Annotated in this window: 134 protein-coding genes, 1 tRNA gene, 2 rRNA genes and 1 pseudogene (1 of these 138 running past the window's edge); 82 read left to right on the forward strand and 56 right to left on the reverse strand. The window is 60.8% G+C overall.

Features of this window, described 5'->3' with window-relative positions:
* The 3 genes from ACZ5YV_RS16535 to ACZ5YV_RS16545 all read left to right on the forward strand — a co-directional run.
* Window positions 1-1,061, forward strand: a 23S ribosomal RNA gene (locus tag ACZ5YV_RS16535) (it extends 1,739 nt beyond the left edge of the window).
* Between the two features lie 132 nt (window positions 1,062-1,193).
* Window positions 1,194-1,308, forward strand: a 5S ribosomal RNA gene (gene rrf / locus ACZ5YV_RS16540).
* An 86-nt stretch (window positions 1,309-1,394) separates the two neighbouring features.
* Window positions 1,395-1,471 (forward strand) — tRNA-Met (locus ACZ5YV_RS16545).
* Here ACZ5YV_RS16545 and ACZ5YV_RS16550 read toward each other — a convergent pair.
* Window positions 1,450-2,331, reverse strand: coding sequence for an alpha/beta hydrolase fold domain-containing protein (locus ACZ5YV_RS16550; protein WP_464789468.1), 882 nt, complete (start codon window positions 2,329-2,331; stop codon window positions 1,450-1,452). The genes ACZ5YV_RS16545 and ACZ5YV_RS16550 overlap by 22 nt on opposite strands.
* A 343-nt stretch (window positions 2,332-2,674) precedes the next feature.
* Between ACZ5YV_RS16550 and ACZ5YV_RS16555 the strand changes: the two genes are divergently transcribed.
* From ACZ5YV_RS16555 to ACZ5YV_RS16635, 17 genes are all read left to right on the forward strand, one after another.
* The gene (locus ACZ5YV_RS16555) at window positions 2,675-3,385 is read left to right on the forward strand and encodes a TetR/AcrR family transcriptional regulator (RefSeq protein WP_464789469.1); all 711 of its coding nucleotides are present in this window, start codon (window positions 2,675-2,677) and stop codon (window positions 3,383-3,385) included.
* 5 nt (window positions 3,386-3,390) lie between these two features.
* Window positions 3,391-4,266: an alpha/beta hydrolase gene (locus ACZ5YV_RS16560; protein ID WP_464789470.1), complete on the forward strand. Its 876-nt coding sequence runs from the start codon at window positions 3,391-3,393 to the stop codon at window positions 4,264-4,266.
* 638 nt (window positions 4,267-4,904) lie between these two features.
* Entirely contained in the window at window positions 4,905-5,747 is an 843-nt protein-coding gene (locus ACZ5YV_RS16565) for a MurR/RpiR family transcriptional regulator (RefSeq protein WP_464789471.1), read from the forward strand.
* Between the two features lie 60 nt (window positions 5,748-5,807).
* Window positions 5,808-7,148 carry a serine hydrolase domain-containing protein gene (locus ACZ5YV_RS16570; protein ID WP_464789472.1) on the forward strand — a complete coding sequence of 447 codons (1,341 nt, stop codon included), beginning with the start codon at window positions 5,808-5,810 and terminating at the stop codon, window positions 7,146-7,148.
* Window positions 7,145-9,076, forward strand: coding sequence for a bifunctional 5-dehydro-2-deoxygluconokinase/5-dehydro-2-deoxyphosphogluconate aldolase (locus tag ACZ5YV_RS16575; RefSeq protein ID WP_464789473.1), 1,932 nt, complete (start codon window positions 7,145-7,147; stop codon window positions 9,074-9,076). The genes ACZ5YV_RS16570 and ACZ5YV_RS16575 overlap by 4 nt, the downstream gene beginning before the upstream one ends.
* Window positions 9,073-10,908 carry a 3D-(3,5/4)-trihydroxycyclohexane-1,2-dione acylhydrolase (decyclizing) gene (gene iolD / locus ACZ5YV_RS16580; RefSeq protein ID WP_464789474.1) on the forward strand — a complete coding sequence of 612 codons (1,836 nt, stop codon included), beginning with the start codon at window positions 9,073-9,075 and terminating at the stop codon, window positions 10,906-10,908. The genes ACZ5YV_RS16575 and iolD overlap by 4 nt, the downstream gene beginning before the upstream one ends.
* Window positions 10,905-11,798 carry a myo-inosose-2 dehydratase gene (iolE, locus tag ACZ5YV_RS16585; protein WP_464789475.1) on the forward strand — a complete coding sequence of 298 codons (894 nt, stop codon included), beginning with the start codon at window positions 10,905-10,907 and terminating at the stop codon, window positions 11,796-11,798. The genes iolD and iolE overlap by 4 nt, the downstream gene beginning before the upstream one ends.
* The gene (iolB, locus tag ACZ5YV_RS16590; protein ID WP_464789476.1) at window positions 11,795-12,619 is read left to right on the forward strand and encodes a 5-deoxy-glucuronate isomerase; all 825 of its coding nucleotides are present in this window, start codon (window positions 11,795-11,797) and stop codon (window positions 12,617-12,619) included. The genes iolE and iolB overlap by 4 nt, the downstream gene beginning before the upstream one ends.
* Before the next feature lie 193 nt (window positions 12,620-12,812).
* Complete coding sequence (locus ACZ5YV_RS16595; RefSeq protein WP_464789477.1) at window positions 12,813-14,345, forward strand: CoA-acylating methylmalonate-semialdehyde dehydrogenase; 1,533 nt, start codon at window positions 12,813-12,815, stop codon at window positions 14,343-14,345.
* Between the two features lie 54 nt (window positions 14,346-14,399).
* Complete coding sequence (locus tag ACZ5YV_RS16600) at window positions 14,400-16,082, forward strand: AMP-binding protein (protein WP_464789478.1); 1,683 nt, start codon at window positions 14,400-14,402, stop codon at window positions 16,080-16,082.
* 62 nt (window positions 16,083-16,144) lie between these two features.
* Window positions 16,145-17,146 carry an inositol 2-dehydrogenase gene (gene iolG, locus ACZ5YV_RS16605; RefSeq protein WP_464789479.1) on the forward strand — a complete coding sequence of 334 codons (1,002 nt, stop codon included), beginning with the start codon at window positions 16,145-16,147 and terminating at the stop codon, window positions 17,144-17,146.
* A 28-nt stretch (window positions 17,147-17,174) separates the two neighbouring features.
* Window positions 17,175-18,119, forward strand: coding sequence for an alpha/beta hydrolase (locus tag ACZ5YV_RS16610; protein ID WP_464789480.1), 945 nt, complete (start codon window positions 17,175-17,177; stop codon window positions 18,117-18,119).
* Between the two features lie 86 nt (window positions 18,120-18,205).
* Window positions 18,206-19,882 (forward strand): AMP-binding protein, encoded by a 1,677-nt coding sequence (locus tag ACZ5YV_RS16615; protein ID WP_464789481.1) that lies wholly within the window; start codon window positions 18,206-18,208, stop codon window positions 19,880-19,882.
* A 60-nt stretch (window positions 19,883-19,942) separates the two neighbouring features.
* A complete protein-coding gene (locus ACZ5YV_RS16620; RefSeq protein ID WP_464789482.1) occupies window positions 19,943-20,704 on the forward strand; it encodes an SDR family NAD(P)-dependent oxidoreductase in 762 nt (253 codons plus the stop codon).
* A 289-nt stretch (window positions 20,705-20,993) separates the two neighbouring features.
* A complete protein-coding gene (locus tag ACZ5YV_RS16625; RefSeq protein WP_464789483.1) occupies window positions 20,994-23,381 on the forward strand; it encodes a TonB-dependent receptor in 2,388 nt (795 codons plus the stop codon).
* Window positions 23,382-23,537: 156 nt separating this feature from the next.
* Window positions 23,538-24,803, forward strand: a complete 1,266-nt coding sequence (locus tag ACZ5YV_RS16630; protein ID WP_464789484.1) for an MFS transporter — start codon at window positions 23,538-23,540, stop codon at window positions 24,801-24,803.
* A gap of 75 nt (window positions 24,804-24,878) precedes the next feature.
* Entirely contained in the window at window positions 24,879-26,564 is a 1,686-nt protein-coding gene (locus ACZ5YV_RS16635) for a long-chain fatty acid--CoA ligase (RefSeq protein ID WP_464789485.1), read from the forward strand.
* A 78-nt stretch (window positions 26,565-26,642) separates the two neighbouring features.
* Here ACZ5YV_RS16635 and ACZ5YV_RS16640 read toward each other — a convergent pair whose 3' ends face one another.
* The gene (locus ACZ5YV_RS16640) at window positions 26,643-27,437 is read right to left on the reverse strand and encodes an alpha/beta hydrolase (RefSeq protein WP_464789486.1); all 795 of its coding nucleotides are present in this window, start codon (window positions 27,435-27,437) and stop codon (window positions 26,643-26,645) included.
* Between the two features lie 450 nt (window positions 27,438-27,887).
* Here ACZ5YV_RS16640 and ACZ5YV_RS16645 point away from each other — a divergent pair, with 450 nt between their 5' ends.
* The 4 genes from ACZ5YV_RS16645 (at window position 27,888) to ACZ5YV_RS16660 (ending at window position 35,392) form a co-directional block, all read left to right on the forward strand.
* Window positions 27,888-30,158 (forward strand): TonB-dependent receptor, encoded by a 2,271-nt coding sequence (locus tag ACZ5YV_RS16645; protein WP_464789487.1) that lies wholly within the window; start codon window positions 27,888-27,890, stop codon window positions 30,156-30,158.
* Between the two features lie 259 nt (window positions 30,159-30,417).
* The gene (locus tag ACZ5YV_RS16650) at window positions 30,418-31,014 is read left to right on the forward strand and encodes a TetR/AcrR family transcriptional regulator (RefSeq protein WP_464789488.1); all 597 of its coding nucleotides are present in this window, start codon (window positions 30,418-30,420) and stop codon (window positions 31,012-31,014) included.
* Window positions 31,015-31,322: 308 nt separating this feature from the next.
* Window positions 31,323-33,620, forward strand: a complete 2,298-nt coding sequence (locus ACZ5YV_RS16655) for a TonB-dependent receptor (protein ID WP_464789489.1) — start codon at window positions 31,323-31,325, stop codon at window positions 33,618-33,620.
* A 23-nt stretch (window positions 33,621-33,643) separates the two neighbouring features.
* On the forward strand, window positions 33,644-35,392 hold the full coding sequence (locus ACZ5YV_RS16660) for a hypothetical protein (RefSeq protein WP_464789490.1): 1,749 nt from the start codon (window positions 33,644-33,646) through the stop codon (window positions 35,390-35,392).
* Window positions 35,393-35,440: 48 nt separating this feature from the next.
* Here ACZ5YV_RS16660 and ACZ5YV_RS16665 read toward each other — a convergent pair whose 3' ends face one another.
* Together ACZ5YV_RS16665 and gabT are read right to left on the reverse strand one after the other, a co-directional pair.
* Entirely contained in the window at window positions 35,441-36,895 is a 1,455-nt protein-coding gene (locus ACZ5YV_RS16665) for an NAD-dependent succinate-semialdehyde dehydrogenase (protein WP_464789491.1), read from the reverse strand.
* A complete protein-coding gene (gabT, locus tag ACZ5YV_RS16670) occupies window positions 36,892-38,178 on the reverse strand; it encodes a 4-aminobutyrate--2-oxoglutarate transaminase (protein WP_464789492.1) in 1,287 nt (428 codons plus the stop codon). The genes ACZ5YV_RS16665 and gabT overlap by 4 nt, the downstream gene beginning before the upstream one ends.
* A gap of 135 nt (window positions 38,179-38,313) precedes the next feature.
* On the opposite strand from gabT, the gene ACZ5YV_RS16675 reads away from it, so the two are divergent.
* Entirely contained in the window at window positions 38,314-39,231 is a 918-nt protein-coding gene (locus ACZ5YV_RS16675) for a LysR family transcriptional regulator (protein WP_464789493.1), read from the forward strand.
* A 71-nt stretch (window positions 39,232-39,302) separates the two neighbouring features.
* Entirely contained in the window at window positions 39,303-40,184 is an 882-nt protein-coding gene (locus ACZ5YV_RS16680; protein ID WP_464789494.1) for a helix-turn-helix transcriptional regulator, read from the forward strand.
* 13 nt (window positions 40,185-40,197) lie between these two features.
* Here ACZ5YV_RS16680 and ACZ5YV_RS16685 read toward each other — a convergent pair whose 3' ends face one another.
* The 5 genes from ACZ5YV_RS16685 to ACZ5YV_RS16705 form a co-directional block, all read right to left on the reverse strand.
* On the reverse strand, window positions 40,198-41,106 hold the full coding sequence (locus ACZ5YV_RS16685; protein ID WP_464789495.1) for a bifunctional 5,10-methylenetetrahydrofolate dehydrogenase/5,10-methenyltetrahydrofolate cyclohydrolase: 909 nt from the start codon (window positions 41,104-41,106) through the stop codon (window positions 40,198-40,200).
* A gap of 2 nt (window positions 41,107-41,108) precedes the next feature.
* The gene (gene purU, locus ACZ5YV_RS16690; protein WP_449469167.1) at window positions 41,109-41,993 is read right to left on the reverse strand and encodes a formyltetrahydrofolate deformylase; all 885 of its coding nucleotides are present in this window, start codon (window positions 41,991-41,993) and stop codon (window positions 41,109-41,111) included.
* Window positions 41,994-42,035: 42 nt separating this feature from the next.
* On the reverse strand, window positions 42,036-42,965 hold the full coding sequence (locus ACZ5YV_RS16695; RefSeq protein WP_464789496.1) for an electron transfer flavoprotein subunit alpha/FixB family protein: 930 nt from the start codon (window positions 42,963-42,965) through the stop codon (window positions 42,036-42,038).
* A gap of 1 nt (window position 42,966) precedes the next feature.
* A complete protein-coding gene (locus ACZ5YV_RS16700; protein WP_464789497.1) occupies window positions 42,967-43,713 on the reverse strand; it encodes an electron transfer flavoprotein subunit beta/FixA family protein in 747 nt (248 codons plus the stop codon).
* A 71-nt stretch (window positions 43,714-43,784) separates the two neighbouring features.
* Window positions 43,785-46,235: a GcvT family protein gene (locus ACZ5YV_RS16705; RefSeq protein WP_464789498.1), complete on the reverse strand. Its 2,451-nt coding sequence runs from the start codon at window positions 46,233-46,235 to the stop codon at window positions 43,785-43,787.
* 373 nt (window positions 46,236-46,608) lie between these two features.
* Between ACZ5YV_RS16705 and ACZ5YV_RS16710 the strand changes: the two genes are divergently transcribed.
* Window positions 46,609-47,853 carry a DUF3422 domain-containing protein gene (locus ACZ5YV_RS16710; RefSeq protein ID WP_464789499.1) on the forward strand — a complete coding sequence of 415 codons (1,245 nt, stop codon included), beginning with the start codon at window positions 46,609-46,611 and terminating at the stop codon, window positions 47,851-47,853.
* A gap of 282 nt (window positions 47,854-48,135) precedes the next feature.
* The gene (locus ACZ5YV_RS16715) at window positions 48,136-50,394 is read left to right on the forward strand and encodes a TonB-dependent receptor (protein WP_464789500.1); all 2,259 of its coding nucleotides are present in this window, start codon (window positions 48,136-48,138) and stop codon (window positions 50,392-50,394) included.
* Between the two features lie 59 nt (window positions 50,395-50,453).
* Here the strand turns inward: ACZ5YV_RS16715 and ACZ5YV_RS16720 are convergent, their stop codons facing one another.
* The 3 genes from ACZ5YV_RS16720 to ACZ5YV_RS16730 form a co-directional block, all read right to left on the reverse strand.
* On the reverse strand, window positions 50,454-51,965 hold the full coding sequence (locus tag ACZ5YV_RS16720; RefSeq protein WP_464789501.1) for an APC family permease: 1,512 nt from the start codon (window positions 51,963-51,965) through the stop codon (window positions 50,454-50,456).
* The gene (locus ACZ5YV_RS16725; RefSeq protein WP_464789502.1) at window positions 51,937-54,189 is read right to left on the reverse strand and encodes a TonB-dependent receptor; all 2,253 of its coding nucleotides are present in this window, start codon (window positions 54,187-54,189) and stop codon (window positions 51,937-51,939) included. Before ACZ5YV_RS16725 ends, ACZ5YV_RS16720 begins: the two co-directional genes overlap by 29 nt.
* A 72-nt stretch (window positions 54,190-54,261) precedes the next feature.
* Window positions 54,262-55,095, reverse strand: a complete 834-nt coding sequence (locus tag ACZ5YV_RS16730) for an acetoacetate decarboxylase family protein (protein ID WP_464789503.1) — start codon at window positions 55,093-55,095, stop codon at window positions 54,262-54,264.
* Between the two features lie 203 nt (window positions 55,096-55,298).
* Here ACZ5YV_RS16730 and ACZ5YV_RS16735 point away from each other — a divergent pair, with 203 nt between their 5' ends.
* The 6 genes from ACZ5YV_RS16735 to ACZ5YV_RS16760 all read left to right on the forward strand — a co-directional run bounded on the left by ACZ5YV_RS16735 (window position 55,299) and on the right by ACZ5YV_RS16760 (window position 61,996).
* A complete protein-coding gene (locus ACZ5YV_RS16735) occupies window positions 55,299-56,324 on the forward strand; it encodes a helix-turn-helix domain-containing protein (protein WP_464789504.1) in 1,026 nt (341 codons plus the stop codon).
* A gap of 263 nt (window positions 56,325-56,587) precedes the next feature.
* Entirely contained in the window at window positions 56,588-57,382 is a 795-nt protein-coding gene (locus ACZ5YV_RS16740; protein ID WP_464789927.1) for an SDR family NAD(P)-dependent oxidoreductase, read from the forward strand.
* A gap of 60 nt (window positions 57,383-57,442) precedes the next feature.
* Entirely contained in the window at window positions 57,443-58,957 is a 1,515-nt protein-coding gene (locus ACZ5YV_RS16745; protein ID WP_464789505.1) for an aldehyde dehydrogenase family protein, read from the forward strand.
* 50 nt (window positions 58,958-59,007) lie between these two features.
* A complete protein-coding gene (locus ACZ5YV_RS16750) occupies window positions 59,008-59,793 on the forward strand; it encodes an acetoacetate decarboxylase family protein (protein ID WP_464789506.1) in 786 nt (261 codons plus the stop codon).
* A 179-nt stretch (window positions 59,794-59,972) separates the two neighbouring features.
* Entirely contained in the window at window positions 59,973-61,205 is a 1,233-nt protein-coding gene (locus ACZ5YV_RS16755; protein WP_464789928.1) for an MFS transporter, read from the forward strand.
* A gap of 38 nt (window positions 61,206-61,243) precedes the next feature.
* On the forward strand, window positions 61,244-61,996 hold the full coding sequence (locus ACZ5YV_RS16760; protein ID WP_464789507.1) for an SDR family NAD(P)-dependent oxidoreductase: 753 nt from the start codon (window positions 61,244-61,246) through the stop codon (window positions 61,994-61,996).
* A gap of 63 nt (window positions 61,997-62,059) precedes the next feature.
* On the opposite strand, the gene ACZ5YV_RS16765 is transcribed toward ACZ5YV_RS16760, so the two are convergent.
* Window positions 62,060-62,449 carry a PilZ domain-containing protein gene (locus ACZ5YV_RS16765; RefSeq protein WP_464789508.1) on the reverse strand — a complete coding sequence of 130 codons (390 nt, stop codon included), beginning with the start codon at window positions 62,447-62,449 and terminating at the stop codon, window positions 62,060-62,062.
* A gap of 184 nt (window positions 62,450-62,633) precedes the next feature.
* The gene (locus ACZ5YV_RS16770) at window positions 62,634-64,904 is read right to left on the reverse strand and encodes a TonB-dependent receptor (RefSeq protein WP_464789509.1); all 2,271 of its coding nucleotides are present in this window, start codon (window positions 64,902-64,904) and stop codon (window positions 62,634-62,636) included.
* 487 nt (window positions 64,905-65,391) lie between these two features.
* Between ACZ5YV_RS16770 and ACZ5YV_RS16775 the strand changes: the two genes are divergently transcribed.
* Genes ACZ5YV_RS16775 through ACZ5YV_RS16810 form a run of 8 tightly spaced genes read left to right on the forward strand, consistent with a single transcriptional unit; the run spans window position 65,392 to window position 74,133 of the window.
* A complete protein-coding gene (locus tag ACZ5YV_RS16775; RefSeq protein ID WP_464789510.1) occupies window positions 65,392-66,819 on the forward strand; it encodes an aldehyde dehydrogenase family protein in 1,428 nt (475 codons plus the stop codon).
* Entirely contained in the window at window positions 66,816-67,811 is a 996-nt protein-coding gene (locus tag ACZ5YV_RS16780) for a phosphotransferase (protein WP_464789511.1), read from the forward strand. The genes ACZ5YV_RS16775 and ACZ5YV_RS16780 overlap by 4 nt, the downstream gene beginning before the upstream one ends.
* Complete coding sequence (locus tag ACZ5YV_RS16785) at window positions 67,811-69,334, forward strand: class I adenylate-forming enzyme family protein (protein WP_464789512.1); 1,524 nt, start codon at window positions 67,811-67,813, stop codon at window positions 69,332-69,334. Before ACZ5YV_RS16780 ends, ACZ5YV_RS16785 begins: the two co-directional genes overlap by 1 nt.
* A complete protein-coding gene (locus ACZ5YV_RS16790; protein WP_464789513.1) occupies window positions 69,324-70,496 on the forward strand; it encodes a saccharopine dehydrogenase family protein in 1,173 nt (390 codons plus the stop codon). The genes ACZ5YV_RS16785 and ACZ5YV_RS16790 overlap by 11 nt, the downstream gene beginning before the upstream one ends.
* A complete protein-coding gene (locus tag ACZ5YV_RS16795) occupies window positions 70,493-71,299 on the forward strand; it encodes an SDR family NAD(P)-dependent oxidoreductase (RefSeq protein WP_464789514.1) in 807 nt (268 codons plus the stop codon). Before ACZ5YV_RS16790 ends, ACZ5YV_RS16795 begins: the two co-directional genes overlap by 4 nt.
* A complete protein-coding gene (locus tag ACZ5YV_RS16800; protein WP_464789515.1) occupies window positions 71,296-72,453 on the forward strand; it encodes an NAD(P)/FAD-dependent oxidoreductase in 1,158 nt (385 codons plus the stop codon). The genes ACZ5YV_RS16795 and ACZ5YV_RS16800 overlap by 4 nt, the downstream gene beginning before the upstream one ends.
* Window positions 72,450-73,322, forward strand: a complete 873-nt coding sequence (gene surE, locus ACZ5YV_RS16805; protein WP_464789516.1) for a 5'/3'-nucleotidase SurE — start codon at window positions 72,450-72,452, stop codon at window positions 73,320-73,322. The genes ACZ5YV_RS16800 and surE overlap by 4 nt, the downstream gene beginning before the upstream one ends.
* Window positions 73,315-74,133 carry an SDR family NAD(P)-dependent oxidoreductase gene (locus tag ACZ5YV_RS16810; protein ID WP_464789517.1) on the forward strand — a complete coding sequence of 273 codons (819 nt, stop codon included), beginning with the start codon at window positions 73,315-73,317 and terminating at the stop codon, window positions 74,131-74,133. Before surE ends, ACZ5YV_RS16810 begins: the two co-directional genes overlap by 8 nt.
* A 44-nt stretch (window positions 74,134-74,177) precedes the next feature.
* Here the strand turns inward: ACZ5YV_RS16810 and ACZ5YV_RS16815 are convergent, their stop codons facing one another.
* The 3 genes from ACZ5YV_RS16815 to ACZ5YV_RS16825 all read right to left on the reverse strand — a co-directional run bounded on the left by ACZ5YV_RS16815 (window position 74,178) and on the right by ACZ5YV_RS16825 (window position 76,436).
* A complete protein-coding gene (locus ACZ5YV_RS16815; RefSeq protein ID WP_464789518.1) occupies window positions 74,178-74,534 on the reverse strand; it encodes a hypothetical protein in 357 nt (118 codons plus the stop codon).
* Window positions 74,531-75,793: an ethanolamine utilization protein EutH gene (locus tag ACZ5YV_RS16820; protein ID WP_464789519.1), complete on the reverse strand. Its 1,263-nt coding sequence runs from the start codon at window positions 75,791-75,793 to the stop codon at window positions 74,531-74,533. Before ACZ5YV_RS16820 ends, ACZ5YV_RS16815 begins: the two co-directional genes overlap by 4 nt.
* 79 nt (window positions 75,794-75,872) lie before the next feature.
* Window positions 75,873-76,436 carry a TetR/AcrR family transcriptional regulator gene (locus ACZ5YV_RS16825; protein ID WP_464789520.1) on the reverse strand — a complete coding sequence of 188 codons (564 nt, stop codon included), beginning with the start codon at window positions 76,434-76,436 and terminating at the stop codon, window positions 75,873-75,875.
* Between the two features lie 418 nt (window positions 76,437-76,854).
* Between ACZ5YV_RS16825 and ACZ5YV_RS16830 the strand changes: the two genes are divergently transcribed.
* Entirely contained in the window at window positions 76,855-77,637 is a 783-nt protein-coding gene (locus ACZ5YV_RS16830) for an AraC family transcriptional regulator (protein WP_464789521.1), read from the forward strand.
* A 309-nt stretch (window positions 77,638-77,946) separates the two neighbouring features.
* Complete coding sequence (locus ACZ5YV_RS16835) at window positions 77,947-78,954, forward strand: beta-keto acid cleavage family enzyme (RefSeq protein ID WP_464789522.1); 1,008 nt, start codon at window positions 77,947-77,949, stop codon at window positions 78,952-78,954.
* Between the two features lie 181 nt (window positions 78,955-79,135).
* Here ACZ5YV_RS16835 and ACZ5YV_RS16840 read toward each other — a convergent pair whose 3' ends face one another.
* Entirely contained in the window at window positions 79,136-79,831 is a 696-nt protein-coding gene (locus ACZ5YV_RS16840; RefSeq protein ID WP_464789523.1) for a TetR/AcrR family transcriptional regulator, read from the reverse strand.
* Between the two features lie 195 nt (window positions 79,832-80,026).
* On the opposite strand from ACZ5YV_RS16840, the gene ACZ5YV_RS16845 reads away from it, so the two are divergent.
* Together ACZ5YV_RS16845 and ACZ5YV_RS16850 are read left to right on the forward strand one after the other, a co-directional pair.
* Entirely contained in the window at window positions 80,027-81,367 is a 1,341-nt protein-coding gene (locus ACZ5YV_RS16845; protein ID WP_464789524.1) for an aspartate aminotransferase family protein, read from the forward strand.
* 89 nt (window positions 81,368-81,456) lie between these two features.
* Window positions 81,457-83,088 carry a long-chain fatty acid--CoA ligase gene (locus ACZ5YV_RS16850; RefSeq protein ID WP_464789525.1) on the forward strand — a complete coding sequence of 544 codons (1,632 nt, stop codon included), beginning with the start codon at window positions 81,457-81,459 and terminating at the stop codon, window positions 83,086-83,088.
* 108 nt (window positions 83,089-83,196) lie between these two features.
* Here the strand turns inward: ACZ5YV_RS16850 and ACZ5YV_RS16855 are convergent.
* Both ACZ5YV_RS16855 and ACZ5YV_RS16860 read right to left on the reverse strand, forming a co-directional pair.
* A pseudogene (locus tag ACZ5YV_RS16855) lies at window positions 83,197-83,953 on the reverse strand (IS5 family transposase).
* Between the two features lie 513 nt (window positions 83,954-84,466).
* On the reverse strand, window positions 84,467-85,306 hold the full coding sequence (locus tag ACZ5YV_RS16860; RefSeq protein ID WP_464789526.1) for an SDR family NAD(P)-dependent oxidoreductase: 840 nt from the start codon (window positions 85,304-85,306) through the stop codon (window positions 84,467-84,469).
* Window positions 85,307-85,463: 157 nt separating this feature from the next.
* Between ACZ5YV_RS16860 and ACZ5YV_RS16865 the strand changes: the two genes are divergently transcribed.
* The 6 genes from ACZ5YV_RS16865 to ACZ5YV_RS16890 all read left to right on the forward strand — a co-directional run bounded on the left by ACZ5YV_RS16865 (window position 85,464) and on the right by ACZ5YV_RS16890 (window position 96,668).
* Entirely contained in the window at window positions 85,464-86,267 is an 804-nt protein-coding gene (locus ACZ5YV_RS16865) for an SDR family NAD(P)-dependent oxidoreductase (protein ID WP_464789527.1), read from the forward strand.
* A gap of 294 nt (window positions 86,268-86,561) precedes the next feature.
* Window positions 86,562-88,274 carry a type I secretion system permease/ATPase gene (locus ACZ5YV_RS16870; RefSeq protein ID WP_464789528.1) on the forward strand — a complete coding sequence of 571 codons (1,713 nt, stop codon included), beginning with the start codon at window positions 86,562-86,564 and terminating at the stop codon, window positions 88,272-88,274.
* On the forward strand, window positions 88,274-89,641 hold the full coding sequence (locus ACZ5YV_RS16875; RefSeq protein WP_464789529.1) for an HlyD family type I secretion periplasmic adaptor subunit: 1,368 nt from the start codon (window positions 88,274-88,276) through the stop codon (window positions 89,639-89,641). The genes ACZ5YV_RS16870 and ACZ5YV_RS16875 overlap by 1 nt, the downstream gene beginning before the upstream one ends.
* Window positions 89,642-89,787: 146 nt before the next feature.
* Entirely contained in the window at window positions 89,788-93,525 is a 3,738-nt protein-coding gene (locus tag ACZ5YV_RS16880; protein ID WP_464789530.1) for a beta strand repeat-containing protein, read from the forward strand.
* 376 nt (window positions 93,526-93,901) lie between these two features.
* Complete coding sequence (locus ACZ5YV_RS16885; protein ID WP_464789531.1) at window positions 93,902-95,176, forward strand: MFS transporter; 1,275 nt, start codon at window positions 93,902-93,904, stop codon at window positions 95,174-95,176.
* Window positions 95,177-95,363: 187 nt separating this feature from the next.
* Window positions 95,364-96,668 carry an NtaA/DmoA family FMN-dependent monooxygenase gene (locus tag ACZ5YV_RS16890; protein WP_464789532.1) on the forward strand — a complete coding sequence of 435 codons (1,305 nt, stop codon included), beginning with the start codon at window positions 95,364-95,366 and terminating at the stop codon, window positions 96,666-96,668.
* A gap of 64 nt (window positions 96,669-96,732) precedes the next feature.
* On the opposite strand, the gene ACZ5YV_RS16895 is transcribed toward ACZ5YV_RS16890, so the two are convergent.
* The 5 genes from ACZ5YV_RS16895 to ACZ5YV_RS16915 form a co-directional block, all read right to left on the reverse strand.
* The gene (locus ACZ5YV_RS16895) at window positions 96,733-97,107 is read right to left on the reverse strand and encodes a group III truncated hemoglobin (RefSeq protein WP_464789533.1); all 375 of its coding nucleotides are present in this window, start codon (window positions 97,105-97,107) and stop codon (window positions 96,733-96,735) included.
* Between the two features lie 18 nt (window positions 97,108-97,125).
* A complete protein-coding gene (locus ACZ5YV_RS16900; RefSeq protein WP_464789534.1) occupies window positions 97,126-98,310 on the reverse strand; it encodes a cytochrome P450 in 1,185 nt (394 codons plus the stop codon).
* A 144-nt stretch (window positions 98,311-98,454) separates the two neighbouring features.
* Window positions 98,455-100,401, reverse strand: coding sequence for a flavin-containing monooxygenase (locus ACZ5YV_RS16905; RefSeq protein ID WP_464789535.1), 1,947 nt, complete (start codon window positions 100,399-100,401; stop codon window positions 98,455-98,457).
* A 59-nt stretch (window positions 100,402-100,460) separates the two neighbouring features.
* Window positions 100,461-100,880, reverse strand: a complete 420-nt coding sequence (locus ACZ5YV_RS16910) for a VOC family protein (protein ID WP_464789536.1) — start codon at window positions 100,878-100,880, stop codon at window positions 100,461-100,463.
* The gene (locus ACZ5YV_RS16915; RefSeq protein WP_464789537.1) at window positions 100,877-101,611 is read right to left on the reverse strand and encodes a TetR/AcrR family transcriptional regulator; all 735 of its coding nucleotides are present in this window, start codon (window positions 101,609-101,611) and stop codon (window positions 100,877-100,879) included. The genes ACZ5YV_RS16910 and ACZ5YV_RS16915 overlap by 4 nt, the downstream gene beginning before the upstream one ends.
* 188 nt (window positions 101,612-101,799) lie before the next feature.
* Between ACZ5YV_RS16915 and ACZ5YV_RS16920 the strand changes: the two genes are divergently transcribed.
* Window positions 101,800-102,546: an SDR family oxidoreductase gene (locus ACZ5YV_RS16920; protein WP_464789538.1), complete on the forward strand. Its 747-nt coding sequence runs from the start codon at window positions 101,800-101,802 to the stop codon at window positions 102,544-102,546.
* Between the two features lie 24 nt (window positions 102,547-102,570).
* A complete protein-coding gene (locus ACZ5YV_RS16925; protein ID WP_464789539.1) occupies window positions 102,571-103,275 on the forward strand; it encodes a pentapeptide repeat-containing protein in 705 nt (234 codons plus the stop codon).
* A gap of 56 nt (window positions 103,276-103,331) precedes the next feature.
* Here the strand turns inward: ACZ5YV_RS16925 and ACZ5YV_RS16930 are convergent, their stop codons facing one another.
* The 4 genes from ACZ5YV_RS16930 to ACZ5YV_RS16945 form a co-directional block, all read right to left on the reverse strand.
* Window positions 103,332-103,655, reverse strand: a complete 324-nt coding sequence (locus tag ACZ5YV_RS16930; RefSeq protein WP_464789540.1) for a hypothetical protein — start codon at window positions 103,653-103,655, stop codon at window positions 103,332-103,334.
* 110 nt (window positions 103,656-103,765) lie between these two features.
* Complete coding sequence (locus ACZ5YV_RS16935; protein WP_464789541.1) at window positions 103,766-104,323, reverse strand: PRC-barrel domain-containing protein; 558 nt, start codon at window positions 104,321-104,323, stop codon at window positions 103,766-103,768.
* Window positions 104,324-104,481: 158 nt separating this feature from the next.
* Window positions 104,482-104,901, reverse strand: a complete 420-nt coding sequence (locus ACZ5YV_RS16940; protein WP_464789542.1) for a GlcG/HbpS family heme-binding protein — start codon at window positions 104,899-104,901, stop codon at window positions 104,482-104,484.
* A 78-nt stretch (window positions 104,902-104,979) separates the two neighbouring features.
* A complete protein-coding gene (locus tag ACZ5YV_RS16945) occupies window positions 104,980-106,563 on the reverse strand; it encodes a hypothetical protein (protein ID WP_464789543.1) in 1,584 nt (527 codons plus the stop codon).
* Between the two features lie 205 nt (window positions 106,564-106,768).
* Here ACZ5YV_RS16945 and ACZ5YV_RS16950 point away from each other — a divergent pair, with 205 nt between their 5' ends.
* On the forward strand, window positions 106,769-107,164 hold the full coding sequence (locus ACZ5YV_RS16950) for a polyketide cyclase (RefSeq protein WP_464789544.1): 396 nt from the start codon (window positions 106,769-106,771) through the stop codon (window positions 107,162-107,164).
* 15 nt (window positions 107,165-107,179) lie between these two features.
* Here ACZ5YV_RS16950 and ACZ5YV_RS16955 read toward each other — a convergent pair whose 3' ends face one another.
* Window positions 107,180-107,719: a pseudouridine synthase gene (locus ACZ5YV_RS16955; protein WP_464789545.1), complete on the reverse strand. Its 540-nt coding sequence runs from the start codon at window positions 107,717-107,719 to the stop codon at window positions 107,180-107,182.
* A gap of 3 nt (window positions 107,720-107,722) precedes the next feature.
* Window positions 107,723-108,871, reverse strand: a complete 1,149-nt coding sequence (locus ACZ5YV_RS16960) for a JmjC domain-containing protein (protein ID WP_464789546.1) — start codon at window positions 108,869-108,871, stop codon at window positions 107,723-107,725.
* A gap of 164 nt (window positions 108,872-109,035) precedes the next feature.
* Between ACZ5YV_RS16960 and ACZ5YV_RS16965 the strand changes: the two genes are divergently transcribed.
* Window positions 109,036-109,845, forward strand: a complete 810-nt coding sequence (locus tag ACZ5YV_RS16965; protein ID WP_464789547.1) for an SDR family NAD(P)-dependent oxidoreductase — start codon at window positions 109,036-109,038, stop codon at window positions 109,843-109,845.
* Between the two features lie 195 nt (window positions 109,846-110,040).
* On the opposite strand, the gene ACZ5YV_RS16970 is transcribed toward ACZ5YV_RS16965, so the two are convergent.
* Both ACZ5YV_RS16970 and ACZ5YV_RS16975 read right to left on the reverse strand, forming a co-directional pair.
* Complete coding sequence (locus tag ACZ5YV_RS16970; protein WP_464789548.1) at window positions 110,041-110,694, reverse strand: TetR/AcrR family transcriptional regulator; 654 nt, start codon at window positions 110,692-110,694, stop codon at window positions 110,041-110,043.
* Window positions 110,695-110,815: 121 nt separating this feature from the next.
* A complete protein-coding gene (locus ACZ5YV_RS16975; protein ID WP_464789549.1) occupies window positions 110,816-111,286 on the reverse strand; it encodes an Lrp/AsnC family transcriptional regulator in 471 nt (156 codons plus the stop codon).
* A 94-nt stretch (window positions 111,287-111,380) separates the two neighbouring features.
* On the opposite strand from ACZ5YV_RS16975, the gene phhA reads away from it, so the two are divergent.
* Genes phhA through maiA form a run of 5 tightly spaced genes read left to right on the forward strand, consistent with a single transcriptional unit; the run spans window position 111,381 to window position 116,526 of the window.
* Window positions 111,381-112,244: a phenylalanine 4-monooxygenase gene (phhA, locus tag ACZ5YV_RS16980; protein WP_464789550.1), complete on the forward strand. Its 864-nt coding sequence runs from the start codon at window positions 111,381-111,383 to the stop codon at window positions 112,242-112,244.
* 5 nt (window positions 112,245-112,249) lie between these two features.
* Window positions 112,250-113,281: a 4-hydroxyphenylpyruvate dioxygenase gene (gene hppD / locus ACZ5YV_RS16985; RefSeq protein ID WP_464789551.1), complete on the forward strand. Its 1,032-nt coding sequence runs from the start codon at window positions 112,250-112,252 to the stop codon at window positions 113,279-113,281.
* Window positions 113,282-113,288: 7 nt separating this feature from the next.
* A complete protein-coding gene (hmgA, locus tag ACZ5YV_RS16990; RefSeq protein ID WP_464789552.1) occupies window positions 113,289-114,590 on the forward strand; it encodes a homogentisate 1,2-dioxygenase in 1,302 nt (433 codons plus the stop codon).
* Complete coding sequence (gene fahA / locus ACZ5YV_RS16995) at window positions 114,590-115,885, forward strand: fumarylacetoacetase (RefSeq protein WP_464789553.1); 1,296 nt, start codon at window positions 114,590-114,592, stop codon at window positions 115,883-115,885. The genes hmgA and fahA overlap by 1 nt, the downstream gene beginning before the upstream one ends.
* Entirely contained in the window at window positions 115,882-116,526 is a 645-nt protein-coding gene (gene maiA, locus ACZ5YV_RS17000) for a maleylacetoacetate isomerase (RefSeq protein WP_464789554.1), read from the forward strand. Before fahA ends, maiA begins: the two co-directional genes overlap by 4 nt.
* A 5-nt stretch (window positions 116,527-116,531) precedes the next feature.
* Here the strand turns inward: maiA and ACZ5YV_RS17005 are convergent, their stop codons facing one another.
* Genes ACZ5YV_RS17005 through ACZ5YV_RS17020 form a run of 4 tightly spaced genes read right to left on the reverse strand, consistent with a single transcriptional unit; the run spans window position 116,532 to window position 119,559 of the window.
* A complete protein-coding gene (locus tag ACZ5YV_RS17005) occupies window positions 116,532-117,176 on the reverse strand; it encodes a glutathione S-transferase family protein (RefSeq protein ID WP_464789555.1) in 645 nt (214 codons plus the stop codon).
* A 52-nt stretch (window positions 117,177-117,228) separates the two neighbouring features.
* The gene (gene hsh3, locus ACZ5YV_RS17010) at window positions 117,229-117,948 is read right to left on the reverse strand and encodes a 7-beta-hydroxysteroid dehydratase Hsh3 (RefSeq protein ID WP_464789556.1); all 720 of its coding nucleotides are present in this window, start codon (window positions 117,946-117,948) and stop codon (window positions 117,229-117,231) included.
* Window positions 117,949-117,974: 26 nt separating this feature from the next.
* The gene (locus tag ACZ5YV_RS17015) at window positions 117,975-118,736 is read right to left on the reverse strand and encodes an SDR family NAD(P)-dependent oxidoreductase (protein WP_464789557.1); all 762 of its coding nucleotides are present in this window, start codon (window positions 118,734-118,736) and stop codon (window positions 117,975-117,977) included.
* Between the two features lie 58 nt (window positions 118,737-118,794).
* Window positions 118,795-119,559 (reverse strand): SDR family oxidoreductase, encoded by a 765-nt coding sequence (locus ACZ5YV_RS17020; RefSeq protein ID WP_464789558.1) that lies wholly within the window; start codon window positions 119,557-119,559, stop codon window positions 118,795-118,797.
* A 36-nt stretch (window positions 119,560-119,595) separates the two neighbouring features.
* Here ACZ5YV_RS17020 and ACZ5YV_RS17025 point away from each other — a divergent pair, with 36 nt between their 5' ends.
* Window positions 119,596-120,549, forward strand: coding sequence for a helix-turn-helix transcriptional regulator (locus ACZ5YV_RS17025; protein ID WP_464789559.1), 954 nt, complete (start codon window positions 119,596-119,598; stop codon window positions 120,547-120,549).
* 87 nt (window positions 120,550-120,636) lie between these two features.
* Here the strand turns inward: ACZ5YV_RS17025 and ACZ5YV_RS17030 are convergent, their stop codons facing one another.
* The 3 genes from ACZ5YV_RS17030 to ACZ5YV_RS17040 are packed head-to-tail and all read right to left on the reverse strand — an operon-like array spanning window position 120,637 to window position 123,543.
* Complete coding sequence (locus tag ACZ5YV_RS17030) at window positions 120,637-121,578, reverse strand: haloalkane dehalogenase (protein ID WP_464789560.1); 942 nt, start codon at window positions 121,576-121,578, stop codon at window positions 120,637-120,639.
* Between the two features lie 2 nt (window positions 121,579-121,580).
* Window positions 121,581-122,756 (reverse strand): sulfotransferase family protein, encoded by a 1,176-nt coding sequence (locus ACZ5YV_RS17035; protein WP_464789561.1) that lies wholly within the window; start codon window positions 122,754-122,756, stop codon window positions 121,581-121,583.
* A gap of 40 nt (window positions 122,757-122,796) precedes the next feature.
* On the reverse strand, window positions 122,797-123,543 hold the full coding sequence (locus ACZ5YV_RS17040; RefSeq protein ID WP_464789562.1) for an SDR family NAD(P)-dependent oxidoreductase: 747 nt from the start codon (window positions 123,541-123,543) through the stop codon (window positions 122,797-122,799).
* 143 nt (window positions 123,544-123,686) lie between these two features.
* Here ACZ5YV_RS17040 and ACZ5YV_RS17045 point away from each other — a divergent pair, with 143 nt between their 5' ends.
* Complete coding sequence (locus ACZ5YV_RS17045) at window positions 123,687-124,145, forward strand: nuclear transport factor 2 family protein (RefSeq protein ID WP_464789563.1); 459 nt, start codon at window positions 123,687-123,689, stop codon at window positions 124,143-124,145.
* 185 nt (window positions 124,146-124,330) lie between these two features.
* Window positions 124,331-124,999 (forward strand): TetR/AcrR family transcriptional regulator, encoded by a 669-nt coding sequence (locus ACZ5YV_RS17050; protein WP_464789564.1) that lies wholly within the window; start codon window positions 124,331-124,333, stop codon window positions 124,997-124,999.
* Between the two features lie 18 nt (window positions 125,000-125,017).
* Here ACZ5YV_RS17050 and ACZ5YV_RS17055 read toward each other — a convergent pair whose 3' ends face one another.
* On the reverse strand, window positions 125,018-126,019 hold the full coding sequence (locus ACZ5YV_RS17055) for a cyclase family protein (protein ID WP_464789565.1): 1,002 nt from the start codon (window positions 126,017-126,019) through the stop codon (window positions 125,018-125,020).
* Window positions 126,020-126,675: 656 nt separating this feature from the next.
* Between ACZ5YV_RS17055 and ACZ5YV_RS17060 the strand changes: the two genes are divergently transcribed.
* Window positions 126,676-129,240: a TonB-dependent receptor gene (locus ACZ5YV_RS17060; protein WP_464789566.1), complete on the forward strand. Its 2,565-nt coding sequence runs from the start codon at window positions 126,676-126,678 to the stop codon at window positions 129,238-129,240.
* 101 nt (window positions 129,241-129,341) lie between these two features.
* Window positions 129,342-129,845 carry a lipocalin-like domain-containing protein gene (locus ACZ5YV_RS17065; RefSeq protein ID WP_464789567.1) on the forward strand — a complete coding sequence of 168 codons (504 nt, stop codon included), beginning with the start codon at window positions 129,342-129,344 and terminating at the stop codon, window positions 129,843-129,845.
* Window positions 129,846-130,173: 328 nt separating this feature from the next.
* Here ACZ5YV_RS17065 and ACZ5YV_RS17070 read toward each other — a convergent pair whose 3' ends face one another.
* The 9 genes from ACZ5YV_RS17070 to ACZ5YV_RS17110 all read right to left on the reverse strand — a co-directional run bounded on the left by ACZ5YV_RS17070 (window position 130,174) and on the right by ACZ5YV_RS17110 (window position 142,636).
* Window positions 130,174-131,862, reverse strand: a complete 1,689-nt coding sequence (locus tag ACZ5YV_RS17070) for an FAD-binding protein (RefSeq protein ID WP_464789568.1) — start codon at window positions 131,860-131,862, stop codon at window positions 130,174-130,176.
* A 167-nt stretch (window positions 131,863-132,029) separates the two neighbouring features.
* A complete protein-coding gene (locus ACZ5YV_RS17075) occupies window positions 132,030-133,052 on the reverse strand; it encodes a zinc-binding dehydrogenase (RefSeq protein WP_464789569.1) in 1,023 nt (340 codons plus the stop codon).
* Entirely contained in the window at window positions 133,052-133,726 is a 675-nt protein-coding gene (locus ACZ5YV_RS17080) for an SDR family NAD(P)-dependent oxidoreductase (RefSeq protein ID WP_464789570.1), read from the reverse strand. The genes ACZ5YV_RS17075 and ACZ5YV_RS17080 overlap by 1 nt, the downstream gene beginning before the upstream one ends.
* A 23-nt stretch (window positions 133,727-133,749) precedes the next feature.
* Window positions 133,750-135,111, reverse strand: a complete 1,362-nt coding sequence (locus ACZ5YV_RS17085) for a spinster family MFS transporter (RefSeq protein ID WP_464789571.1) — start codon at window positions 135,109-135,111, stop codon at window positions 133,750-133,752.
* A 158-nt stretch (window positions 135,112-135,269) separates the two neighbouring features.
* Complete coding sequence (locus tag ACZ5YV_RS17090; protein ID WP_464789572.1) at window positions 135,270-136,118, reverse strand: TauD/TfdA dioxygenase family protein; 849 nt, start codon at window positions 136,116-136,118, stop codon at window positions 135,270-135,272.
* Between the two features lie 19 nt (window positions 136,119-136,137).
* The gene (locus ACZ5YV_RS17095) at window positions 136,138-137,883 is read right to left on the reverse strand and encodes an N-acyl-D-amino-acid deacylase family protein (protein WP_464789573.1); all 1,746 of its coding nucleotides are present in this window, start codon (window positions 137,881-137,883) and stop codon (window positions 136,138-136,140) included.
* Between the two features lie 180 nt (window positions 137,884-138,063).
* Window positions 138,064-138,993: a phytanoyl-CoA dioxygenase family protein gene (locus ACZ5YV_RS17100; RefSeq protein WP_464789574.1), complete on the reverse strand. Its 930-nt coding sequence runs from the start codon at window positions 138,991-138,993 to the stop codon at window positions 138,064-138,066.
* 49 nt (window positions 138,994-139,042) lie between these two features.
* On the reverse strand, window positions 139,043-140,425 hold the full coding sequence (locus ACZ5YV_RS17105) for a spinster family MFS transporter (protein ID WP_464789575.1): 1,383 nt from the start codon (window positions 140,423-140,425) through the stop codon (window positions 139,043-139,045).
* Window positions 140,426-140,548: 123 nt separating this feature from the next.
* A complete protein-coding gene (locus tag ACZ5YV_RS17110) occupies window positions 140,549-142,636 on the reverse strand; it encodes an acyl-CoA dehydrogenase family protein (RefSeq protein ID WP_464789576.1) in 2,088 nt (695 codons plus the stop codon).
* Between the two features lie 154 nt (window positions 142,637-142,790).
* Here ACZ5YV_RS17110 and ACZ5YV_RS17115 point away from each other — a divergent pair, with 154 nt between their 5' ends.
* The 9 genes from ACZ5YV_RS17115 (at window position 142,791) to ACZ5YV_RS17155 (ending at window position 152,917) form a co-directional block, all read left to right on the forward strand.
* Window positions 142,791-143,606, forward strand: coding sequence for an enoyl-CoA hydratase (locus tag ACZ5YV_RS17115; protein ID WP_464789577.1), 816 nt, complete (start codon window positions 142,791-142,793; stop codon window positions 143,604-143,606).
* Window positions 143,603-144,394 carry an enoyl-CoA hydratase-related protein gene (locus tag ACZ5YV_RS17120; protein ID WP_464789578.1) on the forward strand — a complete coding sequence of 264 codons (792 nt, stop codon included), beginning with the start codon at window positions 143,603-143,605 and terminating at the stop codon, window positions 144,392-144,394. Before ACZ5YV_RS17115 ends, ACZ5YV_RS17120 begins: the two co-directional genes overlap by 4 nt.
* Window positions 144,395-144,527: 133 nt before the next feature.
* On the forward strand, window positions 144,528-146,414 hold the full coding sequence (locus tag ACZ5YV_RS17125) for a flavin-containing monooxygenase (RefSeq protein ID WP_464789579.1): 1,887 nt from the start codon (window positions 144,528-144,530) through the stop codon (window positions 146,412-146,414).
* A 10-nt stretch (window positions 146,415-146,424) separates the two neighbouring features.
* A complete protein-coding gene (locus ACZ5YV_RS17130) occupies window positions 146,425-147,321 on the forward strand; it encodes an IclR family transcriptional regulator (protein WP_464789580.1) in 897 nt (298 codons plus the stop codon).
* Between the two features lie 2 nt (window positions 147,322-147,323).
* Window positions 147,324-148,415 (forward strand): alcohol dehydrogenase catalytic domain-containing protein, encoded by a 1,092-nt coding sequence (locus ACZ5YV_RS17135; RefSeq protein ID WP_464789581.1) that lies wholly within the window; start codon window positions 147,324-147,326, stop codon window positions 148,413-148,415.
* Entirely contained in the window at window positions 148,412-149,287 is an 876-nt protein-coding gene (locus tag ACZ5YV_RS17140; protein ID WP_464789582.1) for an alpha/beta hydrolase, read from the forward strand. Before ACZ5YV_RS17135 ends, ACZ5YV_RS17140 begins: the two co-directional genes overlap by 4 nt.
* A gap of 91 nt (window positions 149,288-149,378) precedes the next feature.
* Window positions 149,379-150,569: an amidohydrolase family protein gene (locus tag ACZ5YV_RS17145; RefSeq protein WP_464789583.1), complete on the forward strand. Its 1,191-nt coding sequence runs from the start codon at window positions 149,379-149,381 to the stop codon at window positions 150,567-150,569.
* Between the two features lie 28 nt (window positions 150,570-150,597).
* Window positions 150,598-152,079 carry a class I adenylate-forming enzyme family protein gene (locus ACZ5YV_RS17150; RefSeq protein WP_464789584.1) on the forward strand — a complete coding sequence of 494 codons (1,482 nt, stop codon included), beginning with the start codon at window positions 150,598-150,600 and terminating at the stop codon, window positions 152,077-152,079.
* A 31-nt stretch (window positions 152,080-152,110) separates the two neighbouring features.
* Window positions 152,111-152,917 (forward strand): SDR family NAD(P)-dependent oxidoreductase, encoded by an 807-nt coding sequence (locus ACZ5YV_RS17155; protein ID WP_464789585.1) that lies wholly within the window; start codon window positions 152,111-152,113, stop codon window positions 152,915-152,917.
* 30 nt (window positions 152,918-152,947) lie between these two features.
* Here ACZ5YV_RS17155 and ACZ5YV_RS17160 read toward each other — a convergent pair whose 3' ends face one another.
* On the reverse strand, window positions 152,948-153,940 hold the full coding sequence (locus ACZ5YV_RS17160) for an alpha/beta fold hydrolase (RefSeq protein ID WP_464789586.1): 993 nt from the start codon (window positions 153,938-153,940) through the stop codon (window positions 152,948-152,950).
* Between the two features lie 223 nt (window positions 153,941-154,163).
* Between ACZ5YV_RS17160 and ACZ5YV_RS17165 the strand changes: the two genes are divergently transcribed.
* Window positions 154,164-155,003, forward strand: coding sequence for a helix-turn-helix domain-containing protein (locus ACZ5YV_RS17165; RefSeq protein ID WP_464789587.1), 840 nt, complete (start codon window positions 154,164-154,166; stop codon window positions 155,001-155,003).
* A 33-nt stretch (window positions 155,004-155,036) separates the two neighbouring features.
* On the opposite strand, the gene ACZ5YV_RS17170 is transcribed toward ACZ5YV_RS17165, so the two are convergent.
* From ACZ5YV_RS17170 to ACZ5YV_RS17190, 5 genes are all read right to left on the reverse strand, one after another.
* Window positions 155,037-155,831 (reverse strand): hypothetical protein, encoded by a 795-nt coding sequence (locus ACZ5YV_RS17170; RefSeq protein WP_464789588.1) that lies wholly within the window; start codon window positions 155,829-155,831, stop codon window positions 155,037-155,039.
* A gap of 122 nt (window positions 155,832-155,953) precedes the next feature.
* Window positions 155,954-156,859: an NAD-dependent epimerase/dehydratase family protein gene (locus ACZ5YV_RS17175; protein WP_464789589.1), complete on the reverse strand. Its 906-nt coding sequence runs from the start codon at window positions 156,857-156,859 to the stop codon at window positions 155,954-155,956.
* Window positions 156,860-156,943: 84 nt separating this feature from the next.
* Window positions 156,944-157,687: a glucose 1-dehydrogenase gene (locus tag ACZ5YV_RS17180; RefSeq protein WP_464789590.1), complete on the reverse strand. Its 744-nt coding sequence runs from the start codon at window positions 157,685-157,687 to the stop codon at window positions 156,944-156,946.
* Window positions 157,687-158,733 carry a hypothetical protein gene (locus tag ACZ5YV_RS17185; protein ID WP_464789591.1) on the reverse strand — a complete coding sequence of 349 codons (1,047 nt, stop codon included), beginning with the start codon at window positions 158,731-158,733 and terminating at the stop codon, window positions 157,687-157,689. Before ACZ5YV_RS17185 ends, ACZ5YV_RS17180 begins: the two co-directional genes overlap by 1 nt.
* A 135-nt stretch (window positions 158,734-158,868) precedes the next feature.
* Entirely contained in the window at window positions 158,869-160,464 is a 1,596-nt protein-coding gene (locus tag ACZ5YV_RS17190) for a class I adenylate-forming enzyme family protein (RefSeq protein WP_464789592.1), read from the reverse strand.
* 136 nt (window positions 160,465-160,600) lie between these two features.
* Here ACZ5YV_RS17190 and ACZ5YV_RS17195 point away from each other — a divergent pair, with 136 nt between their 5' ends.
* Genes ACZ5YV_RS17195 through ACZ5YV_RS17220 form a run of 6 tightly spaced genes read left to right on the forward strand, consistent with a single transcriptional unit; the run spans window position 160,601 to window position 165,933 of the window.
* A complete protein-coding gene (locus ACZ5YV_RS17195; RefSeq protein WP_464789593.1) occupies window positions 160,601-161,779 on the forward strand; it encodes an acyl-CoA dehydrogenase family protein in 1,179 nt (392 codons plus the stop codon).
* Window positions 161,731-162,834, forward strand: coding sequence for a phosphotransferase (locus tag ACZ5YV_RS17200; RefSeq protein WP_464789594.1), 1,104 nt, complete (start codon window positions 161,731-161,733; stop codon window positions 162,832-162,834). The genes ACZ5YV_RS17195 and ACZ5YV_RS17200 overlap by 49 nt, the downstream gene beginning before the upstream one ends.
* Window positions 162,835-162,853: 19 nt before the next feature.
* On the forward strand, window positions 162,854-163,828 hold the full coding sequence (locus tag ACZ5YV_RS17205) for an NAD(P)H-dependent flavin oxidoreductase (RefSeq protein ID WP_464789595.1): 975 nt from the start codon (window positions 162,854-162,856) through the stop codon (window positions 163,826-163,828).
* Window positions 163,829-163,830: 2 nt separating this feature from the next.
* The gene (locus ACZ5YV_RS17210) at window positions 163,831-164,715 is read left to right on the forward strand and encodes a crotonase/enoyl-CoA hydratase family protein (protein ID WP_464789596.1); all 885 of its coding nucleotides are present in this window, start codon (window positions 163,831-163,833) and stop codon (window positions 164,713-164,715) included.
* Between the two features lie 19 nt (window positions 164,716-164,734).
* Window positions 164,735-165,154 (forward strand): nuclear transport factor 2 family protein, encoded by a 420-nt coding sequence (locus ACZ5YV_RS17215; RefSeq protein WP_464789597.1) that lies wholly within the window; start codon window positions 164,735-164,737, stop codon window positions 165,152-165,154.
* Window positions 165,155-165,171: 17 nt separating this feature from the next.
* Window positions 165,172-165,933 carry an SDR family NAD(P)-dependent oxidoreductase gene (locus ACZ5YV_RS17220; protein WP_464789598.1) on the forward strand — a complete coding sequence of 254 codons (762 nt, stop codon included), beginning with the start codon at window positions 165,172-165,174 and terminating at the stop codon, window positions 165,931-165,933.
* Window positions 165,934-165,973: the final 40 nt, after the last annotated feature.

Consider the following 165,973-nt stretch of genomic DNA (forward strand, 5'->3'; position numbering starts at 1 on the left):
GACGTATAGGGCCTGACGCCTGCCCGGTGCCTGAAGGTTAAGAGGAGGAGTGCAAGCTCTGAATTGAAGCCCAGGTAAACGGCGGCCGTAACTATAACGGTCCTAAGGTAGCGAAATTCCTTGTCGGGTAAGTTCCGACCTGCACGAATGGCGTAACGACTTCCCCACTGTCTCCAGGATATGCTCAGCGAAATTGAATTCTCCGTGAAGATGCGGAGTACCCGCGGTTAGACGGAAAGACCCCGTGCACCTTTACTGCAGCTTCAGAGTGGCATTAGGAAAGAACTGTGTAGCATAGGTGGGAGGCTTTGAAGCGATGACGCCAGTTGTCGTGGAGCCATAGGTGAAATACCACCCTGTTGTTTTCTGATGTCTAACCTCGCACCGTTATCCGGTGCAGGGACCCTCTGTGGCGGGTAGTTTGACTGGGGCGGTCGCCTCCTAAAGAGTAACGGAGGCGCGCGATGGTGGGCTCAGGACGGTTGGAAACCGTCTGTTAGAGTGCAATGGCATAAGCCCGCCTGACTGCGAGACTGACAAGTCGAGCAGAGACGAAAGTCGGTCATAGTGATCCGGTGGTCCCTCGTGGAAGGGCCATCGCTCAACGGATAAAAGGTACGCCGGGGATAACAGGCTGATGATTCCCAAGAGCTCATATCGACGGAATCGTTTGGCACCTCGATGTCGGCTCATCACATCCTGGGGCTGGAGCAGGTCCCAAGGGTTTGGCTGTTCGCCAATTAAAGTGGTACGTGAGCTGGGTTCAGAACGTCGCGAGACAGTTTGGTCCCTATCTGCCGTGGGCGTCGAAATTTGAGAGGAGTTGACCCTAGTACGAGAGGACCGGGTTGAACATACCTCTGGTGTACCTGTCGTCCTGCCAAGGGCGCAGCAGGGTAGCTATGTATGGACGGGATAACCGCTGAAAGCATCTAAGCGGGAAGCCTCCCTCAAGATAAGATTTCTTCGAGCGGTCGTAGACCACGACCTTGATAGGCCGGATGTAGAAGTGTGGTAACATATGGAGCTAACCGGTCCTAATTGCTCTGATCGCGCCTGAGAGTCCCACCATCAATGACAATGCTGGAAACAGCGTCAGCCATTGAGCGTGGTGATCACCTCAAGCCAGATAACAAATAGACTTACCAATAGTGCACGGCATCGATTAACAACCCAAAGCGCAAGCTTCATTGCTTGGTGACCATAGCGTCTGTGACCCACCCGATCCCATCCCGAACTCGGCCGTGAAACCAGTCTGCGCCGATGGTACTGTGGCTCAAGCCCCGGAAGAGTAGGGCGTCGCCAGGCATTGAAGCTTGCGCTTTAGGAAATTAAACCCAATCACATGTCTCACAAAAGGGCGGCCCATAAAGCCGCCCTTTTGCCTTTGGTGACGCGGGATGGAGCAGCCCGGTAGCTCGTCAGGCTCATAACCTGAAGGTCGTAGGTTCAAATCCTACTCCCGCAACCATAATTCCAAAAACGAAAACCCCCAGCGTGCAATACGCCGGGGGTTTGTCGTTTATGTGGCGCGCGAGCCCAAAGACGCCAGTTTGTCTCGGCTGCGCTTGGCAGCAGAGTCTGGTGGATGTGCGGCATGCCTTCGTAGACATCGAGCACGGCCATCTGGCCAGCGATCCGGATAGCTTGATAGAGCCTGACGGCGTCGCTCAGCGCAAGTTCCCGTGTACCCGCCTGAATCAATGTCGGTGGGATTGGCTGGGAATAGTCTGCAAACACCGGAGAGACATACGGGTTGACCCGGTCTTCCGGAGCTGCGTAGGCATTCGCCGCTGCTCGAATGGATTCCATCGATAGCGTTATATCCGCATCGGCGAGCGTGATTCCGGTGTCCCCGGACAGCGTCAGATCAGCCCAAGGCGACGCGATGAACAATCCAGCCGGTAGTGGCGCCTGCTCGTCGCGCAGGCGCCGCACCGTGCCAAGCACCCATCCGCCGCCTGCGGAATCGTCGGCGAACGCAATATTGCAAGCACCGATCCCGTCCTGTAGCAGCGACCGGTAGACACTCGCAACCTGCTCCGTCGTTGTCTGCCAGTTGCCCCGGGGGCGAGCGTGTAATCCACGGAGCGACTTCCAGGCCGGTCGCCTCAGCTGTGCTGGGAAGGCGATGATTGAGCGCGCTGACATAAGGGTGTATCCGCCGCCATGCGCGTAGAGAATTCTGCGGGATTGATCGAGAGTTTCGGGTGGCGCGATACGAACCACGGGTACGCAGCTAAGACGTCCTCTGAAATCTGCGCGCCGACACTCGCCGCGATGGCGGTCATCATCGGCGTGGCAATGGCAATCGACTGTGCGCGAGAGCATCCCAATCCTCAAGACTGCCCCCACGTGCGTTTAATGGAGGCATATCTTTCAGCGAGTCCATCAACTGGCGCAGTGCTTCCGCTGTCTTAGCTAATAGCGAACGGGGCAGTTAACACATCATCAGGCTTCCTCTCCATATTCAGGATGGTTGTGCCATTGCCAAGATCCGGCATGTAACCGCTTGTCCTGCTGATCTACCCGGTCTATCTTTGCTATCCGATTGGATCCTATCCACATGGATATATAATTTCAAGGTTTGCCATGTTCGGCGTCGGCCAGCCAAAACGGGAACGCGCACTTGAATGCGGTGGCGCTCCATCGATAATCGGCCAGGAGCATATGCATGCATGACCAGAGCCAACAGGATTACGGTCGCATCGCGCGGACGGCGCAACTGCCGAAGAAAGCGCAGTCCGGCCGCCGGAAATCGCGTGTTGAGCAAGGGGAAGAGACCCGGGCGCGCATCCTGCAGAGCGCGCTGAAACATTTTAGCGATAATGGGTACGCTGGCGCGTCCGTGCGCGACATCAGTGCAGATGCGGGGGTCACCCATGCCGTGATCCGCTTACACTTTGAAACCAAGGAAAACCTGTGGAAGGCGGCAGTCGATCACCTCTTCGCCTATCAGGAAGCGGCTGTCACTTCTTTCAGAACGGCGCCCGATGATCTTACTGTGGAGAGTTTTGTCGATTTGATCCGGGACTACGTCCGCTATTGCGCCGGGCACCCGGATAACATGCGGATCATGATCCACGAGACGATCAGGGATTCGGACCGGCTGCGCTGGGTCGTCGAAAAGCACCTCAGTCCGATCCACGAGGATCTTCGGCGGCTTTTTGAGCGTGCCGTTTCCCTTCGGATACTTCCGGCGGAGCAGATGGAGTCGCTGATGTACATTTTCATCTCTTCTTCCCAGATGATCTTCGCGCTCCGTAGCGAAGCCGGGCTGATACACGGCGTCGACGTGCTCGACTCCGCGTTTGTCGAGCGGCACGCCAATGCGATGGCGGCCTTGCTCGTCGGGAGCGCCTCGAAGATCCATGCCCCTGCTTAGCCGACATGAATGACGCCGGAGAGTATATGGAAATCTGGCCCGCCGACCTGATCGATGCGCCAGAACTTCTCGACGAGAAGGTCTGGGACACGAGTGTCATCGAAGGCAGACCGAACAGAATGATTTCCGGCATTCGGCGGCCGCGACTGGACGTCTTTCGGCCCGCCACGCCCAATGGGTCCGCTGTGCTTGTCATGCCGGGCGGCAGCTACGCTCGCCTCGCCATCGACAACGAGGGTTATGAGGTGGCTCGCCATCTTGCCGATCACGGTTATAGCGTGTTCGTCCTGACATATCGGTTGCCCTGCGACGGGTGGGCGGAAGGCGCCGATGTCGCGCTCTGTGACGCCCAGCGTGCAATACGCGTCATCCGCCACCATGCCGCCGCGTTGAACCTTCCCATGAAAAAGCTGTGCGCGTTGGGATTCTCGGCGGGCGGGCATCTCTGCGCCGAACTGATGATCCAGAATGAGGCGGTATATAGTCCGGTCGATGCGGCAGATGGGTTTAGCGCGAAACCGGACCTTGCGGCCCTTATTTACCCGGCGACCACGATGCAAACTCCTTACCGCCACGATGGGGTGCGCAACAATCTGCTTGGGCCGAACGCGAACGCAGCGTGCGAGATCGCCCGCTCGCCCTATCTTCACGTCCAGCCTGACAATCCTCCCACGTTCATCGTCCACGCGGAAGACGATCCGTCGGTGCCCGTCGAAAATGCGCTGCTGCTTAGTTCGTCGCTCCGTTCTGTCGGCGTGAGTTGCGAGACTCACCTGTTCCCTGAAGGCGGCCATGGTTTCGGTATAGGCTTCGCACCAGGGCGGTCGGTGGAGCCGTGGCCGAAACTGCTTGTTGGATGGCTATCGCGGCAATGCGCATGACGCGCTTGATGGCGCCTCTGCCGGGCTTTGCCTGATCGAAGCGCAGCCGTGTAATCGGCGTGATGAGGCCTGTGCGCAGCGTCGTCTTTTCAAACATCAGCATGGCTTTAACGGACGCCACGGATGAAGAAGGCGCGCGCAACGCGAGCGGTTGTATAAGACGACGCGCTTGCCGTTCCAGAACAATCAGAAGTTGCGTTTCACGGTCAAGCCATGATGCCGCCCTGGGAACGGCCATAATAAACGCCGTCCACGTAGATGCCGACGCCGGGATCGCCGGTGATCATGCTCAGCGACTTAGCATTCTTCGCGTGATTTGAAGCTGATGACGGCGTTCAGTTGGTATTTGCGATTTCCAGGATGTGCAGAGCCAATTGTCGAGCCGAAGCCGCTGCGATTGGAGTCGCTCAGCTGTACAAAGCGGTGAACAACCTCACTTTGATCTTGGCCGTTATGAGCGCGTGCATCGCTGCTCGAACTGCAGCTGGAAAAGCTGGAATTGTTTTTTATGGCTCGTAAGGTAAATTCCAAGCGAGGATCAGCTTGGGTTGAGCGACACATTTTGACCCCTCCAAAGTCTAATTTACGGGGAAGCTTCAATGTCAGATAAAATAAAACAGCCGCGCGAACTGGAGGATTTGCTGGAAGCGATCCGCGCGCGTTATGATGAGTTGAGTGATCGCCTGCAGCGTATAGCGCGGCACATTCTTGAGGAGCCCAACGACATTGCGTTCGAGACACTGGCGGTAGTCGCGGAGCGTAGCAATGTGCAGCCGTCCGCCATCGTTCGCTTCGCACAGGCATTCGGCTTTTCTGGCGCCAGCCCAATGCAGCGCCTGGTGCGAGAAGGCCTGCTGCGCGAAGATCGTTCCGTCGGTTATGCCGAACGTATTCGCCAGCACCGATATTCAACCTCTGACGAACCGGAAGGCCCCCGCGAACTTTTGTCGGAATTCGTCCAGGGCAATATTCTGGCCTTGGAAAATCTCAATCATGCATTGGGTTCCCGGGAACTGTCCGAAGCGATCGAGATGCTTCATAAGGCCGAAACCGTGTTCGTAGCAGGCTTCCGCCGGTCATTTCCGGTAGCGACCTATCTTGCCTATATGTTGGGGCAAGCGGGGAAGCGGACCGTGCTCGTGGATGGCCTTGCCGGGCTACAACTTCAGCAGGTTGGCGGCCTTCGCGCCGGTGACCTGATGCTGGCCATCAGTTTTGCCCCCTATAGCCACGAAACTCTGAGCCTCGTGGAGGCAGTAAAAGGCCAGTGCCCCGTCGTAGCTATTACCGACAGCGTCATCGGTCCCATTGCGAAGGAGGCGGATTTGATCCTCCAGGTCCGCGAATCGGAGGTGCGGGGTTTCCGTTCTCTGGCCGCGTCCATGTGCCTGGCACAATCGCTCGCAATCGGCATGGCGGCACTGCGCGACGAATCCACGGCGGCCGAACAGCCCGCAAAAAGCTTACAACCTACTATTTGAGCTATTGCACTATAGGTTCTGATCCAATATAAAGTGGAATGTAATTTCCATAGGAGAGGAATGGTGGGGCAGCCGATTGGTGGGGACGCTGTATTTGCGGGAGATAGTGTAGCGCCCCCGGCCGATGCGTGGCGGACTGTAGACGGTCTCTTCGAGGACGTTATCGAGCGCGGCTTGCTGAGCGGCGCCGTGACGGCGGCATGGCACGGGAACTCCCTTGTGCATCGTTCAGCTTTGGGCTGGCGTGACGTCGCGACCCGTGATGCGATGCGGCAGGATAGTATCTTCAGGATCTATTCCATGACGAAGCCGATAACGGCGGCCGCGATGATGATCTTGTGGGACGAGGGCAAATGGGCTCCTTCTGATTTGATTGCCGACCATCTTCCTGAGCTTGCCGGTCTGCAAGTGCTGGAGGCTGGATCCACCGCAGAGGCTCCAATGCTGGCGCCGCCGACCGTGCAGCCGACGCTGGAACATCTGATGACGCATCAGGCCGGGTTCACCTATGGCTTTACCGACGAACCGGTGGACCAGCTTTTCCGCGCGGCGCATGTGCCGGTTATTCCTCACAGTGTCAGCGCGGAAGAATATCTGGCCCGCCTGGCGCGGGTGCCAATGGCTTTTCATCCGGGCACGGGTTGGCGATATGGCGTATCGATGGATGTTCAGGGCCTCGTCATCGAACGGCTGAGCGGCATGACCCTGCGCGATTTCATGCGCCAGAGGATTTTCGAGCCTTTGGGGATGGTCGATACCGACTTCATCGTGCCGGACGAAAAGCGTCACCGGCTTGCTACGCTTTACTCGCTGGCGGGCGATGCGATGGTGGAAATGGAGCACGGTGCCGAGCGGCTGCACTATGATAATGTCGCGGGCCTTTCGCCCAGCGACCTGATCCCGCCCTGTGACAAAGAGCCGCTGCTGGCATCCGGTGGAGGCGGCCTTATGTCCACCGCAGCCGACTATCTTCGCTTCGGACGGATGCTGCTGGGTAAGGGGGAATTGGACGGCAACCGGATCGTCAGCCGGGAAGCTGCCGAACTGATGATGCGCAGCCACACGCCCGATCATCTATTGACGGGGGATTTTGGCACCGCTCCGCACGGGCTGCGTCCCGGCTATGAATATGCCTATAACGGCATAGTGGTCACTGACCCGGAAAAGGCGGACGTTCGTCTTGGGCGTGATACTTACTTCTGGGATGGTGCGGCAGGTAGCTGGTTCTGGTGCGATCCGCAGAACGACCTTGTGTTCGTGTGCATGGTCCACCTGTTGACGGATGCCGAACGGCTGGCGCTCCAGTTCCAAAGTCGCGGGATCGTCGCTGACGTTCTGAATGAATTGAACGGGAAGGGCGCCGCGTCCACCGTCCCGATGCACGTGGCAGGTGAGCAATGAGCGGCTTTTCGACTGGCGTGCGTGCGCTCGATCTTATCACCCTCGGCCGGTCGGGCGTGGACCTTTATGGCGAGCAGGTCGGCGGCCTGCTGGAAGATATGGGTTCGTTCGCCAAATATGTAGGTGGAAGTCCGACCAATAGCGCCATCGGCGCGGCGCGGTTAGGCCTTGACGTTGGCATCATCACCCGGGTCGGTTCGGACCATATGGGTCGTTTCATCCGGCAGCAGTTGGAGGCGGAAGGCGTCGACGTGGCGGGGGTCGTCAATGATCCGGAGCGGCTGACGGCGCTCGTCATTCTGGGCATCCGCGATCCGGAAAGCTTTCCGCTGATCTTCTACCGCGAAAACTGCGCCGACATGGCGTTGTGCGAAGAGGATATTGATCCTGGCTATGTGGCGTCTGCCCGGGCGTTGCTGATCAACGGCACCCACCTGTCGCAACCCAATGTCCGCGCCGCGACGCTAAAGGCAGTGCGGGCGATAAAGGATGCGGGCGGGCGCGTCGTCTTCGACATTGATTACCGCCCGGTTCTGTGGGGCCTGGCGACGAAGGATAATGGCGAGGACCGTTTCGTTTCCAACGCGCAGGTCACGCAGGAGCTTCAGCAAGTTCTGCCGCTATGCGACCTGATCGTCGGAACGGAAGAGGAAATCCATATCCTGGGCGGAACGACCGACACGGTCGCCGCCTTGCGCAAGATCCGCGAGAACAGCGGCGCGCTTCTGGTGTGCAAGCGAGGTCCCGATGGATGCGTCGCTTTCCCGGCGGGGGTGCCCGATCAGTTGGATCAAGGTGTTGTCGGCAAGGGCTTTGCGATCGAGGTTTTCAACGTTTTGGGCGCGGGGGACGCGTTCATGGCGGGATTCCTGCGCGGTTGGCTGCGCGACGAGAGCATTGAGCAGTGTTGCACCTATGGCAATGCGTGCGGCGCCATCGTGGTGTCACGCCATGGCTGCGCTCCGGCTCAGCCGAGCGCGGAGGAGTTGCGCGTGTTTCTCTCCCGCAATGACTGGCCGCTGCGGTTACGCGACAGTGCGGCGCTGGAGCATGTCCATTGGGCGACCAACCGGCTGACCGGCTATGACAAGCTGACGGTGCTGGCGATCGACCATCGCGCCCAGTTCGATGAGCTTGTCGAAGAGCTTGGCACCAACAATCTGGATCGTGTGACCGAGTTCAAGGAACTGGCGTTGCGCGCCATGGCCCAGGTCGCGGGGGGCGAAGACGGCTTCGGCCTGCTCGCTGACGGACGTTATGGCCGGTCCGCGTTGGAGAAGGCCGCTGGCGGCCGCTACTGGATCGGCCGTCCGATCGAGCTGCCGGGGTCGCGACCGCTGCGGTTCGAAGGCGGGCAGGAAGCCGCGACGATCCTTGCCGACTGGCCGCTCGACCATGTCGTCAAATGTCTGGTCTTCTATCATCCCGACGATCCGGCGGACCTTCGCGCCGAACAGGATCGGCAGATATTGAGCCTGTTCGAAGCGTGCCGGGCCACCCGTCATGAGCTGTTGCTGGAGGTCATTGCGTCCAAGCACGGCCCGGTCGGAATTGATACCGTCGCGCAGGTAATCGAACACATCTACGGCCTGGGCGTTTATCCTGACTGGTGGAAGCTGGAACCCGCGGTCGATCCTGCCACCTGGACGGCGATAGAAAAGGTCATAGCGGCGAACGACCCCTATTGTCGGGGCATATTGCTGCTAGGGCTGGCATCTGATGAAGAGACGCTGCTGGCCGGCTTTGCCGCAACGGCCAACAGTCCGATGGTCAAGGGCTTTGCCGTTGGCCGCACCATTTGGGTGGAGCCCGCCATGCGCTGGTTCAAGGACGAGATTGACGACGACACGGCCATCGCACAGATGGCGGCCAGCTTCAGCGTGCTGGCGCGGGCGTGGCGCGACGCAAGGCAGGACCCAGCATCATGAGCGGAGAAACCATCAGGCTGACGATGGCGCAGGCGCTCGTGCGGTGGATGGCGGCGCAACGCGTCGACATTGACGGCACGGAACAACCCTTCTTCGCCGGGGTGTGGGCGATCTTCGGACATGGCAATGTCGCGGGCGTCGGAGAGGCGCTGGCGGAGATCGGCGACGCCCTTCCCACCTATCGCGCGCATAATGAGCAGGGGATGGCCCATGCCGCCATCGCCTTTGCCAAGGCCAACCGCCGCCAGCGCGTGATGGCGTGCACGACGTCGATCGGGCCGGGCGCCACGAATATGGTGACCGCCGCCGCACTCGCGCATGTGAACCGCTTGCCCGTGCTGTTCCTGCCCGGCGACGTCTATGGCAGTCGCCTGCCCGATCCGGTGCTTCAGCAGATCGAGGATTTCGGTGACGGCACGGTGAGCGCAAGCGACTGCTTCCGCCCGGTCAGCCGCTATTTCGACCGCATCACCCGGCCCGAACAGATATTGGACGCCGCGCCCCGTGCCATGGCAGTGATGATGGACCCGGCACGGTGCGGCCCGGTCACGCTGTCGCTTTGCCAGGATGTTCAGGCGGAGGCTTTCGACTGCCCGGTCAGCTTCCTTGAGCCGCGCGTGTGGCGGCAGCGGCGTCCTCATCCGGACGTGGGCGAGTTCAGTGCGCTGGTGCAGGCAATCCGCGCGGCGCAGCGGCCGCTGATCGTCGCGGGTGGCGGTGTTCTTTATTCCCGGGCTGAAGAGGCGCTGACGGCGCTGGCGCAAGCCACCGGCATTCCGGTCGCGGAAACGCAGGCGGGCAAGGGCAGTCTGGTCGCCAGCCATGCTCAGGCGCTGGGATCGATCGGCGTTACCGGCACCAGCGCCGCAAATCGCGCGGCGCGGGAGGCTGATCTGGTGATTGGCCTTGGCACCCGGTTGCAAGATTTCACCACCGGATCGCGCACGTTGCTTCCGGCGCAGCTGTTTCAGGTCAATGTCGCCGCCCATGATGCGCACAAGCATGGCGCTCAGAGCGTCGTGGGCGACGCGCGGGAAGTGATAGAAGAGCTGGCATTATCGCTCGACAAATGGCGTGTGCCGCAGGCGTGGGAGGACGCTAACGAAACCGCGCGGGCCGAATGGAACCATGCGGCGGACGCTGTCATGGCGCCATCGGACGCGCTGCCTTCCGATGCGCAGGTGATCGGCGCTGTTACCCGCAATGCGCCCGACAACGCCGTGGTGGTCTGTGCCGCTGGGGGTCTGCCGGGTGAACTGCACAAGCTGTGGCGCGTTCGCAAGCCGGGCGGTTATCATGTCGAATATGGCTTTTCCTGCATGGGCTATGAGATTGCGGGTGGCCTGGGCGTCAAGATGGCCGATCCCAGCCGGGAGGTCTTCGTACTCGTCGGTGACGGCAGCTATTTGATGCTGAATTCCGAGTTAGCGACTTCGGTCATGCTGGGAATGAAGATCACCGTCGTGCTGCTCGACAATGGCGGTTATGGCTGCATCAACCGCTTGCAACAGGCGACTGGCGGCAGGCCGTTCAACAATCTGCTCGCGGATTCCAGGCAAGAGGTTCTGCCGCCTGTCGATTTCGCTGCCCATGCCCGCAGCCTTGGCGCGCAGGCGGAAAAGGTGTCGGGCATCGCGGCGCTGGAAGAGGCGCTGGGTCGCGCCGCCGCGTCACGCAGCAGCTATGTCATCGTGCTGGAAACCGACCCCGCAATCACGACGCAATCGGGGGGGCACTGGTGGGATGTCGCGGTGCCGCAGGTGTCGACTCGCGCGGAAGTCGTTGAGGCGCGTGCCCGCTATGAGGATATGAAGAAGAGGCAAATGCCATGACGATACGTTGGGGCGTAAGCCCGATCGCCTGGGCGAATGACGACATGCCCGAACTTGGGGGCGACATCACGCTGGACACGCTGCTGAACGAAGTACGGCAGATCGGTTTCGAGGGGGTGGAACTTGGCTGCAAGTTCCCGCGTGATGCCGCCACCCTTCAGCCCATCATGGCCTCGCACGGGCTGGACATCATCGGCGGCTGGTATTCCACCAATCTGCTGGTCCGGGACGCCGACGCCGAGATCGAGGCGATGGCCGACCACCTCGCCCTGCTGGAGGCGATGGGGTCACAGGTCTTCATCGCAGCCGAGACATCGAACGCGATCCACTGCGATCGCTCCCGGCCGCTCGACGCCCATCCCCGGATCGACGATCAGGCGTGGGAACAGTTTGGAGCGCGGCTGAACGCTGTCGCCGCCTATGTGAATGAGCGCGGGCTGCGTTTTGCCTATCATCATCATCTGGGCACGGTGGTGGAGACCGGCGATGAACTGCGGCGCTTCTTCGAAGTTACGGGCGATCATGTCGGCCTGACGCTCGACACGGGTCATTCTCTGTGCGGCGGCATCGATCCGCTGAAGGTCATAAGCGAACGGCCCGAGCGGGTGAGCCACGTCCATTGCAAGGATGTGCGGCGGAACCGGTACAATCGCCTCCGGGCTGGCGGCGCGAGCTTCCTTGATGGCGTCGTCAGCGGCATGTTCACCGCGCCGGGTGATGGCGTCTATGATTATGAGCCGTTCCTGGGCGCCCTCGCCAGCGTCGGTTATGACGGATGGATCGTCATCGAGGCGGAACAGGATCCCGCCCTCGCCAATCCCTATACCTACCAGCAGCTTGGTCTGCGCACGCTGCGGAATATTGCGGCCGAAGTGGGGCTGGCGGCATGAGCCTCAAGGTCCCAAGCCATGAGCCTGATGCGCAGGGCGTCGTGCTCGACATCACGCCGGAAAGCGCGGGATGGCGCTATGTTGGCTTCAAGGTTGTCCATCTTGCCGCGGGGCAAGTCTATGATGGGGGTGAAGAAGGCCGCGAAGCATGCCTGGTCATCCTGTCCGGCATCGTTGATGTGACCGCCGGAGAGGAGCGGTTCGAGCGGATTGGTGGGCGGGTTGATGTATTCGCCGGACCTGCAACCTCGGCCTATGTCCCCGCAGGGACCATCTACAGCATCCGGGCAGCGAGCGATGCGGAAGTCGCGATCTGTACTGCTCCGGGCGGTGGCAATCGTCGTCCGCGTGTCATCGCGCCGGAAGACGTAAGGTTGGAGACGCGAGGGCAGGGCACAAACCAGCGCTTCGTGCGCAACATATTGGATGACGCAGGCGACGCGGAAAGCCTGCTGGTCGTGGAAGTCATCACTCCCGGCGGCCATTGGTCAAGCTATCCGCCGCACAAGCATGATCGAGACGCCTGGCCGCAGGAAACCTTCCTTGAGGAAACCTATTATCACCGCCTGTCGCCGCCGCAGGGCTTTGCCTTCCAGCGAGTCTACACTGACGACCGCTCGATCGACGAGACCATGGCCGTTGAAGACGGTGACGTGGTGCAGGTGCCGCGCGGCTACCATCCCGTCGGCGCGCCGCACGGCTACGACCTTTATTATTTGAACGTCATGGCTGGCCCGCGTCGCGACTGGGTGTTCGCCAATGACCCCGCGCATGAGTGGATCGCGCGCGGCGCGCCGTCAGGGCCTGACACGGGAGAATGAGTTGCTGACCTTCGTTCGTGTGCTTGCCGGGCGAAGTGAACCAAAAGTTTTGACGTCTATCGCCTGTCCAGCCCCGCCGGTGGAGATCTGCACTTTATCCATGGCGGCGGCTGGGCGTCCGTGAGGGCAGGGAGCATCCCCGCCCTCAATCTACGCGACGGCGTTGTGCAAAGATGATGAGGAAGATTTGACCATGACCGTAGAAGCCGAAACGCGAAACATTCCCCACTTCATCGGGGGGCGTGCGGTGACTGCTACCGCGTCTCGCACCAGTGATGTGTTCGACCCGAACAGTGGCCAGGTGCAGGCACGGGTGGCGCTGGGAACCGCCAGCGAATTGCAGCAGGCGGTCGATGCCGCTCAAGCGGCGCAGCCCGCATGGGCGGCCGTCAATCCTCAGCGCCGGGCTCGCGTCATGTTCGAGTTCAAGCGGCTGGTCGAACGCGACATGGACGAACTTGCCCATCTGCTTGCGTCCGAACATGGCAAGGTGGTCGCCGACGCCAAGGGCGACATTCAGCGCGGCCTTGATGTCGTGGAGTTCGCTTGCGGCATTCCCCATTTGCTGAAGGGCGAATATACGCAGGGCGCTGGCCCCGGCATCGACGTCTATTCGATGCGCCAGCCCATCGGCATCGGTGCAGGGATCACCCCCTTCAATTTCCCGGCGATGATCCCGCTGTGGATGAGCGCCGTCGCGATGGCCTGCGGCAACGCCTTCATCCTGAAGCCTTCGGAACGCGATCCGTCCGTTCCGATCCGCCTGGCGGAGCTTTTCATGGAGGCCGGGCTGCCTGCGGGCATTTTCCAGGTCGTTCATGGCGACAAGGAAATGGTGGATGCCATCCTTGATCATCCGGCGATCAGCGCGGTCAGCTTCGTCGGTTCTTCCGACATCGCCCATTATGTCTACCGGCGCGGGGTCGACAACGGCAAGCGGGTGCAGGCCATGGGCGGCGCCAAGAACCACGGCATCGTCATGCCCGACGCCGATCTCGACCAGGCGGTGGCTGACCTTTGCGGCGCGGCATTCGGTTCGGCTGGCGAACGGTGCATGGCGCTGCCGGTTGTGGTTCCGGTCGGACAGGAAACGGCCGAGCGGCTGAAAGCAAAGCTGGTCCCCGCCATGGAGGCCCTGCGTGTGGGCGTCTCCACCGATGCGGAGGCGCATTATGGTCCTGTAGTGACCGCGCAGCACAAGGCGCGCATCGAACAGTGGATCCAGACCGGTGTGGATGAGGGCGCGGAGTTGGTCGTCGATGGGCGCGGCTTCTCGCTTCAGGGGCATGAGGACGGCTTTTTCGTCGGCCCCACCCTGTTCGATCATGTGACGCCGGACATGAGCGCGTACCGGGAGGAGATTTTCGGCCCCGTGTTGCAGATGGTGCGGGCCGACAGCTTTGAAGACGCGCTGGCTCTCCCGTCCCAGCATCAATATGGCAATGGCGTTGCCATCTTCACGCGCAATGGTCACGCCGCACGGGAATTTGCAGCGCGGGTGAATGTCGGCATGGTTGGCATCAACGTGCCGATCCCGGTGCCGGTCGCCTATCACAGCTTTGGCGGCTGGAAGCGTTCGGGCTTTGGCGACCATAACCAGCATGGCGAAGAAGGCGTGCGTTTCTGGACGAAGGTGAAGACCGTGACGCAGCGCTGGCCGAACGCATCGGGCGCCGCTTCGGGATCGTCGCTGTCCGATGCCTTCATGATCCCGACGATGAAATGACGTTTCCGCAGGCCCGGTTCACGCCGGGTCGGCAATCAGGTGGAGCAGCTTCTCTTGACCACGCAAGAACTCAGCCAAGTTGTCGGAGCTTCGGAGCCTTGCCTGCGTGACGACACGATCGGCGAAGCACTCGACCGCGCCGCACAGCGCTGGCCCGATGAGGATGCGCTCGTCGCACGGCACGGCAATGTTCGCTACAGCTGGTCGGAACTGAAGGCCGCCACGGATGACTTCGCCGCAGGCCTGCTCGCGTTGGGGGTGAGACCGGGCGATCGGGTTGGCATATGGGCGCCCAACTGCGCCGAATGGACCATCGCTCAGCTGGCGACTGCCCGTGCGGGTATGATCCTGGTCAATATCAACCCGGCCTATCGCGTCACGGAGTTGGAATATACGCTGGCCAAGGTGGAAGTGACGGCGCTGATCTGCGCGGCCTCGTTCAAGACCAGTGATTATCTGGCCATGACGGAGACGTTCGTCACGCACTTTGGCGGGCGACCGGGAGAGATTGTGTCGGTCGGCCTTCCAGCGTTCCGCTATGCCATCAAGATCGGCGGTGATCCGCGTCCGGGCTGGCTGGATTTTAGAGAGGTTGCGGACCTGCGGACGGCAGCTTCGGAAGCGGAACTCGTCGGTATCGCTGCAACGCTGAAGGCGGACGATCCGATCAACATCCAATTCACCAGTGGAACCACAGGGGCGCCAAAAGGCGTGACCCTTTCGCACCACAACATTCTCAACAACGCGTTCATGTGTGGCCGTGAGATGGGCCTGGTGCCAGGCGAGCGCATTTGCATAGCGGTGCCGCTTTACCATTGCTTTGGCATGGTGATGGGCAACCTTATGAGCATGCTCCATGGCGTCACCATGGTCTATCCCTCACCCGGTTTCGATCCGCTCGCGGTGCTGGAAACCGTGGAAGCGGAACGCTGCACGATATTGCACGGCGTGCCTACGATGTTCATCGCGGAACTGGAGCATCCTGAATTTGCGCGCTTCGATCTGTCCTCCTTGCGAACCGGGTTGATGGCAGGCTCGCCCTGTCCAGAAGAACTGATGCGCAAGGTGATGACGCGGATGCACATGCGGGACATCGGCATCGGCTACGGCATGACGGAAACCAGCCCGTTGAGCTTTCAGACCTCGCTGGACGATCCGGTCGAAGCCAGGGTCGCCACGATCGGGCGCATTCAGCCCCATATCGAAGCCAGGATCGTGCATCCCGAAACGGGCGAGATTGTCGCGCGCGGGGAGCCGGGTGAGCTTTGTATTCGCGGCTATTCCGTGATGCTCGGCTATTGGGGCGATCCTGAAAGGACGGCGGAGGCAGTCCGCGACGGCTGGATGCACACCGGCGACCTCGCCACGATCGATGACGCGGGTTATGCGCGGATCGTTGGGCGCATCAAGGACATGATCATCCGTGGCGGCGAAAATATCTATCCCCGCGAACTGGAAGAGCTGCTTTACCTCCACCCATCCGTGCTGGACGTGCAGGTCATCGGCATCGTGGACGATCGGTTCGGCGAAGAGGTAATGGCCTGTGTGAAGCTCCGCGACGGCGAGCAGGAAGATGCTGAATCGATCATCACATTCTGCCGGGAGCGCGTGGCCCATCATAAGGTGCCGCGCTACGTTCGCTTCGTCGACAGTTTTCCCATGACCGTATCGGGCAAAGTGCAGAAGGCCCGGCTGCGCGAGATGATGGAGGATGAGCTGGCGAAAGCCCGCCAATAGAGAAAATGAGCGCTGTGTTTCAGCGCGCAAACAACAATATCCTGTTTTAGGAAAGGTATTCCATGTCTGAAATCGCTCTGATTGGCGCTGGCAGGATTGGCAAGATTCACGCTGCGAACATCGCCGCCAATCCTCGCTTGACATTGTCGCGGGTCGTTGATCCGTTCGGTGGGGCGGAAGAACTGGCTGGGCGCTATGGCGCGCGTGTTTCGACGGTGGAGGAAGTCTGGGCCGACCCTGCGATTAGCGGCGTGGTGATCGCCAGCGCGACTGACACCCATCTCGACTATACGCTGGAGTCCATCCGTGCGGGAAAGCATGTCTTCTGTGAAAAGCCGCTGGACCAGGATGCTGGCCGTGCTGCTCAGGTCCAGCAGGCCGTTGCAGGGAGCGACCGGCATGTCCTGCTCGGCTTTAACCGGCGGTTCGACCCCAGCTTCGCCAGCCTGCAGCGACGCTTGAAGCAGGGCGAGATCGGCGCGTTGGAGACGCTGCACATCATCAGTCACGATCCAGCGCCGCCGCCCGCATCCTATGTCGCTGTATCGGGCGGCATCTTCAAGGACATGTCGATCCATGATTTTGACATGGCCAGCTGGCTTCTGGATGAAGAGATTGAAAGCGTCTTTGCTTCAGGCGCTGTGCTGATCGATCCTGAAATAGGCGCGGCGGGCGATTTCGACACCGCCAAGATCCTGCTGCGCACAGTCAGCGGCAAGATCTGCGTCATCTCCAACAGTCGCCGCAGCGGCTACGGCTATGACCAACGCATCGAAGCCTTCGGGTCGAAGGGCATGATCCGGGCCGAGAACAAGTTGGAAAGCAGCGTCCAGACCTGGACTGAGGGAGGCGCGCGATCGGATTGCTTCCAGAACTTCTTCCTCGATCGTTACGCCGAAGCCTATGCGATCGAGGTGGAGCATTTTGCCGATATCATCGAGGGCAAGGCAATGCCCGTCGCCGATGAAAGCGACGGCATCAAGGCGCTCATCCTTGCCGAAGCCGCGGAGCAGTCGGCGCGCAGCGGAGCAGTGGTCAAGCTGACCGGCCACGCAGACCGTTGAAACCAAAAAAGATCAAGGAGATACTGATATGGCGTTAGATCCAGTACTGCAGCAGATCATCGCACAGCTTCCGGTGCCCACGTCCGACAAGATCGACCATGAAGTCATGCGCCGTGATATGGATGCCATGATCGCGATTTTTCATGGGCCCGACGGTCCCATTGAGGTCGGATCGGTCGAGAACATGGATATTGCAGGCGATGGCGGGCCGGTGCCGCTTCGCATCATACGCCCTCTGACTGCTCCTACAGGAACCATGCATCTGCTGCACGGCGGCGGCTGGGCATTTGGTAGCATTGAATTCATAGAGCCGCTGGCGCGGCGGCTCGCGAGGGATCTCTCGATGGTCGTAGTGGCGAGCGGATATCGGCTCGCTCCTGAAAATCCCTTTCCCGCGGGGTTCAACGATTGTCTTGCCGCTGCGCGCTGGACGATGGAGCATGCTGCTGAGCTCGGTGGCGCGGGGAACCCGACCGTGATTGCTGGAGAGAGCGCCGGAGGGAACCTGGCGGCGGCAGTGGCCCTGGCGCTGGCTGAGGAAGGGCGCGGGAATTTCGACGCCCAACTGTTGTTCTTCCCGGCGGTTGATCTGCGAGAAGAGGGAGCGAACTATCCGTCCCGTATCGCCAATGCGGATCCGACCTTGCGTACCGAGATTCTGCCTCAACTGGTGCGCGACTATTGCGGTGCGCACAATCCGGCAGATCCCCACATATCGCCGCTTGTGTCAGGACAGCTGGATACAGTACCGCCTGCGGTCATCGTCGTGCTGGAGGTCGATCCGCTCCGCGACGAAGCCGTTGCCTATGCCGATCGGCTGCGAGAGGCGGGTGTCGATGTCGAATTGGTGAAGTTCGATAATCTGACCCATGGTTTTAACAATCTGTGCGCGCTGGTGCCAGCTGCGACCGAGGCCACAGAGGTGGTTGAGCAGCGCCTCATGACTTTGTTGGCCCGAAACATTCGGGACTGAAGCTCGGCGAAGTCATCGGCAACACGGAAAGTGGAGCGGGGAGGACTGATACCGAAGAGTATAAATTTTGTTCGTTGAGGAGGTCCATGATGGACGACGTGGCGCAATCCAGCATCCAGACTGGCGGCACTGATTTTACGTTCGATGTATCGCAGGCAATGGCTATCCTGGATTTTGACGAGACGGGCCATACCAATGCGGCGGTGATATGTTGCGACCGGCACGCGGCGGACAAATCGCGGGTCGCGTTGCGCCATCGCGGGATCGATGGGGTTACACAGGAGTGGACCTTCGCGCGGCTGGCCCATGACAGTGGGCGGCTCGCGGCTGCGCTGGCGTCCTTGGGTGTGAGCAAAGGCGACCGGGTGGCCGGACTGCTGCCGCGTTCGCCCGAACTGCTGATCCTGATCCTGGCGACCTGGCGGCTGGGGGCAGTTTACCAGCCTTTGTTCACGGCCTTCGGGTCCAAGGCCATCGAATATCGTCTGGAAACCGCCAACACCCGCGTGATCGTGGCGGACCAGGATAATCTTCCGAAGATTGCCGATGTCCCCTCATCGATTGAGCAGATCGTCGTCTCCTCTGGCGAAGCAGGCGCCAACCGCGACTTCTGGCGCATGATCGAGGATGAGGAGGACGGTCATCCTGCCGTGCCCTGCGGGCTGGACGACCCCTTTCTCATCATGTTCACATCTGGAACGACGGGTCCCGCCAAGCCGCTGCTGGTGCCGGTAAGGGCGATCGCTGCCTTTGCCGCCTATATGCGCGATGCGGTGGGGCTGCGGCCTGAAGACCGGTTCTGGAACTTCGCCGATCCGGGCTGGGCCTATGGCCTCTATTACGCTGTGACTGGCCCATTGGCTCTCGGCATGACGACGACGTTCAACCAGCGCGGATTCGACGTCGAAGACGCTTATGACACGATCGCAGACCTTGGCATCACCAATGTCGCAGGGTCGCCGACGGCCTACCGCTTGCTGCTGGCAGGCGGACCTGAAAAGGCGGCGCGGATCAAAGGTCAGCTTCGCGCCGTCAGCAGTGCGGGTGAACCGCTCAATCCCGAGATCATTCGCTGGTTCGACGAGCATCTCAGTGCGCCGATCTACGACCATTACGGCCAGACCGAAGTAGGCATGGTGCTGTGCAATCATCATGGGATCGATCATCCAATCCACATCGGGTCCGCCGGGTTCGCGTCACCGGGGCACCGCGTCGTCGTCTGCTCGCCTGAAGGAGAGGAATTGCCTCAAGGAGAGCCGGGCATCCTCGCGCTGGACCGCAAGGCGTCACCGATGATGTGGTTTTCCGGCTATCTGGGCCGGGAAACCGCGGCGTTCGTCGGCGACTATTATTTGAGCGGCGACACAGTCGAGCAGAATGAAGACGGAAGCATTTCCTTCATTGGACGGGCCGATGACGTCATCACGACGTCGGGCTATCGCGTCGGGCCATTCGATGTCGAAAGCGCTCTGCTGGAACATGATGCCGTGATGGAATCCGCCGTGATTGGCAAGCCCGATCCTGAACGAACCGAGATCATCAAAGCGTTTATCGTCCTCAATCAGGGCTACAGCGCGGAAGATCCCGATCTGGCGTCTTCGATCCAGCGCTACGTCAAAACTCGGTTGTCCGCCCACGCTTATCCGCGTGAAATCGCCTTTGTGCCGTCCTTGCCCAAGACGCCAAGCGGCAAGCTACAGCGTTTCCTGCTCCGGAATGAGGAAATCGCCAAGCAGCGGGATGCCGAACAGTCAACTCGCTGACGTCCCCGGACTGGGCGTGGCACCCGCCTAACGAACGATAGAATAAAAGAAAGATCGATCATGGACATCAATGGAATGGCTGCCGTCGTCACCGGCGGGGCGTCCGGCTTGGGCAAGGCGACGGCGCAGATGTTGGCGGAGCGGGGCGCCAAGGTCGCGATTGTCGATTTGAACGAGGACGTTGGTCGGGCAACGGCCGAAGCATTGGGCGGCATTTTCATCGCAGCCAACATCGCCGATGACGCCAGCGTTACGGCTGGTCTGGAAGCCGCCGAGCGTGCGCATGGCGTCGCGCGCATCCTCGTCAACTGTGCTGGCATCGCTCCGGCGGTGAAGACAGTGGGCAAGAATAACGAGCCGCATCCGCTGGACAGCTTTGTGAAGACGGTGACGGTCAACCTGATCGGCAGCTTCAATGCCATCGCCAAATTCTCCGCCCGGCTCGCTGCGGCGGACGAGATTGACGGCGAAAGAGGTGTCATCGTCAACACCGCATCGGTCGCCGCCTATGACGGGCAGATCGGGCAAGCAGCCTATAGCGCGTCGAAAGGCGGGGTGGTCGGCATGACCCTTCCGATCGCGCGCGATCTCGCCCAGCATAAGATTCGCGTGATGACTATTGCGCCCGGCATCTTCCTGACGCCGATGCTGGAGTCCTTTCCTCAGACGGTTCAGGATGCACTTGGCGCACAGGTGCCGCATCCGAGCCGCTTGGGCAAGCCGACCGAATATGCGCAGCTGGTGGAAAGCATTATTCGTAATCCCATGCTGAACGGCGAAGTGATCCGCTTGGATGGTGCGATTCGTATGGCGCCACGCTAATCTGAATTATCCGGATGCGATGCAGAAACGTGCACGATTGAGCGGTTCCGTTCGATCGGCGCCCTTCATGGGGAAAGTGGGAAAATTTCAGGCCGGACTGGGACGAGTCGTACCCCGTTAACCCGCCGATTCCAATGACGAACGACGATGGCGGAATGGAATTTTCCACTCACCAATTGATGTCGATATTCCATCATATATATTTACAGATAATATATTCTATTATAAGGCAGTTGGAACGGGCGTTCGCTGCCGGCCAGTTCGACCGCCCTTGATAAGGAGAGATAAGATGCGCATGAGGGGTTGTTTATTGGGCAGCGTCGCGAGCTTGGCCGCGCTACCCGCCATTTCGACATTTGCACAGGCGCAGGACGCCGTGCCCGAAGCCGCTGTGCAAGCCGGACAGTCGACTGCCGCGTCAGCCAATTCAGCGCCAACAGGCGCGCAGGTTGACTCATCAGGCCAGGGGTTGAAGGACATTGTCGTAACAGCTCGCCGCCGGAGCGAGAGCGCGCAGACGGTGCCGGTCGCTGTCAGCGTCGCATCGGCCGAATCGCTGGAACAACATCAGGTTCTCAACGCCTACCAATTGGTGAATCTGACCCCAAGCTTACAAACCCGGTCGACCAACCAGCAGGCTGGTGCGGTAAACTTTACGATTCGTGGCGTCGGTACATCCGTCTTCGGACCCCAGGTTGAGCAAAGCGTTGGCATTGTGATCGATGATGTCGTCATGAGCCGTCCTCAGCTTGGGAACATCCAGTTCTTCGACCTCGAACGCGTTGAGGTTCTCCGCGGCCCGCAAGGTATGCTGTTCGGCAAGAACGCAGCAGCGGGCCTGATCAACATTGTTACAGCGCAACCGCGACTAAATCAGTCCGAATTTCTCGCGAATGTTCTTTATGGTAACACTACGGCGCCCGGAAACGGCAACGTTGCCACTTTGCAAGTTGCGGGCAACACGCCGCTGAGCTCCAACGCCGCGCTCCGGCTTTCCGCCTTCGTGACGCGCCAGGACGCCTTTGTGGAGGACATAGCGCTTCGGCAAAATCTCGGAAACACTGCCTATGGCGGTCGTCTAAAGCTTCTTTGGGAACCGAGCGACGCGCTGCGTCTGACACTTGCCGGTGACTATCAACAATCAAACGGGCCAGGTGAAGGCGTGCTCGTGCGGCGATTCAACGCACCTGGCGGATTGATCGAGGCCATCGATGCGTCCAACGGCATCGTTGCATCGCCCAGAAACACGGCCATGGCGACGGATGTCAGAAACGAGAATGACTCTACCGTCTATGGCGTATCGCTCAAAGCGGAATGGGATATTGGCGGCGGATATACATTGACCAATGTCCTGGCGCATCGCCGTTCACGCATGCGTACGTCCATCGACACCGATACTACCACCGCTGATCTTTTCAACACCAATACGGGCGGGCTTACCCGTCGCCAGACGACGGAAGAGTTGCGGCTGACTTCGCCAAGCGAGGGACGTTTCAGCTATCAGCTTGGCTTTTTCTACCTGGATCTTCTTGCTCGCGAATATTTGTTACAAGGTGCAAACCTCGGCATTCCGGTCATTGTTCCAGGGCTTTCGAACTTCGGAGGTTATGCCGACGGGAATTCTCCGACGAAAAGCTATGCGGGATTTTTCGAAGGACAATATAAGCTCAGCGACAATCTACGCGTGACTGCAGGTGCCCGCTACACGCATGATGACATTCGTTATCATATCAGTCTTTCAAATCCGGCAGGGGTCATCGGGCTTTATGGACCTGCGTTCTCCCTCGATCGCCGGGTCAAGGAGAATAACCTCTCATATCGCCTAGGACTGGACTATAGCATCAGCCCGGATGTGCTCGCCTACGCTACATACACCCGGGGGTATAAGGGTCCGACCTTCGATCAACTTTCCGGATCTGCCGTGAACCCTGAAATTCCTAAAAGCTTCGAAGTCGGTGTCAAATCAACGCTGTTCGACCGCAAGCTTCGTCTTAACGTCGCAATATTCGACACGACGTTTAGCGGTTTCCAGACCCAAGCACAGCGGCCGGGAACTGCAGCAGGGTTCACGACGCTTAACGCGGGCAAGCTGAAATCCCGCGGTGTGGAAGTGGAATTCACGGCTCTCCCGTTTGAAGGGCTGACGATCAGCGGCGGCACCACATACAATGATACGGAATATCGGAACCTGTCGGGCGTGCCCTGCTATACAGGGCAGCCCGCGGGAACCAGCGGCACCAATGTCTGCTTGCCAAATGGCACGACAGATGTGAGCGGGAACCAACTCGAGAACGCGCCGAAATGGACCTCAACGATAACAGCCCGTTACGAGCATCCCGTTTCCAGTAACTGGGTGGGATTCCTGCAAGGGGATGTGTATCATCGCAGCGCCTTCAGCTTCAGCCAGACGCGTGACCCACGCCTTAGGGTCCGTGCGAACGCCATCGCTGGCTTGTCAGCAGGTGTGCATACAGCGGATGACAAGCTTTCAATCGCTGCCTTTGTCCGCAATCTGTTCGACAAGCGGGTCCCCAGCTATATTTTCGCTGATCCGGTGTCTGCCTTCTATGTCGGTCCGACAGGCCAGAGCGACGCGGCTCTTGGCGGCAATTATTGGCAAAGCTTTGGTCCAAACTCCTTCCGGACTGTCGGGGTGAGTTTGAATTATAAAATGTAAGTTGATGTCGAAACCATTCGAAAGAGGATGGGAAATGCTGCGGGTCCCTCAGTCAAGCGGCTGAGGGGCCGTCTTGATGAGCTGCTGAAACGGCATGCGAAGAAGACTTGGACATATTGGCAGCGCTTATAGTTGCCCGATGGAAGGATGCCCGCAGTGGCTATCGAAGGAAGCGGATCAAGCTTAGTCAGTCCTGGGTTCTCAAGAATGCGGAGTACGCGACGTCTTGCGGTTCTGCTTTTCCTTGCATACGCATCGCTGATCGCTGTTTTTCAGGGCATCCTGAACGTCCTGCTTCCGCAGGTCGTTGCAAGGCTTGCTCCTGACGCCAAGGTGGGCACCTTGGCGTTCCTTTCCACAGGCGCGGCGATCGCGGCTGTCATCGCCCTTTTTGCTGGAGGCGCGGTATCAGATCGCACCAGGTCCCGTTGGGGTAAGCGCACGCCCTCCCTCCTGATTGCCTTGTTCGCGAGCATTGCGCTCATGCCTCTGGTCGGAGGCGCGACCTCTCTTCTGCAACTGACAGTCTTGCTGCCTCTCTTGTGGTTCACGCTCAATTATTACCAGTCTGTGCTGCTTGCTGCTTTGCCTGACCGAATTCCCGCGCACGAGTTGAGCTTTGCGTCGGCCGCAATTGGATTGGGCGCCCCTGTAGGGATTTTCGCAGGCATCAACATCGCCACAATGGCTGCCAATATAATGACGGGCTATATATTTCTTGCGATCCCGCTGACCATCCTGACATTCGTTCTGATCGTGTTGGAGCCGGAAGACTCGTCTCTTGAAGAGCCGGTGAAAGAGCGGCAAAACTTCAGCTGGAAAAGCTGTTATGCTCAATTTGGAAGCTTCGCACATCGCAACTATTCGCTCGCAGCGATATCAAGAGCGCTGCTCTTCCTCTGTTATTTCAGCGTGACCGGTTATATATTTTACCTGCTTCAAGACTATGTGGGACAGGAACAACTTCCATACCAAAGCATCAACGCGGGAATGAGCATCTTCTCCAGCGTGATGACCGCCGCTTGGCTTCTGGTCACCGTCCTCACAGGGTGGCTCTCTGGCCGCTTACCGCGAACCGTGCTGATTGTAGCCACAGTGTCGATCCTTGCGGGCGTCGTGACGTTGCTGCCAGCTCTTTCGAATAGCTGGATCATGTTCCTTATTTTCGGTCTTGGAACGGGCATCATGTTCGGCAGCTATTTCGTCCTGGACCTGAAGCTTGCTACCCTCGTGCTGCCTGACGAAAAGACCGCAGGCAGGGACTTTGGCATTCTGCTCGCCGCTGGTTCGGCGCCCGGCGTAGTGGCCCCGGCAGTGGCAGGCGCCATCATTGCCGTGAGCGGCTATCCGGCTCTCTTCCTCTTTGGTGCGGGCGTGGCTTTTATTGGCGGCCTGTGCGTGGCGTTCATCAGGCTTCGGTGATGCCGCAGGCGCGCTTCAGGTCGACCTGATCCCTGGTACGAAAGTTACAAGATTTCCTTTTGCAAGGCGGTGATCATGACTGGAGAACAAGCCACCCGCCGAGCGGAAGAAGAGGCTCCGTCGGCTTATGCATTTCCGCTCCTGCTGAAGCATTTGCTGGCGTCAGGAGTTGCACGCGCTCCCGAGCAGGAGATCATCTACCGCGATATCGCACGGTTCGATTATCAAACGCTTGCCAAACGTGTAGCCAAATTGGCCAACAGTCTTTCAGACCTTGGGATCGGCGTCGGCGACACGGTGGGTGTGCTCGATTGGGACAGCAACCGCTATCTGGAAAGCTACTTTGCCATTCCCGGCATCGGAGCGGTGCTGCACATGGTGAATATTCGCCTGTCTCCAGAACAGATATTGTACACAATTAACCACGCGCGCGACGATGCTCTTCTCGTCCATGCCGATTTCCTTCCAATGCTTGAAGGCATCTGGGACCGTATCGAAAATGTTCGTGCTGTCATAGTCCTGACCGACATGGACGAAATTCCGGCGACTGCATTGCCTATCAAGGCGGAATATGAAGCTATGCTGTCCATGGCGGAAAGCGAATATCTCTTTCCAGATTTTGATGAAAATATGCGCGCCACGACTTTTTATACAACAGGCACCACCGGCCTGCCCAAGGGCGTGTTCTTCAGCCATCGCCAACTCGTTCTTCATTCCCTCGTGCTGGCCGGATCCATGGCAGCTGCTCCGGTTCAAGGCCGCCTGCATCGTAGCGACATATATATGCCGATCACCCCGATGTTCCACGTACATGCTTGGGGATTGCCATTCATCGCAACGATGCTGGGGTTGAAGCAAGTTTATCCGGGGCGCTATGCTCCCGCATCCCTGCTCGCGCTGCAACAGGCCGAGGGCGTTACCTTTTCGCACTGCGTGCCGACCTTGCTCCAGATGCTGCTGACGTCTGCCGAAGCGACCGACATCGACCTAAGGGGCTGGAAGATCGTCATCGGCGGGGCTGCACTGCCCAAGGCCCTGGTTCATTCTGCGCTTGAGCGGGGTATCGACATCTTTGCAGGCTATGGCATGTCTGAAACTTGCCCGGTCCTCAGCATAGCACAGCTGACGGAGGAGCAATTGGCGGACGAGTCCGCGGAAATGGTGGAAGCACGCACGCGTGCGGGAAGGCCGGTGCCGCTCGTCGATCTGCGCATCGTCGACGCGGACATGGAACCGCTTCCAGGCGACGGGAAAAGTGCCGGAGAAATCGTCGTGCGGGCTCCCTGGCTGACGCAAGCCTATTCAGGCGATCCGATATCTTCTGCGATGCTATGGGAAGGGGGATATCTGCATACGGGCGATGTCGGCGTGCTCCACCCTGATGGGACGCTGCAGATCACCGATCGTGTCAAGGATCTGATCAAGACGGGAGGAGAATGGATATCTTCTCTGGAGATCGAAGATCTTATTTCTCAACTCGAAGGTGTCAGCGAGGTGGCGGTGATCGCCGTACCTGATTTCAGGTGGGGTGAGCGTCCGCTCGCGGTCGTTGTGCGGAAAGCCGGTTTTGAATCGCTGACCGAAGCTATGGTCAAAGCGCACATCAAGACATTTTGCGAACGCGGCCAAATCTCGAAATGGGCAGTGCCTGAGCGGGTCATGTTCCAAATCTTGCTGGAGAAGACGAGCGTAGGTAAATTGGACAAGAAGAAGCTTCGCGAACAATATTGCGCTTCAAAATTATCCAATCATTCCGGTTGATGGCCACCTATGCGGGGGGTGTCGTGCACGCGCTGGCGCGACGCCTCCTCTCATTTCGAACAAACGCCGGAGTTGAGATCACTTTGCAGGCATATCCAATAAACCACGGTCCTTCATCCAGGCGAGCATCTCCTTCGCCCACATGCCCGCAGCCGCAGTCTTCGCGTTCATCCCGAAGCCATGCCCGCCCGTCTCATAAAAGTGAGCTTCGATCGGACGCTTGGCCGCCCGCCACGAATTAAGGAGGCCAAGCTGCCCTCGTGCGAAGATGGGATCGTCCAGCGCCAAGGCGAGGAAAAGCGGCGGTGCATCTGCCGGAACGGCAATTGCTTCGGGAGAACCGTAGATTGGAACAATGAAGTCCGGACGATCCGTCTTTTCAGGTGCCAGACCAACCCCCATGGTCAAAACCGCGCCAGCGGAAAAGCCCAAGAACCCAACGCGCTGGCGATTGATGCCCCAAGTTGCGGCGCGGCTACGAACCAGCTTAAGTGCGGCCAGCCCATCTTCAAGAGCCGCACGGGGAAGCGTAGGCGCAGTCCTGGGAAAATTGGAGGGGGCGGTCATTTGCTTCGCCGCTTGCATCATCATGGCTTCGAACGCCCTGGCGTCGCGCGGCGTGCCCTCGGTGCGATATTTGAGCACAAAAGCGGCGATGCCGCGCGCTGCCAACCATCGCGCAGCGTCATATCCCTCATTATCGATAGATAGATATTTAAATGCTCCGCCGGGTGCTACAATCACGGCAGCGCCCGTTGCCTTGCCAGCGGGCGGGAGCACGGGCGTTAGCGTCGCTCTGGACACATTGCGCACGCCGCGCACACCGAACACCATGCCCCGTTGCTCAGTGTCGGGGCCGGACGAAGTACCCAAGGGGATCTCGCCGGATGTTTCCCGATCATGAATGTCCGTTGCCTCAGGAGATCTATGCGGCTGATGTTGGGCTAAGGCCGGGGCGCCGCTCCCAGCCATGGCTATGAGTAGGGAGATCAACGCGGGGGGACGCTTCATCATTTTCTCCTAAGCAAGAAGGCTGCGAATAAAGGAAGCAGCTTCAGTGCGGAAGATATATTCCATATGCTGCAATAAAAATATATATATTCACAATTCGCGCCTCTCGGAAGAGGGTTGCCGCAATCGCCGCCACCCTCCTCCCTCCCATCTTGATACGGTACCGCAATGACCGATAAGATGGCAAGCCACTGATTCAAAAGAAGAATATTTCAAATCAGCAACAACTGGAAATTTCATGTTGCAACATGGTTTGACGTAATCATCATTCTAGTCCATATTCAGTCAATAGAAATAAGAAGGAGGAGGGGTATGGTGAACGTGAGAGGAGTTTTGCGCGCGGCGCTTCTAAGTGGCGCGGCATTTCCGTTGGTTGCGCCAGCCGCCGCTCAAGGCGTGGACCAAAAAGTCTTGCCTCCCGATGTTCAGACCGCGGCGGTCGGCGAAATCATTGTCACCGCGACGCGGCGTGCCGAGCGTCTCCAGGACGTCCCGATTTCAGTCACAGCGGTTCGGGGCGAGGAGTTGGCGCGTCAAGGCGTGAACGATCCCGATCGGTTGTCAGCGGTTTCGCCAAGCTTGCAGACGCAAAATGGCGGGGCCAAATCGCAGGGTAGCAATTTCTCCATTCGCGGTGTCGGGACAACCAGCTTCCAACGCACCATCGACAGCAGCGTGGCGTTAGTCATCGATGACGTAGCTCTGGCGCGAACGGAAATGGGCGTCGTCAACTTCTCTGACGTAAGCCAGGTTGAGGTCCTCAATGGCCCCCAAGGCATGCTGTTCGGACGAAATGCATCAGCTGGCCTGGTTCACATCCGCACGAATGATCCAGTCATTGGTGAGGCGAGCGCGCGCGTGAACTCGGAATATAGCGACCTTCATACGGGGAATGACACGCATCAGTTCCGCGTCAATGGCATATTGAATCTGCCAGTTTCGTCCGATGCCGCCGTTCGCTTGAATGCATATTACCGAGACAATTCTCCTATTCTCAAAAATGTCGTCCCCAATCCACATCTGGATCTTGGCCTGCGCCAGATAGGCGGGTCCGGCAAGCTTCTTTGGAAACCGAACGATCGATTGTCGATCTATATCGGTGGTGACTATATGAGCTCCAAGGGGCTCAACACCGGTGCATCGTCGATCAGATCAGTATCGCCCGCCAATCCCATCGCTCCCATCCTTGCCTCGGCGGGAATTGAACCCGGGCCAGGCAATACCCGCGTCAGTTTTGACACCGCGTCATTTGAAAATTCGAAAGTGGGGGGCGCGCAGATCAAGGTCGAATATGATCTTGGAGACGATATTCAGCTGACCAACATAGCCGCGGCCCGTTTCTATAAGGTGGATGTGGAGTTCGACCCTGATTTTCTCCCAGTCCCTTTACTCGACAGGTTTACGGAACCTAAGAAATTTCGGCAGTTCTCAGACGAACTGCGGGTTGCTTCGACGGGCGGAGGGCCGATCGACTATCAATTTGGCCTCTATGTGCTGAATGCGCGTATTCGCCAGTCGAACTTCATCACAGGCAATCTGGGATCGACGCCGCCGCCCGGCATTCCTTATCTACTCGGAAACTCAGTGAATCAGGTCCAAAATCTGCGCAGCTATGCAGGCTTCGGTCAGGTCACTGGCAGGCTGACGGACAAGCTACGGCTCATTGGTGGTGCTCGGCTGACCTACGACGAAGTGGACATTCAATATTCTTCAGACGGATTGGGCGCGCCCATCCAGATCATTCCCGTCGCGGACACGCCCACCGTCGAGAGACATAATACTGACTTTTCTTGGCGGGGAACGCTGCAATATGACGTGTCGCGTGACAACATGGTCTATGCTACCGCATCGAGAGGATATAAGGGGCCTGGATTTGCCCAATTCTCGACAATATATGTGCGTCCGGAGATTTCCCGCCATTATGAGCTGGGTCTAAAATCCCAGTTCTTCGACAAGCGGGTTACATTCAATGCCGCGTTATATCATACGTCGTTCCGTGATTTTCAAGCGCAAGCGTTCGACCCAGGAACACTGTCTATCTTTGTACAGAACGCAGGCGAACTGGTAACGAAAGGCTTTGAACTTCAAATTGCTGCGCAACCGATTGACGGGCTAACCATCTCAGGTGGCCTTTCTCATGCCAATGCGAGGTTCAAGGAATTCAAGGGCGACATATGCTATGCTGGCCAGCCAGACTGTGTTGGCGGGGTGACGGATTCGAGCGGACGTCGTCTGCCCAACGCGCCCGCTTGGACTGGATTGGCAAGTATTCGCTACGAACGGCCCGTCAGCGCAAATCTGGTAGCGAGTATTGGCAGTTCGCTCTACTCCCGTTCTGCGGTCAACTACTCGTCAAATGGGGACCCAGCAACAAGGCAGGAGGGCTATACAACGGTTGACTTCGACTTGGGCCTTAGGGCTGCTGATAGCAAGTGGCGTTTTAGTGTCTTCTGCCGCAATTGCACCGATAAGCGCTTCGTTGGGTATATCCAGGGCGCCCCTCTCACTGGGGGTGTCTACACGCAGCAGTTCACCTACGGGTCGTTCAGATCGATCGGACTATCAGCCGAGTTGAACTTCTAGGAAGGTCAGTTTTTCCCCAAATCCAGCAGGGACCGATCGGCCCGGCTTCCGTCAGGGAGCCGGGCGCATGCAGACGCCGTTCCAATGCCGTGCTGAGAAGGTCTGCTTTCGTCGGAACCGCCCATTCACATGTCCGACAGCAACGTTCCTGCTATTGTGATCCCGGTCATTTGCACTAACCGGCTTAGGACGCGCTTAAACATCAACGTTGCGCGCCTTGCGACCGGGCCATAATAGCAGGCCAGCGGGAGCAGCGGTTGTGAGACGGAAGACAGAGGCTAAGCGCACACAGATACTCGAAGGCGCTGCACGCGTCTTCGAACAGCGGGGATATCACGGCACCACGCTCAACGACGTCGCCCGTGAAGTCGGCTGCTCCAAAGTCACGATCTACAATTATTTTGAATCGCGTGAGGATTTGCTGAAGGCCATCATCGTGCAGGGTTCCCGCCCCACGATGGACTATCTGGCGGCCGCTCTCCAGGGCGAAGGCAGTTTGATCGATCGACTTAAGACATTCGCGCGGACTTACCTTATTCTCGTCATGAATGATTACTCCCTGGCGATGATGCGGCTCATGATCGCGGAGAGTGCGAACCATAAGTTTTCCCAGATATTCGCGGATGGGAGCGAGCATGACATCTGGCAGCATGTCACACTTGCCATCGAAGGCTGGACGCGGGGCTGCTCACCCTCTGTCGATGCAGGTGAACTGTCCAAAACCTTACGATCGCTTCTCCACGGTGGCTCGCATTTTCAATGCCTGATCGGCGCTCAGGCAACGCCGCAGATAGAGGCGCTGCTCGCAGAGGCCGACACCGCAGTCGACCTCATCTCGACCCGCCTGAAAGTTTAGAGCGCGCTGCGTTTAATCGGACGCAGGTCGCGCGCTCTGGTTTTTTCGTTATCGCGTCGTTTTAAGCGCAAAACCGGTTCCCACTTTTGCGCACGATGCTCTAATTCCTCCTACAAAAAGCCTCTTGACCGCGCTTCCTTAAACTGTACTCATGGGTTCATAATAGAACAGTTCAGAGAGGATGCGTTGGGATGATCTTTTCACCGTAGCTGCACTCCCCAGCCAAATTTACTTCTTTTGCAACGGTAAACACACCGGCGGCCATCGACCGGTGATCGGGCCACTGTGCCCGGAACAGGGGGGATTATATGCGCTTCAATCGTATCTCGCTTCTTTGCTCAGCGGCCACCGGCGCCCTCATCCTGGCCTTGCCGGTGGCACCCGCCTCTGCGCAGTCCGAAAGTGGCGCCGCGGTGGTGACGGCCGATATCATCGTCACGGCACAAAAGCGTGAAGAGCGGCTTACCGACGTTCCGCAGTCGATCAACGTAGTGACCGGGCAGGACATAGAGCGCTTCAATCTGACCAACTTCTCTGACATCCAGAAGCTTGTACCCGGCCTCGATGTCAGCGGTGGCACCGTTTCCCTGCGCGGCGTCAAGTTCAACACGTTGACGCTGACCCGACCGACCGTGGATGTCTACTTCAACGAGGTGGTGTCGGAACGCGCCGCGCAGATCCAGGCGCAATATGACGTCGGCCAGATCGAAGTCCTGCGCGGCCCGCAGGGGACTCTGCGGGCGGGTACAGGACCGTCGGGTGCAATCCTTATCGCCTCCCGCCGCCCCCTGCTCGACCGCGCCGATGGCTATGCCATGGCAAGCTATACCGATCTGGATGCCCTGAACATCCAGGGTGCGGTATCGATGCCTATCGTCGAGGGTTCGCTCGCCCTGCGCATCGCGGGCCTGTACGAAAAAGGGCGCGGCGCGGACATCCGCAACGTCGTAAACGGACAGCGGGATCGGTCCAGGACCAGCAGCGGGCGTGCCAGCCTGACGTGGCAGCCCAATCCCGACCTGCGCTTTGACCTCGTTCATCAGCGCCTGCAAAGCCGGGGCAGATCTAGCGCCCAGGTGGAAGGATCAGGTGAATTTGGAACGTTCAGCGCTTCTGATCGCGCATCGGTCGCTGACCTTGCGGGCAGGGTCGAGACCGACACGCAGATCACGACCCTCAATGCAGTCTGGGACTTTGCAGGCCACCGGCTAAGCTATACCGGCGGTCATTCCAAGGCGCGTTTCGGCACCACATCCGATAGCGACTCCGGGAATGCCTTATTAACCACGCCCTTCGGCCGGATACCCATCGCACTGTACACGGACACGATATCAGATCAGCGCGACTGGACGCATGAGGTGCGTATCGAACGGACCGGCGACAATTTCTGGAACTATCGTCTGGGCATCTTCCGCCGGAGCGTCGAGCAGAACGTCAATGTCCTGATCGACTTCACCGGCGCCAATGGCAACTGTCGGACAACGCCGGGGCCACTCGCTGCTTTCGGGCTGCCCTGTACCTTTGTCGATACCTCGGGCTCTCCATCGCAAATCGAAATGGGCTATTTCATGACCCATACCTTCAACCTGTCGCATCGTGACAAGGTCGAAGTCGGCGTAAGGCGTGCAGTCACGGACTCGGCAAAGGCCTGGACCGGCAGCGCGAGCTATACGCATAAGTTCAACGAGAACCTGACGGCTTATGCGAATTGGGGGCGCGCTTTCCGGCCGGGCGGAGACGAGGAATATCTGGTCCTGTCCAATCCCCAGATCCCTGCGACCGAGTTCGGATACGATGCGGAAACGTCCAACTCCTTTGAAGTCGGTTTCAAGGGTTTGTTCTTCGACGAAAAACTCAGCATTGCTGCAGCAGTCTTCTATCAGAAGTTCAACGGCTATATTTCCAACGTCCAGGGCATCGTCTGCACCGGCAATCCCGCGGGCATAGGGCTGATCCCAGGAACGGTCTTCGCGACGCAAGACGGCCTGCCGCCAAATGGCACCAACCCTTGCGGGACCGGATCGCTTGGTCCGACCTTCAACGGCGATGCAAGCGCGCGCGGCGTCGAGTTCGATGCGCGCCTGGCGATGGCAAAGGGCTGGATGTCGCAACTGACTGTCAGCTACGCCAATGCCCATTTCGACGACGCAGAAATCCCGTGCAACGATTTCAATGGTGATGGCGAGGCTGACTCCCAAGGGATTCCTGCGGTGCAGGCAGGCCGCTACTTCAGCCGTTGCACGTCACGCGCATCCTTGGGCGGTTTGCCGAAATGGCAAGTCAGCGCCAACACGGAATATACCGCTGCCCTGTCGGGCGGCCTGGATGGCTTCGTGCGGCTGCTGGCCGACTACTCGCCAGCCGCCCGCGAGCCTGCTGATGGACGCCGCGTTCCATCTTCCTTCCAGGTCGATATGTTCGCCGGTTTGCGTCTCGACAATGCGAACGCCTCCATCGAACTCTTCGCCCGCAATCTCCTCAACGAACGGAAAAGGATGCCGGGCGGTGGCGAAATCTACAGCCTGTTCGGTGCGCCGACCGGATATTTCCCGGTGAGCATCGGACGCGGCCGCGAAGTCGGCGTACTTGGGCGGGTGTCCTTCTAATGGCCTTTATGGGACGACAAATAATGCGTGGTTCAATCTCGTCACTCGCCTTCTTGCTGATGATCGGCGGTGTCCAGCCCGGCCATGCAGCTGCGAGCGTCGGGGCGGGCGCTACGCTGACCGTCAACGATGCCGATGGCCTTGGCCGGGTCGGCGACAAACGCCTCTCGCTGGCCGAAGCCATCCGCCTGGCGAATGGCAGCCTGACCCTTACGCAATTGAGCAAGGCCGAGCGGCGGCAGGTGCGGGGATCGCCTGGGCCTGCGGCTGCTGATCTCATCCGCTTTTCCGTGCGGGGCGATGCCGTTCGCCTTCCGGTTCAGATATTGGCCAAACCCGATCAGCCCTTCGCTCCTTTGATCGTCAACAGCCTGATGCCGATACTGCGGGACAATGATGGCGACACGATCGGCGGAAGGGGCGTGAGACTCACCAACGGCGCAGATGACATGCGCGACACGGTGAACGCTGCCCCCCTTTTCAAAGGCGCGCCGATCGGCGGACTTGGCCTTATCGTGGAAAGCGCCAATGTCACCATCAAGGACGTGGCGTTCGAGCGGTTTGCAACGCCGCTTTCCTTCAGGCCCGCCGCTGGTAAAACGGTGCTCTCCGGCATGCGCGTCACCGGCAACAAATTTCATAATGGCGGCGGCATCACCTTCAGCGCGGTCACTGCCGCCGGGGAGCGTGGCACGCTCCGCGACCTTGTCATCAGCGACAATGATTTCCGCGGGCCGCGTCAGTTCGGCGAGGAATTTCCCAGCATGCTGCACAGCGCCATGTCGATCGTGGGCGTCGATAACGGCGTCAAGGACACCAGCGCCTCCGCTCCCGACGGCGTGATCGAAGATGTGACGATTGCTCGCAACAGCGTCAAGGACTTTGCAGGCGGAGTGCATGTCATGCCGCTGCAGACGGTGTTCGCGCCCAATCGGGGCGCCCGGCTGTCGCGCCTCACCGTAGCTGGCAACGACATCGCGCTGCTCGACGAAGCGACGGACCCCGCCATCTACCTCTGGGGGGCGGTGGCCGTGAACGGCCATGCATCGGACGTATCCGTCTCTGACGTACTGGTCGAAGGCAACAAGGTCGTCGGCAACGGCTTCATTGTCTTCATCGCGGGCGTGGAAGCGTTGATGGGGGGTGAGCAGCCTCCCCGTAACATTCACATGAAGGGCGTCCGTGTGCAGGGCAACCAGATCAGCCCACGCAAAAGCTGCTCCGTCGGCATCGCCACCATCGGCGGGTTCCCAGAGATGAATGGGCCGCCGGTGACTGAAATTTCCGTCAGTGACGTCGAAGTGTCCGGCAACACGGTCGCAGGGTGCGCAACGGGGCTGCTGGCCTCTCCCGTAGTCAACGTCGGCGCGCCGGGGAAAAGTACCGGCAACATGGTTCGCGGCATCAGATATGACGGGAACACCATCACGGGCGCAAAGACCGGCATATTGGTGGCCGGCGGCGCATTGATCGCGGCTGGCGAAGTCAATGGCTCGGCCGATATCGTGCGCAATCATGTCCACGACGTTCAGGTTATGCGCAACAGCATCGATGCCGACCAGGCTGGCATATTAATCGCGGGCGGCTATGTCGCGAGCAAAGTGAAGGGTCATGTGACCGACAATGAAGTCCAGATCACCCGGATTGCTGACAACAAAGGTACAGGCACTACTCCCTTGTGTCGGGTGGCCGACCAGTTCACCGACGGGGCCGCTCAAGCAGAGGTCCATGGCAACCACGTCATCGCGCAAGGAACCAGTTGTGGGCGATAGGGACTGGCCCGCAGCCGGACGCCCGGCGCCTGCTTCACCGGTCAGGTCTTATAAGCCCGTGCAGATCAACTTCAATTCGATATAGTCATCGATGCCCCAGTGGGAGCCTTCGCGCCCAAGGCCCGATTCCTTGACGCCGCCGAAAGGCGCGACCTCCGTCGAGATCAGTCCGCTGTTAAGGCCGACCATTCCATATTCCAGCGCTTCCGAAACGCGTATGCTCCGACCCAGATCCCGCGTGTAGACGTAGCTGGCAAGGCCAGCCGGAGTGTCGTTGGCCATCGCGATCGCTTCAGCCTCGCTTTGGAACCGTACCAGACCGGCGACAGGGCCGAATGTTTCCTCCCTGCAAAGCAGCGCGTCGGCGGAAACATTCGCCAATACCGTGGGAAGGAAGAAATTGCCTTCGCCTTCAATCGCGTGACCGCCTGTCAGGATATGCGCCCCGCGCGCCACGGCGTCGTCGATATGGGCCGATGCCTTGGCCACTGCCCGCCCGTCGATCAGCGGCCCCTGGTCCGTGGGTCCGCTCATGCCCGCGCCCACCACGAACTGGCTGACCCGTTCGGCCAGGCGCGTCGCAAAGGCTTCGAAAATCCCATCCTGAACCAGAAAGCGGTTCGCGCAGACGCAGGTTTGGCCGGTGTTGCGAAATTTCGACATCAGAGCGCCTTCAACCGCGCTTTCAACATCTGCGTCATCGAAAACGATGAAGGGTGCGTTGCCGCCGAGTTCCAGGGAAACACGCTTCACTGTCGACATGCAGCGTGCCGCCAGCATTTTGCCCACGCCCGTCGAACCCGTGAAGGTGAATTTTCGCACTCGCGGGTCCGTGGTCAGGATTTCCCCGATCGGCGCTGCGTCGCCGGTCACGACGTTGAATATCCCGGCGGGCACCCCGGCCTCTTCCGCCAACATGGCGAGCGCCAGGGCCGAAAAGGGTGTGAGCTCGGATGGCTTGAGCACCATCGAGCAACCGGCGGCCAAAGCGGGTCCGGCCTTCCGGGTGATCATCGCCAGGGGGAAGTTCCAGGGCGTGACGGCGGCGACGACGCCAACGGGTTCCTTGCGCACGGCAAGACGGCGATCGGACGCGTGGGGCTGGATCAGTTCGCCATTGATCCGGCGCGCTTCCTCCGCGAACCATTCCAGAAAAGAGGCTGCATAGGCGACCTCGCCTTTGGCCTCGGCAAAAGGCTTGCCCTGCTCCAGCGTCAAAATTGTCGCCAGATCGTCCTGGTGCGTGAGCATCAACTCACCCCAGCGCCGCAAAATGGCGCCGCGCGCCTTTGCAGCCAACTTGCGCCAATCGACCTGAGCCCGCCAGGCGGAAGCGACCGCCTGTTTTGTTTCGTCCGCGCCCAAATTGGGCACAGCCCCCAGTTCAGAGCCGTCTGCGGGATTGGTGACGGCGATCTTCGCCGTCCCCTCGACCCACTGCCCGTCGATGAAAGCCGCTTCCTTGAGCAGGTCCGGTCGAGACAGAGTGTGAGGGAAGGTCACGCCGCCTCCCTCGCGACAGCTGTCAGTGCCTTCTCCAGAATATTCAGGCCTTGTTCCAATGTTTCGTCCTCGACAGTCAGCGGCACCAAAATTCTTATAGCCTGACCGGACTGGCCGCAGCTTAGCAATATCAGCCCATGTTCGAGCGCGCGAGAGCAGACACGCTTTGCCTCAACGCCGTCGGGCTGGCCCTGTTCATCGACGATGTCAAAGGCAATCATCGCTCCGGGGCCGCGCAGGCCGGTGATCTTCACCAGATTCTTGTCCTCAGCGAACAGCGCAATGCGTTCGCGAATTCTGTGGCCGATAACATTGGCACGATCGAGGAGATGCTCATCCTCGATCACATCCAGCACGGCCAAGGCTGCGGCCAGCCCGACGGGAGAGCCGCCATAGGTGCCCCCCAGACCGCCTGGGCCGATGACGTCCATCACATCAGCGCGCCCTATGACCCCGGAAATCGGAAAGCCGCCGCCCAGCGACTTCGCGACGGTAAGGAGGTCGGGCTTGATCGGCATATGTTCAATGCCGAACATCTTCCCCGTTCGCGCGAAGCCGGTCTGAACCTCGTCCGCGATCACCAATATGCCGTGACGACGACGGATATCATCAAGCGCCTGGAAAAATTCAGGCGGCGGGCTGTGGAAACCGCCTTCGCCCTGAACCGGCTCGATAATGAAAGCCGCGATGCGTTCCGGTTCGATGTCGGCCGCAAACAGGAAGTTGAGAGCCTTGAGCGTTTCCTCAATGCTGACTCCGGTGGTCGGGCTGGGATAAGGGAGATGGTAGATTTCCCCCGGAAAGGGTCCAAGGCCCCTTTTGTAGGGCGAAACCTTGCCGGTCATGGCGGACGTCAGCAGGGTCCGGCCATGGAAGCCGCCCGCAAAGGCGATGATGCCGGGGCGGCCGGTGGCGGCGCGTGCGATCTTGACTGCGTTTTCCGTCGCTTCCGCGCCGGTCGTGAAAAAGATGGTTTTGGCATCGCCATCGACGGGCGCCAAAGCGTTCAGCCGCTCAGCCAATTCGATATAAGGCGGATAGGCAACCACCTGAAATGCAGTGTGCGTATATTTGTCGATCTGGTCGCGAACTGCCGCGATCACCCTGGGGTGACGATGGCCCACGTTGAGAACCGCGATCCCGCCCGCAAAATCAATATAGGCATTGCCTTCGACGTCCCAGATGGTGGCGTTCTCGGCCCTGCTGGCGATAATATTGGTGGCGGTTGCGACGCCCTGCGGAATGGCTTCCTTGCGACGGGCGTTATATTCGGCGTTCCGCATCTGACGACCTTCATGATGGTTTCTGGAATCTGTCCTGATGCTGACACATTAGGAAATTCCGCATCCCGGAAGCAGTTGCTTTCGGCGGCCGCATTGGTAACCTCAGGTCACCATCCACTCCTATGGCTGAACGCGATGAATTCACCATTGCCTCCTTTCTCCGCTCTCAGGGCCTTTGAGGCAGTGGGCCGATTGGGCGGTATCCGACGAGCAGCGAAGGCCCTTGGCGTAAGCCATGCCATAGTGAGCCGTCACATAAGGGGGCTGGAAGAGCGTTTGGGCGTTACCTTGCTGGACCGGGAAAGCGGGCAGCTGACAGCGGTCGGCGTTGATTATCATGGCCGTTTGGTGAAGGTTTTCAATGAATTGAGGGAAGCAACGGATGCCGTTCGGGGCAGGACCGATGGCAAGCTTGTGATATCCTGCGTCGGGGGGTTGGCATTGCATTGGCTGGCTACGCGGCTCGCAATGTCTTCGGGTCGGAACGGAATGCCGCCGGTCGATCTTCGCTCGGAAGAAGGGCTCCTTGATCTCTCGAACAACGCCGTTGATGGCGACATTCGATATATTGGCGATTGCCAGACGCTGGACCGGAAGCGCGGTGTGCGAACGCTTGAACTGGCGAGGCCGCATGTTTTTCCGCTGGCCTCGCCGATGTTCGTCTCTCGCTGGGGCGACAATATCCGATCGGCGGAAGACCTGGCTACATTGCCGCTGATCGAGGAACGCAGCGATGTGGAATGGCGCATGTGGATGAAGGCGCAATCTATCGATCTTCCGCCGAACACCCCGACCGGCAGATATGGTCATGCCCATCTGGCGCTGGCCGCCGCGCGCGCGGGCCAAGGGATCGCGCTTGGCAATCACTATCTCATTGCCGAAGATCTTGCGGCGGGTAGACTGGTGAAGGTGGTGCCTCGTGAAAAGGAATTCGTGCCTGTGACACTGGGAGCCTATGTTTTCAGGGGTCCCGCCAATCGGTGGTCGGACCCATCAATCGTCCGTTTCAGGCGCTGGCTAGCGGCGCAATTCAGCGCGGACCCGGCATATTGATGCGTCTTCAACAGGCTGGCCGGGATGTGTTTGCCTGAACATGTTTCGTTTTGAAGTTAGGGCAGGGGGAAATGTCTGAAATGTTGTCACTGGAATATCTGGCTTCCCCTGAGTGGAATGGCAAGATCGCCCAGCTTATCGCTTTGGAAGGTAAGGCGAGAGCAGAAGCGCTATTTGACATGTTCTCCGCCGCGCTCCGATCAGACGAGATGATGTTGTTTCATTTTCGTGAAAATGTTGGGCCAGAGGTCGTCGAACATCGTACGTCGAAATCTGTCAGGCAGCAGCAGATCAACGACTATAAAAACGGATTTTACCTTACCGATCCATTCTATCTTGCCATTGAGCGGTCCATTGAAAATCAGGCGATCAGTCTTAAGGACGTGGTAGATCAGGATGATTTTCAAACCAGCGATTTTTTCGTTCGGCACTATGTTGACACCGATCTTGTCGATGAGATGTGCTATTGCATGTCGGACGGGCAGGGTGGGCACATATTGCTTTCTTTCGCCCGGTCCCGTGATGCGGGGCGTTATTCGGATGAGGAATTGGAACTGGCCAAGGCGATTGCTCCGATTGTCTTCGGAACGCTTTCTTCGAGCTGGCGCCATTTTGCCGACCCGAAACTATTTGTTCCTCCTTCGCCCGAAGAAGTGAAGCTGCACGACGATCTGAAAAGAGCCCGCGATAATTTCGGCCGTTCCTTGTTGACCGATCGCGAGTTCGAAGTCGTTCAGATGATGCTTAGAGGATATCCGATAGATGTGATCGCCAAACGGCTGAAAATGGCCGAGGGCACGGCGAAGGTGCATCGGAGGAATATTTACGCCAAGCTGGATATCAGTTCGATGGCGGAACTGTTTTCGCTGTTCATCGACGTGGTTGGGGAAGTGAATGTCGGCCTGGATGCCGATCCGTTGCTCCAATATGGGCAGGCGCCCCGCAGCAACTAACTTGCCTGCGCGACTAAGCCACGCGAGAGGCGGATATGGTCCCCTGAACATCCGGTGAGCAACCAGCCGTCATCATGTTGGCTGCGCGGACGGTATTCGAAAGCAGACATGCGATGGTCATGGGCCCGACGCCGCCGGGCACAGGGGTGACGGCTGCGGCATGATCGAGCTCTGAAGTCACCGCATCACCCACGATGATGCTCCGGCCATCCTTGTCGACAATCTTGTTGATGCCGATGTCTATCACGATCGCTCCGGGCTTGACCCAGCCGCCGCGCACCAGACCCGGGCTGCCTGCGGCCACAATCACGATGTCGGCGGTTGAGACGATGGATGGCAGATTACGCGTGTTGATGTGCGTGACGGTGACGGTGCATTCTCTTTCCAGCAAAAGCAGGGCGACAGGCTTGCCGACGATGTTGGACTTTCCGATGACGACAGCCTTCAGGCCACAGAAGTCCTGCACCACGCTTTCAAGCAAAAGAAGACAACCGAGCGGTGTGCAGGGGATCAGGCCCTGAGTGCCCGTGGACAGTCGGCCGACATTCACGGGGTGGAAACCGTCCACATCCTTCGACGGGCAAATGCGGTCCAGCACGACTGCTGCGTCAATGTGCTGCGGCAGCGGTAGCTGGACCAATATGCCATGCACGGTGGGATCGATGTTCAGCGCATCGATCTCCGCCAGAAGGGCGTCCTGGGTCGTTTCGCTCGGCAGGCGCCGCTCGATCGACCCTATGCCGACCCGCTTGGAGGCCTTCAACTTGCGCGAGACATAGACATGACTCGCCGGATCATCACCCACCAGAATGACCGCCAAGGTGGGCGCGATGCCGCAGCGCGTCCGAAAGGCGCCCACGTCGCGGCGAACGGTCTCCAGAATGTCCTCGGCCATCATTTTGCCGTCAATGATTTTCGCCATGGTTAGCCCACGCGATCGGCGGCGTAGCTGCCCGGACTGGCGGGAAAAACGATCGTCCGGTCGCCATTCACAAATACGCGATGATGTATGTGGGCGTGGATCGCGCGGGCCAATGTGCGGCTCTCCACATCCCGTCCGATGGATACATAATCGTCCGCGCTCTGCGCATGGGTGACGGCTATTGTTTCCTGCTCGATGATCGGGCCTTCATCCAGTTCCGCGGTGACATAATGGGCGGTGGCGCCGATCAGTTTTACGCCGCGCTTATGGGCCTGGTGATAGGGTTTCGCACCCTTGAAGCCGGGCAGGAAGCTGTGATGGATGTTGATGACCCGGCCCGGCATCCTGCGGCACAGTTCGTCCGAAAGCACCTGCATATAGCGGGCAAGGACGATGAGATCGGCTTGCGTCCGCTCGACGATCGCCATCAGTTCGGCTTCCGCTTCAGCCTTATTATCCTTGGTCACCTTGATATGGTGGAACGGCAGATCGTGACTCAGTACGAGATGCTGATAATCGAAATGGTTGGAGATGACGCCCACGATGTCGATCGGCAGCATGCCGATCTTCCAGCGATACAGAATGTCGTTCAGGCAATGTCCAAAGCGAGACACCATCAGGATGACCTTCATCCTGACTGTGGAATCATGAAACTCGAAATTCATATTCCATTCTGCGCCGATCGGCGTGAAACCCTCCGCGATCTCCGAAAGCGCCTTCCCTTCTTCGGAGATGAAGCTGACCCGCATGAAGAAGGTGCCGGTTTCCACATCATCGAATTGCGAGGAATCCGAAATGCTGCACCCCTGGCTTGCCAGGTAGCTGGAAATGGCGGCCACGATCCCCCGCTTTGACGGACAGGATACGGTGAGGATATCGGTCGTCACATTCTTCTCCAAAATTCTATGCCCAGTTGCCCGGCGTGGGCTTCACAGCTTCGCGGTCAGTTCAGGGACGGCGGTGAAAAGATCGGCGACGAGCCCGATATCGGCGACCTGAAAAATCGGCGCGTCCACATCCTGATTGATGGCGATGATGGTCTTGCTGTCCTTCATGCCAGCCAGATGCTGTATCGCGCCCGATATGCCGACCGCGACATAAAGTTCGGGAGCAACGATCTTGCCCGTTTGCCCTACCTGATAATCGTTGGGGGCATAGCCCGCATCGACGGCGGCGCGGCTGGCGCCCACGCCCGCGCCGAGCTTGTCGGCCAGGGGCATGATGATCTGCTCGAACGTCTGCGCATCCTTGAGCGCGCGGCCGCCGGAAACCACTATCTTGGCGGAGGTCAGTTCAGGGCGTTCCAGCTTTGCGATTTCCGCACCCACAAAAGTGGACAGACCGGCGTCCCCCCCTATGGAAACCTCCTCAATGACAGCGGAACCGCCTGTCGTGGGCGCCATGGGGAAGGCCGAACTCCGCACGGTGATCACCAGCTTGGGATCTGTGGATTCGACGGTCGCGATGACATTTCCAGCGTAGATCGCGCGGGTGAAGATTCTTTCTCCTTCCACGGAGAGGATTTCCGAAATCTGCATGACATCAAGCAGCGCGGCGACGCGCGGCGCCACATTCTTCCCCATGCTCGTCGCGGGCACGAGAAATGCATCGTGGTTGGTCATGAGGGCCGCCACCAGCGGTGCAACATTTTCCGGCAGTGCATGCTCGTAACAGGGGTGATCGGCCAGAAGGACCTTATCGATACCCGCGATCGCCGCAGCCGCCTCTGCCACGCCATGGCATGCAAGTCCGACCACCAGCAAGTCGACAGCACCGAGTTTGGCGGCGGCCGTGACAGCGGACAGGGTAGCGTCTTTTACCGCGCCATTATCATGCTCGACCAAAAGGAGAATTCTCATCTCAGGCAACCCCCAGTTCCTTGATTTTGACGGCCAGAGCGTCCGTATCGGCGACTTTGATACCGGCGGAGCGCGCTGGCGGCTCGGCCAGCTTCAGGGTCTTGATGCGCGGGGTGCAATCCACCCCGTAATCCGCGGGACTCATGATCGTGACAGGCTGCTTTTTCGCCTTCATGATGTTGGGAAGCGAGGCGTAGCGCGGATCGTTCAACCTGAGATCGGCAGTGATGATCGCTGGAAGGGTGAGCCTTACCGTTTCCTGGCCACCGTCGATCTCCCGCGTCACCTTGATTGCGTCTCCATCGACGCTGATCCGGCTTGCAAAGGCGCCCTGCGGTCGGCCCAGCAGCCCCGCGAGCATCTGTCCGGTCTGATTTGCATCGTCGTCAATCGCCTGTTTCCCGAGGATGACGAGAGCGGGATCGGTCTCCGTCACGATCTCTTTCAGAATCTTCGCGACGGCGAGTGGTTCGACGTCCGTGTCCGTCTCGACAAGGATGGCGCGGTCCGCCCCCATGGCCAGCGCCGTACGCAGCGTGTCCTGCGCCTTGGCGGGGCCGATGGACACGGCGATGACCTCGGCAGCCTGACCCGATTCCTTGAGGCGGATCGCTTCCTCAAGGGCGATTTCATCGAAGGGATTCATGGCCATCTTGACGTTGGCAAGGTCAACGCCGCTTCCGTCTGCCTTGACCCTTGGCCTTACGTTGAAATCTATGACCCGCTTCACGGGAACGAGAATGCGCATGATATCCTCCCGGCGACGCTAAAGCGCCTTCAAGATGCCGCTGCTAATGTGAGAAAGGTGGCTTGGGCGGCTCACGCCTTGATGCGCAGGCCCTTTGGATCATACCAGGGGCCTAACTGCGCCTCCACCTCATGCCGCTTCCATGCGATCTCGACCTCGAAGCTGCTCGCTTCCAGAAACGCCTTGTCGACGCCATCCTCGTGATGGACATAACCCATCCCCAGCGAAGCCCCGATGCGATGGCCATAAGCTCCCGAAGAGATGTCGCCGACTATCCGGTCACCGATCCACAGCGGTTCATTGTGGAAGACGAACGGGGCGTGCGGGTCCTTCAGCTTGAACTGGACGAGGCGTTTGGTGAGCTTGCCTGCTTCCTTCTGACGCAGAAGCACATCTCGGCCGATGAAGCCGCCGGGCTTGTCCAGCGCGACCGCGAAACCCAGGCCGCCCTCCAGCGGAGTATCCTCCTCGCCGATGTCGTGCGCCCAGTGGCGATAACCCTTTTCCATGCGGAGGGAATTGAGGGCGAAGAAGCCAGCGTCGCGAAGTCCGAACTCCGTTCCCGCTTCGACAAGGACATCATACACATGTTGGGCGAACTCAGCCGGCATGTAGAGTTCCCAACCCAGTTCACCCACAAAGGTGACGCGGCTGGCACGGACCTTCGCATAGCCAAGGTCGATTTCCTGACTGGTACCGAAAGGAAAGGCTTCGTTGGAGAAGTCGGCGGGCGATATCTTCTGCAACAGTTCGCGTGACTTAGGACCCATTACGGCCAGCATGGGTAATCCGGACGTGATGTCGACCACATGGGCATGCGCGTCATCCGGAATATGCCGCTTCAGCCAGGCCATGTCGCGGCGCTGGGAGGCGGCGATCGTGACGATCATGAAGGACGTTTCGGACAGGCGCGTGATGGTGACGTCGGCCTCGATGCCGCCCTTGGGATTGAGCCATTGGGTATAGACCAGCTTACCGACCGGGACGTCGATTTCATTGGCGGAAAGCTTGTTGAGCACCTTGAGGGCGTCGCGGCCCTCCATGAGATATTTGACGTAGCAGCTTAGGTCGAAGACTGAGACATTCTCCGCCGTATTGCGGCATTCGGCAGCAGTGTCGTCGAACCAGCTCGGCTTATGATAGGAATATTCCACTTTCGGTGTCGTTCCTGCGTTGCCGAAGAAGCCGGGTCGTTCATACCCGTTCATTTCGGTCATCCAGGCGCCCTTGGCGATCAGGCGATCGTGGAAGGGGCTGCGGCGAACGTTGCGGGCGGTCTCCATCTGCAGGTTGGGCCAATGCATGTTGTACATTGCGCCGAGCGTTTCCGTCGTCCGGTCGTGAAGATATTTCTTGTTGGTCTGGAACGAGACCGTGCGACGGACATCGACATCGACCAACTCTACTGGTGGCATGCCGTCATTGATCCAGTCCGCAAGAACCTTGCCGACGCCGCCCGAAGACAGGATGCCCACTGAATTGAACCCGCAGGCGGTGAACAGGCCGCGCACCTCTGGTGTTTCGCCCAGCAGGTAGCGGTCGTCGGGAGTAAAGCTTTCAGGTCCGTTGAAAAACAGCTGGATACCCGCATTGGCCAGCAGCGGCACACGGTTCACCGCGAGTTCGAGGATGGGTTCGAAATGGTCGAAATCTTCGGGCAGCGTATCGAAACAGAAATCGGGTGAGATGCCGTTCATGCCCCAAGGCTTGGCGTTCGGCTCAAAGCAGCCGAGCAGGAGCTTCCCTGCATCCTCCTTATAATAGGCGTGTTCGTCGGTGACGAACATGACCGGCAGGTTGCGCGGAAGTTCCGGGATAGCCTCGGTGACGATGTAGAAATGCTCTGCGGCATGCAGGGGAAGGCTTACGCCGATTTGCGCCGCCAGATCGCGCGACCACATGCCGCCGGTGATGACGACCTTCTTGGCCCGGATTTCGCCTTGCTCGGTCATGACGCCGACCGCCTTGCCGCCTTCGACGATGATGTTCTTGACCAGGCATTGCTCAAGAATCTTGGCGCCGCCCATGCGCGCGCCCTTTGCATAAGCCATCGTTACATCGATGGGGTTGACCTGACCGTCATTGGGGAACCAGAAACCGCCGACGATGCCGTCGATGTTTACTGGCGACCAGCGTTCCTTGATCTGGCCAGGGGTGACAGGTTCAACAGGCAGGCCGAAATTGCGCCCCATCGATGCGCCGCGGGCAAGCTCTTCGAGCCGTTCGGGCGTCTTGGCGAGGCGCAGCGAACCCCGTTGCATATAGCCGGTTGCCATGCCGGTCTCGGCTTCCAGCTGTCCGAACAGCTGTCCCGTATAATAGGCAAGCTCTGTCATCCGCCGGTTTGCGCGGAGCTGTGTGACCAATCCCGCCGCGTGCCAGGTTGTGCCACAGGTCAGTTGCTTGCGTTCGCACAGAACTACGTCCGAAATGCCCAGCTTGGTCAAATGGTACGCTATGGAGCATCCTGCGATGCCGCCACCGATGATTACGACTTCGGCGGAACTCGGATATGACGTCACGGAAAACACTCCAGATATCTGCGATGTAGTGAGTGCGCAGAGGTATTCACATGCGCATGTGAAGAGGTCGCCCGTCTATCCAAGTCATCACCCGGCAACAGGTCTGTAAATTCTGATCGGAGCGTTTGATTGTCCGGCAAACTGCTTATCCGCTATTGGAACGACGCACCCATCAGGAAGAAATCTATTGTGTGGATGGGATAGTGCTGGCGGCGCGCTGGTGTAACAATACCCCGACCGGGGTAGTATTATGCTGGCAGGGGGAGGGGCGTGGTCCACCTAAGCCAGCTAGGACTTTCGGAAGGGCCGAATCTGTGGATGCCGTTGCGAGAAGGGCGTTATAGGGTGATGGCCAAGTGAGGGGGCATAGAGCGTGAGAGAACATGAGCTCCGCAAGCGGGTCGTCGGAGAAATGCATTTGCGGCGCTGGCCAAGGCTTTCAGCGTCGATGGAGATCGTGCAGATACTGAACATTCTGGATGAAGGCGATCGGGCGCAGGAATGCGATTTCGTCGCTCAATTCAGCGGGAATCCAGCTTGTCTACCCGGCGCCAGCCATGTTTCGGGAACGTTGCATGACGGGATAGCCTACACTTGGGAGCGCCACAGCGAAGCAAGCACCGTCACTCTTTTTATAGACCCCGGCCAAGCGGACTCGACGGACCACGTTGTTTCACAAATGGAAAAATTGCCGGGCGCCGCGATACGCGCAACCAGGATCCAGATCGTCGAAGACGAGGAGAAGGCTCAAACCCGCTTGGAGGATATGGCGTTCGTCGGCGATGAATTGGTATCCTGCCATGTAGGTGACGGTATTCGCATCTGGTCCGATTTTCGTATCGGTCCTGATGGATATGGCAGGCTTCTTGTAGCTGCAAACGGCGCCAGTGACGGCGACCTAACACGTGCCGTGCAGCGTTTTCAGGAACTGGGAAATTACCGTAATCTGGCCCTTATGGGCCTGCCGGTGGCCCAAGCACAATCGCGATTGCTGCGCGATGCCGAAGCCAAGCTGCGAGACCTTGGCCAGATGCTGAGTCATCCAGAAGTCCGCGACGACGATCTACTGAACGAGCTGTGTCAGCTCTCGCTGGAGATCGGCGCCCTCGCCGGCGCAACAAATTATAGGATGAGTGCGACCGCAGCATATGCTCAGTTGGTTGATGAGCGGCTGGCCGAATTGGCTCCCCGGCCAATAAGGGGATGCCAGTCGCTCACCGATTTTACCCAGCGTCGCTTTCTTCCCGCGGTGCGCACATGTGCGAGCTTCACCAAACGGTCGCGCCAGATCGCTGACCTCGCGACCCATCTTTCCAATTTGCTGAGGACCCGCATCGAAACGCGGATCGAAAATCAGAACGCAAGACTCCTGGCCTCGCTCGAACAAAACACCAGCATGACGCTGAGGCTCCAGCAGTTGGTGGAGGGATTGTCCGTGGTCGCCATCAGCTATTATGGCGTGTCGCTGTTGGGGCATATGCTTGAAGGGATAGAGCCCTTCGCGCCTGCTCTGCACGCTTCGGCGATCCTGTCCATTGCGACGCCGCTCATACTGGCCGGAACCTGGTTTTGCTTGCACCGCCTCCGCAACGCGGTGCTGCGGCAGCCAGGGGGTTAGGGCGTAAAGAAATCCAGAGCAATTGGATCGTAAAGCGCGATAATAAAGGGTTGGCTGTTTCCCGATGGCAAGCCAGCACTGTTCAGGCAAGCATAAGCTACCCTTCACAGGGTATTGTATAACAATTTCGTCAGCCTGATCCTCTGGGCCGTCTCAAATTTGGCGATCGGGACCGCGCCCAACAACGATCCGGGGGTTTATCCAATGTATCACAACAGCTTCTATGCTTTGCAATCCTTGAGTAAAGGGCAAGATCTTTTCCAGACATGGGGCGCGCGCGCGATGCGGGCTTCGATAGCAGCGCTGGCGATCGGTATCAGCATGGTTCCTGCTTATGCTCTGGCCCAACAGGGTGGACAGGGTGCCAACGCGAGTGCTCCCCAGCCCGATGGCTTGGCCGGCGACATCGTGGTTACCGCACAGCGACGTGAGCAGCGGCTCGACAAGGTCGGCCTTTCGATCTCTGCCTTCTCGTCCGACCAGATGCAGGCGATGGGGGTCCAGTCGGCCACTGAACTGGCTTCCAAAGTCCCGGGCGTCGTGCTTGAATCGAGCGGCGGTTCGGGGCTCAACGGCAACCTGACGATGCGGGGCGTCGCGGCGACCGACTTTTCGACCAATCAGGAATCGCCCAACGCTATCTATTTCGACGATATTTACGTCAGCTCGCCCTATGAAACCAACTTCCCTGTCTATGATCTGGAGCGTGTAGAAATTCTGCGCGGCCCGCAGGGGACGCTGTTCGGTCGAAATTCCACTGGCGGCCTCGCCAATTTTATCACCAAGAAGCCGACAGAACAGTTTGAAGGGTTCGTGTCGGCCACGATCGGCAACTATGATCAGAAGCGCCTGGAGGGCGCCGTCGGCGGTCCGCTGGACGACAAGACGCAGTTCCGCATTTCCGGTATGCTGGACTATTCGGATGGTTGGTGGAAGAACGCGGCTGGTCCAAACACGAATGCGCAAAAATTCTTTGGCGCGCGCGCGCAGATCCAGCGGGACCTGAGCGACAATTTCAAAGCCTATTTCGCAATCTCCTATGATCGCAATCCGCGCGCAAGGATCGGCACCTATGACTCCCAGCCAGCCTATCTGGTGAATGGCACGCCGCAACTCCTCCCCGCTGATGTGGATGCATATGGCACTGGCCCCGGGAACGACGCCACGGGATATCGCGATCCCTATCCCGACGCGCGCAAGACGGCGTTCAACGCCGTCGGCTATCTGAAGAAAGAGCGTATTTCACCGACCTTGCGCCTTGAATGGAACGCCTCGGACGAAATTAGTCTTATTTCCCTTACCAACTACACAGATTTCAAATTCGCCTATGCAGAGGATTGCGATGGCACGCCCCTGAATGCCTGCTATTTTCCCAGCGGCCAGAATTTGAACCAATGGTCCGAAGAGCTTCGCGTGTCGAAAGTGGGCGACAGGTTTAACTTCACCGGTGGTGTATATTTTCTGGATATAAAGCAGTCCAATTATCAGAACTATTCATTCCCTGCATATGCTGGTACGGAGTTCGCGTTCGATATCAGCAACGTCTTCGACCAGCATGTCCGTTCCTATTCGGCGTTTGCACAGGGTGACTATGCGCTGACCGATCGCCTGAAGCTGACCGTCGGCGGGCGGGTGCTGCACGACACCAAGAGCTTTTCTTCGCAGGTATATTATAATGAGTTGGGAGACGGGGTCACCAACACCGTCTACAATCCTCCGCTGCTGGGATATGATTTTTCGGAGGCGACTGTCGGTCGCGCCGCGAAGAAGAAAGAATGGCTGTGGAGCGGTCGCCTTCAGCTCGATTACACCGCCAGTGATGACGCGCTGCTCTATGCCAGCGTCTCGCGAGGCGTGAAAGGCAGCGGTTTCAATAGCAATGCTGGCGGGACGACTACGCTCGATCAGACGCCCTTTGGCGCTGAAACAATGATTGCCTACGAAGCAGGATCGAAACTGAAGCTATTTGATCGTGCCGTTCGCCTGAATCTTAGCACATTCTATTATGATTATTCCGACTTCCAGGCATTCCAGCTTCAAGGTCTGACATCTTTCGTCACCAACAATGATGCCTATATGTATGGTGGTGAAATGGAACTGTCTATTACACCCATGCGAGGCCTCGATCTTCAATTTGGCGTAGCAAATCTTCATACGAAAATTTACGATGTGAACACCAGCTATAGCGGTGTTATTGATCAGGGTGCGGTGAATGCGCCCAAGTGGACCGTCAATGGCCTGGCTCGCAAGTCGTTCGACATCGGCAACGGCCAGCTCGCCTTCGTATATGATTTCAGCTATCAGTCGAAGCGTTACTCATCGGTTGACAACAATGCGATGAACCTTCTTCCCGCCGCTACGCTGCACAACGCTCGCGTAAGTTTTTCGCGCAATGGCTTCGAAATTGCTGCGTTCGTGAAGAACTTTACCAATGCCGCAAAGCAGGTCTCCGCGTTCGATTATATCGCGCTGTTTGGAACCAGAATTGTCACCTACGTTCCTCCGCGTCGTTATGGCATTGAGCTTCGCAAAGATTTCTGACGTTCCATCTCCTCTCTGATTGGCGGCCCTCCCGGACTTGTTCGGCAGGGCCGCCTTTTTTATTCTGGACTGGGATGCATTCTCAAGTCTTGCGATTGCCGGGTCCGGTCAGCAAGTTTGAGCAGCCCCAACGCGACCGCGAGGATAGTGGCCGCGATCACGGGCATGTGCCACTTTCCCTCTCGCGCGATAAAGTTCTGAGCGACCACGAGAATGAGAAGCAGCGCTCCGGCAGCCGGTGGCATCAAATATGCGAAGCTGGCGACGGATTCCCGGCGCAGGATCAGGATCGCGCCCAGGCTGATCAGGAAATAGGGCAGCAGCCAGAAATTGATCACGATGCTGGCCAGTGTGGTGATGGCCTCGATAGGGCTTTCGGCTCCGCTCAGCCTTATCAGCATTGGCACGATCGCGCCGATAACGCCGACCAGCAAAATCGCGCGGCGAGGGGCATGGCTTTCAGGGTCGATGATCCCCAGCGAGGCTGGCAGCATCGAATCCTGGGCCGCCGTCGCCACGATGCGGGCGGCGAAATTGAAGAACGCGATCGTCGATGCGACGACCGAGGCGCCGACCACAAGATCGAACTCGGCCGTGAGGCCCGGCAGGCCCGCCTGCGCTGCAAGGACAGATATAGCCGTTCTGCCGGCGAGAATGTCGTTCATGTGCGGCGCTAAAACCGAATATTGAAGCAAGGATCCCAGAGACCATGTCACCCCGCATAAAAGTAGGGTGTAGGTCAGGATGCGAGGAACATTTTTCCGTGGATTCACCGTATCCGAGGCCACCGAAGTCAGGCCGTCGAAACCGACATAGATCGCCATGCCCCATACCGCCCCCGCGAGTATTCCTCCGGCATCGAATTTGCTCGTGTTGAACTGATCGAAGAATCCGGCTGGATGGTTGGAGAAGGCGAGGAGCATTACCACCATGATGACCGGCAAGCTGATCAGGGCGAGCAATCCTGCGACGCGGGCGGACAAATCAGGGCCGCGATAAGCAAAAAATGCCGAGAAGGCGGAAGCGACGAGACTTAAGGCGCATTGCCACGGCAAGCTCGTCGCCTGGGGAAATCCGGTCTCGGACAGCAGGCTCGTCAGATAATATATCTCGTCATTTACGATCATCGCGATCACGCCGAGATAGCCGAGCATGAGCGAGACGCCCACCACCCGTTGCCCCCAGTTGCCAAACGCGATTTCGGCATAGGAGACGAGTGACCCGCTAACGACATATCGGCTGGCGAAGGTCGTGATCGCACGCCCGATGAGGAGCGCGACCCCCAGCGTCATCAGCGCACTGATCCAGGAGCCAGCGTCTCCGAACTGAAGCAGCAGCGTCGGGACGCTCGCCAGACATGGCCCAACCTGCATCGCTGCGAAGCCAAGAGCTACCGCCTTTAAGGGAGATAGAGCGCCGGAGGTGGCAGTGTCTTCCGTGGACGTTGTCAATGCTGGATCCCGTTTATACCAAAGGCTGATCGCTTCGGATCGAACCCTCTCACTTGTCTTGTTTTTCCTGACTGCGAAATCAACGCGGATATCAGAAACGGAACGAAATATCGGCGCCATATGTCCGGGGTGCGCCCGGTGTGGCGAGGTTGGCGTTCATGAACGATTTGTAGTCGACGAGATAAGCATAGTAGCGTTTCTTCAGAAGGTTCTTGACCCATAACCCAATTTCCAGACCGGTATTTCCGATGGGCTTGGTGAGCCGACCGTTGACCAGCCAGTAGCCAGGTTGTGATATATCGGCTGTGTTGAAGGCGTCGAAATATTGAAGGCTCGAATAGCGCGCGTCCATATGGATCGCGAACGCTGCGTCGGTGTCCTGAAGCAACTTCCAGTCCGCCGCGCCGTTCAGCGTCCATCGCGGCGCCGAAGTCAGCCTGTTGCCGTCGAGGACGATCCCGCTGAGCGTCAGATCCTGGAATTTGCCGTTGGTGTAGCCGATCCCCGCGCTGAGCGTCAGGTTCCGGGTGGGTGCGGCCGCCGCCTCCAGTTCCGCGCCCCATATGCGGCTGCGCGGCGCGTTCACCAGAATCTCCAGTCCCTGATCCGTCACGTCGAGGAACTGCTGGTTCCTATATTTGTAATAGTAGACCGCGCCATTCAGTCGGAGCTTTCTGCCGAATAGCTCGCTCTTGGCTCCGATTTCAAAAGCGTCGAGGATTTCCGGTTTGACGATCGTGATCTCGGCGGGATCGAAATAGGCGTAGCCATTGAATGTGCCCGATCGATAGCCTCGGCTGAAGCTGGCATACACGCTGGCGTTGCTTGTAAGCCTGTAGCGCAGTGCCGCCTTGCCACTGAGATTGCGGTTGGTGAAGCGATCTTGCGGCGGTCCCTCGATGAAGGTGCTGACGCCATAAACCGGGGCGCCGGTCGCCGGATCGAAATAGCCCAGATAGGCCTTATATTCATTGATGTCCGTGCGATCGTTGGAATATCTGAGGCCGATCTGAACCTCTATTCCATTGTCGAACTTGTAGGTCGTGTGTCCAAATGCGGAAAGACTGCGGCGCTTCATCCTGAACTGATTGGTGTACACGCATCCCGTCACATTATCGATCAGGCAGATCGGCGTTCCGGCAACGTCTTCGGAAAAGGAAGCATAGGAATCGTACCGGGTTGCACTGCTGATTTTCTCATCAGACGCGGCTGCTCCCAGAAGCCAGGTGAACGGTCCCGAGCCCCGCGAAGCGAGGCGAACTTCCTGCGACCAGACACGGGCCTTGGCGTCGCTTCCATCCGCAAGGATGCCTTCGGGGCGGCTGTCGTCATCGCTATAGGCGCGGAAGCGGCCTTTGTCGTAGGTCGTCACTGACGTCATCATGATGTCGGAACTCATGTCCCACTCGGCGCGCAGGATGACGCTGTCATTATCGACCTTGAGATAGCCCTGGTCGCCTGCATTCACATCGTAGAAGCCAAGTCCCTGATTGAAGATACCGGCAAATCCCAACCCTTCGGGGCCGACATTGGTCACCGTGTAGCCAGCAGGCCGGGTGTCGGAACGGCTGCGGCTATAGCCCAGATTGAAGCGGAGATCGGGGCTGGGGCGGAACGCGGTATTGACCCGGAACGCATAGCTGTCGTCGTTGGCGAAATTCTTGAGTCCCGGCTGAACCGCGTGGAGATAGCCGTCGGACTTGCGGCCATCGAACGCCGCACGAATGCCGAAGACGTCTTGGACCGGCGTAAACTCGACGGCGGCGGTCAACTCCCGCAGCCCATAGTTGCCGGCCCCGGCGGTGACGAAGCCCTCCGCGCCATCGAGGTCGGGCTGAACGGTATAGATGTTAACCGCGCCGCCGGTGGTGTTGCGGCCGAAGAGCGTCCCTTGCGGCCCGCGCAAAACCTCGACCCGGTCAATGTCGTAGAGTTGCTGGGCGCGGAACACGCCCGCCCCCTTATAATCTTCATCAACATACATCCCGATCGGGCCTTGCTGATGCTGCGAATAATCGACCAGCGAGACACCGCGCATCGCGAATATCGGCTGTACTTCACCGAAGGGCGTTTGAACGGTCAGGTTGGGAACCTGGACCGCGAGTTGAGAGGCGTCGGTCAGCTTCAGGTTCTGCAACGCACTGCCGGAAATCGACGTCACTGAAACGGGTAGATCCTGCATCCTCTCCCGCCGTTTTTGGGCGGTCACGATAATCTCTTCCAACTGTCCTCCCGCCGAGGCCGGAGGCGACGGGGCCTCTTGCGCGTTCACGGACTCCATGGCGGTCAATGCTGCGAGGACAAAAAGGCTGCTCGACAGCCGGAAATATTTTACCTGGCCCATCAGGACCTCCCCATTTTTCAAGAAACCTAATCTCCCTGCGTCCCAATAAGGATCTGGGCGCGCCAGCGTGGATCAGGTGAAGATCCGTGCGCCCTTGTTAGTCGGCTCACGGGTCGCCTCATCGAAAATCCGGCCCAGGACATAAGGAAGATATGTCTTTCCGCCCTCAAGCCTGTCGACACGTTCGACCAGGTATCCGCCACCCCCATAGGTCATTGTAGCGCTGATTATTTTTCCCAGTTCAAGCGTATCCACCGGGTCGAAGCCATTCGGTCGCAGCGCGACGCGCACGTCGTTCAGCTCCTTCCCATAGAGTGTGTCCCATCCGTTGTTGAGCGTGACCAAGGAAGGATCACTCGCGAATCCCGAGCCGTCTGGCGCAAAGTCGTATTTAATGGTGAAGTAGCGGGAACGTTCGTCCGTGGTGGTCGGCAAGTCGTCGCCCAGGCTAGCCTCAATTTCGATAACTCGCGTACCGTGGCGCTCGGCCCACGCGTAAACCGTTTTGCTGTCACTGTATATTTGGGCCGATCCGCGCTTCTTGGGATTGCCCCAGAATTCGCGGCCTGATGATACTTCATAGTCGCCGCTGACGATCTCCTGAAGGGAATATATCCCCTCACGGCCCTCATGGACTGCCTTCATCACGATCCAGCCGATTTCCTCCTCCGCGCGAACCTCGTTTCCTTGTTGCAAGCGGCCTTTGAACGATTCGCGCATCAATCCGACGCTGATGGTGATCGTGGGATTTTCAGGAACGTCGAGGCATGGTGGCAGAACGGAGCGCGCGAACTTTGCTGTTGTTTCAAACTCGACATTTACGAAGCAGCTGTGCGTGTGGGTGTTTTCGCTATGAAAAATATCCAGGAAATTGCGAACCTGCTCTTCCGACCACACATATGACATTGAAATATTTCCTCGATATCATCACTGGATTTCCCGCACCTCGAATCTCCAGAAGGTGCGTTGGCTTGAAAAGCTGTCACAGCTTTGCGGATGTCGTTAGCCGTTTTCCGCAAGCTGTTGCGGGGCGAGTACGAATGTGCCAGCCTGATGCAATTGGGATAGGGGTGCGCCACCGCGCATCGCCCGCGAATTGAAGCGCGTAAATGGACGAATTGGATAGCATTGGCTGGCCTCACATCCGTCCTGCAAAGGGACGCGATCTGCCTTTGCCGTTGCCCCGGCGTCCTACATCCTTTCCCGACGAACATGCCGAAATCAAGGAGATGAACTGGCGCACGCAATATGTGCAGCTGTTGCCTGGCCTTTTTGAGGGCGCGCTCTTTGACATGGAAATGGCTGGCGTAACGGTAGGGCTGGAAGAATATAACCTGCCGATGGAGGAGATGTTCTGCGCGCCCCCCGGCAAATTCTTCTATTTCCGGGCGCGCTCCAATGGCGAGGCATTTTGTGAAGGGCAGGCGCTGAATGGAGAATTCGGACTGATATGCGCCGATGAGGCGTTACTCCACTTTCTGGTGCGCGGCGATTATTCCGGCTTTTATGTGGCGATAGACCAGGATTTGCTCGACGTTTTGCTGGCCGATTTCGACTGGCGGACATATTTCAAGGTCAGAAAATGGATTTCGGTGTCAGCGGAGCGCACAGCCATGCTGGACGCAGCCGTTTTTGATCTTCTGAAATGTTTGTCGGACGATCCGCGCAACGCTGAACTGGTGGATCGGGGTGAAAATGTGGCGCTCGCGGCCGGATCCGTCGTAGCTGACCTGGACATTCAGGCGAGCAGCAGGCCCTCGCTCGACACACGAACCTATCTCTTTCGAAAAGCGCGTGACTATATCCTGGACAGGATTACCGAGGACTTCACCGTCGCAGAGCTTTGTGAAGCTCTGCGCGTCAGTCAGCGCACCTTGGAATATAGTTTTGCCGATATCACGGCACTAAGCCCGAAACGATATATTCTGACGCAAAGGTTGAACCGTGTACGTTCAGATATTCTCGCAAAAGGTGCCAGGACCGACGTGCTTGATCTGGCGTATAAATGGGGCTTCCACCATCCGAGCCGTTTTTCCCAGCAGTATCGGCGTCATTTCCACGAACTTCCTTCTGCTACCAAAGGCCGCTTGATCGGCGGTCTCGGCAACGCGGAGAGAGGTAGGGTGTCCAAGTGAGAAAAGGGTCGAGGAGGTTGGCCCCATCGACTCGCTGCCTTTGCCGAAGGGCAGAGCTACGGTGATACCCTCGCAGAGGTATTGCCGATCAATGTCGCAACCGGCACCATCGGGCGAATAAGCTATGGTCGTCCTCTAGTCATTTATAGAAGTCGGCCTTCCAGCAGCTGTAGCAATTTTCGCGGCCTTGAAGGCGCGCACTCTTAAAAAAGAACAGAGTTTCATAACTTTGAAGCTAGAGGATCAGGCGGCGCGTGAACACAATGGATTTGTTCAAGCTCGATGGGAGAGTGGCTCTCATAACGGGAGGTGGGCGCGGTATCGGCTTTGAGCTTGCTACGGCTCTGTCGCACGCTGGCGCGATTGTTTACTGTGCCGATATCGATGGTGCTGGCGCTGAAGAGGCAGCTGAACGGATTGCCGCGGATGGCGACTGCGCCGCCCATGGAATACAGGTGGACGTGTCTCAGGAGGCGTCGGTTGCCAACATGGTTGATGCCGTCATGAAACGGCACGGACGCCTTGATGTCTGTATCGCCAATGCAGGCATCGCTGAGCCTAATCTTCCTATATCGTGGGAGGATTACACGGCCGATCTCTGGCGTCGGCTGATCGATGTCAATCTGTCGGGCGTCTTCTTCACCGACATGGCGGCGGCGAAGGCCATGAAGGGTCGTGGCGGAGGCTCCATCATCAACATCGCGTCCATCGTCGGCGTGACTGCGGACTCTCAATGGGGCTGCATCGGCTACGCGGCGGCGAAGGGTGGGGTCGTGCAGCTTACGCGCCAATTGGGGGCCATGCTGGCTCCCGAGGGCATCAGGGTGAATTCGATAGCCCCCGGTTATGTCGCCACAGGATTGAGCGAAGGCGAGCAGCTGGATCATCCCGATCCAGAAGTTCGCCGCCTCCAGGCCGAACTGTTGGCTCGCACGCCGATGAAGCGCTACGCCCAGCCGCAGGAACTGCGGGGCGCGGCTCTCTTCCTGGCGTCCGAAGCCTCATCCTACTGCACGGGCTACACCTATGCCGTCGATGGGGGCTGGCTCGGTGCGTGATCATGGGTGCTGGAGTGAAGAGCAGGCGAACTTCAGCATAGTTTTTCTGGGAGTATTTTGATGTCGGGGTTCAAGCCATTTGCGGACTATAGCAACCATATTCTGGTGAACGGAGAGTTGCGGCGGAGTGCTTCGACGACCGCGCTTGACGTGATTGATCCTGCAACGGAACAAGTGGTTGCGAGCGTGTCGGACGCGACTGATGCTGAACTCGATCAGGCGGTCGCGAGCGCGAAGCAGGCGCAGCGCGCATGGCTCAAGCTTTCGGCGCTGGAACGTACCGAAGCGCTTCATAAGGTCGCGCAGGCCATTGAGGACGACCGGCCGTTGCTGGCTGAATCGATGACTCGCGAAATGGGCAAGCCGTACAAAGAAGCCTTCGACGAGGTTACATGGTCCGTATGGGCGTTCCGCTATTATGCAGAAGTGTCCCGCCACGATCATGGCCGTGTCGTCGGGCCGGTCGTAGGCGGCCATATGAACCTGGTCACCAAGCATCCACTTGGCGTCGTTGGCATCATCATGGCGTTCAATTTCCCCTACTGTCTCTATTCCTGGGAAGCGGCTGCGGCGCTTGGTGCTGGGAACGCTGTGATCCTCAAGCCATCCGACCACACATCGGTCTCGTCGATCCTGTTCCTCAAGACGATGATGCCGCACTTGCCGCCCGGCCTGATCGGCCTCATCACGGGTGGCGTTCGCGTCGGCACCGCGATGGTCGCGCATAAGGATATTCATGGCATCGCCTTCACTGGCAGCGTGGGCGCGGGCCGGGCCGTTGCGAAGGGATGTGCGGAAAATTTCAAGAAGGCTCTGATCGAAACGTCGGGCAACGATCCGTTCATCGTCATGCCGTCGGCCAATCTCGACATTGCCGCGCGCGCCGCCGTCTTCGCCGCTAACCTCAATGCGGGTCAGGTCTGCACGTCGGGCGAGCGCTTTTATATCCATCAGGACATCCACGATGCCTTCATCGACAAGGTGGTCGGACTGACACGGAAGATCCGTATCGGCAACGGTCTGGACAAGGTCGATATGGGTCCGATGGTGTCGGAGCGCGAACGGAGCCGCTACGAAGGACTGGTCTCGCGCGCGATCGAGGCGGGAGCCCGGGTGGCGACCGGCGGCGCCCGCCCGTCTCACCTCAACGCTGGCTACTTCGTCGAACCCACGGTCTTGACAGAGGTCCAACCGGACGCCGAAATCCTGAATGTTGAAAGCTTCGGTCCGGTGATGTCCATCTGCCGCGTCGCTGATTTCGACGAAGCTCTCACGCTCGCCAATCGGTCGGACTATGGCCTGGGATCGACGGTCTACACCACGGACCTTGGTGAAACGCACCGCGCCATCGAAGAGCTTGAAAGCGGCATGACCTGGATCAATGCCCCGCTGATGGACAATAACGCCGCGCCTTTCGGTGGCCGCAAAATCTCCGGCATGGGTAGCCAGCTAGGCGCGGAGGGCCTGGACCAGTTCCGGCACTCGAAGATGGTGATGATCGATCCGAGCTGCTCGTCTCATGATTTCTGGTGGTTCCCCTATGCAGATGCGGAAGCGTTTGGCGGCGAGAAGTGAAATCCAGTTTTATTTTGAATTCATGAAAGAAATTACAGAAAGGCTAGTCAATGAGCTTCGTCAAAACAGACCAGGAAGTCGCAGAAATTGAGAGCTTGCTGTCGGAGGGGCAATTTACGACAGAATCCCTGACGATTGAGTTCAAGACCACGCAGGAATTTCTGCGTAAGGTTCTCCCGCCCTGTTTCGATCTTCCCGACGAACCGATCGCCTACGCCAACGTGTCGCATTGGCAGTCGGCGCTTTGTGGCGAATTCGACTGCGGCATCATCTATCTGTCGTGCAAATATAAGGGTGAAGCTGGCACCACCATGCTGACCTTGTTCGTCAGCGGCGATATGCCTGTCACCATCGGGCGTGAAATGTGGGGTGAAGGCAAAAAGACCGGTAACGCTCGCCTGTATGTCGATGGTCATGAAGTTTACGCCTATGCTGAACGCAACGGTGTGCGCCTGATAGAAATTCAGGCCGAACTCGGTGCTGACCTTGGCCCAGCGCAAAACAACGTCAAGGATTTCGAGCTGAAGGCGCAGCCGCACACGACCGGCAAGGGCTTCCAGAACAAGGTGGTGTTGAGCTGCCTTGATACGGCGGAGGACTTCCGTGTTACGCGGCAGGGCACGGGCACGCTCAAGCTCGCCGGTACCGCGGTCGATCCGCTCGACACCATACCGGTGGTCGAAGTGGGCGGCGTCTCCTATGGTGAAGGCGCCTCCTGCTGGACCATACCTTTCTGGGAAGAACTGGATGACGGTCATGACTATCGTCCGTATATCTACGGTCAGAAATATGACGACTTCCGGTTGTTCAACAAGGCTCGCCGCTTCACCAGGTAAGAAGGGAGGCACCTTGGACATCGTGCAAAAGTGGCCGCCGGTTTTGCGCGAGCCGAAACAAAATTAGCGTGGCGGGCTGCGTCTGATTTGATGCAGCCCGCTCTAAGCCCCCCGCGCTGACGGACGTCGAACGGAGTGATCAGGTGATAGAGAAAAAGCAGCCAGATTTCCGCGCATGGGTGGCTCTGGCCCTCTGCTTTATAGCGACGGTCATTATCTTTCTTCCCTATGTGGGCTATTCGACCCAGATCGCGACAATGATGAGCGATCTTTCCATGGACTATACCATGGCTGGCGCCCTGGCATCGGGGACGGCCCTGTCGGGCGGCATCGTCGTGTATTCGGCCGGAGGGCTTTTCAACCGTTGGGGGGCCAAGAATGTCTGCGTCGCGGGGCTTGTCTTGTCCGCTCTCGGGCAGTGTTTATTCTCATTCGCCTCAACCTATCAAATGATGTTTGTCGTTCGCATTCTTCAGGGTGCCGCCATTCCACTGCTTTTCGTCGGACCTTATACCATCGCAATGCATTGGGCGGAGCATTCCAAGAGGCTTGGCGTTTTCATGGGCATCATGCTTTCCACTGATGGTATTGGCACAGTGTTTGCTGGATATGCCTATTCGCACGTCCTCGAAACCTGGGGCTGGCGCATCGGATCGCTGTGGGGAGCGGCGGCGCTTCTGATTATCGCTGGTCTGGTCTGGCTGCTTCTGCGCGAACCGGAGTCCACAGCACGGGCCGATCCTTCCACGCGCGTGGACAAACCTTCTCAACTTACTCAATATCTCTCCGTGCTGCGCCAGGCCAATGTGCGAGTGGCCGCGCTCTTTCTCACCGGAGTGTGGGGCACATATTCGATCGCTGTCTATTGGGTTCCCACGCTTCTGATCGAGGAAGGCCATTGGTCCGAAGCCGCTGCCGGGTTTGCCGGTGCGCTCTATCCGTTTGCCGGGGTCGTTTCGGCCGTGACCTTTGGTCTGCTGTCAGATCGGCTGGGCCATCGGAAGCCGCTGATGCTGATTTCCGGTGTAGGGATGGTCTTCTCCTTCATGGGCGCGGCGATGGCGGTCGATCAGCATCGATATGATTTGTTGGCGATGACGCTGCCGCTGGGCGGATTGTTCGCCTATGGTGGGTTGCCGCTGGCCTATTGTCTTGCGGCTGACGCTGTCGGGCTGGAAATGGCCGGAATGGCGACAGGCTGTATCATGGGCACCGGACTGATATTCGGAGGCGTTATCTACCCGCTCGTCCTGGGATATGTTCGCGATAGAACAGGCCTTTACACGCTGGGCTTTGTTTTGGCCGCTGTATCTCTCCTGATATTCAATTTTATCGCTGTTCTGTTTGGGCGCGATGTCGTTCGATCCAGTCAGGGCTCGGATCATGGTACGCCTGCGCAGTCAGCTGTCTAGCGCGGCTTGATCTCCGACTAGTAAAAGGAAGGGCCTCGATGGAAATTTCAGTAGTCACCGGGGCAGGCTCAGGCATCGGAGCTGGCGTCGCCATGAAGCTCGCCGCACGCGGGAGCTTCATCGCTCTGGCCGACCGGAATGCCGATGGAGTCAGGGAGACGCTTGAGCAGATCGAACGCGCTGGAGGACAGGGCATCGCGGCTACTGTTGATGTGACCGACGAAAATCAACTGGCCGGTTTCATCCAAAGCGTCGCGAAGGATTTCGGACGGCCCTCGACCGCGGTCGCCTGTGCGGGCATCGCTGCGACGGGCACGGTTGTAGATACGTCGGCCGAGCTGTTTCGCAAGATGATCGACGTCAATCTTACAGGCGTGTTCCTTTTCGCGAAAGCGATCATCCCATTCCTGGAGAATGGGGGCGGGACTTTCACTGCCATCGCGTCGGACGCTGGTCTGAATGGCTTCCAGGGCTACGCCGCCTATTGCGCGTCGAAGCACGCCGTCGCGGGACTTGTAAAGAGCATGGCGCTGGACCATGGCCCGAAGGGCGTTCGCTGCAACGCCATTTGCCCCGGATATGTTGAAACGCCGATGCTCGATCAGTTGCTGGCGGAAATTGGTTGGGCGTTCGACGATGCGGAAAAGGCTGTGCCGTTGGCGCGTTTCGCGAAGGTGGATGACGTGGCCAATCTTGTCGATTTCGTATCGTCAACCCTAGGCGGATACATCAATGGAGCTCTTATCCCGATCGACGGCGGAGGCTCTGCGGGGCCTTTTGCGCCAGCGTGATTACGGGGTCGACCACCAGATATTGGTCTGCTGCCGGATTGGTGGCACCGATATAAGGTGTTTTTACCTATCGGAGACCAGCCAATCGGCTGGATCGACAGAGTAGTTGAGTAGCACGCCGCATTTATCATCGCGCGCCCATATGATGGTTGCCAGCAGTTCGCGCCGGTCTGTGATGATCGAGACCTGCGATCCAAGCGGTGGAGCGTATTGAACCGACAGCATCGCGCCGTAGCTTGATATGTTCTTGATTGTTGTCGGCACGCCGACACCATCATGGAACATGGTGGCGGGGATGTTCGCCTCGTGACGCAGCTCAACGCGTTCTTCGCATGGCCTCAGTGCGATCCTCATGTTTTTTCTCCGGTTTCCCCCCGGCTCAAGACGACACTGATCGGCAAGAATGAACACGCGCTTTCCAATCATGGTAAGCGCGCACTTCGGATCGCCCATATCACCACACCGGCCGGATGATTTCAGGCTAAGAGTTGAAGTAGCGGAGAGGGCTGCCGGGCTTAAGGGGGCGGGGCATGAACCTGCTTACCAGCGCTATCATAACGAGCGGTGCATTTGGTCTGGCAGTGCCCTTCGAACGAAGAAGGGGGAGAGCCTTCAAAACAGCTTTCCCCCTTCTTCCTTACCTCCCGTAATTCACCGACAAGGTCACGCCATAGTAGCGAGGACGCGTATAGATGCTTTCCAGGAAGCCGAGGCTCGAAACGTCAAGCGCATAGGTGCGATATTTCTCCGCCGTCACGTTCTTCGCAAACGCGGTTAGCGTGAAAGGATCGAACTTGTAGCTCAGGCTCGCGTCCAGCGTCTGATACGCCTTTTCGCGCTCCACCGGGGCGCATACGACGCTGAAGCAGAAACCGCTGGTGAACGTGCCATCCAGGCGGGCGGTCAGGTCTCCGCTGCCCACTGGCAGAGTATAGCTGATGCTGGCATTGCCGGACAACCGAGGCGCCTGGGGCAGGCGGCTATCGGTGGTCGTGCCGTCGGGCAGGCCGATGCCCTTGACCTTGCTCTTGAGATAGGAAAGGCCGCCCGAAATGTTGAGGCCCTCGGCCGGCACCGCTGTTATCTCCAGTTCGCCGCCATAGACCCAGGCGTCATGGTTGCTGATCGTCTGAACGAGGTCGATCAGCGAAAAGGCCTGGTAGTTATGATAGTCATAATAGAAAGCGGAAGCGTTGATCCGCAGGCGATTGTCCAGGAATTTGGACTTTAAGCCGGCTTCATAGGACCAAAGCACTTCCGGCCCGTGTGGCAGGCGCGACACCACTACCGGCGCGGAAACTGGTGCCGAAAAATTCCCTGACTTCGTGCCGCGGGTAACACCTGCGAACAGCAAGATGTCATCGGTTGGCGAATAATCCAGTTGCAGCTTGCCCGAATAGAGATTGTAGCGCTTGCGGGCATCATCGGGATTGAGAGTGGGGTTGAACTCGATGATCTGATTGTCGGTCACGCCGCCGGTGATCGATGTGAAGTCGAGACGGTAGTCGTCGGTCTTCTTGTCACGGGTATAGCGTGCACCGGCTGTCAACTTCAGCTTGTCGGTCAGCGCATATGTACCTTGCGCAAATATCGACGGCGATTTGGTGCGGATCGAATAGTCGGAATTACCGGTCGAAAAATAATCCAGTCCGATCAGATTATATTCGGCATGCGACTGGTAATGTCCGTCAATGTCGATGTAGTTGACGCCTGCAACCCAGCGGAGGCTTCCGGTGTCCCCTTCGGCGCGTATTTCCTGTGAAAATTGGCGAAGATTGGTCCGTGGAGCGAAGATGCACCCGTTTAGCGGTGTGCCGTCACAATCCTCCCGATAGAATTTTCTCATCCGCTGATAATCGGTGATCGAAATGATCGTCACATCGCCAACGGACCAGTCGATGCGGCCGGTATAGGCCTGGATCGTCCGGCTGAAGACGGACGGGATATTGTTGTTGTTTTCGTATAGGCCGTAGCTTGCCGGTTTCACATAGCCGTTCGGATCGACGCCGGGGCCAGTACCCCAGAAATCATCGGTAGGCGACTGTGTCACGCCGCGGCCATGATCGGCGGGAACGGCGGGCGTGTAGGTGTAGGTGCCGCCCGCGATTGAATTGTCATCGCGCGATCGCATGGCGCGCAGCAAGACTTTCAGGTTGGGCGTGGGTTTCCAGAGCAGCTGGACACGGCCGGCGAACTGATCGGTTTCGCCACTGTCGCCGATCGCCGGATTGTTGCTTTTGACGAAGCCATCCCTCTGCACTCGCGCAATGGCGAAACGGGCCGCAAGCGTATCCGAAACAGGGCCACCAGCGCCTATCTCCGTCGCGTAACCGCCGTCGCTGAACCATGTGGCCGAAGCATTGAGCGAAAAATCGTTGGTGGGTTTGCGCGAAATATACTGGATCGCGCCGCCCGTCGCATTGCGGCCGAAAAGCGTCCCTTGAGGGCCGCGCAGCACTTCCACGCGTTCAATATCGAACAGGGGGAAGCCCGCTGTCGCCATGGAACTCAGATAGGAATCGTCCTGATATACCGCGACGGGTGGTTCCAACTGATCGGAATAGTCGTTCTGCGATACGCCGCGAAGATTATAGACGGTCGTGGAAGGACTATAGGCGTTATATTTGAGAGCGGGGACAAGCTTGACGATGTCCGTGCTGTCCACGATTGCCCTGGCTTGCAGATCCGATCCCGACAATGCGGTGACCGATACCGGCACCTTTTGAAGATTTTCCTCGCGGCGCTGCGCGGTGACCACGATTTCCTGGATACCCTGAACGGGAGCAGGTGCTGCCGCCGGTTCCTCCGTTTGCTGTGCCAGCGCCGCAGCTGGGAAGGCCATCACCATGGCGAGCGCTCCAAGGCTGGAACTGCTATGCCTGCACAAGCGGTTTTTCAACTTCGACATACCCTTCGCTCCCTTTGTTGATCGAGCAGATATCAACAAGCGCAGGTTCGACTCCTGCATCTCTTATTGTGAACGTATGTTCGTATCTAAAACTTAATCTGTCAATATGCCATGTGATTGCGTGAAATTCCGCGATAATGATCCATATATAGGGAAAATATGCGATGATTCATGCGCTTAATCCACCGATTGACAATTCTCCTCGAATCCTATTAGTATGAATACATATTCGTATTAATGTCCGAAATTTCAGTTTGCCTTTTAGTGGGGTGGAGCTTGTATCGGAATGGGGGATCGCATGGTGAGGACGCGCAGACGCCTTGATGCCGCAGCCGCGCGCGGGCCGAGCTTCCTGGCGAATCCTCGGGAATTGGGATTGATCGACGCGAGCGAAGCGTCTCAGAATTTTATCAAGGCAGACGGCCCATGGCGCTGTTGGGGATGGCCCGGCAAGATCGCCTGCAATTGACTCGAGAGGACTGGAGCGATGTCATTGGATTTCTTTCCCACGATCGCGAACCGCGAATGGCGCGAAGGCAAGGTGGAAGCGGTTATCGAACCTGCGACCGGGGACCAGATCGCCGAAATGGTCGATGTTGGCGAAGCCGGGGTGGATGCAGCTGTAAGCGCGGCGAAGGATGCGCGTCGATCATGGGCGGCCACCACGCCGAAGGATCGCGCAGCGGCGCTGTTACGCCTGGCCGACGCGCTCGAAGCGAATGCCGATCAGTTCGCGGAACTGGAAGCGCGCGATGTGGGCAAGCCTTTGGGCGACGCGCGGGCGGAAATGTTCTCCGCAGCCGATAAGTATCGGTTCTTCGCGGGTGCGGGCAGGGCGCTGACCGCGCCTGTATGCGATGAATATAAGCCCGGCATCACCAGCCTGGTGCGGCGCGAACCGCTGGGCATCGTCGCCGCGATCGCTCCCTGGAATTATCCCATGGGGCTGACGAGCTGGAAGATTGGCCCGGCATTGATGGCGGGCAATACCGTGGTGCTCAAGCCAACGAACGAAACGCCGCTGACATCCCTTCTGCTAGGCCGCATCGCTGCGGAGATATTCCCCGCTGGCGTCCTGAATGTCGTGACGGGCGGTGGCGACAGTGTCGGCAAGGCGCTGGTGCGGCATCCCGACGTTGCCATGGTTTCGTTGACCGGCGGCACCAGCACCGGCAAGACCATCATGCGCGATGCCGCCGACATGGTGAAGAAGGTCCATCTGGAACTGGGCGGCAAGGCGCCCGTGCTCCTGTTCGACGATGCCGATCTCGACAAGTTCGTGGTGACGATGCGTGGCGCTGCGTTTCGCAACTCAGGTCAGGATTGCACGGCGGCGACCCGCGTCTATGTGTCGAAGGCGCTGTTCGGCGAAGTGACCGAACGGCTCGTGCAGATGGCGGAAGGACTGACCGTCGGCAATGGCTTCCTCGATCCGTCGGTCCAGATGGGGCCGGTGGTGTCCCAGCGCCATCGCGACAGCATTGCGCGGCAGGTGAAAAGGGCGGTGGGCGAGGGTGCCCGGATCGTCACCGGCGGCGAGGGCAGCGGCGCTTTCTACACGCCCACGATCGTCACAGGGGCGGACCAGCGTTCCGCCATCGTCCAGGAGGAATTGTTCGGCCCCGTCCTGGTCGTCAGCACCTTCGATGACGAAGATGACGCGATCGCAAAGGCCAATGACGTTGCCTACGGCCTGGCGGCGTCAATCTGGACGCGGGACATTAATCGCGCCGTCAAATGCGCCGCGTTGATCGAAGCCGGGACGGTGTGGATCAACGATCATGGCCCGACCGCGGCGGAAATGCCCTTCGGCGGTTTCAAGCTGTCGGGCATCGGGCGCGACATGTCGATCCATGCGATCGAGGAGCATACGGCGCTCAAGCATGTCGCCATCAGCCATGGATACCAGCTGTGACGGTCGCGTCTGGCATGAAGCTTGGCTTCGCGCCGGAAATTGGTCCGGCGCTACAGGAGCAGGTGACCGGCATCCTGTCCCAGTGGACGCTGCCTGATCTTGCCGACGACTATCAGGTCAGTGCGATGAGCGGGGGTGGCAGCAACGTCAATCTGAAGCTGGAAGGATCACGCCACGCGCTCGCACTACGCGTCTGCGCACCCGAACCGGAGCGTTGGGGCGTTGACCGCGCTGCATCCATCCAGGCGCAAAGCGATGCGGCGCGAGCGGACCTCGCGCCCAATATCCTGGCATCGATATTGCCCGAGGGGCATTTCCTGTGCCCGTTTCTGAACGGCGGCGTGATGACGCCCGCGCGCATGCGGGAAGAAGGGCTGCTGGGTGATGTCGTGGAAACGCTGCGCAGCCTCCATGCGCAGCCTACCACCGGGCGCGCCTTTTCGCCCTTTGAGGACGCGGCGCATTTCGTGAAACTGGGCGATGCGGAAGGTGCGGTGCGACCCGCCGAGTTTCCGGACATGTATGATCGCGTCAGGCAGATCGCGCAGCTTTTCGCCGCTATCGATGCCCCACGGGCATTTTGTCACAGCGACCTCGTGCCGCAGAATTTCATCGTCGGCGACCGGCTGCGCCTTATCGACTGGGATTATGCCGGAATGGGCTGGGTCGCGTTCGAAATGGCGAGCTTCGCCTGTCAGGCCACCCTTACGGACGAAGAGACGGAGAGCTTTCTGCGCTTGTACGATCCCCAACTCGACGACAGTCAGCGCGCCCGCGTTGCGCTGATGCGTGCGGTCGCGGGGGTTCGGGAGGCGGCCTGGGCGGCCATGGCCGAACCGATCCTGTCCGCCCATACGACGCCGCTCGATGGCTGGACCTATCAGGGCTATGCAAGTTCCAACCTGACCGAAGCCCGCAAGGCTTGGGAGAAGGGGAGCTTTGCCGAGATGCTGAAGGCCGCGGCCCATGTGCGGGAAGGAGCGCGTTTCTGATGCCGCCTTTCGAAACGCTTTGGCATGCGCTTCGCCATTGGGCGGACGAAACGCCGGGACGGATCGCCCTGCGGCAGGGTGAAAGATCGGTCGAATATCATGTTCTCGCCGCCAAGGCGGAAGACTATGCGCGCTTCCTTCGGTCAACCGGCGTGCAGAGCGGAGACCGGGTGATCATCGTCGGCCTCAACGTCATCGAATGGGTCGTCGCCTATCTCGCCGTCATGCGCCTTGGCGCCATCGCCGTGCCCGCGAACAATCGCATCAGTGCGTTGCAGATGGCTGACCTGGTCAGCTTGCTTGAGGCGCGCGTGGCGATTGCGGACAAGCGCCACACATCGCTTCTTGCCAAGGCGCCGATATTGGTACTCCCGCTGGAAATGGCCACGGCCATGTCGGCGCAGGAGGATCTGCCCGATTTCGTGACGGGCGAAGCGCCCGCGCTGATCAGCTTCAGTTCTGGGACTACCGGCGAACCCAAGGGCGCGCTGCTCAGCACCCAAGCCTTGTGCATGGCATCGGAAGTCTTCCGCTTATTCTTCCGCGCGACCAGCGCCGACAGCACTGTCGTGATCGCCCCCATGTTCCACAACACGGGTTTCATCGACCAGTTCGGTCAGATGCTGCTGGCTGGCGGGGAAACGATGCTGGTGGAGGAATTCCATCGCAAGGAAGCGATCGCCGCTTTCAAGGCCGCGCCCGCGACCTTCGTCACCGCCGTGCCCAGCGTGCTGCGCATGCTGATGATATTGGACGATGCCGACGCGGTGTTTGGACCGGCCCGAACCGTCTTGTTTGGCGGATCGCCGATGCCCGCTGCCTGGTCGCGGGAGATGCTGGAACGCTGGCCCCATCTTGAGCTTGTCCATGGCTATGGGCTGACGGAATTTGGTTGCGCGTGCAGCTTCCTGCCGCCCGAGATGATCACGGACTTTGGCGAATCCGTCGGCTTTGCCGCTCCCTTCGCAGAATTGCGGGTGGTGGGCGAAGACGGCCGGGATGTCGCGCAGGGGGAGTCCGGCGAAGTCTGGGTCGCGGGACCGACCCGCATGACGGAATATTGGCGGCGTCCCGAGGCTAACGCTGAAAAATTGTCGGGCAAATGGTTGCGGACAGGCGACCTTGGCCGGTTCGATGATGCTGGCCGCCTGTTTCTGGACGGGCGGCGGGACGATGTCATCAACCGTGGCGGCGAGAAGATATTGCCGTCCCATCTGGAGTGCCTGCTCGCGGAACTGCCGGAGATCGGCTATTGCGTGGTGATCGGCATCCCCGATCCGGTGTTGCAGGAAGTGCCCGTCGCGGCGCTCGAAATCCGGCCGGGCCGGATGTTCGATGAAGCTAGCGCGCGCGCTTTCCTGGCCGCGCGGCTGCCTGCCTATGCGATGCCGGTCCACTTCATCCTTTTTGATCCCTTCCCGCGCATCGCGTCCGGGAAGGTGGACCGCCGGAACGTGCGCGATGCCGTCATCGCGATGCTGAACGATCAAGGCCCAAATTCGGGAGAGACTGATGAAACGTGAATTCGATGTCGTGGTGATCGGGGCTGGGGGGCGGCAGGCGCAGGCCATGCTGGCCGCAGCTGCGCGGGGCACCGATGTCACGCGCTGGCTTGCGATCGATCGGGCCTGGCGGCCCGAGACGCTGGCTGCAACGCAGGCACTTGGCATGCAGACGAGCGAGCAGGACCCGCTGGCGGACGCGGGTACGCTGGACGCGCTGATGCGTTCGACGGCGATCGTCGCGAACCTGGCAGGCCCCTATTACCGCACCGGCTTTACCGTATTGGACGCAGCGATCGCGGCCGGGACCGACTATCTCGATATTTGCGACGACGCCGACATCACGGTTCCGATCCTGTCGCGAGATGAAGCCGCCAAGGCGGCGGGCGTCACGGCGATCATCGGGCTGGGTTCGACGCCGGGCGTGTCGAATATCCTGATCCGCCTTGCGGTCGATCATCTAAATGGCGCGGACGATGTCGAGATTGCCTGGGTGGTCGATGCCAAGGACATGACCGAAGCGGCGACCAAACATTTCTGGCATTGCTTCAATCTTGTCGATTTCGACGGGACGGTTCATCCCGTTCCGCTTCCCGGCGAGATGCGTTCGCGCGTCGTCGATTTCCCCGGAACGGTCGGGCGGCAGACAGTGGTGAAGCTGGCCCATCCCGAACCGCTTACCGTTCCCCGCTTCCTGCCCGTCAAACGGGCGGTCAACTATGGAGCGATCGCCCCGATCGACGCGCATGCGGTGGCAGCGGCCCTTGCCGCCGTCGCGGATGAGCAGCAGCCCGGCAGCACGAGCGAGCGTACCGACATGCTGGTCAAGGCGTTCCAGCAATTTCTGGCCCGTTTCGAAGGTGGCGAACGGATTGGAAGCGGGTTGCAGATTGATGTTCATACCGACGGCAACGGGCTTCGCTACGCGTCGGGCGCGGACACCAGCATGGAAGAAGCCACTGGCGTTCCGGCGGCCGCAGGGGTGCTGATGCTGGCGGAAGGCGATACGCCGCGCGGCGGCGTGTTTGCGCCCGAAGCACTGTCGCCCGAGAAATTTTTCGCGGCTCTTCGGCGGGTCAGTCTCGGCGGCGGCGGGCTAGGGGTCTATCGTCTTCAGAACGGACGCCAGGGTGAAAGGCTGCGTATTCGCGACCTGATGGCTGGGACATCGGAGGCTGCATGAGCGAGGATCTGGCAGGCAGGGTCGCGCTGGTCACGGGCGGAGGCCGGGGCCTTGGCGAAGGTATCGCCCTCACTTTGGCTAAGCGTGGGGCTACGGTCGTCCTGAGCGGGCGCAACCCCGTCGATCTTCAGGCTACCGCAAAGACGATCGAGAGCATGGGCGGCAGGGCCAGCGTGCAGCCGGGCGATGTCTCGTTGACCAGCGACGTCGAAAAGGTCGTTTCCGGTGCGTTGGAAACCCACGGGCGGCTGGACATTCTCGTCAACAATGCGGGAATTGCCGACGAAGCGGCGTTCCTCGACATAGAAGAAGTGGCATGGCGGCGGGTGATCGACGTCAACCTGAACGGCGTTTTCTTCATGACCCAAAGAGTAGCGCGGCAGATGCGCAGCCAGGGTGATGGCGGCGCCATCATCAACATAGGGTCTATCGAAGCGCATGCGGCGGACGGTCCCTTCGCCAGCTATGTCGCCGCGAAGTTCGGCCTGCGCGGCATGACCATGAGCGCGGCGATCGAACTGGCCGAATATGGCATTCGCGTCAATTCCGTCAGTCCGGGCTGGGTGCATACCAAAATGGTGGAAGAAGCACTTCGACCGGCAATGCTGCAACATATGCTGCATGATTTCAGACGCGTACCCATGAAGCGCATGGTGACTGTTGATGAAGTGGCTGGCGCGGTTGCCTTCCTCGCCAGTGACGCCGCATCGGGCATAACCGGAACTGATCTGGTGGTCGATGGCGGCACGCTCGCCGACATCCATGTCCACCGTTCGCTTCCCAATGATGAGGATAAGCAGTGACCCGTCCCCGAATCGCCATCATCGGCGCTGGCACCGCCGGTTGCGGCGCCGCCCTTCGTGCCGCGGAACTTGGCGCGGACGTGACCGTGCTGGAGCGGGAGGCGCCCGCCAGCGGGTCGTCCGGCCGTTCCGCTGGCGTCTATAATTATCAAACGCTCAACCCACTCGACATCGAGATTCGCATCCGCGCGAAGGAACTGTTCCTGCGGCTGGAGCGAGAGCGTGGGCTGCCGCTCGCCAAGATCGGCAATGTTCGCGTGGCCTATACGGACGAACAGATGGACCGGCTGGCCGCCGCGGTGAAGGTGCAGCGGGAACTGGGCGGCATGGATTCCCGGCTGATCGATCGGGAGGGCCTTAGGCAATTGGTGCCCGACATGCGCGTGGATGACCTGGCGGGCGGTCTGCTTGGTCCTACGGACGGGCATCTGGATGGATATCTTCTGTGCACGACGCTTCTTGAAGAGGCCAAGGAGAAGGGCGCACGTGTCAGTGTTCAGACCGACGTGCTTTCTCATTCCAAGGCGGGCGGGGTGCATCGGCTGGAAACCAGCAAGGGCGTGGTCGAAGCCGATATCGTGATCAATGCGGCTGGCGCATGGGCCGGGAATGTCGGCAAGCTGCTGGGCCATGCGGTGCCAATCAAGCCGCAGGTCCATGAAGTCTTTCTGGTCCGATTGCCCCGGGACCTTGGCTATACTGTTCCGATGGTCAACCTCTACATGCCGGGACAGGAGGGCGAGGGTCTTTATTTCAGGCAGGATGGTCCCGACAGCCTGATCGCCGGGCTTCATACCTATGAAGCTATCGACGGACTCGATGTCGATCCCGACAGCTTCAGCCCGCCGTCTGGCGACGATCATCTGATCACTGTCGCAACTCTTCTGACCGAGCGGATGGGCATGGACGATTTCGGTTTTTCCAACGGCTGGTTCGGCCTCTATCCCATCAGCATGGATGATCGCTTTCAGGTCGGGCCGTACGAAGCCGATCCTTCCGTGCTGGTGGTCGGCGGGCTGGGCGGTGTCGGCGTCACGTCCGGATCGATCCTCGGCATGTGTGCGGCAGAATGGGCGTTGTCCGGCAAGCCTGCGACCGTGCCGGGCGTCGAGGCGCTTCGGCCCGACCGCCCAAGTTTGAGCAGCTTTCGATGAGCGAGGTTATCATGGACGTTCTGTTGACGAACGATGACGGCTATCAGGCGGGCGGCATGGCTGCCATCCGGGACGCGATGATCAATGCGGGCCTCAACGTGCTGTCGGTGGCGCCTGACGGGCCACGCAGCGGTACATCCCGTTCGGCATCCTTCCGCAAGCCGGTGGTGATGACGCGCGATGGCGGCGATGATCGCAACCCGATCTATCGCGCCGACGGCACGCCCGTCGATTGCGTACGCGCCGCGATCCTGTCCGGCTTGGCCAAGGATGTCCGCCTGGTGGTGTCCGGCATCAATGAAGGCGCCAATCTGGGCGACGACGCCACCTATTCGTCCACCTTCGGCTCCGCGGCGGAAGGCGCGTTGCTCGGCCTGCCTGCGTTGTCGATCTCACAGCAGGCGCGTGACGGACGCTTCCGCTTGGTTGATCTCACCGATTATGATTATGGCTGGTGCAGTGAGGTCGGCGCTGAACTGGCGGCGTGGATGATAGCCAGCCCGCCGCCGCCGCGCAGCATCCTCAATGTCAATGCGCCGGGCATGCTGAAGGACCGGCGTCTCAAGATCACAGCGCTCGACCATCGCGTCTGGGACCCCGGCCATTATGAGGCGGTGGAAACGGATACCGGCCACGGCTGGTACACCTTCCTCACCAATGTCGACCGCGATCCCGTGTTCACGATGCGGCCGGGGTCCGACGCCAGCGCCGTCGCGGCGGGCCATGTTTCGGTCACGCCGGTCAGCTTCGATTTTGGCGATGTCCGCGCGGCCGGTCGCCTGCGCCGCTGGCTCAGGCAGTCGGTGGAGATTATCGATCCGCGCCTGGGCGCCAGCGACGGTGAGTGCAGGAGCGGCTGCTGTGGATGAACGGCCGGTCGCCCTGGTGACCGGGGCAGGGGGCGAACTGGGTCGGGCCATCAGCCAGCGGCTGGCGGATGCTGGCCATGCCCTTGCCTTGTTCGAGCGCGACGAAACCACGGCTGCGGCCCTGCGCCAGGACATGCCGGACGATTGCCTGGTCCTGGCGGCGGATCAGACCGACCGGGGTGCGATCGATCAGGCGATGGATGAGGTACGCGCGCATTTCGGCCGCCTCGACGTCGCCGTCGCCAATGCCGGTTATGCCAAGTTCACTGGCTTTCTGGAGATGGAACCAGCCGTCTGGGACCGGCACGTCGCGATCAACCTGAGCGGCACTTTTCACATTTGCCAGGCAGGTGCACGGCTGATCGCGGAGGGCCGCAGGGGCGGGTCGATCGCGGTCATCTCATCCTCGCTGGGGCTTCGTCATGCGGATCAGATCGGCGCTTATTGCGCGACCAAATCTGCCCTGTTGATGCTGGTCCAGACCATGGCGGCGGAACTGGGCATCCACCGCATCCGGGCGAATGCCATCCTGCCGGGCGTCATAGAAACGGCCATGACGAAATGGATGGTCGAAAAGCCGGGTGTCCGCCGCGATCTGTTGCAGAAAACCCCGATCGGCCGCCTGGGCCTGACCGACGACATTGCGGAGGCCGTCGCATTCCTCTGTTCCGATAAGGCAGGATTCATCACCGGCGCCAACCTGTCGGTCGATGGCGGGCAGTCCATCTACGGCCAACCCGCATGGACGCGTCAGGATCGCTCGACACCCTTTGAGCCTGAGTGGACGGCTGGCCTCGGCGACGAGGCGTGAACCGAAGAATGTAACATCCCGGGGCCTGAGCTGCCGGGATGGATTCAGGCGTGGGGCTGACGGTCACGCCAATCGACGGGGGCGATCGCGATAAAGACCGTCGCCTGCTCCCCTTCATAGCGCAATTCAGTGCCGTTCCCGATCCACAGCATGTCCCCGGGTCCAAGTTCGTGGACCTCATCCCCCGTGCTCAGGCGGAACTTGCCCGAAAGGCACAGGATCATCTCGTCATATCGCACCGTCCATGGCACAGACCGGCCATCGAACGTCGCGAAATAAGCACCCATCGTCCTGCTGCTATCAGGCCCGATCAATCGGGCGATGCTGGCCGAACCCGGACCATCGCCATAATCCGACATGGGTGTATCCTGAAGGCGGAACAAGCGGATGTCGGCGGTCACAGCATGGCTCCTTCAAGGGCATGCAGCTTTGTATTGGACGGTGCCGCAGCCGCCTCGGCCGCAGCCTTGTCCTCCTCCTCGAAGCGCAAGGCGCGTGGCACCGACAGCCAGCGCGCGACCATGATGCCGCAGATCGCCCCCACCAGCTTTCCGAACATCAACGGCACGATCAACGAAGGCTGGAAATTCGCGATGAAGGCGAGGGAATCCCCCAATATCCAGGAACCACACACCGCATAGGCGATCGTCATCACCTTGTTGCGCGCATCCATTTCCGGGATCAGTCTGAATAGCGTCAGCGGGTTGGCGGTGGTCGCTATCAACCCGCCGCTTCCGACGGCACTGAAACCGGTCAGCTTGCCCAGCTTCTCGATGGCTTTGCCGCAATAACGACGCAGCGCATAGACCATCGGAAAGGCACCGGCCAGCATGATGCCGATATATCCGGCGATCTCCAGCCCCCTTATCGAATTGGCCGAGTCGGCCAGCAGCGGGTCAAACGGCCATCCGCCGAACAGATGGCCGAAAACGCCCGTGAAGTATTGGACGATACAAGCGCCGAAGATCAGCTTTATCGCCGCATCGGCAAGGCGGCCAAATCCCATGAACCCTCGCACCATGAGGTCCGGGATGAACCGCAGGCCCGCCACGATAGCGCCAACGATGATGGTCAGTGGGAAAAGGTCGTGCAGGATCTGACCGAATGTCATGGCGAGGCGGAACGTCGCCGGGCCGCCGGTTGCGACCGTGGGCCGGATGAGCGGCTGGGTCATTGCGACGACGCTTAATCCCACGAACAGCGCGATGGGTATGGTGATAAGGCCCGCCATCATGCCCAGGGCCAAATAACGATGGTCCTTCCTGGGCAGCATCGCCAGCGCCACAGGGATGGTGAAAACGACATGCGGCCCCAGCAGGAAGCCGTTGAACGACGCGATGATCCAGTTCTCACGGCTGGCAGCGAGCGCGTCGGCCATTTGATAGCCGCCCATATCGACGGAAATCAGCGTCGTCGCCGCCATCGCCCTGTCCGCCCCTGCGAGGGAAAAGAGCGGGGCGACGGCGTGGGTGATGGCGGCCGACAGGACCGGTGCCGCAGCGAGCACTGCGCCGACCGGAAGGAAGAGGATGCCCGTCGTGCGGATCCCCTCCATGAATTCCCAGCCCATGCCTGTGCTATCGTCCCGGACAGCGGCGATCGCGCCCCACATCGCGAAGAGCATCACGACGCCGATCACATATTGACCCAACCCGCTCATTTTCGAGTCTTCCCGCCGTCATTAATACGAATGTTCATTCATATTAACCTGACCTGCGATGTCGTCAAGTGTCTTCGGGTCAGTCAACCTTCAGCATGTTACGGGCAAGTTCCGACATACGTCGAGCGACCTTTTCCGGGCTGTCCGACCCGCCCGGACGATACCACACCAAAACATTGTCGCACATCGTGCCTATGGCCAGCGCACAAATGCGTGGATCCAGCGCGTTATCGGATCGTCCGGCCAAAATGTCCCGTACAATCTGGGTGAGGACGTCGAGGTAGCGGCGCATATGTGAACGGATTTCCTGCTTTGCGCCAGGACTTCCGATCCTTTCCAGCATCGCCGAATCTATCAGCCGGTCGTTCGCCTTGGCGAAGGCGGCGTTGGAAATCTGGTACAGCACATGACGGCGGATAAGTGCGTTCATCCGTTCGACCGGCGGCATGTCCGCCTCGTCATTGTCCACCACTTCGCTGTTGAACATGTCGAGGGCAGCAAGGACCGCCGAAACGAGCAATTCATCCTTCGATTTAAAGTGGTTATAGAAGGCGGGTGGCTTCAGCCCAACCTCTGCCGTAATGTCCCGCAACGACACCGCTTCATAGCCGCGAGAACCAAACAGCTCCACCGCGGCCTTCAACAACTCCTCCCGCATCCCCGATTTGCGACGGGTCCTCTTCGGCCGGACGCGGTGCGCCGAGGCGATCGGAGCCGCCGTAGCATCGCCGACCTTTGCGGAGTTCGTTTGCAGCAGTTTAACGTTACTATCCTTCACCGACACGTTTTAATGCCCCAGTCGCGAATGTATAAATGCAAACGATCTTTCATATTATGCATATGCCCTGTCGGACGGCGCCGTTCAAATGGAAACTATTTCGTTCGGATCGCGGACCACCTTGATGCGCGATATCTGCCTCGCGTGCACTCGCGTGTTTTTTGGCCGATTAGGCGTATAAGTTGGCCATCAACCCGCTTCGCGCCAGACTTCATTGTGTCATAAGGACGGAACACGGCCCCTTCGTAGTTTCAGACTTCCAACGGGTTGGAGGAGCATTCAGTTGGTTGACACTAGTAAACATACCAGCGCCGTCCATGTGCTTGCTCGCAACTTCGTCGAAGGCGACGTCATTTCGGCGCATTCGCATCCAAACGGCCAGTTCGTCCACGCTGTTTCGGGCGTCATGGAAATCAGGGCGGATCACAAATTGTGGGTCGTTCCGCCACAACGTGCCGTATGGATCCCGCCTGGGACCGTGCATGAATTCCGGGCGCGAACGCCTGTTCTGTTGCGTACGCTCTATATCGCGTCGGATCGAACACCGCCCCTTTTGGGCGAAAGGGCGGGAGGATTCGTTGTCACGCCGCTGGTGCGAGAACTCATATTGCGAGCGATCGACCAGGCCGTTCCCAACTGGGATGCAGCGCGCACTCTTCGCCTGCATGCGCTGTTGCTGGACGAACTGAACGATCTACCGGCGGACGCCGTTATGCTGGCGATGCCATCCGATCCTCGCCTTGTCCGGGCATGCGAACAGATACTGGACAGCCCCGGTGGCCCCGATATCGAGGAGCTTGCACGTTCATCGGGTGCTTCGGCGAGAACATTGTCACGTCTGGCCCGCGATGAACTGGGTTGCCCTCTTTCCGTCTGGCGGCAGCAAGCGCGGATCGTCGCGGCGTTGCCTAAACTCATCGCGGGAGAGCCCATCCTGAGCACGGCCTTGTCGCTGGGATATGAAACGCCCAGCGCGTTCACCGCGATGTTCAAACGCTTGATAGGAACAACGCCGACCGCCTTTGTCACTGAACGGAGCGGTTTTGCAATAGGGCCAGAGAGATGACGCCGTTGGATTGAAACGGGGGTTGGTGAGTGGCCAACCGTCATAAACGAACAATTGCTGAAAATAGAAACAAACGTTAATTATTATGGTTGTCCGAGCGCCCCTCGGCTCGGCAAAAGCGGAAGCGATACGTCGATGAACATCCTGTTGACCAACGCGGAAGGTTACGACGCACCGGGCATCGCTGCCCTGCGCAGCGCGTTGATACTGTCCGGCTTCAACGTGCTGACCTTGGATAGATGAATGAGTGAGATTTGCGGCGGCACATGCCGTTGCGGATGGATGGATTACTTAGCGTAGGAGTGAAAAATGGTTAAGATTGATTGGGATAGAGTTGGGAAAGGTGTCGCTCGCGAAAATGAGCGGATGATCTGGCGGCCTTACGGCGCACCGATCGTTCTTGATCTGGAACATTCTGCGTTCCACGATGCACCAATCTCCGTTCCATGGAACATTCCCGAAACTCTGGCCGTCTCGGTGGCCATTACCGGCGCGTTCTTCCGCCGGTCGCAAAATCCGAACCAGCCTTATACGCCGGAAGAAATTCGCAATTCTGCCCGCGAATGTCTTGAAGCAGGTGCAAGCACGGTTCACATTCATGTTCGCGATGACGAGGGTTATAATGTCCTTTCGCTAGACCGGTTCGAGCAGGTCATCGCGCCCCTGAAGAAGGACTATCCCGACCTGTCGGTCGATGGCTGCCTTGTTCCGGCGCTCGAAGGCGAATGGGCCGAAATGAAGCGGGTGCTCGCCACTGGTCTGCTGGACGGTGCGCCGATCAACACCACGACGACCTATATCGGCGACTCTCTGTTCAGCAAGCCTGCGCCGGTCATGATCGAAAAGGTGCGCCTCATTCTGGAAAATGGCGGCATTCCTGAAATCGCTGTCTATACCGACGCCGACGTTGCCAATGCCGACCGCTTCCTGATCAAGAGCGGCCTGATAAAGGGACCGGCCTTCTGGCTGATCCTGCCCGCCTTGCCGGGTTGCAGTCCGATGGAAAATCCACGCCAGATGGTCGAAGGCCTGATGCGCACCGTCACCACGATCCGTGACGTCGATCCCGATGGGGTGATCATGGTGTGCGCGGCGGGCCGGGCATCCATGTATGTCGCTACGCTGGCAGCCGCGATGGGCCTGCACATTCGGGTGGGCATGGAGGATACCTATTGGCTCTGGCCGCATCGCGATGATCGCATCCAGTCGAACTTGCAGACCTTCGAACTCGGCGCGAAGCTGGGCGAGGTTCTGGGTCGCCGGGTCGCAACGCGTCAGGAATATACCGACATGCTGAGGTCCTGCGCCCAGGGATAACCGGCTGCGGGGTTAAAGAAGCGGCCATGCTCCAGTGGACGGGAGCATGGCCGTTCTCATGTCGACTATATAGGGTTCGCTTCATTGGCGATAGCGGTCGGCTTCGGGGCGACCTATTGATAACCCGCCCATTTTTGCCAGTGATTGACGAGCATCGACGCCAAGGGATCAGGCAACCCCATTACCTGTCGATGCCAAGCATCCGCCTTGCCAGGTCCCAATAAGTCGCGACGAGAGTATCATCATCTGTCTTGGACGTGGAAACGTACCAGCGTCCGACCTGATCATACATGGTAGAGATAGCGCTCGACACAATCCTGTAGTCCGCCTTCGCAGGAGCTTCTTCGACCAGCAGAGCCACCAATTTCGTCACTTCGCGCAAATAGAGCCGCAGCCGGTCCTGAATAGCCTGCTGGAACGTTATTTCGCCGACGCGCTGAAGCAGATTGTGCGCCATCAATATGTCGAAGGCCCTGGCGATGACCGGGTTGTCCAGCTGGTAGCGGATGTGCCGTTCCAAAATCCCTTCCAACGCTTCAACGTTCGATTCGCGGGGGTCGCGAGGACCCAGGACCCGCTCGTTGAAGTCCTCCATCGCCCATAGCAGAGCTTCGCCCAGCAAGGCTTCCTTCGACTTGAAGTGATTGTAAATGGCGGGTGCCTTGATGCCTGCGAACTGAGCCAGGTCACGCATGGTCGAAGCTTCAAAGCCGTTCTTCGAAAACAGGTCGAGCGCCGCGACCAGCAGCCGTGCCCGGGTATCCGATCGCGTGGCGCGGTTCTCCCGCTCGATCGCCAGCTCTTCGGATTCGGCCAGCCTGGCCTCGTATCCAGCGCGCTTTCGCAGGACCTTCGTCTGATTTGTCGGTGAAGTCATTCTGCTGGTTCCTTAATACTCTCCCAAGCCCGATGGCAACCATCGATGCAACCTCCTTCGATGTTGCTTGGCCCCTGATCCCTCACCGCAATTACAACCCCGTACTTGCATTAACAAACGTTCACTAGTATGTTTCGGCGGAATGCGATAATATCCGTAATTGGACGGGAATGACCTAATACTGACGGGGTTAAAATGGCAATCTGGCCCAATGAAGACTCCCAGTCGAAGCGGCTCTACGAACGCGGGCTCAAGGTCTATCCCGGGGGAATTACGCGTCTGGTTCCATGGCTTGAGCCTTTCCCGGTCTACACGAAATTCGGCAAGGGCGCCTATGTCACCGATGTCGATGGCACGGCGCGGCTAGACCTGCTCAACAACTTTGCGTCGCTGATCCACGGTCACGCCAACCCGGCGATCATAGAGGCCGTTTCCAAGCAGTTGATGTTGGGGACGGCCTACACCAACCCGACCGAGGTTGAGATCGAGCTCGCTGAACTCTTATGCGACCGCATAGAGTCCGCGGAAAATGTCCGGTTCAGCAATAGCGGTTCCGAAGCGGTGATGTCGGCGATCAAGGCCGCGCGCGCGTACACCGGTCGACCCGCTATCGTGAAGGTCGAAGGCAGCTATCATGGCTCCTATGATTATGCCGAAGTCAGCCTGGACACGCCCAAGGAGGAGTTCGCCACGCCGCCAAAGTCGGTTGGCTACGCTGCGGGCGTACCTGACCGACTTCTGGAAGATGTCTATGTCATCCCGTTCAATGATCCTGAAACTGCCGCCCAGATCATCCGTGCGCATAAGGATCGCATCGGGGCGATTCTGCTCGACGCCGCGCCCAGCTATCTCGGCTTCACCCATGTAACGCCGGAGTTCGCGGCGACGTTGCGGGAGCTGGCGACCGAGATCGGCGCTGTGTTCATCCTCGATGAAGTCATATCCTTCCGCCTGGACCATGGCGGAGCCCAGAAGCGATTTGGCATAAAGCCGGACCTCACCGTCCTCGGCAAGATCATCGGCGGGGGCTTTCCCGTCGGTGCGCTGGTAGGATCGAAAGAGGTGATGAAAGTCTTCGATCATCATTCGGGTAGGCCGTTGGTGCCTTGGAGCGGGACTTTCTCTGCCAATCCGGTGACAATGACGGCGGGCAAGGTGACGCTGGAACTGCTGACCCCCGAATTGGTCGCGCATGTCAACATGCTGGGCGATCGTGTCCGCGCCGGGTTGACGCAGGCCTTCGCCTCATCAGGGTTTCCAGGGCAGGTGACGGGCGTCGGGTCGATGTTCAAGATCATCACGCATCAGCGGCCTGTCCATGACTATAGAAGCCAGCAGCATACGCCCGCCGAAAGCGCGGCAATGGTCGTGCTGCAACGGCTGCTTGTGCTCAAGGGCTTCCATGTGTCGGGGGCAGGCATGGGGTTCCTTTCCACCGCCATGATTGCGCAAGACACCGATAATTTCTGTGCGGCTACGGAGGAATGCCTCCGTCAGCTTCCCCATCCTGACAACGGAGAAGGGCCGATATGGTAAAGCGAGGAGACCGGGTGCAACTTGCCGCCGGGCCGCATTGACGATGTATATCCAATCACGAAGAATGTGAGCTGTAGATGATCGGGACGATGATGGATTTTGAGCTGACGATAGGCTCTATCCTGCTGCATGCCGACCGGTTCCACGGTGATCGCGAAATCGTGTCGCGTCAGCCGGATGGCGGGATAGTCCGCAGTTCCTATTCACAGCTTCTCAATCGCTCACGGCAATTATGTAGTGCGCTGACCGATCTGGGCGTCGTTGCGGGAGACCGGGTCGCCACCCTGGCCACCAACTCGCTGCGGCATCTGGAGGTCTATTTCGCCGTACCCGCCATGGGTGCGATCATCCATACGGTAAATCCTCGCCTGTTCCCGGAACAGGTCGAATTCATCATCAATCACGCGCAGGACAAAGTCCTGGTGGTTGAGCCGCAATTCGTTCCGCTGGTCCAGCAGATCAGGGGCAGCCTGAAAAATGTCCGCCACATTGTCGTCATGGGATCAGGCTGCGGGGACGCTGCGGGGCTTTTACCTTATGAGCAATTGGTCGAAGCGGCGCCCGGCGCCTTTGACTTTCCAGTGATCCCCGAACGAACCGGGTCGGCGCTCTGCTATACTTCGGGCACGACCGGTGCCCCCAAGGGAGTCCTTTATTCCCATCGCTCGGTAGTGCTGCAATCGCTAGTGATTTCGGGCATCGACTGGTTCGCGGTCCGGCGCCGGGACAGCCTGCTTCCCATAGTCCCCATGTATCATGTCAATGCATGGACGCTGCCTTTTGCTGCGGCGATGAACGGGTCCAAGCTCGTCCTCCCGGGCAGCGGGCTCGATTCACGCAGCCTCTTCGAACTGATCAGCGCCGAACAGGTGACGCTGGCCGCAGGGGTGCCCACCATCTGGACCGACCTGATCCAGTTTCTGGAAGCGCAGGACGAACGCATAGACTCGCTGGAGCGCGTCATCGTCGGCGGGACGGCTCCCACGCCGTCGATGATCAAGACGCTGGAGGAAAAATACGGCGTTCAAACCTGCCATGGCTGGGGGATGACCGAAACAAGTGCTGGCGGCTTGTTCAACGCGCCCCATGATTGGGAGCATCTGGACGACGAAGACAGGCGGGCCATGCTCGGCAAGCAGGGGCGCACTCCCTATCCATTCAGCATTCGCATTGTCGATGCAGAAGGGGAGGAAGCTCCCTGGGATGGGAAGACGTTCGGCAGCCTGCAAATTCGTGGTCCCAGCGTTACGTCCAGCTATTATGACGGCGATGGTCCTCCTATCGAAGCCGCGCACGAAGGATGGCTCCCGACCGGCGACATCGCCGTCGTCGATCCCGCAGGCTATGTCGAAATCGTCGATCGCGAAAAGGACGTCATCAAGTCAGGCGGGGAATGGATCAGTTCCATCGCGCTGGAAAATATCGCAACCTCTCATCCCGATGTCGCTGAAGCCGCCGTTATCGGCATCCCGCATCCACGATGGGACGAAAGGCCGCTGTTGATCGTCGTTCCTCGCGCTGGCTGCCACCCCGATCCGGCCGATCTCATCGCCTATTTCGCAGGCAAGTGCGCGAAATGGTGGATTCCCGAGGAAGCCGTTCTGGTGGACAGCATCCCAAGGCAAGCGACGGGCAAGGTCTTCAAGGCGCGGCTGCGCGAAGCCTATGCAAAGGCCGGAACGGAGAGCCCGTCTGCGGAAGCCGGCTCAGGGCCGGTTTGAAACCGACGGTGCTGTCAGACCAAGGCGAACCAGTTTCCACATGATGTAGTTCGGATGGCAAGGGTAGGCTTAGCTGGCAAGCAATTACCTAAGGTCAGGACTCACTGATCAGAGCCAGAAGATGACGGTGGCAGCGAGGGCGATGGCGGAGAAGAAGGCTGTCGGGCAGCGGTCGTAGCGTGTCGCGACGCGGCGCCAGTCCTTGAGGCGGCCGAACATGATCTCGATGCGGTTATGCCTTTTGTAGCGGCGCTTGTCGTATTTGACGGCCTTGTTCCGGGATTTTCGACCAGGGATGCAGGGGGTGATGCCCTTTTCCTGCAAGGCATCGCGGAACCAGTCGGCATCATAGCCACGATCGGCGAGCAGCCATCTTGCTTTGGGAAGCTCATCGAGCAGGGCAGCGGCACCGATGTAATCGCTGACCTGACCGGCCGTCATGAAGAAGCTGATCGGGCGACCGTTGGCATCTGTTACAGCATGAAGCTTTGTGTTCATGCCGCCTTTCGTGCGCCCGATCAGGCGCCCCGCGCCCCCTTTTTTACCCGCAGGCTTGATGCCGTGCGGTGCGCCTTGAGATAGGTCGCGTCGATCATCACCGTCTTGCGTTCGTAAGCCTGGGGCGCAGCCAGCCCTTCCATCATCCCAAGGAAGACACCCTTATCGCTCCACCGCTTCCAGCGGTTGTAGAGCGTCTTGTGCGGCCCATAATCCTTCCATCCCGCCAGCGTAACCCGTTGCGGTTCACGAAAATGATCCCGCTCAACACCCGGCGATCATCCACCCGAGCCTTGCCGTGGCTCTTCGGGAAATACGGCTCCAGCCGCGCCATCTGTTCGTTCGTCAGCCAGTACAGGTTGCTCAAATCCAGTCTCCTCACGGAGCCTGAATCAGATCGCCACGCTCTGATCAATGGGTCCTGATCCTAGAGCATCGTGCGCAAAAGTGGGAACCGGTTTGGTGCTTAAAAGGATGCGATAACAAAAAACTAGAGCGCGTGACCTGCGTCCGATTAAACGCAGCACGCTCTAGATGTTTAGTACCGGCCTTTGATGGTACATTATTCAGCCATGAATAGAAAAATGTACTGCGGGCCAGATTTTACACGGGAGTTCGCGGTGACAACTCGCTGTAATCCAGCGCCATCTCGACGATCTGATGCTGGATATCGTCCACCCCCCCGCTGGGCGCCAATGGCCGATCTTCCGGCGCCTCCGGCCCGCCTTGGACGAAGCGATCATATCAGCGATAGGACTGGCCTGCGCGGTGAGGACAGCATCGCAAACCCTCCTTAATTTACAACCTCAAATCTGTGCCATTGGTGATCACGGCAGACATTACGCCGACAATTGTGCAGTGCGCGTTGATGCGGACGGGATCATCCCGGCGGCGCAATTCCTTGTTCGGTGAAGAAGTCCGGCGCGTTGATCATTTCTGGTCCGGCCAGGTCCGGGGCGTCTGCATGGCTCGCCAACCACACGACGGTCTGTGCGGTTTCGTCTGGATCGCGCGCTGCTTCTCCCGATCCGATCGTTTCAGCCTGATCGCCCATGGCCGCGCGCAGCGTGTCCGTCATGGTAAAGCGCGGTTCGATCAGGAAGGCGCTGATCCCGTCCTTGCCGTGCTCCTGGTTGATATGGTCCGGGATACGATTGAACGCTGCCTTGGGCGCCAGATAGAAGAGGCCCACCCCCGGAGAGCGGGCGGAAGGTTCGATGGAGGACAAGGTCGTCATGAAGATCATTCGCCCTGAACCCTGTGCCACCATCGTCTTCAGCACGATCTGGCTCAGGTGAAATTGGTTCAGGAAATTGCCGGTGATCGCTCTTTCCGCGTCTTCCAGCGCGACGTCCATGATCGGTTGGAGGATAACCGGCCCTTGGTAGATGCCATTGTTCACCAGCACGTCTATCCGCCCCCAGCGATCGAGTACCGCCGCGACCCCTGCATCGATGGATGCGCGATCGAGCAGGTCGATCCGTGCGCCCATCGCCTGACCGCCAGCCGCCCTTATCGCTTCCACTGTCGATGCCACGCTGCCCGGCACAGGCGTGTCCCCCATGCTCTCCATACGGCCAGCGCCTTCCGCCATGGTGCGGCCGGTCACTGCGACGGCGAAGCCCGCGCGGCCAAGGGCGATCGCTATTGCACGGCCGATGCCGCGCGTCGCCCCGGTGACCAGCGCCACCGGTGATTGAACTTCTTCACTCTGTTTCATCATCGGGCCATACCCCCAACCTCTCTCGGCCTTCGCCGACTATCGCCTGCAAACATCATGACCGAGCGATAAACCATAGCCCTAGTTTGTTGACAAGCGTCCCCGTTCATTTAACCCCTTCGCCAGGAACGACGCAATAGAGGTAGGAGATAAAGACGTGAGCGTGGAAAAACGGCTGGCCGGGCGTGCGGCGCTGATTACCGGAGCGGCAGATGGAATTGGCCGGGGCATGGCGCTGCGATTTGCGCAGGAAGGCGGGTCCATCCTGGTCGCGGATTTCAATGCGGACAAAGGCGTGGAGGTCGTGGAGGAACTGCGCGGCCTTGGGGTGGATGCCGACTTCCGCAAATGTGATGTCACGGTGCGTGATGACGTCGTCGGTGCCGTTCAGGCTTGCGTCGATCGCTTTGGCTCTATCGACGTCCTGGTCAACAATGCGTTTAGCGGCGGTGGAGTGCAGCGCATCGAGACATTATCCGATGCGCAGTTCCAATCCTGCATGAACATGTGCCTTTACGCCGCGAAATGGTCGATGGAGGCGGCGTTCCCGCACATGCGCAGCCGACATTGGGGCCGTATCATCAACATCGGGTCGCTTAACGGCGTCAATGCGCATCTGGGGACCGCCGAATATAATGTCGGTAAGGAAGCCCTTCGCGCCTATACCCGCAGCGCCGCCCGGGAATGGGCAAGCTACGGCATCTGCGCAAACATCATCTGCCCCGCCGCCGTTTCCGCGGGATACCGTGAATTTGAGCGAACGGAGCCGGAAGTCGCCGCGGCCACCACGGCGGCTAATCCGATGGGCCGAATGGGCGACCCGGAGGCCGACATCGGCGGCGTTGCCCTTTTCCTGGCCAGCGAGGACGCGCGATACCTGACCGGCAACACGCTGTTCGTCGATGGAGGTGCGCATATCAATGGCGCTGCATGGGTGCCCGACCTCGGCCCGGATAGCTGAACATCACAGGGTGAGCGACGCGGAGGCGGTCAAACCCCGCCTCCGCGTCGGCGATCCTTTCACATGCAAGACTCCGGTCTCTCGCCGATCTTAACGGCAGCGCGTCGCACGGCCGATCGCAAGAGTTGGTCTAACCAACCCAATTTGCCACCCCGCATCCCTTTGCGCTGTTGATCGGTAGCCCGTTCGACGGGATGAGTTGGGCTGAACCGTCGCGCTTTGGGGAGATAGGATGGCGCTGCCAGTTTCAGTCGTCGTTGGCAGCGTTTGCCCGCGCGGTGGCGAGGCCGCGAGATGAGAGCCGTGCTGAATGCGGTGCGGGCGCATGTGATGTGGGCAGCCCTGTTCAGTGCGCTTGCCAATCTGTTGTTCCTGGCGCCGACGCTGTACATGTTGCAGGTTTATGATCGCGTCGTGCCGACGCGGGGGGCCACGACGCTGGGGTTCCTGACCATCGTGGTGCTGATGGCTTTCGCCACCCTTTCGTTGCTGGAATATGTTCGTTCGCGCATCATGGTGCGGGCAAGCATCGCGCTGGACCGGCGGTTCGCGCGGACGCTGATCGCCGCTGCCCTGCGCCAGCCGCCAGCCGCGACGGGCCAGCACAGACGGCAACAGCCCATCCGCGAATGCGACCAGCTTCGGCAGGCGTTGACCGGCCCGGTCATGAACGCGCTGTTCGATGTGCCGTGGGCGCCGATCTACATCATCGTGTGCACCATCATCCACCCCTGGATCGGCCTGTTGGCGCTGGTGGGCAGCGTGGTGCTGCTTGCCATAGCGTGGGCGAGCGAGCGGGTGATTTATTCCCCGCTGGCGCAGGCCAATGCGGCGGCGAGCCAGTCCTATGCCAGCCTGGACCAGAGCATGCGCGGGATGGAAACGATCCGCGCGCTGGGCATGCGGACCCCCATGGTGCGCCGCCATCTGGCCGAGCGGGCGGATATGCTGAAGTGGCAGGCCAATGCCAGCTTCGCGGCGGGACGGTGGGTGATGGTCAGCCGTTTCCTGCGCAACGCACTGCAATCGGGGGCGCTGGGCCTGGGCGCCTTGCTGGCGATCGATGGGCAGATTTCGGGTGGTGCGATCTTTGCCTCATCCTTTCTGCTGGGGCGGGCATTGTCCCCCATCGATCAGCTTGTCGGCCAATGGCGCAGTTTCGTGCAGGCGCGCGAATCCTATGCGGAGATCAAGATTTGGCTGGAGGGGGAGTTCGATCCGGCGCCGCGTACCGCCTTGCCCGCGCCGACCGGCCGGGTGGATGCCCAGAATATTTCCGTGCATGATCGTCAGTCGGATCGGCTGATCATCAACAATGTGTCCTTCACCATCGCGCCGGGCGAATTGGTGGCGGTGATCGGGCCGAGCGGGGCGGGCAAGTCGACCCTGGCACGCCTGACCGCCGGGGCAATAGGGATCAGCCGGGGCACGATCCGCATCGATGGCGCGGATTATGCGCAATGGGATGACGAGGCGCTGTCGGCGCATATCGGCTATATGCCCCAGCAGCCCTCGCTTTTTGCCGGAACGATCCGGGACAACATCGCCCGCTTCGCTTTTGAAGAGGGAAGCGCCGCCGTCGACAGGGACAGGATCGATGCCGAGGTGATCGCCGCCGCTCGTCTGTGCGGTGTGCACGAGATGATCCTGGGATTGCCGAGAGGCTATGAGACGATGCTGGATTGGGGCGGCACGGGGCTGTCAATGGGGCAGGCGCAGCGGATCGCGCTGGCCCGCGCCTTGTTCCGCGATCCCGCCGTGCTGATCCTGGACGAGCCCAATGCGCATCTCGATTCCGATGGAGAGGCGCAGTTGATCGACGCGCTGCGGCAGGCGAAAGCGCGCGGCGCCGCGATCATGGTGACGGCGCATCGCACCAGCCTGCTGGCGCCAGCGGATCGGATATTGGTGCTGGACCATGGCCGCATGCGGATGAACGGCCCGCGCGACAAGGTACTGAGCGCGCTCACCGCGACACGATCATTGGCTGCGGCGGAGAGGGCGTGATGTTGATGCGGTCGCGGCGCGTACTCCTGCTGACCAATGGAGAGGGGGGGACGGTGCCTGCCGTGGGGCCGGATATCCGCCGGGAGGTGCGGGCCGGTCTGTTGATTGCGGCGGCGTTTTTCCTGCTGTTTCTGGGCTGGGCCGCGTTTGCCCGGTTGGACGCCGCGGCGCTGGCGCCGGGCCGGGCAACCATCGCGGGGCAGCGGCAGAGCGTCCAGCATCGCGATGGCGGCATCGTTGCCGCGATATTGGTGAAGGAAGGGCAGCAGGTACGGCAGGGCGCCGTGCTGATCCGTCTTGCCGCACCGGCGGTCACGGCGCAGGAGCGGGTGCTGGCTTCACAGGCCATCTGGCTGATGGCGCAGCGCGCTCGGCTGAGGGCGGAGTTGGCGGGGACGGCGATCGCTGCGCCGGTCGAGTTCCGGTCGCTGACCGGGGCCGACGTCGCCGATGCCGACGCCGCCATGCAGGCCCAACGGGCGCAAATGGGTGCGCGATCGGCGCTGCTGGCGACACAACAGGGTGTGGCTATGCAGGAAGGCAGCCAGGCCGGATCGCAGGTGCTGGGCTATCGCGAGCAGGTTGCTGCGGTGGTCGAGCAGGAACGGTTGATCAGCGACGAATTGAACAGTTTGCAAGATGTCGCGGCCAAAGGATTTGTAAGCAAGACCCGCATCCGCGCGCTGGAACGGGCCAAGGCCGACCTGATCGGGCAACGCGCGCGGCTGCTGGCGGCGCGCGACAGTTCCGTCAGCATGGCCGGGGAAGCGCGGTTGAAGGCGCTGGAGGCGAAGCAAGGGTTGCAGGAAAAGGTGACGGCCGAATTGCGGGACGTCGAAACGCAGCTGGGCGATGTCCTGCCCAAATGGACAGCGGCGCGCGATGAAGTGGCGCGCACGCAAGTGCGTGCGCCGGTCAGCGGGACGGTGGTCGGATTGTCGGTCCATACGGTGGGCGGCGTGATCGCCGCCGGGCAGGTGCTGATGGACATCGTGCCCCGCAACGGCGCGGTGGTGATAGAGACGCGCTTTTCCCCCGCCGACATTGACGACCTGGCGGTGGGGCAAAGGGCGGAGGTGCGCTTTGCAGGGTTTCCGGCGCGCAGCCTGCCCATCATCGACGGGCGGGTGACGCGGGTATCGGCCGACAGTTTCGTCGAGGAAAAGACCGGCGTGTCCTATTTCGTGGGCGAGGTGCAGATACCGCCGGAGCAGATCGCGCTCATCCGGCGCTATGCGCGGGGCGATTTCGTCCTGAAGCCGGGCATGCCGGTGGAGGTAGTCGTGCCCCTGCGGCGGCGCACGGCACTGCAATATATGTTCGACCCTTTGACCGACCTGATGTGGCGGTCGTTCCGCGAACAATAAGCCTATTGGTGGCGTCTTACCCTTAAGGGCGGCGCCTTTATCCCGATGATCTTCGCGGCGCGGGCCGTTTCGAGGGTATCAGCTTTCCACACGCTCCGGGCCGGGGGGCAGGCCCCAGCCATCCTGGCACGAGATGGGGAGACGATATGGCCAGCTATTATAATGTTGTCGGCAGCTCGACGGTCACCGGGACGGCCGAGAAGGACCTGTTCTTTGCCTTCACCCGCCTGTCGAACCTGGATATCGTGCGGCCCGATGCCGTGCTGGCGCAGCTCGTGTGGAACACCGCGATCCTGACCGACGCCGGGACTCAATATCAGATCGCCGCGTCCAATATCCAGATTTCCATGGATCTGCTGCTGGGCAGCACCGGCACCGATATCGTCTACGGGTCAAACCTGTCCGACGCGATATTCTATAATAATGGGACCATATCGGGCGGCTTTGGCGGCTTCGACAATATCGAGCAGTTCTGGCTGGGCGATGGCGATGATGTCATAGACTTGACCAACCACGGCGTTGGCGGCATCGATTATGCAAAGGACGTGCTGGTTCAGGGCGGCGCGGGCAACGACATCATCGTGGGCGGCGCGGGCAAGGACAACCTTCAGGGCGACGCAGGCGACGACATCATATTCGGCTGGCGCGGCAGCGACAACATCTCAGGCGGGCTGGGCAACGACCGGCTTTATGGCGACGATCTGGGGTTCAACAATATCTCGGGCGACGACATCATCGATGGCGGTGCTGGCAATGACCTCATCTGGGGTGGCCGGGGCAGCGACAAGCTGAACGGCGGGGATGACAATGACATCCTCTATGGCCAGGCAGGCGGCGATACGCTGTCGGGCGGCACTGGCGATGACATATTATATGGCGATGATGCGAACACTTCCAGCAACGACACGTTGAATGGCGATTCCGGCAACGACCAGCTTTATGGCGGCGCGGGCAATGACGAACTGTATGGCGGCACGGGCGACGATCTGCTCGATGGCGGGGCTGGCGATGATTATATGCACGGCGGGGCGGGCAACGATCGCATCCTGGCGGGAGCGGGCAACGACCTGATCGACGGCAGCGCCGACATCGATACGCTGGTCTTTTCCGGGAACCGGGCGGATTATATTTTCACGCTTCAACCCGACGGCAGCTATATTGCCGGTGACCTGCGTCCCGGATCGCCCGAGGGCACGAAGACGATCCGCAACGTCGAATTTTTCGAGTTCGCCGATGTGACGATCCCGTCGACGGGCCTTAACGCCCCGCCGGTCATCACATCCAATGGCGGTGGCGCAAGTGCCGCGCTGTCCATCGATGAAAACAGCACGGCGGTCACCACCGTCGCGGCGACGGACACTGACGCTGGCCAGACCATAGGCTTTTCGATTGCGGGGGGTGCTGACGCGGCGCTGTTCGCTATCGATGCTGTGACGGGCGCGCTGCGCTTTCTGACGGCGCCCAACTTTGAAAATCCGGCGGATGCGGATGGTGATAATGTCTATCAGCTGATCGTCGCCGCCAATGACGGCAATGGCGGGGTGGATACCCAAAGCCTGTCCGTCACCGTGCGCGACGTGGCGGATGGGGCCGCGCCGGTCATCACCTCCAACGGCGGAGGCGCTGCCGCCGCGATCACGATCAATGAGAATGCGACGGCCGTCACCATGGTCACGGCGACCGACCCCGATGGCCCATCGATCAGCTATTCGATAGCGGGCGGCGCCGACGCCGCGTTGTTCACCATCGACGCTGCGACCGGCGCCTTGAGCTTCAAGACAGGGCCGGACTATGAAGCGGCTGCGGATGCCGATCACAACAATGTCTATGACGTAATCGTGCAGGCCAGCGACGGCGCGAACGCCGATCGGCAGACGCTGGCGGTCACGGTCGCCAATCTCAACGACAATGCCCCGATCCTTACATCCTACGCCGGGGCGGCATCGGCGGCACTGTCGGTTGCGGAAAACAGCCTGCTGGCGGCGACGGTGCAGGCGAGCGATGCCGATGGCACGGCGCTGGGATACAGCATCAGTGGCGGAGCGGACGCCGCGCTGTTCATGATCGATGCGGTGACCGGCGCGCTGAGTTTCAAGGCGGCTCCGGATTTCGAAGCGCCCGGCGATGCCAACGGCGATCGTACCTATAATGTCGTCGTCACGGCCAGCGATGGCACCAATAATGTGGCGCAGGCGCTGGCGATCACGATCACCAACGTCAATGACAATGCCCCGGTCATCACCTCCAACGGGGGTGGAGCCAGCGCGGCCATCAGCATGGCGGAAAACCAGACGGCCGTGACCACCGTGACGGCCGCCGATGCGGACGGGACGGCCCCCAGCTTCGCGATCGCGGGCGGGGCCGATGCGGCGCTGTTCACGATCGATGCGGTGACAGGCGCGGTGTCCTTCCTGACCCCGGTGGATTATGAAAATCGCCTGGATGCGGACCAGGATGGAGTCTACCAGCTGATCGTGCGGGCGACCGACGGCAGTTATGTCGATGACCAGTTGCTGTCCATCAACATCACCGACATTCCGGAAACCGGCAAGACCATCATCGGATCGTCGGGCAACAACAGCATCAATCCGACCACTACCGTGCTGGGTTACCAGACGACCGCGCTCAACGACACCATCTATGGCATGGCGGGTAACGACATCATCGATGGCGGCGCAGGCGCGGACTATATGGATGGCGGCACGGGCAACGACACCTTCTATGTCGATACCTATTCCGACGACGGCTTTGCCGGGAATGACGATCAGGTGATCGAACAGGCATCGGGCGGCACCGACCTTGTCTACGCATCGGTCAGTTACCGGATGGCGGCGGAGGTCGAAAAGCTGACCCTGACCGGCCTTGCCCCGATCAACGGCATCGGCAACGACCTTGCCAACATCATCGTCGGGAACGAGGCCGCCAACCAGATTTTCGGCGGGCTGGGGCAGGACAATCTGTCCGGCAATGGCGGCAACGACCTGCTGGACGGCGGCGATGATAACGACCTGCTGTTCGGCGGCGACGGGAACGACACGCTGATCGGCGGGCTGGGGAATGACAGCCTGGACGGCGGTACTGGCGCGGACAGCATGACCGGCGGGCTGGGCGATGATGTCTATGTGGTGGACAGTTGGTCCGATGACGGCAATGCCGCCAATGACGATCTGGTCATCGAAGCCGTGGGTGGTGGCACGGATCAGGTCAATACATCCGTCAGCTATCGGATGGCGGCGGAAATCGAAAAGCTGGTGCTGACCGGCGCTGGCAATATCGACGGCATTGGCAACGATCTGGCCAACACCATGACCGGCAATAGCGGCGCCAACAGCCTTTGGGGCGGGTTGGGCAATGACTCGCTGGTGGGTAATGGCGGTAACGACAGATTGTTTGGCGAAGACGGCGGCGACCTTCTGGACGGTGGAGCGGGCGACGATTTTCTGGATGGCGGGGCGTCGACCGACACGTTGAAGGGCGGTGCGGGCGCCGACATCCTGATCGGCGGTGCGGGCAAGGATACGCTGACCGGCGGCACGGAAGCGGATACTTTCGTCTTCGCAGGGCTCGCATCATCGCTGAACAGTTCCAGCTATGACCGCATCAACGACTTCCGTATCAGCGAGGGGGATCGCATCGATTTCGATTTCCTGAACGGTAGCCTGCCCGCGTCCAATTATGCCGAGGCGACGATCGCGACCAACAATTTCGCCGATGCGCTGAGCGCTGCCCAGGCGACGGCGGGCGTCAACCATGTGACCTTCATCGCCGGAACGACCGACGGTTGGATCTTCTACGACGGCAATGGCGACGGCACATTCGAACAGAGCGTGATACTGGTCGGCGTCAACACGCTGGCGGGCGTGGATGTGAGCAGCTTTATATAGGGCGCGCTGGGGACGCGCGGGTTCGGGCTGGAGTCCGCGCGGCGGAGTTTCACCAGTAGGAGGACTTCGTCGGCTGCGTCGGATCGCCCGATAATGACCGGCCCCTGTTGAGGTAGAAAAACGGGCCGTTTGGCGCGGTGTTCGCTCACGTTCCGTGATGAACCATGGCCATCGCGGAACGGTGCCTGATGAGACAGTTGACGAATGTCAACGGATGGGCCAGCATCCCTTCGATTCGTGCCGGGTCGCCGCCAACACTTTGCCTGAACTTTGGAAGAAGCGTTCGCTGGAGAAGTGATGGGCCTACCATCTTCCTGGCGGGGGTCGGACAATTTTTAGGGACGATCGCTCGTCCAGTCGCAAAGGCGGTAAATGCATGACTGAAGTTGTGGGCATGGGTGGTCAGGGCATCGCGCTGCAGCGACGCAAGCGGGGGATGCTTTTCAGGGCCATGCTAGCGCAAAATGTCGGGACGGGTTGTGCGTTCGGTGGTCTGGGCGTCAGCGTCCTTGCATTGCAGGACCGGTACGATGCGTCATTGGCCATGGCCACAATGGCTCTATCCCTTGCCATCCTGTCGCTCACCGCGTTTGGTCCGCTGATAGCAGTTGCGATTGGTCGATGGGGCCTACGCCGGGTCATGTCGACCGGTGTCTTCATCTCCCTGATCGGGTATGCGGCGCTGGCCTATGCGCCGACCATGCCGATCGCGCTGGCTGAATGCGGCCTTCTGATCGGTCCCGGCGCCGCCCTGTTTTCCGCCCTGCCGCCTGCGGTCCTGGCGAGCGGCTGGTATCCCGAAGCGCGGGGCAAGGTGATGGGCATTGCCTTTTTGCCCCTATTCGTGACCGTCCTGCCCGTCATTGGGGTGAGCATCATCCAAAATTATGGACTGATGAGCTTCTTCCTATTGCTCGCCGGCCTGCATCTGCTCTTGCTGCCGCTGACCTTGACGGTGATCGATCCTCCGGTCGAAGCCCAAGAAGAATCGGGCTGGGCCGAGGGGGCGACATCGGGTCCGACGCAGATCGCCATTTTGAGCGGCGCGTTATTCTGGTTGATCGCTGTCGGTGACGGCATCCTCAATGGCACGGCCATCATGGGTGGCGCGCATCTTCTACCCATCGTCGAAGGATATCATCAGTCTTTGCAGACGGGAGCAGTGCTGCTCGCCGTTTCAGGCGCGGCCAGCATCGTCGGTTCGCTGGTGGCTGGTTTTGCGTGCGACTGGTTCGGTTCGGCTAGAGCACTCGGACTCGTCGGTCTGGGCTTGGCCGCGGCATGGGCGATCATGGGCCTGTCAGGAGGGATGGTCGCATTGAATGTCGCGGCGTTACTGATCGGTTTTTGCAGTGCCTCGGTTTTTCCTCCGATCAGCGCGCTGGTCGTTCAGCTATATGGTTTTGACGCCTTGCCAAAGGTCCTGGGCTTGCTGGGCGTCATGACGCTGCCATTCTCTTTCTTCATGTCGCCTGCCGCAGGATGGCTGCGTGACTTTGCGGGCAGTTATGAACCGGTATTTGTCGGTGTGTTTGCACTCTGCGCCTTCGCCGCTGCCATATTCTTCGGACTGAGCAGATATCATGCGCGCAATAGGGAGGTGCATCTGGACATTCCCGACGCCGGACTGCCGCCTGCGAAAGCAGCCTGAAAAAAGGCGTTCCGCAAGGGCGGACAAATTCACTCGCCATTTGGTTGAACGACGTCAACTATTGATAATGTTCCGCGAGCGCCGGGGCCGTTGAAGCGGCTCCGGCGGCATGCTCGCTTTCCCCATGTGCTGCGGACGCAGAGGGGGAAAACAGGCGTGGAAATACTGGTGAGAAAGGTTTCCGTCGATGGCCCACAAGAAGTTTCACCTTGGCTATTTCACCAAGTTCGGCGCGACGTCCTGGCCGGGCGATGGCAAGGAACTCGGCTCGCAATGGGCGGATGGTTCCTACCATAAGGAACTGGCCAAGATGCTGGAGGCGGCGAAGTTCGACTTCATCTTCTTCGAAGACACGGTGATCGTGGGTGATCGCTACGGTGGTTCGATGGAGCTGGACCTCAAGAATGCGACGCTGTCGCCAAAGCTCGATCCGTTGCCGCTGTTGCCGGTGATGGCGCAGGAAACGTCGCATATCGGGTTGATCGCGACAGCTTCGACCACCTTCTACCCGCCCCATCTGCTTGCAAGGCTGCTCTCCACCATCGACTCCCTGACGAAGGGGCGAGCGGGATGGAACATGGTGACGTCGAGCGAGAAGAACGCCGCGCTGAACTTTGGCATGGAAAAGCTGCTGCCGCCCAGCGAGCGCTATGACATTGCCGACGAGTTCGTCGAACTGTGCAAGAAGCTGTGGGATAGCTGGGAAGAAGGCGCGCTGGTCGCGAACACCGAGACGGGTGTCTATGTCGATCATACGAAGGTCCACACCGTCAATTTCGAGGGGCAGCATTTCAGATCGAGAGGGCCGTTGAACACGTTGCGGTCGCCGCAGGGCTATCCGGTTCTGGCGCAAGCGGGCGCGTCCGAGCGGGGCCGTGATTTCTCATCGAAGAATGCCGAAGTCGTGCTGGGCATGATGACCGGCGGCGTGAAGGGCATGAAGGCCTATCGCGAGGACATCCGCAATCGCGCCGAAAAACAGGGCCGCGATCCGGATGACATCAAGGTGTTTTTCCTGACGCCGGTCAACATCCTGCCCGACGGTGGAGAGCCGCCCGAAATGACCGAGGCCGAAAAGCAGGCGGCGTTCGAGCATAATATCGTGATGGCTTCATCCTCGCTCGACATCGACTTTTCGCTCTATGACGTGGATGCGCCGGTGCCGCAGGACATCGTGGCAGGCGGCCACACCAGCGCGCTGGAACATATGAAGAAGGCCGGACGGGAGGAGGGCAAATCCCTTCGCGACCTGTTTTCCTCAGGAAAGGGGGGCAGCGGCTCCAGATTCAGGGGAACGGCGCAAGAGGTCGCGGATCAGTTGATGGCGGTCATGGACGAAGTGGGTGGCGACGGCATATTGATTGAAGGGTCCGGCTATAACCGCCAACTGCCCGATCTGGTCAATGGGGTCATCCCTGCGCTTCAAAAGGCGGGCGCGGTTCGCACCGAATATGAGGGCACGACGCTGCGCGAAATCCTGCGCGAATTCTGAGGTTTGGCCGGGTTTCGCCATTGGTGGCGGATGGTTGCTTCGCGACCATCCGTACTCACCTGGCTTAAGCTTTCCTGTCGCGGTAGAATTGAATGCCCAATTGCAGGCTCTCGGCAATCCGGTCGGCCTTCTCCTGAAAGGCCGCTGCGACGTCTGGCGCGAGGATGTCACCGCTGGTCTGTCGCCACAGGGCAAGCCAGCGGCCGAAATTATCGGCGGTCATGTGCGGTTCGTGCCGGACATGCGCGACCATCGGCTGCCCCTTGTACCGGCCGGTTCCCAGCATCACCGATGACCAGAATGCCTTGAGCTTTTCCAGATGAAGCGGCCAGTCGTCGATCGCCTGATTGAATATCGGGCCAAGGATCTGGTCGGCGCGCACCCGATCGTAAAATGCGGGGACCAGCCGGTCGATATCCTCTTCGCTTATCTCGCTCATCGGTCAGACGACATTCGCTCAATCACAGGAAATCAGGGCATTGCGCAGTTCATAGCCTGTCACCAGCGGATTCCATGCCAGCGTCGGCGCGCGGTCGAGCTTCAAGCCCGGCACCTGCAACAGGCGTTCCAGGAAGAGGCAGCTTTCCTGAAGCGCGACTTGCGCGCCGGGGCAGCGATGTTCGCCATCGCCGAAGGAGAGGCCCGCATTGCCATATTTGGCGCTGACTTCCCGGCCCGACACAAATTCGCAGGGCCGCTCGCCAAAGGCAGTTGTGTCCGTGTTCGCGGCGCGGACGTCGATGGCGACGGCAGCACCGGGAGGGGCGCCCACTGCTTCCGCCTCGTCGGCTGGCATGCGGCGGTAGAGATAGCCGACGACCGGCTCCAGCCGCAGCAATTCCTCCAGCAGGGCGATCTTCCCCTTTTCATCCGCGGTGAGGAAGGCGGTCTTCAAATCCTCGCGCTCCAGCATATGCCATGCGGCCATCACGATGAACTCGCGCGTCGTCGCCATTCCAGCGGCGCCATAGACCAGGCATTCGGTCAATATCTCCCGACCATTATAGCCTTCGTCGATGAGGTGGGAGATGACATCGTCCCGCCGCTGCTTGCGCCGTGCGCGGATCGCTGGCGCGACGTCATGATAATAGAAGGACAGCACCCGATATTGGGATTGCACGAATTTGATCAGTGAGGCCAACTTGCCCGGATGTGGGCGGAAATCGCCGGTAAAGAACACATCCAGCCGCCGCGCCAGTCCCTTGGGGTCGCTGTCAGTCAGGCCGACGATATGGCTGGCAACGGCGACGGCAAGCTCAAGGCTGAGCTGGTCCAGGAAAGCGGTCTTGTCCTTCACAAACCGGGAAACCAGCATGTCGCTGAGTTCCACCATTAACTCGCGATAGTGGGTGGTGACGATGCGGGGTGTGAAGAAACGGGCGGTAGCGCTGCGCTGAACGCGATGCGTTTCGCCTTCGAGGAACAGGATTGGCTGGCGCGTCGCACTGCCGATCCTGCCGACTTGTTCGGCCAGAAAACCGGCCTGCCGTACATTCGGGTGACGCAGGATGGCGCGCGCTTCGGCGAAATCGCGGGTGCGCATATCGGGATCGACGGTCCCACCGGCGTCGGCGGCTGCGGCTGACTTGCGGTCATCGCCTTCGCGATGAAAAGGACAGGCGGCGGAAAGGCGAGCGTCCATCAGCGTCGACCCTCATATGATGCACGGCGAGCGCCTAACTTAGGTGTCCCCCGGTGCCGGTCAAGGCCCCCTGTCCTGATCAATCATGTGGGGAAGGGAGGCGTCTGGCCGTAAAGCAGCCCCGCGCCTCCCCCGCCCTTACGGTCAGTCGAACTTATAGTCTTCCAGCACGGGCTCTTGTAGCTCGTTCCACATGTCGACGAGGCGGAACGGCCAGGGGCCAACGGGGCGGCCCTTGCTGTTCTGATAATAGCTCTTCGACTTGGGATGGGTCCAGATCATGTGCTTCATCTGATCGTCGATCCGCTTGTTGTGACGCAGGAAGGCTTCCTCCGTCACTTCGATCGTGCGGGCGCCGGTCGCGATCATGTGATCGAGACATTCGATCAGATAATGGACCTGTGATTCGCTGACGATGTTAAGGCCGCCTGCGTGGTTCGGGCCGATATTGGGGCCGGTCGACAGGAAGTAGTTGGGATAGCCGGGGATGGTCGTGCCCATATAGGCGCGCTCTTCCTCGTCCGCCCAATCGACCGCCAGGTCATGACCGTCGCGGCCCTTGATCTCCAGATCCTGCACCAGCGACGATGCGTTGAAGCCGGTCGCGCAGATGATGACGCCGAGCTCGTAGACCTTGCCATCGTTCGTGCGGATGCCGTTCGGCAGGATTTCGGCGATGCCCGCCGTCTCCAGCGTCGTGTGCGGCTGCATGAGGGCATCGTACCAGCCCGCGTCCATTACGACGCGCTTGGAGAAGATCGGGAAGTCGGGCGTCAGCTTTTCGATCAGGTCGGGACGGCCTGCCAGCTTGTGATGCATGTGCGACAAGGCATATTGGCGCATGCCTTCATTGAGCGCCGACACGGCGATGCCGTCTTCGGGGTAGGACGGGTCCTTCACCACATTGGGATAGAGGCCGTCGGCCGCGAACCAGAACACGCGGAAGCGGAACCATTCCTTGTAATAGGGAATGTGCCGCAGCGCCCATTTCACCGGATCGGGGACTTCCGCCTTCACTTCGGGATTATTGATCATCCAGTGCTTGGTGCGCATGAAGACGACCAGTTCATCGACTTCCTTGACTATCGTGGACACGATCTGCGCGGAACTGGCGCCGGTGCCGATGACGGCCACCTTCTTGCCCTTCAGGTCGATATTTTCGTCATAATCGGCCGAGTGGGTGATGATGCCCTTGAAGTTTTCGATGCCGGGGATCTCGGGCAGCTTCCAACGGTCGGTGGTGCCGAACGCGTTGAACACGGCATTGGCTTTGATGACTTCGCGCTTGCCGGTGTTCAGATCCTCGACCGTTACGTTCCACACGGCCTCATCCTGATCGAAGATCAGGCTGTGCACCATGGTCTTGAACCGGATGTTGCGGCGGACGTCATATTTGTCGGCCACGGCGCGGAAATATTCGCGCATGTCCGCGCCATGCGGGTGGTAGTGGTTCCATTCCGGGCTGATTTCGAAGGAATAGGAATAGAAGTGGCTGGGCGTATCCACGCCGACGCCGGGATAACGGTTTTTCCACCAGGTGCCGCCGACTTCCTCATTTTTTTCGATGATCACATGATCGTAACCGGCGCGCTCCAGCTCGATCCCGGCGAGAATGCCGGTAAGGCCCGCGCCGATGACCAGCACCTTGAAGTCAGCCGGAGGAGGCGTACGCTCCGACAGTTCCTTGCGCACGGGGCTGCGGTGGAAGCCGCCCTGCTCCATGACCATGGGGACGAATTCGTCCTCCACCGGCTCGCCGACGCCGATGCTCATCATCTTTTGCATCAGTTCGATCGGCGGATCTTCGGACTTCGCCGCGCCCGGCGTCGTCAGCACATGGACCAGCTTTTCATGCAGGTCGTCGATGCAGTCCTGCGGGATTACATAGTCGGGGTTGGTGTAAGGGGGATGAATGTGGACCTGGAAGGTCTGAAGCATCGATTCATCATGGGTCAGGTGCACATACACCATCAACAGGGTTTGGAGATTGGCCGCTTTCAGCGCTGCGCGCAGTTCGGGGCCATCAGCCAGCGGAAGGGGGCGGCTGCCACTGTCAAGCATGTTCGGCAAAGTCTTCGTTCTCATATCCATATGTCTCTCCATGAGAGCTGGGGGTCTGTTGGGGACGCGGGGGCGATGTCGCCCTGCCGTTATCTCGCCATCATCTCCACATTCTCGCTCAACCGTCCTTCAGGGTCGCTGGTGAACAGGACGCGCACGCCATGTTCGGGCATTTCGCGAACCAAGCCGACATGCCTGCCGCCGTGCGCAAGCACCCGTTCGGCAAGCGCGTCGAGGTCCGTGGTGATGAATCCAAGGATCACTTCCCGGTCGCGTGGAGCAGGCCTATCTAAAAAGTTGATCATCGTCAACGATTCTGCGCCCATGCTTTCACCCGGACCCATAATCACTTCGCGCAGGCGGCCCATAACGGCGGGATCGCCCGATTCCACGCGGTGCAAGCTGTTGAGCCCGTACACCGCGCCATAATAGGCGGCCATGGCTTCTTCATCCTGCACGATCAGCTTTGTGAAGCCGAATCGCGTGTCGCCCGCGTTGCTCAAAGTCATTCTCCCGTCATTTCCGATTGCGCGTTCGCTGCCTCCGCAATGATGCGTTCCAGGCCGACTATGATGTGAGTGAAGCCGTAGGTGAGGGCCGCTTTCCGATCGACCTGCAGCAGGTCGTGCTGAAGACCCTGCAACAACGCAGCCTCATAGGCCGTCAGGGCATGGATATGCGCGGTCGTCCGCTGGTTGTTGTGCTCGGGAGGAGGCGGCTGGGACGTGATGAAGCCGAGAGCCGATGTCGTAAACCACCGCACCGCAAAGGCAAGGTCGGGGCCGGTCAGCCCTTGCGCGCGGATCAATTCCACCACAGGTATCCATGTGCGCAACCAGCCCGGTGACGCATGGCCATCCCACAGGCTGAGCTTCATCGCAACGGGATAGCGCTGAAACAGATCCTCCGTTGCCCACAACCATTGCCGGATTTCGTCCTGCCAGGGCGCGCCCTTTGCCGGGTAATCGAACCGGCTATATATTTCGTCGGCGACGGCGATCAGCAGATCGTCGCGACTGGGGAAGTAATTGTAAAGGGTCATGACCCCGGCTTTCAGGCTCTTTGCGAGCAGACCCATGGAAAATCGGTCGATCGACATTTCGTCGAGCAGGACCAGTGCCGCGTGGATGATCGTGCCGCGCGACAGCCGGGGAGGTCGCCCACGCCCGCGCGTGACGGCAACCGGCTGAAGAGTGGTGTCGGGCGCCATCCTATCCCCGATGTTAAAGCCGCCCGACATCCTGACCTCTCCCACTCTTGTATTATGCTAGGAATAAGGGTTTGGCCTCGTCTGTCAATTTACGTATGGGTTACGAGATCGTGAACGCCAGTTGATCGGCGGCCCGGCCGCGTCCAACTTCGCGATCGGCTTTTCCGCCAGATGGCAAGCCATGGATCAGAACAGATTGTCGAATGGAGAAAAGAGGCATGCAGAGGTTCAGGGACAAGTCCGTCGTGATCACCGGCGGTTCCAGCGGGATCGGCCTCGCCGCGGCCCAGCGGATCATGGAGGAGGGCGGATCGGTGCTGATCACCGGATCGAACCGGGAAAGACTGGACAACTTCGCGGCGCAGTTGCCCGGCGTGCACGTCCTGCAAAATGACGCATCCCGTCCGGAAGCCGCCGAAGCTCTTGCGCAGGAAGCTGCCCGTCTGTTCGGCAAGGTCGATGGCCTGTTCCTGAACGCAGGCGTCGGTGCAGGCGCGCCTCTGGGCCATATCAGCGCCGAGCTTTACCGGAACCTTATGGACCTGAATGTCGGCGGGCCGATTTTTGGGACGCAGGCGATGGCGCCGTTGATCCGCGATGGCGGATCAATCCTGATCACGGCATCCGTCGCGAAGGACAAGGGGCTGCCCGCAAGCGCCCTTTATGGCGCCACCAAAGGGGCCGTCCGCTCGCTTGCAAGAGGCTTTGCCTATGAGCTGGCCCCGCGCCGCATACGCGTGAACACATTGAGCCCCGGACCGATCGCGACCGACTTTTTCAACCGCCTCGGTCTGCCCGAAGAGCATATTGCCGCGGTCGAACAGCAGATGGCCGGGAACAACCCGCTGGGTCGCCTTGGAACGCCGCAGGAAGCAGCGGCCGTCGCCCTGTTCCTGCTGTCTGATGAGGCAAGCTATGTGACGGGGTCGGACTATTTCGTCGATGGCGGGGAAGCGCAGCTTTAGCATAGCTGGTCTGCCCGGGAGATCATGTCTAACAGCATCCAGATGCAGCATGTTAGTGATAGCCAAATGATCCGCGGGCAGACTTTGGCGCGCCAGGATATTGAAACGCTCATAGGCACGCCGCATTCGCTGGTCGGGTGCGTGATCGAGGGTGCGGACCTGTCGCATCTGGATCTGTCCCAATGGTCGTTTCAACAATGCGACATGCGACGCGCCGATTTCACCGGCGCAAAACTTGATCGCAGTGACTGGCAGTCGTGCCGCGCCGCTTCGGCCAATTTCACGGGTTGTGACCTTGGCGAAGTGCGCTTTACCAACAGCGATCTCAATGGCGCCTTGCTGAAGCGTAGCACGTTGCAAGCGGCGTATTTTTTCGGCTGCAAGCTTACGGGCGCCGACCTGTCGGATGTTCGGGCGCTAGACATCCACTTCGAAGAAACGCTGCTGATCGGCGCGAAGCTGACCGGGCGTTCCTTTATGAAGGCAAGGCTCGCACGGGTCGATTTTTCTCAGGCGGACCTGCGCAAATGCGATTTCCGCATGGCTTCCTTCGAGGATTGCAGCCTGCGGGAGGCGCTGCTGACCGGCGCCCGGTTCGAAGGCGCGGACCTGCGCGGTGCTGACCTTGGCGGCGTAAGGTTGGAGGACGCATCCCGCTTTCGTGGCGCGACCATATCGCGGGAGCAGGCGGGGCAATTGCTCAGCGAATTGGGATTGAACGTGCGATGAGGGTTTGAGGCCCTCGCTCGCCGCTCAATTCGAACGGGCGTCGGGATCATGCACCCTTAATTGTCGCAATATTCCCAACGTCCCGCGTTGCAGGCCGCGACTGCGCGCCGCCAGGACGCCATCTGGCGATCATAATCCGCGCGAGCGTTAGCATAGCCTTCGCCACCGCCCTGAGCGCGGCGATAGTTGCGCATGATCCGCGCATCGCGGTCGCGAACATAGGCGAGCTGCTGCTGGTTCATCTGCCGGATGATCGCCCGGTCACGCGCTCGCGCGGCAGAGCTGCGCATGGTGGGGTCATGCGGATCGTCCGCGAGCGCAACCGCTGGAAGCAGCGCGGCGCCGAGCGCGGCCACGCATGCGAATATCCTGACCTTCATGGACCCTTGCCCCTCTTTTATTCCCTTTCTCCTACTATTCGCGATCAGTTGGGGCCAAAGCAACGGATTTGCGACGAACGGCGGTTCGCGGAGTGCAACTTATGCTTCGCTCATGCCGCATCGCCCTGGGGCAGTTCGGCGGGCGCGGCTGGCCAGTCTCCGTCCTGTAGCGGCGGCAATGCTTCGAACCAGGCGCTGTCCCGATTGAGAATGAAGCGGTCGCAGGAAAAGCGGATGTCGTCACGGGCCACGGCGCGCAGGACTTCATGGATGCCTCCCACCCCGCTGGCGCTGATGACGACATAGCTGACATTGCCATTTTCGCAGGTGACGAGGGCTTCGACGACCTTGCCGACTGTCTGGCCGTCGGATGCCGTGACCGGCAGGCCCGCGATGCCGGTGGCCGTAAAGAGGGTCGGGTAGGGCGATCGGCGGCTGGATTGGGCGGCCGACTTGCCGCCATCCTCATAGGCGCGCTGGCGACCGAGCCATCGCCACACGCCGATCAGGTTGACGAAGGTGAGGAAGCCATTTGTCGCGACGAGGTTCGTCTGCCCGGACGATAGGCCGACGACCGACCATGCGATCGATCCAAAGGTGAACACGACAAAACCCCAGCCAGTGACGCGCGCGCCCAGATTGGCGGCGGTCATCATCGCGGCGATCATGGTCGCTATGGGCGCGACCCAGCCAGCAACATTTTCCAGAGCAGGCTCCTACATTCGAAGCATCGAATGACGTTTCAACGCGCGCCAGCCATGTTGGTGGCGGCGCGGAGCAGGGGCTGTGCAAAAATGCGTGGCGAGAGTCGCGCGGCGCTTGAGCCTTATGTCTGGTCCTGCGGCAGGATCGCGGCGATTCCGGCGCGCGCGATCTGGGCGTCCTGATCCGACTTGACCCCGGAAACACCCACTGCGCCGACATAATCGCCGTCGATGACGATCGGCACGGCACCTTCGAGCATGGCGGGCATGCCGGGCGCGGACAGCATCGAAACGCGGCCGTTGAGCACCAAGTCCTCATAGACCTTCGTTTCCCGGCGGCCGAGCATGGATGTCGATGCTTTCGCCTCTGCCATCTTCACGGTGCTGGCGGCGGCGCCATCCAGACGGATGAGGCCAAGCAGATGCGCGCCGTCATCGACGACGGCGATGGTCACGGCCCAGCCATTGGCCAAAGCCTCTGCTTCGGCTGCGGCGAGGATCGCCTTTACATCGCTTGCTTCAAGGCAGTGCTTGGTCTTCATGCCATTCGATCCGTTATTGATGCGCCGGGGCGCTTGAGGAAAAGCGCGCCTTATCACCGGCCGCGCATCTTGCCAGCATTATAGAGGGGGAGGCGGCTGGGAGAGGCTTTGATCCGCCTCGACCGGGATGGTTAGCAATTCGGGCTTTTCCCTGCCGAACGACTGGATCGCGACGATCACATTGCCTGCCGTTGTGACGTTTGACAGGGGCATGTCGATGGCAATGGCGTCGTCGCCGGATGCCTGCCACTTTGCCGCGACGCTCCGCCCTTCCGGCAGCTGGACGGAAACATTCTTCACGCAAGCGGTGGTGGGGCCGGTCAGCAGCAGCCTGTCATTGTTTCCCGATATGAGGCGCTGGTCGGCGGAGGGTTGCAAGCTGCCCGCTTGCGGGAATTGGAGCGCGAATTCCGGCCCGTCAAAGGATTCAAAACCCCAGTGGCCGTGCAATCGACCCTTCATCGGCCCGCTCAAGTCATCAACCTTGAAGGAAGGGGCGAATATGTAGCCGCCCCTGTCGGCCCGCGCGATTAGCGGTGCTTCGACCATGTGGCCGTCCTTGCCTGTCAGCCGCAAGACCATGTTGTGAGCATAGTCGGTGGCAAAGACCAGCGGCGCGCCATCGACGCCCAGGACGGCTCCCGGCCGGGAGCCGCAGATGGGAGCGTCGCTGCTCCGGCGCAGGGGCGGGGGAACTTTCTTCTCGATCGCTGGCAAGGCCGCCACAAGCACAGACTTGGGCTTGCGGAAGGACGGCGCGCTGTTCAGCAACAAGGACACGGACTTGCCATTCTGAATGCCGAGCGCGGGCAGATAGTTGAATTCCGGATTGTTGAACGCGCCGAATATGCGTGCAAGATCGCGGACTACGCCGATATAGGGGCTATAAAAGCCATAGCCGCCTTCCCGCGTCGCGCTGAGTTGCAGGGCGAGGTCGGTGGGAGCGCCTATGATGGTTTCGGTGAGCGAATTGCTGTGAATGTCGCCCAGCACCAGACTGTCACGATTTTCAACGAGGCAGGCGGCCTGGAACTCGACGATTTTCGCCAGGCAGTCGGGGTTCAGTTTGACGGCAAGGCTTGAGGACAGGATTGGCGCGACGGTCCTCAGATATTCAGGGTGGCTGTTTTCCTGCGATCGGATGCCCAGGATGAAGGCGTTGAGCCTGCTCCGGTCCAGCGAAGCCTTGTTGATGTCCTGCGTCACGCGCACGAATTCGCCGGGTCGGCCACGGATGGCATCGGAAATGGTGCTGAGGTCGCCGCCGGTATCGGGCACCATGAACAACACCAACTGACGCGCATGATCCGGCACGGCCAGTTTCAGCACCCTTTTCCGGTCCTTGCTCTGCCATGTTTCCGCGCTGGAGATCCAGCTTTTGGGCGGCGGGTTGGTGACGCCGCGCAGGAATGCCGACACCAGACGGTAGCGGATAGACTGGTCTTCGGGGAGATTGGCCTCGATCCTGACGACATCGCCCGACGCCAATGCGGGTACTTGCCCGATCGGCAGGGTTCGCCCTGCGCGACTGACGGTCACCAGCAGTTCGGGGCCGGGGAGGTCGAAGGGCGCCGGGTCTGCCGCAGACGCGGCGACGGACGCCATGCAGGTGGCGAGGGCGAGGATGCAAAGGCGTGTCGAACTGATCCGGCGATAGGTCATGCATTCTCCCTGCGCGGGTAAATCGAGCCGTCAAGAGAGTCGGTGGGCATTTTCCGCTTTGCCGATCCGCTGGGAAGGCAGGATGTGCGGCGAAGGAAGGCATCGTCGCGGCGTTAAGTTCCTGGGTCGGCAAGCTTTGCGGCCTTTCCGGGACGTGATGAAAAAGGCTAAAGGGGTTCCCGTTACATCATAACAGGAGGCAGCAGTGTTACCCGCCCGGACTTTCAGCGTGTCGATCAATCAGGAATGGCGGGCTCTTTATGAAAGGATGTGGCGTCCCGAATTTTTCCCTCAATGGGCCTCTGGCCTTGCGGAATCGGGTTTGCGCGAAGATGGCGACAGTTGGCTGGCCGATGGACCGGAGGGGCCGATCCGTATCCGCTTCACCCCCCATAATGATTTGGGCGTGATGGATCATCAGGTGGATCTGGGAGGTGGCGATCAGGTCCATGTCCCGTTGCGGGTAGTGCAAAATGGGGAAGGCGCGGAAGTCATGCTGACGCTTTTTCGCCAACCGGGCATGGATGATGAACGGTTCGCGGCCGACATCCGATGGGTCAACCGGGATCTCAAGGCGTTGAAACGGCTGATCGAAGGCTGAGTGGCCTGGGGGAGATCATGCTTCCCGCCAATGTCCCTGTTCAATGCCGTCCAGCGACCAGTTCCCGATCTTCCAACGGACAAGACGCAAGGTGGGGTGACCGACGGCAGCCGTCATCCGGCGGACCTGCCGGTTACGCCCTTCGCGGATCGTTAGGCGGATCCAGCAGTCGGGCACGCTCTTGCGGAAGCGTACCGGCGGATCGCGCGGCCATAGGGCGGGCGGGTCGATGCGTTCCACCAGCGCGGGCAGGGTGAGCCCGTCCTTCAGCTTGACCCCGCCTCGCAGCGCCTCCAGTTCCGCGTCGCCCGGCTCGCCCTCTACCTGGACCAGATAGGTTTTGGGCGTCTTGAACCGGGGGTCTGCAATGCGGGCCTGCAACCGCCCGTCATCGGTCAGTAGCAGCAGCCCTTCACTGTCGAGGTCGAGCCGCCCGGCAGGGTAGACGCCCGGCCGGTCGATGAACGCTGCGAGTGTTGGCCGTGGGGGTCCGGTGCTTTCATCGGTAAACTGGCACAGCACGCCATAGGGTTTGTTGAAGAGGAGGAGGGCCATTGATCAATCCTCCTCATCGAAGGTGAGGCTGCCCTGATCGATCAGCGTCTTGATGAGGCCGACCGCGCCGGGGTTTTGCGCAAGGTCCGGATTGGCCGCGACCATGGTGTTTGAGCAGAGTTGTTCGGCGAGCGAGGCAGTGTCGGCACCGCAATCGACACAATGGCCGTCCACGAAAAGCAGGACCAAGGTTCCCTGCCGGATGAACGAATAACGACTGGCCGGGTTGCGCCGGAGCGATGCTCCTTGGGCAAGCCATGCCTGTACATCTTCGGCCGCGATCGGTTCATCGGGCCGCCAATCGGCATCGGAATATTTAGGCGCACTGCTATGCTGCCCGAACCAGCGAGCAAAGGCATCGCGATCGGCCAGCGCCTCCATCACCATCGCATGCAGCCGGTCGAGCGCAGGCGCGGTGATTTCTCCCGGATTGGATTGTAGGGTGAGGTCGGGGTCGGCATAACGATCCTCCTCCGCCATGTCGTCCGCCTGATGCGCGCACCAGCCTTCGACAAGATCGGCGCGGGAAGGCGCGCGAAACCCGATCGAATAGGTCATGCAATCATCGCCAACCGCCACACCATCATGCGCAAAGCAGGGTGGCACGTACAGAATGTCGCCGGGCTCCAAAATCCAGTCACCCTCCGCTTCAAAATCGGCGATCAGGCGTAGATCGTCATGCGGCAGCAAAGGTGTCGCGGAACTGCATATCGGCCCGACGCGCCAGCGCCGTTTGCCGAGGCCCTGTACCAGAAAGACGTCATACTGATCGAAATGAGGCCCTACGCCCCCCCCGTTCGTGGCGTAGCTGACCATCACATCGTCGATGCGCCAGTCGGGGATGAAGCGAAAGGGTTCCAGCAGGGCCGCGACGCCGGGGGCGTGGTGATCCACCGCCTGCACCAGCAGGGTCCATGGCCCGGTTCCGAGTTCACCAAAGCGCGCTTCCGGCAGGGGGCCGCTTTCCATCGTCAGTTGAACAGCTTTTCGCGTGATCAGCCGTGACTCCACGCCCTCTTCGCAGGCAAGCCCGGCCAGTTCGTCCGGATCGAGCGGATTGTGCCAGCCGTTCCAAGGATTGCGGATCAACAGCGGGCGCTTTTGCCAATAGTCGCGGAGGAAAATGTCGATGTCGAAATGGGCGAGTTGCATAGGATGCCCATGCGCTCCCGGCACGCGGCTGTCAAAAACTCGGCTCGGCCTGATGGTATCGGTCTGGCGCATCCTGTCATGGCTTGAAATCGATACTCTCGCCTTGACTCGTTATGGAACTCGCCGATACCCATTTTTGTGAAATGTGGAAAGGATGAGGAAAAATGGCGCGTTTGGAAGGCAAGGTCGCGATCGTAACGGGAGCAGGCCGTCAGGGTAATATCGGCGTAGCGGTATGTGACGCATTCCTGCGGGAAGGTGCGCGCGCGGTGATCGCCACCGATCTTCGCACCGACGAAGCAGTCAGCAACGAGATGGACGGAAAGTATGGGGCGGGCCGGTTCAAGCTCGTCACGCAGGATGTGACGTTGGAAGCGGACTGGGCCAAGCTGGTATCGACGGTCGTGTCGGAATTCGGTGCGATCGACGTGCTGGTGAACAATGCCGGTATTTCCATCCATGGCGGTATCGAAGCCACGTCGCTGGAGGACCTGCGCAAGGTCATGGCCGTCAATCACGACAGCGGCTTTCTGGGCATGAAGCATTGCGCGCCTGCTCTGGCCGATGCCGTGAACCGCTTTCCGGGTGGTGGTTCGGTCGTCAATACCGTGTCGATGGCGTCCCACATGCCCAACGCCCATAATCTGAGCTATCATGTGTCGAAGGCGGCGCAGCGCATGTTGACCATGTGCGGCGCGATCGAATTTGGCCCTAAGCGCATCCGGGTCAATTCAGTGCATCCGGGGCAGACGACGACGCCGCTGCTGAAGGAAGGCTATGAGGGATATGTACAGCTTGGCCTCTACGAGTCGGCGCAGGCAGGTATTCAGGAGCTGGTGAACATGTGTCCGCTGGGCATTGAAAGCTTCCCGGAAGATACGGCCCATGCCTTTGTCTATCTGGCGTCGGATGAGTCCCGCTTTGTGACTGGGGCATCCATCTATCATGATGGTGGACTTGGCCGTCAATATTGAGCGGTAATGACGAGGGGCGGCCAAGGCCGCTCCTTATCGCGCTTTAGGTTGTGTGGGGATTAAGCCCATGACGGCCTGCAAATGGCGACTTTCTGCGCTTCCGGTGCTCACGTACTGAAGTACGCTGCGCGCCGGTTCTCGAAATTCACCATTTTCGCCTCGCCCTGAACTGAATCCCCACACAACCTAAAAGGATCAGGCGTTGTCCGCTTTGGGCATCAATCCCTGCGCGATCAATTCTGCCACGCGTAGCGCCTTTGCATCGGCTTCTTCGTTGGTCAGCGGTTCGACCGTGCCCGCGGAAACGGCATCGACCATGTCCTGCGACAATATCCACAGGAACATCGACGCGACCTCTTCGCAGTCGACTGGACGGATAAGGCCCCGCGCCCGCAGGCGTTCCAGATAGGAACGAAGCGGGGCCTGCTGGCGAAGGGTCCGTGCCTCTTCCATCGCATCGCGGAATTCCGGGAAGCGCAGTCCTTCGCGCATGCTGATCGCGGTGACGGCATGCGCGGCCCTGGTCCGGGTGCTGCGCATGATCATGCGTGCCCATTCGTAAAGGCCCTCGACGGGATTATCGCGATCGAGCAGGCGGAGATCGGCGGCCATGTTCCGGTCGGCAATCCGGTCCAGCACGGCCCGCAACAGTCCGGGCTTGCCGCCATATTTGGCATAGATGGTCTTTTTGGAAACGCTCGCGCGCCGGGCGATCAATGTCAGGGTGGCGCGTTCATAGCCCAGTTCTATCAACGCCTGTTCGGCCACTTCGAGCAAGGCTTCCGCGCGTTCTTGAAGCTCTGCCGCGCGCGGCCGACCTGCGCGGCTTTGCCTTTTTCCCTGGTGCATAACCCTTGCTTGGCTTGATCGACGGTCAAGCGCAAGACCCGACTGCCCACCAAAAAGCGTCCCGTCTTATCCGAGAAGGCGGACGCGACGCTCCTGACGGTTGCAGGCCGCTACCTGCTGATCAAACGGGCAGCGCGGTCGTATATTTGGTCATCGACAGGGCAAAATGTGATGCGGCGCTGGCGACGGATGGATGGCCCAGCAATGTGTGCATCAGGAACAGATTATAGTCGGCCACGTCGGCAACCACGATGCGGAGCAGATAGTCCCACTCGCCCGACATGGAGAAGCACTCCACAATCTCCGGGTGGCTATCCACGAAATCCTCAAACGCCTGCCTTGCGTCGCGCGCATGGCTGCGCATCCGGATGTTGCAGAGTACATTGACGCCGCGATCGACCTTTTTCGGGTTCACGAGGCGGACTGCGCCGGTGAGAATGCCGGCCGTTTCCAGTGCCTTGATCCGGCGCCAGCATGAGGCGGTGGAGGCGCCAACCTGTTCGGCTAGCTCAGCATGGCTGACCGTGGCGTCCTTTTGCAGAACCGAGATGATCCTGCGGTCGATCTCATCAATCTGACGAAAATCTTTCATATTGCGCCCTGATGTGATGGCTATGTTTCCTAAATTCACCCATTTTGCGCGAAATTGGAACCCCCTTACATGAGGGCCGTGTCATAACCTCCAGATGGCCGCTTCAACCATCGAACGCCCCGCAGACGCGGCGGAGGATTGGACGATTTCTCAGGACTGGGAAAGCTATACGCCCGAGGAGCATGCCGTTTGGGATGAGTTGTTCGCCCGGCAAGCGGCCCTGCTGCCCGGCCGGACGGTGAAGGAATTTACGGACGGCCTGGATATTCTCCGCATCGCGAAGCCGGGCATTCCCAACTTCGAGGAATTGTCCGAAAAGTTGATGAAGCGGACTGGTTGGCAAGTGGTCGCGGTGCCGGGGCTCGTGCCGGACAGGCTGTTCTTCGAGCATCTGGCAAACCGGCGCTTTGTGGCGGGACGCTTCATTCGCAGGCCGGATCAGCTGGATTATTTGCAGGAGCCGGACGTTTTCCATGACGTGTTCGGGCATGTGCCGCTGCTCGCCCATCCGGTTTTTGCCGATTACATGCAGGCCTATGGCGAGGGCGGGCTGCGCGCGGATGGCCTGGGTGCGATTAAGAAGCTGGCGCGCCTTTATTGGTATACGGTCGAGTTTGGCCTGATGCGCGAGGGGCCAGAACTGAAAATCTATGGTGCGGGGATCGTGTCTTCCCATGGCGAGTCCCTGTTTGCGCTGGATGATCCATCGCCCAATCGGATCGGTTTCGACCTGAAGCGGCTCATGCGCACCAAATATCGGATCGATGATTATCAACAGTCCTATTTCGTCATCGACAGCTTCGATGACCTGCTGCGCCAGACAGTCGAAATGGACTTCGCGCCGCTTTATGAAGAGCTGAATCAAGAGGAGGCCATAGAGGCGGACGAAATCATCCCTCAGGACCATGTCTTCAGCCGGGGGACGCAGGATTATGCAAGATCAAGGAAAAGAGAGTGACGGACATGGCTGATAATCCATTGGGCCTCAACGGATTTGAATTTGTCGAATTCACGTCGCCGGATCCTGATGCGATGGCGGCGCTGTTCGAGCAGTTGGGCTTTGTCCCGACGCATCGTCATCCTTCCAAGAACATCACGCGGTATAAACAAGGTCGCATCAACCTGATGCTGAACCGGGACGATGCGGGGCGGGTGGCGGCGTTTCGCGGCGAGCATGGCCCGTCGGCCAGTGCCATGGCCTTTCGCGTGGCCGATCCGGAAGCGGCGATGGCGTGGGCGCTTGAACATGGCGCGCAGCCGACCGAGGAGGATGATACCGTCATTCAGGGGATTGGCGGATCATATCTCTACTTCGTCAGGGACGGCGAAGACCTTTATGAGGATTGGGCGGAGTTCCCCGGATGGCGGTGGGCGGAGGCTGCCAACAATGTGGGTCTCGATATGCTCGATCACCTGACGCACAATGTGCGGCGGGGACATATGCGGGTGTGGAGCCAGTTCTACCGCACCCTCTTCAATTTCGAGGAACAGAAATTCTTCGACATCAAGGGACAGGCTACCGGGCTATTGAGTCAGGCCATGATTGCGCCGGATCGGGCGATCCGAATTCCGCTGAATGAAAGCCAGGACGACAAGAGCCAGATCGAGGAATTCATTCGCCAATATCATGGAGAGGGCATCCAGCATTTGGCGCTTACCACGGAGGATATTTACGGAACGGTGGAAAAGCTGCGGGCGCGGGGCGTTCGGTTGCAGGATACGATCGACACCTATTATGAGCTGGTCGACAAACGCGTACCCGGACATGGCGAGGATCTGGAGCGGTTGCGGAAGAACCGGATACTCATTGACGGTGACGTGGAGAGGGAGGGCATATTGCTCCAGATATTCACGGAAAATATGTTCGGGCCGATCTTTTTCGAGATCATCCAGCGGAAAGGTAATGAAGGTTTCGGCAACGGCAATTTTCAGGCATTGTTCGAAAGTATTGAGTTGGACCAGATACGGCGCGGCGTGATCACTGTTGACGAGTGAGGCTGACATGACGCTTTGTGGTTTCGGCAATGTCCATTCGACGGAAGCGGTGCCGGGGGCGCTGCCGATTGGACGCAATTCGCCTCAGCATGCGCCTTATGGCCTCTATGCCGAACAGCTTTCGGGCACGGCTTTTACCGCGCCCCGGCACCAGAACCAGCGAAGCTGGCTCTACCGGATGCGGCCTTCGGCGGAGCATGGTCCGTATCAGCCATATGACGGTGCGCGGCTTTTGCGATCCGGGCCGCTTTCTGACAGCCTCCTGTCGCCGAACAGATTGCGGTGGGACCCGTTGGGCATGCCGGAAGCGCCGACCGACTTCATCGACGGGCTCGCGACATATGCGGTGAATGGCGACGTGATGCAGGGATTGGGTTGCGCCATTCATATGTTCGCCGCCAATCGGTCCATGATCGACCGGGCCTTCTTTTCCGCTGATGGAGAGATGCTGATCCTGCCGCAGTTAGGGGCGTTGCGGATCGTTACCGAAATGGGTGTCCTGACCGCTGCGCCCTTGGACATGATCCTGATACCTAGGGGCGTGCGGTTTCGTGTCGAGCTGCTCGACGGGACAGCGCGGGGATATGTCTGCGAAAATCATGGGGCGTTCTTTCGCTTGCCGGAACTTGGGCCGATTGGATCGAACGGGCTTGCCAGTGCGCGGGACTTTGACGCGCCGGTCGCGGCCTATGAGGATGTCGAGCGGCCTTTCGAGATTGTGCAGAGATATATGGGGTCGCTCTGGACGAGCAGGGCGGACCATAGCCCGTTCGACGTGGTCGCATGGCATGGCAATCTGGCGCCGTTCCGCTATGACCTGCGCCGGTTCAACACGATGGGAACGGTGAGCTATGACCATCCCGATCCATCGATCTTCACGGTTCTGACGTCGCCGAGCGATACGCCCGGCACGGCGAATGTCGACTTCGTCATCTTTCCGCCGCGATGGATGGTGGCGGAGGACACATTTCGGCCGCCCTGGTTTCATCGCAATGTCATGAGCGAATTTATGGGCCTGATCGAAGGGGAATATGATGCCAAGGCGTCAGGCTTTATGCCCGGCGGCGCGTCGCTCCATAATTGCATGTCGGCGCATGGGCCGGACGTCGAAAGCCATGGCAGGGCGGTTTCGGCTGAACTCGCCCCGGTGAAGACAGACGCGATGATGGCGTTCATGTTCGAAAGCCGCTTGCCCTATGCGCCGACCAGATGGGCGATGGAGACGCCGCTGCTTCAGCACGATTATGACGGCTGCTGGAAGGGCTTTGCCAAGGCGCAGCTTCCTTTGCCGCCGGAGGAGCTGCGCTGATGAACTGGTGGGAATGCGATGAGACCCATGATCCTGCGCTGACCAGTTGGGTTGAAAGCGCGCAGGGACATCGGGACTTTCCGATCCAGAATCTACCTTTGGGCGTCTTTGCGCCGCGTGAGGAGAATGCGCGGATCGGAGTGGCGATTGGTGACATGATCCTCGATTTACGGGCCTGTGCGGAAGCGGGGCTGCTTGGCGGGGAGTGGAAGGAGATTTGCGCGGAGCCGGTGCTGAACCGGATGCTCGCGCTTGCGCCGGAGCAGAGGCGAGCGCTGCGGCGGGTCAGCGCATTGCTATCCGATCCGGCGAACCGTGCGGCGGTGGAGCCGATGCTCTATCCGTCAGGCGAAATCACAATGCAGTTGCCCACGCGCATTGGCGATTACACCGATTTCTATGTGGGCATTCATCATGCGAACAATGTCGGACGACAGTTCCGGCCCGATAATCCATTGCTGCCCAATTATAAATATGTGCCCATCGGCTATCATGGCCGCTCCTCGTCCATACGCCCGTCCGGCGTGCCGGTGCGGCGGCCGCGTGGACAGCGTAAGCCGCCAGATTCGCAGGAACCTGTTTTCGGCATGTCGGCGCGGCTTGATTATGAGCTGGAGCTGGGCGTCTGGATCGGCACGGGCAATGATCTGGGTAGCCCGATCCCGATCGAGGAGGCGGGGGATCATGTTGCCGGGTTCTGCCTTTTGAACGACTGGTCTGCGCGGGATTTTCAGGCGTGGGAGTATCAGCCGCTTGGGCCGTTTCTGGCGAAGAATTTCCAGTCCACTATTTCACCCTGGGTCGTGACGGCCGAGGCCATGGCGCCGTTCCGCATAGCTCAACCAGTTCGGCCGGAAGGTGATCCGCTGCCGTTGACCTATCTTTCTTCGGACGCGGACCTGCGCCATGGAGCGCTGGCCGTGACGCTGGAAGCATTCATCCAGACGCAGCGCATGCGGGAGAAAGGGCAGCCGCCGTTTCGCCTCAGCACCGGGCCAGCCAGCAACATGTATTGGACGGTCAATCAGATCGTGACGCATCATGCCTCGAATGGATGCAACCTTAATCCGGGGGACCTGTTGGGCACGGGTACGATTTCCGCGCCGGTACGGGAGGGTTATGGCAGCATGTTGGAACTGACCGAAGGTGGGCGAGAGCCGCTGATATTGCCTGATGGAGAGAAGCGTTCCTTTGTCGAGGACGGCGACGAGATTTTCCTGCGGGCAACGGCTGACGCGCCGGGCTTTGTTCCGATCGGTTTCGGCGAATGCCGGGCCGTGGTGATGTCGGCATGAACGCGCCTGTCACCCTGCACGGATATTGGCGGTCGTCGGCCGCATATCGCGTGCGCATCGCGCTGAACCTGAAAGGCATCGACTATGTTCAGGTCAGCCATGACCTGCGCGCGGGGGAGCAGCGGGACGCCGATTACCTCGCTATCGCGCCTCATGGCCTGGTGCCCGCTTTGGAGGTGGAGGGCAGGACCCTTATTGAAAGCCCGGCCATCCTCGAATGGATCGACGGCAAGTGGCCCGAGCCGCCTTTGCTGCCCGGCGATGCGGATGAGGTTGCGGTTGTACGGTCGATGGCGGCGCTGATCGGTTGCGACATCCATCCTCTCAACAATCTGCGTGTCCTCAACCGATTGCAGAGCCAGTTTCAAGCATCCAAGGATCAGGTGAAGGAGTGGGTGAGGCATTGGATAGCCGAGGGTTTTGCGCCGCTTGAGCAGATGGTCGCGCGGCATGGGGCGGGTTTCGCTTATGGGAGCGGGCCGACATTGGCCGACTGTTATCTTGTGCCACAGCTTTATAATGCCGGGCGGTTCGGGGTCGATTTGTCGCCCTATCCCAAATTGGTGGCGGCGGGTGAGGCTGCTTTGGCGCTGCCTGCTGTGCAGGCCGCGCTTCCGGATCGGCAGCCGGATGCGGGTTAGCCCGTCTATTCGGACTTTTTGAAGACCGCGAGTTGATCGGCGAAGGCGCGCTGGTAGGCGGGGCGTTCTTCGCCGCGTGCGATATAGGGCGGTAGGTTGGGGTAGAGTTCCAGCCGCCCTGATCCGGTGAGCCTCCGCAGCACGGTGACCATCAGCAGGTCTCCGGCGCTGAAACCGCCTTCCAGCCATTCGCGGTCGCCGAGCCAGTTTGATAGCTCCGAGAGACGCTGTTTCACGCGGTTGTCCAACAGGGGCATGCGTGCTGCATACCAGCTTTGGTCGCGCTCCAGATATTTGGGCATTTCCCGTTCGAGGATGGGTGGTTCGACCGTGTTGAGGGCGGCGAACATCCAGGCAATGGCGCGGGCGCGGCCATGGGCATCGCTGGGCCAGAGGCCGCCGTGCCGATCGCCGATGTGCAGGATGATCGCCCCGGATTCGAAGAGAGTGAGGCCATCTTCTTCATAAGCCGGTATCTGTCCAAAGGGCTGCGAGGCCAGGTAGTTGGGCTGTTTCATCTCCTCAAAGGAGAGAAGCCTGACCTGGTAGAGCACGCCTGCCTCTTCGAGAGCCCAGCGGACCCGCATGTCGCGCGCCATGCCCCGGCCGCGATCGGGGGAACGTTCGAAGGCCGTGATGGTGATGGTCATCCTTCAACTCCGGCTGGTCAGTGTTCGTCTTTCAGATGCCCCCCTGAAGATCTCACTTGCCATCCAGATGCGCGAAGTCGAACTGGCTCGTCGGGATGATGTCGATGCGCGAGAAGTCGATGAAGCCCGCGCAACTTTCCGCCATGTCCTTTGTATTGCGCGCGAATTTTTCGTCATTGCCCACCGCATCGAAGAAGGCGGGAGAATTGGTCATCGCTTCCGGCGTGAAGCATTCCTCGACAAAGGCATCATAATCGGGCGCGTCCGGCGTTAGCGCGCGGACGATGATATTCTGCACATATTCGAAGTTCGCCTGGGTATCGATGGCGACGCGAGTGTGGTGTCGATGCCAGTGCGCGACGGCGTCGTCCCAGCTCATGTCGGAGCGGAAGGAGATGAAGCTGGCCTGCGACCAGCCCCAGGTGCGCGCGCCGGCCTGCGGCACATGATCCCGGTTGGGGATGATGGTGGATTCCGCAACCAGCCATGCCGCGAACCGGCCGCTATGTTCGGCCACTATGCTATCGATGGGGCCACGGAAATGGGCATTGGAGGTAGGCAGCCAGAACTGCACAACCGCGTCCTGCTGCGGCTGTTGCCATGTCTGTAGGAGTGGCGCGGCGGGTTCCACGGTTGCGTCACGGACATTGAGGCGGATCGCACTGGCGCCTGCTTCCTTGAGGGCGGCAGGAAGTGTGGCCTTCAGTTGTTCCGCATAATCGGCGCGGCTTACGCCCTGCGGCGCCCAAAGAGCATAGATCAGCTTTTCCATTCAGATCTCTCCATCAATCTTTCAGGTCAGTCGAAATTGGCCTGTCCGCCATCGAGCGGAATGGTGGCGCCAGTCAGATAGGACAGGTCCGATCCGCACAGGGCGACGATGGCGCGGCCAATATCTTCCTCCAGCCGACCGATGCGGTCGAGCGGGATGGTGCGGAAAAAGGCCTTTGCCTCTTCGGGATTATTTTCGATCCACCATTTGAGGCCCGGCGATTCAGCATGCGGAGCGATGGTGAGGACGCGGATATTCTGGCGCCCCCATTCCGCCGCGCCCGCGCGCGTCAGGACTCGGGTAGCCTGCTTCACCGCGCCGTAACAGCCATAGCTGGTCATGTCCCAGCGGATGCCAGCGGAAGAGGTGAAGTTGAAAATGGTGCCGCCGCCGCGCGCCGCCATGTGGGGGCGCACCAGCTTCATCAGGCGGAAGGAGGCGAGCGGGCCGGATTCAAATCCGGCGAGGAAAGCCTCGTCCGTCACTTCATCCAGCAGGCCAAGCGGCACTTCCTGTGCGTTGTTAATCAGGATGTCGACGCCGCCAAGATCGGTGACCGCCCTGTCCACGGCGGCGGCGAGATCGTCCGCGTCCTTCACGTTGCAGGCGACAGCGATGGCGCGGGCGCCGCGTTCCTGCGCAAGCTGCGCGGTTTCCTGCACCTTCTCAAACGTCCGTCCGGCCAGCAGCAGATCGACACCTTCGCTGGCGAGGGCGAGAGCGGTGCCCTGCCCAATGCCCTGTCCCGCCCCGGTTATGAGGGCCACTTTGCCTTTCAGAGCTGACATCGCCTTTCCTTTCCCTTGAACTTGCTTCTGTCTATCGCGCGGCGTCGCCCCTTTTGAGTCAGACTTGCTGGGGCCGCAATATGGCGTCGCTGCCGCCGTCGATGAAGATCAATTGGCCGAGAAGATAGCTATTTTCCATGTTGAGCAGGAAATCGAGCAGTTCGGCAATGTCTTCGGGTCCCGCATAGTCCTTGATCGCGATCGGATTGCTCTGGTTGATCAGCTTGACCATTTCCGCTTGGTCGAGCAGCGGCGTCGTCATCGGCGTTTTCACGACGCCTGGCCCGATGCCGTTCAGCAGGATGCCCGCACCGCCCCATTCAGGTCTTACCGCTGCACGGCGCATCCAGTGGGACAAGGCGTTTTTCGACGTGGCATAGGCATTGCCCCCGTCGGCGGCGATGGCCTCGAGCGCGGCTTGTTCCTTATCGGCGAGGCAAAGTTCGACCACCTTGCTGTTCGACGGCAACATGGCAGCGGTGGAACAGATGGCGACGGCGCGGGGCCGGGCGGATTTCGCCAGCAGCGGGCGCAGTCCTTCCAGCGTGGCGACCGCGCCGAAATAGTTGATGGCAATGGTTTCGCGGTCCATGCCCTGCCGCGAGATGCCCGCGCCTGCGAGCACGGCGTCGACCCCATCGGGCGCAAGACGCGTCACCTGATCGATCATGGCCGTCCGGCCTTCGACGGTGCCCAGATCGGCATCGATGTCGGAATTGCGCAGATCGACGCCAATGACGCGATGGCCGCCATGTTCGAGCCTGTCGCGAGTGGCGGCGCCGATTCCCGACGCAGCGCCGGTTACGACTATGGTTCTGCTCATGAAACACTCTCCATCTTTTGCTTTGTTGCGTTGTAGATGGCAGTTTTTTCTGCGCATAGCCAGTGCTTGTTCTCTCGCCCGCATGAGATTATCGTTGCGGTTATGACGCAGCAGCTTTTGACCGACGCCACGGCTACGCCGGGCGTCCATAGCGGACCGTGGACGGTGTTGGCCGCCGCCGTCAGCAGCGCCGCGCGCGTCGAGCTTCGCCGTTATGAGCTGCCCCGGCCCAATGAGATGTGGGAGCTGGACGAAGCGCCGATCCTCTCGATCGTCATGCCCCGCGCCGAGGGGACGCAAGGCGAGATCATGTTCGACCTGGGTGACCGGCGGCGACACAAGGTCGGCCGCCTGATGCTGCGGCCCGGCGGCATCGCGATGCATTCGCGCGGCGATGGGGGCACGCTGGACATATTAACCTGCCGGTTCGATCCGGTGCGCTTTGCCGCTGTGACGGGATTGTCGGACTGGGACTCGCGGCGGTTGAGCCGGTGCGCGTCGATCAGTTCTCCGGTGTTGATGGCGTTGGCGGAGCGGCTGAAGCAGGAGACCGTGACGCCGGGCTTTGGCGCGGAAATGGCGGTTGAGGCGCTGGTGCAGCTGGCGATGGTGGAACTGGCGCGGCTGTTCCGACGGACGCGGCAGGCGGACGCGATGCAGGGTGGTCTGGCGCCATGGCAGCTTGCCCGGATCGAGGAAGCATTGCGGTCAAGCGATGGGGAGTGGCCGACGACGCAGGCGCTCGCCAGCCTGTGCGGAATCAGCCGGTCGCACCTGTCGCGATCCTTCGCGGCGACGACGGGCATGGCGCTGTCCGACCATGCCGCCGCGATCCGGATGGAGCGGGCGCAGGACATGATCCGGGGCGGATTGCTGCCGATGAACCGGATCGCGCAGGCGTTGGGCTTTGCGACGGCGAGTGCTTTTAGTGCCGCGTTCCGGCGGGCTACGGGGCTGACCCCGCGCGCGTTCCGGCAGGGGTTTCATTAAGCGGCGGTTGCCCCGAACTCCGTTCGTGTCGAGCGTAGTGGAGACACGATGTGTTGCGGCTTATCGGCTTCGCTCGAAGCGAACGTCCTAATTGTTTGCGTCTAAAAATTCGATTAGCACCTGCGCGAGTGCTGCACCTTGATCCTCCTGCACGAAATGGCCGCCACTGGAGATGCGGGTGTGCAGCTGGCCCTTTGCGCCGGGGATGCGGCGTTGGAAGACCTCTTCCCAGGCGATGGTGGCGGGGTCCCGATCGCTGAAGGCGGTGAGGAAAGGCTTGTCCCAGCTTTCGAGGAAGCGCCAAGCGGCGCGGTTTGCTTCCAGACCTTCGGCACCTTCGGCGATCGGGATGCCGCAGGTGATCTGGAGCATGCCCTTTTTGTAGGAGGCGTCGGGGAAGGGGGCGGCGTAGGCGGCGAGAACTTGCGCCGAAACATCGGTGACGCAGGCGCGACCCACGAGCAGGTCGAGCGGCAGATCTTCGCTGGTGTGGCAGGTTTCGACCCAGGCGGCGATCTGCTCGCTCGGCCAATCGGGGACGCCGAGCGGTGGCGGGTCGCAATTTTGCAGCAGCGTGTTGGTGGCGAGGACAGCGCTGAAGCGCTCGGGACATTCGGACAGGACGCGCAGGCCGATGGGGCCGCCCCAATCCTGACAGACGAGGGTGACGCCGCGCAGTTCGAGCGCTTCGACGAAGGCGCGCATCCATTGTACGAAGCGGTCGAAGCCGTAATCCGTCCGGCTGGCGGGCTTGTCGGACTTGCCGAAGCCGATCATGTCGGGCGCGATGACCCGGTAACCCGCCGCCACGACAGGGCCGATCATGTGGCGATAGAGATAGCTCCAGGTCGGATTGCCGTGCAGCATGAGGACGATGGGAGCATCGCGTTCCCCTTCGTCCACATAATGCATGCGGAGCGGGCCGAGGCGGGCATCCTCCACCCCCACATAGTGAGGCGTAAAGTCATAGCCCGGCAGCGCATCGAAGCAGGCTTCGGGCGTGCGCAATATGCCGGGCCGGACTTCCATGGTCAGGAAATGTAGCGTTCGCGATAGGTGGCGAATTCGCGCTTGATCGCTTCTTCGTCGAGGCCGAAGCGTTCGAGCGAATAATCGTGCATCGGGCGCTGCTCGCGCTTGTTGCCCGCGAGGAATTCCGCGAGGACTTCCCCAAGCTGGGCATCGACGGGGATGCCCATGCGGGAAAGGACGCGTTCGGCCTGCGCCATCGGTTCCTTGCCGACTTCGCGATAGTCGATGTCGATAAAGCGGTCCTCGCCAATCCGTTCACGCGCGGCTTCGAACATGCGCATCCATTCGACAAGGCGCGGGAACCAGAAGGCGCCGACTTCCGCGTCGGTGAGGGTGGCGCTGAGCTTGTAGAGCGCGGCCTGCATGGAGACGTAGGAAGGGACGGTTTGCAGCGGGTCGCGGTGCGTCATGATGAGGAGCGCGTTCGGGAAAGCCTTGGCCGCGACCTCGGCATAGGGAAGGTTGGACGGGCTCTTCAATATCCACTTGCGGCCCTTGCGCGAAGGGTCCTGCCACTGGAGATATTTGAGGACGGTCTTCAGGTCCTCATGTCCTTTGGACTGGTCGTAAGTGTTAAGCCAGCGGGTGAAGCTGGGCACATAATTCATGCCCTCGATCATCGTGCTGACGAACATCTGGCCGAGGACCAGGATTTCTTCGTCCGGCGCGTCCGGTTCGAGCGGGTGGATGGATGCGAGTTCGGGCGAAAGCTGGAGCCAGCCGTCGATCATCGCCTGCGCATAGGCGCGGCGGTCCACCGGATTGCCGCGTTCTTCGCCGGGGAAGGGGGCGAAATTCTGCGCCTCGTACCAGCGCAGGCCCGTCATGCCCGGCGCGCTGGCGAGCAGGCGCTGGAAGATGGTGCTGCCGGTGCGCGGCAGGCCTAGGATGATGCCCGCGACGTCTACCTGTTCATCAAGGATTTCCGGGTGGCGCTTGATGTCCTCGACCATGCGCAGGCGGCTGACCAGGCCCTTGACGATCACCTCCGTCGTCGAAGCACGCCCGGCCGGGGTCAGGCGTCCTTCGCGGTTCGATGCTTCGATGAAGTGATCCATCGGTTCGAAGAACCATTCGTCCCCGAAATCGGCGAGCCCTGCTCTTTCACGCGCCTGTTGCAGCAGCGCCTTCCGTTCGAGGGGCTGGGTCTGGGTCTGGTCGGGCTGGGTCGCCATGGTCGTCACTCTTCTTCAAAAAGCTTGGGGTTGGATAGGATCAGCCTGCGGTCTGGCCGCCGTCGACGGGGAAGGCCACGCCAGTGATGCGCCGGGCCTCTGCCGATGCAAGGAAAGCAACGGTGTCGGCGATGTCGTCGGTGGTCGCCATCGCGCCGCTGTCGAGCCAGGAAGCCGACCGCATGACCATCTGCCAGTCGATATTGTCCGGCGGGGTCTGATGCAGCATCGGCGTGTCCACGCCGCCCGGACAGACGGCGTTGATGCGTACGCCTTCCTTCGAAAATTCCAGCGCCAGCGCGCGGGTCAGGCCGACCACGCCGTGCTTGGACGCGGTGTAGGCCGAATTATAAGGCACGCCGACAAGGCCAGCAGCGGACGCCATGTTGACGATATTGCCGCGGCGTTCAACTAGGTGAGGCATGGCGGCGCGGCACATCTGATAGACGCCCGTCAGGTTGACCGAGATGACGCGGTCCCAACGGGTGCGGTCAACATCTTCGAAGCGGCCGAAGTCCAGCACGCCAGCGATGTTGCAGAGGATGTCGAGTCCGCCATGAAGCACGACCGCGCGATCGACTATGGCCTTGCAGGATGCTTCATCCGCGACGTCGAGCGCGACGGCGGTAGCCGCCGAACCAATGGTTTGTGCAGTCTCTTCCACACCCTGCGCGTTGCGATCCCCGATGATCACCTTGGCGCCGTCGGCCGCCAGCCGCTTTGCCACCGCCAGGCCGATTCCCGAAGCCGCGCCGGTCACGATCGCCGTCTTGCCTTCCAGGCGCATGCTACCTCTCCTTAACCTGTCATTTTGTTGGTTGATGCTTGCGTCAGTTTGCTACGCAATTCAAGGCTCATGGACGGAAAAACTTGACAAGCGCGAACCCGGAGGGCCTGTTTCGGTTTATAAAATCAGAAGGAGGATGTCTGATGCTGTCGCTTCAGGAAATATCGGATCGGGTGGAGATTCAGGATCTTCTGTCCCGATATAGCTATGCCATTGATGAGCGGAACTGGGACGGGCTAGACGACGTCTTCACGCCCGACGCAGTGATCGATTACAGCGAAGCTGGCGGGGCGAAGGGCAGTTTGGCGCAGATCAAGGCATGGTTGCCCGTGGCCATGGAGCGATTCCCGCTATTCCAGCATATGGTGGCAACGACCAAGCTGGACCTGAACGGGGACACGGCGCGCAGTCGAACCGTTCTGTTCAATCCCATGGTCTATAAGGGCGACGATGGCGTGGAGCAGGTGTTCTTCATCGGCCTCTGGTATCGCGACAAGCTGGTCCGCACTGAGAAGGGGTGGAGGATCACGGAACGATATGAGGAAATGGGTTACGCGCATAACGTGCCGGACATGCCGCCGGTGCCAACGGTCGTGGCATGAAGGCGCGCTAAGAGGCCTCTAACTTGTACCCTGATCGGGTCCCCGCCCGGGATCCGCTGTCGGAAGCATTCTTGCGCGTTCCGCTACTATCTGGACCGGTCAATATATCCTATAGCCGAGCGTTAGAGCTGCACGGCGTCCGTGCGGGTTCATGGTGCCAGGCCAAGGGGGGACGAGGCCAGTCGATGATCAGCAGCGAGGCGGAAAAAAGGGTTGAGGGGGCAACGCGGCGGGTAGGCAGGCCCAATGCGCGCGAGGCTGAGCTGAAACAAGAGGCAATGCTGGAAGCGGCGCTGGAGGAATTTTCGAACCATGGTTTCCATGGTGCCTCGGTGCGCTCGATCGCCGAGCGCGCGGGCGTATCCACCCGGACGGTGTATAATCGCTATACCGACAAGGTGGCGTTGTTCGAAGCCTGTCTGGAAATGTCGGCCATCCGCCATCACTTCCCGGGGGATTGCAAGGGCACGCTGCGTGAGCAGTTGATGCGTTATGCGCTGCATGTAAGCACCCGGATAAACCATGACCGGCAGGTCAGGCTGGCCCGCATCATTTATCGCGAAAGCATCAGCTTTCCTCAACTGGAGGACGTGTCGCGCCGTCAGTTCGAGCGGTTCCAGCTTGATCCGTTGCAGCAGATTTTAAGGGAGCATGGTTTCAGCAAGCCCCGTGCTGAAATGCTGGCCGATCTCTATGTCGCCCTGTTGCTGCGGCGGTGGCAGTATCGCGTGATCTATAATACAAAGGCCATGACCCCGGCACAGATCAAGGCCAATGCCGAAACCGTGACGAGCCTGTTCCTGAACGGCGCAGGCGCAATGTTGAACGAGGATAGCGCCACAAAGAAGAACTGACGCCGTTCCGGTCGGCCTTCATACGGTCGCGATCGGCGTCACGGGTGAACCAACACTGCCCGGAAGGCGAAGCGGCGGCGCGGTGAGTAGGAAAGCATGGCGCTTTCGTTCATGCAGCCATGCGGCCAGTTGCTCCAGATACCAAAGCTCGCCCAGGAAAATGCCCTGCCGGAACAGGCAGAGGTCGTGGATGGGCAGGCGGATGGGGGGTGGTTCGGGCGAAAGGATGAGGTCGAGCGCCTCGACCGCGATATTGTCGGAACAGATAGCGGTGATGCCGCTGTCGATGATCCATTGGAGCAGGCTTTCGTCACGGCCGTCCAGCGCGCACCCCTCCATGGCCAGCGGCGTATCCTTGCCGCTCGCTTCCCGGTCGAGAACCATCCGGTCGACGCCGGTGTAGAGGAGCAGGAAGTCGCCTGTGCGCACCTCCACGCGCTGTGCATCCATCGCGCGCAGCAGATCGTCGCGAGAGATGGGCCGGTACTCCGTGCCATAAGCGGCTTTCAAGTTCACCATGACGCCGCGACCCTGCACGCCTGCCATCGCCAATGTCTCTATGCCGAGCGCGCGGGCGCAGGTCTCGCCAGCCGGGCCGTGGGGGCCGCTGATATGATCGCCAGCGCGGAAGCCGTTATAATAGACCAGCTCCGCCACGCCGTCGCCGTCCGCATCAAAGGCGCGACCGCGATGTGACAGCGCATCCCACTGGGTCGAATGCTGGGTGTAGAGCAGGACCCGGTCATCGCAGGTTGATTCTTCGCCATTGGGGTCGAGGCGGTTGTACATATCTCCCTCCTCGTCGCAGGCTGCGCTGAGCAGCGGAGGGCGGCGGAAAGGCGCGAGGGGAATGGTAGGCACGTTGAGCGGCAGGCTGAGCGTGAAGGCTATGCCGTCGATGACTTCCGCCATGGCGGCGCGGCGGCGTTCGGGCGTGATCAGGTTCATCCGGCCGATCTGATCATCCTCGCCGAAATCGCCCCAATTCGACCCTTCGGGCCGGTGCACCCAGCGCGGCATGTTCACTCTCCTTTATGCTATCCGGTCAGGGTAAAGCTGTCCGATTACCCAACGCAAGGGCAGGCAGTTGAGCGAATAGATCGTCGAGGCCGTGGCGGAAAGCTGATCGTGGACCACGCGATCCGATTCTTTCCATGGTTCCATGCATGGGCGAGAGGCGCGGTGGCGCTAGCGAGGAGTGCGGTTCTACGCATTTCTGTAACGGTCTGGTCGTGGCGTGGGGAAATTACCACATGAGAGGCATTTTGATCTGCTTTCCGGTGGGTGGAAGATTGGGATGTGGTTTTCAAAATAATGAATGAAATGCAGAATTGACAGCGGTTGAGATATTGATTTCACAACATGTCGTGTTAATAGACCTAGGAAAGTGAGTGCTTACACAACACACCGGCGAACGGGGGTGGGGCACGGGGCTGTAAAAAAAGGGGAGTTAGAGTGCGACCTGCATGACATCGTAAGATGAACGGCGACGAAGAAGCCGCGGCACCATCCATTTCGAACATCGACGCGCCAGCCTGAACCATCGCCATGTCGGCGGAGGCGGGGCTGTTTCGGCCCTGTGGCGCCAATCAGCTTAACCAAAAAACATAATGGAGAGGATCGGGGCTGCGGTGAGAACGCCGCCAGCCCTGCACCATATGCATAGGAGAGTGTGAATGTCGTCTGTTATCCGCGCGCGGCGGCGGTTGCCGCTGCTTGTCACCAGCATGATGGCTGGCGTTGCCGTTACAATGTTTGTTGCTCCGGCGGCCCTGGCCCAGACCGAAGCACAGCCGCAGGGCGCGGACGAGAATATCGGCCTGACTGACATCGTCGTGACCGCCAACCGCCGCGAGGAACGCAATCAGGACGTTCCGATCGCGATCACCGCGCTGTCCGCCGACCGGCTGGAGCAGCAGGGCATTGCCAAGGAGCAGGACCTTCAGGCGAGCGTTCCGTCGCTGGTCGTCGGTCCCAACGGACAAGGGTCGCGTGAATCGCAATCCTTCACCATTCGCGGTCAGGGCGCCACGTTCCAGGCGTCGCCGGGCGTCGTCGTTTATATGAACGAAGTCCCGCTCCCCGCTGGCATCACGCTCAGCCAACAGGGCGGACCCGGCAACTTCGTGGATCTGGAGAATTTGCAGGTCCTGTCCGGCCCGCAGGGCACGTTGTTCGGTCGCAACACGACCGGCGGCGCGGTGCTGCTGGTGCCCAAGAAGCCGACCAACAATTTTAGCGGCTGGATCAAGGGCGAGATTGGCAATTATGACCGCCGTTACGTCGAAGGCGCTGTCAATGTCCCGGTGATCGAGGACAAGCTGCTGGTCCGCGTCGTGGGTGCGTTCCATGATCGCGACGGCTTTACGCGCGATGTTGTGTGGAACAAAGATCGCGACAACGAACATTGGTATTCGGGCCGGATCGGCATCACCTTCAAGCCCACCGAGACCATCGAAAACTACACGATGATCTATGGCTCGAACTCCAGGAACAACGGCGCGGGCTTTATCCACAAAGGCTTCAATATTGCCGGTCTGTCTGCGCTTAACCTTTGCTATGAAGGCGCGACCATTCCAGGTGCTATCGCATCGTGCGATGTCTACCGCGCGGCGTCGGCACAGGCGAACACACTGGGGCCACGTCAGACCGCGCTGGGCATCGATATATTTTCGCGCACCAAGACCTGGGGCGTTTCCAACACGACCGACATCGAATTGAGTGACGAACTGACGTTGCGCAACATAGTCAGCTTCCAGAAGTTGAAGCTGGATTATGCCTATGACAGCGACGGCACGATCCTGCAGCAGCATGACGTCGATCCCAATCGCCTGCCTGCACCGGGCCAAGTGGTTTTGCCCGGCGACAACACGCCGCTCACCTATTTCAACGCATCCGATCCGGGCTTCCCGCGCGACGACCTGAAGCAGTTCACGGAAGAATTGCAGTTGCAGGGTTCCACACTGGACAAGCATCTGACCTACACGGTCGGCGGATTCTATTATGACCAGCGGCCGAGCGGCAAGCAGGTTGGCGCGGCGATCGTTTACTGCCCGGCGGCGTTCACCGGGACAAATGTCGGCACTCCGGGCATCGCCGTGTGTCCTGCGAACTACAGCACCTACGGCACGACCCAAACGTCCAAAGCACTCTATGCCCAGGCAACGTTTGATTTCGGGGCGGTGTCACCTGCTCTGGAGAGCTTGCGCCTGACCGGCGGCTATCGCCACACCTGGGACAAGATCCGTGGTTTCTCCACTTCCTTCTTGCCGCAGATCGGCGGGACGACCGCGAAGTGCGGTTCGACCAGCGCCATCGTGCCGATAGGGACTGCCCTGGCGGATTGCACCTACACTGCGGAACTGAACAGCAAGGCTTCGACCTGGCTGATCGGCCTTGATTACAAGGTGATGCGCGACGTGCTGCTGTTCGGCAAGGTGAGCCGTGGGTACAAGGCAGGCGGCTTCAACCAGCAGGCCGTGTTCACCAACACCCGCACCTTCCAGCCGGAAAAGGTCACATCCTATGAAGCTGGCTTCAAAGCCGACTTCCGGATTGCCAATGTTCCGTTCCGCCTCAACACCAGCGCTTATTTGCTGGACTATAAGGACATCCAGCGGGCGGGAGCGGACTATAATCCGGCATCGGCTGCTGGCGGCGCAGTCGTCCGTAATGCCGACGCGCGGATCAAGGGTGTCGAGGTCGAAGCTTCGATGCGGCCGTTCAAGGGTCTGGAGATCGGCGGCAATTTCAGCCACACCGACGCGAAGTACAAGACTTACGAGTACACCACGTCGACCGGCGGTTTCGGCTGTAACGGCGTCGTGCCGCGAGACGGCACGGTGGACCTGAGCTGTCTGCCCTTCCAATTTGTTTCGCCCTATATCTGGAGCATTCACGCCAATGCTACGGTGCCGGTGGGCGATGACATGGGTGAGTTGAACTTCTTCGCGAACTATTCGCACAGCTCGCGTCAATACACTGATCCCGGCAATGTGCCTGCGCAACAGCCGGGCGCCTATCTGGAACCGTTCGGCCTGCTCAACATGTCGCTCGACTGGAACGGTGTTGCGGGCAGCGGGTTCGATGTCGGCCTGTTCGTCACCAACGCGACCAACAAGCTCTACCGGATCAGCAACAGCAATGTGTATCAGCAGGGTGGATTGTTGTATCAAACGAGCCTTTATGGCGAACCCCGCATGTACGGGCTGCGCCTGAAATATCGCTTCGGCGGAGAATGATTAAGAAGGGCCGGGGAAACCCGGCCCTTTTTCTTTGTGGACATGCCGGGCGCGGGAGGCATCATTCGGCATCGGCAGAATGAACCGGAGAGAGGCGAGAAATGGCTGTGAACGGATTGCCCGAGCGGCTCAACCGCCCGGACATGAGCGCGCAAGAGGCATTTGCCGCCTTTGTTGGCGGGTGGCAGCTGGTCCTTTGGACGACTTTTCATGCCGATGGCACGCGCGACCATCCCTTCGGCACCGATGCCGTCGGCCAGATCATGTACAGCGCCGACGGACATATGAGCTGTCACCTGATGCAGGCGAACCGGCAGAGGTTCGGTGAGCCCAGCGTCTATCAGGTGAGCGATGCGGCGCTGGGGGCGTCGATGCGGGGCTATAGCGGTTATTTCGGGCGCTTTTCGATAGATGCGGAAGCGGGCGTCATCACGCACCATGTCGATGGTGCATGGTATCCGGACTGGATCGGATCAGAGCAGCCGCGGCACTATGCATTTGAGGGCGATCGCTTGTTCCTGGAGGCCGCGATTGGCGATGATCTGGTGCGGATCGAATGGCGGCGTGTGGTTACGGAAGTGGCTCGGGCGATGGGCGGCGCGTGAGGGAGCAGGGAAGCATCGGCATTAAGGCTGCTTTTCCGTCGCCCCGGGCTTGACCCGGGGCCCCGCTGTCTCGGCAGCGTCAGAAAATAAGCGGGACCCCGGATCAAGTCCGGGGTGACGACCACTTAAAGCATCGTGCGCAAAAGTGGGAACCGGTTTTGCGCTTAAAACGATGCGATAACAAAAAACTAGAGCGCGCGACCTGCGTCCGATTAAACGCAGCGCGCTCTAAACAGGATCATCCTCCAGCCGTCATCGCCCTGCTGAAACGGCGGATGAGCTGACCTTTCCCGTCAGCCATGCATGCCGCCTCTTCAGCGTGTCAGGATCAGGCGTTCCCGCCCGTCATGTCGCGGGCGGCGACATAGGCGAAGGTCATCGCTGGGCCGATGGTGACGCCTGCGCCGGGATAGCTTTCGCCCATGGCTGAGGCGGCGTTGTTGCCGACCGCGTACAGGCCGGTGATTGGCGCGCCCGCGTCGTCCAGGACCTGCGCCTTTGCGTTGGTGAGCAGGCCGCCATTGGTGCCGATGTCACCCGGATAGATGGGCATGGCGTAGAAGGGGCCTTTGTCCAGGGGGCGCAGGCAGGGGTTGGGGCCGTGGCGGAAGTCGCCATACATTTTATCATAGGCCGCTTCGCCACGGTGGAATTCGGGGTCTTCGCCCTTGGCCGCGTGGGTGTTGAACCGGGCGATGGTGGCCGAGAGCGCTGCGGGATCGATGCCGATCTTGCCTGCCAGTTCCTCGATCGAGCGGCCCTGCTTCAGGATGTTGCGTACGCCCTTGTTGTGGATGAACGTCGGCATGAGCGGGTAGAGCGGACCCATCGGGAATTTGTGGCGATATGTGTGGTCGAAGATCATCCAGCTGGGGCTGGCGTCGTTATGTTCCGCTTCCCGCCGGGCCATTTGCTGGCCGACGATATGGTAGGAGGCGGCTTCGTTGAGGTAGCGCTTGCCGCTCTGGTTGACCATGAGGCAGCCGGGCAGCGCGCGTTCGACGGTGCAGAGCCGTCCCCGATCCTCGCCGGGGACGTAGAAGACGGGCGCGGCCCAGGCCGATTGCAGGTTCAGCATGTTCGCGCCGACGGCTTCACCCGCGCGGATCGCGTCGCCGGTATTGCTGGTCACGCCACCCGAATAGCGCGACGTTGGGTAAAGGGGCGAATGGGCGTCGCGCATCGCCTGATTCTTGTCGAAGCCACCAGCGGCGAGGACCACGCCCTTGCGCACGCCGATGCGGTAAGGCTTGCCATCCTTTTCGACCACGGCGCCGGTGACGCGGCCACCTTCGCGGATCAGTTCGCTGAGCGGTGTGTTGAGCCAGACGGGCACGCCCGCCTTGTCGAGGGACATGCGCAGGCCGCCGGTCAGCGCGTTGCCGAGCGTCAGGCGGCGATCCTTGCGCGAAGTCAGGCGGAAGGGAAGGTCGAGCCAGTAGCGCGACATGTTGACGACGAGGTTCTTGATCCAACCCTTCGTGCGGTAGAGCAGTTCGCTCGTTTCGCTGAAGTGCCAGTTGAGATAGCCGAACAGGCTGGCCGCGGGCGAGGCGAAGCGCAGGGTGCGGATTTCCTTGCCAAGCGGCTTGCCGTCGATGGGCATGGGCAGATGGGTACGATAGCCCTGCGCCGACCCGCCGGGATTTTCGGCATGATAATCGGGATAGGGGAAGGCCATGTACTGGACCGGCGTGTTCGCCATAACCCAGCGCAGCATGGGCGCGGCATTATCGACATAGGCGCGGATATTTTCGTCCGGGACATTGTCCGCCGACAAGCCGCGCAGATAGGTGAAGGCGTTGTCGAGGTCATCTTCAAAGCCCGCCGCCCTGGCGACGTCGCTGCCCGGAATCCAGATGCCGCCGCCCGATGTGGCCGATGTGCCGCCCCACAGGTCAGCCTTTTCAACGATCAGCACTTCGGCGCGGTTGTGCGCGCCGACGAGGCCCGCGAGCAGGCCGCCCGCGCCCGACCCCACCACCAGAATGTCGACTTCCTTGTCCCAACTACTCATTATAGCCCCATTCCGATCCGGGTTCCGACGCGAACGGGGAGCGCTGCCCCTAACAGGCCGCTGCGCCAATCCCCTCCCGCAATATTCACGCGATCTGTGACCTTCCGGGCCATAATGTCAACTTCTTGCGTAGCGGACGGGCCAATTTTACGTGCAAGGTCAAGTGTTCAGGGACGGATGAGCACCTTGCATTCACGCGGCTGGCTGCGCAGCGCCTCGAAGGCGGCGGGCAGTTCATCGAGGCTGACGGTGGAGGTGTGAATGGGCTTTGGCTTGATGGCGCCGGTCGCGATGGCGTGGATCACTGCCTCGAAATCCCTTTCATTATAGGCCTGGCTGTAGCGGATGGTCAGTTCCTTGCCGAGGGCGATGACAGGGGTGATCGTTTCGTCATGCATCACGACGCCCGCGACGATGATCTGCGCGCGGACGGCGGCCAGTTGCATCGCCTGGTTGAAGATGCCGGGAACGCCGATGCATTCGAAGATGATCCGGGGAGCCGGTTCGCCGGTTGCCTGGGCGAAGGCGGCGGCGACATCCTGCGCCTGCGGATCAATGACGGCGGTGGCGCCGACCTGCTGCGCCAGCGCGCGGCGTTCGGGAGAGCGCTCGCTCACCACCACATGGCGGGCACCGGCGTGGCGTGCGAACAGGGCGACGGCAACGCCGATGGGGCCAGCGCCCAGCACCAGAACCGCCGCATCCTTGGGCATATGGGCAAGGGACACGATATGGTGGCCGACGGCGAGCGGCTCGACCAGCGCGCCTTCCTCAAGGGTGACGCCTTCGGGCAGGCGCTGGACCATGTCGGCGCGGGCCGTCACGAGCTGGGCATAGGCGCCCTGCGCGAGGAGGTTGGTGCCGGTGAACAGGTTGGTCGAGCAGAGCGCGGGCAGATCAGCATCGCAGGCGGGGCAGTGATGGCAGGCGTTCAAGGGGAGGGCGGTCACGCGGTCGCCGACTTTCCAAGGGCCTTTCACGTCGCGGCCAAGGGCGGCGATGGTGCCGGCGAACTCATGCCCCAATATGAGGCCCGAGGGCGTATGGGCGCTTTCCGCCATGTGGAGGTCTGACCCGCAAATTCCGGCGTTGGCGACTTCCAGGATGACCTGGTCGGCGGCTGGAACAGGATCCGCGACGGTTTCGATGGCGAGCGGCTGGCCTGCTCCGCGGAAGATGGCGGCGCGCATCAGCAGCGGCCCGTCACGGGGATGCAGGCGCCCGTCACGGCGGCTGCGCCGTCCGACAGGAGGAAGGCGATGACGCTGGCGACCTGCGCGGGGGACACCCATCGGCTGAAATCGGCATCGCTCATGTCCGCCCGGTTGGCGGGTGTGTCGATGATGGAGGGCTGAACGGCGTTCACGCGGACACCATTGTCCTTTTCTTCCTCGGCCAGCGCTTCGGTGAGCTTTGCGATGCCCGCCTTGCTGGCGGCATAGGCGCCCATGCCTGCGCCTGCCTTGATCGCAGAGGCGGCGCCGATGCTGACGATCGCGCCGCCGCCGTTGCGCAGGGAGGGGAGGGCAGCGCGGACGGCGTTGACGGCGGTGCGCAGGTTGATGTCGAACAGGCTCGCCCAGGTCGCGCCATCGCCATCCGCGACGGTTTCCCAGCGGAAGGTGCCTGCGACATTGACGAGGGCTGCGACGGGGCCGTTGGCGTTGATCGCCTGATTGACGGCCGTCGCCGTTGCGTCGGAGTCCGTTAGGTCGATGCCGCCCAGATAGGACCCCTGCGTCGCGGCGCCTGCGCTATCGGCGCGGTCGATGCCCGTCACCTTATAGCCTGCCTGTGTCAGCGCTTGGGTTACGGCCTGGCCCAATATGCCAGCAGCGCCGGTTACGATCGCGTGCGTTTTCATGCTCTCTTCTCCTGTCTCTGCGATCAGAGCGTCGATTCTGTCAGTTTTCCCTGGCCGAGCGGTGAGTGGCTCTCCTCCGTGCGGCCGACGCGGGTCAGATCGTGGGGATAATGAACCGAAGCCCGCCAGAAAAGCAGTCCGCCGAAAATTGTCAGCACCGAAAGCGAGAAGAGGCTGACGCGGAGGGATTCGGCGCCAAACCGGTCGGCCAGCAAGTCGCTGACGACCCCGCCTATCACCGGGCCAAACGCGCTGCCGATCACGTTGATGATGACAACCAGCATCGCCGTTGCCTGCGCCCGTTGATGCGGCAGGACGAGGCGGGCGGCGGCTCCGAAGGAGGGGCCTGCCCACATGGCCGCCATCATGCCGGTGAGGATGGAAAGTAGCGCGACGCCAGGGACGCGTAAGCCGCCGATCTGCACGGCTGCGCCACCCGGCAGGGTGAACATGACGATGAAGATCGGGAAGGCGAGGAGGAATGCGATGGCGGGCACGCGCAGTTGCCAGGCTTCGCCACGGACGCGTAGGCGGTCCACGATGACGCCGCTCAGCAGGCTGCCGGTGATGCCGCCGATCGCCGCGCCGATGCCGAGCCAAGTGCCTGCCTCGACAAGGGTCATGCCATGGGAGCGCATGAAGAAGGCGGGCGTCCAGATGGCGGCGGCATAGCCGAATATGTTGAACGTTCCGACGCCGAGTCCCAGCAGTCGCAGCGAGGGTATCGCCCAGCAGCGCCTGATGGCATTCCAAAGGCTTTCAGACGGCCCATCGCCGGTAACCTGCATAGCCTTGCCGCGGCGTGGGCCGGTGATCCAGAGCAGCAGCGCCAGGGGGAAGCCGGGGATCGCGAGCGCGAAAAAGGCCCAGCGCCAGCCCCACATCGCGGCAACGGCTGCGCCGCCGGTAAGGCCGAGCACGACGCCGATATAGGTGGAGGCCGAAAGGACCCCCATGGCGCTAGACCGGCGCCGTTCATCATATAGGCTGGCGAGGAGCGATTGCGCAGGCGGCAGGCCGCCCGCTTCGCCGATGCCGACCATCAGGCGGGCGATGCTCATATGTAGCATGTTGCCAGCCGCGCCGCATGCTGCCGTGGCCGCGCTCCACAGAGTAGCGGACAGGGTGAGGACCCCGCGTCGCGACCAGCGGTCGGCGAAACGCGCGAGCGGCATGCTGAACAGCACGTAACTGGCGACGAAGCCGGGTCCACCGACGAGGCCGAGGAGCGAATCGGACGCGCCGAATTCCGATTTGATCGCGGGAATAAGAACGGAGAAGACGTGGCGATCCGCGTAGCTCAACGAATTGATCGCGAGCAGCAGCAGCAAGATATAGAGCGCATAAGCCGCGCGGGCCGGGCGTTCCTCCGTCGGCGCCATCATTCTCTCCTCACATTGGCAGGCAACCGGTCCGCGTCGCAAAAACTTCATGGCCGGATGCAATTATTCAAGGAGGGATGGCGCAGATGCATTGGATTCGCAAGCGCGGAGGTCATCCAATCCGCAAATATGGAGCGCTGCCCGTGAATGCGCGACGGTCGTCAGTGCGCTGAGGCAGTTACGGGATCATGCGGACCTTTGGGCGGATGGCCTACGAGCGCGACGCGCTTCATGACGCGGCGGGTGTTGTAATCCGCGATCGCGCAATGCTGGGTCGTGCGATTGTCCCAGAAGGCGATGTCGCCCACATTCCAGGAGAAGCGGACCTGAAATTCCGGCCGCTTCACATGATTGAGCAGGAAGTCGAGCAGCATGCGGCTTTCCTCCTGCGACACGCCCATGATCTGCGTCGTCCAGTTGGCGTTGATGTTGAGCGCCTTGCGTCCGCTGACCGGGTGCACCTCCACCAGCGGGTGGATGGCGGTGGAAAAGCTGTGTACCTTGTCCCCCAGCATGTCGCGCATGGATTGGCTGCGGGCTGCGAGCGGCTGGATGGAATGAAGGGCGCTGAGGCCGTCGATCAGGTCCCTGATTGGCTGGGACAGCGCTTCATAGGCGGCGACCGAGCTGATCCAGCAGGTGTCGCCGCCAACGTCGGGCTTCACCATGCATTGGAGCAGCGATCCCATCGGCGGCGCTTCGAGATAGGTGCGATCCCGATGGAGATATTCAGCGCCCGCGCCCTTGGCCGAATTACTCTCCATCCATAACACTTCGCGCCGGGCGGCGGGATCGGGCTGAATCTCCGAGAGGTCGAGCGTGCCGAAATGACGCCCGGCGCGCATATGTTCTTCCTCCGACAAAGGCTTTTGATTGCGGAAGAAGACGACATAATTGTCATAGAGCGCGTCGTTGATCGCGGCGACGGTTTCGGGCGAAAGATCGGTGGAAAGGTCGACGCACCTTATTTCCGCGCCGATCGCGCCGGTCAGTTTGATGACTTCGATCATGACGATTTCCTTTGGTGATTCAGACTGCGGAGAGCGGGGCGCCCGGTGCCACCACATGGCCCGGTAAGGCTCCGGTCAGTTGTCCATTGATGACGATCGGCTGGCCATTGACGATGGTCGCCTTGACCCCGGTGCCCAGCGCTTTCCATCGGCCGATGCCGCCGGGCAGGTCGTGCACGAACTCCTTGCGCCATGGGCCAATGGTTTCGGGATCGAAGATCATGATGTCCGCCCAACCGCCAACGCGCAGCGTGCCGCGATCGGTGAAACCCAGCATCGCGGCAGGCACTTGCGTGATCTGGCGGATGCCTTCCTCCAGCGTCCAGCGTTTGCGGTCGAGAACCCAGGAGCGCAGGAAATAGGAACTCCAGTCGGCGCCGTCATCCTTGTGCAGATGAGCGCCACCGTCCGACACGCCGACGATCATGTTGGGATGCCCTTGCGCGACATCGACGGCTGCGGCCCATTCGGGGCTTTCGGTGCGCCAGCGGAAGGTGGTGCGCAGATCCTCGTCCAGCGCTAGATCGAGCATCGCGTCCATCGGCGCGATGCCCCAATCCTGTGCCAGCGCAGCGATCGACTTGCCTTCGAGGGAGCGGTTCCGTTCCTCGGCGACTTGCACGACATAAACGTCGGGCCATTGCGGCGGCGGGAGCGTGGTGCCCTTTGACGGGTCGCGGTTGCATTCTTCGACGGAGTGGCGGACCCCGTCGCGCCATATGGTGTCGCGAAGGGCGACGCGCCGTTCTGCGTCGGGCAGGTTCAACAGGTCGTTGAAGGCGAAGCAGGCCTTATAGTGAACATTATTGGGGCCGATTTCGACGGTGCGGTCGAAGGGGCGGCTCATTAGCAGGGAATAGACGGGCGTGCCGCGCGCGGTTGCATCGTCCAAGAAGCGGGACGCCGTGTCCCAGCTGGCGGTTGGCACATCGACCTTGCTCGCCCCGCCGATGCCCTGAATGATCACGGGGAGGCCCGATGCCTCGCCGATCTGGAGCAGGAGGTCATAATCGTCCTGCGTCATGCCGCCGATGGCGCTGGCCGGCAGGTAGCAGATGGTGCCCGGCCGCGTCCATCCGGCGGCGGCGCTGAGTGCCAGAAGCTCGTCCCGGCTGGCGCGACGGGAAGGGACGGGTCGGCCCTTGATATCGAGATGCGTGGGCGCTGCGGAGGAGGAGAGGCCAGCGGCGCCCGCCTTGACCGCTTCATCCACGATCGCCTGCATGGCGGCGATCTCTTCGGCCGTTGCGTCGCGGTCGTAGGCGCCTTCGCCCATGACCCAGCGGCGGATGTTGGAATGGCCGACATAGCAGGCGAAGTTGACGCCGAGCCTGCCTTTGAGGGACGACAGATACTCCGGGAAGGTTTCGAAATTGTCCCACGGTACGCCAGACAGGGCGATGGGGTTCATATCCTCTACGCTGGCGAAGATGTCGGTCAGGAATTCCCGGTCATCCTTGCGCACGGGCGCCGCCGAGAAGCCGCAATTGCCCGCCAGTAGGGTGGTGACGCCGTGGAAGCAGGACATGGTGGCATAGGGATCGAAGGTGATCTGCGGATCATAATGGGTGTGCGGATCGACGATGCCAGGTGCGACGATCATGCCGCTGGCGTCGATTTCCTGCTCCGCCGTCGCTTCGGCGAGGAGGCCCAGTGCGGTGATATGGCCGTCCCTTATGCCGACATCGATCCGGCGGCGGGGCAGGCCGGTGCCGTCGATCACCAAGCCGCCGCGAATGATCAAATCGAATGTCTGCGATGTCATGCGCCGGGTCGCTCTCTTTGGTTCTGCTGTATGGCGAAGATGTATTCCCAATATGGAATAGGGTTCACCAATAGGCGCAGCTTTGCCGCCTATCCGGAAAAGGCGCGCGGCAGTGCAGAGGGGCTGAAAGCGCAGAAGCGGGCCTGGCCGGATCGGTCCCGGCAGGCCCGCATTCTTATCTCACCATTCCATCTCGGGCGTGACGATCAGGTCCTTCACCGCGTCGGGAGCATAGGTCCAGGGTTCATCGAAGCCGACGGAGACCGAGCTGTAGCCAAGGATCTGGCGCAGGATTTTGGACGATCCCTTCATCACTTCGGGGTCGATCGCCATCGGGAAGTTGATCATGGGTTTCCACCAGGGCGGGCAGTAGCCGATGATCACGCCAGCGCGTTCAAGGTCCGTTGACGTGTTCGCGCCCGTGCCGTGCAGCAGCAGGTCGGTATAGATGAGCACCGATCCGGCGGGCGCTTCGGCAGGCACGGATTCATATTGGACGGCCCAGGATTGCGGTTCCGTGTCGCGATGGCTGCCCGGAACCATGCGGGTGGCGCCATTGGCTTCGACGAAATCATCAAGGCACCAGATGAAGCGGGTCTGCGCGGCGCCTGCCGACAGCGGCATCGCGCCGCTGCGGTCGCGGTGGATGCCCTGCTGCGCGCTGCCGGGGCGGGTGACGTTCGCGCCATAGCTGTGGACGAGATAGGATTCGTCCAGCGTCTGCGGCCCCAGCAGTTCGCGGGTAAGCTGAAGCGGCAGTTCATGTTCCAGGATGTCGCGGAAGAAGCGTTCGCGGTTCATCAGATGGCATCCCGACATGCGGCGATTGAGATCGTCATTGTCGGTGTAGAAGCGGCGGACGCGCTCTTCATCGATCGCTTCTTCGCGGGTGATTTCGGCGGCGAGGAAGTCGCGCATCTCGCGCGCCTTGTCCTTGGTCACGACCTCGGCCGCGATGGCGTATCCCGCGCGGTCAAGATCGGCGCGGATCTGGTCCATGTCCTTGGTCGGTTGCGGCAGGGGGCCGTCAAATTCCAGCGGCTTTACGGGGCGCGTGTCCATTGCGCCCATATTGTGCGTGACCTGCCTCTTCGCGTTTCCGGTAGCCATGGCTTATCCTCTCTCCGATATTCATCCGGTGTTTCGGTTCACCTGTATTTTATATCCGCTGCGTTGCGCAATCAATTCGTACAGTCGTTGTACTTTCCTGCTTAAGCGCGCGCATCGCCATGGTCCAGTGCCAGGCGGCCCACAGGAAGAAGGCGGTGAGGCAGATCATCGCGTCCCGCAAGCCAAGCGCCGCGTCGCCGCCGCGCAGATAGGCGAAGGCGTCGCTCAGCACGCCTGCCACAAGAGGCCCCATCGATACGCCGATCAGGTTCGCAGCGACGATGTTCATGGCGCTCGCCCGCGCGCGCATCGAGACCGGCGCGAGGCTTTGGGTGAGGGCGATCGAGGGCGCGGTCCAGAAGGAGCCGACGATGTAGCTCGGGATGAGGACGAGGAGAACCGCCTGCCCATCCGCCATGCTGAGCGCGAGTATGTCGAGCGGGATGCAGAGGAGCATGCCCGCGATCGGCAGCCAGAGCGCCATGTGGAGGCCCGACTTGGCAAGCCGCGTCCCTTGCCAGCCGCCTACCCAGGTGCCGATCGCCCCGCATATGCCGGTCAGCAGGCCAAGGCCGACGCCGACATGCGCCAGGCTCATGCCATGGTTGCGGATGAGGAAGGAGGGCAGCCAGGTCGCTATGCCCGTTTGGGCGAAGGCCATGATGGCGGTCCCCGCGACGATGTGCAGGAAGGCGCGCCGTTGTGAGAGGACGCGCAGGCTTTGAAGGAAGCTCAAAGACTGGGCGGCTTGCGCCGGTTGATCGGAGGGGTCTTCGGTTCCGCCGCGGATCGGCTCGCGGGCGATGAGGGGGAAGAGGATCGCGATCAGGATGCCGGGGGCACCTGCCAGTAGCAGCGCCGTCCGCCAGTCGGTCGCCTGCGCGACGATGCCGCCTATGGAAAGGCCCGCCATGATGCCGACGGGCACGCCGATGGCGAAGATGCCTGCCGCAGCGGGTCGCTCGCGAGGAGGGTAGAGGTCTGAGATCAGGGAGTGGGCTGCGGGGGCGAAGCCTGCCTCGGCAAGGCCGACGCCCATGCGTGCTGTGAAGAAGGCGCCGAAGCTACGGGTGAGGCCGCACAGCGCCGTCATGACGCTCCAGCTCGCGGTGAACAGCGCGATCAGCCGTACGCGATTGACGCCGCGATCGATCAGTTGGGCGATGGGAATGCCCATCAGGGTGTAGAAGATGCCGAAGGCTCCGCCGGTCAGCAGGCCGAGTTCCCAATCCGCGAGCTGGAAGTCAGCCTTTATGGGTTCCTGAAGGATGACGACGATCTGGCGGTCGAGATAGTTGAGGCTGTAGATGAAGGCGAGCATCAGCAGCATCGCCGTGCGGCGTTGCGCCTTGAACGGCGGTGATGCTGAAAGGGCGTCGGGGCCAACCGCCGGGAGCGCGTCCGACATGGTCAGGGGTGCCGGGTTCGTCATCAGCTTGTCTCCCAGGGAGCCGCCGTCCTTGGGAACGGCTTAGGTCATGGGGGTCAAGATCATCGGATCGTGGTCGGGATCAATGCGGGCGCGCACCTTTCCACGCATATGGAAGCCCGCAGGTCAGGCACGGGGCAGGCCGAGATGATGTTGGGCGATGATGGTGCGGTGCACCTCGCTGGTGCCGCCATAGATGGTCTGGCCGATCGACTGGCGATAGGATTCCTCAATCTTCGCCAGGGCGGGCGTTTTGTGGGTGAGCGTGCCGGGCGCGGCCAGCGCGGTGAGATTGGCGGCGTCAGCCATGTAGATTTCGGTTGTGAACATCTTGGCCATCGGGCCGATGGCGCGGGTCATCCGGCCTGCCTCGATCGCCCAGGTGACGCGGCGGCACATGAGGTCGGCGATTTCAAGATGGGTGCGCACACGGGCGAGGCGAGCGCGAACGGCTGACTTGTCGATCGGGCGCTTGCCCGACGCATCGCTGCTGTTGGCCCAATCGAGGGCGGCGCGCATCAGGCTGTGGTGATAGATATGGTAGCCTTCGCCGCCATGTTCGATTTCCATGGCGGCGGCCATCACCTTGAGCCCGCCATTGACTTCGCCGAGGCGGTAGCGGTCGGGCACGCGGACTTCGTCGTAGAAGGTGATGTTGGTGCGTTCATCCGGCAGCGTATTGACCGGCTGGATCGTGACGCCCGGCAGGTCCATGGGGAAGAAGAAGATGGTGATGCCCTTATGCTTGGGCGCGTCCGGATCTGTGCGGGCGAGCATCAATATATAGTCGGAGATATGCGCGCCGGTCGTGAACATCTTCTGCCCGGTGATGATCCAGTCGTCGCCATCGCGCACGGCGCGGGTGCGGGCGGCGTACATGTCCGATCCCGATGCAGGCTCGGTGAAGCCGAGGCAGGCGAGCGCCGAACCGTCGGCAAGGCGCGGCAGGACTTCGGCCTTCAACTCTGGCGAGCCGAATTTCATCGTCATGCGCGCGCCCATGTTGGTGCAGCCGATGGGGATGCGGGAAAGGCCGAATTCCTCGAACACGCGGCCGAGCGCGGTGACCTCCATGGGACTGCGGTCTTGCCCGCCCCATTCGCGGGGCCAATCCGGGTAGGCTAGGCCCGCTGCGGCAAGCTTGCGGTGGAGGTCGGGGAGGTGGCCGTCGGTGGAGGTGGCGGCTGCGGCTTGCAGTTCGGGCGTCATGACGGTTTCGAGGAAGGTGCGCACTTGCGCTGCGAAGGCTTCTTCGTTTGGGGTGAAGCCCATTTCGACGCCGGGATCGCCAGCGTCGGGCAGCGCGATCGTCGCACCCGCCCAGAGGCGATCGCCCGCGTCAACCAGTCGGTCCTCCGGGTCGCCTTCCGCCAGTGCGACGCGATCGATCGCGAGGAAATAGAGGTGGATGTCATATTCGTCCGAGAGGCCATAGCCGCCGAAGGTGCGCAGCGCCCGGCGTACGGCGGCTCGGGCGGTGGTGGCTGTCCACCAACTGGTCAGGGCGGCGAGAGCGCCTGCGTCGGACTGTTGCTGCGCGACGCCCCAGATGGTGCGCCAGAGCAGCAGGCGGCCGCCCTCCATGTCGGTGATGGAGTCGGCGAGGGGGAAGGCGACGCCCTGAAATGCGCCGATCGGCTGGTCGAACTGCTTGCGGTCGGTGGCGTAGGCGGCGGCCATTTCGATAGCGCGGGTGCCTGCGCCGACGAGCCATGCGGAGCGCAGCAGGGTTCGTTCGGTGAGGGCGGCTTCGAAGGACTGCCTTGCCGCGTTGCCGTTGGCGATGATGCGCCTTTCGCCGGTGGGCAGGAGGGCGTGGATGGCGTCGGCTTCCCAAGTAAGCTGGATGCAGCCGTCCTGCGGGTCGAAGCTGATGGGCGTCGAGGATGCCTGTTCGAGCAGCGTAGCGGCGGCTTCGCCTTCCAACTGGCCCATAAGCGCGCAGGCGGCGATGCCGTCCGCGATCGGGAGGGGGGCCGCGCCCCGGCCTGCCGCTTCGCAGATCAGCGCGGCTTCCATGAGGCCCATGCCAAGGCCGCTACGATCTTCGGGCGCGCGCATGGTGATGAAGCCCATATCGCCCGCTTGGCCCCACAGGCTGGCGTCGATGGCGCCCTTGGACGCGCGGGCGGCCTGCACCACCTCTTCGCGATCGAAGAAGCGCAGGGCTGCTTCCTGCATCATCGCCTGCTGTTCGCTGAGTTCGAGGTTCATGCCAATTCCATCTTGTTCGCGCCTTCCTGCTTGGCCATCCTGAAGCGCAAGATGTCAATTTGGCGGCAGCGCGCTTCCGGTAGTGCGGAAGGGCGCTGGTAGCGGGATGCCCGCAGCGCCGATCGCGCGCAACCAGGGTCCAGGAGTAAGGCAGATGGTAGAATATATCCGTTACGCGGTCGAGGAACGGGTGGCGACGATCACGCTGGATCGCGCCGACCGGGCGAATGCGCAGAATGAACCTTTTTTGCAGCAACTGAACGAAGCGTGGGAAAAGGCGGCGGCGGACGAGTCCGTGCGCGTCATCTTGCTGCGCGCGGAGGGTAAGCATTTTTCCGCCGGGCATGATGTGAGCGCGGACGCCATCCGCGACGGGTCGTTCAACCGGATTCGCGAGACGATCCCGGAGCGCGGGTTGCTGGGCATCCATGAATGGGAGGCCAAACATTATCTCGGCTATTCCAGGCGCTGGCGGGATATTCCCAAGCCCTCGATCGCGGCGGTTCAGGGCGCTTGCATCGCGGGCGGGCTGCTGCTGGCATGGCCGTGCGACCTGATCATCGCGGCTGATGACGCGCGCTTTTCCGATCCGGTGGTGCTGATGGGCATCGGCGGGGTCGAATATCATGGCCACACATGGGAGCTGGGGCCGCGCAAGGCGAAGGAGATGCTGTTCACCGCCAAGCCGATTGGGGCGCTTGAGGCGGAGCGGCGGGGCATGGTGAACCGGGTCGTGCCGCGCGCGGAGCTGGATGCCGAGGCGCTGGCGCTCGCGCGGGAGATTGCGCAGATGCACCCCCATGCGCTCGCCATGGCCAAGCGGGCGGTGAACCAGACGCTCGACATCATGGGGCAGAGCGCGGCGCTGCAAAGCTGCTTCGATATTCACCAGCTGGGCCATGCGTCGGCTTATGGCCAGACCGGCGAGTTCATCGTGGCGGGCATGGACAAGGTGAAGTCGCACTCATGAGCATCCTCACGCAGGTGGAGGGGGGCGTTGCCACGCTGACGCTGAACCGGCCAGAGCGGCTGAACGCGGTGACGGAGGCGATGCTGGACGAGATCGCGCTGACGCTGCGGGGCTGGTCCGTCGATCCGGCGGTGCGTTGTGTGGTGCTGGCGGGGGCGGGACGTGGTTTCTGCGCCGGTTATGATCTGTCGGATGATGGCAAGGAGGCTCGGGCGGAGCCGATGCGGGCCGATGAAGCCGCCGCGCGGATGAGCGTTCATGGCGAGATTCCGCTGTTGCTCCATCGTATGCCCAAGCCGACGATTGCTTGTTTGCGTGGGCCGGTGGCGGGGAGCGGCTTGGTCATGGCGGCGGCTTGTGATCTTCGGATCGCTTCGCGGACGGTGAAGTTCAAGCTTGCTTTTGCCAGCGCCGGGCGGTGCGGCGATCCGGGGGGCAGCTATTTGTTGACCCGGCTGCTGGGCGCGGCGCGGGCGCGGGAGATGTTCCTGCTGGACGAGCCGATGCTGGGGGAAGAAGCGTTGGCGAGCAGGCTGGTTAATCGGCTGGTTGAGGATGAGGCGCTTGAGACCGAGTGCGCGGCTCTGGCGGCGAAGCTGGCGAGCGGGCCGACGGCGGCCTTTGCGGCGATGAAGCGCAATCTCAACGCAGCGGGGGCGATCGCGCTGGAGGAAAGCATGGCGCAGGAGGCGGCTGCGAATGCGCAGATCAGTTTGTTTTCGCATGATGCTAGTGAGGCAGCGCGGGCCTTCATGGAGCGGCGTTCGCCCAATTTCCTCGGCTACTGAGGACCTGCGAAAAGCATCCGTTCCGGCATTGCGGAATTGGGGCGGGTTCGGCTTACCTCGGTCCAAAGATTCGATATTGCAAAAAACAAGGCTGGCGCGTTCGCAGGCGTCTAAAGTGAATGGGACGGGATGAATGGCCACGGCGGCAAAGGCGATCGACACTGACAGCATTCGGCGCGCGGTTGAACTGGCGGACCTGAATGCTCTGCGGATCGCGCTCTATCAGAACAGCGGGGATGAGGAGATTGCCGCCCTGCCTGCTGCTGCGCAGATGAGCGACGGGCAGAAGGCGCTGCTGAAGGAGCGCGCGGTCGAATGGTTGGCGGACAATGCCGGTCCGGTGGATTTGCCAGAGCCGCCCGAGGACGAGCTGCGCCGCTTGATGACGATGCTGTCGGGCGAGATGACGGATGTCGAGTTTGAGGCGCGGCGGGACCTTCCGGGCTTCCGCTCCTTTCCCTGCGCCGTCGAATGGGACGGCGAAAAGCCCGAAATTCCAGAGGATTTCCGCATTGTCATCATCGGCAGCGGACCGGCGGGGATCGCGGCGGGGGTGCAGTGCGAGTTGCTGGGCCTGCCCTATCTGTTGCTGGATCGTCAGCCTCAGGCGGGTGGCACATGGACGATCAATCGCTATCCCGATGTGCGGGTCGATACGCCTTCGATCACCTATGAATATAGCTTCGAAAAGCTCTATCCCTGGGGCGAGCATTTCAACCGGGGCGAGGATGTGCGCACCTACCTCCAGCATGTCTCGCGCAAATATGGGGTGATGGCGAACAGCCGCTTTGGCCATGATGTGAAGGGCGCGGTGTTCGACGAGGGGCGCAACGTCTGGAAGCTGGACGTCGAAACGCCCGGCGGACGTCAGGAGATCGTCGCCAATGTGGTGATCACCGCGTGCGGCACCTTTGCCAATGCGCAGCTGCCCGACATCGAGGGCGTGCAGGATTTCGGCGGTCAAATCATCCATCCGTCCGCATGGCCGGAGGGGTTGGACCTTAGCGGCAAGCGGGTCGCCATCATCGGCAATGGGTCGACCGGCGTGCAATTGTTGAGCGCGGTGGCGCAAAAGGCGGGGCATGTCAGTGTCGTGCAGCGCACCCCGCAATGGATCAGCCCGCGCGAGAAATATGGCGCGCCGATCGAGCCGGAACTGGCCTGGCTCAATGAGAATATGCCCGGCTACTGGAACTGGTCGCGCTATACAGCGACGATGCCGCTGTTCGACATCGACCGTTTACAGCGCGTCGATCGCGAGTGGCAGGCGCAGGGTGGCAAGGTCAGCAAGGCCAATGATGATCTGCGCGCCTTCCTGACCAACTATATCCGGCAGGAAACCGGTGGGCGCGAGGAGCTGATCGAAAAGCTGATACCCGATTATGCACCCATGTCGCGCCGCCCGGTGGTCGATAATGGATGGTATCGCGCGCTGACCCGCGACAATGTGGAGTTGCTGGCCGGATCGGTGGCGCGATTTACGAAAACGGGTTTTGTGATGGCGGACGGGACGGAGCGGGACTTCGACATCGTCATCGCCGCGACCGGATTCGACGTGCTCAAATATCTCTGGCCCGCGCGGTACAAGGGGCTGGAGGGCAAGGACCTGCACGACATATGGGACGCGGGCGATGGCCCGCGCGCCTATCTGTCGATGATGGTGCCGCAATTCCCCAACCTGTTCATGCTGTACGGCCCCAATTCGCAGCCGCTGACCGGTGGCACCGGCCTGCCGCAATGGTGGCTGATCTGGGCGAGCTATGCGGCGCAATGCGTCATGCGCATGTTGAAGGAAGAGAAGGGCCGCGTCGATGTGAAGCCAGAGGCGTATGAGCGCTATAATCGCGCACTGGATGCCGAGGCGCAGAACTGGCTTCAGATGACGCCCGAAGGCGGTATCGAGAAGAATTATTATGTGAACCGGGAGCATCGCAGGCTTCAGGTCAACGCGCCCTGGCTCAGCCCCGATTACCACCGCATGTGCACGGTGGTGAATTGGGACGATCTGGAATTGAGCTGAAGGAACGGCGATGCCCCGTCCGGCCCTGGCTGCGTCACGCGCCATCGACATATTGAACTTCATGGCGGCAGCGCCCCTGCGCGGCTATTCGCTGACGGAGCTGGTGCGGCAGCTGGACCTTAATCCCGCATCCTGCCACGCGCTGCTCGGCGCGATGACGCGGGACGGTTATCTGGTCAGGGCGCAACGGGGGAAGGATTATCGCCTTGGCCCGGCGCTGATCGCGATCGGTCATGCGGCGCTGCAATGCCATCCGGTGGTGGCGGCGGCGCGGAACCAGATCGCGCTTTTGTCGGCTGAGCTGGACCTGGACAGCCTGCTCACCGCGCGGCTGGATGACCGGCTGATCGCGCTTGCGTCGGAAGGGCCGGGGCGTATGCCCGGCCTAGCGGTGGGGCAGCGGGTGCCGCTGATCCCGCCATTGGGCACGCCCTTCCTCGCCTGGGCGGGTGAGCGGGAGGTGGATAGCTGGCTCGCCAAGGCGGCGGGGGCGATCGATGCCGACCGGCTGCGCCAGTCGCTCGCGATGGTGCGGCAGCGCGGCTATGCCGTCACGCAACGCAGTCCGGAGCAGGCGGCGACGGGGCTCGCCGTTCTTGGCATGGCGGAGGAACCGCTGGCCGGAGACTGGCAGACGCGCGTCGCGGAACGGATCGGGCAGATGGGCGAGGATTATCTGATGATCGAGGCGCAACCCGACCGGCTGCATCCGGTGATGATGATCTCCGCCCCAGTGTTCGGCGCGGACGGCGCGGTGCTTTGTACATTGTCGCTTTTTGGTTTCGACCGGTCGCTGCCGCTGAGCCGGATCGCTGCGCTGGGCGACGCAGTCGCGCGGCACTGCCGGGCGGCGAGCGGGATGCCGTGTGATCCGGACAAGCAGATGAATGAAGTTGGGAGAGGCTGAACATGCGGGCGCTGATCTACGAAGGGCCGGGCAAGATCCGTTTTGTCGAGGATGTTGAAGTGCGGGAGCCGGGCGCTGGCGAAGTGCTGGTGCGCATCGTGGCGAGCGGCATTTGCCATTCGGACATTTCGGTCATCAACGGCACCATCGATTGGCCTGCGCCTGCGGTGCTGGGCCATGAAGGGGCGGGCATCGTCGAGAAGCTGGGTCCGGGCGTCACCGAACTGGCGGTGGGCGATCATGTGGCGCTGCATACGCTCGCCAATTGCGGGCGCTGCGGCCCGTGCGAGAGCGGCAGGCCGACCCATTGCCGCCAATCCTATGGCAACCGCGCCCAGCCGTTCAGCCGTAACGGAGAGCCGGTGTCGAGCTTTGCAGCGACATCGACCTTTGTCGAGAAGACGGTGGTGAAGGCCAATCAGGCGGTCAGGATCGATCCGACCGTGCCGCTCGACATTGCCTGCGTCGTAGGCTGCGGCGTGCTGACGGGGGTGGGATCGGTCGTCAACCGGGCGCGGTTGAAACCGGGCGAGACGGCGGCGGTGTTCGGCATCGGCGGCATCGGGCTCAACGTATTGCAGGGCTTGCGGCTTTCGGGCGCGAGCCGGATCATCGCGATCGACTTGCTGGCGACACGCGAGGCGAAGGCGCGGGAGTTTGGGGCGACCGACTTCATCGATGCTTCGCAGGGCGATGTGCCGCAGCGGATCAAGGACATCGTGTCCGGCGGCAATCCCGATCATGGCAGCGGCGTCGATTGGGCGTTCGAATGCGTCGGCAATACGCGCGTGCTGAACGATGCCATGGCGAGCCTTGGCTGGGGCGGCAATTGCGTTATCGTCGGGACGACTGCGACGGGCACGATGGCGGAGGTATCGCTGACGCCGCTCTCCTTTGTCGATCGCGGGGTGATGGGTGCCCGCTATGGGGCGTCGCGGCCGCATCAGGATATCCCGTCCTATATCGCGCAGTATCGGCAGGGTAAGCTGCTGCTGGATGAGCTGGTGACGCAGCGTTATGATCTGGCCGACTTCGAACGGGCGTTCCACGATCTGGAGGAAGGCAAGCTGGCGCGCGGCGTGTTCGTGCTGTGACGGGGGCCGGTGCCTGGGAGTTGCCGCCGTTGCGGGCGGGCTATGCCGCCGATGACGCGCTGATCGAGCGGCGGGCGCGGGCGGCTGGTCCTGCCGATGCCGTGGAGCGGGCGGGCGAGGTGGTTATTGGTGGTGTGCGTTGTTTGGTCATCGAGCCGCGTGGGTGTGATGCGCGGGGGGAGATGATTTACCTGCATGGCGGAGGGTATCGGCTGGGGTCGCCGCTTGCCTATGTGGATTATGCGCAAAGGGTCGCGGATGAGGCGGGGCGGCGGATCATCCTGCCCTTTTACCCGCTGGCTCCCGAGCACCCCTTCCCGGCGGCGTTGCACGCCGTTGTCGCGGTGTATCGCGGGTTGGAGAACAGGCAGTCGGTGGTTGTCGCGGGCGACTCTGCCGGTGGCGGGTTGGCGGCGGCGCTCTGCATAGTTGCAGCGCGTGCTGGTGAGCGGCCTGCGGGTGCCGTGCTGGTGTCGCCGATGCTGGATTTGACGGCGGGGGGTGAGAGCCTTGATCGTAATGCGGGACGCGATCCGATGTTCTCCAAGGCCGCCGTGTTGGATAGCGCGCAGCTATATTTGCAGGGGCATGATCCGCGCGATCCGCTCGTTTCGGCGCTGGAGGCGGACCCGGCGGACTTTCCGCCGACATTGGTGCTGACGGGCGGAGCGGAGGTGTTGCTGGATGAGGCGGTTGCCTTTGCCACGCGGCTGGCGCTCGGGGATCGGCGGGTCACGTTGCATGTCGCGCCGGGCACGGGGCATGTCTGGCCGTTGCTGGCGCCTGAAACGGGCGAAGCGCGGGATGCGGTCGCGGCGATCGCGGACTTTGTGAAAGCGCTGGAACCGGCTCGATCCGGGGATTCCGGGTAGCCGGAAAGCCGGTCCGCTCAATTGACCGGAAGCGGGCCGGTGCAGGACAAGTAGAGCATCAAATTATCATAGCCGACCGAAAGACATTGTGATGACGACGCCCAGCCTTCCTTTTCCCGTGTATGACGCGGACAATCATTTTTACGAGCCCGAGGATGCGCTGTTCCGGCATCTGCCCAAGAAGTGGCACAAGGATTTCCGCTTCGTGGAAGTGGATGGCCGCAAGCGGCTGGCGATCAAGGGGCAGATTTCGGACTATATTCCCAACCCCACCTTTGAGCGGGTCGCGGCGCCCGGGACGCACGTCAAATATTACAAGGCCGAGAACCCTGAAGGCCTGACGATGCGGCAGATGACGGGGAAGCCGATCGCTCCGCCCGAATCCTGGCGGACGGGCAAGGAACGGTTGGCGGTGCTGGACGGGCATAATGTGCACGCGGCGCTCATGTTTCCAACGCTCTTTTCGGTGATCGAAAAGTGGATGAGCTATGACCATGAGTTCCTGCATGATGCCCTGCATGCGCTCAACCAGTGGACGAGCGAGGAATGGGGCTTTGCGCGCGAGAACCGGCTGTTCGGCGTGCCGGTGGTCTCGCTTGCGGACATGGACCGGGCGCTTGCCGAGACCGACTGGCTGATCAAGCAGGGTGCGCGGACGATCTGCATCCGGCCTTCACCAGTGCCGGGCTATCGCGGCGGGCGGTCGATGGGCCTCAAGGACTTCGATCCATTCTGGGCACGGATCGAGGAGGCGAAGATCTTCGTGTCGATTCATGCGTCCAATTCCGACTATGATCATCTGATCGAGATGTGGACCGGCGGGGCGGAGTGGCTGCCGTTTGAGTCCGATCCGTTCGTCAATTGCCTGAGGATCATCGAGCGGGCGATTTCCGACACGATCGCGGCGATCATCTGCGGCGGCGTGTTCGATCGCTTCCCGGGAGTGCGGATCGTCAGTGTCGAGAATGGCGCGAAGTGGGTCATTCCGCTGATCGAGCAGTTAAAGCATGTTTATGGGCAGATGCCGCAGAAATTCATGAATGATCCCGTTGACCAATTTCATCGGAATATCTTCGTGACGCCCTTTGTCGAGGATGATTTCGGGCAGTTGAAGGCGCATATGCAAGTCAATCGCATATTGTTCGGCAGCGACTATCCGCACCCTGAGGGGACTGAACACCCACTCGACTTCCTTCATGAGTTGACGAACTATTCCATGGCCGAGAAGGAAATGGTGATGTCGTCGAACCTCAAGGGTCTGTTGGAAGGCGTGCGCAATTAAGGACGGCGGCCAGTTAGGACTACCATCAGTGAGCCAGGACGTTATCGAGCAGCTTCGCGCCAATCTGCGCGACCATAGGGATGATCGCGGCATCGAGTATGAGGGCCGGTGGGTGAGCTGGGGCGAGGTGGCGCGCTATGGCGACGCCGTCGTTGCGCTGCTCGACGCCGCCGGGTGCCCGCCATCGGCGAAGGTCGGTATCATCATCCGCAACCGGCTGGCGCATGCGGCGGCGGTGGTGGGGCTGCTGGCGCACAGGCGGTCGGTGAGTTTCGTCTACCCCTTCCTGCCCGCGACTGCGATTGCGGACAATGTCGAGAATTTGGGCGCTGCGGCGATATTGGCCGACGAGCAGGACTGGCCGAACTTTTGGGAGGCGGCGGGGCAGGCTGGTTGCGCGGGGATCGCTTTTGGTGGGATCGATGATGCGCCCATGCTGGTCGATGGGCTGGAGAAGTGCAGGCGATCCTCGTTCGACAATGCCTTGCCCGATGGCGGGATCGAGGTGCTGTCGAGCGGGACTACGGGGACGCCAAAGCGGATTCCCATGCCGCTCAAGCTGCTGAAAAGGGCGGTGATGAGCGCGCCCGGTGCGGAGTCAGGCAGCGCGCCGCTGGTGCAGATCAATATCTGGCCGCTGGGCGGGGTGGGGGGCGTGTGCCTGCTGACCGGCGCTGCGGTCAACAACACGCCGCTGGTGCTGATGGAGCGGTTCACGGTCGATGGCCTGGTGGATGCGGTGCGGCGCCACAGGCCTGATACGCTGGGCCTCAATCCCACCGCGATCGCGATGATCATGGACGCCAATGTGTCCCCAGAGGACATGGCGAGCGTGAAGAGCGTGTCCGGGGGATCGGCCTATCTGGACCCCGATCTGCAAGAGCGCTTCGAGCAGCGCTATAATCTGCCGATCCTTTGGGGCATGGGCGCGACGGAATTTTGCGGCACTATCGTCCGCTGGACGCCGCAGATGCGGGCAGAGCGCGGGGACAGCAAGCGGGGCAGCACGGGCCTGCCCATGCCGGGCGTGGAGATACGCGCGATCGATCCCGAAAGTGGCGCGGAAGTGGCGCGGGGGACCGAAGGACTGCTGGAGGTGCACTGCCCGTCGGTGCGGCCTGATTGGGTTCGGACCACTGACCTGGTGATGATTGATGAGGACGGATATGTCTTTCATCGCGGGCGGCATGACGGCGCGATCGTGCGCGGGGGCTTCAAGATATTGCCGGAGCGGGTGGTTGATGTGCTGCGCCAGCATCCGGCTGTGGTCGATGCTTCGGTGGTGGGTATCCCCGACGCGCGGTTGGGGGCGGTGCCGGTGGCTGCGGTCGAATTGAGCCGGAGCGCAGGGGCAGTGGATGAACAGGCGCTGCTGGCGCATGTGCGGGCGGAACTGCCGCCGACGCATGTGCCGGTGGAAATCCGGATCGTGGACGCGCTGCCGCGTACGCCGTCTCTGAAAGTCAGCCTGACCGAAATCAAGAAGATGTTCCTGGCCGACGCCGCATGAGCTGGCGCGCGCAATAAAGAGGATGGGGAGGATGAGCGTGTCATTGCTGGGCCTGGAAGGAAAGAAGGCGCTGATCGTTGGTGGCGGCCGTGGCATGGGCGAGGCGAGCGCGCTGCTGCTGGCGGAGGCGGGGTGCGATGTCGCCGTGCTGGACAGCGTCATGGAGCGGGCCGAGCAGGTCGCGAGCGAAGTGCGGGCGATCGGGCGCGCGGGCATAGCGATCGAAGCCGACATATTGGACGAGGCATCGGTCAAGAAAGCGGTGGCGGATGCGGAAGGCGCGCTGGGCGGGCTCGACATATTGGTGACGATCGTCGGGCAGGCGCTGTTCAAGCCGCTGCTCGACGTGACGCTGGAGGAATGGGATCATGATCAGTCCCGCAACCTGCGCTATTTCTTCGTGACGGCCCGTGCGGTGGCCCAATCCATGATCGCGCGTGGCGTGCCGGGATCGTTGATCTGCATCGGATCGGTCGATGGCGCGGTCGGATCGCCGATGCATGCGCCCTATGGCGCGGCCAAGGCGGGGCTGATGCATCTGGTGAAGTCGATGGCGACCGAATGGGGACGGCATGGCATTCGCGCCAACGCCGTGGCTCCGGGCAGCATCACGACGCCGCGCCTGCCCGAAACGGCGGAATCCCGTGCGCTGATGAAGTCGAGCGTGCTGCCGATCGGCCGTCCGGGCACGACGCGGGACGTGGCGGGGGCCGTGCTGTTCCTGGCGTCGGGATTGTCGGAATATGTGACCGGTCACAGCCTGTTCGTGGATGGCGGATGGATGGCCGCCAACCACTTCGATCCTCGGGTGATGGCGACCAAGAAGAGCAACGAATAGCGGTTCACTCGGCCAGGGCCGATACGACATTCAGTTCTGGCGGCCTGCAAATGGCGGTTCTCCGCGCTTCCGGTGCTCACGTACTTTGAGTACGCTGCGCTCCGGGTCGCGGAAAATCACCATTTTCGGCTCGCCATCTCCTGAATGTCGTATCGGCCCTAGGAAGGGCATGATCGCCGACAGGCATGCGTCGAAGGCGTCATGCTGGGGCCAGTGGCCGCTGCCGGGCAGGCAGACCTCCCGCACGTCAGGGAGATGGGCGAGCAAATCGGCGGGCAGGGCCGAAGGCCAGCTGCGTTCGCCATAAACAAGGAGGGTCGGGGAGGCGATGTTGCGCCACAATGCCCGGACATCCTCCATGGAGATGTCGGGAAATGCCCAGACGGCGAGATAGGGATCATGCTTCCACTGCCATCCAGCCTTGCCAGCCCGCCGGAGACCATGGCGCGTCATGTGCCGTGCCTGCGCATGGGTGAGGAAGGGATGGCGTTCGCACATCCGCTCGACCGCTTCGTCCATGGACGCGAAGATGCGCGGGGTGGCAAGGGAAGCGGCGCGGCGCTCTTCAAACCAGTTGCGGGTCGTTTGTTCGATGCTTTGGCTGAAGCGATAGGCTTCGATATCGGGAGGCGCGCCAACGGTTTCGATCGCGACGATGCGTCTTATCGTTTCGGGATAGGTTGCGGCAAAGCGCAAGGCGATGTGCGCGCCGAGGGAGTGGCCGATCAGGATGGCCTGACGCTGCGGACCCAGCGCCAGTTGTTCGGCAAGCGCGGCAAGATCGGAAAGATAGGCCGCGAAGTCGTAGCGCCCGTCCTGCGACCAGCCGCTGTTCCCATGGCCGCGAAGATCGGGGGCGATCACATGGTAATCGGGAAGCAGGGCATTCGCCAGCGCGTCCCAGCTGCGGCTATGGTCCCGGCTGCCATGAAGGAGGATGGCGAGCGGGGCGCCTTCATGCGTCCATTCGGTATAGCTGAGCGGCATGCGGCCATTGCGAAAGCGACGTTTTACAGGCTTCATCCTGATGTGGGGGCGACTTTGTCTGTCGTGCATGTTTGCAGTGTAGAGAGGAGCGAAGCTGTGCTGGCGACCGGCAATGGCGGCTTTCCATATTCGCGTAAGGGATCGCGGCGGAGCGGATTTCCCAAGCTTGAATCCATGGTGCGCCAGGAATATGGTAGGGAATAGCAAAATCCGGGTGATCGGCAGCGCCGACGCTGGCAAGAAGTGCGTAGGAGGCGGGATGAGCGCTAACTCACAGGCGGAAGGCAGGTCTGGCGGCAGGGGCAGCGTGAAGTCGTGCCTGCGGACGTTGGAGGTGCTGGAATATTTCATGAAGTCGGGCGAGCCTGCGCGCACGATCGAGATCAGCGAAGCATTAGGCATCCCCAATTCAAGCGCTGACGAAATCTTGCGCACGCTCGCGAGCACTGGCTATCTCACCTATAGCCAGGCGACGAAGCTCTATGCACCATCCTACAAGCTGGTCGCGAATGCTTCGTCGATCGAGCAGAGCTTTTTTGGAAGCGGCCGGATCAACGAGGTGATGGAAGATATGCGGAGGGAAACCGGCGGATCGGTTTTCGTCACGCAACAGAATGACTGCTGGTCGGAGAGTGTCGCTGAAATGTCCGGTGGTTGGGCGGCGAAGCCGGATACGGAGCCCTATTATTCCACCGAGATGATCTGCTTTGAGCGCAACAGTTGGCGGCCGGGCACCAATTTTGCCGCCGCAATGCTGTCGCAGCAATCCAATGTCGACATCATCCAGCTGGCGACCCGGACGCAGCGGCTGGGCCTTGGGCCGAAGGGTCCGACGCTGATGAAGCATCTGGTGGACCGAATTTCGACGACGCGGGCGCGCGGGTTTGCGCTGTGCCGACGGAGCGCGACCATTCCGGTGGATTCGATCGCCATGCCGTTGCGGGTGCCGCATGGCGTTGCTTCCTACGCCATCGGGGTAGTGGGCGATCCGCTGTTCGGCAATGACAATGATGTGCGGCAGATGCTGTCGGGCATGCAGTCGGTCATCTATCGCTATAATGATCGCATTCGCCGGAACGGGGCGGTGAGCATCCAGTAAGGGGACGGTCGTTACTGAGCCGCCCCTTAGCTCTCAAAGCTGGTCGGTGTAGCTGTCGGTGCCCGGAATCGTCGGGATGAAGGGCGAGGCTATGGCGATGCGGCCGATGCCGCTTTCCTCGATTGCCTGGGCCAGCGGCACATAGGCGGAGTCCCAGACGGCTTTGGGGTCCTGGATCGAGAAGCTCAAGAAGACGGCGCGGTCATTCTCCTCAACCGGTACATCCTTGGGACTGGTGGGATCGAGGGGCAGGGGGGAGCCGGTCAGCGCAACATCGCCCGGCAGGTCGCGGGCGCGGAGCAGGGCGGAAAGGTCCGCGCTGGTCTTACCGGGATTGAGATCGACGATGAAGGCGACGAGTCCGCCATAGGGGCGGTCGAGCGCCAGCTCGATCGGCATGCTGCTTCCGGGCGCATTATATTCCGCGTCGAAATTGTAGAAGCTGGTGTGGATATGGTCGCGTTCCTTGAACATGCGGCCGGTGGCATGGAGGTCGTTGACCTGACGAACGGCCCACGCGTCCCAATCCTTATGATGCCCGTCCAAAATCCAGTAGAGCGCGAGATAGGAACCCTTTGACAGGTCCATGGTGCCTGAACCGAAGCGCCTGGCCTTTTCCGCGCGGGTCGCAACATAGCGGGCGCCCGAGACGGTGTAGGCGCCGATCATGCAGCCGCTGTAGAAATGATCGCGCTCATACCAGCGATTATAGGCGACCTCATGGCCGGGGCGTGGCTCGACCATGGTGAAGAGCAGGGAGCCGAGGCGTATGGGACGGTCGGCGCGGGCGATGTCGGCCCTTTCGTACAAGGTTTCGCAGCTTTGCATGGACCTCTTCTCCTATGATGGCGCTGCTGGCGGGAAGGGCCGCGCGCCGGAATGTGGCTTTACTCAAGCGCGCAACGAGGCGCGGTTAAAGCGGGGCTGCGCCTCTTCCGGATCGGCGGAAGCTATCGACCGGCAAGCACTTGATAGGCGGGATGGCCTATGTCGCTCAACACATCGAGATGGCGGGGGCTCCAGTCCAGTTCCCGACGGGTGCGCGGGCTGCGGGATCGGCTGCATGTCGCCATGCCGATCAGCGTTTCGAACTTTCCCCAGCGGCGGACGCCTTCGGTGAAGTCGATGCTGCGCGTCTCGATGCCGAGGTCGCGGGCGACTGCTTGCGCCAGAGTGCGGTTGTTCAGTTCGCCTGCGACGGCGTGATAAAGGGCGCCGGTTGAACCTTGTTCCAGCGCCAGGCGGTAGACCTCTGCCAAGTCATCGACATGGACGTTGGAGTAGAGATTGAGACCCTGCCCAAGATAGCCGACTTCGCCCGTGCGTCCGGCGTCGCTGTAGAACATGCGCAGATGGCCGCAGCCGCCATGCCCCCATATCATCGGGGGCCTGATGACCATGGCGCGCAATCCGCCCGATGATCCGGCGCGGCGGACGATATTTTCCGTGTCAAACCGGAGGCCGATATATTTGGAGGGTTCGAACGGGTCGTCTTCGGCGAAACTGTCCTCGCTCCACAGGCCGTCCGTGCGTTGCGACAGGAGGCCGGTGCCGCTGGTGAAGATGAACTGGTGACCGCGCCCGTCAGCTGCATTGAGCAAGCTTCTGACGGTGTCATGTTCCTGCTGAAGGAGCAGTTGGGCGGCATAGATGGTGGCGTCGTGCTGGCGCATCACGTCGATGACGGCGTCCAGATGCGACAGGTCACCCCGTAGAGGGGTTATGCCATGATCGATAAGCGCGCGATCGCCTTTGCTTGTGCGGCTGAGGCCGGTCACCTGATGGCCGGACGCTCTGCAATGGCGGGCGAGGTGCGATCCGAGATAGCCAGTCGCGCCGAGAACGAGAATGCGCATCGGGTTCCTTCCGCGCGGCAGGAAGCAACAGCGATGCACCCGGCGTCAAGAGTCCAGCCATGGGTTCCGGAGAGGCGGAGGGGGTTAGAGCGAGCTCACCAGATGCCCGCCATCGACCACCAGTTCCGCTCCCGTGATGTAGGAGCCAAGATCGGACGCTAGCAGGAGCAGGGCGCCGTCCAGATTTTCCGGGCTTCCTATTTGGCGCTGCGGTATCCGCTTGATCATCGCCTTGCCTGCGTCCGTTCCCCAGAAATGCTCGTTCAAGGGCGTCATGATATAGCCGGGGCACAGGGCGTTCACGCGGATATCGTAGCGCGCCCATTCCAGTGCCATGACCTTGGTCATCTGCACCAAGGCGGCCTTTGAAATGGCATAGGGGCCAAGCTGTGCGCCCTGCCGTAGGCCAAGGATGGACGCGATGTTGATGATGCTGCCCGGCCGACCTGCCGCAATCATGGCGTGCGCCGCCCCGCGCGCGACCAGATAGGCGCCGCGCGCATTGGTATCCATGACGCGATCCCATTGCGACGCATCCTGATCAAGCATTGGACCAGCGCTTACGACGCCCGCATTATTGATCAGGATGTCGACGGCGCCGACCTCTTCCCACAAGCGATCGACGGAGGCGACGTCCTGCACGTCGAGCGAAATGGCGCGCGCGTGGGGGAGCGATGCGGCAAGGCTTTCCAACTGGTCGCCCCGCCGGGCGGCGAGGACCAGTTCAACACCCTCCGCAGCGAGCGTGCGCGCGAAATGCGCGCCGAGCCCGCTGCTCGCGCCGGTGATGAGCGCGGTCCTGCCCGCCAGGCCGAAGGTGAGAGCCATCAGGCCGCCAGTGCTTCCTCTGGTTCCGGGGGGAAGCTGGATGGCTTGCCGGGATCATAGGCCTGGACCAGCAAGCGGATGAACTGTTGATCGGTGAGCGGATCGCTGGGCACCTCGAAAGTGGCGCCGCGTGCGCGCAGATCGGCGATCAGCATGTCGAATATTTGATCATGGCTGATGTCGTCAGTGTGGTCGAGCGAGCGCTTCAGTTCGCTATAGTCCATGAAGATGTCCGCGCCCCAATGGATGAGAAAGCGGAACTCGTCTTCCGGTATCTTCTGGATGACTTTGCCGTCCGTGGTGATCTGCCAGCCATTGGGATCTTCGGGATCCGCGCTCATGAGCGAATTGATCGCGAGCCCTTCGGGTCGGCGCAGGGCGGCGGGGCCGCTGGCTTCCGCCGTGTGGTACATCATTTCATTTTCAACGACGACCGCGCGGCCCCACATCGGCGCCTTGATCTGGGCAGGCTGCCCTTGCGGGCCATCGGGCCAGTAGTTGAAGCCGCCGCCGACCTTGCCCTTATAATACCAGGTGATAACCTGCGCCTTTTTCGCGCGCCAATGTTCGAACAGGCCGGACTTCACCATGATGTTCATCAGCCATACGGGGGATGTCTGCATGGAGATGCCACGGAAGCGGGTGCCGTCGACATGGGGTGCTCCAGCGCCGGGACACGGCCCCTGAATGTTGAACAGCATATTTTCGGGCCGGGCGTATTCGGCCTTCCAATATCCCCGAACCAGATCGAGGAATTTCTTGTTGAAGAAGCAGTCTTCGATATCAGGATGCTGGACTGTCGATCCTTGCGCGAGATAGCCACGGAATACTGGCGAAAGGAACATGTCCCATGTGGGGGTAAAGCCTGCCGGAAGGCCGCCGGAGGTAGTCGCGACGACTTCTTCCGGTGACTTGAAATGTTGTGCCAGGATCAACGACCAGGGGCCGTTTTCCCGCACGACGTTCAGCATGCGGCGATGCTGGTCCTGTGTATAGGCGTTCTCGATGATCTGGGGCGGGGCGACTGGGCGGAACTGGGTGGTCATGTGAACTCTCCTGAGTACCTACATCGCTGACCGCCCCTTAATTTGTAAACAGGGAAAGCTGAGGCGGCTCGGTAACTAGGTGAGGCCTAACTTATTCCGGCCCTCGCCGCAAGTTATGACAACGATTGATGTATTTCATGTGGGATCGCTGACCAGCGTTTGGGGCAGCCATTCGCGAACCGTGGTTTTCAACAGCTTGCCGTTGGCATTGCGGGGAAGCGGCCCCTCCACGATGTAGACATGGTCGGGAACCTTGTAGTCGGACAGATGCCGTGCGCAGAAGTCGCGCAGGCTAGTGCCGTCTACCTGGCCGGGCGCGACCACGAACGCCTCGACCCGTTCGCCCAGGACAGGGCAGGGCTTGCCGATCACGACGGCTTCGGTAACGGCCTCATGCGACATGAGCATGTTTTCGACCTCGATCGAATAGATTTTGAAGCCGCCGCGATTGATCATGTCCTTCATCCGGTCGAGCACGCGGATATAGCCGCTCGCGTCCATCGTGCCGATGTCACCCGATTTCCAATAGCCGCCGGTAAAGCCCCGTTCCGTTGCTTCGGGGTTGTTCCAGTAGCGCGGTATCGTCATCGCGCCCGCAATCCAGATTTCGCCTTGCTCCCCGCATGGGAGTTCGCGACCTTCCCCATCCATGATTATGATGTCGGCATAAGGCAGAGCCTTGCCGACCTTGTCCGGATGAGCGGGACAGTCGCCAAGCGGCATCATGACGGCGGGGGAGGAGGTTTCGGTCGATCCGTAGATGTTCACCAGCGTTAGTTGCGGCAGCTGGGCGGCCAATGTTTCGATGCTGGATTCGGCCATGGGCGCCCCGCCGAACGCGCCAATGCGCCAGCTGGACAGATCGAAGTCCGCGAAGTCAGGCTCCATCAGGCATAGCTTGTACATGGCCGGGACCATGATGACGTAGCTCATGCGTTCGGCCTGCGCGAGTTCCAGGAAGGGGCGAGCCTTGAACGCATGCTGCATCACCACCTTCCCCGCGACCCGGATGCTGAGCATCAGGATGAGGCCGATCCCGGTGACGTGCGAGGCAGGGACGGCGAGGATCATCGACTCCCCATCCTTCAATTGCAGGTGCTGCTGGCTGCCGATGCAGATGGTAACGATGCCGAGATGCGTGAGAACCGCGCCCTTGGGGCGGCCGGTGGTGCCCGAGGTGTAGAGGATGCAGAAGGGGTCATCTTCGCTGACGGCCGATCGGCGTGGGGCGTCGGTCAGCGCTTCGGGTGTGGCGTTGGACCAATGGGCAGCTTCGTCGGAATAGCGGAGCCAGTGGCGCAGTTGGGGGTGGTCGGAGTGGCCGGGCAGTTGGTCTTCCAGCGCATCGTCATAGATGATGGCCGCAGCGCTGCTGTCATCGAGCAGATAGGCGGTTTCGGGCGCGCGCTGGCGGATATTCATGGGCACGGCGATCAGGCCGAGTCTTGCTGCCGCCAGAAGCAGGGTGGAATAATCGGCACGGTTGGAGAGCAGGATGGCGAGCCTGTCACCCGCCGCGAGGCCGAGTGATGTCAAACGCGCGGCACAGGCGGTGACGCGGGCGGCGAGAAAGGCGTAGCTCCACCGATCGTTGCCATCGACCAGTGCGATCGCATCGGGCGATCGGCTGACGGCGTCCAGGAACATGGCGTAAATGTCTGCGGGGCGATCTTGATGACAATTGACCAGCCTGCCGTGATGCACTTCTTTGCGGAGTTGCAGATGCTTCATCTCTTTATCGGTCCTCTCCGCGCGACCTGCCATGCTATGACGGGCGCGAAAGCTCTTATATGGCTTTCTAATTGCACCTTGCATTGCGGTTCTTCCCTTGGCAAGCGCCAAGCAACGAGAGGAGCGGAGACAAGCCATGGCAGATCATGAGGATGATGCGGCGATTGCTCGAAGGGTCGAGAATTTTGTCCGCGACGTGGTCGTTCCATATGAGACGGACGGTCGTCGGGATGATCATGGTCCGCTGGATGCGCTGGTGCAGGAAATGCGGGCCAAAGCGCGGGAGGCGGGTGTCCTGACGCCGCATATCCGCGCGGACGGAACGCATCTTAGCCACCGGACAACGGCGCGGGTGCTGCGCGCTTCGGGATTGTCGCCGCTGGGGCCGCTCGCCTGCAACACCAATGCGCCCGACGAAGGCAATATGTTCCTGCTGGGCAGGGTCGCTACGGCAGAGCAGAAGAGCCGCTATCTCGATCCGATGGTTGCGGGGAATGGGCGCTCCTGTTTCCTGATGACGGAGCTCGCGGCGGAAGGCGGGACCGGATCGGACCCGTCGATGATGCAGACCTGTGCGCGGCTGGAGGGCGGCGAATGGGTGATCAACGGGCGCAAGGCTTTCGCGACTGGATTTGCCGGGGCCAGCTTTGCGATCCTGATGGCGAAGACGGAGCGTGATGATGACGCGACGGCGGCGACTATGTTCCTGGTTCCGTTGCCGCATCCGGCGCTGGTGCAGGAACGGCTGATCGGCACGATCGACAGTTCGATGCCGGGCGGTCATGCGGTGGTGAAGATTGACGACCTACGTCTGCCGCCTGAAGCTGTCCTGGGCGCGCCGCATGAGGGCTTTGCCTATGCGCAGATCCGGCTCGCCCCGGCGCGGCTTACCCATTGCATGCGCTGGCTTGGCGCTGCGATACGGGCGAATGAGATTGCCACGGACTATGCGGTGAAGCGGCAGGCGTTCGGCAAGCCGCTGATCGACCATGAGGGCGTTGGCTTCATGCTGGCCGACAACCTGATCGACCTGAAACAATGCGAGTTGATAATCGATTGGTGCGCGGACGTATTGGACTCAGGCGAAAAGGCGATCACCGAAAGCTCCATGGCGAAGGTGGCTGTATCCGAAACGCTGTTCCGGGTGGCCGATCGGTGCGTCCAGGTGATGGGCGGAACCGGGGTGAGCCATGACACGATCGTTGAGCAGGTATTCCGCGAAATCCGCGCCTTCCGCATCTATGATGGGCCGACCCAGGTGCATAAATGGTCGCTCGCCAAGAAGATCAAGCGCGAGGCGTTGGCGAAGTCATGAATGCCGAGGAACTGAACGCCGGGCTTTCCGAAGTGCGCGAGGCGCATCGTTTCGATGAAGGCGCTTTGCGGGCATGGCTGAAGGAGCATGTGCCCGAGGCGGAAGGGCCGCTGACCGTGCGGCAGTTCAAGGGCGGGCAGTCCAATCCGACCTTCCGACTGGACGTTCCGGGACGTTCCTTTGTCATGCGCCGCAAGCCGCCCGGCGTGACGGTGCCCGGCGCCCATGCCGTGGATCGCGAGGCGCGGGTGATCGCGGCGCTGGGCAAGGAAGGTTTTCCGGTGCCCCGCATTTACGGGCTATGCACGGACGATGCGGTGATCGGCAGCTGGTTCTATGTCATGGAGTGCGTCGAAGGGCGTGTCTTCTGGAACTCGCGTTTTGAGAATGTCGCGGCGGAGGAACGGGTTGCCTATTTCGACGCGATGAACGCGACCTTGGCTCAGCTTCACAATTTCGATCCCGTGGCGCTAGGCCTCGATGATTTCGGGAAGAAGGGCAATTATTTCGAGCGGCAGATCGCGCGGTGGTCGCGCCAATATCTGAATGACGAGGCGGCTGGCCGCGACGCCAACATGGATCGGCTGATCGAATGGCTGCCAGCGAATATCCCCGCAGGGGATGAAAGCCGGATCGTCCATGGCGACTATCGAGCGGACAATATGGTGTTCCATCCGACTGAGCCACGCGTCGCGGTGGTGCTGGATTGGGAGCTTTCGACGCTTGGCCATCCATTGGCGGATTTCGTCAATCACCTGATGATGTACCGGCTGCCACCCGCCATTCTGTCGGGCCTGCGGGGCGCCGATTTCGCCGCGCTGAAGCTGATGCCCGAGGAGGAGTATATAGCCGCCTATTGCCGCAGGACCGGGCGGGACGGGATCGACCATATCGGCTTCTACCGCGCCTTCGCTCTTTTTCGGCTTGCGGCCATCTATCATGGCATTAAGGCAAGGGCACTACGCGGAACGGCCGCATCAGCGCATGCAGAAGAACTGGCGGCGCAATATCCCCTGCTCGCCCAATTGGGATGGAGCGAGGCGGAAGCGGCCTGATCAAAGGGGAAATGGTGGAATGAAGACCCGGATTACCGAGCTTACTGGCACGCGCTATCCTATCATCCAGGGTGGCATGCAGTGGGTGGGCCGCGCGGAGTTGGCTTCGGCGGTGTCCAATGCTGGTGGTCTGGGCATACTGACGGCGCTGACGCAACCGACGCCCGAGGCGCTGGCCGCCGAGATCGAGCGGTGCCGGACCATGACCGACAAGCCGTTCGGCGTGAACCTGACCATTTTGCCGACCGCACAGCCTGTTCCCTACGAGGCCTATGCGGAAGTCATCGCCGGATCGGGCGTTGGCGTGGTCGAAACGGCCGGGCGTAGTCCCGCCGAGTTCATTGCCCGCTTCAAGCAGGCGGGCGTCAAGATCGTGCACAAATGCACTGCCGTCCGCCATGCGCTGTCCGCACAACGGGCGGGCGTCGATGCCGTGTCGATCGACGGGTTCGAAGCGGCGGGTCATCCGGGCGAGGATGATATTCCGGGCATGGTGCTGATCCCGGCTGCGGCGCGCGCGCTGGAGATTCCGATCCTGGCGGCAGGGGGCATGGCGACCGGGCGCAGCATGGCGGCGGCGCTCGCATTAGGCGCTGAAGGCGTGACGATGGGCACCCGGTTCATGCTGACGAAGGAAGCGCCTATCCATGAGGCGATCAAGCAGGCGGTGATGCAGGGGACGGAGCGCGACACGACGCTGATCTTCCGCCAGCTGCGCAACACGGCGCGCGTGTTCCGCAATGCCGTCGCCGAGGAGGTGAACGTCAAGGAACGGGAGCCCGGTGCGACGTTCGAGGATATCCGGCCGCTGGTCGCCGGTGCGCGAGGGCGCGCGGCGCTGGAAAGCGGCGAAGTGGATGGCGGGCTGGTCTGGGCAGGGCTTGGGATCGGTTTGATGGACGATATTCCGACATGCGCCGAACTGATCGAGCGCATCGTGCGCGAATGCCGCGAGGCGCTGGGCCGCGCCGTGGCGCTGACCGGGGAGGCATGAGCATGAGCTACAATACAATCCGCTATGAGGTCGAGGATGACGGCGTGCTGCTGCTGACGCTCAATCGACCCGACAAGCTGAACGCCTTTACGGTCGAGATGTGCGAGGAGCTGGTCGACGCTTATGGCCGGGCGAGCCAGGATGATGCGGTGCGCGTAATCGTGGTGACGGGCGAGGGGCGTGCTTTCTGTGCAGGCATGGACCTGTCGGTCGGCGGCAATGTCTTTGGCCTGGACGAGAGCATGACGCCGACGATGGAAGATCTGCGCGAACGCGGTGATGATCCGGCGATCCTGAAGGGCGTGCGGGATACGGGCGGGCGCGTGGCGATGGCGATGTATGATTGCCTGAAGCCGATCGTTGGCGCGGTGAATGGCGCGGCGGTGGGTATTGGATCGACCATGCTGCTGCCGATGGATTTCCGCTTCGCATCGGACAAGGCGCGCTTCGGCTTTGTTTTTGGACGGCTGGGCATCACGATGGAAGCGTGCTCGTCCTTCTTCCTGCCGCGCATTGTCGGTTTGGAACAGGCGATGGAGTGGGCTTACAAGGCCGACATTTTCGATGCCGCCGAAGCGCACGACAAGGGCCTGGTCCGTGGTGTGTTCCCGGCCGAGACGCTGGTCGAGGAGGCGAAGGCCTTTGCGCGCTCGCTGGTCAAGGATCGCTCGCCCGTTTCGATCGCGCTGATCCGGCAGATGCTGAACCGCAATAGCGCGCAGCCCGATCCATGGCAGGCGCATCTGACGGAATCGCTGGCGGTGTTCTACACCAGTCAGGCGGACGGCCGCGAAGGTGTTCGTGCCTTCAATGAAAAACGGCCAGCGGAATTCACGGGGAAGGCGTCGCAGATGCCGCCCTTCTTCCCTTGGTATGGCGAAAAATAATTCAACGGAGAGAATTGAGATGATCACGCTGGAAGACAAGATCGCGATTCAGGAACTGGTCGCGCGTTTCACCCGCTGTTCCGACTTTGGCGATTGGGAAGGGCTTGCCGCTGTTTTCGCGCCCGAGGTGGTGACGGAGTTGGAAGGCCTGCCCATCCGCTATGAAGGCATCGAGGCTCAGGTCGAGCATGCCAAGGAGTCGGACAATCAGGCCGAGGGCAAGAACCGCCATTATAATTTCAACATGATCGTGTCCGAGAAGGACGGCGCGGTACATGCCGAATATGCCTTCATGAACGTCAATGCCGGGCAAGCGCCGATGAGTTCCAAGATCGTCGTGACCGGCCGTCAGCGGGACACGGTGGTGAAGACCGGCGACGGTTGGAAGATCGCACGCCGCTTCGTTCAGTTCGACCAGTCCTTCAGCCTTGATTTCTAAGCCACGGAGGAACGGTCGTGGACATTAAGGGTCTGTGCGCTGTCGTCACCGGCGGCGCTTCGGGGCTGGGCAGTGCGACTGCTGAAAGGCTGTCCGAGCTTGGCGCCCGCGTGGCGATCTTCGATTTGAACGAGGAAGCTGGCGCGTCGCTCGCCGAACGGTTGGGCGGCAGCTTCCATCATGTGGACGTGACCAGCGCCCAGTCCGTGGACGCGGGGCTGGCGGCGGCAGAGGCGAAGCTGGGGACGCCGCGTGTGCTGGTGAACTGCGCTGGCGTGGCGCCGGGTTTCCGTGTCGTGGGCAAGGATGGTTCGCCCCCTCCGCTGGACGCTTTCCGCAAGGCCGTTGAGATCAATCTGATCGGTAGTTTTAACGTCATTTCCCGCTTTGCCGCCAAGCTCGCCGCCGCGGGGGTGGACGGGGAGGAAGCGGGCGTGATCGTCAATACGGCGTCTGTCGCCGCTTTTGACGGGCAGATCGGTCAGGCTGCTTACGCCGCATCCAAGGGTGGTGTCGTGGGCATGACGCTGCCGATCGCGCGAGACCTGGCGCAACATCGCATTCGCGTGATGACGATTGCGCCGGGCATTTTCCTGACGCCGATGCTGCAAGGCCTGCCGCAGGCGACGCAGGATTCGCTGGGCAAGCAGGTGCCGCATCCTTCGCGGCTGGGCAAACCAGCAGAATTTGCGAAGCTGGTTCAGAATATCATTGAAAATCCGATGCTGAACGGAGAGGTGATCCGTCTGGACGGCGCGATCCGCATGGGGCCGCGCTGACCGTTCGCCATCAATTGGGTGTGTAAGAAGGATTGCTGCC

The sequence above is a fragment of the Sphingobium sp. TomTYG46 genome (assembly GCF_055396345.1).

Excerpts from the sequence above, each read along its gene's own strand:
- ACZ5YV_RS16550 (WP_464789468.1), bottom strand. The coding sequence starts at position 2,331 with ATGCTCTCGCGCACAGTCGATTGCCATTGCCACGCCGATGATGACCGC.
- ACZ5YV_RS16555 (WP_464789469.1), top strand. The coding sequence starts at position 2,675 with ATGCATGACCAGAGCCAACAGGATTACGGTCGCATCGCGCGGACGGCG.
- ACZ5YV_RS16560 (WP_464789470.1), top strand. The coding sequence starts at position 3,391 with ATGAATGACGCCGGAGAGTATATGGAAATCTGGCCCGCCGACCTGATC.
- ACZ5YV_RS16570 (WP_464789472.1), top strand. The coding sequence starts at position 5,808 with ATGGTGGGGCAGCCGATTGGTGGGGACGCTGTATTTGCGGGAGATAGT.
- ACZ5YV_RS16575 (WP_464789473.1), top strand. The coding sequence starts at position 7,145 with ATGAGCGGCTTTTCGACTGGCGTGCGTGCGCTCGATCTTATCACCCTC.
- iolD (WP_464789474.1), top strand. The coding sequence starts at position 9,073 with ATGAGCGGAGAAACCATCAGGCTGACGATGGCGCAGGCGCTCGTGCGG.
- iolE (WP_464789475.1), top strand. The coding sequence starts at position 10,905 with ATGACGATACGTTGGGGCGTAAGCCCGATCGCCTGGGCGAATGACGAC.
- iolB (WP_464789476.1), top strand. The coding sequence starts at position 11,795 with ATGAGCCTCAAGGTCCCAAGCCATGAGCCTGATGCGCAGGGCGTCGTG.
- ACZ5YV_RS16595 (WP_464789477.1), top strand. The coding sequence starts at position 12,813 with ATGACCGTAGAAGCCGAAACGCGAAACATTCCCCACTTCATCGGGGGG.
- iolG (WP_464789479.1), top strand. The coding sequence starts at position 16,145 with ATGTCTGAAATCGCTCTGATTGGCGCTGGCAGGATTGGCAAGATTCAC.
- ACZ5YV_RS16610 (WP_464789480.1), top strand. The coding sequence starts at position 17,175 with ATGGCGTTAGATCCAGTACTGCAGCAGATCATCGCACAGCTTCCGGTG.
- ACZ5YV_RS16615 (WP_464789481.1), top strand. The coding sequence starts at position 18,206 with ATGATGGACGACGTGGCGCAATCCAGCATCCAGACTGGCGGCACTGAT.
- ACZ5YV_RS16620 (WP_464789482.1), top strand. The coding sequence starts at position 19,943 with ATGGACATCAATGGAATGGCTGCCGTCGTCACCGGCGGGGCGTCCGGC.
- ACZ5YV_RS16625 (WP_464789483.1), top strand. The coding sequence starts at position 20,994 with ATGCGCATGAGGGGTTGTTTATTGGGCAGCGTCGCGAGCTTGGCCGCG.
- ACZ5YV_RS16635 (WP_464789485.1), top strand. The coding sequence starts at position 24,879 with ATGACTGGAGAACAAGCCACCCGCCGAGCGGAAGAAGAGGCTCCGTCG.
- ACZ5YV_RS16645 (WP_464789487.1), top strand. The coding sequence starts at position 27,888 with ATGGTGAACGTGAGAGGAGTTTTGCGCGCGGCGCTTCTAAGTGGCGCG.
- ACZ5YV_RS16655 (WP_464789489.1), top strand. The coding sequence starts at position 31,323 with ATGCGCTTCAATCGTATCTCGCTTCTTTGCTCAGCGGCCACCGGCGCC.
- ACZ5YV_RS16660 (WP_464789490.1), top strand. The coding sequence starts at position 33,644 with ATGCGTGGTTCAATCTCGTCACTCGCCTTCTTGCTGATGATCGGCGGT.
- gabT (WP_464789492.1), bottom strand. The coding sequence starts at position 38,178 with ATGCGGAACGCCGAATATAACGCCCGTCGCAAGGAAGCCATTCCGCAG.
- ACZ5YV_RS16675 (WP_464789493.1), top strand. The coding sequence starts at position 38,314 with ATGAATTCACCATTGCCTCCTTTCTCCGCTCTCAGGGCCTTTGAGGCA.
- ACZ5YV_RS16680 (WP_464789494.1), top strand. The coding sequence starts at position 39,303 with ATGTCTGAAATGTTGTCACTGGAATATCTGGCTTCCCCTGAGTGGAAT.
- ACZ5YV_RS16685 (WP_464789495.1), bottom strand. The coding sequence starts at position 41,106 with ATGGCGAAAATCATTGACGGCAAAATGATGGCCGAGGACATTCTGGAG.
- ACZ5YV_RS16695 (WP_464789496.1), bottom strand. The coding sequence starts at position 42,965 with ATGAGAATTCTCCTTTTGGTCGAGCATGATAATGGCGCGGTAAAAGAC.
- ACZ5YV_RS16700 (WP_464789497.1), bottom strand. The coding sequence starts at position 43,713 with ATGCGCATTCTCGTTCCCGTGAAGCGGGTCATAGATTTCAACGTAAGG.
- ACZ5YV_RS16715 (WP_464789500.1), top strand. The coding sequence starts at position 48,136 with ATGCGGGCTTCGATAGCAGCGCTGGCGATCGGTATCAGCATGGTTCCT.
- ACZ5YV_RS16720 (WP_464789501.1), bottom strand. The coding sequence starts at position 51,965 with ATGGCGCCGATATTTCGTTCCGTTTCTGATATCCGCGTTGATTTCGCA.
- ACZ5YV_RS16725 (WP_464789502.1), bottom strand. The coding sequence starts at position 54,189 with ATGGGCCAGGTAAAATATTTCCGGCTGTCGAGCAGCCTTTTTGTCCTC.
- ACZ5YV_RS16730 (WP_464789503.1), bottom strand. The coding sequence starts at position 55,095 with ATGTCATATGTGTGGTCGGAAGAGCAGGTTCGCAATTTCCTGGATATT.
- ACZ5YV_RS16735 (WP_464789504.1), top strand. The coding sequence starts at position 55,299 with ATGGACGAATTGGATAGCATTGGCTGGCCTCACATCCGTCCTGCAAAG.
- ACZ5YV_RS16740 (WP_464789927.1), top strand. The coding sequence starts at position 56,588 with ATGGATTTGTTCAAGCTCGATGGGAGAGTGGCTCTCATAACGGGAGGT.
- ACZ5YV_RS16745 (WP_464789505.1), top strand. The coding sequence starts at position 57,443 with ATGTCGGGGTTCAAGCCATTTGCGGACTATAGCAACCATATTCTGGTG.
- ACZ5YV_RS16750 (WP_464789506.1), top strand. The coding sequence starts at position 59,008 with ATGAGCTTCGTCAAAACAGACCAGGAAGTCGCAGAAATTGAGAGCTTG.
- ACZ5YV_RS16760 (WP_464789507.1), top strand. The coding sequence starts at position 61,244 with ATGGAAATTTCAGTAGTCACCGGGGCAGGCTCAGGCATCGGAGCTGGC.
- ACZ5YV_RS16765 (WP_464789508.1), bottom strand. The coding sequence starts at position 62,449 with ATGGGCGATCCGAAGTGCGCGCTTACCATGATTGGAAAGCGCGTGTTC.
- ACZ5YV_RS16770 (WP_464789509.1), bottom strand. The coding sequence starts at position 64,904 with ATGTCGAAGTTGAAAAACCGCTTGTGCAGGCATAGCAGTTCCAGCCTT.
- ACZ5YV_RS16775 (WP_464789510.1), top strand. The coding sequence starts at position 65,392 with ATGTCATTGGATTTCTTTCCCACGATCGCGAACCGCGAATGGCGCGAA.
- ACZ5YV_RS16785 (WP_464789512.1), top strand. The coding sequence starts at position 67,811 with ATGCCGCCTTTCGAAACGCTTTGGCATGCGCTTCGCCATTGGGCGGAC.
- ACZ5YV_RS16790 (WP_464789513.1), top strand. The coding sequence starts at position 69,324 with ATGAAACGTGAATTCGATGTCGTGGTGATCGGGGCTGGGGGGCGGCAG.
- ACZ5YV_RS16795 (WP_464789514.1), top strand. The coding sequence starts at position 70,493 with ATGAGCGAGGATCTGGCAGGCAGGGTCGCGCTGGTCACGGGCGGAGGC.
- surE (WP_464789516.1), top strand. The coding sequence starts at position 72,450 with ATGAGCGAGGTTATCATGGACGTTCTGTTGACGAACGATGACGGCTAT.
- ACZ5YV_RS16820 (WP_464789519.1), bottom strand. The coding sequence starts at position 75,793 with ATGAGCGGGTTGGGTCAATATGTGATCGGCGTCGTGATGCTCTTCGCG.
- ACZ5YV_RS16835 (WP_464789522.1), top strand. The coding sequence starts at position 77,947 with ATGGTTAAGATTGATTGGGATAGAGTTGGGAAAGGTGTCGCTCGCGAA.
- ACZ5YV_RS16840 (WP_464789523.1), bottom strand. The coding sequence starts at position 79,831 with ATGACTTCACCGACAAATCAGACGAAGGTCCTGCGAAAGCGCGCTGGA.
- ACZ5YV_RS16845 (WP_464789524.1), top strand. The coding sequence starts at position 80,027 with ATGGCAATCTGGCCCAATGAAGACTCCCAGTCGAAGCGGCTCTACGAA.
- ACZ5YV_RS16850 (WP_464789525.1), top strand. The coding sequence starts at position 81,457 with ATGATGGATTTTGAGCTGACGATAGGCTCTATCCTGCTGCATGCCGAC.
- ACZ5YV_RS16860 (WP_464789526.1), bottom strand. The coding sequence starts at position 85,306 with ATGAAACAGAGTGAAGAAGTTCAATCACCGGTGGCGCTGGTCACCGGG.
- ACZ5YV_RS16870 (WP_464789528.1), top strand. The coding sequence starts at position 86,562 with ATGAGAGCCGTGCTGAATGCGGTGCGGGCGCATGTGATGTGGGCAGCC.
- ACZ5YV_RS16875 (WP_464789529.1), top strand. The coding sequence starts at position 88,274 with ATGTTGATGCGGTCGCGGCGCGTACTCCTGCTGACCAATGGAGAGGGG.
- ACZ5YV_RS16880 (WP_464789530.1), top strand. The coding sequence starts at position 89,788 with ATGGCCAGCTATTATAATGTTGTCGGCAGCTCGACGGTCACCGGGACG.
- ACZ5YV_RS16885 (WP_464789531.1), top strand. The coding sequence starts at position 93,902 with ATGACTGAAGTTGTGGGCATGGGTGGTCAGGGCATCGCGCTGCAGCGA.
- ACZ5YV_RS16890 (WP_464789532.1), top strand. The coding sequence starts at position 95,364 with ATGGCCCACAAGAAGTTTCACCTTGGCTATTTCACCAAGTTCGGCGCG.
- ACZ5YV_RS16895 (WP_464789533.1), bottom strand. The coding sequence starts at position 97,107 with ATGAGCGAGATAAGCGAAGAGGATATCGACCGGCTGGTCCCCGCATTT.
- ACZ5YV_RS16900 (WP_464789534.1), bottom strand. The coding sequence starts at position 98,310 with ATGGACGCTCGCCTTTCCGCCGCCTGTCCTTTTCATCGCGAAGGCGAT.
- ACZ5YV_RS16905 (WP_464789535.1), bottom strand. The coding sequence starts at position 100,401 with ATGGATATGAGAACGAAGACTTTGCCGAACATGCTTGACAGTGGCAGC.
- ACZ5YV_RS16910 (WP_464789536.1), bottom strand. The coding sequence starts at position 100,880 with ATGACTTTGAGCAACGCGGGCGACACGCGATTCGGCTTCACAAAGCTG.
- ACZ5YV_RS16915 (WP_464789537.1), bottom strand. The coding sequence starts at position 101,611 with ATGTCGGGCGGCTTTAACATCGGGGATAGGATGGCGCCCGACACCACT.
- ACZ5YV_RS16920 (WP_464789538.1), top strand. The coding sequence starts at position 101,800 with ATGCAGAGGTTCAGGGACAAGTCCGTCGTGATCACCGGCGGTTCCAGC.
- ACZ5YV_RS16925 (WP_464789539.1), top strand. The coding sequence starts at position 102,571 with ATGTCTAACAGCATCCAGATGCAGCATGTTAGTGATAGCCAAATGATC.
- ACZ5YV_RS16930 (WP_464789540.1), bottom strand. The coding sequence starts at position 103,655 with ATGAAGGTCAGGATATTCGCATGCGTGGCCGCGCTCGGCGCCGCGCTG.
- ACZ5YV_RS16935 (WP_464789541.1), bottom strand. The coding sequence starts at position 104,323 with ATGATCGCCGCGATGATGACCGCCGCCAATCTGGGCGCGCGCGTCACT.
- ACZ5YV_RS16940 (WP_464789542.1), bottom strand. The coding sequence starts at position 104,901 with ATGAAGACCAAGCACTGCCTTGAAGCAAGCGATGTAAAGGCGATCCTC.
- ACZ5YV_RS16945 (WP_464789543.1), bottom strand. The coding sequence starts at position 106,563 with ATGACCTATCGCCGGATCAGTTCGACACGCCTTTGCATCCTCGCCCTC.
- ACZ5YV_RS16955 (WP_464789545.1), bottom strand. The coding sequence starts at position 107,719 with ATGGCCCTCCTCCTCTTCAACAAACCCTATGGCGTGCTGTGCCAGTTT.
- ACZ5YV_RS16960 (WP_464789546.1), bottom strand. The coding sequence starts at position 108,871 with ATGCAACTCGCCCATTTCGACATCGACATTTTCCTCCGCGACTATTGG.
- ACZ5YV_RS16965 (WP_464789547.1), top strand. The coding sequence starts at position 109,036 with ATGGCGCGTTTGGAAGGCAAGGTCGCGATCGTAACGGGAGCAGGCCGT.
- ACZ5YV_RS16970 (WP_464789548.1), bottom strand. The coding sequence starts at position 110,694 with ATGCACCAGGGAAAAAGGCAAAGCCGCGCAGGTCGGCCGCGCGCGGCA.
- ACZ5YV_RS16975 (WP_464789549.1), bottom strand. The coding sequence starts at position 111,286 with ATGAAAGATTTTCGTCAGATTGATGAGATCGACCGCAGGATCATCTCG.
- phhA (WP_464789550.1), top strand. The coding sequence starts at position 111,381 with ATGGCCGCTTCAACCATCGAACGCCCCGCAGACGCGGCGGAGGATTGG.
- hppD (WP_464789551.1), top strand. The coding sequence starts at position 112,250 with ATGGCTGATAATCCATTGGGCCTCAACGGATTTGAATTTGTCGAATTC.
- hmgA (WP_464789552.1), top strand. The coding sequence starts at position 113,289 with ATGACGCTTTGTGGTTTCGGCAATGTCCATTCGACGGAAGCGGTGCCG.
- fahA (WP_464789553.1), top strand. The coding sequence starts at position 114,590 with ATGAACTGGTGGGAATGCGATGAGACCCATGATCCTGCGCTGACCAGT.
- maiA (WP_464789554.1), top strand. The coding sequence starts at position 115,882 with ATGAACGCGCCTGTCACCCTGCACGGATATTGGCGGTCGTCGGCCGCA.
- ACZ5YV_RS17005 (WP_464789555.1), bottom strand. The coding sequence starts at position 117,176 with ATGACCATCACCATCACGGCCTTCGAACGTTCCCCCGATCGCGGCCGG.
- hsh3 (WP_464789556.1), bottom strand. The coding sequence starts at position 117,948 with ATGGAAAAGCTGATCTATGCTCTTTGGGCGCCGCAGGGCGTAAGCCGC.
- ACZ5YV_RS17015 (WP_464789557.1), bottom strand. The coding sequence starts at position 118,736 with ATGTCAGCTCTGAAAGGCAAAGTGGCCCTCATAACCGGGGCGGGACAG.
- ACZ5YV_RS17020 (WP_464789558.1), bottom strand. The coding sequence starts at position 119,559 with ATGAGCAGAACCATAGTCGTAACCGGCGCTGCGTCGGGAATCGGCGCC.
- ACZ5YV_RS17025 (WP_464789559.1), top strand. The coding sequence starts at position 119,596 with ATGGCAGTTTTTTCTGCGCATAGCCAGTGCTTGTTCTCTCGCCCGCAT.
- ACZ5YV_RS17030 (WP_464789560.1), bottom strand. The coding sequence starts at position 121,578 with ATGGAAGTCCGGCCCGGCATATTGCGCACGCCCGAAGCCTGCTTCGAT.
- ACZ5YV_RS17035 (WP_464789561.1), bottom strand. The coding sequence starts at position 122,756 with ATGGCGACCCAGCCCGACCAGACCCAGACCCAGCCCCTCGAACGGAAG.
- ACZ5YV_RS17040 (WP_464789562.1), bottom strand. The coding sequence starts at position 123,543 with ATGCGCCTGGAAGGCAAGACGGCGATCGTGACCGGCGCGGCTTCGGGA.
- ACZ5YV_RS17045 (WP_464789563.1), top strand. The coding sequence starts at position 123,687 with ATGCTGTCGCTTCAGGAAATATCGGATCGGGTGGAGATTCAGGATCTT.
- ACZ5YV_RS17050 (WP_464789564.1), top strand. The coding sequence starts at position 124,331 with ATGATCAGCAGCGAGGCGGAAAAAAGGGTTGAGGGGGCAACGCGGCGG.
- ACZ5YV_RS17055 (WP_464789565.1), bottom strand. The coding sequence starts at position 126,019 with ATGCCGCGCTGGGTGCACCGGCCCGAAGGGTCGAATTGGGGCGATTTC.
- ACZ5YV_RS17060 (WP_464789566.1), top strand. The coding sequence starts at position 126,676 with ATGTCGTCTGTTATCCGCGCGCGGCGGCGGTTGCCGCTGCTTGTCACC.
- ACZ5YV_RS17065 (WP_464789567.1), top strand. The coding sequence starts at position 129,342 with ATGGCTGTGAACGGATTGCCCGAGCGGCTCAACCGCCCGGACATGAGC.
- ACZ5YV_RS17070 (WP_464789568.1), bottom strand. The coding sequence starts at position 131,862 with ATGAGTAGTTGGGACAAGGAAGTCGACATTCTGGTGGTGGGGTCGGGC.
- ACZ5YV_RS17075 (WP_464789569.1), bottom strand. The coding sequence starts at position 133,052 with ATGCGCGCCGCCATCTTCCGCGGAGCAGGCCAGCCGCTCGCCATCGAA.
- ACZ5YV_RS17080 (WP_464789570.1), bottom strand. The coding sequence starts at position 133,726 with ATGAAAACGCACGCGATCGTAACCGGCGCTGCTGGCATATTGGGCCAG.
- ACZ5YV_RS17085 (WP_464789571.1), bottom strand. The coding sequence starts at position 135,111 with ATGATGGCGCCGACGGAGGAACGCCCGGCCCGCGCGGCTTATGCGCTC.
- ACZ5YV_RS17090 (WP_464789572.1), bottom strand. The coding sequence starts at position 136,118 with ATGATCGAAGTCATCAAACTGACCGGCGCGATCGGCGCGGAAATAAGG.
- ACZ5YV_RS17095 (WP_464789573.1), bottom strand. The coding sequence starts at position 137,883 with ATGACATCGCAGACATTCGATTTGATCATTCGCGGCGGCTTGGTGATC.
- ACZ5YV_RS17100 (WP_464789574.1), bottom strand. The coding sequence starts at position 138,993 with ATGGCTACCGGAAACGCGAAGAGGCAGGTCACGCACAATATGGGCGCA.
- ACZ5YV_RS17105 (WP_464789575.1), bottom strand. The coding sequence starts at position 140,425 with ATGACGAACCCGGCACCCCTGACCATGTCGGACGCGCTCCCGGCGGTT.
- ACZ5YV_RS17110 (WP_464789576.1), bottom strand. The coding sequence starts at position 142,636 with ATGAACCTCGAACTCAGCGAACAGCAGGCGATGATGCAGGAAGCAGCC.
- ACZ5YV_RS17115 (WP_464789577.1), top strand. The coding sequence starts at position 142,791 with ATGGTAGAATATATCCGTTACGCGGTCGAGGAACGGGTGGCGACGATC.
- ACZ5YV_RS17120 (WP_464789578.1), top strand. The coding sequence starts at position 143,603 with ATGAGCATCCTCACGCAGGTGGAGGGGGGCGTTGCCACGCTGACGCTG.
- ACZ5YV_RS17125 (WP_464789579.1), top strand. The coding sequence starts at position 144,528 with ATGGCCACGGCGGCAAAGGCGATCGACACTGACAGCATTCGGCGCGCG.
- ACZ5YV_RS17130 (WP_464789580.1), top strand. The coding sequence starts at position 146,425 with ATGCCCCGTCCGGCCCTGGCTGCGTCACGCGCCATCGACATATTGAAC.
- ACZ5YV_RS17135 (WP_464789581.1), top strand. The coding sequence starts at position 147,324 with ATGCGGGCGCTGATCTACGAAGGGCCGGGCAAGATCCGTTTTGTCGAG.
- ACZ5YV_RS17145 (WP_464789583.1), top strand. The coding sequence starts at position 149,379 with ATGACGACGCCCAGCCTTCCTTTTCCCGTGTATGACGCGGACAATCAT.
- ACZ5YV_RS17155 (WP_464789585.1), top strand. The coding sequence starts at position 152,111 with ATGAGCGTGTCATTGCTGGGCCTGGAAGGAAAGAAGGCGCTGATCGTT.
- ACZ5YV_RS17160 (WP_464789586.1), bottom strand. The coding sequence starts at position 153,940 with ATGAAGCCTGTAAAACGTCGCTTTCGCAATGGCCGCATGCCGCTCAGC.
- ACZ5YV_RS17165 (WP_464789587.1), top strand. The coding sequence starts at position 154,164 with ATGAGCGCTAACTCACAGGCGGAAGGCAGGTCTGGCGGCAGGGGCAGC.
- ACZ5YV_RS17170 (WP_464789588.1), bottom strand. The coding sequence starts at position 155,831 with ATGCAAAGCTGCGAAACCTTGTACGAAAGGGCCGACATCGCCCGCGCC.
- ACZ5YV_RS17175 (WP_464789589.1), bottom strand. The coding sequence starts at position 156,859 with ATGCGCATTCTCGTTCTCGGCGCGACTGGCTATCTCGGATCGCACCTC.
- ACZ5YV_RS17180 (WP_464789590.1), bottom strand. The coding sequence starts at position 157,687 with ATGGCTCTCACCTTCGGCCTGGCGGGCAGGACCGCGCTCATCACCGGC.
- ACZ5YV_RS17185 (WP_464789591.1), bottom strand. The coding sequence starts at position 158,733 with ATGACCACCCAGTTCCGCCCAGTCGCCCCGCCCCAGATCATCGAGAAC.
- ACZ5YV_RS17190 (WP_464789592.1), bottom strand. The coding sequence starts at position 160,464 with ATGAAGCATCTGCAACTCCGCAAAGAAGTGCATCACGGCAGGCTGGTC.
- ACZ5YV_RS17195 (WP_464789593.1), top strand. The coding sequence starts at position 160,601 with ATGGCAGATCATGAGGATGATGCGGCGATTGCTCGAAGGGTCGAGAAT.
- ACZ5YV_RS17200 (WP_464789594.1), top strand. The coding sequence starts at position 161,731 with ATGGTCGCTCGCCAAGAAGATCAAGCGCGAGGCGTTGGCGAAGTCATG.
- ACZ5YV_RS17205 (WP_464789595.1), top strand. The coding sequence starts at position 162,854 with ATGAAGACCCGGATTACCGAGCTTACTGGCACGCGCTATCCTATCATC.
- ACZ5YV_RS17210 (WP_464789596.1), top strand. The coding sequence starts at position 163,831 with ATGAGCTACAATACAATCCGCTATGAGGTCGAGGATGACGGCGTGCTG.
- ACZ5YV_RS17215 (WP_464789597.1), top strand. The coding sequence starts at position 164,735 with ATGATCACGCTGGAAGACAAGATCGCGATTCAGGAACTGGTCGCGCGT.